The following is a 222265-nucleotide window of genomic DNA, read 5'->3' as shown; positions in this document are numbered from 1 at the left end:
GCCTGTACACGGGTGTCGGGCGCGACTACGCGGGCAGCGTCGCGATCGCGCCGATCGGCATCGACACCGAAGACACGCCGGGCGCGGTGCGTCTGAACGCACCGTCGCTCTTCGTCGCCGCGCTGCCCGCACGCGACTTCGGCACGCATAAGGGCACGTTCGGCACGCTGGCCGTCGTGGGCGGCGACACGGGTATGTGCGGCGCGCCAATTCTCGCGGCGCGCGCGGCGCTCCTCACCGGCGCGGGCAAGGTTCACGTGGGCTTTCTCGGCAGCGACGCGCCGCCCTACGACCCCCCGCACCCCGAACTTATGCTGCACGCGGCGGCCCGGCTCGCACTCGATGCGACGGACGCCGTGGCGGCGGGATGCGGAATGGGCGGCAGCGCGTCCGCACGGCAGCTCGTGGATGCCATCCTGCGCCTTCGGGCCCCCGTGCTGTTCGATGCCGACGCGCTCAATCTCGTCGCGCGCGACGAGGCGCTGGCGGCACACGTCGCGCAGTCGGCCACCGCGCGCGGGGCGCCCTGCGTGCTCACGCCGCACCCGCTCGAAGCGGCGCGGCTGCTCGGCTGCGACACCGCAGCAGTGCAGCGCGACCGTCTGGCCGCAGCGCGAACACTCGCCGCCCGCTATGCGGCTGTCGCGGTGCTCAAGGGCAGCGGCACCGTGATCGCTGCGCCAGACGGACGCGTCGCCGTCAATCCCACCGGGAATGCAGGCCTCGCCACGGGCGGCACCGGCGACGTGCTCGGCGGCATGATCGGCGCGCTGCTGGCCCAGCGCCTGCCGCCTTACGAGGCGGCGCTCGCGGGCGTCTATCTGCACGGCCTCGCCGCCGACACGCTGTGCGCACAAGGCGATGGCCCCGCGGGCCTCACCGCGGGCGAGCTCGCGCCAGTGGTGCGCAAGCTCATGAACCGGCTCTTCTACGCGCCGAGCTACGCAGCCTGAAGCCGCACGCCGCACGTTCGCTCGCGCGGCACGCAGCTTGCTTTACCACGACGTTTGACCCACCTCTCGCGCGCGTTGCCGCCGCAAGCGCCACAACGCTGCGCAGTGTCGCCCGAGGCCGCTATACTGATCCTCCGCACGCCGTCTCTCACCGGAGGCGGCCCGTGCTTCCCCGCGGCATGCGAAGCGCGTGTTCGGCCTGACCGGCGAGCCGCACCTGCCGCCCTCCATTCGTGATCCCTCGCTAGACGAACATGACGAATCCGCTCCCCGCCTGGTCCGCGCTACAGACGCATTACGAACAGATCCGCGACGAAAAGCTGCGCGACTGGTTCGCTCCCGCCAACGACCCTGCGCCGACGCGCGCCGAACGCTTCACGTACGCAGGCGCCGGTCTCGGCGCCGACTTCTCGAAGAACCGCATCACCGACGCCACGCTCAAGCTGCTCGTGCAGCTCGCCCGCGAGGCCGGCGTGGAAGCGCGCCGCGATGCGATGTTCAAGGGCGAAGTCGTCAACCCGACCGAAGGCCGCGCGGCACTGCACACTGCCTTGCGCGCCACCGAGGCCGACGCCCCGTTCCACGCGCAGATCCTCGCCGAGCGCGCGAAAATGGCGAAATTCGCCGACGCCGTGCGCAGCGGCGCATGGACCGGATACACCGGCAAGCGCATTCGCCACGTCGTGAACATCGGCATCGGCGGCTCGGACCTCGGGCCGAAGATGGTCGTGCACGCGCTCAAGCATCTCGAACTGCCCGAGATCACCTCGCACTTCGTCTCGAACGTCGACGGCGCTGACCTGTGGCGCACGATCGAAGACATCGACCCGGAAGAGACGCTTGCGATCATCGTTTCGAAAACGTTCACGACGCTCGAAACCATGACCAACGCGCTGTCCATGCGCGACTGGTTCGTCAAGCACGGCTGCCCGGAAAGCGAACTCGCGAAGCACTTCGTTGGCGTCTCGGCCAACCCCACCGAAGTCGTGAAGTTCGGCATCGCCAGAGAGAACGTGTTCGAGATGTGGGACTGGGTCGGTGGCCGCTATTCGCTGTGGTCGGCCGTGGGCCTCTCGATCATGATCGCCATCGGGCCGCAGCAGTTCGACGAATTGCTCGCCGGCGCGCACGACATGGACAAGCACTTCCGCGAAGCGCCGCTCGAGAAAAACCTGCCCGTGCTGCTCGGCATGATCGGCGTCTGGTATCGCAACTTCTTCGGCTCCCAGAGCTATCTCGTCGCGCCCTATTCCGAAGCGTTGCACTTCCTGCCCTCGTATCTCCAGCAACTCGAAATGGAGAGCAACGGCAAGTCGGCGCGCCTCGACGGCAAGTTTGTCGATTACTCGACCTCGGCGATCACCTGGGGCGAGCCCGGCACGAACGGCCAGCACGCGTTCTTCCAGATGCTGCACCAGGGCACGACGATCGTACCGATCGACTTCATCGCCGTGCTCACGCCCGAGCATCCGCTGGCCGACCATCATCCGAAGCTGCTCGCGAACTGCTTTGCGCAGAGCGAGGCGCTGATGCTTGGCCGTACCGAGGAAGAAGCGCGCAAGATCGCGGGCCCGGACAAGCCCGAACTCGTGCCGCACATCATGTTCCCCGGCAACCGGCCGACCACCACGCTGCTCGTCGACGCGCTTACCGCGCGCTCGCTCGGCGCGATCATCGCGCTGTATGAGCACAAGGTGCTCGTGCAGGCTTCCGTGTGGGACATCAATCCGTTCGACCAGTGGGGCGTGGAACTCGGCAAGATCCTCGGCAAGGTGGTCGAAGCCGACCTGAACGCGGCAAGCGGCAATGTGAAGGCGCACGATTCGTCCACAGCCGCGCTGATCGCGCGCGCCCGTGCGGCGCTCAAGCGTTAAATTGCGCAGATCTGGCGTGCGCATGAGGTGCGCACGCCGTTTATGGGTTCGCTGGTTGCCCGCGCACTAGCGCCCGGCTTCGACATTGCTCGCGTTGCGCGAAGCCGCCGCGCCATGCGGCGCGTTGGCCACGCGGTGGCCCGCTTCGATTGTGATGATCGCGTCGCAACGCTGCGCAAGATCGACATCGTGGGTGACGAGCACGAGCGTCGCCCCGTTGGCGCGATTGAGTTCGAACATCAGGTCGATGACGGCGTGGCCCGTGGCGGCGTCGAGGCTGCCGGTGGGCTCGTCGGCAAACAGCACAGCCGGGCGCGTCACGAACGCGCGGGCGAGCGCCACGCGCTGCTGCTCGCCGCCCGAGAGCAGCTTCGGATAGTGGCCCGTGCGCTCGGCAAGACCCACGCGCTCGAGCAGCGCGCGCGCACGGGCGAAAGCATCACGCGTCGACATGCCGCCCTGCAGTTCGAGCGGCAGCGCGACGTTCTCCAACGCGGTGAGATGCGGCATCAGCTGGAAAGACTGGAATACGAAGCCCACCGAGCCGTTGCGCAGTGCCGCGCGCTGGTCTTCGGCCATACCGGTAAGCTCATGGCCGAGCAGGCGCACAGAACCCGCGCTCGCGCTGTCGAGGCCAGCCAGCAGGCCGAGCAGCGTCGACTTGCCGGAACCGGAAGCGCCGACGATCGCGACGCTCCCGCCCGCCTGCACGGTGAGGTCGATGCCGTCGAGAATCGTTAGCTCGCCGGTGGCGTCGGTAACCCGCTTGCTCAAACCCCGTACGTCGATGACTGGATCGCTATTCATTCGCACATGATGACGCACAGGTTAGCCGTGAACCAGAAGCGCGCCGCGCGGCGCGCCGCCTTTTCCCGCATTGGGTCCCGCTTCAGCGCGTTTGCCTCCGGGTTTCCCTCCGCATCTGCTTCGATTGCTACCTTAACTGCCGCTGCCTTGTTTGGCACATCATTTGGCATGAACGGCCCCGCTCTCGCGGCCACGCCCGCGCCCACCGACCACGCGGCGACGAATCCCGCCGCCACGGCAAAACCGAACATCGTCGTGCTCGGCGACAGCCTTTCCGCCGAATACGGCCTGCCTCGCGATACAGGCTGGGTGGCCCTGCTGCGCCAGCGCCTGACCAGCGAGCGGATCGATTATAACGTTGCGAATGCGAGCATCAGCGGGGACACGACAAGCGGCGGACTCACGCGCCTGCCGCTTGTCATGCAGCGCATCAAGCCCTCGATCGTGATTGTCGAACTGGGCGCGAACGACGCGCTGCGCGGCGTGCCGCTGTCGACCACCGAGAGCAATCTGCGCGCCATCGTCGCGCAGATCCGCAAGGGCGGCGCGAAGCCCGTGCTCGTCGGCATGTACGTGCCGCCCAACTATGGGCCTGACTACACGCGCGATTTCCACGCTATCTACGAACGGCTTGCGAAGGAACTGAACGTGCCGCTCGTGCCCTTCCTGCTCGCCGGCCTCGCCGACAAGCCCGAACTCTTCCAGGCCGATCAGATCCATCCTGTCCAGCAGGCACAGCCATTGCTCCTCGACAATGTGTGGCCAACGCTCAAGCCGCTGCTAGACAACGGCACACGGCGCTGAGGCGGCAACCGGGCAAACGTGCCGACGTCCTCACCGGGCGGCCCTGTCGAAGGGCCCCTCCCTTGTGGCGCGTTAAAGCCGCTTTCGCCTTTTCGCCTCAGGCGGCGTGGCGGCGGGTAACCGTGCCTCGCCATTGGCCACCTTTTGTATCAGACACGCGAGCCCGAAAGGCCTCGTTGTCTGAATCCGACCGACCCTGACTGGAGCGAAGAAGCGTGAAATATTTACCTCTCATTGTCGTTACGGCAGCACTTGCTGCCTGCGCCAATCAGCCAATGCCGAGCGGAGCACAGTCCGTCGGCACCAGCCAGCAACCGCCTGCGACGGTTGCTCAATGCATCGCGCAAAAATGGGCCGATAAGTCGCAGCAGCAAGTCGTCTCGCAGTCCGTGCTCGCCAACGGCCAGGCTGTCGACGTCTACGTCCCTGGCCAGCAGCCGCCTAACGGCGCGGCGGCAACGGTGCGCCCGGCGTGGAGCGCCAGCGCGAAGACGTGGGTCGGCTTCCGCTCCGGCGGCGGCACGGGCGCAGACGCCACCAGCGACATCAACGCCTGCCTCTGATTTTGCGCTCGCCAGAACGCAAAAGCCCCGCGATGTTTCGCGGGGCTTTTTTTCTGCGGCGCTGGACGCCGGCGGTCGGATACGCGGTCGTGCTTACTGACCGCTGTCGCCGTCGCCGGACTGGCTGGCCGAACCGAGCGAGCCGTAGAGCTTGACCTTCGAGCGCTCGCGCAGTGCGTCGAGATACGCCTGCACCTGCGACTGGCCGCCCACCTGGGCAAGCTGCTGCTGTGCGGCGGCCAGACGCGGGCCTTCAGCGGCCGCACCGTTGGTCACGCTGTTCACGCGGTAGATCGCATAGCCGTCGTTGCCGAGGTCCACGCCCACGTAGGCCGGCAGCTTCTGCGAATCGGCCTTGAAGACCGCGGAGAGCGCGCTGGGCGGCAGACCTTGGGCGTCGTTACGCGAAACCTTGAGCGCCGACGAGAAGCCATCGGTCGACTTGGACTTCTGCAGTTCCGCAAGCTTGGCCTCGCCGTCCTTGCGCGCCATGTCGGCGGCCTGCTGCGCGACCACCTTCTGGCGCACGGCATCCTTGACTGCGGCGAACGCAGGCACCGCTGCCGGCTGGTAGTTCGTCACGTGCGCAGAGACCAGCGTGTTGTTGCCAACGTCGATTGCCTGGGTGTTGTTGTGCTGATTCACCGAGTCGCTCGCGAATACGGCGTCGAGGAACTTCTGGTTGTTCAGCGGACTATCCGGCGGGAGCGTTGCATTCGGCTTCGGCGTGACCGTGGCCGTCTGGATCGTCAGCTTGTACTTGTCCGCGGCCGGCTGCAGGCTCTTGGCCTGCTCGTAGACCAGCGACGTGAAGCCGTCGCTCGTATCGGCGAGCAGCTTCGCGGCCTGCTGGGCCTTCACGTCGTTCGTGATCTGCGCCTTTACGTCGTCGAACGGTTTCGTGACCGCCGGCTTCAGGTCCGTGACCTTGACGATGTGATAGCCGAAGTCCGACTGGATCACGTCGCTGATCTCGTCTTTCTTGAGCTTGAAGACCGCGTCGTCGAACGCTTTACCGCCCGCGATCATGCCGGGGCCGAAGTAACCGAGGTCGCCACCCTTCGAGGCCGAACCCGGGTCCTGCGATTCCTTCTGCGCAATCTGCGCGAACTGATCCGGATGCGCCTTGACTTCGGCGAGGATCGATTCGGCCTTTTGCTTCGCGGCGTTGCGCACGTCGGCGCTCGCGTCCTTCGGCACCGTGATCAGGATGTGGCTCGCGCGCACTTCTTCCTGCGTGCGATAGTGCGCGATGTTGTCGTCGTAGTACTTCTTGAGATCGGCGTCGCTCGGCTGCACGCCGGCGGCCACCGTAGCCGCCGAGAGCACGAGATACTGGATCTGCGCCGTGGCCGGCGTGGCAAAAGCGTTCTTGTTCGCGTCGTAGTACGCCTGCAGTTGCGCGTCGGTCGGCTGGACCTTGGTTGCATAGTCGCTCGCGTGGAACGCCTGGCCCTGTACCTCGCGCTGCTGCTCCGAGAGGCCAGTGAGCTGCTGCGCGAGCGCCTTCGGCGTGAACGCGCTGCTGATGATCGACGCCGGCAATTGCTGCATGGCGAGGCTATAGCGCACGCGCTCGTCGTACTGCTCAGGCGTCATGCCCTGCATGGCGAGCAGCTGCTTGTACTGGTCGAGATTGATCGAGCCGTCAGGATTCTTGAGCGACGAGATCACCGGGTCGGAGAGCAGCGCGCGGCGCACGGCGTCGTCGGAGGCGGTGAGGTGCAGGCGCTGCGTTTCGTCCACGAGCACGCGCTGCTGGATCAGTCCGTCGAGGATGTCCTTGCGGTGCTGGGGCGTGTCGAACATGCTCGCGTCGAATTGCGCGCCCAGTACCTGGCGGGCCTGGTCGAGCTGCTGGCGCGCAGCGTTGTCGTATTCGACACGCGTGATCTTGTGGCCGTTGACGCTTGCGACGTTCGCGCTTTCATCGAAGAAGCCGCGGAAACCTTGAATACCGACGAAGCCCAGCCCTGGCAGGATGACCAGGAGCAGCATGAACATCATCAGGCGTTTGTGATTGCGGAAAAAGTCGAGCATGCGTGACCAGACGTTGAGGGCGCCAAAAAATGGAACGCCCGATATTACAACAGCGGCCAACAAAAAAGGCGAACCGGAGTTCGCCTTCTTGTCGAGATATCCTTGGCGGAGCGGACGGGACTCGAACCCGCGACCCCCGGCGTGACAGGCCGGTATTCTAACCAACTGAACTACCGCTCCGTGCGGTTTTGCGCGCTTTTGTGTTTCCACACTCGCTGCGCGAGGTACCGGAACTGAAGCTGTGGTGGGTGCTGAGAGGCTCGAACTCCCGACCTACGCCTTGTAAGGGCGCCGCTCTACCAACTGAGCTAAGCACCCAGCTTCATGCTTTCCTGTACCGCGACTTCTGCTGCGCCACCTTCTCAGGTAGCGAGCCCGCTAGTTTAGCGCATCCTTCAGCGCTTTACCAGGCCTAAATTTGGGCACCTTCGCCGCCTTGATCTTGATCGCGTCGCCAGTGCGCGGATTGCGGCCCGTGCGCGCCGTGCGCTTGCCGACGGCAAACGTGCCGAAGCCGACGAGCGTGACCGAACCGCCCTTCTTGAGCGTCCCTTTGACGCCGCCGATCACGGCGTCGAGTGCGCGTCCCGCAGCCGCTTTCGAAATGTCGGCTTGTTGCGCGATATGGTCGATCAGTTCCGTTTTATTCATTCCAGCCCCCGAGAATGTGTTTGGGCAATCGTAAGAAAGAAGTTCAACTTATTGGATAGACGTCCCCGGCATAGCGCGGGGACCGCTCATTTAACGGGGCCGAAAGGACCGTGTCAAGCGGGGTTCAGCCTGATTCGGCGTGCGATTCGAAGGAATATTCGAGGGATTATTCGAACAAGTGGGAAATCGCGGAAAAGACCGCTGGTTGTCATCACAACGTCAAGGATCGTGACGCGCATAAAAAAACCCGCGGACCATGCCGCGGGTTTTTTGGGGGTGTAATGCGTTGCGCTGGAGCGCCTTGCTGAAGGCTTAGTGCTTGACGACTTCCGTCGCGCCGGCATCCTTCGATTCGGCCACGGGTGCCTTGGCGTCCTCAGCCTTCACTTCTTCTTCGGGCAGCGGCTGCGGCACACGTTCGAGCGCGAGTTCGAGCACCTTGTCGATCCAGCGGACCGGCACGATCTCGATCGAGTTCTTCACGTTGTCCGGAATCTCAGTGAGATCCTTGACGTTCTCTTCCGGGATCAGCACGAGCTTGATGCCGCCGCGATGCGCCGCGAGCAGCTTCTCCTTCAGCCCGCCGATCGGCAGCACTTCGCCGCGCAGCGTGATCTCGCCCGTCATCGCGACATCGGCGCGCACCGGAATCCCCGTGAGCACGGACACCAGCGCTGTCGTCATCGCACCACCGGCGGACGGACCGTCCTTCGGCGTCGCGCCTTCGGGCACGTGAATGTGGATGTCCTGCTTCTCGAACGCCTCGTCCTTGATGCCAAGACGACGCGAACGCGAACGCACCACCGAGCGTGCCGCTTCGACCGATTCCTTCATGACGTCGCCGAGCGAACCCGTGCGGATCACGTTGCCCTTGCCGGGCATTACCGCCGCTTCGATCGTCAGCAGATCGCCGCCGACTTCCGTCCACGCGAGGCCCGTGACCTGACCGATCTGGTTTTCCTTCGCGGCCAGACCGAAGTCGTACTTGCGCACGCCGAGGAAGGTGTCGAGATTGGCGCTATCCACCGTGACAGCCTTGTCGGCCTTCTTCAGCAGCAGCATCTTCACGACCTTGCGGCAGATCTTCGACACTTCGCGCTCGAGTGAACGCACACCCGCTTCACGCGTGTAGTAGCGAATGATGTCGCGGATCGCGCCTTCGGCCACTTCGATCTCGCCAGGCTTCAGCCCGTTGTTCTTCTTCTGCTTGGGCAGGAGATAACGCTGAGCAATGCTGACCTTCTCGTCTTCCGTGTAACCCGAAAGGCGAATGACTTCCATCCGGTCGAGCAGCGGCGGCGGAATGTTCAGCGAGTTCGACGTGGCGACGAACATCACATCGGAGAGATCGAAATCGACTTCGATGTAGTGGTCGGCGAACGTGTGGTTCTGTTCCGGATCGAGCACTTCGAGCAGCGCCGACGACGGATCGCCGCGGAAATCCATGCCCATCTTGTCGACTTCGTCGAGCAGGAAGAGCGGATTGCGCACGCCGACCTTGGTCAGGCTTTGCAGAATCTTGCCCGGCATCGAACCAATGTACGTACGACGGTGGCCGCGGATTTCGGCTTCGTCACGCACGCCGCCCAGCGCCATACGCACAAACTTGCGATTCGTTGCGCGCGCAATCGACTGGCCGAGCGACGTCTTGCCTACGCCCGGAGGACCAACGAGGCACAGGATCGGCGCCTTGACCTTGTCCACACGCTGTTGCACTGCGAGATACTCGAGAATGCGTTCCTTCACTTTCTCGAGACCGAAGTGGTCTTCGTCAAGCACGGCTTCCGCGTTCGAGAGGTCGTTGTTGACCTTGCTCTTCTTGCGCCACGGCAGGCCGATCAGCGTGTCGATGTAGTTACGCACGACAGTGGCTTCCGCCGACATCGGCGACATCAGCTTGAGCTTCTTGAGCTCGGCGTCGGCCTTCTTCTTGGCTTCCTTCGGCATGCGCGCGGCCGTGATGCGCTTCTCGAGTTCCTCGAGATCGGCACCCTCTTCGCCTTCGCCCAGTTCCTTCTGGATCGCCTTGACCTGTTCGTTCAGGTAGTACTCGCGCTGGCTCTTTTCCATCTGGCGCTTCACGCGGCCGCGAATACGCTTCTCCACCTGGAGAATGTCGATTTCGGCTTCGAGTTGCGCGAGCAGGTGCTCCAGACGCTCCACGACCGGGAACATCTCGAGGATGTGCTGCTTCTGGTCGAGCTTGAGCGGCAGATGTGCGGCGATGGTGTCAGCAAGACGACCGGCTTCGTCGATGCCCGACAGCGACGTCAGGATCTCCGGCGGAATCTTCTTGTTGAGCTTCACGTACTGATCGAACTGCGAGACGATCGCACGGCGCAGCGCTTCGGTTTCGGCGCTGTCGGCATGGTCCGGCTCGAGCGGCATCACTTCGCACGAGAACTGCGTTTCCTGCTCTTCGATGGAAAGCGTCTTCGCGCGCTGCAGGCCTTCCACGAGCACCTTCACGGTGCCGTCGGGCAGCTTGAGCATTTGCAGGATGTTGGCGATACACCCTACTTCATACATGTCTTTTTCGGTCGGCTCGTCCTTCGCGGCAGTTTTCTGGGCGACGAGCATGATGTGCTTGCCGCCTTCCATAGCCGCTTCGAGGGCCTTGATCGATTTCGGTCGGCCCACGAAAAGGGGAATCACCATATGCGGGAAGACTACGACGTCTCGCAGCGGCAGCAGCGGGAGCGTGGTGCGTTCCGGCGGGAGGAGTTGGGTTCCTGACATTTCATTTCCCCATGAGTGGAATCAATTGTTCGGTAATTGAGGCCTGAGATACCGATTGCAAGCCTCGCGCGTGTGGGAAAAGTTCAGTGACTCCAAAATAGTGCGCCATCGACCACAAGATAAACGAAAAAGCCGTTCATCCCATTGTATGAACGGCCTTTTTCCGGAACTCTTTAGCCGATCACCACTATCAGTTCGACCCTGCAACCTTCGGCGCGTCCTCGTAGATCAGCAGCGGTTTGCCATCGCCATCGATCACGTTGTCGTCGATGATGACCTTGCTCACGCCCTTCATGGCCGGCAGATCGTACATCACGTCGAGCAATGCCTGTTCCAGGATCGAGCGCAGGCCACGGGCCCCGGTCTTGCGGCGGATCGCCTTGCGGGCGACGGCCTGCAGCGCGGCCGGACGAATTTCCAGCTCCACACGCTCCATGTTAAAGAGCTTGTGATACTGCTTGACGAGCGCATTCTTCGGCTCGACCAGAATCTTCATGAGCGCGGCTTCGTCGAGCTTGCCGAGCGTGGCGACAACGGGCAGACGGCCGATCAGTTCGGGAATCAGGCCGAACTTGATCAGATCTTCCGGTTCCGTTTCGCGCAGCACTTCGCCAGTGTCGCGCTCCTGCTTGCTCTTCACGCTCGCGCCAAAACCAATGCCGGTCTTTTCCGTGCGGTCGGTAATGACCTTTTCCAGACCGTCGAACGCGCCGCCGCAAATGAACAGGATATTGGTCGTGTCGACCTGGATGAAATCCTGGTTCGGATGCTTGCGGCCGCCCTGCGGCGGCACCGAAGCCATCGTGCCCTCGACGAGCTTGAGCAGCGCCTGCTGCACGCCCTCGCCCGACACGTCGCGCGTGATCGACGGGTTGTCCGATTTGCGGCTGATCTTGTCGATTTCGTCGATATAGACGATGCCGCGCTGCGCCTTGTCGACCTCGTAATTGCAGTTCTGCAGCAGCTTCTGAATGATGTTCTCGACGTCTTCGCCCACGTAACCGGCTTCGGTCAGCGTGGTGGCGTCCGCGATCACGAACGGCACGTTCAGAAGGCGAGCGAGCGTCTGCGCGAGCAGCGTCTTGCCCGAGCCCGTGGGCCCGATCAAGAGGATGTTGCTCTTGGAGAGTTCGACGTCGTCCTTCTTGTCGAGGTGCTTCAGACGCTTGTAGTGGTTGTACACCGCCACTGCGAGGATCTTCTTCGCGCGTTCCTGCCCGATAACGTACTGGTCGAGGATGTCGCGGATCTCCTGCGGGCTCGGCAGGTCCGAGCGCGACAGCGCCGCGTCGACGCCCGCACCGGCGGCTTCGTCGCGAATGATCTCGTTGCACAGGTCGATGCATTCATCGCAGATGAAGACCGACGGACCAGCGATGAGCTTTTTCACCTCATGCTGGCTCTTGCCGCAAAACGAGCAATACAACAGCTTCTCGCTGTTAGAACCTTTCTTGTCCGCCATGGATAAATGAGCCTCCGGACACTCTGTTACATGATACGCCGTTTCCCCCGGCCAGGCCGGAGGGTGCGTGAACCGCTTGCTGTGACGGCGTTGGGGGCCGCAGGCCGCGAAGCGCGTTTGCCGATTATTTCACAAGGTCTGCGCGGCGTCGGCTATCCCCTTTTGTACGGGGGCCGAGCTGTTCCTTTAGGACTTCGCTTGCGCGCCGCCCTTCGCAGGGTCGGACGCGCAAAAACGCTCGCGCAGCTTAAGGACGCTTGTGCAGAACCTGGTCGACGAGACCGTATGCCTGAGCGTCGTCACCCGACATGAAATTGTCGCGATCCGTGTCGCGCGCAATGCGCTCGACCGGCTGACCCGTATGGTGCGCGAGCAACTGGTTCAGGCGCTCCTTCAGGTACAGAATTTCGCGAGCCTGGATTTCGATGTCCGAAGCCTGACCGCGCGCGCCGCCGAGCGGCTGGTGAATCATCACGCGCGAATTCGGCAACGCGAAACGCTTGCCCTTGGCGCCCGACGCCAGCAGGAACGCGCCCATGCTAGCCGCGAGGCCCATGCAAAGGGTCGAAACGTCTGGTTTGATGAACTGCATCGTGTCGTAAATCGCCATGCCGGCCGACACCGAGCCGCCCGGGCTGTTGATGTACAGGCTGATGTCCTTGTCCGGGTTTTCGCTTTCGAGGAACAACAGCTGGGCGACCACGAGGTTCGCCGTCTGGTCGTTCACTTCGCCGACCAGGAACACCACGCGCTCCTTGAGCAGGCGCGAGTAGATGTCGTAGGAACGTTCGCCGCGCCCGCTCGTTTCGACGACGATCGGCACGAGGCCGAGCGCCTGCGGGTCGAAGTCCCGCGACGAGTGGGAGGTCAACGTATCCAGCGATTGAGCGCGAATGGTCATGCGGTGCATCCTTGTCTGGAAAAGTTCTTCTGATATACCTGTATGGCGACGGACCCTGGTTAAATCAACCACACGGTCAGCATGGCTAAAACCTGCGGATACAAAAACGGCGTGCTGGCCGTCGGTCGCTCCGACAGCCGGCACGCCGTAGCGGGCAGATTTAAGCCTGCGCCGTCGCGCTTGCCAGTTCTTCGAAGCTAACTTGCTTGTCCGTCACCTTGGCCTTGCCGAGCACGAAGTCCACGACGTTCGATTCGACGACGTAGGCTTCCATTTCGGCCAGACGCTGCTGGTTGGAATAATACCAGCGCACGACCTCCTTCGGGTCCTCATAGCTTTTCGCGAATTCGTCGACTTCAGCACGGATCTGCTCCGGCTTTGCCTCGAGGCTGTTGGCCTTCACGAGTTCGGCGAGCACGAGACCGAGCTTCACGCGGCGCTCGGCTTGTTCCTTGAACATTTCGGCCGGGATCGGCGCGTCCTTGGCGTTGGGCACGCCACGCTGCGCGAGGTCGGCGCGCGCCATTTCGACGAGGCGCTCCTGATCCTGCTCGACGAGTGCGTTCGGCACGTCGAGTTCGGAGATCTTCAGGAGCGCGTCCATCACCTGGTTCTTGACGATGGACTGCGTGCGGCGCTTCGCCTCGCGCTCGAGGTTGTCCTTGATTTCAGCGCGCATCTTCACGAGGTCGCCGTCGGCGATGCCGAGCGACTTTGCGAATTCAGCGTCGATTTCCGGCAGGTGCGGCCACTCGATCTGCTGCATCGTGATCGTGAACTTCGCCGTCTTGCCGGCGACGTCCTTGCCGTGATAGTCCTCGGGGAACGCGAGGTCGAATTCGCGCGACTCGCCCTTCTTCAGGCCGATCGCCGCCTTTTCGAATTCCGGCAGCATGCGGCCTTCGCCCAGCACGAATGCGAAGCCTTCAGCGGTGCCGCCCGGGAACGCGACGTCGTCGATCTTGCCGACGAAGTCGACCGTCACGCGGTCGCCTTCCTTCGCTGCGGTGTCGGCGCCGCCGTCACCGTGCTCGCCGGCTTCCCCGCGAGCGTGGAAGTGCACGCGCTGCTTGCGCAGGATGTCGAGCGTGCGGTCGATTTCGGCTTCGGTGATGCTCGTGGTCGTGCGCTCGATTTCGGCCGTTGCGACGTCGCCGAGCTTCACTTCCGGATAGACCTCGAAGGTCGCGTCGAACGCGTAGTCGCCTTCAGCAGCTTCCGACTTCGGAGCGAAGCTCGGCTGACCGGCAACGCGCAGGTTCTCGGCGCGGCTGATGTCGAAGAATTCCTTGCCGACCTTGTCGCTCAGGACTTCGGCTTCGACCTGGCCCGAATACTGCTGCGTGACCATCTTGAGCGGCACCTTGCCCGGGCGGAAACCCGGCATGCGCACATTCTTGGCGAGTTTACGGATGCGCGAATCGATTTCTTTCTGCACGGCATCCTTCGGCAGGGAAATCGTCACGCGGCGTTCGAGCTTGCCGAGGTTTTCAACAACGTTAGCCATGGCTTCAATCGTCCTAAAATTGTTCGAGCGAATCAGTAATCTGTGGTCTTTGCGTGCCGCGGTCCGCTGGTGTCCGATAGGGTCCAGCAACCCGCTTTGGAGCTGAACGCAGGCGCCTCACGCGCCGCTCAACAGCGCCGAAACGGGCGGCTTGCGGTGCGGTTCCGTCAAAAGAGCCAAGCATTTTAGCAAACTATTTCCCGGTGCCAGTGGAATTGCCGTTTGGGTGCGCGCTGAGCCTGTTTTTGACCCACTTTTGCGCTGCTTTTAACCTCGTGCGAGCCTGAAATGCGCCCCGATCCGCGCTATCGCAACGGCGTTATCCAGCGCATGCGGCGAGGCTGTTAAGCTTACGCTCGCGCCGGACGCCCCGCCGGCCGCAGCCGCTCCCAACACAATTCTTCCAGCAGAGACACCATGCCGAATTCGTCGACTGACGCTCCCGTTATCGTCATTGCTCCTGATTCTTTCAAAGGTTCGCTCAGCGCGGATGGGGTCGCCGCGGCGATCGCCGAGGGCATCCGTCGCGTGCGCGCCGACGCCGACATCCGCATCCGCCCCATGGCCGATGGAGGTGAAGGCACGCTCGACGCCATGCTGTCGATGGGCGGCGAGCGCCGCATACTCAACGTGGAAGGCGCAGCGGGCCCGAAGCGCGACGCCGCGGTCGGCCTGCTGAACGACGGCAGCGCGATCGTCGAAACCGCCGAGATCGTCGGTATCACGGACCCGGTGGGCATGGGCGTGCCGGTGGACGCGCGCAGTACGCGCGGCATGGGCGAAGCGATCCGCGCGCTGCTCGACGAAGGCGTACGGCGCTTTTATGTGGCGCTCGGCGGCAGCAGCACCAACGACGCCGGCGCAGGCTTGCTCGCGGGCCTCGGCCTGCAACTCTTCGACGCCGCCGGCAAGCCTCTCGAGCCCACGCCGCAAGCGCTCGCGCAAGTGGCGCGCGTGGACGTTTCCGGGCTCGACGCGCGACTTCGCGAGGCGTCGTTCGTCGGCATGTCGGACGTGGACAATCCACTCACGGGTGAGCACGGCGCGACTGCCGTGTTCGGCCCGCAAAAAGGCGTAACGCCCGAGCAGGTCGCGCCGATCGACGCAGCGCTCGGCCGTTTCGCCGATCTGCTCGAAGCGGCGCTGGGTCGCCGCGTGCGCGACGAAGCGGGCTCCGGCGCGGCCGGCGGCCTGGGTTTCGCGCTACGCATGCTCGGAGCGAGCTTCGAGCCGGGCGCCGAAGTCGTTGCGCGCACCATCGGTCTGGACGAAGCGCTCGATCGCGCCGACTGGCTCATCACCGGCGAAGGCCGCTCGGACGTGCAGACGCTGCACGGTAAGGCGCCGTTTATCGCCTGCCGCCACGCCGCGGCCGTGAACGTGCCCGCCACGCTACTCTCGGGCGCCGTGGACGCAGCCGCTCTGCCGCGCCTCGCGGAGCATTTCAGCGGCTGCTTCTCGCCTGCGCCGGGCCCCATCACGCTCGAAACCGCGATTCGCGACGCCGCACGACTCCTTGCCAACGAAGCCGAGCAGCTCACCCGCCTCAAATACGCTGCGCGTACATCCATCTAGGCAGATTCGCCGGGGCTCGCCGCCCCGGCGTGGTCGTTGGAACCCGGGATTCGTTGTCCGATTTGTTGAATACGCGCGTCACCCATTCTGCAGTAAGCGATTAATAGATTCGTGCACGGTACCGGACGCGCCGCACAAGGGTTCGGATGCGTTGACCCGCGCGCAAGATGGGGCAACAATCATGGAATCGCGACACGTTTCGCGCCCTTCCCAAGCGACCAGACCAGGACTCCCATGAAGGCAAGCAAAGCCGGACTCGAACAATTCCTCACCTATCGGCTGCATGTCCTGAACAAACTCTCCGAACGGGGCGCCAGCGAACGCTACCAGGCGAAGCTCGGCATCACACTTCCGGAGGCTCGGCTCATTGCAGCTGTGGGGGCGTTCGGCCCGTTTTCCGTGATGGAGCTTGCGCGTCACGCGAATCTCGACAAGAGCCAGGCAAGCCGTGCAGCCGAGGCGCTGATGCGCCGCGGCCTCATGCAGCGCGACACGAGCGAGGAAGACGGACGCCTCGTGCTCGTTTCGCTCACAACCGATGGACGCGCGCTGTATCGCAAGGTCATGCCCATCGCGCGCAAGTGGAATGTCGACCTCTTCGCGAGCCTCGACGACAAGGAGCGCGACGCACTCGCGCGCGCGCTCGACAAGGTGATCGAAGCCATGCAGACCGAGCTGTAAGTCAGTACGTGCGAGCAGAGGCAATAAGCTAAACAGATGGCGGCAGGATCGAGGCCGCCATCGCACTTCCTTTGCGCAAACGTCGCTCAAACAAAAAGGCCACGTACCTAACGGTACATGGCCTTTTTACTTTGGTGCGTGAGGCCGGACTCGAACCGGCACACCCTTGCGGGCGTCAGGACCTAAACCTGGTGCGTCTACCAATTTCGCCACTCACGCGAATTCTTTGCGCTTCTCTTCTTGCGCCCGGCAGGACCGCTGCGCATCACTACAAAACGACGCGTGCGATACAACCCTGTGCGACATGCCGACTGATCGAGTCCTCGTGAGACGCCGGGCGGAGTTGTCCACCTCGCCCGCAATCCAGCCTGCTTTCTGACTACGTCCGCCGGCGGCGATGCTTCATTATGTGCCGGCTGCGCGCCGCTAGCTAAGCGTCAGAAAGCGCAAGCGCGAGATTCTAACCGATTGCCTGACGCTTGTCTGCATCCTGAAAACAGTGCGCGACAGGGCATGGCGACGCATCGTCCAGCGCGCCGGCCAGCCCTGCCGGGCCGGCCGGAAGCCGCGCCGATGCTAGAATCCCGGCTCTACCGTCGCGCCGCGCTCTGGCCGCCGCGCGAGCCGCTTCGCCCCACATCTCCGAACGCCGTGAACTTCGACGACTACTGCCTGCAAAAGGCGGCTCCCCCTGGTTCGAGCACTTACTATGCGCTGCGTCAGGCGCGCGCCGCGCGCCAACCGCTCTTGACCGCGCTCTTCGCGCTGCGCCGCGAGCTCGAGGAAACCGCGAAAGAAACAAGCGATCCTACCGTCGGCCGCACGAAGCTCGCCTGGTGGCAAAAGGAACTGGCCGCGCTCGCCGCCGGCAATCCCGCGCATCCGGTCACGCAGGCGCTCGCCGAGCATCTCGACGATGCGAATGCCGTCTATCCCGACTTGCAGGCGCTGCTCGCTGGCTTCGAGATGGATTTCGAGCAGGCGCGCTATCTCGATCTGCCGAATCTGCGACGCTATATAGAGGGCGTGGGCGGCACGTTCGCCTCGCTCGTGGCGCAACTCAGTGCGCGCACGCAAGAGGACCGCCAGGACGCCGCGCGCTGGGCCGCGCCGCTTGGCAACGCGCTCATGCTCGCCCAGTTCGTGCCGGAAATCGGCAACGACGCGCGCCATGGCCGTATCTACGTCCCCATCGACGAATTGCAGCGCTACAACGTCACCGCCGCCGATCTCATCAACCGGCGCTACAGCGCGGCGTTCACCGAGCTCATGCAGTTCCAGACCTCGCGTGCGCGCGAAGCGGTACACGCAGCGCTCGACGCGATTCCCGCCCCGGCGCGGCGCGACCAGCGCACCTTGCGTGCGCTCGCGGCGCTCGAACTCGCGCTGCTCGACGAAGTCGAGCGCGAAGGCTACCAGGTGCTACATCAGCAGATCGTGCTCACACCCGTGCGCAAGCTGTGGATCGCGTGGCGCGCGGCGCGGCGTAATTGAAGCTCGTGCCCGCGCTACGCGCGCAGCAACGGCAGCGGCTCGAAACGTTGCTGTAGCACGGCCTGCGCGTCGAGCCCCCACCAGGGGCCTAGCACGGTCGCATAGATCTGCCTGAAGTCGACGCCCACCGGCAGATTGCCGTTGCCATCGAGCCGCGCGAGTTGCGGCGCCTGCCCATAGAGCCCGCCCGCCACCCGCCCGCCCGCGACGAAGTGCGCCGAAGCCGTACCGTGGTCGGTGCCGCGACTTTGGTTCTCGCGCACGCGGCGCCCGAATTCCGCATACGTCACGATCAGCGTACGATCCCAACGCCCGAGTTCCACGAGCGCCGAGCGCATCGCCGCCATGCCCGCGGCGAACTGGCGCAGCAAGTCGGCGTGACGCTGCGGCTGGTTCTGGTGCGTGTCGAAGCCGTTCAGTGTCAGACGAATCACCGCGACGCCACGCCCCGCCACCGGCGCACCTTGCGGGGTGTCGCTCGATGCGAGCGCCTGCATGGCCGTCTTGATCGACGCGCCGAACGCACCTGACGCAAACACAGTCTTCAGCGCGTAATTACCCGGGCGCGGCCGCAAGGCATCGGCGGCGCGCACGATATCGTTCTCGACATCGAGGATATGCGCGAGCGCGGGGTTGCGTTCCTTGAGCGAGACCGGCGTGACGAGGCGCGAAGCGCGCGCGAACTGCGCCGGATTCACGAGCGCGATGGCGCGCGCGCCGTTCGAGAGCGGCCCCATCTCGGCGCTGCCGAGCACGAGCGCATCGGCGGCGAATCCAGGCGGCACAGGCTCGCGTGCGAACGCGCGCGTGAGCCAGCCTTCGCGCAGATATTCATTGGAGCGCGAAGCCGTGTCCCAGATCTCGATCGACCGAAAGTGTGAAAGATTTGGCTGCGCGTAGCTCACGCCCTGCACGATCGCGAGCTCGTGCGCGCGCCACATCGGCATGAGCGGCGCGAGCACCGGATGCAACGCCGTGCGCTCGTCCAGTTGTATCGCCTGCGCGCGCGGCACGCCGATGGTTTGCCGGTAGCTGTAATAGAGCGGATCGGCAAAAGGCACGACGGTGTTGAGGCCGTCGTTGCCGCCCTTGAGCTCGACGAGAATCAGCAGGTTCTCGTAGCCGCTAGCCGTGCCCGGGTGCGCGGGCGCCGTCCCTTGCGCGCGCGCCGCGCCGGGCAGCCCTAGCGCAGAACCCGCTACCGCGGCGGCTGCCGTCGCGCCGGCTGCAAGAAAGTCACGTCGTTTCATGGCTTGCCTCGCTTGTCAGTGCGGCGGCGCACATTGCCGCCAGGGATTCGGCCGTTCGTATCCATGCTTCACTTCAACTGATACACCGGATCCATCAGCAGTGCCTGGAGATATGAACCCGCACTGCTGCCGACCGCAATCGCATCGACAGGCGCAAGCGGCAGGACCGCGTGCTGCATTTGCAACTGCGCTGAAAGGCCGGGCGTGGCATCGGCAGTGAGACCGTAGCGCGCGAGCCAGCCATCCAGATCGAAGCGCATACCGCCTTGCAACGCATCGCGGCGCATTGCGTTCGCCGTGTTTTGCACGCTTTGCGGCATGCTTGCCGCGACCTTCGCGGGCGCGGCCGAAGCATGCGGCCGCCCTGCTTCCGTCGCGCGAAGCAGTTGCTCGACGAACTGCTTGCGCGCGAGCAGTGTCGAGCTATTGATCCACGACGCCCCGCCGGGCCAGCCCTTCACATTCGGCGGGTAAAACAGATTCTCGCCCAGCGCAGCCGAGCGGCGCGCAAACGGCAGCGTGTCGCCATACGCCACGTCGAACCGACGCATCGTGCCGACGATGAATTCCACCGGCGAACTCACGAGCACGCCACGGTTGCGTTCATCCCAGAACGCGGGGGTCACGAGTAGCGCGCGAAGCGCAGCGCCGATCGCATAACCACTTGCCCGAAAACGATCGGCGACACTTGCGAGTTGCGCCTCGTCGGGCGTTGCGCAGATAAACTCGCGCCACAGCTTGCCCGACACATATCGGGCAGTTTGCTGCTGCGCGAGCAGGATGTCGAGCACCTGATCGCCATCGAACGTGCCGCTGCGTCCAAGCACGGTCTTCTCGCCATCGTCGTGCAAGTCGGCGCGCCAGACGAACGCCTGGGTGTCGGCGTCGAGACTCCAACCTGTATAGGCGCGCGCCGCTTCGGCAACGTCGCGCTGCGAGTACTGCCCTTCGCCCAACGTGAACAGCTCCATCACTTCGCGTGCGAAATTCTCGTTGGGCCTGCCCTTGCGACTGCTCGCGCCATCGAGGTAAAGCAGCATCGCGGGGTCCTTCGCGACGGCGGACAGCATGCTCGCGAAACTCCCCAGCGCGTCGCGCCGCAAGAGTGCGTTTTGCGCGGCCATCAACTGCGGTTCGCCAACTTTGTCCTGACCCGAGGTGAAGTGGTTGTGCCAGAAGAGCGTCATGCGCTCGGTCAGCGGCGAAGGCGTGACGAGCATCTCGCGCAGCCACCACGCGCGCAATTCGTCGTAACGTGCACTGCGCTGGCGCTGCGCTTCCTGGCGTTCTTCGGGGGTCCACGCACTACGCTGTGCCCGGCTCGGCGGCACTTCGGCGCTCCATGCGGGCAGCGGTGTGAGCGCCTCGCTGCGCGCACCGCCGACGAGCCGCGCGACGGCCTGTTCTCGCGTGAGTCCCACATACGGCGACACTTCGCTCTCACGCGGCGCGAAGCCTGTGCGCACGAGAAGATGGCGGGCGTCGTCGGCATCGAGCAGCCCATCTGCGCCGCTGTCGGGCGCCGACGCGTCCGCGGCGGACTGCTCGTTGGGCCTCGACCGTCTGGAGTCGCTCATGATGAATGGGCGCACGACGAAACTGCCGGCGCAATCAATGAATGTACCGGCTTAACGGCTGTGGCGAAACGGATGTTGACGACGCAATTGCTACGGTATTTTTCAGCGCGTTTGCGCGGCACGAATGCACGATTCCATGCCAATAAAATCGTGAAAGGCGCAAGAAAGGCGTGAACGCGGGGCGAAAAGAAAATCGTGTAAACGTTATCGCAACGAAGCGGTATCAGCGCTTGTACAGTTCGCGCACGGCGTCTTCGATATGCTGACGCAAGAGGCGCCGTTCTTCGGGCGTCATATGGCCGTCGCGGCGACGCTGATCGAGGTCGGGTGGAACGGCGGGACGCTGGTTGATGTCAGATGCTGGTCGCGGAATTGGATCGCTGCGCACGCGCCGCATTGACTGTTTGTCGCCCGAAAAGCGAGCGGAGGACTGCGAGTTCTCTTGGCGGTCTACGGAGGGCTGGGCCCGGGCCGGCACCGACTCCAGTGCAGCCGCCACGCCACCGGCAAGCGCCAGTGCAAGCATGGTGTGGCGCATTGTCGGCCTGACCCCTCCCATCGTTTTGTTCCCTTCTTGACGCGGCAAACGGCTACCTCGAATACATGTGCGAAACCCGGCTCGGCGCGGGCATGAATTTTAAAGTCGAATGAAGTATCTACCGAACAGCCGCTTTACGTAAAGAAGTCTATCTGTCAGTGCTTGCCGTCGTGGCACAGCACGGGTAAATTTTGTAACTGACTGTAACCTGATAATTGGTGCAAACTCGCATCAGTATCCAATCGCGCTAAGATGCCAGGCATGGAAACCAAAAACCCGTCCAAAATTCTCGTTGTCGACGACGATCCCCGACTTCGGGACCTGCTGCGCCGCTACCTCGGCGAGCAGGGCTTCAACGTCTATGTGGCCGAAAACGCCCCCGCCATGAACAAGCTGTGGGTGCGCGAGCGCTTCGATCTGCTGGTGCTCGACCTCATGCTGCCAGGCGAAGACGGCCTGTCGATCTGCCGCCGTCTGCGCGGCAGCAACGACCGCACGCCCATCATCATGCTCACCGCCAAGGGCGAGGACGTGGACCGTATCGTCGGCCTCGAAATGGGCGCCGACGACTATCTGCCCAAGCCCTTCAACCCGCGCGAACTTGTCGCACGCATTCACGCGGTACTGCGCCGCCAGGCGCCGTCCGAACTGCCGGGCGCACCCTCGGAAACCACCGAAGTGTTCGAGTTCGGCGAATTCGCGTTGAATCTCGCCACGCGCACGCTCACCAAGGCTGGCCAGGAAATTCCGCTCACCACGGGCGAATTCTCGGTGCTCAAGGTGTTCGCGCGTCATCCGCGCCAGCCGCTCTCGCGTGAAAAGCTCATGGAGCTTGCGCGCGGCCGTGAATACGAAGTGTTCGACCGTAGCCTCGACGTGCAGATCTCGCGCCTGCGCAAGCTCATCGAACCCGATCCGGGCAGCCCGCGTTTCATTCAAACGGTTTGGGGCCTCGGCTACGTGTTCATTCCCGACGGCGCCGCTTGATCCTGAATGGTGTCTCGTTGTCTGCACTGCCTCTGTTGAAACGGGAAGGGTCCATGCGGATTGACCGGCGTTTGCTCACGCTCGCGTTCGGCGATCTGTTTTGGCGCACCTTCCTGCTGATCGCCCTTCTCATTGCGGTGAGTCTCGCCGCGTGGTTCCAGAGCTTTCGCGTGATCGAGCGGGAGCCGCGCGCGCAGCGCGTGGCGCTCCAGCTCGTCGCGATCGTGAAGCTCACGCGCACGGCGCTCCTTTACTCCGATCCCGATCTGCGCCGCGCGCTGCTGCAGGATCTCGAGAGCAACGAGGGCGTGCGTGTGTACCCGCGCGAAACCACGGACAAGTACAAGCTCCAGCCCGACGAGTCGCTCAATCGCCTGATCGAGCATGACATTCGCGGGCGTCTTGGCGACGACACGATCATCGCGCAGTCCGTGAACGACATTCCGGGCGTGTGGATCAGCTTCAAGATCGACGACGACGATTACTGGGTGGCACTCGACCGCGACCAGCTCGACAACGTCACAGGCCTGCAGTGGGTTGGATGGGGCATCTCCGCGCTCGCGCTATCGCTCTTCGGGGCGGCCTTCATCACGAGTCTCGTAAACCGGCCATTCGCGCGGCTGGCCATGTCGGCGCGGATGCTGGGCTCCGGGCAGCCTCCCGCGCCCTTGCCTGAGAGCGGCATGGGTGTCGCCGCCGAGACGAATCGCTCGTTCAACCAGATGGTGCGCGACCTCGAGCAGCTAGAGGCCGACCGCGCGCTGATGCTCGCGGGCATCTCGCACGATTTGCGCACGCCGCTCGCGCGCCTGCGGCTCGAGACGGAGATGAGTCCGTCCGATCAGGCGACCAAGGACGCGATGATCGACGACATCGAACAGATGGACATGATCATCGGCCGCTTCCTCGATTACGCGCGCCCGACCCAACGCATGCCCGAGCGCGTCGATCTTTCGGTCATTGCCGGCGAGATGGCCGCGCGCATGGCGGGCGAAGACGGCGTGCGCCTCATCACGCGGCTCGCGCCTTCGGCCATGATCGAGGCCGACGATACCGATATGCGCCGCGTGGTGGGCAATCTCATCGAAAACGCACGCAAATACGGCGCGAGCGAAACCGACGGCATTCCGCACATCATGCTCGAAACACGCGTCTCGCACTCGCGCGTCGAGCTCTCGGTGGTCGACGAAGGCCCGGGCATTCCCGAGGATCAGCTTCCGCTGGTCACGCGGCCGTTCTACCGCGTCGACACGGCGCGCACGCAGGCGAATGGCACCGGACTTGGCATGGCCATCGTGCAGCGCCTCGTGGGCCGCTATCGCGGCGCGCTGCGCCTGCGCAACCGGCTGCCGGGCCCCGGCCTCGAAGTGACGATCGAGTTCCCGCTCGCCAAGGGCGCCTGAGTCTCTCTCCCCTCGCTTGACCGAAATCCGGCGGCGGCGCACCCTCGCACCACGCGCCGGCCGCACCTGCGACAATCGTTTTCATGGGCATGCCGCGTTGCGCTCTCGCGCACGTGGCGTCAAAGCGGGCCGCGCGGCCCGCCTCTCGTCTGAGGAGCTCCGCCATGAAAACCGTCGGCGACAAACTCGCAGCCTTCACCGTCACCGCCGCAAAGCCCGGCTTCAACCATCCCGAGGAAAACGGCGAATCGGCGTTCGTCGAGATCACTGAGCAGACCTTCGCCAACAAGTGGAAGGTCATCTACTTCTACCCCAAGGATTTCACGCTCGTTTGCCCCACCGAGATCATCGCGTTCGCACGGCTCATCAAGGAATTCGATGACCGCGAAACGGTCGTGATGGGCGGCAGTTGCGACAACGAATATGTGAAGCTCGCGTGGCGCCGCGAAGACAAGACGCTCGATCGCCTCAATCACTATTCATTCGGCGACGTAAAGGGCGAACTCATCGATCAGCTCGGCATACGCGACAAGGAAGCGGGCGTGGCGCTGCGCGCAACGTTCATCGTCGATCCCGACAACACGATCCAGCATGTCACCGTGAACAACCTGAACGTCGGGCGCAGCGCCGAAGAAGTGCTGCGCGTGCTGGACGGGCTGCAGACCGGCGAACTGTGCCCCGACGGCCGCGCGGTCGGCGGCGAGACGCTCTAGGCCCCGCGCCGTTGCGCATCATGCGTCTGGCGCGCCGCTGCGCGCATGGGCAAGCGGTTGTGTATCGCCGTCTCGAGTGGCCGCTTCCACTCGAGCACGCGTTTTTCCAGAACCTGCCACGACAGATGCGCGAGCAGCACGGCCAGCGCGAACTGCAGCACGAGCGCGAGAACGGGCTGGGCCACATCGGGCACATGGAGCCGCGCGTAGAGCCCCGGCGCCACGCCAAGGCGCGACGGCACGAAATTGTGAAACAGATAAAAGCCATAGCTGATCGTGCCGAGATACGCAAGCGGACGCACTTCTAGCGCCGCGACGAGGATGCTGTCCTGACGACGCACGAGCCACAGAAACAGTGCGCCGAGCGAAAGTGCGAGTCCGATGTCGAAGAAGCCCGGCTGCATCATCGTGCCCGTCACGCTGTCGGCGCACTCGGCATAACCAGCACGCGCCAGCGCGAAGCCGGCGATCGCCGCACACGCCCCGACGAACCACACTGCACTCAACGCCCCCGCGCGCAACGGCACGCGCGCGCCGCCAATCGCCAGTGCGCCACCGAGCGTGAGCATGGAGAAATTCCACGGCGAGAACGCGTAGATGAGTGGCGCGATTGCCCCTTCCCCGTAAAGCGCGAGATGCGCGAACGCAGCCGCCACGATGACCACCACGCAAAGCGTGAGATGGCGCGACGCGCGCACGAACAGCAGCGCAAACGGCGCGACGAGGTAGAACTGCTGCTCGACCGCGAGGCTCCAGAAGTGCGAAACGGTGCCGGGCCAGCCATCGTGCACCACGCCGATCCAGTAATTGGAGAGGAATACGAAATGCCAGGCGAGCCCGAGATCGACGTCACGCTGATAGAAGCTCGCATGCGCGATGCTGAGCGCAATCAGCAGCAGGTAATACACGGGAAAAATGCGCAGCGTGCGCTTCATGAAGAAGACGTACAGCAGCGCAGCCGATCGAGCACCGTGCTGTTCAATGCGGACCCGATTGCGATGCAGTTCGCCGATGATCAGATAGCCGCTGATCAGAAAGAACAGCCAGACGCCGATCTTGCCCGCATCGATCGCGTCGACGTGGGCCTTGTGCGAGAGGAACACGAGCGCGACTGCGATCGCCCTCAGGCCGTCTAGGCCTTTCACGCGTTTTTCAACTCCCGCCATTGCCCTCCCCACTTCCGGTCACCGGTTCAGTATGGGACGAAAAAAACGGAAATTAATCGACAAGAAAAGCAACGGCGATGATTGCAGTTGCAATCATCGCCGTAAGGTGGGGGCAGGCACGCGGCCTGCGCGCGCCGTTCAGCCCTTCAAAACAAGGGTTGAATGACAGATCACGTGCGCAGCAGCAGTACGGCCGCCTGCGCTTCGATCCCTTCGCTGCGGCCGAGATAGCCGAGCTTTTCATTCGTCTTCGCCTTCACGTTGACGCGTTCGACCGGCAGATTCAGGTCTTCGGCGATCGTCTGGCGCATCGATTCGATGTGCGGCGCGAGCTTGGGCGCCTGCGCGATCACCGTGGTATCGACGTTCATGAGCGAGAAGCCCGCCTCCTGCACACGGCGCAGACATTCGCGCAGCAGCACACGGCTGTTGGCGCCGTAGAACTGCTTGTCGGTGTCGGGGAAATGGCGGCCGATGTCGCCGAGCGCGGCAGCGCCGAACAGTGCGTCGGTGATGGCGTGCAGCAGCACGTCGGCGTCCGAGTGGCCAAGCAGGCCGCGATCGTAGGGGATCGTCACGCCGCCGAGCACGAGCGGGCGGCCGGGCACCAGCGCGTGCACGTCGTAGCCTTGTCCGATTCTGATGTCCATGTGTAGGGTTCCGGGTAAATGGATTGCGGTGCGCTTATTCTGCGGGCCGGCTGAGGATCGCCTCGGCGAGCGCGAAATCTTCGGGGTACGTCACCTTGAAGTTGCGCAGGCTGCCCTGCACGAGACGCGGCGCGTGACCGAGCCACTCGATCGCGCTCGCTTCGTCGGTGAGATCGTGACCGTCTTGCTGCGCGCGCTCGATGGCCGTGCGCAGCATGCCGATGCGGAACATCTGCGGCGTCTGGGCCTGCCAGAGTCCGTCGCGCGATTCGGTGCGCGCGATATGTACGCCGGGCGCGCCGGGCGCCGCGGGGTCCTTCGGCGCGACGCGCTTGAGCGTATCCGCCACCGGCAGCGCCATGATGCCGCCCACAGGGTCGTCCTTGAGCGACTCGACGAGCCTGCGAATCAGCGCCGGCGTGATGCCGGGACGCGCGGCGTCGTGCACGAGCACCCAGTCGTCGTCGGTTGCGCCGAATTCGGCGAGCGCACCCAGGCCGTTGTAGACCGAAGCCTGGCGCGAGGCGCCGCCGCAGCGCCGCACGGCAAAGCGCAAGCCGCCGAAGCGCCGGGCGTCGAAGTGGTTATCGTCGGGAGAAATCACTACCAGCGTCTGCGAGAATTCGTTGCAGGCGTCGAAAGCGGCGAGCGTATAGTGCAGGAGGTCGCGTCCGGCAACGATGCGATATTGTTTCGGCATGGCCGAGCCCGAACGGCTGCCGGTGCCGGCGCACGGAATCAGGGCAAAGAGGCGTGAAGTCACGGTGTCGCGAGCCGCATGAGTCAAAGTAAAGGACGGATTTTATAATAGGTCCCTTGCCCGCACGCCGGACGCCTGCAAAACGTCAGCAAACCGCGCCGAATTCTCTTGAAGACCAGAAACCGGCCCCCATATTCTGGCGTTGCATTCCGCCCGAACTGAACTGGCCACCATACCGACACACGCGTCGGCCACCCTGTTGCCTATGTCCGATATCGCCGCTTCCTCGCAATCTCCGTCCCCCGTCGCCGTCGTCAAGCCGGGGCAGCGCTACGCGTTCGACGGCACGCACGGCTCGTCCGATGCGCTCCTGATCGCCCGCTACCGCGAGGCCGCGCGCGCCGGCACCGCGCATCCGCCGCTGCTGGCCGTGATTTGCGCAAGCGCCGTGGATGCCCAGCGGCTCGCCCAGGAGATCCCGTTCTTCGCGCCCGAGGCGCGGGTGCGCCTCCTGCCCGACTGGGAAACGCTGCCATACGACACGTTCTCGCCGCACCAGGACCTCGTCTCGGAGCGTCTGGCCACGCTGCACGATCTCGGCGAAGGCCGCTGCGACGTCCTTATCGTGCCGGCCACCACGGCGCTCTACCGCATGCCGCCCGCTTCGTTCCTCGCAGCCTATACGTTCTCGTTCTCGCAGGGCGAGCGCCTCGACGAAGCGAAGCTCAAGTCGCAGCTCACGCTGGCGGGCTACGAGCATGTGAGCCAGGTGGTGCGCCCGGGCGAATACTGCGTGCGCGGCTCGCTCATCGACCTCTTTCCGATGGGCTCGCCGCTGCCCTACCGCATCGACCTCTTCGACGACCAGGTCGACTCGATCCGCGCGTTCGATCCGGACAGCCAGCGCAGCCTCTATCCCGTGAAAGACGTGCGCTTGCTGCCCGGCCGCGAGTTTCCGTTCGATGAAGCCTCGCGCACGGCGTTTCGCAGCCGCTGGCGCGAAGTGTTCGAGGGCGACCCGAGCCGCGCGACGATCTACAAGGACATGGGCAACGGCGTGCCGTCGGCGGGCATCGAGTACTACCTGCCGCTCTTCTTCGAAGAGACGGCTACGCTCTTCCACTATCTGCCGGAAAACGCCCAACTGGTGTTCTCGGGCGACCTCGACGCCTCGATCCGCCGCTTCACGAACGACACGAAGCAGCGCCACAACTTCCTCTCGCATGACCGCGAGCGGCCGATCCTGGAGCCGCAGCGCCTCTTCCTGACCGATGAGGACTTCTTCGCGTTCGCGAAGCCCTTCGCGCGCCTCGTGCTGCCCGCCGCGAGCGCGGGCGGCTGGGCCACGGCGCTGCCGACCCTCGCGATCGACCGCCACGCCGACGACCCGCTCGCCTCGCTGCGCACCTATCTCGACACGACGAAGAACCGCGTGCTGTTCGCGGTGGAGTCGGCGGGCCGGCGCGAAACCATCGCGCAACTACTCGCCGACAACCATCTGCGCCCCGGAAGCGCGGATAGCTTCGAGGACTGGCTCACCGGCGACGAGCGCTTCGCGCTGGGCGTCGCGCCGCTTTCCACGGGCTTCTCGCTGCCGGCAGAGGAACTCGCGGTTATCACCGAGTCAGAGCTTTACGGACCGCTTGCGCGCCGTGCGGGACGCCGCCGCCAGGAACAGGCGAGCAACGTCGATTCGATGGTGCGCGACCTCTCCGAACTCAAGGTGGGCGATCCGGTGGTCCACGCGCAGCACGGCATCGGCCGCTATCACGGCCTGGTGACGATGGACCTCGGCGAAGGCGACACCGAATTTCTGCACCTCGAATACGCGAACGGCAGCAAGCTCTACGTGCCGGTCTCGCAGTTGCACGTCATTTCGCGCTACAGCGGCGCCGATCCGGATAGCGCGCCGCTTCATGCGCTCGGCTCGGGCCAGTGGGAAAAGGCGCGCCGCAAGGCCGCGCAGCAGATCCGCGACACCGCGGCCGAGCTTTTGAATCTCTACGCGCGGCGCGCCGCGCGCGAGGGCCACGCGTTCGCGCTCGAACCGCGCGACTACGTCAAGTTCGCGGAGAGCTTCGGCTTCGAGGAAACGCCTGACCAGGCCGCCGCGATCGCCGCCGTGATCGGCGACATGACGAGCGGCAAGCCGATGGATCGCCTCGTATGCGGCGACGTGGGCTTCGGCAAGACGGAAGTCGCGTTGCGCGCGGCGTTCATCGCCGTGATGGGCGGCAAACAGGTGGCGATTCTCTCGCCCACCACGCTGCTCGCCGAGCAGCACACGCAAACCTTCACGGACCGCTTCGCCGACTGGCCCGTGCGCATTGCCGAGCTATCGCGCTTCAAGTCCGCGAAGGAAGTGAGCAGCGCGATTGCGCAGATCAACGACGGCAGCGTCGATATCGTGATCGGCACGCACAAGCTGCTTTCATCCGATGTTCAGTTCAAGCGCCTCGGGCTCGTAATCATCGACGAGGAGCACCGCTTCGGCGTGCGTCAAAAGGAGGCGCTCAAGGCACTGCGAGCGGAAGTGGATGTGCTCACGCTCACCGCCACGCCGATTCCGCGTACGCTCGGCATGGCGCTCGAAGGCCTGCGCGACTTCTCCGTGATCGCGACCGCGCCGCAAAAGCGGCTCGCCATCAAGACTTTCGTGCGCCGCGAAGAGGAGAGCGTTATTCGCGAGGCCATGCTGCGCGAGCTCAAGCGCGGCGGCCAGGTGTACTTCCTGCACAACGAAGTCGAGACCATCGAGAATCGCCGCGCGATGCTCGAAGCGCTGGTGCCCGAAGCGCGCATCGCCGTCGCGCACGGTCAGATGCACGAGCGCGAACTCGAAACCGTGATGCGAGATTTCGTGGCGCAGCGCGCGAACGTGCTGCTCTGTACCACGATCATCGAGACCGGCATCGACGTGCCGACCGCGAACACGATCCTTATCCACCGCTCCGACAAATTCGGCCTCGCGCAATTGCACCAGTTGCGCGGCCGCGTCGGGCGCTCGCACCACCAGGCGTACGCGTATCTGCTCGTGCATGATCCGCAAGGGCTCACGAAGCAGGCGCAGCGGCGGCTGGAAGCGATCCAGCAGATGGAAGAACTCGGCTCGGGCTTCTATCTGGCGATGCACGACCTCGAAATTCGCGGCACGGGCGAAGTGCTCGGCGACAAGCAGTCGGGCGAGATCCAGGAGATCGGCTTCCAGCTCTACACGGACATGCTCAACGACGCCGTGAAGGCGCTCAAGGACGGCCGCGAGCCCGATCTGAACGCGCCGCTCGCGGCGACCACCGAGATCAACCTGCACGCACCCGCGATCCTGCCAGCCGATTATTGCGGCGACGTGCAGGAGCGCCTGTCGCTCTACAAGCGCCTCGCGAACTGCGAGCACGACGATTCGATCGACGGCATCCAGGAAGAGCTGATCGACCGCTTCGGCAAGATGCCGGCGCAGGCGCACGCGTTGATCGAAACGCATCGTCTGCGACTGGCGGCGAAGCCCCTCGGCATTACGAAGATCGATGCGGGCGAAGCGGTCATCGGCCTGCAGTTCGTGCCGAATCCGCCCGTGGACGCCATGCGCATCATCGAGATGGTGCAGAAGCACAAGCACATCAAGCTCGCGGGCCAGGACAAGCTGCGCATCGAAACGCGCAGCCCCGACCTCGCCGTACGCGTGGCTACCGTGAAGGAGACGTTGCGCGCGCTCGGCGCGCCCAATCGCGCTGGCGCGTCGCGCTGAACGCCTTTGCCGCACCTTCGGACGCCCGCGCGGACTGCCCTCCGCGCGGGCGTTTTCACATCATGTTGCAGCGCGCCATGCACGCCGCAAGTGCCCGGACCATGAGACGCCGCACCTTCCGCAGCTTTGGCTTGCCGCATTCTTTTTGGGTAAGATGAAGAATACAAGCAAGCTGGAGTCCAACATGTCCCTCGCCGCTGAAACAGCGCAGTCGTCTACGCCTTCCGCCTCCCTTCCCGCCTCGCTCCCCTGGGTCACCCGCCTCGTTTCGATGGACACGGTCAGCCGTCATCCGAATCTCGGGCTGATCGAGACCGTGCGCGACGATCTACGCGCGCGGGGCATCGAATCGACGCTCACCTATGGCCGCGACGGCAAGTGGGCCAACCTGTTCGCCACGATCCCCGCGCATGACGGCGAAACGAACGGCGGCATCGTGCTCTCCGGCCACACCGACGTGGTGCCCGTGGACGGCCAGAAATGGGACAGCGACCCGTTCAAGCCCGAGATTCGCGACGGCCTGCTCTATGGCCGCGGCACCTGCGACATGAAGGGTTTCATCGGCGCGGCGCTCACGCTGCTGCCCGAGATCCAGCAGACGAAGCTCGCCAAGCCCCTGCACCTCGCGCTCTCGTTCGACGAGGAAGTGGGCTGCGTGGGCGCGCCGCTCATGATCGAAGAGCTCGTGAAGCGCGGCGTGAAGCCCGAAGGCTGCATCGTGGGGGAGCCCACGAGCATGCGCCCCATCGTGGCGCACAAGGGCATCAACGCGTACCAGTGCTGCGTGCGCGGCCAGGCCGCGCATTCGTCGCTCACGCCGCGCGGGCTGAACGCAATCGAGTACGCGGCGCGTCTCATCTGCTACATCCGCGACATGGCCGACGAATTCCGCTCGAACGGCCCGTTTGACGAGCTTTACGACGTGCCGTTCACGACCGCGCAAACGAGCACGATCGAAGGCGGCAACGCCATCAACACAGTGCCGGCCGAATGCCGTTTCGCGTTCGAGTTCCGCAATCTGCCGACGCTCAACCCCGACACGATCTTCGCGCGCATCGAACAGTACGCGCGCGAAACGCTCGTGCCGAAGATGCAGCGTGAGCACGCGGTGGGCGCGATCGAGTTCACGAAGATCGCCGCGGCCCCCGGCCTCGACGCCACCGAGCAGGCCGCGATCACGCAACTCGTGCGCGCGCTCACCGCCGACCAGGCGCGCCGCAAGGTGGCCTACGGCACCGAGGCGGGCCTCTTTGCACGCGCGGGCATTCCGAGCGTGGTGTGCGGGCCTGGCGACATCCAGCAGGCGCACAAGCCGAACGAATACGTCTCGCTCGAACAGCTCGCGGCCTGCGAAGGTTTCCTGCGCAAGCTCGTGCACGGCATGTCCGTCGAAGCCCTGGCGCAGTAACCACGCCGGACGCGCATCATCATGTCCACCGCCGCGCCGCTGCCCACCAGCCACACGATTGACGGTGAGGCGATCCCCACGCTCGACGAGATCGCCTCGCAGCATTTCGCGCTCGCGCCGTGGGTGTTGCGCACGCCGGTGTTCGACCGCCACGATCTGTCCACGCTCGAAGCGACGCTCGTGAACTTCAAGTTCGAACTGCTGCAGTCGAGCGGCAGCTTCAAGGTGCGCAGCGCGTTCACGCATCTGCTCGCGCTCGATGCCGCGCAACGCAGCGCCGGCGTCACGTGCGTTTCGGGCGGCAATCACGCCATTGCGCTCGCGTATGCGGCGATGCGCCTTGGCATCAGCGCAAAGGTCGTGCTCTTTCGCACCACAAGCGCGGCGCGCGTCGCGCAATGCAAGCGCTTTGGCGCGGAAATCGTCGTGGCGGACGACAGCAGCGAGGCGTTCGAGATCGTCCGCCGTATCGAGACCGACGAGGGACGCTATTTCGTGCATCCTTTCAACGGTTATCGCACGGTGCTCGGCACGGCCACGCTCGGCTATGAATGGGCCACTCAGGCGCCCGATCTCGACGCGGTCGTCGTGCCCATTGGCGGCGGCGGTCTCGCAGCGGGCGTTGCCACGGCGTTGCGGCTCGCGAACCCACGCGTGCGCGTATATGGCGTCGAACCCGAGGGCTCGGACGTGATGAGCCGCAGCTTCGCCGCGAACCACACGGTGGGCCTGACCCATATGGACTCGATCGCCGACTCGCTCATGGCGTCGCATGCGGAGCAATACAGCTATACGCTGTGCCGCCGTCATCTCGAGCGGGTCGTCACGGTCTCCGACGATGCGTTGCGCAGCGCGATGCGCGTGCTCTTCGAGCAACTCAAAGTCGCTGTGGAACCCGCTTGCGCCGCCGCCACGGCTGGGCTGCTCGGGCCGCTGCGCGACACGTTGCAAGGCAAGCGTGTAGGCGTGCTGCTGAGTGGCACCAACACCGATCCAGCGACCTTTCACCAGCAGCTCTCACTCGCGCTCTGAAGCCAAAGGCGGCCTAAAGTCAGTGCGATGGGCACGCCACGTGCGTCCGCCAGAACTTCGTCGCCAAGCCTCGGCAAAACGTCAGGGAATGTCAAATTGCTACCGCGATACGGATGCGTTCGCTATGATTGCGCCAATACGCCGTATTGACCCCAGCCCCGTGCCGCGCCATTCAGGGAGAGCCCGCTCATGAGCATCGTCCAGGAGTTCAAGGAATTCGCCGTCAAAGGCAACGTGATGGATCTCGCCGTCGGTGTGATCATCGGCGGCGCGTTCTCGAGCATTGTCAACTCAATCGTGAAAGACCTCATCATGCCGGTCATCGGCGTGATCACGGGCGGCCTCGACTTCTCGAACATGTTCGTGCGCCTCGGACACATTCCTGCCAGCTATAAAGGCAACCCCGAGTCTTACAAGGATCTGCAGACCGCGGGCGTGGCCGTGTTCGGTTATGGCTCGTTCATCACCGCGGTGATCAACTTCGTCATCCTCGCGTTCATCATCTTTTTGATGGTGAAGTTCATCAACAAGCTGCGCCAGCCGCAACCCGCCGCACCGGCCGAGGCGCCGCCCACGCCCGAAGACGTGCTGCTGCTGCGTGAGATCCGCGATTCGCTGCAAAACAATCCGCGCTGAACCGCGCTAGAGTACAGACAAAAGCCCGCGCCGCCGCAAGGCCGCGCGGGCTTTTTTGTGCCCGGCTCAAGGAAACGGCAGGGAAACGTCAGGGAAGGGTCAGGGAGCAGGCGCGGCGGAATCGGGCTCGGCCCCTGCGCCGCGCGCGGCCACGGCCTCTTCGATCAGCCGTTCGAGCTGTTCGAAGTTGACAGGTTTCGTGAGATGCGCGGTGAAGCCCGCTTCGACGCTGCGGCGCACGTCGTCGTCGGTGCCGAAGCCGGTGAGCGCGACGGCGGGCGCCGTTGATTGCGCACGAAACGCGCGGATGAAGTCGATGCCCGAGCCATCCGGCAGGCCGATGTCGCTCACCACGAGGTCGAAGGCCATGCCGGCCGTAAGCGCGAGCGCGCCAGCCACGCTGCCCGCCACCGCCACCTCGTGGCCGCCGGAGCGCATCAGTTGCGACATGACCTCAGCGGTGTCCTCGTGATCCTCGATGAGCAGGATGTTCAGCGCGCCCACCCGATGCGGCCCGCGCAGTTCGGCGATTGCGGCCGCGCCCTCGCCTCGCGCGGCGGTCGGTAGCACGATGGTGAAGGTCGCGCCGCAATGCGCACCGGGGCTTCTCGCGCTCACGCTCCCGCCGTGCGCCTCGGTCAGCGCCCGCGTCACCGCGAGACCTAAACCGAGCCCGCCGAACTGACGCGTGAGATTGTGGCTACCCTGTTCGAAGGCATGAAAGAGCTTGCCGATCTGCTCGGGCGCGATGCCGATGCCCGTGTCCTCGACCTCGATCTCCACGTGCATGTGCTCGTCGCGCGTGCGCACGTAAATGTGGCCGCCATCGGGCGTGAACTTCGCGGCGTTGCGCACGAGATTCCAGAGCATCTGCTGCAGGCGCGCGCGATCGCCGCGCACGTAATGCTGCTGCGCGCGCAGGTCGATGTGCACATCCTGCTGCTTGATCTGGATTTCGCTATGGAAGAGCTCGAGCACGGCCTCGATCACCTCGTGCACGTCGACCGTGTCGGGCGCGAGGCTCAACTTGCCATTGGCCACGCGTGTGAGATCGAGCAGGTCGTCGATCAGACGCGCCTCGAGCTCGATATTGCGGCGGATCATCAGCACACCTGAGCGCGCCGCGTCGGGCAGGCCCGGGATCTGCTCCAAGAGGCGCGTGCCCGCGAGCACCGGCGTAAGCGGCGTGCGCAACTCGTGCGAGAGCATGGCGAGGAAGCGGTCTTTTGCGCGGTTGGCTTCTTCTGCGGTCTGCCGCGCAGCTTGCGCCGAGGCAAGCAGGCGCTCGCGCTCCTCGGCCGCCTCGCGTTGCGAGTCGATATCGGTGCAACTGCCGAACCATTTGTTCACGCCGCCACGTGGGTCGCGCATCGCAACGATTCGGACATCGAACCATCGATATACGCCATCACGGCGGCGAATACGCAACTCATGGCGATAGTCGGTGGCACCGCTGCCCACGGCCTCGAGCCAGGTGTGGCGAATCTCTTCGCGATCGTCGGCATGCACGGCGTCGAGCCAGGCGAGCCCGTGCGACCGGCCTGCGTCCAGCCCCGTGTAGTCGAGCCACTGCTTCGAGACAAAGTCGCAATTACCGTCCGCGCCGCAGGTGAGCACGAGGTGCGGCAACGCTTCGGAGAGCGTGCGGTAGTGTTCTTCGCGGTCGCGCAGCAGTAGCGCTTCGTCGGAGGCGCGCTGCAGCGCCACCTGCGAGAGCACGCGCGCGACGGCTTCCGGCAGATAGTCGAGATAGTCACCCGATTTCGGCACGACGTCCGAGACGCCAGCCCGCAGCGCGGCGATCACGCGAGATTCGTCGGTGAAGCCCGTCACGAGGATCGCGGGCACGCGCACGTCGTCGGCGCGCAGGCGGCGGAAGAAGTCGAGGCCCGTCTCCGCGCCGTCGAGCTGATAGTCGAGCACGAGCACATCGGGCGTTTGCACGGCGAGCAACGCGCGCGCCTCCCCGACGCCCGTGCAGGCGTCCACGCGCGCACCGGCGCGCAGAAGCGATTTGCGGGCGAGGCGCAGGATGCCTTCGTCGTCGTCGACGACGAGCACGCGCGCACCGCCGAGCATCGTGGGTTCCTCAGTCATGCGCGAAGCGTCCCTTCGGGCACGCGTCGGGCTTGCCGCCGCTCTTGCCGCCTTTCTTCCATTCGGTAGCCAATGCGTGATGATTCCATGCGCGATGCCTGCATGATTCGTTACTGGGCGCCCACCGGTCGCGCCTGGACGAAGCGATGCCCCGGCGGCAGCTTGACGACCTGGAGAAAGAAGCCGAGTCGACGCACGGCCTCGATGAACGCGTCATATTCGACCGGTTTCGTGATGTACACGTTGCAGCCGAGCTCATAACAGCGTTCGATCTCGCGAGGGTCGTCGGTGGTCGTGAGCACGATCACCGGCAGCGACGCCGTGGCCGGCTCCGCTTTCAGGCGCCGCAGCACCTCGAAGCCGTCCACGCGCGGCATGCGCAAGTCGAGCAGCACGACGAAATTGCCGAGCGCGTCGCGCGACGGCCAGTTCGTCGTCGCGGCCGGATTGTCGCCCGGCGTGCCGAAAAAGTAATCGAGCGCCTCCTGGCCGTCGCGAAAGCGCAGGAAGCTGTTCGAGATCCCCGAACGCCGCAGGTTGCGCTCGACCAGCGTGGCATGCCCGTCGTCGTCTTCGATCAGCACGATGCCTACCTGTTCCCCGTTCGTCATCTCGACTCTCCTACGTACTGCATGATCTTTTCAAGGCTTGTTGAAAGCTTGCCGCCCGGCGCGCGCCCGAATGCCCGCTATGTGGTACGCAACGGCTGGTCCGGCAGCGCGACGAAGAACGTCGAGCCCGCGCCCTCGGTCGATTCGACCCAGATGCGCCCGCCATGCCGCTCCGCGATACGCCTGGCGAGCGCGAGCCCCGTGCCCTGCCCGGGCGATTCGCCGCCGTGCAGCCGCTGAAAAGCGCGGAACAGCTTGGGCAGATACGCTTGCGCGATACCAACGCCATTGTCGCGCACAAAATAAGTCCGCGTACGCTCGCCAGGCTCCCCGGCCTCTGTTTTTCCTGAGTCCTTTCCCGTGCTTTTACCGGGTTCGCCGGCGGATTCTCCGCCTGCCGCGAGCGCGCCGATTTCGACCCGGCCTGGCCGCGCGGGATCGAGATGGCGCAACGCATTCTCGATGAGGTTGCCGAATATCTGCTCAAGCGCCGCGGGATCGCCCCAGGCGGGCGGCAGTTCGCCCACCTCGATGCGCGCAGCCTGCGCGCGTTCCTCGGCGAGGCCGCCGAGCACGCGCTCGACGAGCCGCGCAACGTTCACGCGCTGCCAGCGGTATTCGAGGCGCCCGGCGCGCGAAAGACGCAACAACGCGTCGATGATGGCCGCGGCGCGCGAGACCGCCTGACGCAGAAATTGCAGCGATTCATCGACGTCGCCGTCGAGCACTTCGGCCATCTCCCGATACTCGTGTTCGGGCAGCCCCACCGCGGCGACCTGTGCGCGCAAGTCGTCGCACGATACCTGCAGCTCCTTCGAAAAGCCCTGCAGGTTCACGAGCGGCGAGCGCAAATCGTGCGACACGCTGTAGATGAACATCTCGTTGTCCTGACTCTCCTGGCGCAGATGTTCGTTGGCGCTCGCGAGGTCCGCGGCGCGCGCCTGAAGCTGCGCCTTCAGCGCGGCCTGCTCGCGCTCGGCCACGCGCAGCCGCGCGCTCGTCTGATGGAGCACCGCATCGAGCGCGGCGATTTCATCGTTGCCCGTGAGCGGCGGCGCGAGCGGCGCGCCGTCCCCCAGGCGTTCGGCGTTGGCGCCGAGCGCGGCAAGGCGCACGCCCACGTTGCGCGCGAACGCCATGGCCGTGAACGCCCAGATCAGCATCGAGCCCACCACCGCAAAGATGAGCGCGTCCTGCTGGCGCTCGCGCGTCTCGCGCAGCATGGCCGCGCGGGCCTCGTCGAGCCGCGTTTCCTCGGCGATGAAGTCGCCGAGCACTTCGCGCACCGTCTCGATCTCCGGAGGCATGCCGTTGCCCGCCACTTGCGCGAACGGCGCGCTGTGGCCCATGCGCAGTGCATCGGCGATATCGCCCGCTTCCTTGCGCCACGCATAGGCGGCGTCGCGCATCCGCTCGACACGCGCAAGTTGAGGAGGATTGTCGGCGACCATGCGCGCGAGCAGCGTGATGCGGTCGGCGAACTCGGTCCAGACGGCGTGGCGATCGATGAACGAAGGGTCTTCGAGCACGATACCCGTGCGCACGCGGGCGGCTTCGCGCAGCAGCGGGTCGACTAGACTGTTGGCTTGCCAAAGGATTTGCTGCGTGTTTTCGGCGCGTTTGGCCGCGAGCGCGGCCTGCCCCTGCGTGTCGAACACGACGCCGAGCAGCGCCAGTTCGACAGCGCTCGGAATCGCGATCAGCAAGAGCCCCTTGGCGAAGAGTTTCATGTCTGTCTGCTTCAGTGGCGGGTCTGGGAGGCGCGCCGTGCTTTTCGCCAATTTTTTTGCAATGCGTCTTGCACTGCTTTTTGCAACATCTCGCGCCGCGTGTCCCCGTGCGACGCCAGTCGGCCTGGGGTGCCTGGGCAACCGCGGGCACCAGAACCGCAACATTATCTGCGCGATTTTTCAGGATGACAATGTATGTGACACCGCACACGTTGCCTCGTGGAAAACCTGCTTTTTTGCGGCAATTCGCCACACCGAGCGCACACACAGGTCTATTATTGAGACGGAGACAAGCGAGAGAGCGCCGGGATATCTACATGAGCGCGACGTGCGATCCGGCATGGCGTTTGCGAATGCAATGAGGGTTTTGAAACAGGGGCAGTAAGGCAGGCCGCGCAGGTCCGGATCGCTTCAGGCGGTCCGTGCGCCGTTAGAGCGGAGTGTCCCCATCTCTATCCTCGTGAACGCAGCAAATCCGTGTGCTATAAAGGATCGACGTGCGGCGCACCAGTCCGGGAGTGGTCGCATGGGAACGCTGCGTGTACTGCAATCCACCTTTTTCAGGCGAATTTTTATGTCCTTCCCGAAAAAGCGCAAACGCGTCAAGGCAGACGGCGATGAGTCATTTCTCGCCGTGCTAAGCCACTTCAAACCGTTCAGCCAACTCGATACCAAGATCGCGCGAGCGCGCGCGCAGGACGAGCCTGTGCTGTATGCGCATATCCTGCCAGGGCTCGATGTGCTCCTGTGCAGCGTGCGTGGTGCGCAGCCGCCGTATCCGGGGACGAGTGAATTGCGTAAGCGCTGCATCGAATCGATCGCTCACGCGCTCGAGCAGCCGATCGAAGGCCTCGAGAACGGCGGTTACTGGTATGAGGCGGACGGCTTCGGCTTTCTCGTGTTCGCGAGCCGCGCGCGCGGCCGGGTCCTGCCCGAATTCGGCGCGGCGCGTCCGACGATGACCACACGGCGCGTGACGCGCCGCCAGGACGCCGCCGGCGACACGGCGCCGCGCTCGTTGCGCTAGGTCGCGCTTTCAACGAAGTTCACTGCTCCGCTGCGCCGGGTCGATTGACCCGACGCAGCGGTTTTTGCGCGTTAGCCTCCCGAATCAGCTTCCCTTGTAAAGCGGCTCCTGCCCTTGCGTCGCCTTGCCAGTCGAGGCCGGCGACGGCGCGTTGCGCGTCGCCGGGCTCGCTTTCACCCCCTTGTCTCCCTTATCCGTCGCCGCAGCAGCGCTCGCGCCGGTACCCGCGCTGCCGAGGTCGGGCAATGGCCGCGCGCGCATTTTCTGGCCTGGCGGCGGCGCCACTGGATGTTGATGCATCTGCGCGAACAGCACGTCGCACGGCAGCGGCTTGTTGTTGCTCGGCGCGATGAGCGGAATCAGCGCGGCAAACGGGTTGATGAGCCCCAGCCCGATCATCGCGCCGCCACGCAGCGCGAGCGCCGTCGCATCCACACCCACGTGCGGGTTCTTGAAGGTGCCCTTCACGTAGAGCGGCGAGCGCAGCGTGAAAATGCGAAAGCCCTTGGTATGCGGATGGACCTTCATGTCCATCGATTCGTCCCGCAGGTCTATCGGGCCGTCGATGTCGATCACAGCGTCGTCGGTGTCGAGCGCGAACACGCGCGGATCGAGCACGCCGTTGGTGGCGACGAAGTCGGCCGCCGCGCAGTTGATATTCACGTCGTGCGTGCCGAACAGCTTTTCGTACACCACGTTTGCCACGTTCAGGCCCGCCGCTTCCATCAGCAATCTGCTAATCGTGCCCTGCGTGACAAGCAGCTTCACCTCGCCGTTCGAGGTCGAGGCGAGCGCCGCCGGCGAGTTGCCGGTCGCCGTGAGCGAAGCGTCGCCGTTGATCTCGCCGAGCGCGGACTGCATCGTCTTGAAGTTCGGAAATAGCTGCTTGAGCTTCAGGTGGCGCGCCTCCAGCGTGCCGCGCGCCTTGAGCGGCGCGCCGCTACCGTCGAGTGAGACGCGTGTGCCGAGCGTGCCTCCCGCCACGCCGAACTGCAGCGGATCGAGCACGAGCACGCCGTTCGTCAACATGACGTGGGTGTAGAGGTCCTGAACCGGCAAGCTGCCCTGCTTGATGATGCGCCGGCCCGTAAATTTGACGTCGGCGTCGATGGCGCTCCAGCGGTCGGTGCGGAACGGCTCGGCCGGGATCACGCGATCGGCCGGCTGCTTGTCGGTATCCCCGCGCTTTGCCTTGCTCGCGCGGCTGTCTGCGCCGATGATCGGCGCGAGGTCCGAGAACTGCAGCAGGTTCGACACCAGTTCGCCTGTCAGGAGCGGTCGCGGCGTGCGCTGCTGGTAGACCACCGTGCCGTTCAAATCGCTGCCGCCCACACGGCCCGTGAAGTTCTCATAGCGGAACACGCTCGCGCCGCGCCTGAAATTGCCAACGAAGTGGCCGTCGGTGGCATACGGCGGTGTTTCGGGCAGCGTCACGCCGGTCAGGTTGTACAGATGCGCCAAACTTTGCCCCTGCAGCCACAGGCGCAGATCGACAGCGGCCAGGTGCATCGGGTCGGTGAGCGTGCCGACCAGCGCGATGTGCAGGTCGCCCGCGCGCACGTCGGCCTGGATCGGGAACGGGCGCTTCGCGTCCTGCAGGGCGAGCACGCCGCCGAGCTTGCCGTCGCCCGAGAGCGCCGTCTTGCCATACGTGCCCTTGATCGTCCAGCCGATCGCGTAAAACGGCTCTTTCACGAGTGGCTGTGCGGGCGCGGCGCCCGAGCCCACGATGGCACCGCTCGCGGCGAGCGTCTGCGAGCCCGCTGCAGGCGCGCTTGCTGCGGCCGTCGCCGCGCTCGCCTCGGCCGCACCGCTCGCCACGCTAATCGCACTAGCCGCGCTGGCGGCTGCCGCCTCCGAAGCCTGCTCCTTGCTCACCTGCTGTGTAAGCCGGTTCGCGCCCGCACGTCCTATGACCTGCGCGGAGCCCTGGCGCGACGCCGCTTCCTGCTGCTCCATCACCTTGCCGATCGGGATGCCGTGCCCAAGCAAGCTCACCGCAATCTTCACGTCGGTTTTCGTCTGCTGGTCGCTCACGTCGATATTGCCGCTCGAGAACGTGATGTCGTGCAGTTCGAGCCGCCACGTCGACGGCCCGCTCGAGGCGGGCAGTTTGAAGGTCCAGTTGTTGCGCCCGTCGACAAGCCGCTCGACGTCGATGGACGGATTCACGAGATTGATCGCCGGGATCACGATGTCGTGAGCCAGAAGCGGCAGCACGGCCACCTCGAAGTCGATTTCGTCGAGCGTGGCGAAGTGCGCAGACTTCGTCCAGTCGGGGTTGGCGATCTCGATCTGCGTGGCGGAAAAACGCGGCCAGGGCACCCACGCGCGCCAGCCCGTTTCGCCGGGCGGCCTCTGCCAGCCCACCTTCAGATCGCCTTCGATCGCGAACGGGCGCCCGATGGCCTCGGTGACCTTTTCGTTCACGTAGGGTTTGGCGTGATTCCAGTCGAACGTCAGGATGAAGACAACGAGCACGACAATCAACACGACGACAACCGCGACGAGCCATGCGATGATCCTGGCGAGCGTGCGGCCAAGGCTAAAGGGCTTGGGCTGCGGTGACGTCATGCGTACTCCACGTTATGCGTTGTTGTCGACCTGCCATGTTGCAATACCGCAAGAGCAGTCAGCGTGCCCGGTTCCATCTGCGTGACGGCCTCCCACGATTTGCCGTACTAGTCATGTTTGCAATCTTTCGATGCTCAAGCACAACCCACTTCCCCCACCCCACGCCGATGACGCGCCGCTCGTCGAGGCCCGCCAGATCGCCCGGCGCGACGCACAACGCGGCCAGTGGTTGCTGCATCCCACGAATCTAGCGTTGCAGGCGGGCGAGCGCGCCGTGCTGACGGGCCCGTCCGGCTCCGGCAAGAGCGTATTCCTGCGCGCGCTCGCGCTACTCGACCCGCTCGATGGCGGCGACGTGCGCTGGCATGGCAAACCGGTCACGCGCGGGCGCATTGTCCGCTATCGGCGGCATATTGCGTACCTGCGGCAGCGGCCCGCGCTGCTAGACGGCAGCGTCGAGGACAACCTGCGCTATCCCTATACGCTAGCGGCCTACCGCGACGTGCGATTCGACGCGGCGCGCGCAAGCGCGCTCTTCGCCGCCACCGGCCGTTCCAGCGACTTCCTCGCGCGCGATACCTCCGAGCTTTCAGGCGGCGAAGCGCAGATCGTGGCACTGGTGCGCGTGCTCCAGCTCGATCCCGAAGCACTCCTGCTCGACGAGCCGACCGCTTCTCTCGACCCCGAATCGGCGCGCGCCGTCGAAGCGCTGGTGGCCGGCTGGTTCGATGAGGCGCGCACGGTGCGCGCCACGGTCTGGGTATCGCACGATCCCGCCCAGGCGCAGCGCGTGGGCGAGCGGCATCTGACGATGCGCGCGGGTGTGCTCGAAGAACCCGCCACGCGCGCGGCATTCACCCAGGGAGCCGCACAATGAGCCCAGGCGTCCTGCAGAACCTCGGCATCGGCGACGTCGCCATTGCGGCGCTGCTCGTGTTCGTCAACGGCGCGGTCTCCGTGCTGCTCAAGCTCGACCTCGAACGCAGGCTGGCGTGGGCCGCCGTGCGCACCGTCGTGCAACTGCTCGCAGTCGGTTACGTGCTCGGCTGGGTATTCGCATTCAACCGCTGGTACGTCGTGCTGCCGCTCATGGCACTCATGACACTGATCGCCGGTTTCGCCGGGGCGCAGCGCGGCGCACGCACCTACGGCGGGCAACGCGCGGACAGCATCGTGTCGATCTGGGTGAGCGCCTGGCTCGTGGCGGCAGTCGGGCTTTTCGTGGTGATCCGCATCCGGCCGTGGTACGAGCCGCAATATGCGATTCCGATCCTCGGCATGATTCTCGGCAACACGCTGACGGGCGTGTCGCTCGGCGTGGAGCGCATGATGCAGGAGCTGACGGCGCGGCGCGACCGGGTGGAGAGTGCGCTCGCGCTCGGCGCGACACGCTGGGAGGCCGCGCAGGCTAGCGCTCGCGAGGCGGTGCGCGCCGGCATGATCCCGACGCTCAACCAGATGGCCGTGGTCGGCGTGGTGAGCTTGCCCGGCATGATGACGGGCCAGGTGCTCGCGGGGCAATCGCCGCTGCAGGCCGTGCGCTACCAGATCGTGATCATGTTCCTGATCGCGGCTTCGTCGGCGCTCGGCACGGTGGGCGCGGTGCTGCTCGCGTACCGGCGCCTCTTCTCGCCGGAGCATCGCTTCCTTGTTGCGCGGCTTATCGAGCGCAAGGCACGCGCTTAAGCGTATGCGGCCGGCGCGCGTTGCGTGCTTTGCGCGCTACGCCGGCCATCCCGTTCGCGGCACACGCTAGCGCTGCGCCGAGATCGTGATCTGCGTGCCGTCGCTGAGCTTGAGCGTCTTCGCGGTGCCATTGGTGGGCATCGTGAGATGCGCGACCTCGCTATGCGCGACCACAGCAGGGCACGTGAGCGATGCGCCGTTGCTCGACACCGTCTGCGTGCCGTGTGGCGCCTGTGCGCGGAAGCTCACCTGAACGGTGGCCGTGCCGTTGCTCGCGACGATTGGCGCCAGGCGAACCTGGGTCTGCCTGACCATCGCGCCGTTCGCGTCGAGCGGCAACGAAGCATAGTCCGGGCAGCCTTGCGGCGTCGCGACCGCACCGCCCGGCGGCGTGGTGCGCCACGTAAAGTCGTCGGTGTCGCCCGAGCGCAGCATGCGGGTCTCCTGAGCATCGCCGAACGGCTTCGACGCGACCCGTACCGTGTAGCGGATCGGCCCGTCGGTTGCAGCCTTCGAGGTGACCGTGATCGGCGTAGCCGCGAGCACGGGCAGCGCGATGACGCAGGAAGCGGCTAGGACAAACTGGACGAGCGCCGCGCGGCGGCGGCGAGTATGGCGGGAGCTGCGGCAAGGCATGCGTCACCTCCTGGCGGGAACGGCCGCGCCCGCGAGCGAAAAGCGGCGTACGCAACGAACGCGGCGAGCCGCGAAAAGCCGGGTACGACGCTCCGCTCCCGTGCGGCGGATGGTCTGTTACCAGTCTAGCGCGCTGCGCGCCGCCTTGCGCCGAGCGCACGCATCGAATGGACCAGGTTTTATCCTGCTTGTCATCGCGAGCAATTTGCTTGCCGTATGACAGCGCGCGGTTACGCGCCGGGCTTCGTCCGCATTGACGACCCGTTGTGCATACGCGGCACGCGAAACGGGCTCACGCTCGCTGCGCCGCTACTTGCCGGTTGCTTCAAGACCCAGCGTCAGATCCGGTGTCAACGTCTGGCGCACGCATCCGTAGGCCGCCCAGGGATCGGCCTGCTCGATCTGGGCGAGGCGCGCGTCGATGGTCGCAAGTGTCCATTGCGCGCCCCCCGTCGTCGCCTCCAGTTCGTCCCAGCCGATCGGCACGGACACACCCATGCCCGGGCGCGCCCGCACGCCATACGCGATCGCCGTGCTCGCACCGCGCGCATTGCGCAGATAGTCGATGAAGATCTTCTTCTTGCGGTGTTCGGAGCCCATGGTGGCCGTGATCTGCGTGGGCCAGACCGAGGCCAGATGCTGCGCAACCGCACGAGCGAATGCCTTCGCGTCATCCCAGCCCGCCTGCGGCGTGAGCGGCACGACGATATGGAGTCCCTTGCCGCCGCTCGTTTTGCAAAATGATTCGAGCCTGAGTTCCGCGAGCAGTGCGCGCGTGGACTGCGCCGCCTCGATCACGCGGTCCCAACCCAGCGCCGGATCGGGGTCAAGGTCGAAGACAACCCGATCGGGCCGCTCGATGTCGTGGACGCTGGCGTTCCAGGTGTGCAACTCGATGACGTCCATCTGCGCGGCGCTCACCAGCGCTCTCGCCGTATCGATCGTGAGCAGCGGTGGATGGCCCGGGTCGAGCCCTTCGTGTTCGGTGAGTTCGGGCAGTGGCGCGCGTGCGCTATGGCGCTGGAAGAACATCTCGCCGCTCAAGCCGCGCCGTGCGCGCACGAGGGACACGGGGCGATCGCGCAGATGCGGCAGGATCCAGCGCGCGGCGCGCTCGTAGTAGCGCACGAGTTCGAGTTTGTGCGTGCCGCTGTCCGCATCGATGACGCGCCTGGCACTCGTGATGCGTATACCGTCGATTTCACTTTCGGCGGCGTCGTCGCGCCGGCGGCGTGCGGTTCGAGGCAAGCGGTGCACGGACGCGGCAGGCATGGCCGGCGTGGCGGCGTCCGATGTCGGGGCCCGCTCGCCGCGCGGCGTTCGGGCAGATGTCGTGGTTGGAGCCTTGCGAGCGTCCTGCATACCGGTTCCCCTGGCGCCTTGGCACATGACGCCTCGCGCGACGCGAGTCGCGACACGTTCGGTTGACGGCACGCGGCGGCCGCCCCCGTCAGACCGCCGCACGAGCTTTCATTGTGCCTCGAATGGACGCTTTCGTCGCTGCAAGGTGATCGCAAGCGCACGCAAAAAAAGGGGAAACATCCGCCGTAAGCAGAAGCGAGAAGAAAGTGGCACGCGACCGCTGCGATCAACGGGAAGTTACAATGACGGGCTTTGCCGCGCACTGCAGGGCGCAATTCTGGCTCTTACACGCGCGACTGCGCCCTTTTTCATCCGAACGATCCGACGACGCTATGCGTCGGCTTTGCCCGTCCCGCCATGAACCTCGTCATCCAGAGTCCCGCCCCGCTCGACACCGTCCATCACAAGCCGCTCCTCGGCCTCGCCCGCGGCAGCCGCCTCACGCCGATCGACGCCCACGCGGTCCGCATCGAGCATGCCGAGCCGGCCCAGCGTGGCGACCTCGAGGTCTACTGCGGCACACACCAGCTCGACTACGCGTTCGTCGAAGCGGGCCGCGCGCTGGCCGATTTCGGCCTCGTGGCGATGGACATGGATTCGACGCTCATCACGATCGAATGCATCGACGAAATTGCGGACTTCTGCGGCCTCAAGGCCGAGGTCGCGGCGATTACCGAAGCCTCGATGCGCGGCGAGATCAAGGACTTCAACGAAAGCCTCACGCGCCGCGTAGCGCTCCTCAAGGGGCTCGACGCGAGCGCCCTCGAGCGTGTGTATGAAGAGCGCCTGCAGCTCTCGCCGGGCGCCGAGCAGATGCTCGCGGGCGCGAAGGCCGCGGGCCTGAAAACGCTGCTCGTTTCCGGCGGCTTCACTTTCTTCACCGAGCGCCTGAAAGCGCGTCTCGGGCTCGACTACACGCGCGCGAACACGCTCGAAATCGTCGAGGGGAAGCTCACGGGCCGCGTGACTGGCGAGATCGTCAACGCCGACGTGAAGGCGCGTACGCTCACCGAAACCTGTGCGCAGATCGGCATTGAGCCACGCCGCGCAATCGCGATGGGCGACGGCTCGAACGACCTCAAGATGATGGGCGTGGCGGGTTTGTCGGTCGCGTTCCGCGCGAAGCCGGTGGTGCGGGAGGCAGCGAGTGTCGCGTTCAACTTCGTCGGGCTCGACGGCCTGCTGCGTCTGTTCTGACCCGGCCTTCGCGGCGCCTGGAAAAGCCAACGGCCGCTCGTGTCCTTATGGACGCGAGCGGCCGTTGTTGTTTTGCGCGGATTATTCAGGCGTACTTGCTTTTTCCGCAAGCCTTGCAAGCGCGCGCTCGATATCGGCGCGCAGATCGGCCTCTTCTTCGAGACCGATGTAGAAGCGCACCAGCGTGCCGCGATGCGGCCAGCTCGCTGCCGTGCGCATCGAACCGACGTCGTACGGCATGGCGAGGCTATGCGCGCCGCCCCAGCTCCAGCCCAACGCGAAGAGTTCGAGCGACTCGCAGAACGTGTCGATCTGCGCCGCACTGTAGCGCTCGTCGAACACCACGGAAAAAAGGCCGCCCGCGCCCGTAAAGTCGCGCTTGTAGAACTCGTGGCCCGGGCAGTCTTCGAACGCCGGGTGCAGCATCGCCGCGATTTCGGGGCGCGTCTTGAGCCAGCCTGCGAGTCCGAGCGCGGTGCGATCATGCGCCTCGAAGCGCGCTTTCATGCTCGGCAGTGCACGCAGCACGAGCGAGCAGTCGTCGACCGAGACGCCGATGCCAAGCCGCATGCGCGCGGCCTTGAGCTTCAGATAAAGATCGCGGTCGGCGGTGATGGTCGCGCCCATCAGCACGTCACTGCCACCCGACTGATACTTGGTGAGCGCCTGCACCGAAATGTCGATGCCGTGCTCGAACGGCTTGAAGGCGAGGCCCGCCGACCACGTGTTGTCGATGGCCGTCACCACGTTGCGCGCGCGCGCCGCCGCGGTGATCGCCCGCACGTCGGACACTTCCATCGTCACCGAGCCGGGCGCTTCCACCCAGATCAGCTTCGTGTTCGGCTGGATCAGCTCGGCGATGCCCGCACCGATCATCGGATCGTAGTAGCGCGCCGTGAGGCCGAAATCGCGCGCGAGCCAGTCACCATGATCGCGGTTCGGCGAATAGACGTTATCGGGGATCAGCACGTCGTCGCCTGACTTCAGCAGTCCGAAGTAGACGTTCGAGATGGACGAGAGCCCCGAGGGTTGCAGCAGCGCATACTCGCCGCCCTCGATCTCGGCGATGCGCTTTTGCAGCATGGCCGAGGTGGGCGTGGCGTGCAGGCCGTAGCGCCATTGCGCATCGTTGCGCCAGTCGAGCGCGCGCACCGAAGCGAGGTCGGGAAACACCACGGTCGAAGCCCGCGTGACAGGCGCGGCGAACGATTCGAAGCCGGGCGTGAGGTCGTCTTGCGGGTGGATGATGCGCGTCTGCAACGCGCGGCTGGAGTCGGATTTGGTCATGTCGGAGCGAATTCGGTTGAGGCGCGAGGACGTTGCGGCGCGCGGCTAGCGCGGGTGGCGCGCGCAACGCCGCATGCCGAAGAGTAACACTCGCGGCGGCGCTTATTGCCCGATCACGAGATTGCTCACGCCGTTCACGGCGTGAGCGCCGTTCGGAGTCGACGCGCTCGCCGCGCCGGTCGACACGGCCGGAGCCGCGGCCCCCGCCGCGAGCGGCTTCAAATCGAAGGGGACCGGGTGAGAGTCGTCCGGATCCATGCGGTCGCCCGAAAGCGAGCCATCTTCGGCGAACGTGCCCACCCAGTTGCCGGTGATATGCGTGCCGTCATTCGAGTCCTCGGCTTCGAGCGTGGCGTCCGCGCGGTCGCCCGCGATCAGGATCACCTCGCCGGTGTCCGTGAACTGGTATTCGCCATGCACGCCAGTCGGGTCGTCGTCGCCGGCTTTGGCGCCCAGGCGCATAACGATCTGACGCTTGCCGAGCGTGCCGACGTATTGCGGCAGCTTCGCGAATTCGGGGTTCGGCTTCAGCGTGGAATTGACCGGCGGCGGCGCGCTTGCGTCCTGCGCGCGCGCCGCGAGCGGCAGCGTGAGGACCATGGCCGCCGCAGTTGCGGCCACGATCCAGCCGCGCGCCTTGATGGCGCGGCCCCGTCGAGCGGCCGCGCCCGGCGGCCGCTGTGCTTGCATCACAACTTCCATCTGAATCCTTCCCTCACTTGCACAGCTGGCGGGGCGCGGCGCGTATCAGATGCGCTCGAAGATGGCCGCAATGCCCTGGCCGCCGCCGATGCACATCGTCACGAGCGCGTAGCGCCCCCCGATACGCTGCAGTTCATAAAGCGCCTTCACGGTAATGAGCGCGCCGGTCGCGCCGATCGGGTGACCGAGCGAGATGCCCGAACCGTTCGGATTGACCTTGGCCGGGTCGAGCCCGAGTTCCTGCGAAACCGCACAGGCCTGCGCCGCGAAGGCTTCGTTGGCCTCGATCACGTCGAGGTCGCTGACTTTCAGGCCGGCGCGCGCGAGCGCCTTCTGCGTGGCCGGCACCGGGCCGATGCCCATGTACGCCGGATCGACGCCCGCATGCGCATACGAGACGAGGCGCGCGAGCGGCTTCACGCCGCGCTCGCGAGCGGCGTCGGCGCTCATCAGCAGCACGGCGGCCGCCGCGTCGTTGATGCCCGACGCGTTGCCCGCCGTGACCGTGCCGTTCTCCTTCGCGAACACCGGCTTGAGCTTCGAGAAGTCCTCCAGCGTGGCGCCGTGGCGCACATGCTCGTCGGCGTCGAACAGCACTTCGCCCTTCTTCGACTTGAGCGAAATGGGCAGGATCTGATCCTTGAAGCGTCCTTCGGCGAGCGCGCGCTCGGCGCGACGGTGCGATTCGAGCGCAAGCGCGTCCTGCGCCTCGCGCGTGATGCCGAACTTCTTCGCGACGTTTTCCGCCGTCACGCCCATGTGGATCGTCTGAAACGGGTCGTGCAGCGCGCCGATCATCATATCGACGAGCTGCGCGTCGCCCATGCGCTGGCCGAACCGCGCGGCCGGCATCGTGTACGGCGCCCGGCTCATGTTTTCCGCGCCGCCACCGATCGCAATGTCGGCGTCGCCGAGCAGAATGGTTTGCGCGGCCGAAACGATCGCCTGCAGGCCCGAGCCGCACAGGCGGTTCACGGTCAGCGCCGGCGCGTGCTGCGCGACGCCGCCGTTGATTGCGGCCACGCGCGCAAGGTACATGTCTTTGGGCTCCGTGTGCACGACGTTGCCGAACACCACGTGACCCACCGCGTCGCCGTCCACGTTCGCGCGCGACAGCACCTCGCGCACCACGCGTGCGCCGAGATCCGTCGGCGAGAAGTCCTTCAGGCTGCCGCCGAAGTCACCGATTGCCGTGCGCACAGCGCTTACCACCACTACTTCGCGTTCCATAGTTTTGCTCCTCGTCTTCCTGAATGGATGAATCTTGTTATTGGTGCGCTTCGCTCGCGGGCCGATCGGCGAGTAATCGCTCGACGTCCTCGCGATAAGGGATTGGCGCAACGGCGCCAAACCCCAAGGTCGAAAGCGCGGCGGCCGCGTTCGCATAGCGCGCAGCCGCGAACGGATCGTCGCCGGCCGCGAGCCGCGCGACGAAGGCGCCGCCAAAGCAGTCGCCCGCGCCCGTGGCGTCCACTGCCGCGACCACGTGGCCCGGCACGACGCGCCGCTCGTCGGGCGTTGCGACATAAGCGCCGTCCTTGCCCAGCTTGAGCGCGACCACACGAGCGCCGCGTGCGAGCAGGTAATCGACGATCGCGTCGCGGTCTTCGAGGCCCGTGAGCACCGCCACGTCGTCCCAGCTAGGCAGGCAGATATCGGTGAGACGCAGCACCTCGTTCATCACGGCGCGCGCCCGCGCGAGCGGCCACAGTTTCAGGCGCAGATTGGTGTCGAAACTCACGCGCACGCCGTTGGCGCGCGCATGCTCGACGGCGGCGAGCGCCGCGTCGCACGCGCTGTCGCTGATCGCCACGCTGATGCCAGAAAGATGCAGCACACGCGCAGCCGCAATGGTGTCAAGCGGCAGATCGCGCGGCGCGTAACGGCTAGCGGCCGAACCCTTGCGCAGATAGTCGAAGGCATGGCCGCTCGGGCCATGCGAGACGAAGTAGACACCGGTGGGCGCCGTAGCGTCCACATGCACCGTCGAGGTATCGACGCCTTCGCGCGTCCACAGATCAGTCAAGAGGCGTCCGAACTGATCGTCGCCAACGGCCGAGACGAAGCCCGTGCGCGCGCCCTGGCGAGCCGCCGCGATGGCGAAGTTCGACGTGTCGCCGCCAAAGCCTTGCAAATACTCGGGACGGTCTTTCGACGCCTGGTTGAACTCGACCATGGCCTCGCCATAGGCGAGGACTTGCGGGGCGACGCTCGTCATGCCGGTCAGACCTCGCCCCAGAGATCGTGGCCGTCCGCGCCGGTGATCTTCACCGAAACGAAATCACCGACCTTGTAGCGCTTCGATGCCTTGGTCGCGGGAGCGACATAGACCACGCCGTCGATCTCGGGCGCATCCGCCGCGGTGCGGCCAATGCCGCCGTCGGCGTTGATCTCGTCGATCAGCACCTTGAGCGTCTTGCCGACCTTGCGCTGGATGCGCTTGGCCGAGACCTGCTCCGCCACTTCCATGAAGCGCGCGCGGCGCGCCTCGCGCACCTCGTCGGGCAGTGCGCCGTCGAGTTCGTTCGCCGTTGCGCCTTCAACCGGCGAATAGGCGAAGCAGCCCACGCGGTCGAGTTCGGCCTCGCGGATGAAGTCGAGCAGCGTTTCGAATTGCTCTTCCGTCTCGCCGGGGAAGCCGGCAATGAACGTGCTGCGGATCGTGAGATCCGGGCACATCTCGCGCCAGGCCTTCACGCGCTCCATGACCTTCTCCGCATTCGCGGGGCGCTTCATGCGCTTGAGGACTTCGGGATGCGCGTGCTGGAACGGCACGTCGAGATATGGCAGCACGTGGCCCTTGAACGGACCTTCGGCCATCATCGGAATCACTTCATCCACGCTCGGATACGGGTAGACATAGTGCAGGCGCACCCAGGCGCCGTATTGCGCAGCCAGTTCGCCCAGCGCGGCGACGAGGTCGGTCATGCGCGTCTTGATCGGCTTGCCGTTCCAGAATCCGGTGCGGTACTTGACGTCCACGCCGTAAGCGCTCGTGTCCTGCGAGATCACGAGCAGCTCCTTCACGCCGGACTTGAAGAGGTTCTCGGCTTCCAGCATGACCTCGGCGACCGGGCGCGACACGAGGTCGCCTCGCATCGACGGGATGATGCAGAACGTGCAACGGTGATTGCAGCCTTCGGAGATCTTCAGGTACGCGTAATGGCGCGGCGTGAGCTTGATGCCGGCGGCCGGCACGAGATCGACGAACGGATCGTGCGGCTTGGGCAGGTGGCTGTGCACGGCCTGCATGACCTCGCCCACCGCGTGCGGGCCCGTCACGGCGAGCACCTTCGGATGCACTTCCTCGATCAGGTTCGAGCCGCTCGCGCTCGCCTTCTTGCCGAGACACCCGGTCACGATCACCTTGCCGTTCTCGGAAAGCGCTTCGCCGATGGCATCAAGGCTCTCCTGCACCGCTTCGTCGATGAAGCCGCACGTGTTGACGACCACGAGGTCCGCACCGTCGTAAGACCCCGAGATTTCGTAACCCTCGGCGCGCAGCTGGGTGATGATCTGCTCGGAGTCGACAAGCGCCTTCGGGCAGCCGAGGGAAACCATCCCGACGCGCGGAGCAGGATTGCGGGAGGTCGTTGATTCAACAGGGTTTTTCACGTGTACGTCCGGATGTGGGGCGCAGGGCATTCGTTGCGCCGCGCGAGGTCAAGCCAATCCGCCATTTTACCCGTTTGCCGTATCGTGCGGTGCAGCATGGTGGGTGTGTTCCTGCGCGTCGGGGTCGGATGCAATATGGGCAGGATCAAACGTCGTTCAGCTATTGCTCCCCCTCCGACTGAGCGTCGGGATAATTTTCGCCCGGTGCACCTTGCGCACGATCAAGCGCATCCATCTGCCGGCTGCGCGGAGAGCGAAAATATGGAAAAGACAATGGACCCGTTGCAGGCCAATATTCTGAAGTCGGTGCGTCAGATGAAAGCCGGCGCGGTGCGTGTCACGCGTGGCAAACCCACCGCCGCAGCGCTCGCGCGTGCAACGGCCGGACTCTCTCAAAGCGCCTGAAGACGGCGCCCCGCAGTGGGTCGCGCCGCGAGGCAACGCGTCGCCACGGCGCGCCGCAACTCGTAAGCGCGCCACCCGCCGTGTGCGCCGCGCCGCTTACTTCTTCTCTTCCTCGCCACCCTCAGGCGCGCCCTGCGCCGGCGCCGCCGCGCCGCCCGGCGTCACGGGCTTGAACGGGAAGCTGCTGAACATGTTCTTCGCCTGGTTCTGCATCTGCTCCTGCATCTGCACGAACATGTTCTTCGACTGCTCGATGTAGCTCGTCATCATGCCCTGCATCATCGGCGCCTGCATGTTCATGAACTGCGACCAGACCTCGGGGTTCATCGCGTTACCTTCGTAAAGGCTCTTCGACTGATCCGCGAGTTTGTTCTGGATGTCGATGAACGCCTGGATGTTCTTTTCCAGGTAGGTGCCCATCATGCCCTGCATAGCATGACCGTAGAAACGGATAATCTGCGACAGCATCGACGACGAGAACATCGGCAGACCGCCGCTTTCCTCCTCGAGAATGATCTGCAGCAGGATGCTGCGCGTCAGATCCTCGTTGGTCTTCGCGTCGATGACCTTGAACTCTTCCTGCTCCAGCACGAGTTGCTTCACGTCCGTCAACGTGATGTACGTGCTCGTCTCCGTGTCGTACAGCCGACGATTCGGATATTTCTTGATGAGACGTTCGGCGGTTTTCTTTGTAGTCGTCATGTGTCGCCCTTGTTAGCGCCAACGCGCGGCGGCCGCTGCCGTCGCGCGTTGGTCTAGCCCGGAAACGGCCTGCCCCGGTGAGCAAACAGGCCCGCTGCCGTCCTCGATCCCAGCTTCGCGCGCCCCCTGCAGGCGCGCGGCACTCGGGATCAGCCCATGTGCAACCCGCCATTCAGCGAGAAGTCAGCACCGGTTGCAAAGCCTGACTCGTCCGACGCGAGCCACGCCACGATCGACGCGATTTCCTCGGGCGCGCCGAGACGGCGCACGGGAATCGTCGCGACGATCTTTTCCAGCACGTCGGGACGGATGGATTTCACCATGTCCGTGCCGATATAGCCCGGCGAAACGGTGTTGACCGTCACGCCCTTGGTCGCCACTTCCTGAGCCAACGCCATCGTGAAGCCGTGAATGCCGGCCTTGGCCGTGGAATAGTTGGTCTGGCCGAACTGACCTTTCTGGCCATTCACCGACGAGATATTGATGATGCGGCCCCAGCCGCGCTCGACCATGCCGTCGATCACCTGCTTCGTGACGTTGAAGAGGCTCGTGAGATTGGTGTCGATCACGGCCGTCCAGTCTTCGCGCGTCATCTTGCGGAACACCACGTCGCGCGTGATGCCAGCGTTGTTCACGAGCACATCGATTTCGCCGACCTCGGCCTTGACCTTGTCGAACGCCTGGCGCGTCGAATCCCAATCGCCCACGTTGCCTTCCGAGGCCACGAAGTCGAAACCGAGCGCCTTCTGGTCTTCCAGCCACTTCACGCGGCGCGGCGAATTCGGGCCGCAGCCAGCGATCACCGTGAAGCCCTGCTTGACGAGGCGCTGGCAAATGCCGGTTCCGATGCCGCCCATCCCGCCCGTTACATACGCAATACGCTCTGACATAAACCACACTCCATTATCGTTTTCCGGGCGCGTCTTCGACGGCCCTGGCCTCGCTCCTTCCCGCTGCCACCACCCGCGCCGCGCGTTTGTCGCAGCGCCAGGGCGGACCGATAGCCGTCCGCCCCAGCGGTCGCATCAAGCGAACTCAAGCACGCTCGAGCGCGAGCGCCACACCCATGCCGCCGCCGATGCACAGCGAGGCGAGACCGCGCTTCGCATCACGGCGCTGCATTTCGTGCAGCAGCGTCACGAGAATCCGGCAGCCCGATGCGCCGATCGGATGACCGATCGCAATCGCCCCGCCGTTCACGTTGATCTTCGACGTGTCCCAGCCCATCTGCTTGTTCACGGCCAGCGCCTGGGCGGCAAAGGCCTCGTTGATCTCCATGAGATCGAGGTCGTTCACCGACCAGCCCGCGCGCTCCAGCGCACGCTTCGAAGCCGGCACCGGGCCCATGCCCATGATCTTCGGGTCCACGCCGCCGCTTGCGTATGCCTTGATGCGCGCGAGCGGCTTCAGGCCCAGCGCTTCGGCCTTCTTCGCCGACATCACCACGACCGCTGCCGCGCCGTCGTTCAGGCCCGAGGCGTTCGCCGCCGTCACCGTGCCTTCCTTGTTGAACGCCGGCTTCAGACCCGCGAGCGATTCCGCCGTCACGCCGTGGCGCACGAATTCGTCGGTCGCGAACTGCAGCGGCTCACCCTTGCGCTGCGGAATCGCCACCGGCACGATTTCCGCATCGAAGCGGCCCGCCTTCTGCGCAGCCTCAGCCTTGTTCTGCGAGAGCGCCGCAAACGCGTCCTGCTCCTCGCGCGTGATGCCGTATTCCTTCGCGACGTTTTCCGCCGTCACGCCCATGTGGTACTGGTTGTACACGTCCCACAGGCCGTCGACGATCATGCTGTCGATGAGCTTCGCATCGCCCATGCGAAAGCCGTCGCGCGAGCCCGGCAGCACGTGCGGCGCGGCGCTCATGTTTTCCTGGCCGCCGGCCACGACGATGTCCGAATCGCCCGCGATGATCGCGTTCGCGGCCAGCATCACGGCCTTCAGGCCCGAGCCGCACACCTTGTTGATCGTCATCGCGGGAACGGCCGTGGGCAGCCCCGCCTTGATCGATGCCTGGCGCGCCACGTTCTGGCCCGAACCAGCGGTCAGCACCTGACCCATGATCACGTCGCTCACCTGGTCGGGCTTCACGCCCGCGCGCTCGAGCGCGGCCTTGATGACGATGGCGCCCAGGTCGGGCGCCGCCACCTTCGCGAGCGAGCCGCCGAATTTGCCTACTGCCGTACGTGCGGCCGAAACGATCACAATGTCAGTCATTTCCAGATCCTCCGGGCGGCTTGAAGGCGCGCCATGCGCCCCGCCCGTCAAGTTGTTAATCCGAATTCCGCAGCAAGCGTATCAAGCGCTTGAATCGCTTCAATCGCGCTGCTGCACATAACGCCCCGGCGCCGGCTCGATCTCGGGGAATTCCGCCGAGCCGGCTTGCGCACGCGGCTTCACCTTCTTGCCGCCGTACTGATCGAGCCACTCGGCCCAGGTCGACCACCAGCTGCCGGGTTTCTCCTCAGCAACGGCTAACCAGTCGTCAGCCTCTTCCGGCAGATGCTTCTCGTCGGCCTCGATGCTCCAGAAGCTGCGCTTGTTCTTCGACGCCGGGTTGATCACGCCCGCAATATGCCCCGACGCGCCAAGCACAAATTTCAGCGGCCCGGACAGCAGCGGGATCGACGCGTAAGCCGTGCGCCAGGGCACGATGTGATCCTCTCGCGAGCCGTAGATGAAAGTCGGCACGTCGATGCGCGAAAGATCCACTTGCTCGCCGCACACCGTGAGCGCACCGGGCTCACGCAGCTTGTTTTCCAGGTACGTGTTGCGCAGGTACCACGCGTACATCGGCCCCGGCAGGCTCGTCGAGTCGCTGTTCCAGAACAGCAGGTCGAACGGCGCGGGCGTACGGCCCTTCAGGTAATTGTCGACGACGTAGTTCCAGACCAGATCGTTGGGCCGCAGGAACGAGAACGTGTTGGCGAACTCGACGCCGCGCATGAGGCCCGGCGTGCCGCCATTCTTGCCACCGATGGTCTGCTCGCGCATCTGCACGTGGGCCTCGTCGACGAACACATCGAGTACACCCGTGTCGCCGAAGTCGAGCATCGCGGTGAGCAGCGTCATGGAGGCAGCGGGATGTTCGCCGCGCGCCGCCGCGACGGACAGCGCCGTGGCGAGCAGCGTGCCGCCCACGCAGAAACCGAGCGTGTTGATTTGCTCGCGCTCGCTGATGCTGCGCGTCGTCTCGATGGCCGTGAGCACGCCCTCTTCGATGTAGTCGTCCCAGGAGCGGTCCGCGATCGACGCGTCGCCGTTGTGCCACGAGACGAGGAACACCTGCTGCCCCTGCTCCAGCGCATATGCGACGAGCGAGTTCTCGGGCTGCAGGTCGAGGATGTAGTACTTGTTGATGCACGGCGGCACGATCAGAAGCGGCCGCTCGCGCACTGTGGCCGTGCGTGGCTTGTACTGGATCAGCTGGAAGAGCGCGTTCTCGAACACGACCGAACCTTCGGTGGTCGCGAGATTGCGGCCCACCACGAAGCGCGATTCGTCGGTTTGCGAGATCTTGCCGCGCGACATGTCGCCGAGCAGGTTCATGACACCCTGGCGCAGGCTCTCGCCGTGGGTCTCGAGCAAGGCGCTTTGCGCGTCGGGATTGAGCGCGAGGAAGTTGCTTGGCGAGGCCGCCGCGGTCCACTGCTGAACGGCGAAGCGAATGCGCTCGCGCGTTTTCGCATCGGTATCGATCGCGTCGACGAGTTCATGCAGGTAGCGCGCGTTGAGCAGATACCACGCTGCTGTGAACGCATACGCGGGCGTTGCCTTCCAGGCATCGGAGCTAAATCGCCGGTCCTTCAGTTCGGGCGCTTTGGGCGTGGTGTCGGTGGCCTGGCGCAGCAAGTCGAGCGCATCTCGCGAATATTCCGCTTGCAGATGCTGCAGCCGCGTGGGTTCGATCGATGCCGTGGGAACCTTGAAACCTTCGAACGGATTCGCGCCACCGAATGGATTGGCTGCACCGAAAGGACCACCGGCACCGAACGGATTGGCCGCGGCAAAGGGATTACCCGCTGAGAAAGGATTGCCTGCAGCGAAGGGGTTGCCCGGCGCACCGTTGCCTGCCGGCGGCCACCAGTTGGCCGCAAGTCCCGCGAAGGGTGCTTGCTGCGCCGCGCCGCCCGTTTGCTGCGCAGCATTCAGAGCGCTTTTCCAGGCGTTCGTCCACGCGTCGAGATATTGCTGCATGCCAGCTGCGTCGGGAGCGAAAGGCTGATTGCCGCGCGTTGCACCATCAGTTGAGGCGCCCGTGCCCGGGGCAGTCTTGGAACGTTGAGATGCCGTCATGCCTGCTTTTGACCGATGTGTCCCGAAGGACTGGTTGAGAGGCAGGTGGTACGCATACGGACGCCGTTGCGGCGCTCGTCACGACCTGTCCCGTGGGTGAGGGACATTCTTGCTCCCCATTGCAAAGCGTGTCAATGCTTGTGCCCGATTTTGCCGCGCTGCGATATTTTTTTAATTATCGTTTTCCCGATGTAATCGATCATTTAACTGTCGCGACACATCGCTGTGCGGTCTGGCGCACAGAAATCCACCATGGCGGCAAGTGCTTGCAGTGCAATGAGGGAAATGGGGAATCGATGCGCCGCGGGTGACGCATAGCGCTTTGCGGGAATAGCTGCAGCGCAACAAAAATCATCCGACTCATGACGCGACGCCGCGCTGCATCACGGCGGCGCGTCGCGGCAAAGTCAGGGATGGAGCCAGATCAACGCGGCCATGCGGCCGGTGACGCGATCGCGCCGGTACGAGTAGAAGCGCTCGCGCAGCGTGACCGTGCACATGTCGCCGCCCGTTGCGTGGCGCACACCGAGCGTATCGAGCCGCAGCCGCGCCAATGCAGGAAGATTGGCGAGGTATTTGCCGCTCGCGTCGGGGCGCGCGACGAAGGCCGCCGCGGTGGCCGCGCGGTGCGCATCGCGTTGTGCCGCGTCGACATGCTCCACATGGGTCATGAACGCGTCACGCACATCTGCACCGACCTCGAAGGCCGTCGGCCCGATCACGGGGCCGAGATACGCATGCAGGTCGGCAGTCGCACAGCCCGCGAGCGCAGCGACGCGCTCGGCCGTGCGCTCGATGACGCCCGCGGCCAGCCCACGCCAACCGGCGTGCGCGGCGCCCACGGCGCGGCCCTCGCCATCGCACAGCAAGACGGGCATGCAGTCGGCCACCATCACCGTGCAGGCGATGCCCGGCTCGGCGGTGACGCTCGCATCGGCTTCGAGCGGAGTGCCCGCGCGCGCGGCGGCGAGCGCGTGCGCGGTGTCGACCACGACGGGGCCGTGGATCTGCTTGAGCCACGCGGCAGGCACGCCCGCATGCGCGAGCAGCCGTTCGCGGTTCGCCTCGACGTGCACGAGATCGTCGGCGGAGCCGCGGCCTAGATTCAGGCCACCGGGGAGATCGACGCCCTCACCACCTTCACTGCCCTGTGCCGCCTGCCAACGCCCGAATGGCGGCTCGCTCACGCCGCCGTTACGCGTCGTGACCAGCGCGCGCACGCGCGGCGAAACCTGCCAGTCGGGATGCAACAAATCGGCGGATGTCAGTTCCGGGCAGGTCGTCATGCGTGCTTGTCCTCGTCTCGCGGATCGTCGCCTTCTTCATCGTCTTCGTAATCGTCTTCGTCACTGCCGATCACGTAGCCTTCGTCGGTGTAGGCGCTGTCGAACATGTCGTCATCGAAGCCGACTTCGTCCTCGTCTTCCTTGCCGCCGAAGCCGAGCGCCTCGATCAGCGCATCCAGGTCGTCGGGCACTTCGGCGCGCCATTGCATCGCGCGGCCCGTGACCGGATGAACGAGGCCCAGGCGCCACGCGTGCAGCGCCTGGCGCGCAAAGCCGTCGGGCAGCGCCGCGACCGAGCGCTTGCCGCGCGCGTGGCCATAGACCGGATCGCCCAGCAAAGGATGGCCGATATGCGCGCAGTGCACACGAATCTGGTGTGTGCGCCCCGTTTCCAGATCGCAATGAATGGCGCTAATGGGCTGGTTGTGCCAGAGCGTCTTGTCGATACGCCGGAAGTGCGTGCGCGCCGGCTTGCCCGAAGCGCCCTTCATCACCGCCATGCGCGTGCGCTCGCGCGGGTCGCGGCCGATGGGCGCGTCGATGGTGCCTTCTTCGGCCATGTTGCCCCAGACGAGCGCGAGATAGCGGCGCTTGACCGTGCGCGCCTGCAACTGGCGCACGAGGTCGGTTTGCGCTTGAAGCGTGCGCGCGACGACCATCAGCCCGGACGTTTCCTTGTCGAGCCGATGGACGATACCGGCGCGCGGCAGCCCCGCCGCCGCTTCGCCATAGCGATGCAGGAGGCCGTTGAGGAGCGTGCCGCTCCAGTTGCCGGCCGCCGGATGCACGACGAGCCCGGCGGGCTTGTTGATGACCACGATGGCATCGTCCTCAAAGACGATGTCGAGCGGTACCGGCTCGGGCGTGAACGCGAGCTGCTCGGGCAGAAGGTCCGGCACGAGTTCGATGGTCGCGCCGAGCGGCACCGGCTGGCGCACCTTGGCCGGCTTTCCGTCCACGCGCACGCGCTGCTCCTCGATCCAGCCCTGCAAACGGCTGCGTGAAAATTCCGGAAATATTTTGGCGAGCACCTTGTCGAGGCGCTCGCCTGCGAGTTCATCAGGCACCTGAATCGAGCGCGGGGCTTCGTCGACGCGCGCACGCGGGGCGCCACCGGCGTCCTCGCGTGCGCGTTCGCCATCGAACGCCTTACTGGCGGCTGCGTCATCGGGCGCATCGCCCAGGCTATAATCGCTGATGCTGTTTTGGGCGCCGGGAGCGCCGGCCCCCGGAATAACTGTACGGGTCATTGAGTCTGGGTCACCTGTGGACCTGAAGCTGGACTGGATAAATGCGAGCCTTGAACACGATTACGAAACTGGCCCAACACGCGGTGGCCCGAAACGCAATGCGCGCGGCGCGAGCAAACATGCTCGGCAAGATTGGCAACGTCGTTCGCCTTGCTGTCTGCGGCGCGGCGCTCGCCGTGGTCGCCGCCTGCCACGGCCTGCCGGAAAAAACCGACGAAACGGCGGCGTGGAACAACAACAAATTATATACGGAGGCCCAAGACGCGCTCTCCGGTGGTGACTGGGGCAAGTGCGCGAAATATTTCGAAGCACTCCAGGGCCGCGACCCGTTCGGCCACTTCGCCCAGCAGGCGCAGATCAACGTGGCCTACTGCAACTGGAAGGACAACGAGAACGACGCCGCCGACCAGGCGATCAACCGCTTCATCCAGCTGCACCCGGATCACCCGGACGTCGCCTACGCCTACTATCTCAAGGGCATGATCCACTTCAACGACGACCTGGGTCTGTTCGGCCGTTTCTCGGGCCAGGACATGAGCGAACGCGACCCGAAGTCGCTGCGCGAGTCGTATGACGCGTTCAAGGTGGTGGTCGACAAGTATCCGCAGAGCAAGTACGCCCCGGACGCCGCCCAGCGCATGCGTTACATCGTGAACGCGCTCGCTTCGCACGAAGTGCATGCGGCGGACTACTACTACCGCCGCGGCGCCTATGTGGCGGCCATCAACCGCGCGCAGCTTGCGATCCAGGACTACAAGAGCGCGCCGGCGATCGAAGACGCGCTGCACATCATGATCCTGTCGTACCAGAAGCTCGATCAGCCGCAGCTCGCCGAAGACACGCGCCGCGTGCTCGCCGGCACCTTCCCGGACAGCCCGTACATCACTGGTCACGCGCGCCCCGGCAAGGAAAACAAGTCCTGGTGGCAGATCTGGTGATCGCCGCGCCTCTACGCTTGAGGCGCGCAGGAAAGCAAAACGCCACGGTTTTCCGTGGCGTTTTTTTTGCTTCAGCGGCAGCGCCGGCTTCGCGCCTGCGCTGCGCGAGTCTCCTCAATCGCGCTCGAACAGCGCGATCGATTCCACGTGCGACGTGTGCGGGAACATGTTGACGACACCCGCGCCCTTGAGCCGGTAACCGGCCTCCTTGACGAGCACGCCCGCATCGCGCGCCAGCGTCGCGGGACTGCACGACACGTAGACGATGCGCCTGGGCAGCGGGCCATCCCCGCTCTGCGCAATTTCCGCGAGCGCCTGGGAAACCGCGAACGCGCCTTCGCGCGGCGGGTCGACCAGGAACTTGTCGAAATGGCCGAGCGCGCGCAAGTCGTCCGCGGTGACTTCGAACAGGTTGCGGCACGCAAACGACGTATGCCCGTCCACGCCATTGGCACGCGCATTTTCCAGCGCGCGGGCCGTCAGCGTATCGCTGCCTTCGATCCCCACCACTTCGCGCGCGAGACGCGCGAGCGGCAGCGTGAAGTTGCCGATGCCGCAAAACAGGTCGAGCACGCGGTCGCCCGGCTCCGGCGCGAGCAGGCGCAGCGCGCGGCCCACCAGCACGCGGTTGATCTGGTGATTGACCTGCGTGAAGTCCGTCGGCTTGAACGGCATGCGAATGCCGTACTCGGGCAGCGTGTAGTCCAGTGCCTTGTCGAGCGGATAGAACGGGAACACCGTGTCCGGGCCCTTCGGCTGCAGCCAGAACTGAACGTTGTGCTCGTCGGCGAACGCGCGCAGCAAGTCTTCGTCGGCGGCCGTGAGCGGCTCGAGAATGCGCAGCACGAGCGCCGTCACGCTCGAACCCACGGCGAGTTCGATCTGCGGCATGCGATCGCAAATCGACAGCGCGGCCACGAGATGGCGCAGCGGCACGAGCATCGCCGAGACGTTCGGGGGCAGCACTTCGCAGCTCGTCATGTCGGCGACATAGCTGCTCTTCTTCTCGTGGAAGCCAACCAGCACGCCGCCCTTCTTCGGCACGTTACGCACCGTGAGGCGCGCGCGATAGCGGTAGCCCCACGACGGCCCGTGAATCGGCCGGAACATCGTCTCCGAACGCACCTTCGAGATGTGCATGAGGTTGTCCTCGAGCACGCGCTGCTTGACGGCGATCTGCGCACGCACGTCGAGGTGCTGCATCGAGCAACCGCCGCAGGTGCCGAAGTACGCGCACTGCGGCTTCGTGCGAATCGCGCTCTCGCGCAGCACGTTCACCACTTGCGCCTGTTCGAACGTGGGCTTCTTGCGGTAGCTCAAGTAGGTCACGCGCTCGCCCGGCAGCGCGCCCTCGACGAAGATCACCTTGCCGGGCTCGCCCGTCTCGGTGACGGTGCGGCCAACGCCGCGCGCCTCCATATCGAGCGACTCGATCTCGAGAATGGGGGCATGAGCGACTGAGGCTTCGATGGCGGCGCGCTTTTCGGCGCGGCGCTCGCGCTTGCTGCGCTTTTTCGTGGGCGTGGACGGCATGGGCTCGGCCTGAGCAGGCTCGGCTTGAGGGTCGGGGGCAGCTTGAGACACCAGCGGATTCCTGACTGACGATGAGTGAATTGTGGGCGAAGGCGAGATTGTAGTCGAAGTCGGCGCCCGCGCTCCTTCGCTGCTGTTTTCGAACTTGTCCGATCGTGTTCGCTGCGCCCCGTCACTACGATGATTCCTGACGCGTGATAAGTCCGACTCACGCAAAGGAAATCGCCATCATGTCTGCCCTCGTCTTCCTGCAATCGATCGCACTTTTGCTTGTCACGCTCGGCGCCGCCACCGTCGCCGAACCGCTGGTTTCAAGGCGCACGAGCACGCACCGCCGGCTGCTGCTCGGCTTTGCCAGCCTCGCGGTCCCCATCGCTCTATTCGCGCTGCTCCTGTTCGGCCTGCGCATCCTGCTCGACTGATTCTGCTCGATCAGGCGCTTTCAGAATCGTCCCATAGATTGACGCCGGTTGCGGCGGCAAGGATATCCACCCCTTCACCAATGGAACCGAAGTGAGCAAGCTACCTCTTTGTGCGCTCGTCGCAACGACGCTCGTGGGCCTCACGGCGTGCGGGCCGACCATTCAGCCCGATCAACTCGTCGCCTCCATCCAGCCCGGCATGACGCAGAGCGAAGTCTACAAGCGTATGGGGCCGCCAGATCGCGGCTACCAGACTAACGGCTTCGACTGTTTCCAGTACGACCTCGGCAAATACGATCTCGGCAGTGCCCGCAACGTGCCGTTCTCCGTGTATTTCGACGGCGGCAACCGCGTGGCCGGCACGGCGCGCGCCGCGTGTCACGGTCGCCGGATTTAACGCCATTACGCTGCAGCGATGCCGCTACTGCCTTACACGCCCGAGCGCGCCAGCAAGCGGGGCGAAAGGCGTTTCGCAAACAACATTTGTCATACAACACGGCAGAAAAACCAGGCTAGGGTTAAACGTGTGCGGGAACCGCCGCCGCGCCAAGCGAGGAGCGTGCCGATGAAACTGGTCAGCTGGAATGTGCAGTGGGGGCGCGACGCTTCTGGCGTCGTCGATCTCGCGCGCACGGTGCGCGAGGCGCAGCGTCTCGCCGACTTCGACGTGCTATGCCTGCAGGAAATCACGCGTGGATTTCGGGCGCTGCCAGGTGGTCCTGGCGACGATCAGTTCGCCGAGCTCCGGGCTCTCCTGCCCGCCTATACGGTCATCGAGGCAATCGGCGCCGACTTGCCTGCACAGCTTGACGCGCAAGGCTCCCGTCAAGGCGTGGCGCCGATGCAGCGCCGCCAGTTCGGCAACGCGCTCGCCACGCGCTTGCCGGTCGCGCAGGTTTTTCGCCACGCCCTGCCGTGGCCCGCCGACTCCACCGCGCCCTCAATGCAACGCGTGGCGCTCGAAGCCGTGCTCGACGCGCCGGGCGGTGCCCTGCGCGTGCTGATCACCCATCTGGAGTTCTACTCGCTGCGCCAACGGCTCGCGCAAGTGGACGAGTTGCGGCGCCTGCAGCAAGAAGCCGCCGATCACGCGGCGCATCCCGCGCCCGCCGAAAACGACGTGGGCCCATTCGCCGGCACCGCGCGCCCCGTATCTGCGATCGTGTGCGGCGACTTCAACAGCGCATGGGGCAGCGAGGCCTACACACGCATGCTCGAACCGCTCGCGGGCACCCCTGCCTTCATCGACGCGTGGACCGCGCTCCACGCCGGCGCGACGCCACCGCCCACGGCCGGCATCTATGACACGAAGCAATGGTCGGACGGCCCGCTCACGTGCGACTTCGCCTTTGTCACGGAGGATTTGCGCCCACGCTTGCGAAGCTGCGAAATAGACGGCGCGACCCAGGCCTCCGATCATCAGCCGATCGTGCTCGAACTAAGCTAAGGGGTAGCCGGCCGGCCGCGCGCTCAGCCGGCGAACGCTTTGAGGTACTCGTCCCAATGCGGCGCGGTTTCCGCGGCGAGCGACTGCTTCACGAACTCGATCTCATCCGCATATTCGCGCTCTGTGAAACCGCCGCGCATCATCTGAAACCGGCAATAAAGCAGATACGTGTTGACCACGTCGGTTTCGCAGTAGTTGCGGATCTCCTCGATGCGGCCTTCCTGAAACGCGGTCCACACCTGGCTGCCGTCCATACCGAGCTTGCCCGGAAAACCGCAGAGTTTCGCGAGCGCGTCGAGCGGCGCGTTCGCCCGCGGCTGGTACATCGCGAGCAGGTCCATCAGGTCGGTGTGGCGCGTGTGGTAGCGGGCGATGTAGTTGTTCCACTTGAACTCGCGGTCCGCGTCGCCCATTTCCCAGTAGCGCACCGCGCGAATGCCGTGCACAAGCGCGCGATAGTGCAGCACCGGCAAGTCGAAGCCGCCGCCGTTCCACGAAACGAGCTGCGGCGAATACTTCTCGATCGTGCGGTAGAACGAATCGATCAGGCGCGCTTCGCCGTCTTCGGGCGTGCCGAGCGAGCGCACGCGAAAACCTTGCCCGTCGCGAAACACACACGAGATCGCGGCAACGCGCTGCAGATGATGCGGCAGAAAATCGCTGCCGGTTTTCTCGCGGCGCGCGGCGAAGGCGTGTTCGGCCACTTCGGTGTCGGTGAGCGTGGCGGGCAGATCTTCGAGACGGCGAATGCCGTCGACATCGGGAATCGTCTCGATGTCGAATACGAGAACAGGAACTGTCATTCAGATGGACTGCGAGGATTTAGAGAACGGCGTCCTTGCGCACGCCGTTCGAAGCGAAAAAGCGTTTGAGGCGCACCAGCGCTTCCTGCTGGATTTGCCGCACGCGCTCGCGAGTGAGGCCCATTTCATCGGCCAGCTCTTCGAGCGTGGCGGGCTCGATATGGTTCAGCCCGAAGCGCCGTTCGATGACGTGGCGATGCTTATCGGATAAACGCCCGAGCCACGCGCGTGTAAGCGTTTCCAGCTCGCGGTGCTGCACTTCGGCATCCGGCGACTGGCTCTGGTCGTCCGAAAGCAGGTCGAGCAGGCTGCTGGCCGGATCAAGGTCGAGCGGCGCGTCGAGCGAAGCCGTGTGTTCGTTGAGCGCGAGAATATCGGTGACCTCCTCGGTGGTCTTGCCCGTGAGATACGCGATGTCGTCGATGCTCGCGTCGCGCCGCTCGGAGGCCGAGTCGGCGTTGAGCGAATTCTTCTCCAGATGGCGCTTCGCGCGCAGCACCTGGTTGAGCTCGCGGATCACGTGCACCGGCAAACGCACGGTGCGCGCCTGGTTCATGATTGCGCGCTCGATGCTCTGGCGGATCCACCAGGTCGCGTAAGTCGAGAAACGGAAGCCGCGCGTGGGATCGAACTTCTCGATCGCGTGCATGAGGCCGAGGTTGCCCTCCTCGATCAAGTCGAGCAGCGGCACACCGCGATTGAGATAACCCTTGGCAATGCTGACGACGAGGCGCAGATTGCGCTCGATCATGACCTGACGCGCTTCGAATTCGCCGGCCTTGGCGAGGCGCGAGTAGCGCTGCTCCTCCTCGACAGTGAGGAGCGGCTTCACGCTGATCCGGTTCAGATAATGCTGGATGGTGTCGGCCGTGAGTTCGGCCTGGAGCATGGCACGGAAATCGTCGGCGTCGGGCGCGGCATCGGTAGTTTCGGCGCCCTCGCCCGAGCCGCCTTCGTCGGCCGGGGAATCGCGCTCTTCGCGTTCCTCGCGCTCCTCAAAATCGCGGCCGCCGTCGAGGTCGGGCGACGCGTCGTCGTCGCCCGCCTGCGCGCCGTCCTCCACCGAAACCTGGGCGGCTTGGCTGTCAGACTCGGATTGCTGCAGACGGCGCTTCGATTTCGGCATGGTCGGCTCGCTTTTATTGCGGCGGCAAGTACTTCAGTGGGTCGACGGGCTTACCCTGACGGCGTACTTCGAAATGCAGCATCACCCGGTCCGAGTCGGTATTGCCCATTTCGGCGATCTTCTGACCTTTGGTGACCGCATCCCCTTCTTTTACCATCAAAGTCCGGTTGTGTGCATACGCGGTCAAAAACGTCGCGTCATGCTTGATGATAATGAGATTGCCGTAACCGCGCAGCCCATTTCCGGCATAAACCACGCGGCCATCGCCAGCTGCCTTGACAGGATCGCCCGGCGCACCGCCGATATTGATGCCCTTGTTCTTCGTATCGTCGAAGCCGTTGAGCACCGGACCACGCACCGGCCACGCGAGCGCGATGTTGCCGCCCGGCGCCGCGGCCAGGTCACTTCCGCTTGCACCCGGCTGCGGCGGCACGGCAGCCGTTGGCGCCGATGCGTTCGCACCCGGGCCGTAGATCGGCGGCTGCGCAGGTGACCCCGCTGCCGGTGCGCCTGGCGCCGCACCCACGCCCGGAACCGGCGCAGTTACGACGCCCGGCGTGTACGCCGAAGGATTCGCACCCGGCGGCACGACGCGCAACAACTGATCCACTTCAATCTGGTTCGGATTGGTGAGATTGTTCCACGTCGCGATATCGCGATAATTCTGGCCGTTTTCGAGCGCAATCCTATAGAGAGTGTCGCCCGGCTTCACCCGGTAGTATCCCGGAGGCGGCGGCCCGAGCGGCACCGGAGGCTGCGTGGCCGTCGTGCCGAGCGGCGCGGTGCGATCCACCACAGGTGCCTGATCGAGTCGCGTGGCGCATGCGGCCAGAAGGCAGAGCGCGACGACCGCGGTGCCGCGCTGGGCGGCGATCAGCGTGGCTGCGGGCAGGTCGACATTCGGGCGGTTTCTTTTGATCGCGCGCAACATACTCATCGGATTCAGATCACTCCAGATTTTAAGGGGACAAAGAAAACGCGATCCAGGCGTGACTCCCGCCACTGCGCCGGCCCCGTGCGCTCGACGAGCGTGAGGACCTGCGTCGCTTCGCCGGCCGCACCCTGCGTGCCGGGCACCGCCACGGGCGCCACGAGCCGCCCGCCGATGGCGAGTTGCTCGAGCAGCGCCGGCGGCACGTCGAAGCCAGCGGCGGCGATCACGATCGCGTCGAACGGCGCCGCCGACGGCAAACCGAGCCGTCCGTCGCCGTAGTGCAAGCGGATATTCGGGATACGCAGCGGACGAAGATTCGTCTTCGCGCGCTCGTATAACGGCTTGATGCGTTCAATGGAATACACGTCGCGCGCAATCTGGCTCAGCACGGCGGCCTGGTAGCCGCAGCCGGTGCCGATTTCCAGCACGCGCTCCAGCACGCGGCCCGCGCCCGCGAGTTCGAGCATGCGCGCGACCACCGAAGGCTTCGAGATGGTCTGGTGATGACCGATCGGCAACGCCGCATCTTCGTAGGCCTGGGTCGCAAGACCCGGGTCGATGAACATGTGGCGCGGCACGGCCGCGAGCGCCTGGAGCACGCGCGCATCGGCAATGCCGTTTGCACGCAGGCGTTCGACCATGCGTTCGCGTACGCGTTCCGAAGTCAGCGCATGCGCGCCGTTGAGTGCAACGCCAGGCGCGCCCGTAACGGCGGTGGCAGGACGCGGCGCACTCGCACCACCCGGGATTGCAGCGCGGGGCGCTGCCGCGCTACCACCAGGAGGCGCTGGCTTGATCGAACTTGCCGGCTTTGCGCCCATTGGCTTCGCGTTGACCGGCTTCGCAGGCGGCGCCTTGAACGGCGTGCTTGCGATGGACTTCGCAACGGCCGGCGTGCCTGCCTTCGCGCCCGGCTTCGCGAGCGCGCCGACGCCCGGTTTCGAGGCGCTGCTGTTGCCCGCGAGCGGCGTGCGTGCGTCGCCCGGGCGCGTATCGCGCCTGCGCGGCTCGCGCACGAGATCCGCGAGCCCGAGCGGAAAACGCTTCGTGCGCTCGCCCGTCATGAAACGCTGCCGCCCTTGCGCGCCCAGTCGTGCGTCGCGGACAGCATCTGCGTATGTGTGAGATCGAGTTGCAGCGGCGTGATCGACACGTGGCCGTTCGACACCGCGTGGAAGTCCGTGCCCTCGCTCGCATCGCGCGCGCTGCCCGACGGCCCGATCCAGTAGATCGGCTCGCCGCGCGGGTTGGTCTCGCGGATGACGGGCTGCGAAGGATGACGCTTGCCGAGGCGCGTGACGCGCCAATCGCCGAGCTCTTCGTACGGCAGGTTCGGGATGTTGACGTTCAGCAGCGGATGACCCGGCAACGGGTTCGCGAGGTAATGCGCAACGATCTCGGCCGCAACACGCGCAGCGGAATCGAGATGCACCCAGTCTTTGTCGACGAGCGAAAACGCAATGGCCGGTATGCCGAACATGATGCCTTCGGTCGCCGCGGCCACCGTGCCCGAGTACAGCGTGTCCTCGCCCATGTTCTGACCGTTGTTGATGCCGGAGACCACGAGGTCGGGCTGCTGGTCGAGCATGCCCGTGAGCGCGATGTGCACCGAGTCGGTGGGCGTGCCGTTCACGTAAAAGAAGCCGGTGCTCGCAGAACGCAACACCGACAGCGGGCGCCACAGCGTAAGCGAGTTCGATGCGGCGCTGCAGTTCTGCTCGGGCGCCATGACCGTGACTTCGCCGAGCGGCTTGAGCGCTTCATAGAGCGCCGCAAGGCCGGGGGCGAGATAACCGTCGTCGTTGCTGAGTAGTATTCGCATCGAGCGATTGTAACCGAGGAAAGAAGGCACGCGAACGACAGCCCGGCCCTTGCGGCAGCGCGCGTTGGACCCTGCATTGGATGTCGATATCACTTGCCGATCCGGGACGCATTCGCGTTCGCAGTACGTCTTGAAAGACGCTTGTCACCGACACGAAATAAATCGCACGATCGTTCGCATCAAGGCAGATTGCCGTACACTCTCCTGCTGTAGCGAATCCATGACCGATGCAATTGAAAGCAACCGAACCGGATAAGACAGGAGACACGATGCGCGCAATCCGCTGCAACCAGTACGGGCCGCCCGACTCGCTCACGCTCGAAGACTCGCCCGACCTCGTGCCAGGTCCGGGCCAGGTGGTGATCGACGTGAAGGCCGCGGCCGTCAACTTCCCCGACGTGCTCATCATCGAGAACAAGTATCAGATGAAGCCGCCGCTGCCCTTCACGCCCGGCGCCGAACTCGCAGGCGTGGTGCGCGCCGCGGGCGAAGGCGTGAAGCTCGCACCGGGCACGCGCGTGGTGGCGTATGTGGGCACTGGCGCATTCGCCGAACAGGCGCTCGCGGACGCATCGGCGTGCGTGGCGCTGCCCGAGGGCGCCGACTTTGCGACGGCAGCCGCCTTCACGCTTGCGTATGGCACGTCGCACCACGCCGTGGTCGATCGCGCCGCGCTGCGCGCAGGCGAAACGATGCTCGTGCTCGGCGCGGCGGGCGGCGTGGGCCTCGCTGCGGTGGAGATCGGCAAGGTGCTTGGCGCGCGCGTGATCGCGGCGGCCTCGAGTGAGGAGAAGCTCGAAGTCTGCCGCCGCTTCGGTGCGGACGCTACCATCAACTACAGCACCGAGGACTTGCGCGAGCGCGTCAAGGCGCTCACTGACGGCAAAGGCCCCGACGTGATCTACGACCCGGTGGGCGGCGAGTATGCGGAGCCGGCGTTCCGCAGCATCGGCTGGCGCGGCCGCTATCTCGTGGTGGGCTTCGCGAATGGCGAGATTCCCAAGCTGCCGCTCAATCTCGCGCTGCTCAAGGGCGCGAGTCTCGTCGGCGTGTTCTGGGGCGATTTCGCGCGCCGCGAGCCACAGCACAATGCGGCAGCGTTCGCGCAAATGGTGGGTTGGATCGGCGAAGGCAAACTCAAGCCGTACGTCTCAAAGCGCTATAAGCTCGCTGACACAGCGCAGGCGCTCAAGGACATGGCTTCGCGCAAGGTGACGGGCAAGATCGTGATCGAGCCCTGAACGTTTCCTGCAACGCGGGAAGTCAATCGAAAACGGCTCGCGATGTGCGAGCCGTTTTGCATGATGCAAGCCGTCCTAGACAATTTGTTGCTCACGCAACCGTGCGATATGGTCTGCGTCGTAACCCAGCGTCTGCAGGACTTCATCGGTATGTTCGCCCAGCGCGGGCCCAAGCCAGCGCGTGTCGCCAGGCGTTGCCGAGAGCTTGGGCGTGACCGAGGGCAGCGCGATATCCACGCCCTCGCCGTCCTTCTCACCCGGCGCCTGCCAGCGGAACTGCTGGATCATCTGGCGCGCCGCGAACTGCGGATCGGCGAACATGTCGGCCACACTGTAGATGCGGCCCACGGGCACGTCGGCGGCGTTGAGCACGTCGAGTGCTTCGTTGATGGTACGTGTGGAAAGCCACGCCGCGATGGCGCCATCGATCTCCGCCGTGCGCGGCACGCGGCCGTCGTTGTGCGCGAGTTGCGGATCGTTGGCGAGGTCCGCGCGGTCGATCGCCATCATCAAGCGCTTGAAGATCGGATCGCTGTTACCGCCGATCACGATGCTGCCGTCCCGGCACGGATACGTATTCGACGGCACGATGCCCGGCAGCGACGCGCCGGTGCGTTCGCGCACCATGCCGTACACACCGTACTCGGGCACGACGCTCTCCATCATGTTGAACACGGCTTCATAGAGCGCGACGTCTACGATCTGGCCGCTGCCGCCGTTCATGTTGCGGTGATGGAGCGCCATCATCGCGCCGATCACGCCGTGCAGAGCCGCAATCGAGTCGCCGATCGAAATGCCGATGCGCGGCGGCGGCAAGTCGGGATAGCCGGTGATATGACGCAGACCACCCATCGATTCGGCGATCGCGCCGAAGCCCGGACGGTCGCGGTACGGGCCAGTCTGGCCGTAGCCGGAGAGCCGCACCATCACGAGACCGGGATTGTCCTTCGAGAGCACGTCGTAGCCGAGCCCGAGCTTTTCGAGGAGGCCGGGCCGGAAGTTCTCGATGACGATATCGGCTTCCTTCGCGAGGCGCCGCACGATCTCCTTGCCCTCTTCGGCTTTGAGATTCACCGTGACCGACTTCTTGTTGCGCGCCTGCACAGCCCACCAGAGCGACGTGCCACCCGCTTCCGGGTAGAGCTTGCGCCATTTGCGCAGCGGGTCGCCGCCCTTGGGATCTTCGATCTTGATGACCTCGGCGCCGAACTCGCCGAGAAAGCGCGCGGCGAAGGGGCCGGCGATCAGCGTGCCGAGTTCGAGGACTTTCACACCCGCAAGCGGTCCCGTGCCTTTGGCTGGGGATGCGTTCGATTGGGAATCGGGGGAAGCGGCGGCTGCGCTCATGGTGTCTCCTTTCGTTCTGTTCGGCGTGCGGCGCCAATGTTGAATACGCCGCGTGTCGAGGCATGGCGAGACGCTACATCGAGCGCCGGTCGAGCATGGCCCGTGCAATGGTGCCCGCGTCGACGTATTCGAGCTCGCCGCCCACCGGCACGCCGCGTGCGAGGCGCGTGACGGCAAGTCCACGCGCCTTGAGCGTCTGGCCGAGATAATGAGCCGTCGCCTCGCCCTCGTTCGTGAAATTGGTTGCGAGCACCACTTCCTTGACGACGCCATCCGAGGCGCGCTTCACAAGGCGGTCGAAATGGATCTCTTTCGGACCGATGCCATCGAGCGGACTCAGATGCCCCATCAACACAAAATACAGCCCGCGATACGTCATGGTCTGTTCGAGCATGATCTGGTCGGCGGGCGTTTCGACCACACACAAGAGCGTCGGGTCACGCTCTTCGTCCAGACACGTTTCGCAGACCTGAGCTTCGGTGAAGGTATTGCACTTCTCGCAATGCTTCAGATTCCCGGTCGCGAACAGGAGCGCGTTGCCGAGCTTTTCGGCGCCGTCGCGGTCGTGCTGCATCAGGTGATAAGCCATGCGTTGCGCCGACTTCGGGCCGACGCCGGGCAACACGCGCAGCGCCTCGACGAGAGCGGCGAGAGCGGAAGGTTGTTTCATGCGGATTCAGCGCGAGATGCGCGACGGGGTTTGAAGCGAATGTGGCTTCCTGCGACGACTTGCTGCTGCCTGGTGCTTTTGAAGCCTCGACGCCAGCGCCTGCACAGCCGTACCAGCTACGGCCGGGCACGCTAGACGCGCGGGCGCCGGTCCGCCGAAAGCAGACGCGGCGCTCGCAACGTTCCTTAGAACGGCATCTTGAAGCCCGGCGGCAGCGGCAGACCAGCGGTCATACCGCCCATCTTTTCCTGCGACGTGGCTTCGGCCTTGCGCACCGCGTCGTTGAACGCCGCGGCCACGAGGTCTTCGAGCATGTCCTTGTCGTCCGCGAGCAGGCTCGGATCGATCGACACGCGACGGACGTCGTTGCGGCAGGTCATCGTGACCTTGACGAGACCGGCGCCAGCCTGACCCTCGACTTCGATCTGGGCAAGCTGCTCCTGCATCTTCTTCATGTTTTCCTGCATCTGCTGGGCTTGCTTCATGAGCCCTGCGAGTTGGCCTTTCAACATAGTCACTGCTCCTTCTGGATCGTAGTCGTTCGAATCGATGCGCTCAAAAGCGCGCGACGCTTCCGGCGCCGCGCGGCGCAAATCAGTGGGCGGCCTGACTGCCGCCCGATGCGGCTTCCGGCGCGACCGGCCGGATCGAGCCCGGCACGATGCTCGCGCCGAAGTCGCGAATCAGTTGCTGCACGAAGGGATCGGCGCCGATTTCGCGCTCGGCTTCGCGTTGACGCTGGGCGCGCTCTGCTGCGTCGATCGCGGCCGCCGTACGGCGTGCAGGGCCGACTTCCACGCTCACGTCGACGGTCTTGCCAAGACGCTCGGCGAGCGCCGCCTTGAGCTTCGCGACCTGCGAGGCTTCGGCGTACTGCGGCACCGGCACGCTCAGTTTGAGGAGTGTGCCTTCGAGCGCCGTCAGTTCGCTGTTGAAGGCGAGCTGGTACGAGATGCCCTTGAGCGAAAGCGTAGCGGCAAGCGCGGGCCAGTCGCCCGTGAAGCCGATCGGATCGAGCGGGATGCCCGGCGGCAGCTTGCTCACATCGACCACGGCCGGCGACGGCGTCGGCACCGAAGCAGCGGCGCGCGGCGCGGACGGCTCGCTGTCGTAGGCAGGCACGAAACCATCGTCGGGAGGCGCAAAATACGCGTCGTCGGCGCCGAGCGGCACGTAGTCGTCGGGCGGGATATCGTCCCACGGAGGCGCACCCGAGGCGTCTTGCTGCGCGTTGGCGTTGCGCGCCGGTTGGCGCGTCTGCGCTTCCTGCGCGGCGGCGGCACGGCGCGCAGGATCGGGCGTCGGCACCTTCACTTCCATGCGCGGCGCAGCCTTCGGCGCGGGCGCCGGGGCGGCCGCGCCGGCAGCGACAGCAGGGCCGCGGCCCGTAGGAGCGCGTATGCCCTTGCTGCGCAGCACGTCGAGCGCAGCGCTGGCTCCGCCGCGCGCGGACGCCGCAGCGGCAGGTTCTTCACGCGCTTCGGCTTGCGGCTCGGGCGCAGTGGCCGCGCTTTGAACGGATTGCGTCTCCTCTGCGGGAGCGGCAGCAGCCGGCTCGACTGCGGCAGCCGCCGCCGCTTGCGGCGCCGTGCTCACGTTCAGCGCAGACTCGCCCTCGTCTTCCCACGGAGGCACGACGCGCGCTTCGGCCGCGGGCCTGGCGAGCGGCGCAGGTGCACTCGCTTGCGGCTCGACAACGGGCGTCTTTGCCGGAGCGGCTTCTACTGCCGGCGGCACCGGAGCTGCCGCCTTCGGCGCGACCGGCTGCGCAACGGCAGGCTCCGCGCTACGCGCCGACGCCGCGACCGCAGCCGACGCACGTGCGCCCGTGCCCGCCACAGCGGGTTTCGAAGCCGGCGCACTGCCCACGCTGCCCGCGCTCACAGAAGGCTCGAACGCGAGCATGCGCAGGAGCGTCATCGTGAAGCCCGCGTATTCGTCGGGCGCGAGGCCGAGCTCGCTGCGGCCGAGGGTCGCGATCTGATAGAAAAGCTGGACCTGTTCCGGGCTCAACACCTCGGCAAAACGGCGGATCTCGTCGGCTTCGGGCCACTCGTCGAGCACCGACGAAGGCGCGAATTGCGCCCAGCCGATGCGGTGGAACAGACTCGCAAGATCCTGCAGCGCCGTGGAGAACGAGAGGCTGCGCAGCGCCATTTCGTCGGCGATGGCGAGCACGTTCGCGCCGTCGCCAGCGACGAGCGCGTCGATCAGGCGAATGAGATAGCTTTGATCGAGCGCGCCGAGCATGCCGCGCACCGCTTCTTCGGTGACCTGGTTGGCCGAATAGGCGATGGCCTGGTCGGTGAGCGAAAGCGCGTCGCGCATCGAGCCGTCGGCCGCACGCGCGAGCAGGCGCAGCGCCTGCAGCTCGAACTCGACCTTCTCCTCACCGAGAATGTGCGTGAGATGCTCGACGATGTTGCCCGCCGGCATCTGCTTCAAATTGAACTGCAGGCAGCGCGACAGCACCGTAACCGGAATCTTCTGCGGATCGGTCGTCGCGAGGATGAACTTCACATGGGGAGGCGGCTCTTCCAGCGTCTTCAACATCGCATTGAAGGCGTGGTTCGTGAGCATGTGCACTTCGTCGATCATATAGACCTTGAAGCGCGCATCGACCGGCGCATAGACCGCACGCTCCAGCAGCGCCGCCATTTCGTCCACGCCGCGATTGCTCGCCGCATCCATCTCGACGTAATCGACAAAGCGCCCTTCGTCGATTTCGCGGCACGCACGGCACACGCCGCACGGCTTCGACGTCACGCCGGTCTCACAATTGAGCGCCTTGGCGAAGATACGCGACAGCGTCGTCTTGCCCACGCCGCGCGTGCCCGTGAAGAGATACGCGTGGTGCAGGCGGCCGCCGTCGAGTGCATGCGTGAGCGCGCGCACCACGTGCTCCTGTCCGACGAGCGAAGCGAAATCCTTCGGTCGCCACTTGCGTGCGAGAACTTGATAGGTCATGCGGAAATTGTATCAGCAACGCCCGCGCGTTCAGATGAATCGAAAGGCGGCCAATACTTACCCCGCAGCCGCCGCGCAATGGCGCTAGCGAGCGATTACGGACGACGAAAACAGCGGCGACGAAGGCTTGAAAACACGACGAACGAAGAACTGCGTCGCGCACTCAGTGGCGCGGCAGGCATGTCGTATCTGAGGAAGAACTGGAAGAAAAAAGAGGAAGGTGACGAGCCTGACCCTCGGCACTGGCGGAAAACGGCTGTGGCTGCTTCGTTCCCGACCTGACCAGGTTGACCGCCCCTCCATGCGAGGAGGCCCGTCACGTCGCATTCTAACATCGGTCGCGCAGCAATGCGACTGCTGCAGTGCGAAAAAACGCGCCGAGCCGCTCCGGACATACTTGCGCGCCATGGGGAGCCCCCACTTGCAACGGCCCGCACCGCCTCCAGATAGCGTGCAGGAGCACGAGGTGTCGCACGAAGAGGCCCCCGCGAAAATGTTCGCGCCGCTGCCCGAATGTCCCGCCGAATGTGGCCTGGGGGACGGAAACCCTGCTTGCGGCATGAGTACTATCACCGTCGGCAACGCATAGGGATTTAGGCTACACTGGCGTCGGCATTTGGCTGGGCCACGTGGTTTTCGTGCGAATGGCGTGTGATTCGGACGTGTGACTCGGGTTCGGTCTGGCCGCCTTGGCGGCCCCGGATGAATTTTCAGTTCTGGTGTATCGTGGCGAGCAATTTACTCTGCCTCGAATCGAAAGAGGTATTCATACAATGAGCGAACAAATCAAGCATATCAGCGACGCATCGTTCGAACAGGACGTCGTGAAATCCGACAAGCCCGTGCTGCTGGACTTCTGGGCCGAGTGGTGTGGTCCGTGCAAGATGATCGCGCCGATTCTCGATGAAGTCGCGAAGGATTATGGCGATCGCCTTCAGGTCGCGAAGATCAACGTCGACGAGCACCAGTCGACGCCGGTGAAGTTCGGCGTGCGCGGCATCCCCACGCTGATCCTTTTCAAGAACGGCGCCGTGGCGGCACAGAAGGTCGGCGCACTCTCGAAGTCGCAGCTGACCGCGTTCCTGGACAGCCACCTGTAACTTCCTCGCTGGCCGCCCCCCTGCCCGGGCGCATCGTCCGGCCAGCAAGGGATTGAGCCACGCAAAGGTGCGTGTTGTCATGCGACAACACGCACCATAAAAACACGTCGAAACTTGCTGTCGGTCTTCACTGACGGTTTTTGGCGTGTGCTATGCTAGAATTCATAAAGCGTCTACCGGCGCCCTTATAAAGCTTCAAGCAAAGTTTCGCGCAAAAGTCCTTGAGCGGTTCCGCTCGCTTCTGTTCCCCCATTCTTTTCGTCGCATCCTCCCCGACGGGTTCTCCGTATGCATCTTTCCGAGCTCAAGTCTCAGCACGTGTCTGAATTGATCGAGATGGCCAATGGCCTCGAGATCGAAAATGCGAACCGCCTGCGCAAGCAGGAACTCATGTTCGCGATTCTCAAAAAGCGCGCCAAGACGGGCGAAACGATCTTCGGTGACGGCACGCTCGAAGTGCTCCCGGACGGTTTCGGCTTCCTGCGCTCGCCGGAAACCTCGTATCTCGCCAGCACGGACGATATCTATATCAGCCCGTCGCAGATCCGCCGCTTCAATCTGCACACCGGCGACACGATCGAAGGTGAAGTGCGCACGCCGAAGGACGGCGAGCGGTACTTCGCGCTCGTGAAGGTCGACAAGGTCAACGGCCAGGCGCCGGAGGCCTCGAAGCACAAGATCATGTTCGAGAATCTCACGCCGCTGCACCCGAACAAGGTGCTGCTGCTCGAGCGTGAGATGCGTGGCGAAGAAAACGTCACGGGCCGCATCATCGATATGATCGCGCCCATCGGCAAGGGTCAGCGCGGCCTGCTGGTCGCCTCGCCCAAGTCCGGCAAGACCGTGATGCTCCAGCACATCGCGCACGCCATCAAGCAGAACCACCCCGACGTAGTCCTGTTCGTGCTGCTGATCGACGAGCGTCCGGAAGAAGTGACCGAAATGCAGCGCTCGGTGGCGGGCGAAGTGATCGCCTCGACCTTCGACGAACCGGCTGCGCGTCACGTGCAGGTCGCCGAAATGGTGATCGAAAAGGCTAAGCGCCTCGTCGAAATGAAGCACGACGTCGTGATTCTGCTCGACTCGATCACGCGTCTCGCCCGCGCCTACAACACCGTTGTGCCCGCATCGGGCAAGGTGCTCACGGGTGGTGTGGACGCCAACGCGCTCCAGCGCCCGAAGCGCTTCTTCGGCGCCGCGCGCAATATCGAAGAAGGCGGCTCGCTCACCATCATCGGCACGGCGCTGATCGAAACCGGCAGCCGCATGGACGACGTGATCTACGAAGAGTTCAAGGGCACCGGCAACATGGAAGTGCACCTCGAGCGCCGCCTCGCGGAAAAGCGCGTCTATCCATCGATCAACCTGAACAAGTCGGGCACGCGTCGCGAAGAGCTGTTGATCAAGCCGGACATCCTCCAGAAGATCTGGGTGCTGCGCAAGTTCATCCACGACATGGACGAAGTCGAGGCCATGGAATTCCTGCTCGACAAGATCCGTCAGACGAAGAACAACTCCGAGTTCTTCGACATGATGCGCCGCGGCGGTTAAGGCCCTCGCCCGCTTGATTCATCGCAAAACGCCCGCGAATTCGCGGGCGTTTTTCTTTTCCGGCAGCACATCGTTTCACGTCACAACCTGTACGTGAACGTTCACGTTAAACTATAATGCGCGGCATGCCTTGATCGCCCCACGGCGAATAAAGAGTTCCCCATGCCCAAGGATTCCCCTGCGCTGCTCACGGTGCGCGACGCCGCCGAGCGGCTCAATGTCACGCCGCGCACGCTCAAATATTACGAAGAGCGTGGGCTCGTCAGCCCCTCGCGCAGCGAAGGCCGCTATCGGCTCTACGACGAGCACGACCTCGAACAGTTCTCGCGCATCCTGCGCCTGCGCGCGCTCGGTTTTTCGCTGCACGGCATCACCGAAATGCTCAAGCGGCCGCTCGAACAGGCCGGCGAAGGCCGCCGGCGCTATTCGCAAGAGTCGCTCCAGCAGATCGCCGACGCGCTTGCGCAGCAGATCGATACGCTGGACACGCGCATTGCGGCCGTGCGCCGCGAGTTGAAAGAGGCGCAGACGGTGCGCGCGGAGCTTGCCGACGACCTCGACTACCTGCAGCGGCGCCTGGCAGGCGAGCCGTCCGATCAACTGATCGAGCAGCGCCTCGCCGCCACTCGACGCCGCAAGGCGGCCGCGAGCGTCAAGGACGGCAACGCGGCAGAGCGTTCGGGCAAAGCGCGCGGCGACAACGAATCGGCATGAGCACGGCCCAGCCCCGCGAGCCGATCTTCAGCGCGGCGCGCCTGCGCGGCGACTTTTTCCCGTGGGTGCTCGCCCTCGCGACCGGCCTCGACTACTACGACAACGCGATCTTCTCGTTCTTCACGAGTCATATCGCAGGCGGCATCAACGCTTCGCCGGATGAGCTCGTCTGGTCGTCGAGCGCCTACGCCGTGTGCGCCGTTCTGGGCATCCTGCAGCAGCAATGGTGGGTGGAGCGCATGGGTTACCGGCGCTACGTGGCTAGCTGCCTGCTGCTCTATTCCGCCGGCGCGATCGCGGCGGCGCTGTGCGAATCGTCGATCGAACTCGCCTTCGCGCGTGGATTTCAGGGCTATTTCATCGGCCCGATGATGGGCACCTGCCGCATCCTCATCCAGATCAGCTTCACGCCGCAGCAACGCCCGGTCGCGACGCGCGCGTTCCTCATTCTTATCGTGCTCTCCAGCGCGCTCGCGCCGCTCGTGGGCGGCCAACTCGTCGCGCATTTCGACTGGCGCGCCCTGTTCGCCTTTTCCGCGCCCGCAGGCGTGCTCTATGCCGCGCTAGCCCTGCTCGCGCTGCCCGATACGGGTCACTTACTGCCCGAGGAACGCGGCGAAGCTCACTTCTGGCCGTATATCATCTTCGCGTTTGCGCAGGGCGCGCTGCAAATCGCGATGCAGCAGGTGCGCTTCGAACTCTTCAGCGCGTCGCCGGAAATCATCCTGCTCACGCTGGTCGGCATCACCGCGCTCGCCTGGTTCGGCTGGCACCAGTGGCATCATCCAAAGCCGCTCATGCGCCTGCACGCGCTGCGCGAGAAACCGTTCCAGGTGGGCCTGCTGCTCTACATGGCCTATTACTACCTGAGCACGGCGCTCAGCTACCTCGTCTCGCGGCTGCTCGAAGGCGGATTCAACTACCCCGTCGAAAATGCCGGCCGCCTAACCGGCGTCACGTCGCTTATCTCGGCCGGCGCGCTTTTTTTCTACTTCCGGTACGCGAAGCTCATCACGCACAAGAAGTGGATCATCGTGCCCGGCTTCGTGCTCTCGGCGTTCATCTCGCTCTGGATGACGCGACTCACGCCGCAAGCAAGCGATGCCTGGCTCATCCCGCCGCTGCTGCTGCGCGGGCTCCTGCTGCTCTTCATCGTGCTGCCCGTCGCGAACCTCACGTTCCGCATCTTCGCGATCGAAGAATTCACGCACGGTTACCGCTTGAAAAACATCGTCCGACAGTTGACGATATCGTTCGCGACCGCCACGGTTATCATCGTCGAGCAGCACCGGCTCGCGCTGCACCAGGCGCGGCTCGCCGAATTCGTGAATCCGTTCAACCCGGCATTTCAGAGCACCTATGCCACGCTAACGCATTCGTTCGAACTCATGGGCCGGTCCGCGAGCGAAGCGCACGGACTCGCGCTCGCACAGGTGAGCCGCATGGTCGCGCAGCAGGCGAGCTTTCTGAGTTCGCTCGACGGGTTTTACTTCCTGATCGGCGTGGCGGTGTGCGGCGCAATCTTCGCCGCGTGGCAAAAGCAAATCGACTGAACGACATTCAGACGCACGGGAAGACACACCCAGCGATGCTCTCGAAACTCTCTCACTGGTTCGGCGCGCGCCGCCGCGAAAAAGCGCTGCGCACCTACGCGATCGACGACGCGCTTTGGCAGGCTACGCTCGCCGGCCTGCCGTTCCTCAAGCACCTCGACGCCGCCGACCTCGTACGCCTGCGCGAGATGACGAGCCTTTTCATCGCGCAAAAGGAGTTCTCGACAGCACACGACCTCGAACTGACCGACGCGATGACGGTGGCGATCGCCGCGCAAGCGTCGCTGCCTGTGCTCAATCTTTCACTCGACCTCTACAAGGGCTGGGTGGGCGTCGTCGTCTATCCGGGCGAATTCGTGATCCGCAAAACCGTCGAGGACGATGATGGCGTGGTCCACGAGGTCGAACACGACGCGAGCGGCGAAGCCTGGGAAGGCGGCCCCGTGATCCTCTCTTGGGAAGACGCGCAGATGACCGATGGCAGCGACGCGTACAACGTCGTGATCCACGAGTTCGCACACAAGATCGATATGCTCAACGGGGAGGCCGACGGTCATCCGCCCCTCTTTCGGCGCTGGCATGCGCCGCTCGACGCGCAAGCGTGGGCCGACGTGTTCGACAACGCCTACGACCAGTTCTGCGACAAGGTGGACGCCGTGCCGGAGCGCCGCTGGGCGCGCTTCGAGCGCGATTCGTTGATCGATCCCTATGCTGCCGACCATCCGTCGGAGTTCTTTGCGGTGTGCAGCGAGGCCCTTTTCGCCAAGCCGAAGGCGTTCGAGGCGGAATATCCCGAGCTTTACCGGCTGCTTGCGCGCTACTACCGCCAGGACCCGGCACGCGTGGGCGCACTGGCCGCCCCGCCGGCCTGAAACCTGTTGCGCTGGGTCCTCAAAAATTCGCCAACCGGCTGATTATCTGGCATAATCGCTGTTTTTCGACCCTTGGGTAAGTGGCTCGCGCGGGCAAAGTCGGCAACATGGTGTTGCAGGCACGCGGGTTGGCTACCGCCAGATTTAAGGAATAACCATGAAAGAAGGCATTCACCCGAATTACCGCGAAGTCCTGTTCATCGACGTTTCGAACGACTTCAGGTTCGTGACCCGCTCGACCATCCAGACGCGCGAAACCGCCGAATTCAACGGCAAGACCTACCCGCTCGCGAAGATCGAAGTGTCGTCGGAATCGCATCCGTTCTACACGGGCACGCAAAAGATCATGGACACGGCAGGCCGTGTCGAGAAGTTCAACAAGAAGTTCGGCGCACGCGCCACGGGCAAGGCCGGCAAGTAAGCACCTCGCCGCACCGGCTTCTCGCCGGTCCCGCATTGAACGTGCACAAAAAGGGCAGCATACGCTGCCCTTTTTTGTTGCCTGCGCCACCGTTGCGCTGTCCCGGCAGCCAGGCGTGTGCGACTTACTGCCCCTTATCAGATGTTTCCGTGGATTAACACGCGGCTAACGCCGTGACGCGCCGTCGCCGGCCCGGCTAGAATGCCGGATTGCTCCGTGGCGCCCTGCCGGGTGTACCATCTGCCGCCGCGGATGCCCGCTTGCCCCCGCGTGTAAGCCACCCGCTCGAGCACGCCCGGTTTATCCGTCTCCCTTCGTACTGCATGAAGCCAGCCATTCGACTGACCGCCTCCGCCACCAGCGCCCTGCCGCGCTGGCTGCTGCTGACCATCTGTATTGTCTTTGCGGCGTTCGGCCTCTTTGGCCGCGACCCGTGGAAGAACGAGGATGCGGCGGGCTTCGGCGTGATGTGGACGATGGCGGGCGGCACCTCACACGACTGGCTGCTGCCGAATCTCGTCGGCAAGTACGTGACCGAGAACGGTCCGCTCGGCTACTGGCTGGGCGCCGCCTGCATTCGTCTGTTCGCACCATGGGTCGACGCCAGCAACGCCTCGCGCATCGCCACGGGCGTGCTGTTCTGTCTCGCGTGCGCGTTCGTCTGGTACAGCGCGTATCTGCTGGGCCGGCGCCCCGAAGTGCAGCCGTTCAAGTACGCGTTCGGCGGCGAGCCCGAGCCGCGCGACTATGGTCGCACCCTCGGTGACGGCGCCTTGCTCGTTCTGCTGGGATGCTTCGGGCTCGCGGAGCGCGGTCACGAAACCACGCCGCAGCTCATGCAGTTCGTGGGCATCGCCATGGTCGTGTACGGCATCGTGCGCGCCATCGACAAGCCGGTTCAGGGCGCCCTTTGGTGGGGCCTCGCGCTCGGCATCGTGATGCTATCGAGCGGCCCCGTGCTCGTGGGCGCGCTCCTCATCGGCACCTTGGCCATGCTCGGCATCGCCCCGGAAACACGCTCGCGTTGGCTCCTCGTGGCCGGTCTGCCCGTCGCGCTCGTGGTGTCGGCCTCGTGGCCGCTGCTGGCGCTGCACCTTTACCCCGACGACGCCGTCTGGTTCCTCAACCAGTGGGCGCACACCAACGTCAACGCCTTCGCGGGGCCGCCGGGCTACGTGCTGCGCTACGCCGCCAAGAACCTGCCGCTCTTCACCTGGCCCGCGTGGCCGCTCGCGATCTGGGCCTTCGTGAGCTGGGCCGGACTGCGCCGCAAGCCGCACATCGCGATTCCGCTGTCGGTGATTGTGCCGCTGCTCATCCTCGTGATCGTGCAGAGCCACGAATCGAACCGGCTCTTCATGCTCGTGCTGCCCGCGCTTTCGGTGCTCGCGACCTTCGCGCTGCCCACACTCAAGCGCGGCGCGATCAACGCGATCGACTGGTTCGCCGTGCTGAGCTTCACGATTCTCGGCACCTTCGTGTGGCTCGTGTGGCTCGCGGGCATGACGGGCTTCCCCGCACCGCTCGCGCGCAATCTCGCGCGTCTCGCGCCCGGCTTCGTGCCGCAGTTCAAGATTCTTTCGTTCGTGTGCGCGGTGGCCGTCACCGTGTGCTGGATGGCGCTCGTGCAGTGGCGCGTGGCGCGTCATCCGAAGGTGCTGTGGCGCAGCGTCGTGCTCTCGAGCGGCGGCACCACGCTCATGTGGGTGCTGCTCATGACGCTCTGGCTGCCAGTCGTCAACTACAGCCGGACCTACAAGGACGTCGCCGAGCAGATCGCCGCGCACCTGCCCGCCGACTATCAGTGCATCTCGCCCGTGCGCCTCGGCGACGCGCAGATCGCCACCTTCGCGTACTTCGGCAAGATGCACTTCGCGTTCAACGAGGACTGCGACGTGATCCTGCGCCAGGACACACAGGACTACGGCGAGCCGAGTTCGATGCCGGACTACGTGTGGAAGCTCGTGTGGGAAGGCCGCCGCGCCGCCGACCGCGACGAGCGCTTCCGCCTGTACGTGCGCGTCGACCGTCCGACGCCGCCGCTCAAGAAGCATGTCTGGCGCAAGCGTCCGGACTGAGGCCGCAGTGACGACGACTTTCGTCGGCGACGTCCGGCGCATCGCCGCGCTGGCGTGGCCGGTGCTGATCGGCCAGCTCGCGATCATCGCGTTCGGCGTGATCGACACCGCGATGGTCGGCCGCTACTCGGCGCTCGACCTCGCAGCGCTCGGTCTGGGGTCGTCGATCTACATCTCGGTCTACATCGCCCTCACCGGCATTCTCAGCGCGCTGCAGCCCGTTGCGGCGCAGCTCTACGGCGCGCGCAAGGACACGGAGATCGGCGTCGAGGTGCGCCAGGCGTTCTGGCTTGCGCTCGTGCTGATGGTGATCGGCTTCGCGATTCTCTACTTTCCCGGCCCGCTGCTCGACCTCGCGCGCGCGCCCGAGGCGCTGCGCGAGCGTACCGTCGGCTATCTGCGGCTGCTTTCGTTCGGGCTGCCGGCGGCGCTGGCCTTTCGCATCTATAGCTCACTCGCCAATGCCGTGGGGCGGCCGCGCCTCGTCATGTTCCTGCAAGTCGGCGCGCTCATGCTGAAGGTGCCGCTCAACACATGGCTCATCTTCGGCGGCCTGGGCGTGCCCGCGCTCGGCGGCCCGGGCTGCGCGCTCGCGAGCACCTCGATCAACTGGGCGCTCGCGTTGTGCGCGGCCGTCGCGTTCACGCGCGTCGACGTATTCGCGCCGTTCGAAATCTTCAAGCACTTCTGCTGGCCCGAGTGGAAGCGCCAGGCCGAACTGCTCAAGCTCGGCATTCCGATGGGGCTTTCGTACCTCATCGAAGTGACGTCATACACGTTCATGGCGATCTTCATCGCGCGCATGGGCACGACCACGCTCGCCGGACATCAGATCGCCGGCAACATCGGCGCGGTGCTCTATATGACGCCGCTTTCCATCGGCGTGGCGACCTCGACGCTCGTCGCCCAGGCGCTGGGCGGCAATCGCCCGGCCGAGGCGCGTACGCTCGCGCGGCACGGCGTGGCGACAGCCGTGGCGATTGCCTGCTGCTATGGCGCGATCGTGTTCGTGCTGCGCCCGCTCATCATCGGCGGCTACACACCGGACCCCGCCGTGGCGATCGCGGCCATGCCGCTCGTCGCCATCGTCACCTGCTATCACGTGTTCGACGCACTGCAGATCACAACCGCCTTCGCTTTGCGCGCCTACAAGGTCGCGGTTGTGCCGACCATCATCTATGCGGTCGCGCTCTGGGGCGTGGGGCTTGGCGGCGGCTACGCGCTGGGCTTCGACGTGACCGGCACGATGCCCGCCTGGGCAACGGGCGCTCGTGGGTTTTGGCTCGCCAACATGGCTAGCCTGTTGATTGCGGGTGCCGGACTGCTGTTTTATCTCTCGAGGGTGAGCACGCGATTTTTGCGTGGGGGCGCGTAGCCTGTCGCCGCGAGATGCGCTTGGCGGTTAGTTGCAAACACAGATCACCCCGACTCGGCCTGCCGCGCCGCCTCCACTGTCTGCGCCGCGTGATAGGAGGAACGGACAAGCGGCCCGGCCACGACCTCGCTAAACCCCATCGCGAGACCCGCCGCGCGCAACCCGGCAAATTCGTCGGGATGCACATAGCGCTTCACCGGCAAATGAAACTTCGACGGGGCGAGATACTGCCCGATCGTCAGCACTTCTACGCGATGCTCGCGCAAGTCGCGCATTGTCGCGAGCAACTCATCGTCGGTTTCGCCCAGCCCCACCATCAGCCCCGACTTCGTGACGAGCGCAGCGTTCGCCGTTTTGGCGCTCGCCAGCAGTTCGAGCGAGCCGCGATAGTCCGCACCCGGCCGCGCCGCGCGATAAAGCGAGGGCACGGTCTCGATGTTGTGATTGAACACGTCGGGCCACGCGAGCGAAAGCGCGTCGAGCGCGCGCCCAATTCGGCCACGAAAATCGGGCGTCAGCACCTCGACGCCGATCCCCGGCACACGCTCGCGCACCTGTGCGATACAGCGCGCGAAGTGCGCCGCGCCGCCGTCGCGCAAGTCGTCGCGATCGACCGATGTGATCACGACGTGACGCAAGCCCAGCGCCGCGACCGCCGCCGCGAGATGCGCGGGCTCTTCGTCGTCGAGCGGCACGGGCCGCCCGTGTGCGACGTCGCAGAACGGGCAGCGCCGCGTGCAAAGGCCGCCCATGATCATGAAAGTCGCGGTGCGCTGCGCAAAGCATTCGCCGATGTTCGGGCACATCGCTTCTTCGCATACCGAATGAAGCCGGTGTTCGCGCAATACGGCTGCCACGCCCGCCACGGTCTCGCTCATGAGCGGCCGTGCGCGCAGCCAGGGCGGCTTCGGCAAGACCGCGTCGCGGCCGGAAGGCGGCACGATCTTCACCGGAATCCGCGCAAGCTTCTCGCGACTGCGTAGCCCCTCCTGACCAAGCGCCGTGCTCGACACAGCGGACGTCCGGGACGTGGCGGCCTCCATGCTCAGGCTCCTTCGTCGAAAAAGGCTTTGAGCAGGCGATTGACCTCCTGCGCGGCCTCCATCTGCACCATGTGCCCCTTACCCGCGATCACCTCCACGCGCACCTGCGGCGGCAATCCCTGCGCATGGCGCGCCGGAATGATCTGGTCGGTCTCGCCCCAGATCACGAGCGCGCGCGGCGCGAGCGAGCCGACACGCTCGCGGAACACGCGCCGCTGCGCGCCGCCCTCGAACGCCTGCCCGGCGATCTTGCCGAGCGCGGCCTGCACGCCTTCGAGCCGCTTGTACTTCACGAGGTCTTCGACGAGCTGACGCGTGACCAATGCGGGATCGGCGAACAGCTTCATCACATGCGGCTTGAGCGCATTGCGGTTCGCCGCCGCGACGAAGCCCTCGATATACGCGCTATCGATCTCGCTACCCAAGCCCGCACTCGAAATCAGCGAAAGTGAGGCCACGCGCCCGGGCGCCTGCTCGGCCACCGCCATCGCCACCGCACCGCCCAACGAGTGCCCGACGAGATGCGCCCGGTCGATCTTCTGCGCGTCGAGGAATGCGATCACGCTCTGCGCGAGCTCGTCGAGGCTGCCGCTCTCGAGCGCCTTACCCGACTCGCCGTGCCCCGGCAGATCGAGCGCCCAGACCGTGCGCTCTGCCGCAAGATCCGTGTGGTTGAAGAGCCAGTTGTTGAGATCGCCGCCAAAGCCGTGGATCAGCACGACAGGCATGCCCTCGCCTTCGCCCTGCTTCAGGTAGCGCACGGTCCTGCCGCCGATTTGCGACTTTTCCGGCTGCGGCCCCGAATCGGCGTCGCCCGCCTTCGCGGGCACGAAGTCGCGCTGAAACTCGGCCACGGCGGCGTCGATATCCGCGTCGGCAGCCTCTGCATCGGCTACCACGCCCAGCAGCGCGCCCACGGGCAGCGTGTCGCCCTCCTGCGCGATCTGCCGCCGCAACACGCCCTCGAACGCGCACTCCACGCCCGACGCGATCTTGTCGGACTCCACGTCGAGCAATTCATCGCCCTTGGTGACCTTGTCGCCGAGCGATTTGAGCCAGCCGTTCACCTGGCCCTGCTCCATCGACAGGCCCCATTTGGGCATCGTGATCATGTGAATCGGCATGACTTCAGCTCCTTGCTGCGCGCGCGGCTTCGGCGATCTTGTCCGCCGAGGGGATGTAGAGGTCTTCCAGCGACGCCGCGAACGGCACCGGCGTATGCGGTGCGGTCACCATGCCGACCGGGGCCTTCAGATCCTTGAACGCTTTCTGACCGACGAGCGCGGCAATGTCGGTTGCGATCGAGCAGCGCGGGTTCGCTTCGTCCACGACCACGACGCGGCCCGTACGGCGCGCGCTTTCGAGTATCGTTTCTTCGTCGAGCGGCGACGTAGTGCGCAGGTCGATCACATCCGCCTCGATGCCGTCTTTCGCGAGCTTCTGCGCGGCGTCGAGCGCGTAGTGCACCATCCGCCCATACGTGACGATCGTGATGTCGTCACCATCGCGCACGATGTTCGCCTCGCCGAACGGAATCGAATAGGATTCCTCCGGAACGTCGCCTTCCATGGTGTAGAGCAGTTTGTGTTCGCAGAAAATCACGGGATCGTTGTCCCGAATCGCTTCGATCATGAGGCCCTTGGCGTCATAAGGCGTCGCCGGGCACACGACCTTCAGCCCCGGAATATGCGTGAAGAGCGAGGTGAGCATCTGCGAGTGCTGCGCAGCCGCCCGCAAGCCCGCGCCATACATGGTGCGGATCACGACCGGCGTGACCGCCTTGCCGCCGAACATGTAGCGGAACTTCGCGGCCTGGTTGAAGATCTGGTCGAAGCACACGCCCATGAAGTCGATGAACATCAGCTCCGCTACCGGCCGCATGCCGCACGCCGCCGCGCCCACGGCCGTACCGATGAAGCCGCCTTCCGAGAGCGGTGTATCGAGCACGCGCCCCGGGAACTTGCCGTAAAGGCCCTTCGTCACGCCGAGCACGCCGCCCCACGCGTCCTGCTCGCCGGGCGCCCCCGCGCCGCCGGCATTGTCCTCGCCCATGACGATCACGCTCTCGTCGCGGCCCATTTCCTGGGCCAGCGCTTCGTTGATGGCCTGCGAATAGGTGATTTTCCGTGCCATTTTCGTCTCCTTGATCTGGAATCCTGATGACCTGAGAGCACAGCGCTCAGGGATACGACACGTACACGTCGGTGAGCAGCGCCTCGGCAGGCGGCAACGGCGCGGCCTTGGCCTGCGCGACCGCATCGTCGATCAGCTGCTTCACTTCGGCGTCCACCTTGCGCAGATCGTCGCTGCTCGCGAGTTCGGCGCGCACGACGCGCTCCTCGAAGCGCTTGAGACAGTCCTTTTCTTCGCGCAGCTTCTGCACTTCGCCAGGCGCGCGATAGGTTTGCGCGTCGCCTTCGAAATGGCCGAAATAGCGCGAGAGTTTCATCTCCACGAGCGTCGGGCCGCCGCCGTTGCGCGCTCGCGCAATGGCTTCGCCCAATGCCTCGTACACGGCGAAAAAGTCGAAACCGTCGACGATCACGCCCGGCATGCCGAAGCCGTTCGCGCGGTCGGCGATATTGTCGGCCGCGACCGACCACGTGGATGAAGTCGCCTCGGCATAGCCGTTGTTTTCGGCGACGAAGATCACCGGCAGGCGCCACACGGAGGCGAGATTCATCGACTCGAAGATCACCCCCTGGTTCGACGCGCCATCGCCAAAGAAGCACACGCCCACGCCGCCCGTCTTCTTTTGCTTCGCGGCGAGCGCCGCGCCGCACGTGAGCGGACCACCCGCGCCCACGATGCCGTTCGCGCCCAGCATGCCCCTCGACAGATCGGCGATATGCATCGAGCCGCCCTTGCCGCGACACGAGCCCGTGTCCCGACCATAGATCTCGGCCATCATCTCGCGCACATCCACGCCCTTGGCGATGCAGTGGCCGTGGCCTCGGTGCGTGGTGGCGACATAATCGGTATCGCTCAAGTGGCTCATCGTGCCGACGGCGGATGCCTCCTCGCCCGCGTACAGGTGCACGAAGCCCGGAATCTCGCCGGTCGCGAACTCGACGTGCAGCCGTTCCTCGAACTCGCGGATCGTGCGCATCGAGCGATACGCGGTGAGCAACTGCTCCTTGTTCAACTGAAGTGACATGGTTGTCTCCTGGGTGTACGACGCTGTACCGCTCTGGATTTGCCTGCTGCGGGAAATACCACTGCTCCTAGTGGAAAGTGAAACCGCCGTCGACGTTCACCGCCTGGCCCGTGACGTTGTCCATGGTCGCGAAGAACAGGGCGAGCCGCCCCATGTCTTCCGGCGTTTGCGCGCGGCCCTGCGGGATCAGCGTGAGCTGATGACGCTGCCAGGACTCTTCGACGCTCTCGCCTTGCGTTTTCCATTCGTCGGAGAGCCGGTCCCACATATACGTCCGCACGATGCCGGGGCAAATCGCATTCACGGTGATGCCTTCGCGCGCGACCTCCTTGGCGAGCGCGTTGGTGAAGCCGACCACTGCGAATTTCGATGCGCTGTAGTGCGCGAGATTCGGAAAACCCTCCTTACCTGCGATCGAGGCGACATTGATGATCCGCCCGCGCTTTTGGGTATGGAAATGCGGCAACGCCGCTTTGCAGCCGAGAAACACGCCCTTTGCATTGACGCCCATGACGAAGTCCCAGTCCCGTTCCGTTAATTCGGATACCGGACTAATGGATATCACGCCAGCGCAGTTCACGAGAATATCGAGGCCACCGAGTTCGGAGATCGACTGCGATACCATCCCTTCGAGCTGGGCCGCCTGGGTGACGTCGACCTTGGCAAATGCCGCACGTCTGCCGAGCGCGCGTATCTCATCGGTCGTCGCCGCAAGCGGTTCTTCGAGCAGATCCGCGAGCAGCACGTCCGCGCCGGCCTGCGCGAGCGTGAGCGCAATGCCGCGACCGATGCCGCGCGCGCCGCCGGTCACGATCGCGACCTGGCCTTTCAAGGGTGTGTCCATGCCGATGTCTCCTTCTTTCGGTTACGAGTGGAAGATGCAAGCCCCGTCGCTACACGCGCGCGGCGGCCTCACGCAACAACTGATGCGACGCCGCGTAACGCAGCGTTCGCGCGACATCGACGGTCAGCGGACCGTGCCAGTCGAGCGTCACTTCATAGCGGTCGCCGCGCGCCGGTTCGATTTCGCGCTCGCCGTCGAACGCGAGCGTGCCGTGGCCCGCTTCGAGCGGCAGTGCCACGCCCACTTCGAGACGCTGGCAGGTGCGCATCGTCAGGCGCTCGACGCGGCCCGGCGCGATCGGCGCGAGCAACGGCACACCCGCACCGCTGCCCGCAGGTGCGCCTGGCTGAGCGAAAGACATATGCAGACCGTGCGCCGCATCGCGCCCGACCGGCGCCCATGCCCCACCAATCGACGAGAGGCCGATGCCGTCGGGCGGCGCAAAGGTGAGAAAAAGTGATTCGATATCCGAACTTTCTGAAATCGCGCGCGCGCCGATGAATTGCTGACGCGCCACGCAAATGTCGACGAGCGCGATTTCCTCACGCCCGCGCGATGGCCCTTCCACGCAGCGCGCGACGAGCCGCTTGTTGCGCGAGAGCGCCGACTCCGCGGGCACCGCGCCGGTCGCAACAAGCGCGCCTGCGAGGCCCGCGACGGTGGCCTCGCGCAATTCGGGAAAGGCGTTGTTGGTGCCGGTGGACAGCGCGAGCAGCGGCGTCGCGCCGCAATGCGCGGCGACGGCGCGATGGGTGCCGTCGCCGCCCAGCACCGCGATCAGCGCGACTTCCTCACGCACCATGTGATCGACGCCGGCGTGCGTATCGGCAACGCTTTCGCTCACTGGCAAATCGACGAACAAGACCTCGGGCCAGGGCTCGTGCGCGGCAATGGCCGCGTGCGTCTCGATCGCGCGCAGCAACAGCGCGGCCACGCCCGTGTTGTCGCGCAGCGTGAGCACCCGTGCGACGCCGAGCGCGCCCAGGCCCGCGAGCAGGCGCACGACCATATTCGCCTTCTCGGCCGTGGGAAAGACAGAGGCATGCGAAGTGAGACGGCGGATGTCGCGGCCCGATGCGGGGTTCGCGATCACGCCTACGGTCACGGGCGTCGTCACGGGTCTTGTCTCCTGATGGCGTCGCACTGTGAACTGCTGGGCGCCGCTTCTGCCCGCAGACTCTGCAAGCGCCATGCCAATGACATTGGCGACGCGATGTATCCCCGTAGAAGGCCGCGCAACGGGGCTCTGCGGCAATTGCATGCGGTGGCAGCAGCACCGTTTGCGTCGCGCGCGGCGTCTCAACCGCCGTCTCGCGCGCGCAACGCGCCAAGCGCGCGACCCGCCACCCGCGCGAAAGAAAGCGCGCACAGCCCCGCGTGGCTTGCCTGAGCTGCGGCCGAGCGGCCCAGCGTCGCGCGCCGGAATACGGGACATCCCCCGCTGAGACGATCGTCTCAGCTGTCTCGCATGCTGCGCTGCGGTGTGATCGCGCGCAAAGGATGTGCTACAAAAGACTCCCGCCGAACGCTTTCCGGTCCGACGTAACCCGACGTTACCCCGACGCTCATCGCGAGCCACCGTCTGGAACCGCTCATGCCCTACGCCCTTGCGTCTACCCGGCACGCCGAGCGCGTGCGTGGCGCCGTAGAAGGCCGGCTGCCTGCGCCGTCCGATTCGCCGCGCCTCGTTTCGTCGTGGCAGCGCTCGTTCGAGCGCTATCAGCTGGACCCCGGTTCCGTGATCGGTCCGCGCGTGCTGAGCGCCGCCGAGCTGCGCGAGATCCGCGATCGCGAAGAGTCTTTCCTGCGCGCCTCGGGCCAATGCCTCACGCGCCTGCACGATATGGTGCGCGAAGCCGATTACTGCGTGATGCTGACCGACGCGCACGGCGTGACCATCGACTATCGCCTCGACCGGGAGCGCCGCAACGACTTCAAGCACGCGGGGCTCCATATCGGCTCGTGCTGGTCGGAGAGCGAGGAAGGCACCTGCGGCATCGCGAACGTGCTCACCGATCTCGCGCCCATCACCGTGCACAAGACCGATCATTTCCGCGCCGCGTTCACCACGCTCACGTGCAGCGCCGCGCCGATCTTCGCGCCGGGCGGCGAGCTGATCGGCGTGCTCGACGCGTCGGCCGTGCAGTCGCCCGACAACCGCGAAAGCCAGCGCATCGTCAACCAGCTCGTGCGCCAAAGCGCCACGCTCATCGAAGACGGCTATTTCCTGCATCGGCTCGCGTCGTGCTGGATACTCTTCGGTCACCAGAATCGCAACTACGTCGAAGCGCAGCCCGAACTGCTGATTGCTTTCGACGAAAACGGCAACGTGGTCGCCGCGAACCGGCGCGCGCGCGAATGCATGCCGTGCCTCGACGGCCCGCGTCATATCGACGAGATTTTCGATTCGTCGCACGTGCAGTTGCGCGACATCGGGCGCATCGAAACCATCGCGGCGCTACGCCTGCGCGCGAATGGCTCGATGCTGTATGCGCGCATTCGCGCGCCGCTTGGGGCGAACGGTTACGGCGGACACAGCGCACGAAGCGGCCACGGCGGTGGCGCCAGCGCGGCGCATGGCGCGATGCCGCTGCGGCGCGAGCCCGCCGACGCGCACGAATACGATCGCAGCGCGCTCGGCCCCTTCTTGCGCAGCGCCGACGCACGCGTGGCCGAGAACGCGCGCATCGCGCAACGCGTAGCGGGCAAGCGTCTGCCGATCCTGCTGCTCGGCGAAACGGGCGCCGGCAAGGAAGTGTTCGCGCGCGCGATTCACGACGCCGGCGCGCGACGCAATCGGCCATTCATCGCGGTGAACTGCGGGGCGCTGCCCGAGTCGCTGATCGAAAGCGAACTGTTCGGCTATGCGCCAGGCGCATTCACGGGCGCGCGCCGCCATGGGGCGCGCGGCAAGATCGCGATGGCCGACGGCGGCACGCTCTTTCTGGACGAAATCGGCGACATGCCGCTCGCGCTGCAGACACGCCTTTTGCGCGTGCTCGCCGAGGGCGAAGTCCTGCCGCTGGGTAGCGAAACACCCGTGCGCGTCGATATCGACGTGGTGTGCGCAACGCACCGGGACCTCGCGCGAATGGTCAGTGCCGGGGCATTCCGCGACGATCTCTACTATCGGCTGAGCGGTGCGGTGCTCACGCTGCCGCCTCTGCGCGAGCGGGGCGATATTGCGATGCTCATCGACACGGTGTTCGCGGAAGAAGCGCAGGCCGCCGGCCGCCCGCTCGCACTCGACGCCACGCTCGCGGTGCGGCTCGCGGCGTTCGCGTGGCCGGGGAACCTGCGGCAGCTGCGCAATGCGATGCGCTACGCATGCGCCGTATGCGACACCGTGCTGGTCGAAGCGCAGCACCTGAGCGCCGACCTCGCGGCGAAGCTGCCGGAACTCGCACCGGCCGCGCCCGGCTCCCACGCCGGTATGTCGCCAACATCGCCACTCTCCTCCGAAGATGAGCGCGCACGCATCGTCGCGGCGCTCACGGCGCACCGCTGGCGTCCGAACGCCGCCGCGCAGGCGCTAGGCATCTCGCGCGCGACGCTGTATCGGCGCATTGCGAAGCTCGGCATCGTCGCGCCGCATCGCACTTGAATCGGGTTGCACTGACAGCTCGGCGTTTCGCGTCGCCAAAATGCACAGAAGTATTAAATATTGTGCGGGACGATTTACTTGCCACACATCGATCGGTATAAATCGAGCGCTCGCGATCCACGGATACGCCATCTGGCCTATTCTTGTACCGCAGCCCCTCCGCTGGATGCGTCGTCCGTTCCCGGCTAACTGAAATGCCCTCAATGGAGTGATTGCCATGCTCAAGAAGCTGCTGATGCTGTTCCTCGCAATCGGACTGTCGCTGTCCGCCATGCTCGCCGCAGCCGTGGAAGTGAACACCGCCGACGAAACCGCGCTCGAATCGGTCAAGGGCATCGGCCCGGTGCACGCCAAGGCGATCATCGACGAACGCACCAAGAACGGCCCGTTCAAGGACGCCGACGACCTCGTGAGCCGCGTCAAGGGCATTGGCCCGAAATCGGTGCAGAACCTCGAGGCGGCAGGGCTTACGATCAACGGCTCCTCGGCGCCGGCGGCGGGCAAAACGGCTAGCGCGAAGAGCGGCAAGAGCGTCGCCCCCGCTGCTACCACGGCCAATCCGATGACGGCACAGACACCGGCGGCCGCAGCCACTGCGCAAGCCGCCTCGGACACGGCGGCGGGCAAGTCGAAGCACAAGAGCAAGAAGGACAAGGCGGCCTCGGCCGCTAGCGCACCCGACGCGGGCTCCGCGGCGGCGGCTCCGGCCTCGGCATCCGATACGAAGGCGAAAAAGCCCAAGAAGTCGAAGAAGGACAAGGCCGCTTCCGCTGCGGCCGCTTCCGGCGCGTAATCGCCGCCATCGTCCGGCGCGCGCACGCCGTGCGTCGGACCTCGAAAACGCGGCCGCCGCCAACGCGCGCCGTCCGACTTACCGGCCGCGTCCCCCGTCGCGGCCATCACTCAGAGAGATCGTCATGAGTCTGCTAGATACCCTCGGTTCCCTGCTCGGTTCGCAGTCGCAACAGCAAGGCGGCGGCCAGGCCCAGCTCCTCGCCACTGCGATGGAGTTCGTCAACAACCAGCCCGGCGGCCTGAATGGCCTCATCGAGAAGTTCCAGCAAGGCGGCCTCGGCGACGTCGTGCAGTCGTGGGTCGGCAACGGCGAGAATCAGCCTGTTTCGGCGGATCAACTACACAACGTGCTCGGCTCGGACGTCGTCTCGGGCCTCGCCCAGAAGGTCGGCATGCAGCCCGACCAGGTGAGCGGCCTGCTGGCCCAGGTGCTGCCGCACGTGGTCAACGCGGCCACCCCGACCGGCGAAGTGCCGCAAGGCGGCCAGATCAACACCGAGAGCGTGCTCGGCACGCTTGGCGGGCTTGCGTCGCTGTTTGGCGGCGGCAACAAGCAGGCCTGAGCGACGCTTCGCAGGCATAAATCGCAGGCATGAAAAAAGGGCAGCGGATCACTCCGCTGCCCTTTTTGTTCCGGCTCGGCGCGCGCCTCACCCCGCACGCCTCACCCGAGTATCGCTACGCGCCTTAGTGCACCACGCGCTCGAACACGAACTTCCCGTCGTGCACGCCGACCGGAATCACATCCTTCGGTCCGAACTTGCCCGCGAGTATCAGCTTGGCGACCGGGTTCTCGATCTCCTGCTGAATCGCCCGCTTGAGCGGCCGCGCCCCAAACAGCGGGTCGTAACCGACCTTGGCGATCTGACCCAGCGCGTCGTCCGACACCATCAGCTCCATGTCGAGCTTCTCCAGACGCTCGCGCAGACGCTGCAACTGGATCTTCGCAATCGACTCGATATTCGAGCGATCGAGTGCATGGAACACCACGACCTCGTCGATCCGGTTCAGGAACTCGGGGCGGAACTGTTGCTTCACCTCATTCCACACGGCGTCCTTCACCGCTTCCTGCGGCTCGCCGACCATCGCCTGGATGAGGTGCGAACCGAGGTTGGACGTCATCACGATCACCGTATTCTTGAAGTCGACGGTGCGGCCCTGGCCGTCGGTCATGCGACCGTCGTCGAGCACCTGCAACAGCACGTTGAACACGTCCGGGTGCGCCTTTTCGACTTCGTCGAGCAGGATCACGCTATACGGCTTGCGACGCACGGCCTCAGTCAGATAGCCGCCCTCTTCATAGCCCACGTATCCCGGCGGCGCGCCGATCAGACGCGCCACGCTGTGCTTCTCCATGAACTCGCTCATGTCGATGCGGATGAGGTGATCCTCCGAATCGAACAGGAAGCCCGCCAGCGCCTTGCACAACTCGGTCTTGCCCACACCCGTCGGCCCGAGGAACAGGAACGAGCCATACGGCCGGTTCGGGTCCGAAAGACCAGCGCGCGAGCGGCGGATCGCATCGGCAACGGCGGTAATGGCCTCGTCCTGGCCCACTACGCGCTCGTGCAGCTTTTCTTCGATCTGGAGCAGCTTTTCGCGTTCGCCCTGCATCATGCGCGACACTGGAATGCCGGTCGAACGCGACACGACTTCTGCGATTTCCTCGGCGCCCACGAGCGTACGCAGCAAGCGCAAACGCGTGGGATTGTTCTGCTCGTTCGCCTCGGCGAGCGTCACCTGCTTGAGCTGCGCCTCGAGTTCCGGCAGCTTGCCGTACTGCAATTCCGCGACCTTCTCGAGCTTGCCTTCGCGCTGGAAGCGATTGATTTCCGCGCGCACGCGGTCGATCTCTTCCTTGATCTGCGCGCCACCCTGCACTGCGGCCTTCTCGGTGGTCCAGATCTCTTCGAGGTCCTTATATTCGAGGCTCAGGCGATCGATCTCTTCCTCGATCAGCTGCAGACGCTTTTGCGACGCTTCGTCCTTCTCCTTCTTGACGGCCTCGCGCTCGATCTTCAACTGAATCAAACGGCGATCGAGCTTGTCCATGGCTTCCGGCTTCGAATCGATTTCCATCTTGATCTTCGAAGCGGCTTCGTCGATCAGGTCGATGGCCTTGTCCGGCAGGAAGCGGTCGGTAATGTACCGATGCGACAGTTCCGCCGCGGCGACGATCGCCGGGTCGGTGATTTCCACGCCGTGGTGCAGCTCGTACTTCTCCTTCAGGCCGCGCAGGATCGCGATGGTCGCCTCGACCGACGGTTCATCCACCAGCACCTTCTGGAAGCGGCGCTCGAGCGCGGCATCCTTTTCGATGTACTTGCGATATTCGTCGAGCGTCGTCGCGCCAATGCAATGCAGCTCGCCGCGAGAAAGCGCCGGCTTGAGCATGTTGCCCGCATCCATTGCGCCTTCGGCCTTGCCCGCGCCGACCATCGTGTGGATTTCGTCGATGAAGACGATGGTTTGACCTTCGTCCTTGGCGATGTCGTTGAGCACGGCCTTCAGGCGCTCCTCGAACTCGCCGCGATACTTCGCGCCCGCGAGCAGCGCGGCCATGTCGAGCGAGAGCACGCGCTTGCCCTTGAGCGTCTCGGGCACTTCGCCGTTGACGATGCGCTGCGCGAGGCCCTCGACGATAGCCGTCTTGCCCACGCCCGGCTCGCCGATCAGCACCGGATTGTTCTTGGTGCGCCGTTGCAGGATCTGGATCGAGCGGCGGATTTCGTCGTCGCGGCCGATCACGGGGTCGAGTTTGCCCGCACGCGCGCGCTCGGTCAGGTCGACGGTGTACTTCTTGAGCGCTTCACGCTGGCTCTCGGCGTCCTGGCTGTGCACCTGCGCGCCGCCGCGCACCGCGACGATCGCGGCTTCGAGCGCCTTGCGCGTCAAACCATGCTGGCGCGCGAGACGACCCGCTTCGCCCTTGTCCTCGGAAACGGCGAGCAGGAACATCTCGCTCGCGATATACGTGTCGTTGAGCTTTTGCGCTTCCTTGTCGGCCTGATTGAGCAGACCCGTGAGTTCGCGGCCGATCTGCACGTTGCCGTCGGTGCGCTGCACCTGCGGCAAACGGTTGATCGCGTCGTTCAGCGTGTTCTGCAGCGCCTGCACCTGCACGCCCGCGCGCGACATGAGCGAGCGCGCGGAGCCGTCCTGCTGCGCGACGAGCGCAGCCAGCAGGTGGACGGGTTCGATGTACTGGTTATCGTGCCCAACCGCGAGGCTTTGCGCGTCGGCGATGGCTTCCTGGAACTTGGTGGTGAGTTTGTCGATTCTCATTTAATGCGAGACCTCCAGATTTCTAGACTGTCACCAAATTTGAGGGGGGACGCGCCGGTTTCAAGCGCTCTGGCGTCATTTTTTCCGATTTTTGGGATTCAAGCGCGGGCAGCGGCCGTCGGCAACCCTTGCCGAGGGCGAGAAAACGGGGGAAGAATGGGAGGCGGCGGGGACGTGCGAGGCAGAGCGCCCCTGCTGAGCGGTGCCGCTCTGAAGCGAAGAAAGGTGTGTGAAGCCGGGACGCTGACGCGCCCCTCAATGCTCTCGCGAAGACGCGGGGCGAGGCGCTTGCACACGCGGCATGAACTGGATCGGCGAGAGGCCAAGTAGCCCGGTCAGTTCGTCGGCCGGCTGCGCCAGTTCGCCGATCGTGTGACAGTCGAGTTCCGCGAGAAACGCGTCGCGCGCCGCCGCCAGCGCGTGTTTGAGCCGGCACTGCGGCTCGATGACGCAGCTACGCCGCTCGCCATGTTCGTCCGGAAAGCAGCCGACCAGTGAGAAATCGCTCTCGGTCTCACGCACGACCGCGCCAACTGTCAGATCGAGTGAAGCCGGCGCGAGCCGCAAGCCGCCGTTGCGCCCGCGAATGGTATCGACCCAGCCAAGCTCACCGAGGCGCTGCACCACTTTCATCAGATGATTCTTCGACACGCCGTAGGCGTCCGATATCTCCTGGATCGTGGCCAGGCCGTCGCGACGCAGCGCGAGATACAGCATCACGCGTAACGAGTAGTCGGTGTAGTCGGTCAGTCTCATGGCGGTGGCAATGACAGGGGCGATGCGGGTGACAGAACCCATACAATAACATGCAGTTAGCATGCAGGTTTTGCCCGGACTGGCTATCATTATTCCTTCGATGGTCACTTCGCAGTGCCTGGCAGCGTCCATGCGACTCACGGCCGCAGCGTACCGGCGCGCAGCCGCCCGCTACACTCCACGCACTCCAGGTATCACCCAGGCCCCAAATGACTCGCCCCGACACCAGCCCCTCTGGCGCCCTGCGCCCCCAGCCAACCGAAGAGAACATCCGCGAACTGGTCTACGCGTTCTACGACCGCGTGCGCGAAGACGCCCTGCTCGGCCCGGTGTTCGACGGCGTGCTGGCCGGACGTTGGGACGAACATTTGCCGAAGATGTGCCGCTTCTGGTCGAGCCTCGTGCTCGGCACCAAGACCTACCGCGGCAATGTGCAGCACGCGCACGACCCGGTGCCGGGCGTCGAGCCGCAGCATTTCAGCCGCTGGCTCTATCTCTTCCTCGATACCGTTCAGGCTCGCTACGCGCCCGCGGCGGCGGTGCAGTTCATGGAGCCCGCGCTGCGCATTGCGCAAAGTCTGCAACTGAGCCGCTTTGGCTGGGACTACACGATTCCGCCCGAGCAGCAGGCGATCCTCGATCGCGTAGCGCCGCGCAGGCGCCCCGCCGGGCACGGCCATGACTTGCCCACACGGCCGACCGGCGAGCGGTTTCCGGCCCGTTTTGTTGGCCGCCAGATGGATGTCGCCGAGAACGCGCCGGCAGAGTAAGCGTGTCTGCTTTCAGCGAGAGGCTGGATTGGGCAGTTAGTTGCGTTAGAGGGATGTGGTGGCGGGGTCTGATCTCCCCCTGCCCTTGAGGACGAACACCTAGGTGGATTCCCGCGAAGCATTCCCCGACGCCACGCCCCAGCGCGCTAGCGCCGTATCGTCACTCTCGCGTGCGTCGACCCAGCGCGCGCCCTGCGCCGTCTCTTCCTTCTTCCAGAACGGCGCCTCGGTCTTGAGGTAGTCCATCACGAACTCGCAGGACGCGAAGGCGTCGCCGCGATGCTTCGAAGTCGTTGCGACGAGCACGATCTGGTCGAGCGGCGCGAGCTTGCCCACCCTGTGCACGATCAGCACCTCGATGCCCGCCCAGCGCCGCTGCGCCTCCTCGACAATCGCCTCCAGCGCCTTCTCGGTCATGCCGGGATAGTGCTCGAGTTCGAGCGAGGCGATCGTGCTGCCGTCGTTCAGGTCGCGCACCGTGCCGACGAAGCACGCCACCGCGCCGATCGCTGGATTGCGCGCGCGCAGTTGCCCAACCTCGGTGGTGAGGTCGAAATCTTCCGTTTGTACGCGCACGGGCATCGTGAGTCTCCTGTCGCGCTCAGCCGCCTGTCACAGGCGGGAAAAACGCGACTTCGCAGCCCTCGGTGATGCGCGTGCGCGGGTCGGTCATCACGTGATTGCAGGCCATGCGCAGCGCGCGGCCCTCCGCCAGCGTCTCGGCCCACACGCCGCCACGCGCACGCAGCCAGCCGCGCACGTCACCGACCGTCACGATGCCATCAGGCAGCGTGACCGTTTCGTCCGCGACGCCCAACGCCTCGCGCACACTCGCAAAAAATTTCAGCTGGATCTTCATCGGTTGAGGCTTTTCAGTACAGCAATTCGGTGAACGGAATGAAGCTCACGGTCTCGCCTGCGCTGATCGCATGATTGGGCGGATTGTCGATGAGGCCGTCGCCCCAGACCGTGGACGTGAGCACTGCCGAACTCTGGTTCGAGAACAGGTCGAGACCGCCAGCCGGGTTGACGCGCGCGCGCAAGAACTCGTTGCGGCGGTCGCTCTTCGTCTGGGTGAAGTCGGCGCGCAGCGAGAGCGCGCGCGGGCTCACGTGCGTCGCGCCCGCGAGACGCAACAGGAACGGACGCACGAACAGCAGGAAGGTGACGAAACTCGAAACCGGGTTGCCCGGCAGCCCGATAAAGAACGCCTCGCCCCCTTGCGCATCCGTTGCCCCTTGCGCTCGACGCACCGCACCGAACGCGAGTGGCTTGCCCGGCTTCATGGCGATCTGCCACAGGTTGATGCGGCCTTCGGCTTCCACAGCGGGCCGCACGTGATCCTCCTCGCCCACCGAGACGCCGCCCGAGGTGAGGATGAGATCGTGAGCGGCGGCTGCCTCGCGCAGCGTCGCGCGCGTGAGCTCGAGCTGGTCCGGCACGATGCCGTAGTCGGTGACTTCGCAGCCGAGGTTGCGCAAGAGGCCCGTGAGCGTGAAGCGGTTCGAGTTGTAGATCGCGCCGGGCTTGAGCGGCTCGCCCGGCATCGTCAGCTCGTCGCCGGTGAAAAACACCGCGACCTTCACGCGGCGCACGACAGTGAGCGCAGCACAGCCCACCGATGCCGCGAGCCCGAGCGCCGCTGGAGTGAGTCGCGTACCCGCCGGCAGGATGACCGTGTCCTTGCGGATGTCCGCGCCCTGCGCCGTGATCCATTCGCCCACCTTGGGCGTGTGCAGGAAGGTGACGGCGCCTTCCGCCGCCTCGGTCTGCTCCTGCATCACCACGGCGTCGGCGCCCGGCGGCACCGTCGCGCCCGTGAAAATGCGCGCCGCCGTGCCCGCCACGAGTGGCTGTGGCGCGTGGCCCGCGGGGATGCGCTGCGAAACCGGCAGATGGCGGCTGCCTTGCGCGAGATCGGCCACGCGCACCGCGTAACCGTCCATTGCGCTCGTATTCATCGGCGGCACGTCGAGCGGCGAGACAACATCTGCGGCGAGCACGCGGTTCAGCGCGTCGAACGTCGAGATCGTTTCGGTGCCGGCGAGCGACTTCGCCGCGGCAAGCAGCGTGGCAAGGGCGTCGGCGGTGGAGAGCATCGGCGCGCGCGGCGCGGGTGCCGGCGCGGCGGAAGACGGGGACGTAGGCGTAGACATCGAGGTCGTCTCGGACTTGGCGGGCGGGCCGCCAGCAACGGTTGGTCTGCCGTTATTGTAGCGGCGCGATGGGCGCGCGGTGCCTTATGCCGTGGATATCCCTGGCGCGCAATGCATGCGAATGGGGAGTGCTGCAGCGGGCGGGTTCGAGCGACCTGCCGCCGCGTAAAAGCTGATGAGGCGTCGATACGCCGGGACCGGAAGCAGATCCGGCCCCGGCTGCGTCAATCAGTCCGCCGTATGGGCGACGATATAGTCCTTCACACGCTTTGCATCGGCGGGCACGACTTCGAAGCGCTGCGGCAGCGCCTCCAGCCCTTCGAATGCTGCCGGACGCTCCGGCTCACGGTCGAGCGCCTCGCGAATCGTCTCGCCAAACTTCACCGGCTGCGCGGTTTCGAGCACGATCATCGGCACACCCGGCTGCAGATGTTCGCGGGCGACCTTCACGCCGTCGGCGGTATGGGTGTCGATCATCGTCCTGTAACGCGAGTAGACGTCGCGAATCGTCGCGATACGGTCGTCGTGGCTGCTACGGCCCGACACGAAACCGAACTGCTTCACGCGCACGAAGTCGCCGCTCGCCACGAGATCGAAACCGCCCTTCTCCTCCACGTCGCGGAACAGCTGCGTCACGCGCGCCGGATCGCGGCCAAGCAGGTCGTACACGAAGCGCTCGAAGTTCGACGCCTTCGAGATATCCATGCTCGGGCTCGTCGTGTGATACGTCTCCGCCGAGCCGCGCACGCGATAGATGCCGGTGCGGAAAAACTCGTCGAGCACGTCGTTCTCGTTGGTCGCGACCACGAGCTTTTCGATTGGCAGACCCATCATGCGCGCGATATGTCCCGCGCACACATTGCCGAAGTTGCCCGAAGGCACCGTGAACGAAACACGCTCGTCGTTCGACTTCGTCGCCGCGAAGTAACCGGCAAAGTAGTACACGACCTGGGCCACGACGCGCGCCCAGTTGATCGAGTTGACCGTGCCGATCTTCTGCTGCGCCTTGAACGCGTGATCGTTCGAAACGGCCTTGACGATGTCCTGGCAGTCGTCGAACACGCCTTCCACGGCGAGGTTGAAGATGTTCGGGTCTTGCAGGCTGAACATCTGCGCCGTCTGGAACGCGCTCATCTTCTTGTGCGGCGAGAGCATGAACACGCGCACGCCCTTCTTGCCGCGCATGGCGTATTCCGCAGCGCTGCCGGTGTCGCCCGAAGTCGCGCCGAGGATGTTCAGCTCCTGGCCGGCCTTCGCAAGCGCGTACTCGAACAGGTTGCCGAGCAGCTGCATCGCCATGTCCTTGAACGCGAGCGTCGGACCGTTCGAGAGTTCGAGCAGCGAGAGTTTCGCGCCGTTTTCCTCGCCGAGCGTGGTGAGCGGCGTGATCTTGCTCGCGTCTTCGCCGTGGCGCACGTTGCGGTATGTCTCGCCCGTGTAGGTGCGGCGCGTGATGTCGCGCAGGTCGGCGGCGGGAATGTCGCCGGCGAACTTCGAGAGGATCTCGAACGCGAGATCCGCGTACGACAGGCCGCGCCAGCGCGCGAGCTCTTCCTCGCTGATCTGCGGATACTCGGCCGGCAGGTACAGACCGCCGTCGCGCGCGAGACCGCCCAGCAGGATGTCGGAAAACGAATGATGTTCGCCGGCGCCCGCGCCGCGCGTAGATACGTAATTCATAGCCCTTGCCTTAGTTCAGTCCTTCCATGCGCAGCTTCGTGACAGGCGACTTCACCGTCGCGAGCTGTTCGATCTGCGCGATCGCCGCGTTGACGTTCTTCTCGATCGTCTCGTGCGTGATCAGGATGATGTCGGTTTCCGCCTTGCCTTGCGCGTCGACCTGCTCCGCTTCCTTCTGCAGCAGCGCGTCGATTGAGATGCCACTGTCCGCCAGGATGCGCGTGATGGCTGCCATCACGCCGGTCTGGTCGGCCACGCGCAGGCGCAGGTAGTAGCCGCTCGTCACTTCGTCGATCGGCAGGATCGGCGTGTTCGAGAGGCTGTCCGGCTGGAACGCCAGATGCGGCACGCGGTGCTCGGGGTCGGCCGTGTGCAGGCGCGTGACATCCACGAGATCGGCTACCACCGCGGATGCAGTCGGCTCAGCGCCCGCGCCCTTGCCGTAGTACAGCGTCGTCCCCACGGCGTCGCCATGCACGACCACGGCGTTCATCGCGCCTTCCACGTTCGCGAGCAGGCGCTTGGCCGGAATCAGCGTGGGATGCGTGCGCAGCTCGATGCCGCGATCGGTGCGGCGCGCGATGCCGAGCAGCTTGATCCGATAGCCCAGTTCTTCCGCGTACTTGATGTCGATGGCGTCGAGCTTGCTGATGCCTTCCACGTAAGCTTTGTCGAACTGCACGGGCACGCCGAACGCGATCGCGCTCATGATCGTGGCCTTGTGCGCGGCGTCCACGCCTTCGATGTCGAAGGTCGGATCGGCTTCGGCGTAGCCCAGTTCCTGCGCGGCTTTTAGCGCGGTCGCGAAGTCGAGCCCGCCCTCACGCATTTCCGAGAGGATGTAGTTCGTCGTCCCGTTGATGATGCCGGCGATGTACTGGATGCGGTTGGCCGTGAGGCCTTCGCGCAGCGCCTTGATGATGGGGATACCGCCCGCCACCGCCGCCTCGAACGCGACCATCACGCCTCGCGCGCGCGCCGCTTCGAAAATCTCGGTGCCATGCACCGCCAGCAGCGCCTTGTTCGCCGTGACCACGTGCTTGCCGCCCGCGATCGCACGCAGCACGAGATCCTTGGCCAGCGTCGTGCCGCCGATCATTTCGGCGATGATCGAAATCGAGGGATCGTCGACCACGGCGTTGAAGTCGGTCGTCAGGTCGACGGTGCCGGCTTCGCTGCCGAGCGCCGCCGTGGCCTTGGCGGGGTTGCGCACGGCAATGCGCGCCACCTCGATGCCGCGGCCCGCGCGGCGTTTGATTTCTTCCTGGTTGCGGCGCAGTACCGTGAAGGTGCCGCTGCCTACCGTGCCGAAGCCCAAGAGACCTACTTTGATCGGTTCCATGCAGCGTGTGTTCGTCTAGATATGTGAAAGGGAATGCGTTTTCGCGTGTGGCTCAGTGACCAGATCAGGTGCCGTGCCGCTGACGATAACCGTCGAGGAAGCGCGCAATGCGGTTGATCGAATCGGTCAGGTCGTCGACGTTCGGCAGGAACACCACGCGGAAGTGGTCCGGCTGCTTCCAGTTGAAGCCCGTGCCTTGCACGAGCAGCACGCGCTCCTGCAAGAGCAGATCGAGGATGAACTGCTGGTCGTTCTCGATCGGATAGAGCTTCGGGTCGAGGCGCGGGAACATGTAGAGCGCCGCTTCGGGCTTCACGCAGGTCACGCCCGGAATGGCCGTGAGCATGTTGTACGCCAGCTCGCGCTGCCGATAGAGGCGACCGCCCGGCTGGATCAGCTCGTTGATGCTCTGGTAACCGCCCAGCGCCGTCTGGATCGCGTACTGGCCCGGCACGTTCGCGCACAGGCGCATCGAGGCAAGAATACCGAGGCCTTCCGTGTAGTCCTTCGAGCGGCGGCGGTTCTCGCCCGTCATACCCGAGAGGAACATCCAGCCCGCGCGATAACCGCACGCGCGATAGCTTTTGGAGAGGCTGTTGAGCGTGACGGTGATCACATCTTCCGAGAGCGAGCCGAGCGCCGTGTGCGTCTTGCCGTCGTAGATGATCTTGTCGTAGACCTCGTCGGCGAACAGGATCAGGCCGTGCTCGCGCGCGATCGCGACGAGGCCGCGCAGCAGGTCGTCCGAATAGAGCGCGCCCGTCGGGTTGTTCGGGTTGATGACGACGATCGCGCGGGTGTTCGGCGTGATCTTCGAGCGAATGTCGTCGAGGTCGGGCATCCACGCGTTCGACTCGTCGCAGATGTAGTGCACGGGCGTGCCGCCCGAAAGGCTCACCGCCGCCGTCCAGAGCGGATAGTCGGGCGCCGGCAGCAGCACTTCGTCGCCGTCGTTGAGCAGCGCCTGCATGGCCATCACGATCAGTTCGGACGCACCATTGCCGATGTAGATGTCGTCGAGCTCGACGCCCTTGATGCCCTTTTGCTGCGCGTAATGCATGATCGCCTTGCGCGCGGCGAAGACGCCCTTCGAATCCGAATACCCCGAGGAGCCCGGCAGGTTCAGGATCATGTCCTGAATGACCTCGTCGGGCGCGTCGAAACCGAACGGCGCGAGATTGCCGATGTTCAGCTTGATGATGCGATGGCCTTCTTCTTCGAGGCGCTTCGCGTGCTCGAGCACCGGCCCGCGGATGTCGTAGCAAACGTTCTGCAGCTTGTTGGATTTGAGAATCGGTTTCACGGCGGGCTGTCGGTCAAAGAATCGGTCAGAGAATCAGTCAGAGCGTCAAAGACGAGTATGACGCGGTAAAAGGGCTGGAACAGGCTGAAATGCCGTCGGCCGGCCGGCGGATGGCGCCTTGGCGGACAAGACATGCAGGGGAGCCGGAGGAACGCCCCCGGCGGGACAAAACCCTGCACGATTGCGGGGGGAGCGCCGAGCGCACGCACAACGCCGCGCAAAGCGTCCCTTGAGATCACCCCCGATCACCTTCGACCGCCCCGGCAGCTTGTGGCTGCCCTCGCCCGATGCGCGGATGGCGCGCGTAGTGGTCTATCGGCGGGTCTGCCGGCGCGGCCTGCCAGCGGGCGCCGCCGCAGCGGCGGCTAAAAAGTTATAATTTAGCGGATTTTGACCAACTTCCGCAATGCGCAATCGGCCAGGAGGCGGGTCGCGAAGCGGGTTACAAGGCGGTTCTCGCCGAGGCCGGCGTCGGCACAGGATATGCGCCCCCTCGCTTGCGCACCCGACCTGCCCTTACCCCGGAACCCCGTTTTGAAACTACACCAGGACCCCAGTGCCGCGCTGAACACCGTGACCGGTTACGGCGCCGGCTACGTCGAAGTGAACCTCGAACGCCACACGGGCAGCATCATCGTGATGCCCGAATCGCCGGTCACGCCCTGGCCGGTGCACGCGTTCGACGCCCTCACGCCCGAACTCTTCGAGATGCTCCTGCCGCTGAACCCCGAGGTGGTGGTGTTCGGCAGCGGCGAGCGGCTGCGCTTTGCGCACCCGCGCCTGACCGCGGCGCTGGCCGCCAAACGCATTGGCGTCGAGGCGATGGACTTCAAGGCCGCCTGCCGCACCTACAACATCCTCATGGCCGAAGGCCGCCGCGTGGCGGCCGCGCTCCTGATCGAAAGCTGACGCGCCTTAAGCTTGCCTTCAGGTCGCCGCGCGGCGGCGTAGTACACTTGCGCGCCGCGTGCAAAGCGTGCGCGCCGGGCGTGGCACGGGTGCCGCGCGCGGCCAACGCGCGCGCCCCGCATCCCGACCGCAACGACTGCAACAAGAACAGGCTGAAACCCATGAACGATACGCCATCGAGGCTACCGCTCAACCGCAGCGCGATCCTGCTCCTGATCCTCGCCCTCGCCGTGATCTGGTTCCTGCCGCTCGGCTGGCGCCACCTGCTGCCGAGCGACGAAGGCCGTTACGCCGAAATGGCGCGCGAAATGCTCGCGACCGGCGACTGGATCACGCCGCGCTACAACGGCTACAAGTACTTCGAGAAGCCCCCGCTGCAAACCTGGATGAACGCGCTCACGTTCGCGTGGTTCGGTATCGGCGAGTGGCAGGCGCGCCTCTACACGGCGCTCACCGGCTTCGCCGGCGTGCTGCTGATCGGCTTCACCGGCGCGCGCGTGTTCAATACCGCCACGGGCTTCTTCGCCGCAGTCGTGCTCGCCTGCGCACCGTACTGGAACCTGATGGGCCACTTCAACACGCTCGACATGGGCCTGTCGTTCTGGATGCAGCTCACGCTGTGCGCACTCCTGCTCGCGCAGCGCCCGACCCTGTCAAAAAGCCATGCGCGCCTCTGGATGTGGGTGTGCTGGGCGGCCATGGCGATGGCGGTGCTCTCCAAGGGCCTGGTCGGCCTGATCCTGCCAGGCGCGGTGCTCGTGCTCTATACGGCGATTTCACGCGACTGGGCGCTCTGGAAACGTCTCTACCTCGTGAGCGGGCTGATCGTGTTCTTCGCGATCGTTTCGCCGTGGTTCATCCTCGTGCAGCAACGCAATCCCGAGTTCTTCAACTTCTTCTTCGTCGTCCAGCAATTCCAGCGCTACCTCACGCCCGCGCAGAACCGTCCCGGCCCGTTCTACTACTTCGTGCCGGTCATGCTGGTGGGCTTCCTGCCGTGGCTTTCGGTGAGCGTGCAGAGTGTGCGCCATGCGCTGCGCGCGCCGCGCCAGCCCAACGGCTTCTCGCCCGTCACGCTGATGCTCGTGTGGACGGTGTTCATTTTCGTGTTCTTCAGCGCCTCGCACTCGAAGCTGGTGTCCTACGTCCTGCCGATCGCGCCGCCCGTTGCGCTCATCATCGGCATGTATCTGCCGGTCATGACGCGTGCGCAGTGGACGAGGCACCTCGCGGGCTACGCACTCCTGGCCGTCGCGCTGATGGCGGGCTCGTTCGTGCTTACGCGTCTTGGCGACGCGCGCAACCCTAATGCGCTCTACCGCGAGTTCCAGGTATGGGTGTTCGCTGCGGCCGCGGTGGCCTTCGTCGTCACGATGGCCGGCCTGCGCCTGAACCGCGCGAAGCATACGCCCGAAACCGGCCCGCGCGCACCGGCGGTCGCGCTCGGCACGGCCTGGCTGCTGCTCGCGACCATCGCGGGCACGGGCCACGACGTGTTCGGCACGCTGAGTTCCGGCGCGCCGCTCGCGCCCGCGGTGCGCGCCGCCATGGCGAAGCTGCCGCCCGACGCGCCGTTCTACTCCGTGGGCGTGCTCGACCACACGCTGCCCTTCTACGTGCGCCACACGATGACGATGGTCGAGGTCACCGACGAGCTTGCCTTCGGCATCTCCGAGGAGCCGCAGAAATGGGTGCCGACCATCGCCGACTGGGAGGCGCGCTGGAAAGCCGACCCATACGCGCTCGCGCTGATTCCGGTGAAGCGCTACGAAGAACTGGCTGCGCAGGGCCTGCCGATGCAGGTGATCACCCGCGACGCGCGGCGCGTGATCGTCGAGAAACCGCAATCCTGAGCGCTTCCTGGCCCCGATTGACGCATGCGCGATAATTGGGGGGCCCGCGCAAGCGCGGCCCGCCAGGTCCGGCCGCAATCCGATAACCCGTTGAACCACCCTTTTTCGATGAATCCGATTTCCCTGATCTGCATCCTCGCCGGCGTCGGCCTGAACGCGTGCGCGCAACTGTTGCTGAAAGCGGGTGTCAATGCCGTTGGACACTTCGAATTCAGCCGTGCGAACATCTTGCCCATTGGCCTGAAGCTCGCGACGCAAGTACCGATTCTCGGCGGCCTCACGTGCTATGTGTTCAGCGTGGTCGTGTGGATCGTTGGGCTCTCGCGCGTGGACGTCTCGATCGCCTACCCGATGCTCTCGCTCGGCTACGTGGTCAACGCGTTCGCGGCGTGGTATCTGTTCGGCGAGGTGCTGAGCGTGCAGCGGCTCGTCGGCATCGGCATCATCCTGATCGGCGTGGTCGTGCTCGCGCGCAGCTAAGGCGCCGCGGCGCGTGCGAATCTGGCGCGCGTTGCGAGCGCGCTTGCAGCGCAGCATTTTGCGCCCATATAAGCATTTCGTAAGATGCGCCGCGGCGGCCCTGCTGCCCGGACCCAATTTCTGACGAGCAAAGAGCAAAGCACTCATGACCCAGTCATCCCCGCAGTCGACCGTTCCGTTCCTGCCGTTCGTGCGCCCCGAAATCGATGAGGAAACCATCCAGGGCGTCGTCGATGTACTGCGCTCAGGGTGGATCACGACCGGCCCGCAGAACCAGGCGTTCGAGGCGGCGCTCTCCGAATACTGCGGCGGCCGTCCTGTGCGCACCTTCAACTCCGGCACGGCCACGCTCGAAATCGGGCTGCGCATTGCAGGCGTCGGTCCCGGCGACGAAGTCATCACGACGCCCGCATCATGGGTCGCGACCAGCAACGTGGTCTACGAAGTGGGTGCGACGCCGGTATTCGCCGACATCGATCCCATCACCCGCAACATCGACCTCGACAAGCTCGAAGCCGCCATCACGCCGAAGACGAAGGCCATCATTCCGGTCTTTCTCTCGGGCCTGCCCGTCGACATGGACCGGCTTTACGCGATCGCCCGCCAGCACAAGCTGCGCGTGATCGAGGACGCCGCGCAAGCGTTCGGCGCGAGCTGGAACGGCAAGCGCATCGGCGCGATTGGCGACATCGTCTCGTTCAGCTTCCACGCCAACAAGAACCTCACGTCGATCGAAGGCGGCGCGCTCGTCCTCAACGACGAAGCCGAGGCCGTGCTCGCGCAGAAGTACCGCCTGCAGGGCATCACGCGCACCGGCTTCGACGGCATGGACTGCGACGTGCTCGGCGGCAAGTACAATCTCACCGATGTGGCGGCGCGCGTCGGGCTCGGGCAGCTCAAGCATATCGAGCGCTTCACCCGCCAGCGCCACGCGCTCGCGCGGGCCTACTTCGCGGGTTTCGAGGGCGGCGCGGCGGTGAAGCTCGGCATCGGGCTGCCGCTCGCCGATTTCACCAACAGCAACTGGCACATGTTCCAGATCACGCTGCCGCTCGAGAAGCTCGCGATCGACCGCGCCGGTTTCATGGGCGAGCTCAAGGAGCGCGGCATCGGCTCGGGCGTGCATTACCCGGCCATCCACCTCTTCACGCTCTACCGCGAGCGTGGTTTCAAGGCGGGCATGTTCCCGCACGCGGAGCGCTTCGGCGCAAGCACGGTCACGTTGCCGCTCTTCACGCAGATGACCGAAGCCGATGTGGCGCGCGTGTGCGGTGCGGTGAACGAAATTTGCGCAAAGTTTGCAAAATGAGCAGCAGAAGTCGGCAGGCGTAGTCAGCAGGCAAAAACAGGGGAAACGCAGACAGGCGGTGCAGGCACATGCGCCGCCAGACTGCGCACGCAGTAAACCGAAGCATCAAATAACGGAATCGACGCGCACATGAGTCAAACGGAACAAGGCACCTTGACCCCGGACACGCCGGAAGTCTCGGTCATCATTCCGGTCTACAACGAGGAAGCGGGCCTTCCCGCGCTGTTCGCGCGCCTGTATCCGGCGCTCGACAAGCTCGGCACCTCGTACGAAGTGATCTTCATCAACGACGGCAGCCGCGACCGCTCGGCCGCGATGCTCGCGGAGCAGTTCCGCGCGCGGCCCGATACCACGCGCGCAATTCTGCTCAACGGCAACTACGGCCAGCACATGGCGATTCTCGCGGGCTTCGAGCAGGCGCGCGGCGAGATCGTCATCACGCTCGACGCCGATCTGCAAAATCCGCCCGAGGAAATCGGCAAGCTCGTCGAGAAGATGCGCGAGGGCTACGACTACGTCGGCACCATCCGCAAGCAGCGTCAGGACAGCCTCTGGCGGCGCAAGGCCTCGCAGGCGATGAACCGTCTGCGCGAGCGCATCACGCGCATCAAGATGACCGACCAGGGCTGCATGCTGCGCGCGTACAACCGCCGCATCATCGACACGATCAACCGCTGCGGCGAAATCAACACCTTCATTCCGGCGCTCGCCTATACGTTCTCGCAGAACCCGGTCGAGGTCGAAGTCGCTCACGAGGAGCGCTTCGCCGGCGAATCGAAGTACTCGCTCTACAGCCTCATTCGCCTGAATTTCGACCTCGTGACGGGCTTCTCCGTCGTGCCGCTGCAGTGGCTCTCGTTCATCGGCGTGATCCTCTCGCTCGGCTCGGCAGGCCTCTTCCTGCTGCTGCTGATTCGCCGCTTCGTCCTCGGCGCGGAAGTGCAAGGCGTGTTCACGCTCTTCGCCATCACGTTCTTCCTGCTCGGCGTGATCATCTTCGCGCTCGGTCTGCTCGGCGAGTACATCGGCCGCATCTACCAGCAGGTGCGCGCGCGTCCGCGCTACCTGATCCAGACGATCCTCGAAGAACGCAATGGCCGCGCCGTCGCCAATACGCCGCGCCAGGATTTCATTCAGGCCGCCGCGTTCGCGCAACCGACGCCGCCGGTGCAACCGGCGAACGTCGCCTCGAACCCGGCCAACGAAGGAGCCGGCCAATGAAACCGCGTGCCGTTGTCTTCGCGTATCACAACGTGGGGGTGCGCTGTCTGCAGGTGCTGCTCGCGGGCGGCGTCGACGTTGCGCTCGTCGTCACGCATGAAGACAGCCCGACCGAGAACATCTGGTTTGGCAGCGTGAAGTCGGTGGCCGAAGAGCATGGCATCGAGGTCGTCACACCCACCGACCCGAAGAGCGCCGAGATGCGCGCGGCCGTGTCCGCGGCGCGGCCGGACTTTATCTTCTCGTTCTACTACCGGCACATGCTGCCCGTGGACTTGCTCGCCCTCGCCGGGCGCGGCGCGTACAACGTACACGGCTCGCTCCTGCCGAAGTACCGCGGCCGCGTGCCCACGAACTGGGCCGTGCTCAACGGCGAAACCGAAACGGGCGCCACGCTGCACGAAATGGCCGCGAAGCCCGACGCGGGCGCGATCGTCGCGCAAACCCCGGTGCCGATCCTCCCCGACGACACCGCCGCGCAGGTATTCGACAAGGTCACGGTCGCCGCCGAGCAGACGCTCTGGCGCGTGCTGCCCGCGCTGATTGCGGGCGAGGCGCCGCATCTGCCGAACGATCTCACCAGGGGCAGCTACTACGGCGGGCGCAAGCCGGAGGACGGCCGCGTCGATTTTGGCCAGAGCGCGCAGCAGGTGTACAACCTCATTCGCGCCGTCGCGCCGCCCTATCCCGGCGCGTTCACCGACATCGGCAACGAGCGTTTCGTGATCGCCCGCGCGCGTCTCGTGCGCCCCGGCTCGCAAGATGCCGAAAGGGTCCGCCCCCTCGCCGGATTGCCCGTGGGCATCCACGTAAGCGATAATGCGCTTTTCGCCGTCTGCGGCGACGCACGCGCCATCGCGATCCACGAACTGCGGCATGCGCATAACGGTCAAGAGACCGTCATCAGCCCCGCCGCGTTCTCCGAACTCATTTCATCTGTCCCCCGTCCATGACCAAAAAAGTTCTGATCCTGGGTGTGAACGGCTTTATCGGCCACCACCTCTCCAAGCGCATCCTCGAATCCACGAACTGGGAAGTGTTCGGCATGGACATGCAGACGGATCGCCTCGGCGACCTCGTCAAGCATGAGCGGATGCACTTCTTCGAAGGCGACATCACGATCAACAAGGAGTGGGTCGAGTACCACGTCAAGAAGTGCGACGTGATCCTGCCGCTCGTCGCCATCGCGACGCCTGCTACCTACGTGCAGCAGCCGCTGCGCGTGTTCGAACTCGACTTCGAAGCGAACCTGCCGATCGTGCGTTCGGCCGTTAAGTACCGCAAGCATCTCGTCTTCCCGTCGACCTCCGAGGTCTACGGCATGTGTTCGGACGAGCAGTTCGATCCGGACGCCTCGGCGTTGACCTACGGCCCGATCAACAAGCCGCGCTGGATCTACGCGTGCTCGAAGCAGCTCATGGACCGCGTGATCTGGGGCTACGGCATGGAAGGCCTGAACTTCACGCTATTCCGTCCGTTCAACTGGATCGGCCCGGGCCTCGATTCGATCTACACGCCGAAGGAAGGTTCGTCGCGCGTCGTGACGCAGTTCCTCGGCCATATCGTGCGCGGCGAGAACATCAGCCTCGTGGATGGCGGCGCGCAAAAGCGCGCGTTCACCGATATCGATGACGGCATTGCAGCGCTCATGAAGATCATCGAGAACAAGGACGGCGTCGCCACGGGCAAGATCTACAACATCGGCAATCCGATCAACAACTTCTCGGTGCGCGAACTCGCTCACAAGATGCTCGCGCTCGCCGCCGAATTCCCGGAATACGCCGAAACGGCAAAGAAGGTGCAGCTCGTCGAAACGTCGTCGGGCGCGTACTACGGCGCGGGCTACCAGGACGTGCAGAACCGCGTACCGAAGATCGACAACACAAAGCAGGAACTCGACTGGGCGCCGAAGTCGACCTTCGACGAAGCGCTGCGCAAGATCTTCGAAGCGTACCGCGGCCATGTGGCCGAAGCGCGTGCGCTCGTCGAGCAACATTAAGCGTTAGACAAAGGTCCTCGCCACTTGGCCCGCATCGTCCTGAAAATCGACGTCGACACGCTGCGCGGCACGCGCGAAGGCGTGCCGAACCTCGCGCGTATCTTCGACCGCTACAAGGCGCGCGCTACGTTCCTGTTCAGCCTCGGCCCCGATCACACGGGCTGGGCGCTGCGCCGCGTGTTGCGGCCGGGCTTTCTCAAGAAGGTCTCGCGCACGTCAGTGGTCGAGCACTACGGCGTGAAGCAGCTGATGTACGGCGTGCTGCTGCCGGGCCCCGACATCGGCGTGGAAGCCGCGGCTGAAATGCGTGCGATTCACGAAGCCGGCTTCGAGTGCGGCATCCATACGTGGGATCACGTGTACTGGCAGGACAACGTGCGCAAGCGTGACGCGCAATGGACCGCGCGTCAGATGCAGAAGAGTCACGACCGCTTCACGCGCATCTTCGGCACGCCGCCCGTCACGCACGGCGCGGCGGGCTGGCAGATGAACGAGGCTGCCTTCGAGCAGATCGACACGTGGGGCATGAAGTACGCCTCGGACGGGCGTGGCCATTCGCCCTACCGTCCAGTGGTGGCCGGCCGCACGTTGAACCACGTGCAAATGCCCACCACGCTGCCCACGCTCGACGAAGTGCTCGGGGTAGACGGCGTCGATACCGACACGGTTGCCGCGTGGATGCTCAAGCGCACCGAAAACAACCCGCACGACCAGGTCTTCACGCTCCACGCCGAACTCGAAGGCCAGAAGCTCGCGCCGGTGTTCGAGCAGTTGCTCGCGGGCTGGCGCGCGCAAGGCCATACGTTTGCCACGATGGGCGACTATCATGCGACGCTGGACCCGGATTCGCTGCCATCGTACCCTGTCACCTGGGGCGAGATCGCCGGCCGCTCCGGCGAGCTGATCGTTCAGCCCGACTGAATCCGCCGCCCGCGCGCCGCGGAATGCCTGCCAGGACCCGCGCCCGCACAAAGCCCCCCGCCGCGGGCGGCACGCCGTCCCGGCGAAACGGCGCCGTGCGCTGCGGCAACGCCAGCCAAAAACAAAGGGAGAGCCACGTGCCTGACGTGACCATCGCAGTCGACCACCCCGTTCCGGACTTTACCGCCCCCGCCACCGGCGGCGACTTCACGCTTTCGAGCCTGAAGGGCAGCAAGGTCGTGCTGTACTTCTATCCGAAAGACAACACGCCGGGCTGCACAACCGAGGGCCTGCAGTTCCGCGACCTCTATCCGAAGTTCAAGAAGGCCGGCGCGCAGATCGTGGGCGTGTCGCGCGACAGCGTGCGCTCGCACGATAACTTCAAGGCCAAGCTCGAATTGCCGTTTACCTTGGTATCGGATGCCGACGAAGCGCTATGCGCGCTCTTCGACGTCATCAAATTGAAGAAAATGTATGGCAAACAGGTACGAGGTATCGAACGCTCGACCTTCCTGATCGACGCTACCGGCGTGCTACGCCAGGAGTGGCGCGGCATCAAGGTTCCGGGCCATGTCGAGGAAGTTCTGGAGGCTGTACAAGCGCTTTGAGGAGCGTTATATTGGGCTGCAATGAGTGCCTGTCCAACCCTTTTTACGTCGCATTGCGGCGGTTTCGCAGCCGGTCATGGAATGACCGGAAATGCGTATCCGAGGCAATGGGACAACACCGAAGAGAAGCCGCTTGCCTCGTCATCCGGGGCGGCGGCTTTTTTGTTTGCTTCACGCTGTTCCCTCCCGCTTTTCTCCCCGTTCGCGCCGGCTTTGCGACCCGGCGCGCGCAAACGTCAAGGAGCTGATCGAAAACCAGGCGAACCGGCATTTTCTGACCTGAGCGCGCACCTTGCGCAGTAACGGCGGGCGCCTACCCGGCACCCGCACGCACCGCCCGAAAGCGCGCCTTACTGGGTAACCCCGCGACCACTCGACCCGATTTTTTCGAGGGACACCATGCCTTTGCCTACTCCCCCCAGCAAGCTCGGCAACCTGCTGCCGCCCGAAGAATATAAGGCGCGTGCCCGCACGACGCGCAGCACACGCAAGGCCGCGAGCGAGAACGACGCGGCCGATGTTGCCGAATACGGCCCCGCGAGCGTCGCCGAGCCGATGACGCAGGCCGCCAATGCCGCGACCACCCTGCGCACGGTGCCGCTTTTGAGCGCGAGCGCCGAACTGGCCGCGCTCGAACCGGTCGCACCGGCGCCCGCGCGCAGCAAGCGCAACAACAGCAAGCAAGTCACGGCCGCGCTGCTGCAGCCTCGCGAAGCACGCATCGAAGCTGACGACACGCCCGTTGCGCGCGATGGCAAACCCGCCTCGGCGAAAGCCTCCGGCGGCGGCGCTGCACCCGCCACGCGCGCCGGCTCGAAAAAACGCGTGCATCCCGAAGAGAGCACCGAAGTCCAGAAGCTCTTCGTGCTCGACACGAACGTGCTCATGCACGACCCGACCTGCCTGTTCCGCTTCGAGGAACACGACGTCTATCTGCCGATGATGACGTTGGAAGAACTCGACAACCACAAGAAGGGCATGTCGGAAGTCGCGCGAAACGCTCGCCAGGTGAGCCGCACGCTCGACCAGCTGGTCGCCAATGCGGGCCCGATCTCCGAAGGCATTTCTCTCGGCCGCCTCGGCAGCCGCGAGGCGCTCGGGCGCCTGTACTTCCAGACCACGCTCACGCATATCGATCCGGTGGACGGCCTGCCACAGGGCAAGGCTGACAACCAGATCCTCGGCGTGGTGCGCGCGCTGCAGCGCGATCGGCCAGACCGACTCGTCGTGCTGGTGTCGAAAGACATCAACATGCGCATCAAGGCCCATGCGCTCGGGCTGCCCGCGGAAGACTACTTCAACGACCAGGTTCTCGAAGACAAGGATCTGCTCTACTCGGGCGTGCGCGCGCTCCAGCAAGACTTCTGGTCGAAGCACGCGAAGGGCATGGAGTCCTGGCAGGACACCAAGACGGGCACGACGTATTACCGCGTGACGGGCCCCGAGTGCCTCTCGATGCTTGTGAACGAGTTCGTGTATCTCGAACCGCAGAACGGCGAGCCAGCGTTCCATGCGGTCGTGCGCGAACTCAACGGCAAGACGGCGCTCCTGCAAACGCTGCGTGACTACGGCCACCACAAGAACAACGTGTGGGGCATCACGGCGCGTAACCGCGAGCAAAACTTCGCGCTGAACCTGCTGATGAACCCGGAGATCGACTTCGTCACGCTGCTGGGCCAGGCTGGCACGGGCAAGACGCTCGTCGCGCTCGCGGCGGGCCTCGCGCAAGTACTCGACGAAAAGCGCTACAACGAGATCATCGTCACACGCGCGACGGTGCCAGTTGGCGAGGATATCGGCTTCCTGCCGGGCACCGAAGAAGAAAAGATGCAGCCGTGGATGGGCGCCTTCGACGACAACCTCGAAGTCCTCCAGAAAACCGATGACGCCGCCGGCGAATGGGGTCGCGCTGCGACTCAGGAGCTGATCCGCTCGCGCCTGAAAGTGAAGAGCATGAACTTCATGCGCGGCCGCACGTTCGTCGACAAGTATCTGATCATCGACGAGGCGCAGAACCTCACGCCCAAGCAGATGAAGACGCTCGTCACGCGTGCGGGTCCGGGCACGAAGATCGTCTGTCTAGGCAACATCGCGCAGATCGACACGCCTTATCTCACCGAAGGGAGTTCTGGCCTCACCTACGTGGTGGACCGCTTCAAGGGCTGGGCGCACGGCGGCCACGTGACACTCGCCCGCGGCGAACGCTCGCGGCTTGCCGATTACGCGTCCGATATCCTGTAATCCATTCGCCGGGCGCCGCTTTTCAGGGGCCGTCCGTGCATACGACGAGGACCGTATCCGGGGAACCGGATGCGGTCCTTTTTTATTGGCCAAGCGTCCCCCAGCCACAACAGTTGGCGGGCGAACTTCAAGTAAGTTGTGAAGAATCCTTGCGAAAGCCCTGACGGGCGGGCTACCATCCGCCCATGACCCGTTTTCCCAATGGCGCACGCGTCGCGCGCGCCAAATTCGCTTCATGCGCCGACTCTGGCTTCCGCTTCTGATCGCAGTCCTGCTTGCCGCGTGTTCCAGCGCGCCGCAAAAGGTATCGCGCAGCGGTTCGGCTTCCAGCGAAAACGCATGGCGCACCAAGCCGCCGGGCTTTCCCAATTTCGTCGATCACAGCGTAGGCCGCGAGGAAATCTCGATCCAGGCGATGGGGCTCGTCGGCATTCCGTATCGCTGGGGCGGCAATACGCCCGATAGCGGCTTCGATTGCAGCGGTCTCGTGAAATACGTGCTTGCGCGCTCGGCCTCAGTGGACTTGCCGCGCACCACGGCGGAAATGAGCACGCGCGGCGCAACGATCGAGCCCGACGAGATCGCAGCCGGTGATCTCGTCTTCTTCAATACGACGGGGCGGCCGCATTCCCACGTCGGGATATACGTGGGAAATCTGCGTTTCGTGAATGCGCCTTCGACGGGCGGCACGGTGCGGCTCGACTATCTGACCAACCCCTACTGGGCGAAGCGCTTCGACGGGATCCGTCGAATGGCGCCGCCCAAGCGCACGCCTTTCGAGACACCGACGTGGGAAGCCTCTGCGCCGGTTGACCGTTCACCTGGCGTGAACATCGCGCCACCGGCCGTGGGTGCGCAGCCCGCGCCGCGCGCCGTTGCCGCGAGTCAGAATCGCATTGTCGCCGTGCCGCCGTCAGCCTATGCGGCAACGCAGGCGACGGTACCGACGGCCTCGACGACCGCCGCAGCCCCGGCCGACGCGTTCGAGCCGCCACCCGCCTCGCTCGGCGCAGCGCAAACGCAGGCACGCGACGAGGGCGCGCTCGCTCCCGCAGCCGCGCCTGGCAACACCACGTCCGGTTACGCCGCCAGTCCCGCCGCCAGCGCACCGCGCGACGCCATCGACGCCGCCGCCGACGCTTTCGAGCCCCCGCCACCCACCGCAAACGCAGCAGCGCGCCAGGCTGGCATGGTGGGCTCGACGCCGATCCAGGCGGCGGCACCTGCCGGCAGCGCGCAGATCATGCGCGCCTCGACAACCGGTTCAGCCTCGCCCGCCCCGACCCAATCCAGCGACGATCCCATCGCGCGCTTTGCCAACAGCGGCGACTGAAGAGGCCGCGCCACGGCGCTGAGCGGCACCCGGCCCTTGGCCGGACGGCGACTCATGCTTCCAGCGGTATCCGGCGCCCCGCGCCTCTGCTATCGTTTCTGGACCGTTTTTCATACTTTCGCGCAGCGAGGCGACGATGGATCTTGGACTCAGCAAGAAGGTGGTACTCGTGACGGGCGGCAGCAAGGGCATTGGCCTTGCCTGTGCGCGCGCCTTTGCGCAGGAAGGCGCCCGCGTGGCGATCGTCTCGCGCGACCCCGCCAATCTCGCGCGCGCCCGTGAGCAACTGGCGAGCGAAGGCCTGCACGTGCACCTCACGCGCGCTGACCTGCACGAAGCGCATAGCGCCGCGGACGTGATCGAAGAAGTCTCCACGGCGATCGGCCCCATCGATATCCTCGTCAACAGCGCCGGCGCGGCACGCCGCTATGACCCGGAAACGCTCGATGCGGACGCGTTCAGGGCGACGATGGAGGCGAAATATTTCCCCTACATCTATCCGCAACAGGAAGTGCTGCGCCGCATGGTGCAGCGGATCAAGTCGGGTGAGAGCACGGAGCCCGGGGCCATCGTCAATATCATCGGCATGGGCGGCAAGTTCGCGAGCGACATCCATATCGCGGGCGGCGCGGCCAACGCGGCGTTGATGCTCGCCACCGTGGGCCTCGCGCATTACCACGCGCGCTACGGCATCCGCATCAACGCGATCAACCCGGGCGCCACGCTCACGGAACGATTGCAGGAGGCCGTTCAGCTGGAGGCACAACGGCAAGGCGTCGGCGCGGACGAGGCGCTTGCAAGCGGCGAATCGAAGGTGCCGCTCGGGCGCTACGCGAAGCCGGAGGAAATTGCCGATGTCGCGCTCTTCCTCGCGAGCCGGCGCGCGAGCTACGTCACTGGCGCGCTCATCCCGATGGATGGGGCTAGCACGCCGCTGATCTGAAGCGCCCTTCAGCGCGCTGGCGAGGCTTGAAAAGCACCGCGGCGCCCGAAGGCGCCGCAGGTTTTACATGAAGCGGTGACCGAGCCACCAGGCAGCCGCGGCCAGCGTGGCCGAGGCCGGTATGGTCAGCACCCAGGCCCACACGATGTTGCCCGCCACCCCCCAGCGCACCGCGCTGAGCTTCTGCGTCGCACCAACGCCGACAATCGCGCCGGTGATCGTGTGCGTGGTCGAAACGGGAATGCCCATCCACGAAGCCGTGAAGAGCGTGAGCGCCCCGCCCGCCTCCGCGCAGAAACCGCCCACCGGCTTGAGCTTGGTGATCTTCTGACCCATCGTGCGCACGATGCGCCAGCCGCCGAACAGCGTGCCGAGACCCATTGACAGATAGCAGCCGCCGATCACCCAGATGGGCGGCGCGTCCGAGCCGATCGCCGAGTAGCCCGTTGCGATCAGCAGCATCCAGATGATGCCGATGGTCTTCTGCGCATCGTTGCCGCCGTGGCCGAGGCTATAGAGGCTCGCGGAAATGAGCTGCAGGCGCCTGAAGCGCCGGTCGACCTTGCTTGGCGGTGTCCGGAAGTACAGCCACGACACCGTGAGCATGAAGAACGACCCTAGTATGAAACCGAGCAGCGGCGAGATGAAGATGAACGCCACGGTCTTCATCAGGCCGTCGAAATTGAGCGAGGCCCAACCCGACTTCGCGAGCGCCGCGCCCACGAGACCGCCGATCAGCGCGTGCGAGGAACTCGACGGAATGCCGTAGTACCACGTAAGCACGTTCCAGCCGATCGCGCCCATCAGCGCGCCGAACACCACGTAGTGATCGACGATATCGGGGTCGATCGTGCCTTTGCCCACCGTCTGCGCCACCTTCAGGTGGAACACGAAATAGGCGATCACGTTGAACATGGCGGCAAACGCCACCGCCTGCTGCGGCTTCAGAACGCCCGTGGACACGACCGTGGCGATGGAATTCGCCGCATCGTGAAAGCCGTTCATGAAGTCGAAGATGAGAGCGATGGCGACCAGCGTCGCGACCGCCCAGAGGGCGAGTTGTATCGATTGCATCGCAGTCCGCTCAGGCGTTCTCTAGCACGATGCCTTCGATGATGTTCGCGACATCCTCGCACTTGTCCGTGATCGCTTCGAGCAGTTCGTAGATCGCCTTCAGCTTGATCAGCGTCTTGACGTTGTCCTCCTCGCGGAAAAGCTTCGAGATGGCGGAGCGCAACAGGCGGTCGGCATCGGATTCGAGGCGATCGATGTCCTCGCAAGCCCTGAGGATTTCGCGCGCCTGCTTCATGTCGGAGAGAAGCCCCACCGCCAGTTGCACGCGCTCGGCCGTGGCCGTCACCACGTGCGCCAGTTGACTTGCCTCGGCGGTCACGGCTTGCACGTCGTAGAGCGAAATGGCCGTGGCGACGTCCTCCATGAGGTCGAGGCAGTCGTCCATCGTCGTGATCAGCTTGTGGATCTCGTCGCGGTCGAGCGGCGTGATGAAGGTCTTGTGCAGCAGGTCGATCGCCTCGTGCGTGAGCTTGTCGGCGGCCTTTTCGGCAACCTGCACGTTCTGCTTGTGTACTTCGGCGTCAGCGAGGTTATCGATCAGAAGTTCGAGTTCGCGGCTCGCGGAAACGATGCATTTCGCATGTGCGTTGAAAATTTCGAAGAACTTGCCCTCGGTGGGCATGAATCGACCGAACATTGGTATCCCGGAAATTGGTCTCGGATTGCCGTCAGTAAGCGGCAAAATAGGCGGCAAAATAAGCGACAAAGCTAACCGTCATAAAACGGCAACATTGTATCGTCAGGAGAGAGCCACCGCATGGATCGGCGGACGCCGCAGCGGCATTTGCGCCACTTTGGCGCAAGCCGCGCAAACAATCGCCTTATTCGCCGTAGAAGGTCTGCGCCCCGGCAAAATTATCGAACTTCGTGTATTGACCATGGAACGTGAGGCGAACGGGTCCGATCGGACCGTTACGCTGCTTGCCGATGATGATTTCGGCCGTCCCCTTGTCGGGGCTGTCGGGGTTGTAGACTTCGTCGCGATAGATGAACAGAATGACGTCCGCATCCTGTTCAATAGCGCCCGATTCGCGCAGATCCGACATCACCGGTCGCTTGTTCGGGCGCTGCTCCAGACCGCGGTTCAGCTGAGACAGCGCGATCACGGGCACGTCCAGTTCCTTCGCGAGGCTCTTGAGCGAGCGCGAAATTTCAGAAATTTCGGTGGCCCGGTTTTCGCCCGAGGACGAGCCGCTCATAAGCTGCAAGTAGTCGATGATGATGAGCCCGAGCTTGCCGCACTGGCGCGACAGACGCCGCGCGCGCGAGCGCAATTCCATCGGGTTCAGGCCGCCCGTTTCGTCGATGAAGATCTGCGCCTCGCTCATTTTCTGCACGGCGTGCGTGAGCTTCGGCCAGTCCTCATCGGTCAGCCGGCCCGTACGCATACGGTGCTGATCCAGACGCCCCACCGACCCGAGCATACGCATGATGAGCTGCGTGCCCGGCATTTCCATCGAGAACACGGCCACCGGCAGCCCGTATTCCACGGCCACGTACTCGCCGATGTTCATCGAGAAGGCGGTCTTACCCATCGACGGGCGCCCTGCCACGATGATCAACTCGCCGCCGTGCATGCCCGAAGTCATGCGATCGAGATCCATGAAGCCTGTGGGGGTACCCGTCACGTCGCTCGGGTTGGCCGTGTGATAGAGCGTGTCGATACGCTCCACGACCTGCGTAAGCAGCGGCCCGATCTCGAGGAAGCCCTGGGTGCCGCGCGCGCCGTCTTCGGCGATCGAGAACACCTTCGACTCAGCCTCGTCGAGCAGTTGGCGCACTTCCTTGCCCTGCGGGTTGAAGGCGTCGGCGGAAATCTCGTCAGCGACCGAAACGAGGCGGCGCAGCACCGCGCGGTCTCGCACGATTTCCGCGTAGCGGCGGATGTTCGCGGCGCTCGGCGTGTTCTGCGCGAGCGCGTTCAGGTACGCGAGGCCGCCCACGTCATCCGCTTTGCCCGAGGTGCCGAGCGCCTCGTACACCGTCACCACGTCAGCCGGACGCGTGGCCGCGATCAGCCGGCCAATGTGCTCGAAGATGATGCGGTGATCGTAGCGGTAGAAGTCGCTTTGCGAGAGGAAGTCGGCAATCCGATCCCATGCGGCGTTATCCAGCAGCAGGCCGCCGAGCACCGATTGCTCGGCTTCGATCGAATGCGGCGGGACTTTCAGCGAGTCGAGTTGGGGATCTTTCGGAGCGTTCATGGAGGGCAATTATCGGACAAGGGGGTGCCTCGAACAAGCGTGAAAACTCGCAACGAGCGTCCAGACAGCGCGCAACAAAAAAGGCAGAAGCCCTGCGGCTCCTGCCCTTCCTGAGTCTTGCGTCAAATGCGGCGCCGAATGCGGCGTCACACCGCGCGCGGCCCGAAAGGACCGCACGTGGGTACTTAGGCGTGCTCGCCCAGCACCGACACCGTGACGTCGACGAGGACGTCCGTGTGCAGCGAAACGTGCACCGGGTGGTCGCCCACCATCTTCAGCGGACCTTCCGGCAGACGCACTTGCGCCTTTTCCACTGCGAAGCCTTGCTTCGTGAGTGCAACGGCGATGTCCGCGTTCGTGACCGAACCGAACAGACGGCCGTCCACACCAGCCTTCTGGCCGATCTGAACGGTCAGGCCGTTCAGCTTTTCGCCTTCGGCTTGCGCAGCTACCAGCTTTTCAGCGGCGGCCTTTTCGAGTTCAGCGCGGCGAACTTCGAATTCAGCGATTGCGTCCTTCGTTGCACGGCGTGCCTTCTTGTTCGGGATCAGGAAGTTACGTGCGTAACCGTCCTTCACCTTAACGATGTCGCCGAGGTTACCCAAGTTGACGACTTTTTCCAGAAGAATGATCTGCATTCTATTGCTCCTTATCGCGTCGTCTTGTTAGGCCTTGTGCTGGTCGGTGTACGGCATCAGCGCGAGGAAACGCGCGCGCTTGATAGCCGTGTCCAGCTGACGCTGATAGTGGGCCTTCGTACCCGTCAGACGAGCCGGCGTGATCTTGCCGTTTTCGCCGATGAAGTCCTTCAGCGTATCGAGGTCCTTGTAGTCGATTTGTTCGACGTTTGCAGCCGTGAAGCGGCAGAACTTCTTGCGCTTGAAGAGCGGGTTTTGTTGCTGACGACGCTTGTCGAATTTCTTACCAGTCGGGCGGGGCATGATTAGTCCTTTCCTGTGCCTTGCATTTCGGTGATGTGAAACACCAGGGTTCGCGCATTGCGGTGCTTTTTCGCCAGAAAACCGGTGAAGAGCGCTTCCACGCCCATCTCACAACTTTCTACGAGACCGCAGGCCTTGCCGGCCGCCACCGCGGGCATCGTGAGTTCGACGAAGCGGGGAATACCGGCTTCGACGACCTCCGTGCGGTGCTGCAACGTCACGCTTGCAATCGGAACGCCGGCGGGGGTGTACCGCACCGGTTCGCGTTCGACGACGCTAGCCGTAAGCTGCAGCCTGTTCACGGGGCTAACTTAGGCAAATGAGCTTGAATCCTGATGGCTTGTGTACTTAAGCCTGCGCTTCGGTCGGCTGGGCAGCCGCCTTCTTGGCTTCTTCGCGCTGCACTTCCTTCATCATCGGCGACGGGCCGGTTTCGGCCTTCTTCATCTTGACGATGAGGTGACGCAGAACAGCGTCGTTGAACTTGAACGCGTGTTCCAGTTCGTCGAGCGTGGTCTGGTCGCATTCGATGTTCATGCAGACGTAGTGAGCCTTCGCGAGTTTCTCGATCATGTAGGCCAGTTGGCGACGGCCCCAGTCTTCGATACGGTGGATCTGGCCACCGTGCGAGGTGATCGTGCTCTTGTAACGCTCGATCATCGCGGGCACTTGCTCGCTTTGATCCGGGTGCACGATAAATACGATTTCGTAATGACGCATATTCACTCCTTGTGCTGACTTGTGGATATAAGCCACCCGGGCGTCGGAACCGGTGCGGCAAGTGAGAAGCCGAAGATTGTAGCGCGGATGGGCTACCCGCGCAAGGCAGATCGTGCGTTTGCGCGATGATTCGGGCGTGTTTTCAATGACTTGCGCGGTGGTGAGCGCCTTGAATGCTCCCCGCCGCGCCATGTGAGACGACAACCTAGCTGCCGGCCGCCTCGCTCGCTCCGCCGGCGAGACGGGCGTCGAGCGCCGCGCGCAGGCCGTCGAGCGCGTCCGCACCGGCGTCCGTCACCGCCCACCAGGTCATGCCCGCCGCCTGCCAGCGCAGGAGCGCGTAGCCTTCGCTCGAACTCGACGGCGCGGCGGCCGAGACGGCCGGTCCGCTCGTGCCCGGCGGGAACACATAGACGTCGATCACATGCTTCCGATAGTGGTAGACGAGTACGGCGACGCGTTCGCGCCCCACATAATCGAGGCGCCCACCCGCCAGCGCAAAGCCCTGCTGCGCCAGATCGAAAACGGGCGGCGCGTAGTCGATACGGCCGTTGAACCATGGCTTTACGGTATGGCGGTCGGTCGATATCACGTCGATATCGCGGCCCGAGATCTGGGCGCGCACGTGGCTCGACACGAGATCATCAACGAAGGCTGTCTCAGCGGCCGGGCGGCCCAGGTGCAACGTGGCGATCACCGCCAGCGCACAAAGGATCAGTACGGCGCAGCCGAACCACGCAAGCGTGGCCGCATGCGGGCCGGCGCTGGCCGGAACGCTCCAGCCACCACTGCCCTGCGCTCCTGCGCCCCTGCCCGGCCACCCGTTGCGCAGCCAACCGCGCCAGCCGCCTGAGCCGCGCGCGGGAGCGGGCGATGGCGTTGCCTTCGCAGGCGTCGCTTCGGTCGCCGGCAATGCCCCGACGATACGCGCAGCAAGTCCTGGCGGCGCACGGTGATAGGGTGCGGAGCGGATCATCTGGGAGATGGCCTGCGCGTCGTCGGCGACACGGCGGCACGCCTCGCAACCTGCGAGATGTTCGCGCACACGCCATTCGTCGGCTGCGGGGAGTTCGCGATCGACGCTCGCGTCGACCAGCGGGCGCGCTTCGTTACAGTTCATCTGGCGCCTCCGTCGTTCGGCCTTCGGTGCGAGAGCGCAATGGCGCTCCGCCGTCGGCGGCCGGCTCCTCGCGGAACCGACCGCCGCTTCCCCGGCCGGATGGTCTCCTGGCTTGATTGCTTCCCCCGACTCCTGCTCTGTCGTCCGCGCAGCCATGGGCGCGGAGGACTGATTCGCTTGCAGGCTCGCTGACTGCGCCACTGCCGCCAGCGCTGCCGCGCTCGCCGCCGCGGTACGCCGCCAGCAGCGTCGCCAGACGTCTGCGGCCACGTGCGAGCCGCGACATCACGGTGCCAATCGGTAAATCGGCAATTGCCGCGATCTCGCGATAGCCCAGCTCCTCCAGCTCGCGCAGCACCAGCACTTCCCGATATTCCACCGGCAGGCGTCTCAGCGCGTCCTGCACGTGGCGGGTGTCTTCGGCGCGGATCGCGAGCGTCTCCGGATCGACGCCGCCGGTTTCCCAGCCTTCGAGCGGCGCGTCGTCGCGCAACTCATCGAACGGCGCTACCTCTTCCGCGCCCGCGCGCCGTCGCCATTCGTCGTACCAGACACGCCGCACGATCGCGAGAAGCCACGGGCGGGCCTCGTCGCCGCGAAACGCGTCGAAGAAGCGAAACGCGCGCAGGAACGCCTCCTGGACGATATCGTCCGCGTCGCCCGGATTGCGCGAAAGCCAGCGCGCGAGGTTGTAGGCCGCATCGAGATGCGGCAGCGCCAGCGCCTGAAAGCGGCGGCTGCGCCCGGCCTCATCCTGCTCGTACGCGGATTCGCCCACGTTGTCCCCTCGCGTCTTCGTCTGGCTTGCGCGACAGTGGCCGCCACACACGCACTACCGAAGCTCGGGCCAGTTTATTCCCGCTCTGTGCGTACGAAAACGAAAAAAATAAAATCGAAATGCGTCGTCACGCGCCGGCCCAATACCCTGGCCGCGCGTAGACCTCCTTGAGATAGTCGATGAAATAGCGCACGCGCGCGGGCACATAGCGCTGTTGCGGATACACCGCGAGGATGTCGTAATCCGGCAGCGCGTACTCGTCGAGCACGGTTTCGAGTTCGCCGCGCGCGAGTTGGGCGTCGATCTCCCAGGTCGACCGCCAGCCGAGGCCGAGGCTCTCGGTCACCCAGCGGTGCAGCAGTTCGCCGTCGTTGCAGTCGAGCGTGCCGCCCACGCGCACGGTCACGAGCTTGCCGCCGCGGCTGAAGTACCAGCCGCGGTTCTGGCCGCCCTGCAGGTTGAACGCGAGGCAATTGTGGTTCGGCAGGTCTTCGAGCGTTTTCGGACGCCCGTGCTTGCGGAAATACTCGGGCGTGCCGCACACCACGCGCCGGTTCGTGGCGAGCTTCACGGCGACGAAGTTCGGATCCACCGCGCCGCCAATGCGGATCGACAGGTCATAGCCCTCGCGCACCAGATCGACTACGCGGTCGGTGAGATTGAACGAGACCTGGAGTTCGGGCTTGTCGGCGAGAAACTCGGGCGCGAGCGGCGCAACGTGCTTGCGCCCGAACGCGGCCGGCGCCGAGACGATCAGATGGCCGCTCACCACCTGGCGCCCGGCGGACAGCTCGTTTTCGGCCTGGTCCCAGTCGGCGAGCAGGCCGCGGCAGCGCTCGAGAAAGGCCGCGCCCTCCTCGCTCACCACGAGCCGCCGCGTCGACCGGTAAATGAGCTTCACGCCCAGGCGCTTTTCCAGCGCGTCGATACGGCGCCCGAGGATCACCGGCGAGACGCCTTCCTCGAGCGCCGCGGCCGCGAGGCTGCCCGCTTCCGCTACGCGCACGAAGGTTTCGATCTGCTTGAAGCGGTCCATTGCGTGTCTCCTTCCAGGCGGAAGCCCCGCCCCACGGGCATTCCATACTTTTTGTTTCGGAATAAACGACCTGGACTGATCTTATCAAACCTTTCCTGCGCCCCTAAAGTGGGCCTCAACGCTTCGCCATTCCTCGCATACGAGACATTCAGGAGACAATCATGGCCAAAATGAGAGCCGTCGACGCCGCTGTGCTGGTGCTCGAAAAAGAAGGCATCGATACCGCTTTCGGCGTGCCGGGCGCAGCCATCAATCCGTTCTATTCGGCGATGAAGAAAGCCGGCGGCATTACCCACGTGCTGGCCCGTCACGTCGAAGGCGCCTCGCACATGGCCGAAGGGTATACGCGGGCCACGCCCGGCAACATTGGCGTGTGCATCGGCACCTCGGGCCCCGCGGGCACCGACATGATCACGGGCCTCTACTCGGCGCAGGCCGATTCGATTCCGATCCTCGCGATCACGGGCCAGGCGCCGCGCGCCCGCCTCTACAAGGAAGACTTCCAGGCCGTCGACATCGAGTCGATCGCCAAGCCCGTCACCAAGTGGGCCGTCACCGTGCGCGAGCCGGCGCTCGTGCCGCGCGTGTTCCAGCAGGCGTTCCATCTGATGCGCTCGGGCCGTCCGGGTCCGGTGCTGGTCGATTTGCCCATCGACGTGCAACTCGCCGAAATCGAATTCGACATCGACACGTACGAGCCGCTGCCGGTCTACAAGCCGAAGGCGACGCGCAAGCAGATCGAAGCCGCGCTCGAACTGCTCAACGCCAGCGAAAAGCCGCTGATCGTCTCGGGCGGCGGCGTGCTCAACGCGGCGGCTGAAGACCTGCTCGTCAAGTTCGCCGAAACCGTGGGCGTGCCCGTCATCCCGACGCTCATGTCGTGGGGCGCGATTGCTGACGACCACCCGCTCATGGCCGGCATGGTCGGCCTGCAGACCTCGCATCGCTACGGCAACGCCACGATGCTCGCCTCCGACTTCGTGCTCGGCATCGGCAACCGCTGGGCGAACCGTCATACGGGCAGCGTCGAGGTCTATACGAAGGGCCGCAAGTTCGTGCACGTCGATATCGAACCGACGCAGATCGGCCGCGTGTTCGGCCCGGATCTCGGCATCGTGTCGGACGCGAAGGCCGCGCTCGAACTCTTCGTCGAAATCGCGCAGGAATGGAAGGCCGCGGGCAAGTTGAAGGACCGCCGTGCGTGGGTGGCCGACTGCCAGGAACGCAAGCGCACGATGCTTCGCAAGACGCACTTCGAGAACACGCCGATCAAGCCGCAACGCGTGTACGAAGAGATGAACAAGGCGTTCGGCCGCGACACCTGCTACGTGAGCACCATCGGCCTTTCGCAGATCGCAGGCGCGCAGTTCCTGCACGTGTACAAGGCACGCAACTGGATCAACTGCGGCCAGGCGGGCCCGCTCGGCTGGACGATTCCCGCGGCACTCGGCGTACGCGCGGCCGATCCGACGCGTCCCATCGTGGCGCTCTCGGGCGACTACGACTTCCAGTTCATGGTCGAAGAGCTGGCCGTGGGCGCACAGTTCAAGCTGCCGTACGTGCACGTGGTCGTGAATAACTCGTATCTCGGCCTGATCCGCCAGGCGCAGCGCGCGTTCGACATGGACTTCTGCGTGCAGCTCGCGTTCGAGAACATCAATGCGCCTGAGGTGAACGGCTATGGCGTCGATCACGTCACGGTCGCCCAAGGCCTCGGCTGCAAGGCGCTGCGCGTGTTCAAGCCCGAAGAAATCGCACCGGCGCTCAAACAAGCCCAGGCACTCGCCGCCGAGTTCAGCGTGCCGGTGGTCGTCGAAGTGATTCTCGAGCGCGTGACCAACATCGCGATGGGCACCGAGATCGACGCGATCAACGAGTTCGAAGAACTGGCCGAAAAGCCCGAGCACGCGCCGACAGCCATCAGCGCGCTGAATGCCCTCGACTGAGCGCACGCGAGCACGCATGACCGCAGCACAGGCAGCGCGCACGGCATCGGCGCACTGCCTGCCTGAATTCCCGCCTGACTTCCCTCATTGACCGACCAGCGAGACCCAGCACCATGCCAAAATTCGCCGCGAACCTCACCATGCTGTTCAACGAAGTGCCCTTCCTCGACCGCTTTGCCGCGGCCAGGCAAGCGGGCTTCGACGCCGTGGAGTTCCTGTTCCCGTATCCGTACAAGGCCGCTGAACTGGCCGAGCGCCTCGAAGTCAACGGGCTGAAGCTCGTGCTTCACAATCTGCCCGCCGGCAACTGGGAAGCGGGCGAGCGCGGCATTGCCTGCCTGCCCGATCGCCGTGGCGAGTTCCAGGAAGGCGTCGGCCGAGCGATCGAGTACGCGAAGGCGCTGAAGGTGCCGCAGCTCAACTGCCTCGTCGGCATTCCGACGGCAGGCGTCGATCGCGAGACGGCGCTCGCCACGATCGTCGATAACCTTCGCTTTGCCGCTGGCGAACTCAAGCGAGAAGGCATCCGCCTGCTGGTCGAGCCGTGCAACTCGTACGACATTCCCGGCTTCGCGCTGAACCGCAGCGCCGAAGCGCTCGACGTGATCGAAAAGACCGGCTCGGACAACCTGTTCCTGCAGTACGACATCTATCACATGCAGCGCATGGAAGGCGAACTCGCCGCGACGATGAAGAAGCACTTCGCGAAGATCGCCCACATCCAGCTCGCCGACAATCCTGGCCGCAACGAGCCCGGCACGGGCGAAATCAACTACCCGTTCCTGTTCGATCTGCTCGACTCGCTCGGCTACGAAGGTCACATCGGCTGCGAGTACAAGCCGCGCACGACGACCGTCGAAGGTCTCAGCTGGCTGCGCAGCGCGAAGCAGCGCACCGCTGAACTCGCCTGAGCGCGTAATCCGACGTCACTACGCGCCCGCAACGACGCACATTCACGCATTCGCTTTAACGGAGACACACAAGATGGCAAAGATTGGCTTTATCGGACTCGGCATCATGGGCGCGCATATGGCGCGCAACCTTATCAAGGGCGGCCACACGCTCGCCGTGAACGGCAAGTATCCGGTGCCCGACGACCTGCGCACGCAAACCGAGGTCGTCGCCGATTCGACGGCCGTGGCGAAGGTGTCGGACATCGTCATCGTGATGGTGCCGGACACGCCTGATGTCGCCAACGTCCTGTTCGCCGACGACGGCGTCGCCAAGGGTCTTTCGACTGGCAAGCTCGTGATCGACATGAGCTCGATCTCGCCGCTCGAAACGCAACAGTTCGCCAGGCAGATCAACGCGCTCGGCTGCGACTATCTCGACGCACCGGTCTCGGGCGGTGAAGTCGGCGCACGCGAAGCCACGCTCACGATCATGGTCGGCGGCCCGCAAAAGTCGTTCGATCTCGCCAAGCCGCTGTTCGACTTGATGGGCAAGAACATTTCGCTCATCGGCGACAACGGCGCGGGCCAGACCTGCAAGGTCGCGAACCAGATCATCGTCGCGCTGAACATCGAGGCCGTGGCCGAAGCGCTGCTGTTCGCGGCACGTTCGGGCGCCGACCCCGAGCGCGTGCGCAAGGCCCTCATGGGCGGCTTCGCTTCGTCGCGCATTCTCGAAGTGCACGGCGAGCGCATGACGAAGCGCACGTTCAATCCGGGCTTCCGTATCGAATTGCACCAGAAGGACCTGAACCTCGCGATCGACGGCGCGCGCAAGCTGGGCATCGCGCTGCCGCACACCGCGAGCGCGCAGCAGCTCTTCAGCGTGTGCGCCGCGAACGGCGGCAAAGCCTGGGACCACTCGGCCATGATCCGCGCGCTCGAAATCATGGCGAACTTCGAGATCGCCGAACCGCAAGCGCAAGTCAAGGTGGCCTGAATTTCAGCGGTTGCAGGACGGCGGTTCGCGCGACGTAACGCGCGGACCGCCCGCAGAGGCGGATCACGCATATCGGCGCGTGCGCAACGACCACAGCGCACGCGCCTCCCGTGGGGCGCTTCGCGGCGGCGGCAACCGTCGCGAGGCAAATCGGTGCCGCTCTGGGCTGAGGGCGGCCAGTGGGGTCCGAAAGCGGCGCCCGGTGACGGCGGGGAAGCCTTGGTCGGTCAGACGTCGTCATCGGGTGTCCGCGTGTCGGATACCCGTTTTTCTTTCCCTTCTCTTTTCTCCCAGGTTTCACACTCTTTGACGCCGCCCCGATGGACGCCGTCGCGGCCGCGTTTCTAGAATCGTGCTTTCATCCGTCTGTCACGCAGACGGGTCAAGGTGGACGCGACGCGTGACCACCCAGTCATTTCCAGCACGTAAGGAGTCTGATCGATGGGCATTATCAATTTCATCAAGGAAGCAGGCGAAAAACTCTTCGGCGCAACGGCCGCGCCGGCCGCCGCCGCGGAACCCGCTGCTGCACCCGCAGACCCCGCCGCGAATCTCGCCGCACTGAACCAGAAGGCCGGCGACGCGATCGCGGCCTATATCCGCTCGCAAGGCCTCGACGCCGACAACCTCGGCGTGACCTACGACGGTGTCTCGCACACCGTGACGGTCACCGGCAACGCCGCCGACCAGCCGACGAAGGAGAAGATCCTTGTCGCGGCCGGCAACGTGCAAAACGTCGACAAGGTCGACGACCAGATGAGCGTGACGACCCCCGCGCCCGAAGCGCAGCACCACACGGTCGTTTCCGGCGACAACCTCTGGAAGATCGCCGAGAAGTACTACGGCAGCGGCGCGAAGAACGACGCGATCTTCCAGGCGAACACGCCGATGCTCAAGAGCCCGGACAAGATCTATCCGGGTCAGGTGCTGGTGATTCCGCCGCTGCAGTAAGCCCGGTCACACGAAAACACGGCCAGAAACGAAACAGGCCTTGCGGAGTGATCCGCAAGGCCTGTTTTTCTTTGTGCGCTGTGTGGCTCAGTACCTGTCGAACACGTCCTGCAACCCCGCCTTGTCGGTCATGCCTGCGGCGAGCGCGAGCAACAACAGCACACGCGCCTTGTACGGGTTGAGCGTGCCCGAAGAAACGAAGCCGAGCGCGTCGTCCTTCGCCGCGCCGTTGTGCATCACGTGGCCCGAGCCGACGCGCGAGGCACGCACGACGGCCACACCCTTGGCGGCCGCCTCGGCCAGCGACTGCTGCATCGCGCCGTGAATCGAGCCGTTGCCGGTACCAGCCACGACGAACCCATCCACACCCGCGGCCACGAGCGCTTCGACCGCGGCGCGCGACACGCCCGCGTAGCTCGTCACGATCTCGACCTGCGGCCATTGCGCGGCCGCAGTGAACGGCGCATCGACCGTATGCGGGCGCAGCGCGCGGCGCTGGAATTCCACGCGCCCATCCTGCACCCAGCCCAGCGCGCCGATTTCGGGCGACTGGAACGCATCCACCGCGTAGGTGCTCACCTTCGTGACGTCGCGTGCGCAATGAATGCGGTTATTGAACGCCACCAGCACGCCTTGCCCCGCCGCCGCTGCGTTCGCCGCGAGCGTGACGGCGTTGAGAAGATTGAGCGGGCCGTCGGCGGAAAGCGCCGTGGCGGGCCGCATGGCTGCCGTCAAGACGCACGGCTTCGCACTCTTCACCGTAAGATGCAGCAGATACGCGGTTTCTTCGAGCGTATCGGTACCGTGCGTGATCACCACCCCGTCGATCTCGTCGCTTGCCAGCAGTTCGTTCACGCGCTGCGCGAGCGTGGACCACAGCGCGAGCGTCATGTCCTTGCTGTCGACGCTCGCGACCTGCTCGGCATGGATCTGCGCGATGGCGTCGAGGCCCGGCACGGCTGCGAGCAATTGCGCGACGCCGATCACGCCGGCCTGGTAGCCTGCGGTGTTCGCCGCGTCGGCAGCAGAGCCCGCGATGGTGCCGCCCGTGGCGAGCACGGCGATGCGCGGCAGTGCCGCGGAAGAGGAAGGGGAAGTATTCATGGCGGCGATTTTAAGCGATCCGCCGCCCGCCGGGAAAATCGGCCCTCTTTTTCAGGTTGCCTCGCGCAACTGGCTCGAGATCTGCTGCTCGGTGAGCTGCGGCGCGAACATTTCGATGAGCCGGTACGCGTACTGGCGCAGGAACGCGCCCTTGCGCAGGCCCACTCGCGTCGTGCTCGCATCGAACAGATGCTCCGTGTCGAGCGCGACGAGTTCGCTGTCGCGCTTCGGGTCGTAGGCCATCGCCGCGACGATGCCAACACCCATGCCGAGTTCGACATAGGTCTTGATCACGTCCGCGTCGATGGCGGTCAGCACCACGTCGGGCACCACGCCCGCTTTCGCGAACGCCTGGTCGATATGCGAGCGGCCCGTGAAGTCCTGGTCGTAGGTAATGATCGGATACTCGGCCACGTCTTCGAGCGTGAGATTTTCGCGGCCCACGAGCGGATGCGTCTTCGGCACCACCACCACGTGGTGCCACGAGTAGCACGGGAACGTGACGATATCGGGGAAGCGGTCGAGCGCCTCCGTCGAGATGCCGATGTCGGCCTCGCCGTTGATGATCATCTGCGCGATCTGCTGCGGGTTGCCCTGGCGCAGAGCGAGGTGCACTTTCGGAAACACTTCGCGGAACTGGTGGACGACCTTCGGCAGCGCATAACGCGCCTGCGTGTGCGTCGTCGCGACCACGAGGTGGCCGCTGTCCTGGTCTGCGAACTGGCGCGCCACGCGGCGCAGGTTCTCGGCGTCGAGCAGCATGCGCTCGATCAGCTGATGCACCGCCTTGCCCGGCTCCGTGAGGCCGGTCAAGCGCTTGCCGCGGCGAATGAAGATGTCCACGCCGAGTTCGTCCTCGAGATCCTTGATCTGCTTGGAGACGCCCGACTGCGACGTGTACAGCACATTCGCCACTTCGGTCAGGTTCATGTTCTGCCGCACGGCTTCGCGCACGAAACGCAACTGCTGAAAATTCATGGTCTTCTCTCCGAGACTGCTGACCGATTATTCGTTTTTTGTCGATGTGAGCACTGTAACGCGCATTGCGCCGCAATTTAAGCCGCGAATTTAAGCCGGGAAAACACGCAGCCCGCGCGGCACTGCCGTCACCCCCTGGCCAACCGTAAGCCCCAGCGCGCGCCACGACTCGCGGTCGAGTTCGGCTTCGAGCGCGCCGCCCGTGCGGCTTTCCAGCTCCACGCGCACCGAGCCGCCCAGCGTCACCACGCGGCGCACGTCGACGACAATGCCATCGCGGTGATCGCTCGCTTCGCGGTGCAGCACGATGTCGTGCGGGCGCACGTAGGCGAGCGCCGGGCCTTCGAAGCTGGCGTGCACCGAAATCGGCTGCGCCGCGCCTTCGGCCACGAAGCCGCGCGCGTCCACTCTGCCGCGCAGCCGGTTCGCGGCGCCGAGAAACTCGTAGACGAAAGCCGTCTGCGGATGATCATAGACGTCCTGCGGGCTGCCCACCTGCTCCACATGTCCATGATTCATCACCACGATGCGATCGGCCACCTCGAGCGCTTCTTCCTGGTCGTGCGTGACGAAGATCGTCGAGATGTGCAGGTCGTCGTGCAGGCGGCGCAGCCATGAGCGCAACTCCTTGCGCACCTTGGCGTCGAGCGCGCCGAACGGCTCGTCGAGCAGCAGCACCTTCGGCTCGACGGCAAGTGCGCGCGCCAGCGCGATGCGCTGACGCTGGCCACCCGAAAGTTCGGACGGATAGCGCTGGGCGAGCCAGTCGAGCTGCACGAGCTTGAGCAGCTCATGCACCTTCTCACGGATCACGGCCTCCGAGGGCCGCTCGCCGCGCGGCTTCACGCGCAAGCCGAACGCCACGTTCTCGAATACCGTCATATGGCGGAACAGCGCGTAATGCTGGAACACGAAGCCCACCTGACGCTCGCGCGCGCCCACCTCGCCCACGTCCTGGCCTTGCAGCACGACCTGGCCCGCGTCGGCGTATTCGAGGCCCGCGATCACGCGCAGGAGCGTGGTCTTGCCACAACCGGAGGGTCCGAGCAGCGCAACCAGTTCGCCCGGCGGAAAATCGAGCGAGACGTTGTCGAGGGCGGTGAAGTCGCCGAAGCGCTTCTGCAGATTGCTGACGGTGATGCCCATGGTTACTGCTCCCCCACTTGAATCGGTTGGCGCACGGCGCGAGGCGCTGCGTGTTGTGAAACGTGTTGCACGGCCGCCGGTTGCGGGCCGGCGTAGGCGGGAATGTCATCTGCGCTGCGCAGTTGCGCCGAAAGGCGGCGCTCCGCGAGCAGCTTCAGGCCAAGCGTGACGAGCGCGAGCAACGCGAGCAGCGATGCCACGGCAAAGGCCGCCGCGAAGTTGTACTCGTTATAAAGGATCTCGACGTGCAGCGGCATCGTATCGGTCTGGCCGCGAATATGGCCCGACACCACCGAAACCGCACCGAACTCACCCATCGCGCGCGCGTTACAAAGAATCACGCCGTACAGCAGGCCCCAGCGGATATTGGGCAGCGTCACGCGGCGAAACATCTGCCAGCCCGAGGCGCCCAGGACGTGCGCGGCCTCTTCTTCATCGTTGCCTTGCGCCTGCATCAGCGGAATCAGCTCGCGTGCGACGAACGGGAACGTCACGAAGATCGTGGCGAGCACGATGCCCGGCACCGCGAAGATGATCTGCACGTTATGGTCTTCGAGCCACGGTCCGAGCCAGCCCTGCGCGCCGAACAGCAACACGTAGATGAGGCCCGAGATCACCGGCGAGACCGAAAACGGCAGGTCGATCAGCGTGGTGAGGAGCGCCTTGCCGTGAAACTCGAACTTCGCGATCGCCCATGAAGCCGCGAGACCGAACGCCAGATTCAGCGGCACTGCGATCGCCGCGGTGATCAGTGTCAGCTTGATCGCGGAGAGCGCGTCAGGGTCGACGAGCGACGTGAAGTAGAAGCCAATGCCCTTCGAAAGCGCCTGCCAGAACACGGCGACGAGCGGCACCACGAGAAACAGCGCGAGAAACGCGAGCGCGATGCCGGTCAGGAGCCAGCGCACCCACGGCGCTTCGGTGACCGGGTTCGGCCGGCGCGTGCTTCGTTGTTGCGGCAGCGTGTTCATTGCGCACCTCCCGCGACGGTTGCGCCCACAACGGCATTCGGCGCGCTGCCGGCCGAAACGCCCCGGCTCGTACGGCGTTGCAAATACCACTGCAGCGAATTGATGAGAAGCAGCATGACGAACGAGACGCAGAGCATCATCACGGCGAGCGCCGTTGCGCCCGCGTAATCGTATTGTTCGAGCTTCGTGATGATGAGGAGCGACGTGATCTCCGACTTCATCGGCACGTTGCCGGCGATGAAGATGACCGAGCCGTACTCGCCCAGCGCGCGCGCGAACGCGAGCGCGAAGCCGGTGAGCAGCGCCGGCAGCACCGCGGGCAGCACGACGCGGCGGAACGTGAGCCAGCGCGAGGCGCCAAGGCACGCAGCGGCCTCCTCCTGTTCGCGCTCGAAGTCCTCGAGCACCGGCTGCACGGTGCGCACGACGAACGGCAAGCCGATGAAGGTCAGCGCCACGAGCACGCCAAGCGGCGTGAACGCGACCTTCAGCCCAAGCGGCTGAAGGAACTGGCCGATCCAGCCATTGCCGGCATACACGGCAGCGAGCGAAATGCCCGCGACGGAAGTCGGCAGCGCGAACGGCAGATCGACGAGCGCATCGATCACCCGTTTGAACGGGAACGTATAGCGCACGAGCACCCACGCGAGCAGGAAGCCGAACACCGCGTTGATGAGCGCAGCACCGAGCGCGGCCGTGAACGTGAGACGGTACGACGCGATCACGCGCGGCGACCACACGGCGCGCACGAACTGGCTCCAGTCGAGCGTCGCCGTCTTGAGGAAGGTGGCGGCAAGCGGAATGAGCACCACGAGGCTCAGGTAAGCCACCGTGATGCCGAGCGTCAAGCCGAAGCCAGGCAGCGCACTGGGCTTGCGCAATCGTAACGTTGTCATGCTCATCGTCCAGACATGGGTTGCGCGCCTGGCCGGGTTCTCTGGCGGCGCCGAAAAGCGCGCCCGTGGGCGCGCTTCGTTGTTATGCGGTCGCGTCGTTATCGACTGTCGACCGGTACTGCGGTACTGCGTGACTTACTGCGGCTGATAGATCGAATCGAACACACCGCCATCGGCAAAATGCGTCTTCTGCGCGTTGGTCCAGCCGCCGAACGTGTCGTCAACCGTATAGAGCTTCAGCTTCGGAAACTTCGCCGTGAGCGCTGCCGGGACCTTGTCCGAACGCGGACGGTAGAAGTTCTTCGCGGCGATCTCCTGGCCCTCTTCGCTATAGAGGAACTGCAGATAGGCCTCGGCCTCCTTGCGCGTGCCCTTCTTTTCGACGACCTTGTCCACCACCGCGACCGGCGGCTCAGCCAGAATGCTCACCGAAGGCACCACGATCTCGAACTTGTCCGGCCCGAACTCCTTGAGCGAAAGGAATGCTTCGTTCTCCCATGCGATCAGCACATCGCCGATATCGCGCTGCACAAAGCTCGTCGTCGCTCCGCGCGCGCCCGAGTCGAGCACGCCCGCGTTCTTATAGAGCTTCGAGACGAAGTCCTTGGCCTTCTGCTCGTTGCCGCCCGGCTGGTGCAGCGCATATGCCCACGCCGCGAGATAGTTCCAGCGCGCGCCGCCCGAAGTCTTCGGATTCGGCGTGACGATCGAGACGCCCGGCTTGGTCAGATCGTCCCAGTCCTTGATGTGTTTGGGGTTGCCCTTGCGCACGAGAAACACAATGGTCGACGTGTACGGCGAGGCGTTGTCGGGCAGGCGCTTTTGCCAGTCCTTCGCGACGATGCCCTTATTGGCGAGCGCGTCGATGTCCCATGCCAGCGCGAGCGTCACGACGTCGGCCTGCAGGCCGTCGAGCACCGAGCGCGCCTGCGCACCCGAGCCGCCATGCGACTGCTTGATGGTGAGCGTTTCGCCCGTCTTCGCCTTCCACTGCTTGATAAAGGCCTCGTTGATGTCCTGGTACAACTCGCGCGTCGGATCGTAGGAGACGTTGAGCAGCGACGTATCCGCGTGAGCGGCCACGGGCGCCATCGCCATGACTCCGACGAGCGGCGCCACGCCGATCACCAGTTTTGCCGCCAGTGTTTTCAGCCAGCCCGCGCGCCCCGTATTTGTCGTGCCCATCTATCTGTTCTCCGTTTTCGTGTGTGCTCGTTCGCGCTCATCTGTGAATTGCAGCTAACGATGGAGGCCAGTCTAGCGATCTGCTTACATTATTAAAAATGATGTTTTCTCATTTTTTAATACGCAAAAGTGGTAAGGACAGAGGAAGTCGCTGCTGGAGCGCGGTTTCGTCCGCGCAAACACGGGAAAGCGGCTTGATAGCAACGCTCAGTTGACGAACTTCAAGTAACACTTGAAAAGTGGCGAGTACTGTATAAAAATACAGTTACCTGTTCAAACATACAGTGGCGCCATGACCAAACTCACCGCACGACAGCAGCAGGTTTTCGATCTGGTTCGCCGGGCCATCGAACGCACGGGCTTTCCGCCCACGCGCGCCGAGATCGCGGCGGAACTCGGCTTCAGTTCGGCCAACTCCGCTGAGGAGCATCTGCGCGCGCTGGCGCGCAAGGGCGTGATCGAACTGGCTGCGGGCGCCTCGCGCGGCATCCGCCTCATGCCGGGGCCCGACGACCTGCCGCACCAGTTCACGCTCCCGCACCCGAGCATCATGCAACTCTCGCTGCCGCTCGTTGGCCGCGTTGCAGCGGGTAGCCCGATCCTCGCGCAGGAGCACATCTCGCAGAACTACATGTGCGACCCGGCGCTCTTCTCGAGCCGTCCCGACTATCTGCTGAAGGTCCGCGGGCTTTCCATGCGCGACGCCGGCATTTTCGACGGCGACCTCCTCGCCGTGCAAAAGAAGGCCGAAGCGAAAGACGGGCAAATCATCGTGGCGCGCCTTGGCGACGACGTCACCGTGAAGCGCCTGAAGCGCCGTCCAAATGGGCTCGAACTGATCGCCGAGAACCCCGACTACGACAATATTTTTGTCGAGGCCGGCAGCGCGGAATTCGCGCTGGAAGGCATTGCGGTCGGCCTGATCCGCCCCACCGAATTCTAAGAAGTCCGTCTGCGCGCAATTTGCCTGCAATTTGCCTGCAGATTGCGCACCGTCTGCGCACTACCTGGAGAGAGTCATGGAACGCCTTGCCCGCTTGCTGCCCTTCCGTCAATTCGGCCGTCTTCGCCACCTCCGTGGAATCGCCTCGTGCGCGGTGCGCGAAGTGCGCGATTCAGCCGCCGCACTGAGCGGCTCGCTCTTCGAAGACTCGCCGGAGATGGTGGCGGCCAGCGCGGCCGACCTGCCGGCGCTGCCCTCGGCTCAGCCGGCGTTTGCGCGCGTGTCGCTCAACAGCACGCTCAACACCGTACAGCCCATGCGCCGTGCGCCCGTGCGCGTCTATCAGGGTCCGTCGCGGCTCATCCTCGTTGGTACGGTTGACGCGGTCTGCCGCGCAATCGACCGCTGCATTGCCGAGCAGCAAAGCGACCTGCCTGGGGCGCTCGCGAAGTAAGCCCGAATTGAGCGAATACGCTGCTCAAATGTGAGAAGAGGTTACGGTCGGGATCGTTTGGCCGGGTTTGCGGTCAACACCGTGTTTGAACGATTTGCCCTATGCCGATGACAGAATCTCTCTCGACCCCACGTAAGACCCCAGGCTGGAAGAAGCCCGTCGCGATCACCGTTGCGGTCGCCATGATTGTTGCCGCGCTTGGTTACGCCTATGCGTCGCCCTATATCGCGGTGAAACACATGAAAGCCGCCGCCGACGCTCGCGACGCCGCCACGCTCAACGAGTACGTCGATTACCCAGCGCTACGTTTGAGCCTCAAGCAGCAGGTTGGCGAAATGCTGCAGCGGCGCGTCGAGGGGCAGCACAGCAGCAATCCGCTGCTGATCCTCGGCGCCGTGATTGGCGCGGCACTAATCAGTCCGCTCGTGGATGCCTACGCAACACCGGATGGCGTGGCTGCTCTACTGAACGGCATGCCGCCAACGGGCAAGCCTGGCGACCGGCCGCACGCGCCGCCGCCAGCGGAATCTGGCGCAGAATCTGGCGCACAGCCGGCAGAATCCACACAATCGGCGCCGCCCACCGCCGCGCCACCGGCCCCAGCGGCCTCGGGCAACCCCGCGTCCGAGGCTCGGCCGGTCACCACGGCCGGCTATCGCGGTCTCAATGAATTTGCGCTCACATGGGACCGAGGCAGTACGGGCGAGCACTATGCCGCCATCCTGCAGCGTCACGGGCTCTTCTCGTGGAAGCTCTCAGCGGTCGAGCTAAGCGAAGGAAACGTCTCGAACTGAAACAGATCGGAAGTGAAAGCGGAGACAGGCCGGTTCTGTGCGAGCCGGCCCGTTTGATCGCGCTTGATCGCGCTTGATTGTCTACGCGGCGGCTTGCTGCTGTTTTTCCTCAGCCGCCGACGAACACGCCACGAGAATGCTGCACGACACGCGGTCGAGCAGCGGCGTGTTGCCCGCGCCCATCCACCAGCGCGAAAGCCCCGTGCGGCAGCGGTGACCCACCACCACGAGGTCGGCATTCAATTCGCTGGCCAGATTCGCGATTTCGTCGATCGGATGCCCGAACGCGAAGTGGCCCTGGGCGCGCACGCCGCGCTCAGTGAGCCAGTCCACGCCTTCTTGAAGGATTTCGCGCGCCGTTTCCTCGAAGCGCCCGCAAGCCACATCGGTCAGCAGGCCGGCGCTCTGGGCGATCGTCGAACGCATGTCGACAACCGAGAGCAGATGCGTTTCCGCCTGCAGATCGAGCGCAAGATCGGCGCCGCAACGCAGTGCCTTGCGGCCTTCGCGCGAGCCGTCGTAACAGAGCAGAATTTTTTTGTAGCTCGCCATGATCGCTTCTCCCTGCCCGCGTGACTTGCAGGCTGTGTGATTCTCATGATGGTGCGCCGCAATTCCACACGCAAGGGCTGGAAAACGCCAGGTGAGCATCGAAAAACGCCAGATGCGTCCTCCCCAGCGCACGCGTCTGGTGCACGGCCGGATGCTTGCCCCGACATGCATTCGCCTCATGCAACGTCAAACGGCTTCGAAGCGGCGCCCAACCCGCCACGCAGCAATGCACTAAAATGGGCCGCCTTGTTTCGTGCGATTTCTCGTTCGCTTTTGCGCTCGACTCGCGCGACGCCCGTTCGACTCACATTCAACTGGTCCATGCCCGCAGCCGCCATCGAATTCGAGCAGGTCATCAAACATTACGGAGACAGGGCGGTCGTCAACGGCCTCTCGTTCAACGTCCTCCCCGGTGAGTGCTTCGGGCTGCTCGGCCCCAATGGCGCCGGGAAAACCACGACGCTGCGCATGCTGCTCGGCATCGTTTCGCCCGATGCGGGTCGCATCAGCCTGTGCGGCGAACCGGTGCCGGCGCGCGCGCGTCACGCCCGCCGGCGTGTGGGGGTGGTGCCGCAGTTCGATAATCTCGACCCCGACTTCACCGTGCGCGAGAACCTGCTCGTATTCGGCCGTTACTTCGGCTTGTCCGCACGCGAAACGCGCGAACTCGTCGCGCCGCTGCTCGAATTCGCGCGCCTCGAAAGCAAGGCGGACGCGCGCGTGGGTGAACTCTCGGGCGGCATGCGCCGTCGTCTCACCCTTGCGCGCGCGCTCGTGAACGACCCCGACGTGCTCGTGATGGACGAGCCCACGACAGGCCTCGACCCGCAGGCGCGGCATCTGATCTGGGAGCGGCTGCGCTCGCTGCTCGCGCGCGGCAAGACGATTCTCCTCACCACGCATTTCATGGAGGAGGCCGAACGACTTTGCAATCGCGTCTGCGTGATCGAGGAAGGCCGCAAGATCGCCGAGGGCGCGCCCAAAGCGCTGATCGAATCGGAGATCGGCTGCGATGTGATCGAGGTGTACGGCCCGGACCCGGTCTCGCTGCGCGACGAACTCGCGGCCGATGCGAAGCGCACGGAGATCAGCGGCGAGACGCTATTCTGCTATGTCGATGACCCCGCGCCCGTGCATGCGAAGCTGCGCCATCGCTCCGATCTACGCTACCTGCACCGGCCCGCGAATCTCGAAGACGTGTTCCTGCGGCTCACGGGCCGCGAGATGCAAGACTAACTGCAGCAAGACTAACGCGGCAGAATTGACGGCGGCGTACGAATCGCCAAGGACACCATGCAGACACGCACCAACAACCCGACGCCCTCGCGCCCCGCCCATGCGCCCATGCGCGAGCCGCGCGCCGCGCTGCCTTCGAACGCCACGCACTGGATAGCCGTGTGGCGGCGTAATTATCTGGTCTGGCGCAAGCTCGCCCTCGCGTCGATGTTCGGCAATCTCGCCGACCCGATGATTTATCTCTTCGGGCTCGGCTTCGGGCTCGGGCTGATGGTTGGGCACGTCGACGGCGTCTCGTACATCGCGTTTCTCGCGGCGGGCACGGTGTCGTCCTCGGTGATGATGTCGGCGAGCTTCGAGTCGATGTACTCGGGCTTCTCGCGCATGCACGTGCAGCGCACGTGGGAAGCGATCATGCACACGCCGCTCACGCTTGGCGACGTCGTGCTTGGCGAAGTGATGTGGGCCGCGAGCAAGTCGATACTCTCCGGCGCGGCGATCATGGTGGTGGCGGGCCTGCTCGGCTACGCGAGTTTTCCTTCCATGCTGCTCGCGCTGCCCGTGATCGCGCTCGCGGGCCTCGCGTTCGCGAGCTGCGCGATGATCGTCACCGCGCTCGCGCCGTCCTACGACTTCTTCATGTTCTATCAGACGCTCGTGCTCACGCCGATGCTGCTGCTCTCCGGCGTGTTCTTCCCGATCTCGCAACTGCCCGCGGCCGCGCAGCACATCACGCTGATGCTGCCGCTCGCGCATGCCGTCGCGTTGATCCGCCCCGCCATGCTCGACCGGCCTGTCGAGCAGGCCGGCCTGCACCTGCTGGTGCTCGCGATCTACGTGGTGGTGCCGTTCGCGATCGCTTCGGTGCTGTTCCGCCGACGCATGATGCGTTAAAACATCGCGAGGAACTCAGTCCTCGTCGTCTCCCCAGGGAATATCGACGTCCGAAATAAACGCGACCGTCGCGAACGGCCCGCCTTCCTGGCGACCGACCTTGCCGTCGGCGCGATGCCATTCCACGCGGAACATCGTCGATTGGGTCTGGGCGAGCAAACGCACCGTGCGGATCTCTTCCGGATCCGACTCCTCCACCGGGCCATCGAGCGAAACCAGCAGCGACTGCGGCCACAGACCATCGGCCGGGTCGTAGATGCGATCGCCGTCGGGAATCGAGGTGTCCGCCTCGACGCCGATGGTGGCCGAAGCCTCGACGATCATCTTGCCGAGCGCGCGCAGCACCGCCGTGGCGCGGGCCGAATTGGCCTGGCGGATGGCGAGATCGCCGCGCGTGAGTGCCTGCTCGAGTTTCGGATTGGTTTTTTGCTTTGCCATGCTGGTTTTCGGGCCGCGGCCCGCTCCGTGGCGGGCGGCGGACCGCCCGCGTATTACAAGAATGCCGACGCTGGACGCAGGGCGCTTGCCTCGTCCCAACGTCCCTAGAAGCCCAGGGCCACCGCCGCGAGCCCCGCGGCGATGCCGAAGAACACCACCGTCGAGCCCACGACGGCGAGCATGCGCGGCCGGAACGAGCTCGCCAGCATCGCGAACGACGGCACGCTCACGGGCGGCAGCGTCATCAGGAGCGCACCCGCGGGCCCCACGCCCATGCCGAGAGCGAGCATCGCCTGGATGATGGGGACCTCGCCGGCCGTGGGGATCACGAACAGCATGCCGACCACGGCAAACGTGACGATCCAGCCAAGGCTGCTCGTCACCTCCGGGCCGATATGCGGGAAGAGCCACGCGCGCGCGGCACCGAGCAGCAGCACGAGCACGATGTACTCCGGCACGAGACGCACGGCCATGCGCGCGAAGATACGTGCCCAGCGCACGAAGACGTTGCCGCCATCGGCCTGTTGCTGGGCGAAAAGCGCCAGGCGGTCGTCGGCGGCACGCGACTCCTCGGGCGTGACGAGCCGGTTGCAGACCCAGCCAAGGCCAAACACCATCAACAGGCCCAGCGTGAGCCGCAGCGCGCTCCACTGCCAGCCGAGCACGAAGCCCATGAACACGAGCGTGGCCGGATTGAGCACGGAGTTGCCGAGCCAGAATGCAATCGCGCCGCCTGCCGATGCATTGCGCGCGCGCAGGCCAACGACCACGGGCGCGGCGCAGCAGGTGCACATCATGCCGGGCACCGCGAGCAGGCCGCCCGCCGCGACGCTGCCAAAGCCGCGCCGGCCGAGCACGCGCGCGACCCATTGCGCGGGCAGGAGGGCTTGCACGCCCGAGCCGAGCAACAGACCGAGCACCATCGCCTGCCAGATCGCCTTGCCGTAGGCGAAGGCGTAATCGAGCGCGGCGGAGAACGAGGGATCAGGGGCTGTGGACGCGCCGCCCATCAGGATCGATTTGCCGATGGAATGTGTTTCCTCGGCGGTGAATGCGCGGTGATAGTACGGGAACCACTTCACGTAGAAGAGGCCCGCCACCGCCAGCAAAATAAAAATGGGCCAGCCGTAGGACGGGGGCGATTGCGCTGGGCGTGCGCTCGTCATTGTGAATTTTCTCCCGGATTGAGCGTATGGACGGCCTGTCGGGGCGCCGTCACGCGACGCGTGATGGCGCCCCGACAGGCGCATGCTGGATCGTAGTGTATGCCTTGCGAATCGCCAACGACTTTGGCACGTTGGCGCCGGCGCCGCGCCGCGCGGGCCGGGAAGGGGCCGCGCGGTTCCCTGCTCCCTCTAGGGGGCAGGATTAGGCTGCTGCTCGTGCAGCGCGTCGATCTGCGCGAGCAATTCGGGGGTGAGCTTGACGTCGGCGCTGGCGATATTTTCCTTCAACTGGTCGAGCGAGGTCGCGCCGATCAGATTGCTGGTGAGGAACGGCCGGCTGTTGACGAAAGCGAGCGCGAACTGCGCTGGCGTATAGCCATGCGCCCGTGCGAGTTCCACGTAACGCGTCGTCGCGGCCACCGATTCCGGCTTGCTGTAGCGCTTGAAACGCTCGAACCGCGTGATGCGCGCGCCTTCCGGACGCGCCCCGCCCTCGTACTTGCCCGAAAGCCAGCCAAACGCGAGCGGCGAATACGCGAGCAGGCCCACGCCTTCGCGGTGCGCGAATTCGGACAGGCCGCTTTCGAACGTGCGATTGAGCAGGCTGTATGGATTCTGAATGCTGACGATGCGCGGCAGCCCGAGCTTTTCGGAAGCGCGCAGGAACTGGGCGACGCCCCACGGCGTTTCGTTGGACACGCCGATATGGCGGACCTTCCCGGCCTTCACGAAATCGGCGAGCACGCTGAGCGTTTCCTCGATCGGCACGGTGTACGCATCGTCGAGATACGGATACATGCTGCGGCCGAACGTCATCGTGCTGCGGTCGGGCCAGTGCAACTGATACAGATCGACGTAATCGGTCTGCAGGCGCTTCAGGCTGCCGTCGAGCGCTTCGGTCAGATTCTTGCGGTCGAACTGGTTCTGCGGTCCGCGAATGTGCTGCGGATTGTGCGGCTGGCGAGCCGGGCCCGCAATTTTGGTGGCGAGCACGATGCGCTCGCGCGCCGCGGGATGCTGCGCGAGCCACGTCCCGATGAAACGCTCGGTCTGTCCTTGCGTCTCCGGGCGCGGCGGCACGGGGTACATTTCAGCGGCGTCGATCAGCGTGACGCCCTGGTCGAGCGCGTAGTCGATCTGTTCGTGCGCCTCGCGTTCCGTGTTCTGCTCGCCCCACGTCATCGTGCCGAGCCCGATCAGGCTCACCTTGACGTCGGTATCGCCGAGTGTGCGGTATTCCATGGAAACGTCGTCCATCAGTTCGGTTGAGGAAACGCCGAAACTATCACGCCGCGGGATTTTTTTCAGGAAATGCCGAATGCGGCCGAATACGCCGCGGCCGGTGACGGCGCCGTTCGCCGGCAGACGTGCCAGAATCCGCACATGCGCCTAAGAGGAGAAATCGGCATGGAAAACCGACGCAGCTACGAATACATGGGTTTCGACATGACCGCCGGTGTGGACGGCGACCACGAAGCCGGCTTTTTCGTCTCGACGCAAATCTTCCATAGCCTCACGGGCGCCGAAAACGGCAACGTGCCGATTGACGGCATCGCCGCCGGCCGCTTCCCGACCCAGAATAACGCCTTCGACGCCGCCTTCGACCGGATTCGCGAGGCCATCGACCAGCGCGTTCGCGCCGCCTCCTGAGCGTCACCTCAGAAAAAGCAGGCCTGAAAAGCGAAAAGCCGGACGTCGAAACGACATCCGGCTTTCAGGCCGCCCGTCTTGCAGGCAACCCCGAAACGAATCGGAAACTTCAGCGCGACTTACTGGCCGAAGAAGACCGATTGCGGGCCCGTGGCCTTCGCGTGGCTGCCCGACTGCGAAGCCGAGCCGGCGACACCGCCGTATGCCGTTTGGGCGCCTTGTTCCTGGACGCGCTCTGCGGCCACGGTCTGGACGCTCTGGCCACGCTGCGAAGCCGGCGCGCCGACGTCCGGGCGATAGAACGGTGCCGGGCCATAGCCGCTGGCGAACGCCGGAGCGGCAACAGAAGCGGTAGCTGCGACCAGCAGCGCTGCGATGAGTTTGGTCTTCATGGTGGACTCCAATATCAGGTTCAATTGCGGATCGGGAAGGCGCCGCGCCTGGGAGGTCAGTGCCCACGAGCTGCGTCAACGAAACTCAGTGTATACACCTACTATCGGAAAATAATCGCGATAATCCGAATTTACTATTCTGCATTCAGCAACAATCGTGTCAGGCAATTCTGACGGGGCTGAGCGACGAACAGACCCTAAAAGCGCGCCTAAAAAAATTTGCGCAACGCAGCAAATTCCACGTGGATCACATAACGTCATCAGGGTTTTTTGGCCGAAAACGGCCATCGGGTGCGCTTCCTGCAGGGGTTTTGGGCGAATTGGCGCAGTGCGCAAAGGGTACGAAGAGCCAAGCCCGTATGCGGTAAAATCGAAGGTTGATCCACGCCAGCCGTTAGTCACCGGTTTCCCATCGCCATGTCCGACAACCATCAAGCCAGCCCCCGCCGCGTATCCGTCGCGCCGATGATGGACTGGACCGATCGCTACTGCCGCTCTCTGCATCGCTTCATCTCCCGGCACACGTGGCTGTATACGGAGATGGTGACGACGGGCGCCCTCCTCCACGGCGACGTTCCGCGCCATCTCGCGTTCACGCCTGCCGAGGCGCCGGTCGCGCTTCAATTGGGCGGCAGCGAACCCGACGACCTCGCGCGCGCCGCGAAGCTCGGCGAACAGTGGGGTTACGACGAAATCAACCTGAACTGCGGCTGCCCGTCCGAGCGCGTGCAGCGCGGTGCATTCGGCGCATGCCTGATGAACGAACCGCAACTCGTGGCGGACTGCGTGAAGGCGATGCGCGATGTCGTCTCCGTGCCGGTGACGGTCAAGCACCGCATTGGCGTGGATACGGTCGAGGACTATGCATTCGTGCGCGACTTTGTCGGCACGATTGCCGAAGCGGGCTGCGACGTCTTTATCGTCCACGCGCGCAACGCGATCCTGAAGGGCTTGAGCCCGAAGGAAAACCGTGAGATCCCGCCGCTCAAGTACGACTACGCGTACCAGCTCAAGCGCGACTTCCCGCAGCTCGAAATCATCATCAACGGCGGCATCAAGACGCTCGACGAAGTCGAGCAACATTTACAGCATGTCGATGGCGTGATGCTCGGCCGCGAGGCTTACCACAACCCCTATGTGCTCGCCGACGTCGATGCGCGCTTCTATGGCGCCGCCGATGCCGCGCTCACGCGCGAGGAAGTGGAAGCGAAGCTCATCGAGTACTGCGCGAGCGAAATCGCGCGCGGCACTTACCTGGGCGCGATCGTGCGCCATGCGCTCGGTCTTTACCGCGGCGTGGCCGGCGCGCGCGGATGGCGACGCATCCTCTCGGACAGCCGCAAGCTCGCGAAGGCGGATCTCGCGATCTTCGACGAGGCGCGCGAATATCTGCGCGTTCCCGACGAAATTCTTGAATAAAGGGCTAGGCAAGCCCGGTTTGATATGTATATAATCTTGCTTCTTGATTGACGCCGCTTTCAAAGCAGCGCTGATTGAGAAAACAGCGGTGGCTGTAGCTCAGTTGGTAGAGTCCAGGATTGTGATTCCTGTTGTCGTGGGTTCGAGTCCCATCAGCCACCCCAAAGAATTCTTTTGTATCAAGCGCTTAGGCGCAGCCGAAGATTGCGCATAGCGAAATTCGGAATGAAATTTAGAATTTCGGAATTAAGCCCGCACACTGTTGCGGGCTTTTTTCATTCAGACTCCCATTTCGCTCACCTGCGGCGCGTCTCAACATACCGGCCACGTTGGAGATCAGCTTGAGAAAGCAAAAGGAATTTAAAGAGACCCGATTCACTGCAGATGTCTTACGCGAGGCGATCGAGAAACTGCGCTCGATTGCTCCTGAATCCGGACAGGGTCTGCGATTGATCACACTCAAAGTTGCTCACGACGATGCCGCGTGGTCCTACGACACCGTCGACGAGTTCCTCGCTGACTATCGCATTTCAAAGCGCAAGGCAAATCTGTTGATCTTCGGCGGGGGGTACACTTTGGCGGCCGAGATGGGCGCGCGGGAAACGGACATTGCGATTGAGGCACCTACACGCTCTGAGATCGAATCGATATTCGATGTATTCGAAAGAAGCGTCAGCCAATGCAAGTTGCCCCCGCTTCCGGCGTCAGCACATCCGCAGCGAGACACGGTAGTTTTCATCGGTCACGGCCGAAGTGCAGCGTGGCGCGATTTGAAGGATCACCTCCAGGACAAGCATGGAGTGAAGATCGAGGCCTACGAGACCGGAGCTCGTGCGGGGCACACGATTCGCGACATTCTTGAGGAGATGGCACAGAAAAGTTCGTTCGCGGCCCTCGTTATGACTGCCGAGGACGAGCAGGCAGATGGGCAGTTCAGGGCTCGCCAGAATGTAATCCACGAGGCTGGCCTGTTCCAGGGACGGCTCGGCTTTCCCCGCGCCATTCTTCTGCTTGAGGAAGGTGTCGAGGAATTCTCGAATGTTCAGGGCGTACAGTACATTCGATTCTCGAAAGGCAATATTAAGGAAACCTTCGGTGAGGTACTTGCAACGCTCCGACGCGAGTTTCCGGCATAGCCTAAGCGACGCGACTACCCTGTCGCGCACTCGCTAAGACGAGACGAACGCTCAGAAGAGCGTATAGGTTAATAGCCTATCCGGGGTTCGAATCCCCGTCTCTCCGCCACCCGATATATAAGGCTTTGAGCGATTTGTGCTCAAAGCGCTGTACCTTAGAATCGCAGTTGTACCTTTGCAGATCCGAAATGGGCTCCGTTTTTGACGGGGCCTTTTTTGCGTTTGGGTGCCCTTGGCCTGCTGATGATTGGGCACGCACTTCGTCGCAGGAGTCGACATGGGCAAAAAGCTTGACGCGGCGCGGCGCGAACTTGAGTTCGCGCGCGATGCGCTTGCGCGGATGGAACACGCCAAGTCCCCAGAAGATTTTGAAAACCAGTGGAAAGAGGCTCTTGGCAGGTTGACGAGGTTCTGGAACAAAACCCAAGCGTCGCTCAAAGGTGATTCGAAATTCACCAATTCGCCGCACGTCAAGCGCATCAACGTCGCGCTCCGCTCCGATCCGCTTATCCAATATCTCGCGCGCGCCCGAGATGTTGATGAGCATTTGAGCGACGACATTACCGGCAGACTTGACGCCGGGATGCGGTTTGAATTCGATCTTCCAGACGGCAACAAAGTGTTCATGCACGCCCCGACGTACACTTTCGAAGACGGCACAGCAATCCCCGCCGACGTGGTCGGAGCCTCGCGTAGCTACTTCGCCCCAACTGAGGTATACGCGCAACCAGTGAAGCATCGCGGCAAGACCTATGAGCCACCTGTAGAACATGACGGGCAGAAACTGCCCGACACGAAACCCATCACGATGGCGCGCATGGGCATCGAGTTTTACAGCAACTTCCTCAATAAAATGATCGACGACGGATGGGACTCCGACGTGACGTAAGGCCGCCGCCGTCCCTGATCGAGCACACATCGCCCATCCGTTTGGCTATGCGGCGAATGCCGGCCGTATTCACCGCATAGATTGCGGCGATTAGAGAATCGGGAACGCGCTAGACTACTGTACGTTTATACAGTAATCGAACTAGCATGCCGCACCGCCCACCACTCACTGCCGAGCGCCTCGCCCAGATATGGGATGACCATCCCGAACCTGTCGTGCTCGAACTGCTGTGGGAGATCCACCGGCTGCGCGCGACCATCTCTCGCGCGAATCAGATCCGCAACTTTCTGGGAGCCAATGGGCACGGCGCCGTGCCCTCGTCGGTGTGGGGATGCTTCATGCAGGAGCTTGATGCGGAGCCGTGCTTGACTGACAAGCCGACGCAGCGGCAGCAGGCCGTGGTCGACAAGATATTGAATCGGCCGCGAGAGAGCTGAAGGGTGCAGGCGCATCCGCCCTGCCTTGTACTGGCGCATCAATGCCGGATCGGTTTCAGGTTTTCCGGCATGATGGACAGTCCTACCGGAAAAGCCCTTGTCGTAGCCTACGGCGTATCATTTTCTCGATTTTGCGAGCGCCGCACGAACAGCGGAAATCTCGCTGTCCACCCTGGCAAGAATCGAGTTTGCACACTGGTCTATGACATGAGCACCGCAGACGCCACTAGTAGAATCCAGGTAGACCGGGGGCGAACTCGGCGACGAAAAGTTGATTAGCGAGAGAGCCATCGAATACACCGTTCGAATCTGATCGTTGTCGGGATCAAGGCTAGAGAGGTGGATTTGCAGGGCGGATTCGTCCTTCGTATCCACAAGCCGCATGCTTGCCGAGTTACGAATTTGCTCCTTCACCGCATACGCAAGCCGATGGCCCTGAACGTCTTCAGTCCGATCGTCAACATACACCGCAGCCTTTCCAGGTTGTTGCGCTGCAACGATTGTTGACGCTGAAATCAATAACGCTGCGACTGCACTTCTTACCTTCATTGCGCCCCCGGATTTGTCATATTTTCAGCAAATGTAACACCGGGACCGATCCGAGAGGAAGGAATCTCCGCCCTCTGTTGAGCGCCATGCAAGGAATAACGGCGCGGCTACGGTTACTCTGACGATGGGCTTTTTTGCGGTATAGACGGCGCCAAATATTACTGCTACCTTACATGGCGGTTGCAACAGACCCCGCAACCTCCAGTGCCTCCCAAGCTGGAAGACAAAGCTTAAGGCCGCCGCTTCGCTAAGAATCGGCGGCCTCTTTTCAATGCTCGCCCGGATCCTCGGCCTGCGTGGCCTTCGGCTTCGCTGCACGTGGCGGCGCAGGCTTCGCCTCTGCGTGCATCGCGCTGGCAGGAAAGAGGTTGAGGAACGAACGAGCCTCATCGGTCGAGCGCGAGGCGAGCCAGTTCGAATACTCATCGGGCGGAACAATCACGACAGAGCGCTTTTCGTCTCCCGGCTTGTGGAAACGATTCATCAGCGGATGCTCGGCCGCGTTGACCGTAAGCATCGTGAACGACCACGCCCTTCCATCCGGTTCGATCCATTCCCGCCAGAGCCCGGCAATCGCGAACGGTGATCCGTCAGCCATTCCGATGCGCCAGCGCACGGCCTTCCCTGTTTCATAGTTCGGCTCGTAGAACGCCTCGCACGGAATGAGAGCGAGTTGTTGCTTCTTCCATGCGCCGCTGAAGCTTCGCCTCTCGCCGACCGTCTCCGCGCGCGCATTCATGGTGTCGAATACCTTCACGCCGTCGGGAATGTGCCGGCGCGGGACAATCCCGAAGCTCGCGAGATCCGCTCGCGTTTCCCCATCAACGCGTCGAATGATCGGCGACGCATAGTCTTTGTAGATTTCGTCTCGCCAAGGGCTATCCGGCGGCTCTATGCCGAAGTGCTTAAAGATGTGGTCGCGGCGCGCTGCGGCATAGTTCGTACACATGGGAAGCTCCAAGTGACAAGCCCCCATGATAGCCAGGTCCAAACGGCAACGACCGCGCGAGGAATAGCAGCGCGGCCGCGTGCTTCGTGGTTACCGCTTCGCCTCGCAATCGGGCGTGCTCGGCCGTACAGTGCAAACGTACGCCTGCAGCGCCTTCACTTTGTCGATTTCTCGCTGGTCGTCTCCAGCGACCCTGAAAACGCGTTCTGCAACCGCTGGGTCGAGGTCTGCGACGGCGGCGCTTCCATCGCCCACGCCGGCGGCGCGGGCAGGTCCGGTTGCATTACCGCTACCGGCTGCGGAACAGTTGCGCACTGCGACGCGCACGCGCTCAGTGCCAGCAGCGAGAGCAGCGCGATAGCTGCGGTTGTCAGTTTCATGAGCGTCCTTCTCCTGTGTGATTGCAGCGTCCGCCGCGGCTAGCGCGGCCTGCGCCACGTTGTGCGCGTCAATCGCGCGTTGCTCGCCCTCCAGCGCCGCGTGCGACACGTTCAGCATGTCGTTTGCGTGCTGCTCGTTGTCCTTCGCGTGCGCCGCCTGCTCAGCGGCGAGTTGCCGGGCGCCGATCAGGTGCAGTACCTCGGCGCCGACTGCCGCGCCGAGTAGCGCGGCGATCACATACGGAATAATTGCTCTCAGCATCACAGCCCCCTTTCGCATAGCTCGCGCTCTTCAGCACGACGTTTCACCAGACCGGGCAACACTCTGCCGCCCGATGTCACCCATTGCGGGCGCCCCGCGTCCGATTCGTTGATTGCCCGGCATGCGCCTCGCCAGTCGCCCGAATTGAAGCGGCGCGCCGTCGAACTGCCGCAGTACGCGCTGGCGCCGATGTTGTAGGCGAAGCTCACCGCGGCCGCGAGCTGGTACGTGCGCCCCTTCAGGCCCGGCGTGCACTTAAGCACCGGCTCGGCGTGCGCGATGAGCTGTGTTTCCAGCGACTCGCGACACTCACCGTCGCTGTAGGGCTGCCCGACCACAACGTCGTGCGTGTCGCCCATGCACTTCGTGGGGATGCCAACCGGATCGAGATAGCCCCGGTAGACGACGCCCTCGAAGCGCGGCACGACAGAAAGCAAAAGGGCCGCAGACGCGGCCCCTACGACTCCCACCAGTGTTTTCCTCGATGTACTAGCCACCGTGTTCCTCCAGTTCATGCAAGCGCGCATCCGACTCGCGCTGCTCGCGTTGATCCTTGCGCCACATGAAGTAGGCGTTGAGTCCGAATGTCAGAATCGCAGTGGCGATACCGACGATCACGCCAATGTCGGTCAGCGTGAGCGCTGATCCAAGCGATACACCGCTCCCCGCATAGCTCACTGCCTCGCTTGCACTGACTCGCATCCATTCCCCCCGAAATGAAAAAGGCCGCTCGCGGCGGCCAATAAAAAAGCCAGCTCGAAGGCTGGCTCGGTTGCTTGCGTTGTCCTGACTCAGTTGCCGTTCAAATAGCCCTGGTATCGGCTCGCGAGATCATCGGCGATGGCCTGGATATGGTAGTTCTGCATGTACGCATCCGGTGTCCGACAGTCGCCCCCCATGTGACCTACAAGGAGTCCATTGACGACGTCGCCGTTTGCGTCCCGCACGCCCTGGAACGGCGTGCCGCCAACCTGCGAAATCGTTGAATTCAGCCCCGCATTCAAGATGGCGTGATTCAAACCATCAGCTGCTGAGTTCTGGTTCGGGACATCACACGTCGGAATAGCCATGATCGCGAACACGCGTTTTCCCGATACGTTGGCGCGTTGCGTGAAGATGGCCAGATCCTGCGAGAACTGCGCTTGCGCTGCAAGCTGCGCCGGATCGTCCGCTCTGGTCACCATGTCGTCGAGCTGGAAATTCACGACGATCCATTCGCTAGGCTCGGTCTTGAACTGGTCGGGAGTCGGCGGGAGACCGTTGTTCTCTCCCATAACGATCTGATGCAGAGTCGTTCCATCCATCACTCCCGCCGACACCTGCGCTGGCACGCCCCGAGACGTAAGCGCGTCCTGCAGCGTCTGGACGGTTGCCTGCGCATCCGATGCAGCGCTCGGTGCATCAGCGGCCATCGCGGATGAGATCAGGCTGAATTGTGCACGAGCCACCTTCGTGGACGCACCTGACGCAAGCGGGTTTCCGTACATAGAAACAGTGAGTTTCTTCGTCGTGGTCGCGCTGCTATCGGAGCCGCCACTACCACCACCGCACGCCGAAAGCGCGACACACCCCAAGAGCAAGATGCTCAGTTTCTTCTTCATTTTTATCCCCGGATTGGCAATTCTCGTTTCGCTGCAGCGTCAAGTTTACAGATATATTTACGTCCTGAAAGGTTCGTGCGAAAAATACCCGCCGAGCATCATTCGACGACCGTTGCACCCGCAAAGGCATAGCGATTCGGGAAGCCGGGCACCACACTTCCATCGGTCGGCACCACCGCCGAAAGCTGCGCCTCTGCATACGCAAGCGCGTCCGTCCCGGCCTCCGGAAGGCCCTGAAGCTGAATCTGCTGCGTGTACATCGCAAACTTGCCCGCGTCCCTTGCATCCTTCGAGAGATACGATGCAACGGTGGCACCGACGAGGTTCGACACATAGTCGATCGATACCTGCTGCACGACGTGATATGACGCGACAGCGCCGGTGGACGGGGTATCGTAGTCTTGCTGAAGTGGCATGTTCCCTCCTAGATAATGCCGGTCATGTCGAGCACCATGAATCGATATGCGGTCGTTTCGCGAAAGCCGACGAAGTGCGCGCCGCGTGTTCCGTTGAACGTGTGAAACTCCCAGGTGATTGTGCCGCCCGAAACGGCGATGCCGCTCATCGTTGTCTCGCCGGTACCGCCGTTGTTGTCGCCAGAGCCGAACATGTAATGCGCGGGCCAGCACCCCGCGATTGCGACGTTCACGCCATATGTCTGGCTCTGCGTGCTCGTGCCAGGCATTGACGTGCCTGTACCGTCGAAGCCGCTACCACTCAAATACTGGTCTGACTTCACGTCGATCACGCGTGCAAACGGCTTCGCTGCGTCCGCGATCAGTGCGCCCGATGCGCTGAATACCTGCAGTCCGAAGTTCGACGCGGTGACGGGCACGTTGTCGAAGACATAGAGGCGCACAACCGTCTGCGCCGCGCCGATAAATTCAGCCGTGTACGTATTACCCGAACGGGAAAACTTCCACGGCGTCACCATCACTCCGCCGTCTGCCGTGAAGGCAAAAAGCGGATTGTTTGCGGTGAATGTAAAGGTGGTGTGCCAGTAGGTTGCATAAAACTGCGTACCGACGTTGTTGTAGACCGTGGCCAGTGACTCTTGCTGCAACGTCTGCGCCAACGACGAAATCAGCTGGAAGTTCGGATTCAGACCATCGATCTGCACGAGCCCGCTATCGGTGAATGCCTGGAATCCAGCTGTCATCAATACACTCCGAAAATGAGAGTGCCGGTCACAGTCTTCGGGTAACTGAGTCCGGACGTTGAGCTGTAAGTCCAATAAACACCGTTCGCGTCGATCGTGATGATCGGCGAGGCTGTCTGATTGGAAATGTGGAAATAGAGCCGGTCTGGCTGAAACGACCAGAACGGAGTACCACCGGAAAGATCAATCGGATACGAACCGTTGTTTCCGTCGAGCTGCTGAATACCCTTGATGCGACCAAGTCTGCTGGTCGCATCAAGCACAAGCTGCCCGCTCGCATTCCAGATCTGAAGTCCAGCCGTCATTACCAGAGCCCCAAGCGCACGCGCAGCGTGCCGTTGTTGTCGTAAACAAGCAGCGTTGAATCGTTCAGCGTCATGTAGCCACTGCCTCCGTTCGCGCCATTGAGCGTCAGCGTGCCATTCTTATCGAGCTTCCAGCGCGGCTGCCCGTTCGCACCCACGGCCGTCGACTGGATGATGTCGCCAATCATCGCGTTCTGAATCCAGCCCGTGCCAATGAACGCCTGCGAAATGAAGACCTGTCCGCCTTGCACCACGAACGGCGACGACACTGCGCTGCCGTTCGGATCAAGGATGGCAACACGGCTCGCCGACAGCAGAACCGTCGATTCGACAACACCGCTGCTGTTGTCGACACCCACGCCGATACCCGCGATGTAGGTGCGCCCGTTGGCCGTGATCTGCGTCTTGATCTGATACGACGCGGCCACGCGGCCATTCAGGTCGGCATACGACGACGCCACCGTTTGCACGGCCGCCGTATTCGCATTGGCCTGCGCCTGTACCGTCGTGACCTGTGTCGCAAGCGCGCTGTCGCCGTCGACGCGGGCCTGAGTCTCCGTCTGCACTGCCGCGAGAAGCGTCGCTTTCGTCGAACTCATCTGCGCCGTAGTCGTCTGGATGTCCTGCGCGAGCGCCATGTCGGCCTCGGCGCGCGCAGACTGCTCCGACCACACGCCCGCATACACCTGCGTTGAACCGGCATAGCCGCCGTCGTCGCCTGCCATGTCCGGCACGAGCACCTGCGCGCTCACCTGATCGAGCCGATTGGAAAGCGCGGTATCGCCGTCGACGCGCGCCTGCTGCTCGTTCGTGATTGCAGCAGCGTTATCCTCGACGTCCTGCTGCAGGCCGGGAATCGCCTCGATCGGTGCCAGCAAGTCCTGCGTGAGCTGCTCCTTGCCGATCTGCCCGTTTAGGTACGACAGGATCTCGTCGGCGTCGCTGCTGCTCTGCCCGTTGACGCCAGCGCCGTCCGGATACCACGGCCCGATGTTGCCCGACGTGTCGACGAGACGCGCCCAGAAGAAAAACGACTGCCCGGCGGCCAGGCCCATCAGGTTTGCGCGCGCCTGCGGATAGGCGTAGTCGGCCAGCTTCACGGCGTCGGCGCGATTCGGCGTCTTGCTGTACCAGATCTCGGTGCGCTGTGTATCGTTGGCCGAACCATCCGCCGGAAACGTCCAATCGAGCTGGATCGCGAAAACCTGCGTCGTGGTGGTCAGCGACGTTACCGCCGGCGGCGGGCTCGTCTTGCCGGTGAGCGCCGTCTGGACGCTGTACGCCGGAATCGAGGTCACGCCTAGCGCGTTCTGCGCTCTGACGCGAGCGAGATAGTTGCCCTGATAGATGCCCGCAACCTCGACCTGCAGGCCGCCCGTCTGGTTGGCCGCGACCCACTCGCCGTTGTCCTTCTGCCACTCCGGGATATAACTCACCGCCTTGTCGGCAGCATCCCAGGCGATCACCATGTTCGTCTTGGCGATGCCCTGATCCGTGAACGAATACGTCGAGATGCGTACGTTCGTCGGCGGCGATTGCGCGGACGGTGGCGTGATCGTCACTGGCCGCTGCTGGATCTGCGCGCCGTTGTCGATCGCCGCATACTTGCCGGGCTCGTGCTGGGCCGCGCTGATCGTGTAGGTGATCTGGCCGTTGTCGGAGCTTTCTTCGACACCCGTCACGCGGAAGAGCTGCGAGACGAGGTCAGCGCTCTCCAGCATCCACACCGCGCCGGACACCGCATCCTCGTCGAATGCCGCCGTCATCGTGAACGTGCCGCCGTCCACCGATTGGACGCTGCGCGCCTGCGCGATGCCATCGGGCATGATCACCGTGAGCGTGTCGCCGGGCGACGCCGTCGGCGCCTTGTCGAGCACCACCGTGCGCCCGCTCATCGAGCGGATGCGGCCGCCGATACGGCGCCCTGCCTTGTTCGAATCGGCGACGGCAATCACCTCGCCGGGCGTGCAGAGCGTGCCGTCGAGGCCAACCTGAAACGACACCGTATTCGTCTCGTAGCGGCTTGTGAGCAGCGTCCACAAGCCGAGACGGTGCGCTTGCGCCTGCGACGTCGTGCCGAACGCTGTGATCTGCGCCTTGACGACGCCGTAGCGCGCGAGGCCGTCATCGTCGGGCACGTACTCGACGGCTTGCTGATACTGGTTTGCCGGGTCGTTCCAGCTCACCTGCGCGACGGTGTAACGCGACTTGCGCTCCGATCCAACGTAGGAGAACTGGCCGCCAACAACGTTCGCCTGCGTGTACACGTGCACCGGATCGGAAGGCATGTCCGCCGTCGCGACGACATTGCCCGCGCCCCAATACGCCTGCCCACGAAAAATGCCCGCAATGTCCTGCAGCACCTTGAACGCGTCCGACTGCGACTGGATCACGCAGTTGCACGTGAAGCGCGGCTCCTGGCCACCCTTGCCGTCCGACACCATGACGTCGCAGTACTGCGCGATCTCGTACAGCGACCACTTGTCGAGCGACGACGCGTCGACGAACTTGCCGGCGCCGTAGCGATCGTTCTGCACGAGGTCGTAGAAGATCCACGGCGGGCAGTTCGTCCAGGCCTGTTTGAACGTGCCGTCCCACGCGCCTGAATACGTGCGCGCCTCCGGATCGTAGTTCGACGGCACGCTGATAACGCGACCTTTCACGTCGAACGAACGCGTCGGCACAGAGCTGAACGACTGCGCGTCAAACTGCATACCGACGAGCGCGCTCATCGGATAGCGCAGCTTGCGATCGATGATTTCGGTGATCGCCTCGACGTTGACCGTGTCCTGAATATAGGTGTTGTGCGCGTTAGCGGTGATGCGCCGCACGCGCACCAGCCAGCCGGTCGTCGCAGCAGGAAGCTCAATGCGCGCGCTGCGCTCGTAGAGCGAAGTCGTCTTGCCGTCGAATGCGCCAGACAGCACCTGCGCATAGGAGCCGCCATCGACCGCGATGTCGATCGCATACTCGATGCGGTATCCGGTGGTGTCTCCCGTCGAGCTGTTCGTCTGCTCGAGTGCGGGCACGCCAAAGCGAATGCGCACCGCGGTGAGCTGCGTGTTCTCGACTTGACGCACCCATGGCGTGTCGCTCGTGAGCGCAACGCCGATGGCCGTTTCGTTCTCCACTGACGGAAAGCCGGTCAGAAAATCCTGATCCTGCGTGCCAACGCGCGTGTCGACCGAATAGTTCGAGAAGTTGGTCGAGCCGTCGCCGTTCTGGATCGGCGTGCCGTCGAGAAAGACGGATTGCAGGCCGTTGACCAGGCCGACAATCGGGCCTTCCGAGATCAGGTCGAGGACCTTCGCATAGGCAATCGAATGCAGGCTATCCGGCGATTCCGACGGCGAGCCGCCGCTGCTACTGCCCTTTGCACCTGAAATTCGCATCAGCTTTGATCCTCGGCATAAATGCCAGAACTGATCACCTTGGAACCCACCACCATGCGCCCGTACACAATGGGCACAGGCTCGCCCTGTGCAGAGCTGTTCACCGGGCCATTGAAGTAATACGAGGTGCCGTTGTTCGTGACGCCAGCGAGGCCGCCCGTCTGCGGGCTGAGCATCTGCACGACACCGCCGAGCGCCATCGAGACGCCGAGGCCGATCAGTTGCGCGCCCCACGCCTGTCCGTACGCAGAGGCGACGGCACCGACCACAACCAGCGCAGCCCCGAAAATGGTCTGGAACAGGCCACCTCGCTTGCTGCCGAGCAGCACCGGCGCGATGCGGATCTCATCACCGCCTACCGGATACTCGAGCTCGTCGCGCGTCAGGTTCTGCTTGCCGACGAAAACCGCGAACGTCAGCCCCTGCTCGCGTGAGCGCGCCATGAACTGCCGGAAGCCGGGCAGCACGACGCCAAGCGCGCGCATCGCCTCCGATGTCGAATTGACCGCGAGGCGGTGCACGCGCCCGAAGCGCGCGCCGAGCACGCCGTATAGCCTGATCGTGCGCAGTTGCTCGCTCATTCACTTCCCCTGTATCGCAGCACCGTGCGAAGGCATTGCGCCCACATACCGCCCCACACGGTGCGGCCGGAAAGGCGGCCGTGCATGTGGTGCAGAAACTGCCCGGCGCCGAGATAGACGCCCGCGTGATTCGGCACGCAGTTGCCGCTGCGGATCTGCATCAGCAACACATCGCCGGGCTGCAGCTCGGCGGCAGCACCGACGTCTTCGAAGCCCGCGGCGCGGTAGTTGTCGAGGTAGAGCGACGAATGACCGTCGTCCCACCAGTCGTCGCGGCGCGCGAAGTCCGGCAGTTCGACGCCGCGCTCGAGGCGATACCAGTCGCGCACGATCGCATAGCAGTCGTGCACGCCGTGCGCGAACTGACGTCCGATGAGCGGCGCGACATACCCGCTCGGGCCAAACTCACACCAGTCGTCGACAGCGATCGAGCCATCCGCCTGCACGCCCAGAGAGACGATCACCCAGCACGCGATGCCGCCCTGCTCACACATCGCCCTGTCGGCGGCGCTCGGACGCGCCGGCGCGCCGGGATGCGAATGCACGAGCGCGACGATTTCACCAGCATCCTCAGCGCGCGCGTAGTCCTCGCCGGCCAGCACGAATTGCTCGCTCGGCGTGGCCGCCCAGTTCGCGCACGGCATATAGGTTTCCGCGCCCTGGACGAGCACCACCAGCCCGACGCACTCGCGCGGGTACTCCGCGATCGCGTGCGCTGCGATCGCGCCCTTCGTGGTTTCGTTCATTCAGGAAAGGGTGTCGCTGAGGAAGCCGCCGAAAGGCAGCGGATTGTTCACGCCGAAGCGGCACTGGCAGCCGCTCGTTCTCATACTGCAGCGGTCGAGCGCCGGGTCGGTCACCGGCTGGTCGTTCGCGTCGAAATACGCGCTGCCGGTATAGCCACAGTTCGCGTCGCGATACTTCCACTGGCAGATGCTCACGATCTGGCGAGCGGGAAGCTGCTGGCCACCGAAGTCGAGCGGCGACGCGACCGTAAATTCCACCTGCAGGCCCGGCTGCTCGTTGGTTTTTTGCTCCACGCGCCAGATCTCGGCTGGCATTTCAGCAGTCGGATCAGCCGTCGGGTTCCCGGCCGGAAAATTCACCGCGTCTAGATACTTCCCGAGCGTGCGGCGACGGCGCACAGTCGCGCCCACCAAATCGGCCAGGTAGACGCACAGCGCCGAGATCGTGCCGTTGATGTCGCCGACGGTGAGCGTCGGCGTCGGCTGCTGTGAATCCGTAGTGCGCTTGAAGCCCGACGCCTGAATCGGCCACGGCTTGTACTCATTGCCCTGCCACCAGATCGACGTCGATTGCAGATGACCGTGGAAGCGCAGCATGTCTCCGCCGATTGCTGTGCAGTCCACCTCGAACAACTCAATCAGGCGACCGGGCTCAAGCTGCTGAACGTCGGCTGTGATGGTCATTTAGCCTCCAGCTCGGCAACGCGCGCGACAGCAGCGTCCAGGGCTGCAGCCAGCTCGGAAATCGCCGCCCACATCAGCGGGCCGCACTTGGAGTAGTCGACCACCTGAAACACAGGCGCGCCGTCGTCGTCTACCGCGTCCTTATCTCCGTGAACCGCTTCTGGAAGCACCGCTTGCAGTTCGTGCGCAATGAAGCCGGTCACGATTGCATGCGTGTCGTCGGCCTTAAAGCTAAACGTGCGAGCTGGCACCTGACGAATGCGCGCCAACGCACCGGAGATCGACGCCACGTTTTCCTTGAGGCGATAGTCCGATGTGGTGTTATATGCAACGGCCGCGCCCGTTGTCGTGATACTGCCGACCACTACCGAGGGACTTGAACCGTTATAGAACGAGACAATGCCCGTAGTACCTGAGCCGATGTTTAACGGGTTCGTGTTACCCCACAAATCAATGCCACTACCAGACCGCCACGCAAGCCCCGGAGTGTGACTGGATATTGGCGAGTTATTAGACGGCCCGATGTTTACCAGCGATGCGCCCGTACCGATGGCCGCGTTCCCTGTCGAGGTGAGTTGACCTGAGGACGCAATGTCACCCGCCGCGAAAGCGGTTGTACTAGACTGCTTTGCGTACTGGCTAGGAGTGAGGTTACCGCTGTCCCACGGAGTATTTCCAGCGAACACGGGCCGTTGAGAAAAACTCGCTACGCCTGTGGCGTTAGCCACCACGATAGGATTATCTACCGGGTTACCGCTGACGTATCTTTGTAGAAACCAATCTCGCGAGGGTGACACCCACGTAGCCCATATACCGCTACCGTTAGACTGGTACCCGTAGCCAAACTGTGAGTTACCTGACGTGTCGTTAGCAACCACGGTAGCCGCAGCGTACGAGGTCTTGATAGGGGCGCCCGCAGTAAGCGCACCGGTTACCGACAGCGTACCGCCTACGGTCGCGCTACCAGAAGCCGTAAGCGCGCCTGCAACGCTCAATTTGCCCTGCACCACCTCGTCGAAGGCTTTCTTGCGCCCGATCGTCCGCCATGCCGAAACACCATCCGTTTCCCACGTCAGCAGCTCGCCCGGCTTCACGACGACGATCGTCGGCGCCGCATCTCCGCTGCCCACTGCGATAGCCATCGTGACGTCGTAAGCAGTCGACAGGTTGTGCACGGAGACGATCTGGTCCGCACCGGTCGTGTTCGCTGCCGGGAAATGCGACGACGCCGCGGAAGTGGGCGTGAAGTTGATCCGCTTGCCCATATCTGCGGCCGTCAGGTCACGCACAGCGTTCGGCGACGAGCTCGTCAAAATTGCTTGCGTGGTGAGAACGTCGACATTCGCGTTCGCCTTCACGTTGGCAGTGCGAACGGTATCGCCATCGGTGCCCGTCGGCGCGGTGCCGAGATTTACTTTCTGGAGTGCCGTCATGGTGCCTTAGGGTGCAAAGGTTTGCTCGAATGTCGCGGTGATCGTGAACACGTTGCCGTCTTTTGTCGGCTCGCTCCACGTTTCGCAGGTGAAAAGCGCGGGCGCGGTCCAGAGCGGCGGCGTCCAGTTGAACGACGTCGAGCCGGCCGCCGCGCGCAGGAAAGCAAGAATCGAGGAGATCTTCGCGGCGTCGCCGATGAACTGCAGACTGAACGACGAAGCGACATTGTTCAGGCCATCCGCCGCGCGCTGCGAATAGCCGTCGCCGAACTGTGCCTTGCGCACTGTCGCCGTTGCCGTGCCAGACGCGCTAGCGACTGTGGGAACCCAGCCAAACGTGTCAGCCATTCACACCCCCGTACTTCATCTGCCAGGCGTAGCCGCCCTGCCCCTTCATCTTCTGCGCTATGCGGCTATCGACCAGCTTCTGCACCTGCGACTGCAGCCACGTCGCGTCGCTTTGATCAAACGACCCGCCGCCGTTCGCCGCGACCGAAACCTGCACATTCGTGTCGCCGCCACGTGCCGCAGACGACACTGACGACGCCGCGCTGCCGACGGCGCCACCAGAGGCAAATCGAGCGGCGCTGTGTACTGCCGCACCGCTGTTGATCGCGTCGAGGTTACCGACTCCGATACGCTGCACCGTAGAAGCCTTGAGTACGTATTCGCCATCCGACAGCCATGCCGGAATCGAATCGGAGGTAGCACTCCCGGGCCCCGATACCGCGCCGCCGGTCGAAAGATGGAAGCCATACGAGTTGTCGCCGACGGAATAGCTCGAGGCCGCGCTCGCGACGCTCGACGTGCTTGACGCGCCGAACAACGACGACAGTGACGAGCCGCCACCGAAATACGAGCCGAGCGCGCTAGCCGCGTAGTTGAACAGGCCCGAGATCGCCGCTCGCGCCTGAATGCGCGCAATGTCCGAGATAACGCTGGTTGCCAGATCGCTGAAGCTCACCTTGCCTGTCGTGACGAACTTCGCAAACGCATCTTCCATGCCGCGAAACGCGTCTTGAAACGTCGACGCAGTTGCTGCAGCGACGTTTGCAGCCTCGTCGGAATAGTCGGCCAGCGCGCGCTTCGCGCCAGTCGTCCAGTCCGCATTCGCAGCTCGAATGTCCGTCGACGACTTCTGAGCGATCGCGACCGATTGGTCGTAGTAGCTCTTCGTGGCCGCCAGTTCGTCCGCATACTGCCCCTCTCCGATCTTGTTTTGCGTGCGCTGCCGCGCGAGGTCTGCGACCTTTCGGTCATAGTCCTGGCGAATGGCGAGCAGCTTGTCGTAGTCGGCCCGATCGTTCGTGCCCATCGAGAGGCCAGCGAGCGCCTGATCGGCGGCAGCCCGCTGGGTTTGCAACTGCTGATTGAGCGCATCGGTGTACACCTGCAGATCGGTGGCGCGCTTCTTAGCTAGCTTCCCCGAGTCATCGGTGAACTGCTGGTCATTCGCCGCGATCTTGTCCTGCGTGGCCTTTACCTCGCCGGCGTACTTCTCGACTGCCGCCTTTTGCTTCTTTCCTTGGGCGATCTCGACCTGCTGCTGCTCGATCTTCAGTTCCTGCTGCAGGGCGTCGGCGCGCGCATCGTGCGCCTGTTTAAGCGCATCCCCCTGAGTGATCAGCCCTTGATCCTGCAGGCTCTTGATGTGCTCGAGCGACGCTTTCAGCTTCGACTCAATGTCCTTTTGCTGAGCATCGAGCGCAGCGAGCTGCGCGCTGATCGCATTTTGGGCGGCCGACGCCGCGGCGTTTGCTGCAGCTTTCGAGCCGTTCCGGCTGTCATACTGCTTTTCAATCTGCGCTAGGTTATCGGCGTGCCGCTTCTCCGCTGCGACGTAGTCCGAAGCAGTCTTGTCGAGATCCTTTGTTGCGGCAGCAAAATCCGCGTTTTCTTTCTTGATTGCGAGGTTGCGCTGCTCGAGCGGCGTCGCATACTGCGTGCTGTCGAGATACTTGTTGACAGCGACCGCAGCATCGCCGCCGGCGGCGCGCTGCGCTGCATCCCGCTGCGACTTGAATTGAACGGCCTGCTGATCACGAAGCACGTTCAGTCGCTTCATGTCGAGGTCGAGCTGCTCTTTCGCCTGCGCGACGGCACCCATCGCACCCATCGACTGCTGTTGCGCGAGGTTGCGCTGATCCGCCTCGACGCGCGCAAGCTGGTCACCCACCTGCTTGGTGATGTCGTCGGGCACACCGATATTCATGATCGCGTTCTTTACGCGATCGATAATGCGACCCCAATCATTCCAGTACTGCATGACGATGCCGACGTTCTTTTCAGCCGACGCCGCCACCTGCTCGTGCGCACTGATCAGATCCAGCATCGCAGCCTTCTGAGCTGCCGCTGCGTCGCCCGCGCGCACGAAGTTCTCGATCTCTTCGACCTGCGCTGCCGAAAACGTGTGATGCTGCTCCTGATAGGCAGTCAGCCACTGGATAACATTGTCGTGCAGCTTGACCAGCGATTCGACGGCCTTGTCGGCGCTCACGCCGGTGTCTTCGCTCATCGCGACCGCTGCGCGGCCCGCGAGCGCAAGATCATCGCCAGTGAAGCGCCCTGTGTCCGCGACCGCTGCGAGCGCTTCGCGCGCAGCCGAGAACGACGTTTTGGCGTCTTCGAATGTGGCAGCAATCGCCTGCATCTGGCCGGCTGACACGTCAAGCGCCCCGTTCGTGCTGACGATAGCCTTCTCAAAAGCAGCGTATTGCGCATAGCCTTCGATGATCGCGTGCGTGAGCAGCGCGACCGCGCCGACCGTTGCGCCGATCGTGAGTCCGAGCGGGCTCATCGCGAGCGAAAGTGCGTCGGTGCGCTCGGCGAGCACGAGCAACGAGCCGCCAAAATTCTTCCATGAGCCCTGCGATGCTTCGTGCGCGAGCACTGCTAGCTCGCGGCGCGCCGCCACTGAATTCAGGCTGAATTCGTGCACCGCTTCGCCTGCACCCGACGAAGCCTGCTCAACGGCGCGAAGCTTCTCGATTGACGCCGCAGCGGCGTCGGCGATGCCGAGCTGCGCCGCCTTCATCGCCAACAGCTCGGAACGGGTTTTGCCTGCAGTATCCGCGGCGCGAGTCAGCGACGATACGAACGAGTTGATCTCGCGAGCACTCGCCTGACTGCCATTTACCGCAGCTTCGGCGATCGCCTTTTGAGCGACGGCGACGCGTTGCGCAGCCTGATCCTGCGTCTGCATGAATGCCTGCGCAGACTTGCGCGCGGAATCCAGCTCGGAACGATACCCGCTGGCGTCGGCTGTAACCCGCGTGATGCTTTCATTTGCCACGTGTTTTCGCCTCTATTTGAGCGTCGATCGCGTCAGCGACTGCTTGCGCTGCTTCCTTCTTTTTCGCCTCGTAGGCAGGACGCTTGAACGGCTGCGCGGCCATGCGTGAGGTGCCGTATTCCACGAACCGCAGGTAATAGGCATCTTTCAGCCACGTGACGATGTAGGACGCCAGCTTTCCGGGAACCGAGTTCTCGGCGTCGTATGCGATAACCAGCGCGTCCGCGCCCGCGCCCGTGCGGCGTGGAACGCGCAACTTCTCTTCTGCGAGAAAAATGTTTGCGCCGACGAGCGCCGCCTTGCGCAGCGTGGATTCGCTGACGGCGTCGTCAAGGGCGTCGAGTTGCGCAGTTAGCGCTTCTGGATTTGCGGTTGTGAACGCCTTAGCCATTCGCACGATCTCCAAACAGTGCAGCGCGCAAGAGGTTCGACTGCGCGACCGGGTCGTCCAGAAGAATCGGCTGAGAAGCCTTGACTTCATCGAGACCTAGCCACGGTATGACGTCGCTCGGACCAAATGGCGTTGGGTGTTTCTTCGAGTCGCGATTGACGTTGTAGATAGCCGCAGCGATCACGCCGGCGCGCAGATCATCGATCTGAGGACCGAAGTGCTCGATCTGCGAATACGCGATCCAGTCGGTGAATTCCGCGCTGCTAACCTCCCGCATGCAGCGCGCCACCGACATTTTTAGTTCGCGGGCGAGGCGGTGCCAGAAGAGCCGCTCAGGGCGGCTTCGGAGTTTTTTTCCGCTTCCTCCGTCGCTCCGGCGCCGATCTTGTTGATGCGCATCGCGACGCCGACGAGCCGCACCAGAACGTCGGTGTTTTTGTCACTCAGCTGTTCGACGTCATTTGGACCGAACAATGGCGCGCCGTTTTCGTCGACGATCGTGCTTGCCAGCATCAGCGCCTGGAAGCGCGAAACGGGTTGCTTCTCAGCGAGCACGTCCATGAGCGCTTCGCGGACCTTGCCGCTCATCACCCCGATACGCACTTCGCCACCCCATTCCGGTACTTCGACGACCTCGAAGCCGAGGTCGCGCGCCGCGAGGATCATTTCACGCGTCAGCATCGATTACGCCTCCGCCGGAACGTCGGTAACGTCACCGGTAATCGTGAGCGCGATCGTACCCGTGAGGACCGTGTCGGTGCCACCAGCGAGCGGGAACGACTTGACGTATGCCGAGAACTCCTTTGCGGAGCCGTCGGGCAACGTAAGCTTGTACTCAAGCGCCGTGCCCGCCTTGCGGGATGCGAGCATTGCAGCCTGGCCCGGATCGGCGTAGTTGATGTTCGCGTCGAGGGAGAACGAGCCCCAATCCTGCAGGCCGAGCCGCTTTTCCTTCGCGGTCGAATTCAGATCGGTCACGTCGATTTCCGTCGCCGCGCCATCGAAGCCCGAATAGCTCTTCACGTTGGCGACGTTCGTCCACGTCGGATTGGCTGCGCCCGATGCTGCGGTGTTCACCGCGAACGTGCTGCCTTGCGACGAAATTGCAGTACTCGTCATAGTTTCACTCCTGATACCAGATGGAAAAGTCCTGCCGACTGCCATAAAGCTTCGTGTCGTCTTCGTAGACGTCCACGGGCGCGCCGATGGGGACGCCACCGATCGGCGCGGCGGTTAGAGCGGCACGAATCTGTTGATTGATCGAATCTGCCTCCGCGCTTGTCGTCGACCACGCTGTGACCTGGATTCGCCTGTTTTGCAGTGTGTCCGCCCCTGCGAGCGTCGTTTCGTCTGCTCCTCCGACGCCCTGATAAACGATGTACGGGCGTGCCGCGCCCGATGGCGCGACGCTCGGATAGACGCGGCCGCCCGCAAGCAGCTTCAATGCGGCGTAGGTGATAGCTTTCGCACTAGCCATTGTTCGCTCCCACGCTGCATGCCAAGTCGATGAAACGGCGCCCGGCGTAGTCCGGCAGAACCGCCTCGATACTGAAAATGCCGCCGTCGTACAGCACGCGCATGGCGGCGGTGACATCGGTACGCCAGCGAATGCGCATGCTCACCTGGGCCTTGCTCACCTCTTCGCCGGACGCAACGTATTCCTTGCCAGTCGTTGCGAGCAGGTTCGCCGAGACGCCCGCGACTACGTCGACCCATGTGGTCAACGGCTGCCCGAGCTCGTCTTCGCCGTCCTGCTTCGCTTGGATCGTGATCCGCCGATTGAAGTCTCCAGACCGCATTACGCATACCCCATGATCCGGTACGGATCGAGCAACTGGTCGACATACGGAAGGTCGTGAACCTGCCCACGACTGAGAACCGCAACCTCTTCCCGGTTCTCATAGAGCGTCGCGAGCCGGATGAGAATCCACGACTTGATGCCTGCTGGTACGTCGACCGCATCGCCATAGCCCGCCGTGAAACTGATCTGCACGGCATTCGTGGTGTTCAACGTGTCGGGCCAGTACGTGCCGGTCTTCGGCGTGAGCACTCCCGGCTCGCTCACGTTGTCGACCACATACAACGACGGGTCGAGCGTTTGCTGATTGCCGAGCGCATCGATGTACTGCACGGCATCAACCGACTGAAGGCGCGGAAACGGGATGTCGATCTTGCTGCCGCGAAAGCGAACCGAGTAGTTGCGCATCGTCATCCACGCCGACGGCAGCTGATCGACTGGCACATAGCCAGGGATGACGCCGTAGTACGTGTAGAACGGGAACGCATCGAGGAACAGGTCCCACTTTTGCGTGACAAACACGCGACGGCAGACGTTCTCCGCATGGATGCGCGCCGCGCTGATCAGCATCGAGATCAGCGCATCCTCGGTGGAGTCGATGACGCGCAGGTGCAACTTCGCCTCGTCGAGCGTGACCGGCTCTTCGGCGGGCGCCTGAGTGAGCCTGATCCCCATGCTTATTGCGCCGTTTCGGACTGTGCGCCGTCGGCCTGCTTCGCGTCGGTGACCGCCGCCGCAATTTCAGCAGCTGCATCCGGATCTTCGAGCGCGACGATCTCGGCACCCTTGCTGGATGCATACGACACAGCATCCTCGTGATTGTCGACCGCTCCCGCGGCGGAGAGCGCCTTGATGACACCTTCGGGGCCCTCGACGATCTGGCCGAGCTTGAGACCCAGGCCAACGTGATCCGACAGAACGCGCGCGCGCGCGATTTGAACCTTTGCCATGGTGAACATCCTCTGTGATGTGATGTGGCGAGCCTAGGCTCGCCACTTGCCTAACCGAGAAACTCGCTTCCCGATTACGTCGCCGAGTTCGCGTAGGTCTTGACGGCGCCGCCGACGTCGATCAGGTTTCCGCCCGTGCGCAGGAATCCAACGAAACCGATCTGGCCGTTCAGCGTGAATGCGCTGTCCGTCATGCGGAAGATCGTCAGATCCATAACGTCGCGGATCACATACTTCGAAAGCTGACCGAACGCGATTGATTCCGCGTTCGCTGCCATCACGGGCATGTCCTGGTTGATGTAGATCGGGCGACCCATCAGACGATCGGGCGCGCCGCCGTTCACCATCGCATCGGCTTCATAGCCCGGCACGAAGATCGGACGGCCTTGCGAGTCCTTAATCTTGCGGATCACCTTGACCGACGAGTCGTGCATCATGTAGCCGACGCCGGGCTGGCTGCGATAGGCGGGGTCGACCGAATGCTCCAGCTCGACCAGGTCGTCGTAGACGACCGTCAGCGTTTGACCCGTCGCGCCGGTGCGGCCGGTGCTGGCTGCCGTGATGAGGCCGTTCGGCTGCGTCGTGCCGTTACCCGTCGTGAAGTGCGTGTTCTGGATGCGGCCGAGGCGCATCGCGAGCAGCCCTTGAATATAGGCCTCGATGTCGATGAACGAGTCCTGCACCAGTTCGAACGGCAGGGCAATCTTCTTCGAGCTGTACTTGAACACGTTCAGCACGATGTTGCCGAACGTGGTGTCCAAGCCCGTGACTGCGGCGTTCTGGCCAACAATCTCACCGACTTCAGCGGTCGGGTCCGTCGTCGGGAAGTTCATCGCGGCGCCCGTCGCGGTGCGAATGGCGTGCGCCACAGCGCGCATGCCGCCGTAGGCCTTCATGGCGATTTCGAGCGAGCGCTGGTATTCCGTCGCCACCGTGAAACCGCCTTCCGTCGTGGTCGTCGTCGACATCGCGTTGCGAATGTCAGGCGTCTGACGCGCAAGCATGCGCGCACGATCGCCATCGGCCATGTTCGCGACACCACCTGCGAGGAACGCGCGGAGCGCCTTCGCTTCGTCGCCCTGCTGCGCCGGATCGCGCGTAGCCGCGTTCAGCAGCGCAGCAGCCTGGACAGCCGGGTCTTCGGAAGCCAGCTGCGCACGGCGATTCTCGCGCGCGATGTCGCCGTCGATCGCCTCGATCTCGGCAAGGATGGCGTCCATGCGCTCGGCTTCGGCTGCCGGCATGCGTTGGTCAGCCGGATACTTGTTGTTCAGCTCGTTGGCTTCGCGCGCCTTCGAATTGCGCAGCTCGCGCAGTTGTTGCAGCTTCATGTGACTCTCTCCGTTAAGAGTTGACCGCTCGCGCAGGTCGTTTGGACGAAAAAAAACCGCCTTGCGGCGGCCGTTCTCAGTTGCGCGAGGCGCGTCACTGATGATTGATGCGGTTCAGCATGCGCAGGCGCTGATGCTGCCGTTCGCGGTGTTCCGCGGTGATGGTGTCGATCGGCTCGGGCGCAGGGGCCGATGCCGCGATCTTCGGTGCGTTGGCGTAAGCGCTCAGATCCCACGAGGCCTGTGCCTGCGTTGCGCTCTCAGCGATGCTGTCAGCGAGGCCGACGTCGACGGCTTCCTGCGCGGTGAACCACGTTTCGGCCTCCATGAACGCCTTCATTTCGTCGACGCTCTTGCCGCTGCGCTTTGCGTACTGGCCTGCGATCACGCCGTCGACCTTGTCGAGCAGCGCAGCGGTATCGGTCATGTCTTTCGAGTTACCGATTGCCATCGTCCAGCCGCAGTGGATCATGTACATCGCACCATCTGACATGATTACTTCGTCGGCCGCCGAGGCGATCACCGTGGCAGCACTGGCCGCGAAGCCGTCGATGTGCGCGACGACCTTCGCACCCGTGTCGCGAATTGCGGCTACGATCGACTGCGCAGCGAACACGTCACCGCCGGGCGAATTGATACGCAGGTTGAGCGTGCCGCCCTTGATGTTTCGGATCTCCGGCACGAGCGACTGCGCAGAAACACCGCCGCACCAGTATGCGGTATCGTCATCCGCGACGATCGCGTCATAGATGTACAGCGTCGCGTCGCCGCCGCTCATTTCGAGCGCGTGCGGACGCGCCGTCGGCCGGCGATTGCTCGTCAGCAGCTTGATCAACTTGCTCATGTTGCTCCTGGGTCAGGTTGGCCAGATGGCTCCGGCGCCGTTTCGCTCGCCGGCGCTGGTTCAGTGACTGCCGCCGTCTGCGTGACGCCCTGATTGATCACATCGCCGCCTGCGATCGGCGGCAGCAGCTTGATGTGGCGCACTTCGTTGACAGACATCCAGCCCGGCTCGCCAGCGCGACCCAGCGCGACGCGGAACGCGTCATTCTCGGTCTTCAGATCGCCGCGCTCCATGCCGGATACGTCGAATTCGCAGAAAAGGCGCTGACGCGATGGCCAGACCTTGCGATTGAATTCCTGATTGAACTTGACGAGATCGCGCAGCAACGTGAACTTCACAAAGCCGCGGCTCATGTTCTCTACTCCGCTGCCCCACGACGTCGTCTTTTCGGTCGAGCCGACCATAAATGGCGGCACGCCCAGAATGCGGCAGATTTCTTCGAGATCCCACTTGCTCGTCTCGAGGATCTGCGCATCGACCGGCGTCATGGTCAACTCCTGCACCTTCAAGCCACCGGTAAGGATCGCGGGCAGGTGCGAGTTCGCGACGCCGCTATGGCGCTCGCCCCACGTCGCACGCAGCAGCCGCGCCTGCTCTTCCGTCATGTTGCCGTCGGTCATGAGCGCGAAGTCGGGGCGCGCGCCGTTCGAAAAGAACCGGGCGCTGTATTCCGCTGCCGCAATCGAGGTTCCGACCGCCTGCCGCGCCGCGTATGTGATCGGGCTCGGGCTGCGGATTCCGTCGTAGCCAAGACTCGGCACGTGGATGATGTCGGCCGGATGCAGCACATACTCGGCACCGACCAGTGGCTGGACGCGATACCAGAGATCACCCTGGCTATCGCGAAACGGGAAGACTCGCAGCGGATGGTGTGCCCTGAACGACGAGATCGAACTGCTACGGAATGACGGGCGCACAATTTCGGCAAAGCAATCGCCGTAGAACAGCCGCGCCGAAGCCATGTATTCCCAGAAGACGGCGGCCGAGATGTCCGGTTCGGGCTGCTCGTTCAGCAGCCACCAGTACGGATGCTCGACGCGCGCGCGGCCGGTTGGCGTACGCTCATAGATCTGCATCGGTAGCGTCGAGAGCGCCCCTGCAATCAGCGCGACGCACGCATACACCGCTGACACCTTCATCGCGGTCGTCTCATTGACAACCGGGCCGGCGTTACTGACTGCGCCCCCGCCAATGATGTTCGCAAGCTCCTGCACGGTCAGCGATTGTCGCGTCTCGTTGAGATTGTTGACTCGCCCCGTCGCTTCAGGCCCATGCTGCGCTCGCCAGGCATTCAGCACCGACGAGCCCGGCGTCCGAGCTTTCGCCTGCGCTGCCTTGAATGCCTCTTCGCTCATAGGATATAGATTCCGGGTTGTGCCGCAGACTGCGGGTTCAGGCTGATCAGCGACACCGCATTGAACGTCGCCATCAGCGGGTCGATCTTTGCAGAGCCGCTCGCCTGCTTCGTGATCAGGATCGCGTTGCCGCGAGGCTCGACACGCGCGTTTCCGACGCACCAGGCCATCAGGCGCTGGCCGCCGTGCACGAGGACGCCTTCAGCGAGCTTCCGCTCGGTCGTCTTGATCGCACCGCCGAGCTTCCAGCCCTGCGAAATAGCGATTACCTTCTGCTCCGGCACGCCGCCATCTACCAGCGCATCCAGGATCGCGCCGATGCCAGCCGGGTCCACACCTATGCGGTCAAGCTTGCCGGACTGCTCGCACTGTGCGACATAGCCAGCCAGCTCGTCGACATCGTCACCGATAGCCTCGACCAACGTCAGATGGCCATCGCGCGCGAAATCCTCGAAGCGTGCTGCTTCGGCCTTGCGTCGCTCGAGCACAGACGGATGAGCCCATGCATGCGTCCAGAGCAGCCACTTGCCCGTCCCGGTTTCGCGGCCGGTCACCGCTAGCCCGAGCAAGTCATCGAGGCCGCCGCCGTCAATACCGACATCGATCACCTCGGATCGGGCTATCAGATCGTCCAGCGAGAGGCGCTCGACAGCCTGTTGCTCCCAAAACTCCGCGCCCGCCCATCGATCGCTGCGCAGCGCCAGCCCGATTTCGACATTGGCGTGCTTTGCGAGAAAGCCCCGGAACGACTCTTCGCCACCTTCCTTCGCTTTCCGGAATTCGCGTTCCAGAAAAGCCTGGTCGACCGAGTAGCCAAGGTTTGGATTCACCATCCCGAGGTTCTCAGCGAGGAGGTGCTCTTTGCGCGCGACCATTTCGGGCGGGTGCTCAAAGATCACCGGCACAAAACACGGATCGTTAATCTTGCCGTCGCGCACGTCACGCGCGTAGCGCAGCTTCTGCAGGAACACGCCAGCCGGTGGATCGTCGGACTGTGTCGTGAGGTAGATCACGAAGCCTTCTGGCCGCGAAGCAAGGCCACCGATCGCCTCGCGCAGCATGTTTTCGGCGTTCGGCTGCTTGCCGAACAGCCAGACCTCATCGACGAGCGTGCCGACGCTCTTTTTGCCACCCACCGTGTTCGAGTCTGCAGCCACCACCTTGAGCGTCGCGCCAGTCGTGCGGTGCGTGATCGTCTTGATGTGGGTCTGCACCTGGAAGAGGTCGTCGAGCTCATCCTCGTGCTTGACCATGTCGCGGCTCGGCGCGAAGCTGTTCCCGGCAACCTCAATCGTCGGCGCGAGAATCGCGTATTCCGCCGACATACGCCAGTTCAGGATCATGGCCGTCATCATGATCCCCGCGGCCAGCGTCGACTTGCTGTTCTTCTTGGGGATGCAGACGAACCACTCAGTGATCAAGCGTCGCCCGCTCTCAGCATCGTAGGCGCCGAAGATCGAGGCGACCAGGTCGAAGACCCATTGCGCCGACGACTCGCCGAACGTCGGGCTGCCCGGCGCGTCGACGATCTTGAGCTGCTTGAACACGGCCAGCGCGTGCTCGGCCTGCTCGGGAAAGATCGGCGGCGGGATGATCGACTCGCCGGCCTTGAGCCGCTCGGCCCAGTCTGGGCATGCAGTCGACCATTCCATGCGTCACTTCCTGTTGTTCACGACCAGCTTCGGCGGCGTCAGCGCGCCGAACTTGCTCGCGGCTTTCTTTGCCGCCTCCGCTTGCGCGTCCTTTTTTCCGCCCTCGCCGAGCTTCTGGTGAAAGAACGGCATGAGCGTCTGCGCCGCCGTCACGCGAAGCTTCGGCTCGGTGTTCTGGTCATTCATCGCCGCGAGCAGGAACTGCTTCGGGTCCGAAAACGTCAAGATCGCGTCGAGATCGAACCCGGCCGACACCGCGGCCTTTGTGATCGCGTCGTTCTCTTCGTCGGTCGGCGGCGCCGGCGGCGCTCCCTTCCCTGCGCCCTTCTTTTTGCGCTGGGCCAGATAGCCGACGACATCCTTGTCTTTAACAAGGCGCGATCCGGCGGCCGACGCCGTCGCGGCGCTGTATCCGGCGGCGATTGCCGCGTCCCTATTGGACTTGCCGGCCAAAACAGCATCGGCGAACGCGCGCTTTTTTGCTGTTAAAGCCATTAACAAAATCTCCAAACGGGGAAATTTTCTCCGCGTGCGGGAACGCGCGGTGTCCCGCCATGCGAAACGCCAGACTTTCACACCCCCCACCCGCAAATGCGAATCAGTCGCATCTACCTCAGCCGCGCCTGACTGCCGGTTGTTGAGAATGCGAACGACTCGCGGCTGCCTGTCAGCGTGTGCGGGCGCGCGCCTCGTCGGCAGTCTTCAGCTTATGGCAGTCGTCGCACAGCAGCTTGAGGTTGCTGTCGTCGTTGCTTCCGCCTTGCTCGAGCGGCACATCGTGGTCGACCTGGTCGCGCCACGGCAGCCACACACAACCGCAGCGTTGGCACTTGAACTGCTGTTCGATAGCGATGCGCTTGCGCGTCTTGACCCAGCGACTGCCGCGAATGCGCGGCGTCGTGCCTGCCTTCGCTTCCAACATCGGCACGCGCGTGGCTGTCAGCGACTGCACGCGCGGCTTGAGCGTCGTTAGCTTGCGACTCATGCGAAGTGCAGCCGCGTCGATCAGGCGGCCGGTTGCGCTGCGGCGTCAGCAGCAGGTGCCGGGTACGCGGCAGCAAGCGCGGCATTCGTCGCGGCCTGCACTGCGTCTGCGCTCAACGTGGCGTCGATCGCCTTGAGTGCGAGAGCGATCTGGATTGCGGTGTTGATGTTGGGATTCACGGCGGCTCCAATGATGGCAGTGACGAGATTGGTTGCGGGTTCCACGAGATCGGCAAGCGTCTTGCCTGCGTCGTTCGTGAGATCCGTCTTGATCTCCGAAACAATCGTCTCGGCTTTCTGTTCGATGGCCGCAGCCTCGCTCTTGAACCACGATGCGATCTTCTGAAAGAGGGCTTTGAGCATGGTCACGATCTCGACGCAGAAATGAAAAAACCCGCTTGGCTTTCGCCTTGCGGGTTCGCTGTACGCACGATTGGTACGGTATATGAAAACGCAGTTTATGCGAGGATTTCTCGCACGTCAAGCAGTCCTCACTAGCATCCCGACTTCGTCGAGTCGTTCACTGAGCGCCGTCAATCCGTTCTTCTCCAGCTCGCGAATCCATTTGCGGATGGTCGTCGCGTGTCTGTTCGCCGGATGTTCGTCGATGCCCAGCTTTTCCGCTTCGTCGAGCACGTGGATCTTTTCGCCGAAGTGCTTCCGGAGAACTGCCGCGCGGAACGCATGCACAGGGAGCACATCGCGCGCCTCGCGCGCCACCTGATCGGCGAGTTGCGAAATCGCCTCGCGGAACAATTCAGTCATTCTCCAGCCGCGGCAGCATGGACTGCCGCAATTGCAACTCTCGCTTTTGATCGCCTTGCGCGCCACCAACGCAACGATCTGCCAGTAGTCGAGCGTAGCAATCTCGGCGAGTACCATGCCCGCCTGCCCCGCGCCATCCAGCCCGACGAGGCCGCGCCCGCTTCCGTACGCACCTTGCTGCAGGATCTTCGCCATCGGCGACAGAGCGTATTGCTGGCTCGAATAGTTGCACGCGAACGTGATCGCCTCTTCTGCGCTCGTGAAAATGCCTTCGTGTCGTGCGTTCATAGTCACCTTGTGGTTTGTATTGTGTTCGGTCACATGACGACCGTGAAGTGAATGCCGTGGTGCGTGAACCAGTCGCCCAGCGCGTGCCGCAAGTCGAGACTGTTCGGCCACGCGTATTCGATCTGGGTGTTGCCAACCGACGTCTCGCTGATCTCGCCGCTGAATGGGCAGTCGTCGAACGCGATGAGCTGCGCGCCGGTCACCGTGTCGCGATGGCGCAGAGCCGACTCGATCAGCGGCTCTGGCACGTCGGCGTATTGGATATAGGCGTGTGCGGTCATTCGCCAGCGACCTCACCAAGCGTTTCGTGGTGCACCGTGACTATCACCAGAGCTTCTGCTTCTGTGACGAGGTTGCCACTCGTGCGCGTGCTCAACTCGACTCGCAAACCGATATTCGCGTCTTGCGGATCGACGCCAATCTCGCGGCAGACCTCTTCCCAGATCAGCCGCTTGATCTCGGGCGTGCGCAGCACCGTGCGGTGCGTGGTCGTATTTGTGCGGCTCGTGATGACCTTGATTTCGCTCACGTTGCTTCCTCCAGTGACAATTCCAGTGCGCCGCTAGCGATGAACTCTCGCAGCGCTTCCTTGTTCCCTTCGTGCCGACCAATGTCCGCCGGCAGCCATGCATAACCGTCTTCGGTCCTGCGCTTGTCTGCTTTCCCGAGAAAGCGACTCAGGTGCTCGGGCACCAGCACAAGCGCGGACACCGCCCACGGATTGAGCCAGTTCGGCTGATACCGCGATGTGATGCGCCGCACTGCGCGCACCGTGGCGCTGAAGAAGTACGACGGCGGCGGCCCGCTACCCATGCGGCCGATGTGCTTCGAGTGATCCGCCGGCAGGCTGAGTTGCACTTCGAGGATCACTTGCCGCCCTCCTGACACGCCCACTTCCGCTCGCCGCTAGCCATGAACGGCGCCAACGACCGTTTGTTCATCGCGACGCGCGCCGTGCACTGCAGGACGCTTCCCGATCGCCACGTGTGCAGCCGCCCCGAGATCCCTTTGCGGTAATGCGGCGGAATGTAGGCATCCACCAGTACGACGTCATCGCTCGCAACGCCCTTCGTGACCGAGCGCCGCACCACGAACACCGTCGTCTCGAATGACTGAACCTGCGTGCCGCGCCTCGTCTCGACTTCCACATCAATCAGCAGCCTCAAGCGATCACCTCCTGCAATACCATCTTTCGTGCGCGCACTGGCAGCCACGCCTCGAAAGCAACATCCCACGCAGCGAACTTGAACTCGCGCAATCCCGTGCCTTGGTCGATCAGCGCATGACAATTCGCGCAGCCTGGCACCGTGAATTCGTGTTTCGCCTTGATGCCCATCCCCTTGCCATGCTTCGCCTGATTCGAGTGACACGGCACAACTGTGTCGCCGCCACCCAGACAACCGCGCATCCGCAAGAAGCACGGCTCACCGCGACACGCCGCCAGATACTTCGAACCTTCCGCCACCGTTGGCTTCTTCACGCGGCTCTTGAGCGTCGAGCGGCGCTGCGCCATGGCGCGATTCGCGAAGCTGCTGAATGGCGAGTCGGGCTTGCGCTTAAAGCCGGTCCGCTTCATCGGCGCCGAACGCTTCATCCGCGCTCCTGCAATGCATGGATCTCGACCGGCACGCCACTCGCAGCGATCAGCGACGCGCGCCCGGCAGCCCAGAAAAAGAAGCCGACAGCACGCACCGCGTCGGGTACGTCAGCGCGCCCAAACTCGCGCACGAACCATGCGTCGTACTCTTCGCGCTCGGTCACGCTGCCACCTGCTCGACGAGCGATGCGAACGGGTTGAACGAACCGCTATTGCGAATGCGGCGGCGTGCGCGATAGGCGCGCGCGACCTCTTCCCGCGTCTTCGGTGCGGGCTTCGGCTCGTCGGCCTTCGTGCCGACTTCCCATTGCGCCGCCCACTTGTCGAGCGAGCGGGCCCAACCGCCGATGCGGAACTGCTTTCCGTGGTACTGCTTGAGCAGCTGCCCGACAGAACGCAGGTTCGCGCCAGTGGCCGCCGCCAGTTCCTTGACGGTCATTGGTTCGGCGTGCGCACGCAGCACTCGCTTGATCGAAGGAAGCAACCACGAATAGCCGGTTCTCCCCTTACGGCCGCGCGACGAAGCTGCAGTCAGCCCAAGCCGCTGCGCCTCAGAGCGCGCCGAGCTGTAGCTGCGGTTCGGTAGGAGGCGATCGAGCGCCCGCTTCAGCGATTCCTTTCCGCGCCAGATTCTTCGCAGGGTCGCGCGCTCTTCATTCGACCAGGCGTCTGCTGCCGTGAGCGGAATGCCATGCTTCGATGCGTAACACTTCGCGCCTTCGTAAGTGCGGCCGGGCAAGCGGTGCATTTGCGACAGCAGATTGATCGCGTTCTTGCTCACGTCGAGCAGCACCTGCTTTTCTTCTTCAGTCCACTTCGCAGCCATCAGATTTCCTTGATGGTGATGTCGTGCACGGCCAGCATTTGCTTGCGCTTCTGCACATACGTTGTGTTTTTGCGCGTTGCCTCCGACTTCACGTCTTCGACCACGCGATTTCCGGTTGCAACGTCGACATAGACGAAGTCCGCCACGTACTTCGAGGCGCGCTCCCACGTGCCGTCGGCGCGCTGCTTGCGCGGCGTGAGTACGAACGCAACCTGCAGCTCGAGATCGCGAATCGCGCCGGCCGCCTGCAACTGGATCAGGTGAAACCAACGCGAGCGCTCTTTCTCGCTGTCGAACTTGATGCCGTTGTGCTCGCACTTACGGTTGCCGTACTTCGAGCCCTTCTTCGGCTTCGCCATGCACAGCGACGGAGCTGCATCACGGCGATACGCGGGCGTGAGCGAAGCGCGCGCGCCGTCGCCGTCGGCGATCTCGTCGAAACCGTGCGAGGGCTGCGTGCCGAACTTCTCGGCCAGCTTCCGCTGCGCGTAGCCCACGCTCGGCGCGTCGTCACGCACGCGCGCTGTGCCGACTGTCTTCGTACCGGGTGGCACGACCATCGGCCACGATGTGGTGCGCTTCGTCATTGCTTCTTCGCCTCCCAGCGCGGCGGCTTCACGGTGCATGCCTGGTGGCCGGGCACGAACACGTATTCAGGCTTCAGCGCGCAGTTGCGATAGCCGAGCCGATACATCTTTTCGTGGCCGGGCTTCGTCGTTGCGTGCGCACAGTCTCGACAGGCGTTCATGCGGCCTCCGTATTGCCGTTCTTGTCGCGCGGGATGTCGTTGAGGTACGCGTACAGCGCTTCGCCACGCTCTTCGCTCTCACGGCTGACTGCCGCAAGCAGGTACTCCATCCAAGCGCCGGGGCCGAGCACCTTGCAGACCTTTGCCTTGAACTGCTCGAAGTACTGGAAGCGCGTCGGATCGATGCCGTGGCGCTTGCCCTGCTCACGCCAGCCAGCCTCGCCAGTCCACCACCCATCCGGTGCGCCGCCAGTCGCCACAGCGCCCGCCGCCGCGTCCTTCGCTTCCCAGATGCCGGTCCAACCGCGAAACACCGACTCTTCAACTGCCGTGGCGACGTCATGACCCAGATCGCGGATCTTCGCCAGCTTCTTGAGCGTCACCTTGGCAGCCGGGCGCGTCCAAGGGATGTCTGCTTTCTTCTCTTTCGCCTCGCGGTGCTCGCACCAGTCAAGCCACGCATCAGCAGGCAACCAGTCGGGCAGTTCGATCTCACGAAGTTCGAGATGCAACGCAGTTCGCGGCGAAGTCCGCGCGAATTGCTGATCTACTGCTTTCTCTTGCTCTACTAAAGCTATCTTGGTGTCGAAATTTGGAGGGGCTTCGGGTGAAATTTCACCCCCTTCAACGTGGGATTTGGAGGGGCTTGAAGTGGAATTTGGAGCCGCTTGAATATTCGAGGGGCTTGAAATTTCACCACCCTTAGAGGGTTGAGATTTCGAGGGGCTTCGTTTTCCACCCCTCTTCGCCATGAACTCTTCAAGCGTCGGCGGACTCAGCGAGATCGCTTCACCACGACCGTCGACGGCTTGCACGATCGTCGCGCCAGCCGGAGCCAGCATTTGATAGACGATGATGCTCTGCGTGCGGCCGAGGCGCTTGTCCGTTTCCAGCAGGTAGCCAAGCTCGATCAGCTTGTTGCGTGCGCGACGGATCGTCTGAATGTTCAGCTCGGTGTCGAGCTCAAGCTCTTCGTTGGTGACCCACGTCGAATAGTCCTCGCTGGCCCAGTTCGCGTAGGTCTTCAGCAGCGTCTTGGCCGACGAATCGCCGACTCGCTGACGCTTGGCCCACTGGTGCGCGTATCCGCTCATGGCGCCCTCAGTTCGCCGCCGGCAAGCCGAGCGTCTCGTTTTCGTGGCCCGTAGCGGCGCACTTACGCGTGCCGAACACCGCGAGCTTCCCTGCATCGATCAGCGCGCGTACGCGGCCGCAGACGCTCGACAGGCGCAGATTCGTGCGGTCGGAGATGTCCTGCCGCGTCAGGCGCGTTTCCGGCGCCGAGAATAGGTCGATGATCATTTGCTTCTGCGTGCGGCGCGTGGCCGGGTCGAGCGCGTCAAACGCCGCCAGTTGCGTTGCTGTGGTTCGCATCACGATTCCTTCGTCTGGGTTGCCGGGCTGGCTTCGCCCGTTTTGCACATCGCTGCTTCGACGCGAACGACCAGATCACGCTTCACGCTGATCTCGTCGACCAGGCTATTGCGCAGGCGCGGCAGCTCGCCCGGGTCGATACCGTCGAGCAGATCCGCCGCGGCTGCTTCCGTGCGGTGATTCACACGTACGATCGAGCGAACGATTTCCTGCGCGTTGACGTCGTCGTCCGCGTTAGATTCCACGACGCGCGCCGAAAGACCGGCAGCCGAGAGGATTTCGTTCGCGAGCGCGATACGCATGTCGACGGGAAGAGCCGCCAGAAGCGACGGCAGCATGTTCACCGACAGCAGGTTGCTGTCCTTCTCATCGTCCTCAAGCCAGCGATAGACGCGGTCAGCGTTCGTCTTCTGGCGCGTCACAATGTCGTGGTGATCGCTGAAACGCACGTTGATGCGACGCTCTGCGCCGATCCGCACGTGTGCCTCGACGATCTCTTCCACTACCGTCTCGCGCGACCAGCCGCGGGCGTTCTTCAGGTCGGTCACAGTCGCTTTCGCGGCTGCTATCGGGCTTCTGTGCGAAAGGGTTCGCATGATTTGTCAATCTCCGTGGCATACAGTCCCTATATGCGCTGAGGACTACTAACTCCACACTCAGCGATCAGGGGATAAGAGAAAAATGAAAACGTTGCTACCGGTTAAAGCCGGAACTGCTTCGGGCCGTGCCAGTGCGGCCTTTTACGATCGAGGCGCGGGGATTCGCCTCGTATCTCTTTCGCGCGCTCCGTTCGATGGAGCTGCGCGAACTCAAACAATGTCAGCAGCCAGCGCGCAAGCTTCATTCGTGTTCTCGCTGCTGTTGCTCGCCTCGCTCGTGCCGGCGCTTGCCTGAGAGATACGCGTGGCCTTCTCGACCGTTGCCCAGTCCACATGCTTAACGAAGCCCTTCATCGGGATGTCGCGCACCGGCTGGTGGAAGAAAACGCGCTGCGAAAGCGTTTCGGCAGAGCCGCTCTCGACGTGCAGCGCTTTGCCGTTCTCTCGTTGGATCTGCTCGATTGCTTGGTTGAGGTAACCGTGCTTGGCGGCGTTGCGAAGCAGTTCTTGATGTTGCGGAAGGTGCATGGGTGCTCCGGTCCTTGTAGGTAATGCTGATGGTGCCGTTATGCCGCCGCTTTGGCGGCAAGTTCCGGCCAGATTTCATGCCAGTCGGCAGGACGAAGGTCGCGGCGCGTAACAGCGCCGCTGGATTCGCGCTCGATCGCAACGCAAAGCTTTTCACCAGCGATGCGCTGTCCGTAGACGATGTTCCGAAGGAAGGCATGCGTCGTACCGCACCGAACGGCGAACCGCTGGCGATCTAGACCTGGCATTGCCGCCAGAAATGTCTTGAGCTTTTCCATGACGCAATCATACACCGTTCGGTGAATGATTCAACACCGTTCGGTGAATTTCACCAAACGGGTACAGGTGGTCTAATTTGCGCATGACAAACGATCCGACCGACATCCAAAGCGTCTTTGAGATGCGCCGCCGTGCATTGGCCGATTTGGTCGACGCCCACAGTCAGGCCGAGGTGGCGAGACGCACAAAAAAGGCGGACCGCCAGATCAGTGACATGGTCGCCGGCCGGAAGGCGTTCGGCGAGAAGGTGGCGTTGGAGATGGAGTTGGCATGGAGCCAATCAGGGTCACAAGGGGATCGAATTGATCTACTTGCACCCCGTCGACTCGTTACCGTGAAGATGCCCGAGGGCTGGGGTAAGCTCGATGAGATTCAGCGAGCCAAGGCAGAGGCGTTTATTGGTGGCCTGCTAGCACAGGCAGATGCGTTTGCCGCTCCAGCATTCCGTCCCGAGCTGCCGAACCTTCCGCATAAAGGCTGACCTCTTCGGGGTGGCATCGCTCGATCGGCTCGAGCGACGAGTCAAAGAAAATCACCTGGCTTGCCGACTGGCTCCAGTCACCATGCGTCGTCCATCCTTCTGTCGGCGCACCCATCAGCAAAACGACCCATTCGCTCTCGGAACAGGGGGAAAGAACCAGCACGCGCCGCTCTATGAGCGATGGGTCAACCGATCGCACCACACGCGCCAAATCCCCCGGGCGGCACCTCAATTTGCTCTCGCCGCTGTTCCCACGCCCCATGTTCCCTCCCCGTTAGTTACCGGACGCTTTAATCAAGTACTGTATGTAAACACAGTATCAGGTAAGTCGTTCGCCTGCTACATGAAATAGGGCCACCCATTCGGATGGCCTACATAGTTTGAAAATTGTAAGGGTTAACCACAACCCACCCAACAAGCGGTGTGTTGTGTAATTTCCCCGCCATTATTCGCGAGAATCGGGCGTTGACGATGCCGAATCAGGCATCAATGATGCAAATTGAATAACTTTAAACGGGGCAGCATGAAGAAAAACCTATCGGCCAGGAGCGACCTAAGCGCAATCGTTCTCGCGTCAATCCTTACGCTTTCGTTAACGGACGCCTACGCACAAACTAAACACAGTGCAAAGGGACCGCGTACCAGCGCGAGTGCGACTAAAGCAACCGCAGCGCCGCCCGCGCCAACTGGCCCTGTCGGCATTGGCGCGCTCAAGATCGGGATGACGCAGTCCGCCGTCGAGGCGCTGACAGCTGCAGACGGCATCTATGCGGTTGAACCACTAGCAGTGGACACGCAGCAGAACGCCACCGCCGGGGACGGAGCCGCGCGATATACAACTCGCATGATGACGCCGCTAGACGCCAGCAAATCATCCAGGGTGCGGCTCACTTTTCGGGATGACAAACTGAGCGGATTCTCCATCGAAATCGACGATAGCCCGTTTGATCAAGCGCTGGCACAGCTAAGCTCAAAATATGGCTCCGGAGAGTTCAGCGACGATCGGAAGGATGAGCAATGCGTTTACCGCAACGGGGCCAATTTCAAGGTCAACTCGGGATCGGTGACGCACAGATGGACCCAGCGCATAAGCGATCGGGAACAGATTAAGGCGGCGGCCGTCGCTTACACCATCGCGTTTTGCCCGCCGAGTTTGTCAGGCCCGAGCCTAGACCCCACCACCGCACACTTCATCTCGATCAGCGACGTTCAGGTAGACCCAACCCCGAAACCTAACCCGTTCTGATCCCCTTCTCCACCCCGGTGCGTCCGGGGTTTTTTGTGTCCACCTTCCAGCGCCAAGGCGCATTGCAGATCCAGATAGTTCCCCGGGCTTCTTCCGCTGTTACAAATTTCTCGGTGATATTCACCGTTCGGTGTTGACATGATTTACACCATTTGGTGTAATGTCTCCACGCACTCACCGAAGCACTGAGCGGGAGCGCCTGAAGCACCAGTCGTCGCGGCGACTCTCCAAAAATAGCCCGTATGGTCTCCTTCAGGTTGTGTGGGATAGGCGCTCCCGCTCAGTGCTGCGATAGCTAACGGAGTTTGAGAGATGAAAACGTTGGATTGGAAGCTAAGCAGGCAGATGGCCGGTCGGCACGTCATCGATGTCGAGTGCGTCCAACGCGGCCTTTCGACATTCGGCGTTCGCACAAAATACCGCCAGGAGGTCGCCGGAATTGGCGGCCGTGACAACACCACGGAGTTTGCCGCCTGCCGCGCTCGGCGAATCGATCGTCGCGCAATGGATACGACCGGCCGGACGCAAGTCACTCAGGTCGATGTCGTCGCGGTAAAGCGCGAGGTCGTGAAGCACGACTGTGAGCTCTTTCCCGTCGACAGTACACGTAAAACGGTTCGGGTCTGGGCCCGGAATGCGATCGCATTCGGATTCCATATTGATCTCGGTCTTGTGGACGTTATGGCCAAGGAAGAGAGGCGTGCCTCTTACTGCTGTGGAATAAACGATAGCACGATGCAATCGCTGCGCCGTAACCACCTCCACGACAACGCCTTGCTCGCCGCGTGCGATGAGCTGTACGGCAAGCTGACGCGCGTGGCCGCTGTTGGTCTGCTCGGCACCGCTATCGGCGTGACCTGGTATCTGCTGGTCGGCCTGCGTGCAGGTGCGTGATGGCAACGATCAAACTCTTTCTGCAGATCACCGGCGCTTTCGTTCTCGTCATCGCTCTGCTCGCCCTGCAGGCGACGCTCGATGAGCACGACGAAGATCCGCTCGTAATCTGCCACGTACATCGCTGCACCTGATCCCGAAAAGGCTCACCAATGGACAACGTAGAAGTGGTTTGCATCGCAGTCCTTATCTGTTTGGCTCTTGGCGCTGGCGTCGCGCTCGGCGTGGCGAAGCTCCTGAAGCGCGAGCGCAAATCGCTGCCTTACGTCGGCCCGGCCATCGTCTACGACGCGGAGCCCTACCCGCGCGCATGGGAGTGAGAACGATGCGCTGCCATGTCCGCTGCCGCCACTGCGCAACGCGCCGCTGCCTGAAGCGAAAGCTTTCCGAATACCTGCGCGTGCCCACGTGCGAAGTCTGCGGAAAGCGCGACTACCGCGTCGATCGCTGGATGAACCGCCGCAACACGACGCGCATGACGTGCACGTGTGCGGGCTACTGGTTCCCGCATCGTCAGGGCTCGCTGTTTTGCTGGAGTCGCGCCGATGGCACCCAGCGCTATCCAGGCGATCCGGACTTCGCCGACCGCAATTACGACGGCCTAGCCGCCGCATAGAACAGTTTCGCGACGGCGCCCCCGTGGGTGGCGTTGTGTGTCTTGGCCGGCGCCCGTATGGGCCGGTCCTTTTTCGAGATCGACATGAGCACCACAGCACAAGCGACCCCGTATCAGATCGAGCTGCTGCCGCCTATGCGCGGTTCCGGACCAATGAGGACATCAATAGCAGCCTGTCCTGCAATTTCCCCAATGAGGTATGCCCAGCGCTTGGTGAAGGGACCATGACGCACCGGGATAATTGCACCGTCCAGGCTCGCGCGCCCGACATTGTGACCCGTGATCTGGACCGTCACGCTGTACATGTCCTCATCGACCTGTGTCAACGCGACGTGGATCTCGAAACCACGATAAGTCATCACTCGATTCATGGCCGTGTCCACGTCGAGGGCAAAGCGCGCAACACAGACCACAACGATATTTGGGCCCGCATAAACCGCCCTATTTTGAGGTACGCAGTGAAACGAATCGCTCTAGCTGACGTTGTGCAGGTTGCGCAGTTTTATCTCGTTCATTATGTCGCGCCTGCAAACCCCGAACGCAACCTCAAACGCGTCCTCCACATCCTCGAACGATGTGGCGGTATAGCGGAATCTCGCCGGATGAATAAGTTTAGCCGTCGAAGATTCTTTGTAACCAAGGGGCGGCACGATGTAGTAGCGCGATTTTCCTGTCGCGGGCCTAGTTTCGACCGATGCCGTCATTTGCCAGCCATTGAAGGCGTCAAGGCGCGTTTCCATAAATCCTCCCATCGAGAGCTGGGAAGACCGTCGCGAGATCGAAAGTTCGATTCCCAAACCCATAGTGCGCCTTATCCCAGCCCGTCACAAGGCATATATGCAAACGTGATTGCAGGGGTCTCGCAATGCCTATGAGGACACTACCGGTGCTCCTCGCAGCCACGGCGACCGTGACTGCAGCGTGCCTGTCAGTCATGGCGGGATGGCAGCGTGGCGGCCTGCTCCCCGAGCGAGTGCTGTGGATCGCTGTGGGAGTCGTACTGGTTGTCGCCGCCCACGTGCTCCCTGCCCTCTGCCGTCCGCATGGGTGGCGACTACGCACGCTGGGCGCGGCCCTGTGGGTCGGCTGCATGGCCGCCACCTGCTATGGCCATGCCGTCTTCTTCCTGATGGCGCAGAAGCATGCAGGTGAGTTGCGCGCCGCGGCAGTGCCGGTCGTGACTGTGACAGGCCGTGACCTCGCCTCGATTGCTCATGACCGAGCCGACGCAGTAACGCGACTGGCCCGCGCCACGGCGCGCCGCTGTGTCGAACCGTGCACGAGTCTCCGAGTCGAGCGCACTACCCTCGCCGCAAAGCTGGAAGCGATCGACGCCGAGAAGGCCGAGGCGATCCGCACCGAGGTAGCGCAGGACCGCGCCGCCGCCGCTCGCGCTGCTGCCCTGGCTGATCCGGTGACCGGCGCCCTGACCGCGTTCGGCGTGGCCGCGCCGCGCGCCGAACTCGTGACCGGACTCGCGTTCGCTGCCGTGCTTGAGGCTGTCGCCTGCTTCGCCTGGCTGCTCGCGATGCGCCCTGCTGCCGTGACTCAAATCGCGGTAACGCCCGTCCAGCAAGGCAGTCACGCCGAAGTAGTAACGGCGGTCACGCCCGAGAGTAACGCCGGCGCGCCAGTCGCGATGCCGGTCGCTGTCGAGTCAGCCCCGGTGCTGCGCCTACCCGTAGTCGAGCAGCACGACGATGTGACGCGAGTCATGACCGCAGTAGCCGCCGGAACGCTGCGCGCAACCGTGACCGAGATCCGCAAATTCCTGGGCTGCTCGCAGTCACGCGCCGCATCAGTCCGCAAGCAGCTTGAAACCCAACCGATTGAGTGAGACCGCCATGCGAATCAACGTGTACAGCCAAGAACTGACCGACGAGGTCAAGCTGATCGAGAAGCAAGCCGACACCGGCGTCGTCTACAGCGCCGTCCAACTCATGCTGCATTCATCCGATCGACTGCACAACCATCCCGGCGATGACGACCGCAGCGCGGTGACGTTCTGGCTGCCGAAGTCGGCGCACCGCCGGGAAGCGCTCGCACTGGCGTTCGAGAACATGGCTAAGCAGGTGCGCAACGCACGCGACGAAACCGGCCTCGACTAATCGCCGCCTGACTCCTCATATATACCGGGCAAAAGACATGAGCGCGTCTCAACAAGTTAACGCCAATCGACGTCGTACCTCGCTTGCAGATCAAGCAAAAATGCTTCAAGTGCTTCCGCGCAAGCGATCTCGTCATGATCGTCACCGGACCGGCGGTAGCTTCCCGTAGTCCAGTTCGCTCCATTTGCTCGGTCAGGATCGCGAGCAATAGTGTTGAACCTGATATTCCGGCAGTCGTCCAGCGACTCCATGTGGTCGTTGATGATGCTCAGCAGTTCGCCTTGGTCGATTACTTGGCGCATCGTGCGCTCCAACTTGGTTGTGGAGACTTCAAGGTAACAGCGCGAGCGGCAAAGCACAAACTGGTCGGCGATTTGCACTAGAGACCTCGCCTTAGGAACCTGACGAGCGACATGTCGCTGCTACTTCGAATGTCAGTTTCTGAATGATGCACTCAAGTGCGAGAACAAATATCTGATAACGAGGAATCGATGGATACGAATCAACTCAGTGCTCCCGCACGCATACACACTCGCGCCGTCAGCGCGGCGCTCCCTTCCGATGCAGCGCAAGCGCCAGCCGTACCGGTCGAGTTGCTGGGCGTCGAGGAACAGATGAAGAACGGCGATGGCTTCTGGCGCACCTGCTCGGGTTGCCACGAAACCGAGGACGGCCGTGATGTCGGCCACTATCCGTTCAGCAACGTCTTGAACTGCACCCTCGGTGGCGGATGCTCGGAATGCGGCGGCATCGGCGCGATTTGGGATAACACCGACTATGACGATAAGGCCGATTGGATCGAGCGCAGGGAGCGGGACACCGAAAAGACCATCGACGCGATCATGGAGCAAGCGCAGGTCTTCGCGTCCGCATGGTCGCTCGTCGGTGGCGTATTTGACTCGGGAAACGCGCTCGAAACAGCCGAGCAGGAAAAGGCAGCTTTGCGTGAAATGCTCAAAGACGCCGCTCCCGTCGCCCCTGCTGCGGTAGCGCCGCTGCTGAATGCTCCCGATGGCGAAGACCCGATGAAGCACGGCGATCGGAGTATCGAAACCTCAGTGAAGCGTCTGACGGAAGCGTATTGCAAGCAGCAGCCGTTGCCCATCCCTGACCAAATGGCTCTTGTTTGGAGGTTCGATATTGGGCGACTGCGCAACGACTGGATCCGCTTGAATGCGTGGCAAGAATCCCAGCTCGCCGACCGCCGCCCAGCAAAGAGCCACTGCCAGAACGGCGGCGATGTCTGCCTCGCAGGCAACCGTGACGGCGTTTGCTGCCCTGAGGACTCGTGCGACATCGACGATGGAATCCGCGCGGCAGTACCGCAAGCCGGGGCGGCGCTAACGGATGAGCAGCGCGCCGACATTCAGAAGGTCATCGATTGTCTGGAGCCTGATGACTGGTGCGGAGACGAAAGCATCATGGCCGTGCTGAACAGAGTGCTCGCCGCCCATCCCTCCGATCAAGGTAACCGCACTCCCATAGACGGAGACCGAAACGCCCGAGGCAATTAGCAGATGGAGCAAACGATGAGCGACTACCTGACCTCAACCGAACTCGCAGACCTCATCGGCTGCAAGTCGAACCAGCGCACGATGATGATCAACTGGCTGGCCGACAACCGCTGGAAGTACGTCATCGACCGCAACGGCATTCCCAAGGTCGCACGCGCGTTCCGCGACCTGAAGCTTGGACTCAGCACCGACACCAAAGCAACGAAATATGACAATGGGCCGAACCTCCAGGCATTCGCCTAAATCCGCCGGCAAGAACGAACCCACCGGAATCGACCGGCTGTACAAGCGCACCGGCGTACGCAAAGTGTCTTTCTGGTACAAGTTCCCCGACGGTCGCAGCGAGACATTCGAAACTGCGGTGCGCGGCGATCGCGCGGCGATCCACGAAGCGGAGCGCCGTGCGAAGCGGCGCGCCGTCGACGTACAGGAAGGACAGATCATCGCAGGATCGGTCGCCGACGCGATCGACCGCTTCCGCACTGAATACGACGTGAACCACTTTCGCGATCAGTCCCGCGACGGCAAGTATGTGCGCGAGTCCTATTACGAGAAGCTGACGCGCTTCTTTGGCAAGATGGCGCCCGCGCGGCTGGAGACGATCCACGGCTACCAGTATCTCGACGCGCGCGCCGCCGCCGGTGCGCCGATGGGCGCCAACAAAGAATTGGCGCTGATGCAGACCATGTGCAACTACTGGATCCGTTGGGGGCTGATCAAAATTAATCCGTTCGTCGGCATGATGCTCAACCAGGGCGATCCTGACGTACGCACAGTCACGAAAGCAGAGATCGTTCCGTTCTACCTATGGGCCGTGCGGCAGCCGCAGGCATACCGGACGATGGGCGTCGCGGCCATGTTCACCTACCTCACCGGCTTTCGCGCGGCAGAAGTGCGGCCGTTCCATATGTCGGGCCTGACCGAAGCCGGCGTGCGCGTCATCTCGGCGAAGCGGAAGAAAGGCGAGGCTCAGACGGTCAAGCTGCGCGAGTGGTCTATGCGCCTTCGGACTGTCGTCGAGCGCGCGAAGCGTGACCGCAAGGTGGCGAGCATCTACCTGTTCCCGAACCGGCGCGGCCAGGCATATTCGAAAAGCGGTTGGACCTCGGTGTGGCAGGACGCGATGTATGCATACATCGGCGAGTTCGATCCGGCGATCGCGCGCGAATTTGAGGCGAAGTGCAAGCGCGAGGCCGCGCAGCGCCGCGGCGAAAAGGCGGATGACGTTGCGCTGAAGCTCGTCGAGCATCCGGCGTATTTCGCCCTCTCGGACGTTCGCCCGGCCGCCATTACCGCGAAGCTCGAAGCGCGCGACGCCGATGCCTATGACTTCGCCGCTCACGCCAATCCGAGCACGACACACAAGCACTACGACCGCCGGAAAGTGAGGCGCGCCAGCGCTACTGAATGAGGGTAAAATGCCGCAAGTTTTTCGGAACGCCTCCCTGCAAACCCACGCCAGTGCTGGGGCGATAAAAGGGGATATATTCCGAAATCGAAATCACAGGGCTTTGATTTCTAACCTGAATTGGCTGTTCGACGACTCGATTGTGATTCCTGTTGTCGTGGGTTCGAGTCCCATCAGCCACCCCAAAGAATTCAGCAGTGAACAAAAAAGCCCGCACTCGTTGCGGGCTTTTTTGCGTCTGTGCACGAGAGACACCCAGGAACGCCTTTGAGCTTCGACGAATACTACAGGCGGCTGCAACTGCCGGAGACTGCGTCGCCGGCAGAGATCAAGCGCGCCTACCGTCAACTGCGGGCGAAGTACCACCCCGACCGCAACAAGGGGCGCGAGGCAGCGGTTGAGCCGGTTTTCAAGCTCATTCAGGAAGCCTTCGAGATTCTGAGTGGCAGGCGCGTCGCGCCAACAGCCAGGACAACTGGCGCCGCAAGCTCGGCCAGCAAAACCCGCGCTGGAGAAGCGCCGCCGCCACAACGCCGCGCGGCGCCGCCCATGCGCGGCGCAAACTGCCTCGTCGAGCTATTCGTGCCGCTCGAAGTCGCGCTCGATGGCGGCGGCGTTCAAGCCCACTACCCTGTCAAAGGTCCGTGTCCGGCGTGCGAGCCAGAAGATCGCGGCGCACTTTGCGAGCAGTGTCATGGCACGGGCGTGAAGACATGGCGCAAATCGCAAGTCGTCGAGATTCCTCGCGGGGCATGGGACGGCCAGCGCCTGGTGGTGCCAGGCGGTGGCCATCCCGGCTTGAGTGGCGGGCCGCCCGGAGACGCCACTTTCTCCGTTTCCATCGTTTGCGGCCCGGGCTTTACCCGCAACGGGCTCGATCTCGCCTGCGAGCTTCAGATCGACTTCGTGACGGCCATGTTGGGCGGCGGCGTTCAGGCGAAGGTCCTCGGCCGCACGATCGAAGTGAAGATTCCGGCGAACGCGAATTCGCGCGCGCCAATCCGTCTACCCGGCCTCGGGCTCGCGGAGCGCAACGGCACGCGCGGCAACCTCACGCTGCACCTGGTGCTCAGCATGCCGGCCGCCGCCGCGTATCTGACCGGCGCCGAGCGCCAGCAACTACGCGACATGTTCGCCGACGCAGAGCGCCGAGCCAGCCAGTCGCCTACCTCCGGCTCGCAGGGCAAACGTTAGCGCGCCTACGCGCCGCGCGCATCGATCCACGCACGCGCGGCTTCGAACCCCGCCTGGGCCGCCGCGTGCTCGGTGGACCAGAGTCGCGTGATATGCACGAGCTGCCAGTCCTCCACGACCGTCTCGTCCTTCAGCACGCGAAAGTGCGCCTTCACGCCCGTGAGCACCTGCTCGACCGCGACTTCGATGTCGTAGTCCTTGTAGCGCTCCTGGTAGTCGCCCATGTCGATGCCCTTCGGCTCCATGATCGCCTCTTTCCGTCTTGTACTGACGGTTCATGCTAGCACTTCTACCCTGCGTGACTCGCAGGCGGCGCCGACGCGCGATCCGCTTCACAGGCGCGCGATCGACACCTCGGTGGACTTCACCAGCGCGACCACTTCCGATCCCACTTTCAACTCGAGTTCGTCGATCGAGCGCGTGGTGATCACCGAGGTCACGATGCCGAACGCCGTGTCGACATCGACTTCCGATACGACGGGCCCGCGAATGATCTCCTTGATCTTGCCGCGAAACTGGTTGCGCACGTTAATGGCAGTAATGCTCATAGGTTCGGCTCCGTGAGTTCGAGTTTAAAAAAGAGGATTCCTGATAAATGATTCAAGCCGCGCCACCCGAAGGCCGCGCGGTGGTTTGCTACGCGCCGTGGCCGAGCACGCGCTGCAGCACGCTCTCCTCGAGCGCAGCGAAGCGTGCGTCGACGCGCGCACGCGGGCGCTCCAGCGGCACGGTCTGATCGAGCGCGATGCGCCCCGCCTCGACGAGCAAAATGCGGTCGCCCAGCGCGACGGCTTCGTGCACGTCATGCGTCACCAGCAGCGCGGTGAAGCGATGCTCGCGCCACAGTCGCTCGATCAGCGCATGCATCTCGATGCGCGTGAGCGCGTCGAGCGCTCCGAGCGGCTCGTCGAGCAGCAACAGGCTCGGACGATGCACCAGAGCGCGGGCGAGCGCCACGCGCTGCCGCTGGCCGCCCGAGAGGCGCGCGGGCCACTCGTCGGCGCGCGCGAGCAGGCCCACGTCGTCGAGCACCGCGCGGGCGTCGTCGCGCGCGCGACGTCCGAGACCGAGCATCACGTTCTGCAACACGGTCTTCCATGGCAACAGGCGTGCGTCCTGAAACATGATGCGCGTATCTAGCGCCGCGCCACCTGCGCCGCGCCGCCCCACCTCGCCCTCGTCCGGCGTTTCGAGCCCTGCGATCAGGCGCAGCAGCGTGGACTTCCCGCAACCGCTGCGTCCGACGATCGAGACAAAACTGCCGCGCTCGATCGCAAGGTCGAAGCCGTTCAGCACGGCACGCTCGCCGTAGCGCTTTCCCACGCCGCGTAGTGCAACGGCGGCGTCCGCACCATGCGTATTCGTGCGCAATGCCGCGCCCTCACGCGCAACTTGCGTCCTGCCGTTGCGTTCGCGCGCCGGCTCGCGTTCGAAGCCGTCCCGCCCTGTGCCGTAATTCGGCGCCACCTGGCTCACGCTCATGCTTCGTTCTCCTGTTGATAAGCGGGATGCCAGCGCAGCGCCACGCGTTCGAGCGACTTCGCAAGCCAGTCGGCGAGTTTGCCGAGCGCCGCATAAAGCAGGATGCCGACTACCACCACGTCGGTTTGCAGGAATTCGCGCGCGTTCATCGTCATATATCCGATGCCCGACTGCGCGGAGATCGTTTCGGCCACGATCAGCGTCACCCACATCAGGCCGAGCGCAAAGCGCACGCCAACGAGAATCGACGGCAACGCCCCCGGCAGTATCACTTCGCGATAGAGCGAGAAGCCCTTGAGCCCGTAGCTGCGCGCCATCTCGACGAGATTGGCGTCCACCGAGCGGATGCCGTGGAACGTATTTACGTACACGGGAAAAAACACGCCCAGCGCCACGAGAAATACCTTCGCTTCCTCACCAATGCCGAACCACAGAATCACGAGCGGAATCATGGCGAGCGCCGGAATATTGCGGACCATCTGCACGGTCGAATCGAGCGCCGTCTCGACGGGCTTGAAAAGCCCGGTAGCCAACCCAAGCACGAGCCCGATGCCGCCGCCGATCGCGAAACCCGAAAGCGCGCGCCAGGTGCTCACACGCACGTCTGCCCACATCTCGCCCGACTCAATCAGCGACCAGGCGGCCCGCAGCACCGCGAGAGGCTCGGGCAACACACGCGTCGAGAGCGCGCCGCTCTTTGCGGCGATTTCCCAGATCACCAACACCGCCAGCGGCACGAGCCAGGGCGCGAGCCGGCGCCGGCTCGCCCGCACGAATGCCCGCGCCACGCGCAGCGCGCCGCCTGGGCTAGCGGAACCGCGCGTAGGTGCGGCCGTTACTACGGATTGCGTCATCGTTGCGTCCTCCACGATTGCCTTTCTCCAGCGCCTCAGCTCTGGCTCACTTTCGGCAGATAGTGATTGCCGACCACTTCGCCGAACGGCCCCGAAAGCGGGCCGCCCGCGCCCTTTGCGGTTCGCCCCGGCAGCAGCGGGAACACGAGTTCCGCAAACCGGTAGGATTCCTCTAGATGCGGATAGCCGGACAAAATGAACGTCTCGATGCCAAGCTCCGCATATTCCTTCATGAGCGCGGCCACCTGTTCAGGATTGCCGACGAGCGCCGTGCCCGCGCCCCCGCGCACGAGACCCACACCCGCCCACAGGTTCGGATACACCTCGAGATCCTTGCGCGTGCCGCGCTTGCCACCGTGCAGCGCCGCCATGCGGCGCTGGCCCTCCGAATCCATCTTCGCGAAGGCAGCCTGGGCGCGCGCAACCGTCTCGTCGTCGAGATGGCTGATGAGCTTGTCCGCTGCGGCCCATGCTTCCTCCTCGGTCTCGCGCACGATCACATGCAGGCGGATACCGAAGCGAATCGTGCGCCCGTTCTCAGCCGCACGCGCGCGAATGTCGGCTATCTTGCGCGCGACGGCTTCGGGCGGCTCGCCCCACGTCAGATAGGTGTCGATGTGCGCGCCCGCCATGGCGTGCGCAGCCGGCGAAGAGCCGCCGAACCACAGCGGCGGATGGGGGTGCTGTACCGGCGGGTACAGCACCTTGCCGCCTACCGAGCGCAGATGCTGCCCTTCGAAATCGATCGCCTCGTTCGTGTGCGATGCCGCGAGCAGCTTGCGCCAGATGTGCAGGAACTCGTCGGTGATTTCGTAGCGCGTGTCGTGATCGACGAAGAGGCCATCGCCTTCCAGTTCGGCCGTATCGCCGCCCGTCACGACATTGATGAGCAAGCGCCCATTGGAAAGCCGGTCGAAAGTGGCGGCCATGCGCGCGCTAAGCGCCGGCGACGATAGACCCGGGCGGATCGCCACGAGAAACTTCAGGCGCCGCGTCGCGGCGATGAGGCTCGACGCCACGACCCACGCGTCCTCGCACGAGCGGCCCGTGGGCAGCAGGACGCCCTCGTAGCCGAGCGTATCGGCGGCGACCGCGATCTGCTGGAAGTATGCGAGATCGGCTGCGCGCGCGCCCTGGGTCGTGCCCAGATAGCGGCTGTCGCCGTGGGTCGGGATGAACCAGAACACATTCATGCGTTGCTCCTGCCTGGAATTTCGAAACACGGGGCGCAAATTGCTGCAGACGCGCGCAGGCGCGCCGCGCAAACGGACGCGCCGCTCATGGCTCAATTGAAAGGATTCGACAGCTCATGGATCGCGCCGGCGCGTTCCCCGGTGCGCCTCGCGCAGCGCCCGGCGACGCCGGCGCCGGCGCCGTCTTCATGGGGAATCAGTCTAGGGACGGCCCTCGCCCTTTAGAACGATTTTTTTGAGCTTAGGTTTTCCACTTTCGTGCTTTGCCCGACGCTTTAGCATACGGTGCGCCTCGCGCGCACGGCGCGCCGATATAATGTGACGCACGCACCCACAAAAACACCGGCATGCCGCGCGCAGAACGCTCCATAAGGCTCATTGCGCGGTGAGGCCAAGCAAGCTCTCGCAAGATTCCATGCAAAAACTGATTCTGCCGTTCGTTTCCGGCTTTCTGGCGTCGCTCTTCTTTCGCGAGGCGACGCTCGCGCTCCTGCATGCCGCCCAGGTCACCGACGCGGCCGGATTTTCGACGGACCCGTTCCTGCCGCTCGGGCTGCCCGAGTTCCTCGTGAACGCGATCTGGAGCGCCATCTGGGCCGTACTGATGGCGTGGCTGCTGCGCGTGTCGCCTTCGCGGCCCGCGCCGTGGGTTCAGGCCTTCGTGTTCGGCGGCATCGTGCTCACCGCGGCGATGGTGTTCGTCGTCGATCCGTTGCGCGGCATCTGGCCGAGCGGCAATATGCTGCCGCGGCTTGCCACGGGCTTCGCGTCGAACGCGATGTGGGGCTGGGGCGCGCTCGTTTTCATGCGCGCGTTCATGAGCGAAACGGCTGAAGATTGACCCCGCCTGCGGGCCGTGCGCGCTGCGCGGCCCGCCTTTTACCGCCGCGCTTTTCCCTCCCCCTTCTCCCGCGCTGTTCCCGCGCTAGTCAACTCAACCAATGAGTTCGCGCAGCGGATGATCCGTCAAGCTCCAGGGCCTCTCGAACATCCGCTCGACGTCTTCGCGGCGCACGTCCTCGATATTCTCGAAGCGCCAGTGCGGATAATTGTCCTTGTCGATAATGCGGGCACGTATGCCCTCCATCACGTCGCCCATCGCGAAGCTCGAGCGCGTGAGGTCGAGGTCGCGGCTCAGGCAGTCGGCCATCGTGCCTTCCGCGCGCGACACGACCTCTAGGGACACCGCCATCGAAAGCGGCGAACGCTCGCGCAGAACCTCCACCATCTGCCCAGCCCATTCGGCTTGCGCGCCTTCGCCCGCACGCTGCGCGGCTTCGAGCGAAACCAGCATGGCGGGCACATCGGCGAGCGAGAAATGGCGATCGATCCAGCCGCGAGCCGTGGCCAGCGACGAACCTTCGGCCACGCGCTGCAACTCGGGCGCGGGCAGCGCCGCCTCGCGGATGCGCGCGACCACTTCCGCGCCGCTCGCAAACGGCTCGCTCTCGAGCGCATCGAGCAGCGCGGGCCACGCGGCCTCGTCGAGCGACGCATCGGCTAGACCCGCATAGACCGCGCTAGCCTGATCGAGCGTCTCGCCCGTCACCGCGAGATACCGGCCGATCGCGCCAGGCGTGCGCGCAAGGAACCAGCCCATGCCGACATCGGGAAAAAGGCCAATGCGCGTCTCGGGCATCGCCATGCGCGTGGTCGGTCCCACGAGCCGCAGCCCGCCCGTGCGATGCGCGCCCTGAGAGATGCCCATGCCGCCGCCCATGACCACGCCGTTGAGCATCGCGATGTACGGCTTCGGAAAGGTGAAGATGGCGTGGTTCAGCCGATATTCGTCGCAGAAGAACGTGTCGAGCGCCGCCTGATCGCCCGCGCGGTACGACTCGTACAGAGAGCGAATGTCACCGCCAGCGCAGAACGCGCGCGCGTGGCGCGTGCGCACGATCACTGCGAGCACGCCGGGGTCGTCGCGCCAGCGATCGAGCGCCGCGTGCATCGTGCGGACCATGGCGGTGGTGAGCGCATTGAGCGCCTGCGGACGCTCGAGTTCGATATAGCCGATGCAGTTCGCTACGCGTGTGAGCACGTGCGCGTCGGGTTCGGCTGAGGTCGGGCTTGCGTTGGCTTCGTGTGACATGGCGATTGGCAAGACGAATCGATAAACGGCGTTTGGACCGGGCAAGGCGCGATCCACACCCTTCCTGAGGCTATCACGTCGCTACACCAGGCGCTTGCACGGTCGACGACGTAGCCGCAGCGTCGCGCGTGCCGAACCAGGCATCGAGCGTGGCGTCGATCAACGGACCGGGCGCGGCGTCCTGAAAGCCGGCGCGCGCGAGCGTGAGCATCACCACGCCGTGCAGCGTTGCCCACAGCGACTGCGCAAGCGTGGCGCTGTCGATACGCGCCCCGCTCGCCGGCGTGAGCGCGGACAGCGTGGCGGCAAAGAGCTGCGCGCCGCTGGCAAGCGCGGCGCCCCCATCGGGCTCATCAACCGCGTCAGGCGCGTCGCTCTGACGGCGGGCGGCCGGCCCCACACGCTCCGGGCGCGCCTTGCGCGCCATAAAGATGAGTCCGTAGGTCTGCGGATGGTCGCAGCCATAGGCCACGTATGCGTGCGCGAGCGCGTGAAGCCGCTCGCGCGCATCGGGGATCAATGTGAGAGGTTCGAATTGCGCGAGCAGTTGCGCGTAACCCTCTTGACCGAGCGCCTCAGCAATCTCGTCGCGGCCGGCGAAATACAGGTAGAGCGACGCGGGCGAATAGCCGATCGCGTCGGCGATCTTGCGCATCGAGAGCGCGCCGAGGCCATCACGCGTGGCGATGCGGCGCGCAGCGTCGAGAATGCGCTCGCGCTGGTCGTGGGCGCGCGCTGCGTGCCTTGCGGGCAGTCCGCGATTTTTGCGTTCGACGATTCCCATGAGGACGCCTGGCGCTTGCCGTAACCGGAAATTCCAGTGACGCCCGAGCGGGCGTGCTCTGCACTACGAATCCAGGCGTCCGGGCGGAAAGTGACCGCTCTTGAGCAGCACCGGCGTGCCGTTGCTGAGTTCGAGATGGGCGCGTGCCACGGCCTCGATGCGCGGACGGCCGGCGTCGAACGCCTGCATCCAGGCGTCACGGTTTGCGGGGAGCGCGCCGAAATGGTCCTCGAGCGCTTCGACGGAAATCGCGCACGGTACGCGTGCGCCGTCGACGAGTGCGGGAAAGACCACGGTCAGATTGGCGTCGCGATAGAGCGGCGCGTCGGCGGGAAAACGAATGATCATGTCCAGCCCCAAGGGGAAAATCAGCAGAAAGCACTGCCGCCGGAGGACGACGCGGCACCCGGCGGTAACCGGCCATGTTACGCGCGAGGCACGATGTCTGGCGCGAATGTGCCCACTGCTGCGGCCAACATGATGGCCGCAGCGCCGCCAGCTTTCAGTGCGCCTGCATCTTCGAGAACAGATTCAGCACGACCACGCCGGCCACGATGAGGCCGAGCCCGAGCACGGCCGGAAGATCGGGCACCTGTCGATAGAGCGCCATCGCCACGAGCGTGATGAGCACGATGCCCACGCCCGACCACACCGCGTAGACGATGCCCACCGGCAAACTGCGCAACGTCAGCGAAAGCCCGTAGAACGCGATGCCATACCCCACCACGACGATCGCCGAGGGCGCGAGCCGCGTGAAGCCATCCGAGGCGCGTAGCGCAGAAGTGGCGATGACTTCCGCGACGATCGCGATGACGAGCCAGGTCCAGGCAGAGAAATCGGGAAGGCGCATCGTGTTAGACCTTCGCGAGCGCGAGTTGCGCGTAGTCGACGTCGAGTTGCGCGCAAAGCGCTTCGACGACCAATTCATGATCGGCGCGCTGCGGCAGGCCCGAGACCGTAACAGAGCCAATCACGCCCGCACCCGCCACCGTGAGCGGGAACGAGCCGCCATGCGGCGCGAAATCGGTGATGGGCAAACCGTGCTTCTCAGCGAGCGTCGTGCCGGTTTGCTGCATGCGCAAGCCGATCGCGTAGGAACTGCGTCGAAAGTGCTCGACCACGCGTGACTTGCGGCGCACCCAGTCGGCGTTGTCGGGCGTCGCGCCATCGAGCGCGCAGAAGAAGAGCTGCTGGCCGAAGGTGCGCACGTCGACGGCGACGGGCAGCGCCCGGGCACGCGCGAGTTCATGCAGATGCGCGCCGAGCTGCCAGGCGCGATCGGCGTCGAAACGGGGAAACACCAGCGCGTGCTCCTGCGCGGCGATCGATTGCAGATCGAGGGGAATGTCCATGGAAGATGCGTGTGAAGCGCGGTGCGCATGAAAAGCCACGGCGCAGCGTGAACGTTGCGAAGAGCGTGCACTGCGCCGACCGAGCCCCGATTCTATCCTGATGGCCCCAGAAGCCATTGCACGCGCGTCCTGCGAACATTTTGCAAACGCCTGGAAAGGCGGTCGTCATTTGTTGTTGCAACGCGGCGCGAACTGTCATATAATCTTTTCTTCGACGGACGCGGGGTGGAGCAGTCTGGCAGCTCGTCGGGCTCATAACCCGAAGGTCGTAGGTTCAAATCCTACCCCCGCAACCAGCAGAATTCGAAAGGGTTACAGGTCACCGACCTGTAACCCTTTTTCCGTTTACGGCTCTAACTGCGCGGCCTGCACTGCGCGACGCGCCGTCACGACGCCGCGTTCTTGCCTTTTCCCTGCGAGCGCATGAGCGACGATACTGAGCGGTGATAAACTCGCATCACCCATCCCCCTATCGTGCCCATGAAATTCTGCTCGACTTGCGGTCAGGCGGTCAGCCTGCTCATTCCGCCCGGCGACAATCGCGAACGCTACGTCTGCTCACACTGCGGCACCATCCACTATCAGAATCCGCGCAACGTGGTCGGTACGGTTCCGGTCTGGGAAGACAAGGTGTTGTTGTGCCGCCGCGCGATCGAGCCGCGCTACGGGTACTGGACGCTGCCCGCCGGCTTCATGGAGATGGGTGAGACAACCGCCGAAGCCGCGGCGCGCGAAACGCTGGAAGAAGCCGGTGCGCGCGTCGAGGTGCAGAACCTCTTTTCGCTCCTGAACGTGCCGCGCGTGCACCAGGTGCATCTGTTCTATCTCGCGCGCCTGCTCGACATCGATATCGCAGCCGGTGAGGAAAGCCTCGAAGTGCGGCTCTTCGAAGAACACGAGATTCCCTGGGATGACATTGCGTTCCCAACGGTCGGGCAGACGTTGCGCTGCTTCTTCGCCGATCGCCAGTCGGGCAGCTTCGGGCTGCACACCGGCGACGTCCTGCGCTCGCTGCGCGACGGCTGACCCGCGACGATGGTCCCCTGGCTTTCGCCCGACGAACCGTTTCCCTCCGTCGAGCGCGCGCTCGGCGCGTCGAGCGGCGCGCCGGGTCTGCTCGCCGCCAGCGCGGATCTGCTCCCCTCGCGCCTGATCGACGCCTACCGGCGCGGCATTTTCCCGTGGTACTCCGACGGTCAGCCGGTGCTCTGGTGGAGCCCCGACCCGCGTATGATCCTGCGCCCCGACGAGTTCAAGGTCTCGCCGTCGTTCAGGAAAACGCTCAAGCGCGTGCTGCGCGAGGGCGCGTGGGAAATTCGCGTCGACAATAATTTCGCCGCGGTGATGCGCGCGTGCGCGAATGCGCCGCGACGCGGCCAGCGCGGCACCTGGATCACAGGCGACGTAATCGACGCCTATTCCACCCTGCACCGTGTGGGCGACGCGCACAGCATCGAAGCCTGGTTCGGCGGCGAGCGCGTGGGTGGGCTCTACGGCGTGGCGCTCGGCACGATGTTCTTCGGCGAATCGATGTTCGCCTCCGTCACCGACGCCTCGAAGATCGCGCTCGCGGCACTCGTCGCGCATCTGCGCCGCCACGGCGTCGAGTTGATCGATTGCCAGCAGAACACCGCGCATCTCGCCTCGCTCGGCGGCCGCGAGATCTCGCGCAAGGCATTCATCGCCCATGTGCGCACGCATGTGAATGCCGCGCCCATTCCCTGGAAATTCGACAAAGCCGTGCTCGTCGATCTGCTCGGCGGACGTGGCACGCCCGACGAGTTCTTACCCGCTGCGTGAATTACCGGTGAGCCGCAAATGAGTGGCACATGAGCGGCGCATGATCCCCCGCGTGCGCGCTTGCCACAGCCCGCGCAATTCGATGGATACATGTTCGGCGTCAATGTTAGACTGAATAGAGAACCCGTCGCCGCCTTCCAGGCACCTTCGCAGCCACCTTCTTAGGCAAACTCGCTGGCACGCCCCGTGCGGCGCGCAGTGTGGTCTGGCAAGGCTTACGCGCGAGGCTGGGTGCGCCCCGCGCGCGCCACGCGACGATCCGAACTGCTACGAGAGCTGCCAACGTGACGCATCCAAACGAGCTGCCGCTTTCACCGCTTTCCGCGCTGCAATTCTATGCAACGGCGCCCTACCCCTGCAGTTACCTGGAGGGGCGCATCGCGCGCTCGCAGGTGGCAACGCCCAGTCATCTCATCAATTCCGACGTCTATACCGATCTCGTGAAGGCCGGCTTCCGGCGCTCGGGCGTGTTCACCTATCGCCCATACTGCGACGGTTGCCGCGCGTGCGTACCGGTCCGCGTGCCGGTCGAGCACTTCACGCCGAACCGCACGCAGCGCCGCGCGTGGAAGCGCCATGGCGCGCTCGTCGCCACGGTCGCGCCGCTGCACTACGACGAGGCGCACTACGCGCTCTACATGCGCTATCAGTCCGCGCGCCACGCGGGCGGCGGTATGGACCGCGACAGCCGCGATCAGTACGAGCAGTTCCTGCTGCAAAGCCGGATCAATTCACGGCTGGTCGAATTCCGCGAGCCGGACCCCGCGCATCCGGATGAGCCCGGCGCGCTGTGCATGGTCAGCATGATCGACATCCTCGGCGACGGACTCTCCTCGGTCTACACGTTCTTCGACCCCGATACGGTCCACACGAGCTACGGCACGTACAACATTCTCTGGCAGATCGAGCAGGCCCGTAGCCTTCAGCTGCCTTACGTGTATCTCGGCTACTGGATCCGCGAGAGCCCGAAAATGGCGTACAAGGCGCGCTTCCAGCCGCTCGAAGGCCTCTTCGACGGCGCATGGGCCGCACTCACGCCCGAAGCCTGAGCCCCCGGCGCGTCGCCCCGGGCTCGTGTTACCGCTAAAATAGCGGGTTCCCATTTTCTGGCGCCCGCGCCTTCTTCCCGTGTTCAGCACCCTTTATCCGTTCGTCCGCGACCAGCTCTTTCGCATGGACGCCGAAGACGCCCATCACCTCTCGCTGCGCATGATCGGCGCCGCCGGCCGCACCGGCATGGCTGGCCTCTTCGCCCCGCGCGTGCCCGATTCGCCGCGCACCGTCATGGGCCTCACCTTCCGCAATCCTGTGGGGCTCGCCGCGGGCCTCGACAAGGAAGGCGCCGCGATCGACGGTTTCGCCGCGCTTGGCTTCGGCTTCATCGAGGTGGGCACCGTGACGCCGCGCCCGCAGCCGGGCAATCCGCGCCCGCGCATTTTCCGGCTGCCGCAGGCGGGCGGCATCATCAACCGCATGGGGTTCAACAATCACGGCGTCGAGCAGTTCGTGAAGAACGTACAGGCCGCGCGCTATCGCGGCATTCTCGGGCTGAATATCGGCAAGAACGCCGACACGCCGATCGAGCGCGCCGCCGACGATTATCTCTTCTGCCTCGAGCGCGTCTATCCGTTCGCGAGCTACGTGACGATCAATATCTCGTCGCCGAACACGAAGAACCTGCGCCAGCTGCAAGGCGGCGGTGAACTCGACGCCCTCCTCGCCGCGCTCAAGGACAAGCAGCAGCGTCTGGCCGACATGCACGGCAAGCTCGTGCCGCTCGCGCTCAAGATCGCGCCCGATCTGGACGACGAGCAGGTCAAGGAAATCGCCGACACGCTGCTGCGCCACAAGATCGAAGGCGTGATCGCGACCAACACCACGCTCTCGCGCGCGGCGGTGGAAGGCATGCCAAATGCGAACGAGACAGGCGGCCTCTCGGGACGCCCGGTGTTCGACGCCTCGAACAACGTGATCCGAAAGCTGCGCGCCGAGTTGGGCGGCGACGTGCCGATCATCGGCGTGGGCGGGATTTTTTCGGGCGACGACGCGCGCGAGAAGATCGCGGCCGGCGCCTCGCTCGTGCAGGTGTATACGGGCTTCATCTACCGGGGCCCGGCGCTCGTCGCCGAATGTGCGCGGGCGCTGGCCTCGGGCCGCGCATAAAGCTATAGTGGCACGCTAGTCATGGCGCATCGGAGGCGCTGTGCACTAGCACTAGAATCGCAGCAGCAGAACAAGAGGAAAACATGAAATCCGGTTTGCTGAAAAAACTCCTTGCACTTGCAATCGTTGGCGCATCGTTCGTCGCGGCCAGCGCCCACGCCGATGACCTGCTCGATCAGGCCAAGGCGCGCGGCACGCTGCGCATCGGTATCGAAGGCACGTTCCCCCCGTTCAACTCGAAGGCGCCCAGCGGCGAGCTGGTCGGCTATGACGTCGACATCGCGAAGGCTGTGGCCGCGAAAATGGGCCTCAAGCCCGAATTCGTCACGACCGAATGGAGCGGCATCATCGCGGGCCTGCAGGCCGGCAAGTTCGACGTGATCGTGAACCAGGTCGGCGTAACCGATCAGCGCAAGGCCGTGCTCGACTTCTCGCCGGCCTACACGTATTCGGCCGCACAGCTCATCCAGCGCAAGGACGACACGCGCCAGTTCAAGACGCTCGACGACCTGAAGGGCAAGAAGCTCGGCGTCGGTCTCGGCACCAACTACATGGACATGGCCAAGTCGGTGCCGGGCATCGATGTGAAGACTTATCCGGGTGCGCCCGAGTATCTTCGCGACCTCGCGGCGAACCGTCTCGACGCGGCGCTCAACGACCGCCTGATGCTCGCTTATCTGCTGAAGAACTCGCAACTGCCGCTGCGCACGGGCGCGATCGTCGGTGCCGGCAACCCGTCGGCGATCCCGTTCAAGAAGGGCAATCCGAAGTTCGCCAAGGCGATCGACGACGCGATGACGCAGCTCGAAGCCGATGGCACCTTCACGAAGATCTCGGACAAGTGGTTCGGCATCGACGTGACCAAGCCGATCGCGCAATGATCCTGAGGGACGCTCAGTCCGGTTGACGCGAAGGGCGGCATCGCACGATGCCGCCCTTCGCACATGTGCGTCCATTGCAAAACGCGCCACTCCACCTCGTTACCTACGCCCATGCCCATCTATACGCTCATCATCCAGTCGCTGCCGGTGCTCGCACAGGGCGCGGTGCTGACGGTCAAGTTCGCCGTGTTTTCGATGATCTTCGGGCTCATCGGCGGCGCCGTGCTCGCGCTCATGGGCATCAGCTCGAACCGCGCGCTTGTGTTCATCGCGCGCGTGTATGTGAGCCTGATGCGCGGCACACCGCTGCTCGTGCAGATCTTCGTCATTTACTACGGATTGCCGAGCATCGGCATTTCGCTCGACCCGACGCCTGCGGGCGTGATCGCGCTTTCCGCGAACGTGGCGGCATATCTCTCGGAGAGCATGCGTGGCGCGATTCTCGGCATTCATAGCGGACAGTGGCTCGCGGCTTATAGCCTCGGCCTCTCGCGCACCCAGACGCTGCGCTACGTGATCGCGCCGCAAGCGTTGCGCATCGCCGTGCCGAGTCTCTCGAACAGCCTCATCAGTCTGATCAAGGACACGTCGCTCGTTTCGGTCATCACCGTGACGGAGCTGCTGCGCAGTGCGCAGGAAATCATCGCCTCGACGTATCAGCCGCTGCCGCTCTATCTGGCGGCGGCCGCCATTTACTGGGTGCTCTGCCAGGTCCTCGAATGGGTACAGCACTGGTACGAAAAAAGGCTCGCGCTGCCTTCGCGTCACTGACTTTGCGTCCCTGACCTCACGCGCGTTTTCATACACGGCCCGCACATGCGGGCCGTTTTGTTTTCAGGCGGCTTCCTGATGCTTCATTCGCAGGGAAAACGCAGTCCGAGCGCCGCGCGCGCGGCGTCGGCCATGGCGAGCATGCGGCGCGAGGTGTCGTGCGTCATCACCGGGCTTTCGAGCGCGCCCGCGCGCAGCAATTCGCAGAAGTGCGCGGTCTCGTAGTTGAGGCCGCCGCCCTCGAACGGCTCGTCGAGTTCAACGACGCGGCCATCCACATAACGCACCGTCGCACGCGCCGGATTCCACCAGTTCGCGTGGATCGTCACGTTGCCGAGCGGCCCCGCCAGCAGCGCGTCGCCATAGCCGTGCAGATCGAGCCCGCAGAACAGCTGCGCAATGCCGTGCTCATGCTGGCAGTTGAGGCTCGCGAAGGTGTCCACACCCGTCGAGCCGAGGCGCCCGACAGTCTGCACCTCACGCGGCGCGCCGAGCCAGTCGACGGCGAGAAACATCTCGTACACGCCGATGTCGAGCAGCGCCCCACCCGCTTGCTCGAACGAAAGCGAAGGATGGTCGGCGGGCACACTGGCGACTGAACAGCCCGCGCGCACGAGCCCGACTGGACCGATGGGATCGGCGTCTAGTTGCGCTCGCAACTTTCGATAGAGGGGATAGAACGGCGGCTTCATCGCCTCCATGAAGAGGCGCTGCGCGCGGCGCGCCGCTTCGAGCACGCGTTCGAGCTGCGCGCCGTTCACGGTGGCGGGTTTTTCGCACAGCACGGGCAGTCCGGCTTCGAGCGCGGCAATCGCGTAATGGGCGTGACTGTCCTGGATCGTGGCGATATAGACGGCGTCGATGCCGCTCGCGAAGAGCGCATCCACGCTCTCGCACGCCTTCGCGCCGCAGGTGGCGGCAAGCGCCTGGGCAGTCGTCGCGCGCCGCGACCAGACCGCTTCGACGCGTGCATGCGCGACGTGCGCGACGCCCTGCGCGAAGCGGTGCGCAATGCGGCCCGCGCCGACGATGCCCCAACGTATCGTTTGTGTTTCGCTCATGTGCTGCGTGCTCCGGCTGTGAGGTCGAGGGCCGCCGCACGGTGTGCATAACGTATGCCACGCGCGGCGCACCCAAAGACACGCACGATACCGGCCCGCGCAGCGCGCCGCAATGCGCTCGCATCAATCCGCGCGCAGCCAGGCGGACTGATGTGAGCGAATCGGCGCTGCAAACGGCCTTAGCGCTGCTCCAACGCCTCGGGCGCGAGCGCGCGAGTAAGTTCGTCGGCGGTGTATTCGATCATCGCAAGCGCGGCCGCTTCGGCCTCTTTCGGCGCACGCCGCTCGATCGCTTCGACGATGCGCCCATGCGCCGCCACGACATTGTTCCAGCCCCCGTCACGCGTGCTGAGAATCGGATTCACGAGCGAAAGTGCGCCGCGAATGATCGCCGCCATCTGCTGATAAAACTGATTCCCGCTCGCCGCGAGGATGCGCGTGTGCAAAAGCGCGTCGGCAGTCTGGAAATTCGGATCGTCGGTGCTCGTCTGGCTCAGCACTTCGAACGCCTCGCGAATGCCGGCAATCTCCGCCGCGCTGGCACGCGTGGCCGCGAGCGCGCACGCCGCCGGTTCGATCAGGCCGCGAAATTCGATCACGTCGCGCAAAAACGTCTTGTCCGGTTTCGACCGGAAACGCCAGTTCACGACGTCCTCGTCGATCATGCGCCAGTCGCGCATGGGCCGGATGCGCGTGCCTATTTTCGGCCGCACGTCGAGCATGTGGCGCGCGAGCAGCATGGAGAGCGCTTCGCGCATCACCGTGCGGCTCACGTCGAACTCCTTTGAGAGGATGTCCTGCGGAGGCAGCACTGCGCCATAGCGCTCCTCGACGATGCCTGCAATCAGCCCGTCCATCACCTTGCTGACGAGCGATCGTTCCTTGTTCCCCAGTTCCATGACCCTACCCCCCCGATGTGGGCGTTATCGCCCATGTTTGCCGGATACTGCGCGGGCCCTCGTGCGTCGTCGAACTTAGGTGTTACGTTGCCATGCGCTTCGCATAATTCGCCAGCCAGGATATCTCCTGACATGATGCTTGCGCACAATGCGTATTGTTCGTATCTACGCGTGTTACGTCGGCCCTTGCGCTGCTGTTTTTGTAAGGCGATCGTATGGACCGCCCACTTACTTCAATCGACACGCCTTCAATTCGCCTTAAATCCGCGTTGCATCAATAGGCAGTCCCTGGCTGTGCATATGCAGGGATGCCGGCGTGCATGTTTCTTCTGTGTACGCTTTTCGCGCGCGGCCCGACGTCGTGCTTTTCAACGTTGCGCTCATTCAACGTTGTATCCGCCCGTACTCATCGTCGAAGCGCACGATGTCGTCCTCGCCCAGATAGCCGCCCGACTGCACCTCGATGATCTCGAGCGGCGTCTTGCCCGGATTCTCCAGCCGGTGCTTCACACCTAGCGGAATGTAGGTCGATTCGTTTTCCGAAAGCAGGAAAACCTCCTCGCCGCGCGTGACACGCGCCGTGCCGCGCACCACGGTCCAGTGCTCCGCGCGGTGATGATGCATCTGCAGCGACAGCCGCCCGCCCGGCTTCACGACGATGCGCTTGACCTGGAAGCGTTCGCCCTGATCGAGCGAGTCGTAGCAGCCCCACGGCCGCTCCACGCGCCGGTGATGCTGCGCGACCGCGCTGCGCTCCTGCCTGAGCTTGCCGACGATCGCCTTCACGTCCTGCACGCGATCCCTCGCCGCGACGAGGACCGCGTCGGCCGTTTCGACCACTACCACGCCGTGCACGCCCACGCAGGCAACGAGCCGTCCGTCCGAGTGCGCGAACGTGTCGGTCACGTCTTCGAACATGACGCGCCCGCGCGCCACGTTGCCGTTCGCGTCCTTGTTCGACACTTGCCACACCGCGTCCCACGCGCCCACGTCGGACCAGCCAGCCACGAGCGGTACGACCACGCCCGCGAGCCGCGCGTTGGCGCCCAGCGACTCCATCACCGCGTAGTCGATCGAATCGGACGGGCACACTGCGAGCGCCGCGGCATCCAGATGCACAGTGCCGTCGGCGTCGACCACGGCCGCCTCGAACGCCGCCGCGCATTGCGCCGCGATGGCCGGCCGGCAATGCGCGATCGCGGCGAGCCAAACCGATGCGCGGACCACGAAAATGCCGCTATTCCAGAGGTAGTCGCCGGAGGCCACATAACTCGCCGCGAGTTCGGCGCCCGGCTTTTCCACGAAACGCTCGATCACCCGCGCGCCGCTGGCGCCGAGCGCCGCCCCCGCGCCGATGTACCCGTAACCGGTTTCCGCGCGCTGCGGCGGCACGCCCAGCGTGACGACCGCGCCGCGCGCCGCGTAGCCCACCGCTTCTTCGAGCGCGGCGGCAAACGCCGCGCGATCGGCGATCAGGTGGTCGGCCGGCATGGCGATGAGCACCGGATCGCTGTCGCATACGACACCGGCGCCGTCGCGGGCCGATACCGCCTCGTGCCCGGCACGCGCCGCCAGCGCCGCCACCGTGAGAGCCGGGGCCGTGTTGCGCGCGACCGGTTCGAGCACGACGCGCGCGGACATGCCGCTGCGGCAGAGCCGGTCGACGGTCATGAGCCTCAGTTCCTCGCTGCTCACGACAACAGGCGCGGCCTTGCGGACTGCCGCGCCCGCCTGGGCATACACGCCGTCGAGCCGCCGGATGGTGGCTTCGAGCAGCGACTCGCCGTCGAGCAGATCGATCAGCTGCTTCGGACAATGCTCGCGCGAAAGCGGCCAAAGCCGCGTGCCCGAGCCCCCGGCCAGCACCACAGGCTGAACGATGAGCGCGACTTCGGGTTCATTGGCTGCGGCGATCAAGCCGGCTGGCGTCACGAGCTGGTTCATGCAGTGAGCTCCCCGTTGAAATACGTCGGGTCACGTTGACGAACGCCGCGCCTGCCTGCCGGCGGGCTCGCCCGAAGCGTCACGCGCCTCCCGGACCTCTCAAGCCTCACGAATCCTTGAGACCTTTTCCGGACCTCATTGGAACAAACCTCGGCATGCCAATCTGTACGCATACCCACACTGATCGCATGCGCCCGGGCGACTGCGCGGCAAAGCCCTTCACGCGCGACGTTTCGGCGCCGAGCGCTTTTTCGCCGGCTACGTCTGCGTTGCAACAGAACTGAATCAAAAACGCTTGTTTTTTGGACCGCAGCCCGCGTCGCCCCTGGATGCATGTTTCAACCAGGAGCCATTTCTGAATCACCCCGTCAGCGAGGGAAATAATTCAATCGAATCATCGGCTTGCAGCTTGAAAAAGGGGGATACGCGGCGCGGCGGCCCGCAAAGTCGCCGTACAAAACTGAAACAAAAATGCGGCGTTTCGCCGCGCTGCCGCATGGCCGACTCTCGCTCAGCCGCTTGAATGCGTGATTTCGCACCAACTGGCACACACCCTGCTAAAGAGAGATTGCCACACGAGCGCAGACGCGGACGAACGATACCGCGCAAACAAGCGCAAGCGAGCGGGACCAGGCAGAACCGAGCGGGACACTGCAGGCACAAGCAGGAACCAGCAGGAAAGAGCACGAACAAGCGGGACTATGGGGCCGGCACGACGAACACAGAAGCCGCACGGGAAACGGCAAACAACAACGAGTTCGGCGAACGGAATCAAAAAACAGGAGGCGGCTCGCGCCGCTTCGCACGAGGACCAGTCATGTTAACCCTTCAATCCGATCTTCACGGCAACCATTTGCTGGGCGCCCTCCCGTCGCATGAATGGCAGGCTCTCGCCCCGCATCTCGAACTCGTTCATCTGCGCACCGAACAGTTGATCTGCGACTCTGGCCAGCGCATTCATCACGTGTACTTTCCGACGACGGCGATCGTCTCGCTGCTTTCGACGATGGAGGACGGCAGCTCGGTCGAAATCGCGGCGGTCGGCCGCGAAGGCATGACGGGCGTGCCCGTGCTCACCGGCGGCGAAACGATGCCGAACCGCGTACAGGTGCAATGCGCGGGCTTCGCTTATCGCATGAGCGCGCAAGCCCTCAAACAACAGTTTGCGCGCTCGGACTTCCTGCGCCGCCTCATGCTGCTCTATATGCACGCGCTGCTCACGCAGGTCGCACAGACCGCCGCGTGCAATCGTCACCATTCGCTCAACAAGCAGCTGTGCCGCTGGCTTCTGATCGAAGTGGACCGCGTGGCTTCCAACGACCTCAATGTCACGCAGCAGTTGATCGCCGACATGCTCGGCGTGCGCCGCGAAGGCATTACCGAAGCGGCAGGCAAGCTGCACGACGAAGGCCTGATCCATCACAGCCGCGGCCACATTCGTGTGCTCGATCGCGAAGGTCTCGAAGCCCGCGCCTGCGAGTGCTACGGGCTCGTGCGCCGCGAATTCGACCGGCTGCTGCCACGTCTGCACCAGCCGGAAACGGTCGAGTGAGCACATAGTCGCGTGCGCTTGCGTTTCGCGCCGCGAGCTCGTTTTCAAGTCGTCCCCGAACAGAGCGTGCCCGTAGCGGCACGCTTTTGCGCGCCTGTTCGCGCTTGTTCGCGCTTGTTCGTTCTCCCTGCGCCTTCGTGGAATCGTTCACGCAAGTTCGGAGGCAACAAGAACAAACAGGATGCCGAAGCAATTGCGTCTTGCCGCTTGAGCTGGAGAGAACAGGAGCGCGCCCTCTTCTCTTCAGCCTTGCGGGATTCAACGGGCCGAAGGCACGAGCGCCTGCGCAAGCGGCAACGCAGGCAGGTGCTCGCGTTCGCGCACGAACGGGTCGGTCGGCTCCTGAACCTTCGGATCCGGGCTCGTGTCGGCGTTACGCAATTGCACGGGCGCGCCATCGTTCTTCGCGACCTTGCGATTGTCGCCGCAGGGATGATCGGTCAGCGCCGCAGCTTCGCGGAAGTCGTCTTCCTGACACATGATGTTGAACGCAATGTCCTTGCGGTCCATGCGCCATGCCACAGCTGCATTCAGGCGCTTGTTGCAGTCCATATCCTTGATGGTGCCCGCGGCCGTCGCGCCCACGCCCACCACCGATACCGCAGCGGAAATACTGCCCCAGCAGGTCTCGGTCACCGAGGCCGTCAAGGCAGGTGCATAGACCGTGGGCGTCGTGCGCACATCGTAAGAGCCGTGATACGTCACGTCCGACGCGCCGCCGCTCGGCAGCACGACGGTATTGGAAACGGTGCTCGTCTGGCTCGACGTGGACGTGGTCCCCGACGTCATCGTCGGCGTGGTTTGCGCCCACGCGGCGCCTGCAAACAGCAACACCCCGGCAACGGCGATTTTTTGTTTCAGCTTGCTCATTCTTCTCTCCGTGAACGGAACGGGGGCAGCGCCCCCTTTCCGACGCGCTAGTGAACGGCTGACCCGTTCGGATTACCAGTGCATACCGCCCGTGAGCGAACCCGAGCCGCCCGCTGCGACGATGCCAACGCCGCCATCCGCGTTGGCCGTGCCGGTGCCGTTCGCGGTCGCGTTCGACGTGAAACCCGAGCCGCCGTAGCTGCCGCTCGAACCGTCGAACGACGCGTTGATCACCGACGAATTGAAGTTCTGCGAACCCGACTGCGTGGCGCTCGTGAAGCCGAGCGTGGACGAATTCTGGTTCGTGGTCGTCGTGCCGGTCTGGCCGACGTAGCCGTTAGCCGTCTGGCCGTAGGTTTGCGAGTTGCCGTTTTGCGTCGTGTAGCTCGAACCGAACGTGAGGCTCGCGTTCGAGAATGACTGGTTGCCTTGCGACACGGTGGCGTCGATATGGCCCGGCACCGTCAACGCCGAGGTGAAGCCGCCGTTGACCGACGAGGTCGAGTTCGACGTGAGTGCCGTTGCGCCAAAGCCGACGCCCGCTGCGCCCACCGCCGACGTGGTGGAGGACGACGGCGCGCCCACACCGCCGGCACCGCCTGCAAATGCGGCAGCCGAACCGAGAGCGAGCATGGCGGCGAGCGAAATGGCCTGAATCTTCTTCATGATTGTGGTCTTCCTGATAAAGCAGGGGAACGTTGGATGAATGTGCGCGCACTCCCCCTGATAGCGCGGGCGCATTTAACACGATTTCAATTGCAATGTTTATAAAATCACTGCATTTACGGCGCGCGAATATCCCCGCGGACCAGCCCGATATCGGGAAGACCGTTTAGACGGAGTTACCAGATTAAAAAATCGCGCGCAGGACACCCTTACGCTTTACGTACTCGCGTAAATCAGGCGCTCATGCAGAATTGAAAATCCGGAAGACGGAAAGGAATGTCCCGTAAAATCCTGTGCTTTTCGCGGACCCTGTTAAATAGTAGTCCGATACAAATCGTCCAACACCTGCTGTTGTCATTATTTCCCCGTGTACCGCGCGGCGAGCGCCACCTACTCTCACGCCCCGCCTGACAGAAATCCTCGGGCTGCTGCGCATTTTCGCGCGCTGCCCTTCCCCTGCCCGGTCTTTTCGACGTCTCTTTTAGCGAACCGTTTGCATAACGTCGCCGGACGGTGAATTTATATCTCAGACAGTCAGACTATTGCTACGTCATTCGCACGTTTTGTGTGCGGTTCTCAACGTAGTGAATAGAGATGTCCTTGAATGCGCGGATTTTCTTTCAAAAATGACTGAAAGGCGAATTGAAATGTCAAATAGATGCGCAGACAACGAGATCCAGAAAATCGCGCTCTTTTAATGATTAATGGCGATTATCGGTTCGGCGGCCCACGCAGGGCCGCCGGCAAAAAGAGCGGCAACGCACAGGAAAAAGCAGGCAGAAGCCCGGTGCACGTGCCGCTCGCGCGAGACCGCTCAGGCCTTGCGGTATTCGACGCGCTCGACGCCGGTTTCACCGCCAAGCAGACAGAAGTCCGCGCCGCGCGTGGCGAACAGACCGACCGTCACCACGCCCGGCCATGCGTTGACGTGCGCCTCGAGCGTGCGCGGATCGCTAATGCTCAGGCCCTTCACGTCGAGGATCTCGTTGCCGTTGTCGGTGATAAAGGGCGATCCGTCCTTCCGCACGCGCAGCACCGGCACGCCGCCGAGCGCCGTTACGCGGCGGCCAATGGCCGTGCGCGCCATCGGCACGACTTCGATGGGCAGCGGGAACTGGCCGAGCACGTCGACGCGCTTGCTCGCATCGGCGATGCAGACGAACACGTCCGCCACCGAAGCGACGATCTTCTCGCGCGTGAGCGCGCCGCCGCCGCCCTTGATCATGGCGCCTGCGCCGTCGATTTCATCGGCACCGTCCACGTACACGGGCAGTGATTCGATCTCGTTGAGGTCGAAAATCTTGAAGCCGTGCGCTTCGAGGCGCGCGGTGGTCGCGACCGAGCTCGACACCGCGCCGCGGTAGCGGCTCTTGCTCGCCGCGATGGCGTCAATGAAGCAGTTCGCGGTGGAGCCCGTGCCGACGCCAATTACGGCGCCTTCCTGCACGTTCGCATTGACATAGTCGGCGGCGGCCTGGCCGACCAGTTGCTTGAGTTCGTCTTGAGTCATGGGAGTACAGCCCGAGGAGGAGGAAAACGCGGAATACGCATAGTTTACCGGAGATGCGGGCACGGGCTGCCCGCATCTCGCAGGATCGCGCGATGGCTGATCAGCGCACGGCCGAGCGTTGGCGCACCGCCTCGAACAGACACACCCCCGAAGCGACGGAAACGTTCAGGCTCTCGACCGTGCCCGCCATCGGAATCTGCATGACTACGTCGCAGGTTTCGCGCGTGAGTCGGCGCATGCCCTCGCCTTCGGCGCCCAGCACGAGCGCGACGGGGCCATCGAGCTTCGTCTCGTAGAGGCCCGCGCTCGCGTCGCCGGCGGTCCCCACCACCCACACGCCCGCGTCCTTGAGTTCGCGCAGTGCACGCGCAAGGTTCGTCACGGTGATGTAGGGCACGGTGTCAGCGGCACCGCTCGCCACTTTCGCGGCCGTGGCGTTCAGACCGACGGCGCGGTCGCGCGGAGCGATCACCGCGTGCGCGCCGGCCGCATCGGCCACGCGCAGACACGCGCCGAGATTATGCGGATCGGTCACGCCGTCGAGCACGAGCAACAGCGGCGAACCCTGGATGCCGTCGAGCAGCTCCGCGAGGTTCTGTGCGAGCGCCAGATCGTGCACGCGGGCGACGACACCCTGGTGGCGCTCCGTGTGCGCGAGTCCCCAGAGGCGCGTTTCGTCGGCTGCGATCACGCGCGCGCCCGCTTCCTTCGCGGTGTGCAGGAAGTCCTGCATGCGGCGGTCGCGGCGCGTCGGATCGTAGTAGACATCCTCGACCGTGGACGCGTCGTGCCGCAAGCGTGCGATCACCGCATGAAACCCGTAAAGAACCTTGAGACGTGACATGACTGAGACAACCCCTGATGAACGTTTTGCGGCGCAGACAGAGCGCCGCCAGCAACGATAGTCAGCCGGCCGCGTCGTGCGGTCCGGCGAGTGCAAGCCGCGCGCCCATGTGGCAAAAATCGACGCGGCATGCAAGTGAAAAAACCGGGCACGCGCACGACGGCGCGGCCCGGGTAGATAACGGCGACGGAGCGCGTTTGGCGCTCCGCACGGCGCTCAGCGCTTCTTGCGCGGCGCCTGCTTCTTGGGCGGCGGCTTCACGGGCGAGCGTTTCTTCGCGGTCTTGGCGGCGCCGCGCGCCGCGCGCGCTTCCTTCACCGCTACGCTTTGCGCCGGCGCGGCCTTTCTCTGGCGCGCCATGTCGCCACCCGGCAGCGCGCGAACGCGCGGACCGCCATCCATGCCACCCTTGTCGACCGGCATCGGCCGGTTGCCGCCTGGCTTCACGGGCGTATCGCGCACGAGGCGGAAGTCGATCTTGCGCGCGTCGAGATCCACGCGGCTCACCTGCACGCGCACGCGGTCCGAGAGGCGATAGCGAATGCCGGTGCGCTCGCCGCGCAGTTCGTTCTTGATCTCGTCGTACTGGAAGTAATCCGAGCCCAGTTCCGTCACGTGCACGAGACCTTCGATGAAGAGCGCGTCGAGTTGCACAAAAATGCCGAACGACGTCACGCCGCTCACCATCCCGCCGTACTCTTCGCCGAGCTTGTCGCGCATGAAGTAGCACTTGAGCCAGGCTTCGACGTCGCGCGAGGCTTCGTCGGCGCGGCGCTCGTTCGCCGAGCAGTGCAGGCCCAGCTCTTCCCAGATCGCCGTGTTGGCGCCCCGGGCGCGCTTGCCGCGCTTTTCCTCGTCTTCGGCCTGCATCGCGCGGGCGCGCGGCGAGAGCGCGGTGTTGAGCTCAACGCCCTCGGGCGCCTGCGGCTGGTACTTCTTGCCCTGCAGAATCGCGTAGATCGCACGGTGCGTGAGCAGGTCGGGATAGCGGCGAATCGGGCTCGTAAAGTGCGCGTAAGCCTCGTAGGCAAGCCCGAAGTGACCGATATTGTCCGGGCTGTACACGGCCTGCTGCATCGAGCGCAGCAGCATGGTCTGCAGCATTTGCGCGTCGGGCCGGTCGCGGATATGCGCCATCAGTGCGGCGTAGTCGCTCGCGTGCGGCGTATCGCCGCCGCCGAGCGAAAGACCCATGCCACGCAGGAAGGTGCGCAGGTTCTCGAGCTTTTCGGCGGTCGGTCCCGCGTGCACGCGGTACAGGCCCGGGTGCTTATGGCGCTTCATGAAGTCCGCCGCGCACACGTTGGCCGCGAGCATGCATTCTTCGATCAGCTTGTGCGCGTCGTTGCGCTGGCGCGGCACGATCTGCTCGATCTTGCCTTGCGCATTGCAGACGATATACGTCTCGGTCGTGTCGAAATCGATCGCACCGCGCTTCTGGCGCGCGGCGAAGAGCGATTTGTACACGCCATAGAGATTCTGCAGTTGCGGCAGCAGCGCCGCGCGGCGCGTCGCCTCGGGGCCCTTGGTATTGGTGAGCACCGCTGCGACTTCGGTATACGTGAGCCGCGCCGCCGAGTGCATGACGCCCGGATAAAACTGGTACGCCTTGATCTCGCCGCGCGCGGTGATCACCATGTCACACACGAGCACGCAGCGGTCGACGTGCGGATTGAGCGAACAGAGCCCGTTCGAGAGCTTCTCGGGCAGCATCGGAATCACGCGACGCGGGAAGTACACCGACGTGCTGCGCTCGATGGCGTCCACATCGAGACCGCCGCCGGGTAGCACGTAATGCGAGACGTCGGCGATCGCGACGATCAGGCGGAAGCCCTCGCCCTTGCCGACCTGCATCGGCTCGCAATACACGGCGTCGTCGAAGTCGCGCGCATCTTCGCCGTCGATGGTGACGAGCGGCACGTCGCGCAGGTCCACGCGATAGCGAATGTCCGTGGGACGCACGGCATCGGGCAGCTTCGCGGCTTCGTCGAGCGCGGGCTTGCTGAACTCGTGTGGCACGCCGTACTTGCGCACGGCGATCTCGATCTCCATGCCCGGATCGTCGATATCGCCCAGCACTTCCATCACCCGGCCGAGCGGCTGCGAGTGGCGGCTGGGGAAATCTGTGAGTTCGACGACCACGACCTGGCCGACCTTGGCCTTCTTGGGATTCTGCGTGACGAGAATGTCGTGGCCGATGCGCTTGTCTTCCGGCGCGACGATCAGCGCGCCGTTCTCATTGAGCAGGCGCCCGATCACACTGCGGTTCGCGCGGTCGGTGACTTCGACGATATGCCCTTCCGGCCGCCCGCGCCGGTCATAGCCGACAATGCGCGCGAGCACGCGGTCGTTGTGCATGACCTTCTGCATTTCGCCTTGCGGCAGAAACAGATCGTCCTGCCCGTCGTCGCGTACGAGGAAGCCGTAGCCGTCGCGATGCCCCTGCACGCGCCCGGCGACGAAATTCGAAGGATGGGCGAGCTGGTAGTGGCCGCGGGGATCGAGCCGGATCTGCCCGTCGCGCTCCATGGCGGCGAGCCGCCTGAAGAACCCTTCACGCTCCTGGCGCTTGATGGCGAGCGCCTCGGCGATATCGTTCGCGGTGCACGGCGAGTCGCTGGTCCGTAGCACGCCAAGAATCTCTTCGCGGCTGGGAATCGGGTACGGATATTTGCTCAAGGGCTTGTCGATGGTTGTTCTCGTTGCGTGGACGTCGGATTTTGCGCGGCCCGAATTTGCATTACACGCGGGCGGCGCCCCGGTCTTCGAGTGCTGCAATCTGCCGGCCCGTACGTGGACTGCCTGACCGCTCGCACTGCGTGCGCCACGCTGCACGCAGCACCTGAACCCCGTACTTTTGCCGGCGGAACTTCTGCGAGGCATTCTAACACCCGCATCGCACCCTACGAGCCGTGGGAGCGGCCTCACGGCGCGACGAGACCGCCCACTCCACGCGCCCGGCAACGCTTCGGCAGCCTCGCTTTATCGCCTTCCACAAAACGCTTGACAGGCATTATCAGCCCGCTATAATTTCGGTCTTTGCTGCACAACACATTGAGCAGCAAACGACACCTTGCCCAGGTGGCGGAATTGGTAGACGCACCAGGTTCAGGTCCTGGCGGTGGCAACACTGTGGAGGTTCGAGTCCTCTCTTGGGCACCAGATTCAAAAGGCCGGCTTCATGCCGGCCTTTTTCATTTCCGGCGCAGCATCGAGTACAACTGCCCTGCTATCGCGCAAATCGCAGCAGCCGCGTTCCCGAGATGAAGTATTTTGAAAAGATATATTGACAGTCACGCTAAATCGCGCCATAATCTACTTCTAGCTTGAAGACGTGCCCAGGTGGCGGAATTGGTAGACGCACTAGGTTCAGGTCCTAGCGGTGGCAACACTGTGGAGGTTCGAGTCCTCTCCTGGGCACCACGTCTCATCAAGCAGAACTAGCAGCGCACAGGATTCATCAAAAAAGCCCGCAAATTTGCGGGCTTTTTTGTTTTGCGGCCGACACTCCATCTGCACTGTCTTTCTACGCAAATTGGCAATGCCAGTCCCACCTCTGCCGACTGCGCTGCCGGCTGCGCCCCTCGATATGTTTCATGATATACATTGCCGTGCGCCGCGAATCACCCGATTGAGGAATACAGAATGGAATTCGTTCTCGTCGCAGCGATCGTCGCGGTCAGCTTCGGCGCCGCCGCGACCTGGCTGCTCGCAACGCTGCTGCCCGAGCGCTGGCTCGACAAGAACGCCAGCGAGGGTCGTTATGCCCATCTCGGGCTAGAAAGCGAGCGTACTGCCGAAACGGACCCGCGTCGCGAGCAAGCCCGCGCCGATACGCGGCGCGTACGCCGCTCACGCGTGCGCGCGAGACTACAAGGCGCCGCGCGCATGATGCGGGCGTTGCGCCCTGTAACCGCTCCCCGCGATCACGACCGAACCGCCCGTCCGTAACACTCGGGGGCGCCCATCAAACGCGCTCACTCATGCGACCCCAGCGGCGAAGGTATGAACGCCGAATCGGTAATCTTCGCCTCCTCACCCGACTGAAAGATCCAGCGCCGGCGCATGGGCTGCAAGATCACCTTCGCGCTCACGCCCGCCATCATCGCGACACAGGCGACCATATCGAACACCATGTTCCAGCCACCGTGGAGCGCGAGCAGCGTAGCGACCGGCACGAGCAGCGCGGCGGTCCCCTTCGCGGTGTAAAGCGTGCCTGCGTTGCCGGCCGCATATTTCGCGCCGAACGTGTCGGCGCAGGTCGCCGGAAAGTTCGAGAAGATGTCGCCGTAGAACAGGAACACGAGCCCCGAGAACAGCATGAAGAGATACGGGTCGTGGCCGAACGCCCGCAAGCCCAGCAGCGCGAGCCCCTCGCCGAGAAACGTGATGAACATCGTATTCTCGCGGCCAATGCGATCCGAAATGAGCCCGCACAGTGGCCGCGTAAAGCCGTTGCAGAGGTTGTTGATCGAAAGCGTCATCGTGAGCAGCGGCAGCGTCGCCGCCACGAGCGTGACTGGCATCGAGGCGAAGCCGTAGCTCTTCGCGATCGGGCCGATCTGTGCCGTCGCGATGATGCCGCCCGCGGCCACGCACACGAACATCGCGTACATCACCCAGAACACGGGCGCGCGAACCATCTGCCTCGTCGTGTAATCGAGCTTTGTCGCCACGACGCGCTTCATGCCCGCTGCGTGCGCCGGCGGCTTCGGCCGCACCATAACAAGTGCCAGCGCCATGATGCAGGCACCCTGAAGGAGTCCGAAGAACACGAACGCGCGCTCATAGCCCGACTGCTGGATCATGTTCGAGATCGGAATGACCGTGAGCGCCGCGCCCGCGCCAAAGCCCGCCGCTGTCATGCCGGCAGCGAGGCCACGGCGGTCGGGGAACCATTTGAGCGCCGTGCCAACGCACGTGCCGTACACGCAGCCCGCACCGATGCCCGAGATGACCGCCGCGACGTAGAGCACCGGCAGCACCGGCGCCCACGCGTTGAGCACCCAGCCGAGCGCCACGCAGCACGCACCGCCCATCACCACAGGGCGAGGACCGAAGCGGTCCACCAGCCAGCCCTCCACGGGCACGAGCCAGGTTTCTGTCACGATGAAGATGGAGAAGGCGAGCTGGATCGCAGCCTGCCCCCAGTGATGCCGTGCGTCCATCGGCACGACGAAGAGCGTCCACGCGTACTGCAGGTTCGCCACGAGCCCCATGCAGAGAATGCCCGCCACGAGCTGCACCCAGCGGTTGTGCCGCCGGGCCGTGTAGCCGCCTTCGATACGATCGGTGTGTGCCACGTTGTCTGTCTCCATCCGTTGTGATTGCCCGCGGGGTTTCCCGCATCGCCTCTTTCCCGCGTTACAGCCAGCGCGGCAGACGTTCGCCCGCCGCGCCTGACGTCAAACATCAAGCGGCCTCGAGTTGCCGCAGTAATGCATCGACGCTGCCCTTCGCATCGCCAAACAGCATTCGTGTGTTGTCCTTATAGAACAGCGGATTGTCCACGCCCGCGTAGCCCGTCGCCATGCTGCGCTTGGAGACGACCACCGTGCGCGCCTTCCACACCTCCAGCACCGGCATGCCGGCGATCGGGCTGCCCGCATCCTCCTGCGCACCCGGGTTGACGATATCGTTCGCGCCGATCACGAGTACGACGTCGGTGCTCGTGAAGTCTTCGTTGATCTCGTCCATTTCGAGCACGATGTCGTACGGCACCTTCGCTTCGGCGAGCAGCACGTTCATGTGGCCCGGCAAACGCCCTGCAACCGGATGAATACCGAAACGCACGCGTATGCCGAGCGCACGCAGCCGCCGCGTAATCTCGCTGATGGTGCCCTGCGCCTGCGCGACGGCCATGCCATAGCCCGGCACAATCACGACCTCCTGTGCGTCGCGCAAAAGAGACCCCACTTCGTCCACCGTGGTCGCGACCACCTCACCCTCCGGTGTTGCGCTAGCCGTAGCGCTCACGGTGCCAAAGCCGCCGAGGACCACCGAGACGAAACTGCGATTCATCGCGCGGCACATGATGTAGCTGAGAATCGCGCCGCTCGATCCAACCAGCGCACCCGTCGTGACGAGCAGATCGTTATCGAGCATGAAGCCCGTTGCCGCTGCAGCCCAGCCCGAATAGCTGTTGAGCATCGAGACCACCACGGGCATATCCGCGCCGCCGATCGCCATCACGAGATGGACGCCGAGCGCCGCCGCCAGCACGCACATCACGATGAGCGCATAGAGCGCATCGCTGCCATCAGGAGCACTGACGAAGCGATACCCGATCACGACACATGCGCCCAACACCACCGCATTGAGCAGATGCCGCGCGGGCAGCACGAGCGGCTTGCCGCTCACCGTGCCCTGCAACTTCAGGAACGCGACGATCGAACCGCTGAACGTGACCGTGCCGATGAACGCGCCGACATAGATCTCGGTGTCGTGAATCGCGCGCTCGACGCCGCTCATCGCGGCCTGCGGCGAAAGGAAGTTCGCGAAGGCGATCAGTGTGGCCGCAAGACCGACGAAGCTGTGCAGCACCGCGACGAGCTGCGGCATCTGCGTCATCTCCACGCGCCGCGCGAGGATCGCGCCGAGCGCACCGCCTACCAGCGCGGCAATGAGCGCGATTTGCAGGCTCGCGCCGCCCGTGACGAGCAGCGTGGCGAGCACGGCGATCACCATGCCGGTCACGCCATACAGGTTGCCGCGCCGCGCACTCGCGGGATGACTCAGCCCGCGCAGGCTGAGGATGAAGAGCGTCGCCGCGCCGAGCCACGCCATGTTGCCGATTCCGTTGAGCATGACGTCTCCTCAGGTCCGTTGGAACATCTTCAACATGCGCTGGGTGACGAGAAAGCCGCCCGCGATGTTGATGGTCGCGACGACGAGCGCAATGCCCGCCAGCACCGTCACGATCGTGCTGGCGTTGCCCGGATGCAGCAATGCGCCGATCACGATGATCCCGCTGATCGCATTCGTCACGCTCATGAGCGGCGTATGCAGCGAGGGCGTGACGTTCCAGACCACCTGATAGCCGACGAACACGGCCAGTACGAACACCGTGAAGTGTGCGACGAACGCTGGCGGCGCCACCGCGCCGAGCGCGAGCAGCAGCAACGCGGCGACGACGAGCGCTGCGAGCGACCAGACGCCATTGCGGGGAGCGGCTTGCGCGGATTCTTCTTTCGCGTGAGAGCTAACCACGGCGGGCTTCGCCTGCGCAGCCGCTTGAGGCGTGGCGCTGACCTGCACCGGCGGCGGCGGCCAGCACACTTGGCCGCGCTGCATGACGGTGGTGCCGCGTTGCACGACGT

At 64.2% G+C, this 222265-nt stretch carries 227 protein-coding genes, 7 tRNA genes, 1 other RNA gene and 1 pseudogene (2 of these 236 only partly in view); 87 read left to right on the top strand and 149 right to left on the bottom strand.

Annotated features, from left to right (window positions below; genetic code table 11):
• Both JMY28_RS16445 and pgi read left to right on the top strand, forming a co-directional pair.
• Positions 1–953, top strand: partial view of an NAD(P)H-hydrate dehydratase gene (locus JMY28_RS16445; protein ID WP_201696970.1) — the 3' portion only. 640 nt of this gene lie to the left of the window's left edge; the window shows 953 of its 1593 coding nt (coding positions 641–1593); the start codon falls outside the window, past its left edge; it ends in the stop codon at positions 951–953.
• 254 nt (positions 954–1207) lie between these two features.
• Positions 1208–2827, top strand: coding sequence for a glucose-6-phosphate isomerase (pgi, locus tag JMY28_RS16440; RefSeq protein ID WP_201696969.1), 1620 nt, complete (start codon positions 1208–1210; stop codon positions 2825–2827).
• Between the two features lie 66 nt (positions 2828–2893).
• Here the strand turns inward: pgi and JMY28_RS16435 are convergent, their stop codons facing one another.
• Positions 2894–3634, bottom strand: a complete 741-nt coding sequence (locus JMY28_RS16435; protein WP_201696968.1) for an ABC transporter ATP-binding protein — start codon at positions 3632–3634, stop codon at positions 2894–2896.
• Between the two features lie 168 nt (positions 3635–3802).
• On the opposite strand from JMY28_RS16435, the gene JMY28_RS16430 reads away from it, so the two are divergent.
• Together JMY28_RS16430 and JMY28_RS16425 are read left to right on the top strand one after the other, a co-directional pair.
• Positions 3803–4438: an arylesterase gene (locus JMY28_RS16430; protein WP_201696967.1), complete on the top strand. Its 636-nt coding sequence runs from the start codon at positions 3803–3805 to the stop codon at positions 4436–4438.
• Between the two features lie 215 nt (positions 4439–4653).
• Positions 4654–5001: a hypothetical protein gene (locus JMY28_RS16425; RefSeq protein WP_201696966.1), complete on the top strand. Its 348-nt coding sequence runs from the start codon at positions 4654–4656 to the stop codon at positions 4999–5001.
• Positions 5002–5094: 93 nt separating this feature from the next.
• On the opposite strand, the gene JMY28_RS16420 is transcribed toward JMY28_RS16425, so the two are convergent.
• The 8 genes from JMY28_RS16420 to tig all read right to left on the bottom strand — a co-directional run bounded on the left by JMY28_RS16420 (position 5095) and on the right by tig (position 14301).
• Positions 5095–7041 (bottom strand): SurA N-terminal domain-containing protein, encoded by a 1947-nt coding sequence (locus JMY28_RS16420; protein ID WP_201696965.1) that lies wholly within the window; start codon positions 7039–7041, stop codon positions 5095–5097.
• Between the two features lie 103 nt (positions 7042–7144).
• A tRNA-Asp gene (locus tag JMY28_RS16415) sits at positions 7145–7221 on the bottom strand.
• Between the two features lie 62 nt (positions 7222–7283).
• Positions 7284–7359, bottom strand: a tRNA-Val gene (locus JMY28_RS16410).
• Positions 7360–7419: 60 nt separating this feature from the next.
• On the bottom strand, positions 7420–7692 hold the full coding sequence (locus JMY28_RS16405) for an HU family DNA-binding protein (protein ID WP_027796408.1): 273 nt from the start codon (positions 7690–7692) through the stop codon (positions 7420–7422).
• A 312-nt stretch (positions 7693–8004) separates the two neighbouring features.
• Positions 8005–10431 carry an endopeptidase La gene (gene lon / locus JMY28_RS16400; RefSeq protein ID WP_201696964.1) on the bottom strand — a complete coding sequence of 809 codons (2427 nt, stop codon included), beginning with the start codon at positions 10429–10431 and terminating at the stop codon, positions 8005–8007.
• Between the two features lie 190 nt (positions 10432–10621).
• The gene (gene clpX, locus JMY28_RS16395) at positions 10622–11893 is read right to left on the bottom strand and encodes an ATP-dependent Clp protease ATP-binding subunit ClpX (protein WP_201696963.1); all 1272 of its coding nucleotides are present in this window, start codon (positions 11891–11893) and stop codon (positions 10622–10624) included.
• Positions 11894–12140: 247 nt separating this feature from the next.
• Positions 12141–12794, bottom strand: a complete 654-nt coding sequence (gene clpP / locus JMY28_RS16390) for an ATP-dependent Clp endopeptidase proteolytic subunit ClpP (protein WP_028206978.1) — start codon at positions 12792–12794, stop codon at positions 12141–12143.
• Positions 12795–12954: 160 nt separating this feature from the next.
• Positions 12955–14301: a trigger factor gene (gene tig, locus JMY28_RS16385; RefSeq protein WP_201696962.1), complete on the bottom strand. Its 1347-nt coding sequence runs from the start codon at positions 14299–14301 to the stop codon at positions 12955–12957.
• 417 nt (positions 14302–14718) lie between these two features.
• Here tig and JMY28_RS16380 point away from each other — a divergent pair, with 417 nt between their 5' ends.
• Complete coding sequence (locus tag JMY28_RS16380) at positions 14719–15876, top strand: glycerate kinase (protein ID WP_201696961.1); 1158 nt, start codon at positions 14719–14721, stop codon at positions 15874–15876.
• A gap of 234 nt (positions 15877–16110) precedes the next feature.
• Positions 16111–16557, top strand: a complete 447-nt coding sequence (locus JMY28_RS16375) for a MarR family winged helix-turn-helix transcriptional regulator (protein WP_028206975.1) — start codon at positions 16111–16113, stop codon at positions 16555–16557.
• 132 nt (positions 16558–16689) lie between these two features.
• On the opposite strand, the gene JMY28_RS16370 is transcribed toward JMY28_RS16375, so the two are convergent.
• Positions 16690–16776, bottom strand: a tRNA-Leu gene (locus tag JMY28_RS16370).
• 432 nt (positions 16777–17208) lie between these two features.
• On the opposite strand from JMY28_RS16370, the gene JMY28_RS16365 reads away from it, so the two are divergent.
• Positions 17209–18051, top strand: coding sequence for a squalene/phytoene synthase family protein (locus JMY28_RS16365; RefSeq protein WP_236596898.1), 843 nt, complete (start codon positions 17209–17211; stop codon positions 18049–18051).
• Between the two features lie 14 nt (positions 18052–18065).
• On the opposite strand, the gene JMY28_RS16360 is transcribed toward JMY28_RS16365, so the two are convergent.
• The 3 genes from JMY28_RS16360 to JMY28_RS16350 form a co-directional block, all read right to left on the bottom strand.
• The gene (locus JMY28_RS16360; RefSeq protein ID WP_201696959.1) at positions 18066–19301 is read right to left on the bottom strand and encodes a DUF1501 domain-containing protein; all 1236 of its coding nucleotides are present in this window, start codon (positions 19299–19301) and stop codon (positions 18066–18068) included.
• A 68-nt stretch (positions 19302–19369) separates the two neighbouring features.
• Positions 19370–20878: a DUF1800 domain-containing protein gene (locus tag JMY28_RS16355; protein ID WP_201696958.1), complete on the bottom strand. Its 1509-nt coding sequence runs from the start codon at positions 20876–20878 to the stop codon at positions 19370–19372.
• A 223-nt stretch (positions 20879–21101) separates the two neighbouring features.
• A complete protein-coding gene (locus JMY28_RS16350; RefSeq protein WP_236596891.1) occupies positions 21102–21404 on the bottom strand; it encodes a hypothetical protein in 303 nt (100 codons plus the stop codon).
• Between the two features lie 264 nt (positions 21405–21668).
• Here JMY28_RS16350 and ompR point away from each other — a divergent pair, with 264 nt between their 5' ends.
• From ompR to JMY28_RS16335, 3 genes are all read left to right on the top strand, one after another.
• Positions 21669–22403, top strand: coding sequence for an osmolarity response regulator transcription factor OmpR (gene ompR / locus JMY28_RS16345; protein ID WP_027814652.1), 735 nt, complete (start codon positions 21669–21671; stop codon positions 22401–22403).
• A 53-nt stretch (positions 22404–22456) separates the two neighbouring features.
• Entirely contained in the window at positions 22457–23806 is a 1350-nt protein-coding gene (locus JMY28_RS16340; protein WP_201696956.1) for an ATP-binding protein, read from the top strand.
• A 164-nt stretch (positions 23807–23970) separates the two neighbouring features.
• Positions 23971–24519 (top strand): peroxiredoxin, encoded by a 549-nt coding sequence (locus JMY28_RS16335; protein WP_201696955.1) that lies wholly within the window; start codon positions 23971–23973, stop codon positions 24517–24519.
• Here JMY28_RS16335 and JMY28_RS16330 read toward each other — a convergent pair.
• The 3 genes from JMY28_RS16330 to ispD form a co-directional block, all read right to left on the bottom strand.
• Positions 24516–25664 carry an acyltransferase family protein gene (locus tag JMY28_RS16330; protein WP_236596890.1) on the bottom strand — a complete coding sequence of 383 codons (1149 nt, stop codon included), beginning with the start codon at positions 25662–25664 and terminating at the stop codon, positions 24516–24518. The genes JMY28_RS16335 and JMY28_RS16330 overlap by 4 nt on opposite strands.
• A gap of 191 nt (positions 25665–25855) precedes the next feature.
• A complete protein-coding gene (gene ispF / locus JMY28_RS16325) occupies positions 25856–26335 on the bottom strand; it encodes a 2-C-methyl-D-erythritol 2,4-cyclodiphosphate synthase (protein ID WP_201696953.1) in 480 nt (159 codons plus the stop codon).
• A gap of 34 nt (positions 26336–26369) precedes the next feature.
• Positions 26370–27098 (bottom strand): 2-C-methyl-D-erythritol 4-phosphate cytidylyltransferase, encoded by a 729-nt coding sequence (gene ispD, locus JMY28_RS16320; protein WP_201696952.1) that lies wholly within the window; start codon positions 27096–27098, stop codon positions 26370–26372.
• Positions 27099–27300: 202 nt separating this feature from the next.
• On the opposite strand from ispD, the gene mfd reads away from it, so the two are divergent.
• The 4 genes from mfd (at position 27301) to mscL (ending at position 33856) form a co-directional block, all read left to right on the top strand.
• Entirely contained in the window at positions 27301–30780 is a 3480-nt protein-coding gene (gene mfd, locus JMY28_RS16315; RefSeq protein WP_201696951.1) for a transcription-repair coupling factor, read from the top strand.
• Positions 30781–30964: 184 nt separating this feature from the next.
• Positions 30965–32188, top strand: a complete 1224-nt coding sequence (gene argE / locus JMY28_RS16310) for an acetylornithine deacetylase (protein ID WP_201696950.1) — start codon at positions 30965–30967, stop codon at positions 32186–32188.
• A 21-nt stretch (positions 32189–32209) separates the two neighbouring features.
• Positions 32210–33220 (top strand): threonine/serine dehydratase, encoded by a 1011-nt coding sequence (locus JMY28_RS16305; protein WP_201696949.1) that lies wholly within the window; start codon positions 32210–32212, stop codon positions 33218–33220.
• A gap of 189 nt (positions 33221–33409) precedes the next feature.
• Positions 33410–33856 (top strand): large conductance mechanosensitive channel protein MscL, encoded by a 447-nt coding sequence (gene mscL, locus JMY28_RS16300; RefSeq protein WP_201696948.1) that lies wholly within the window; start codon positions 33410–33412, stop codon positions 33854–33856.
• A 99-nt stretch (positions 33857–33955) separates the two neighbouring features.
• On the opposite strand, the gene JMY28_RS16295 is transcribed toward mscL, so the two are convergent.
• From JMY28_RS16295 to JMY28_RS16285, 3 genes are all read right to left on the bottom strand, one after another.
• Positions 33956–35953, bottom strand: coding sequence for a hybrid sensor histidine kinase/response regulator (locus tag JMY28_RS16295; RefSeq protein WP_201696947.1), 1998 nt, complete (start codon positions 35951–35953; stop codon positions 33956–33958).
• Between the two features lie 110 nt (positions 35954–36063).
• Positions 36064–36564: a response regulator gene (locus JMY28_RS16290; RefSeq protein ID WP_201696946.1), complete on the bottom strand. Its 501-nt coding sequence runs from the start codon at positions 36562–36564 to the stop codon at positions 36064–36066.
• Between the two features lie 77 nt (positions 36565–36641).
• Positions 36642–38294 carry a sensor histidine kinase gene (locus JMY28_RS16285; RefSeq protein WP_201696945.1) on the bottom strand — a complete coding sequence of 551 codons (1653 nt, stop codon included), beginning with the start codon at positions 38292–38294 and terminating at the stop codon, positions 36642–36644.
• A gap of 526 nt (positions 38295–38820) precedes the next feature.
• Between JMY28_RS16285 and JMY28_RS16280 the strand changes: the two genes are divergently transcribed.
• The gene (locus JMY28_RS16280) at positions 38821–39321 is read left to right on the top strand and encodes a hypothetical protein (RefSeq protein ID WP_201696944.1); all 501 of its coding nucleotides are present in this window, start codon (positions 38821–38823) and stop codon (positions 39319–39321) included.
• An 84-nt stretch (positions 39322–39405) separates the two neighbouring features.
• On the opposite strand, the gene JMY28_RS16275 is transcribed toward JMY28_RS16280, so the two are convergent.
• On the bottom strand, positions 39406–41895 hold the full coding sequence (locus JMY28_RS16275) for an AsmA family protein (RefSeq protein ID WP_201696943.1): 2490 nt from the start codon (positions 41893–41895) through the stop codon (positions 39406–39408).
• Positions 41896–42025: 130 nt separating this feature from the next.
• On the opposite strand from JMY28_RS16275, the gene JMY28_RS16270 reads away from it, so the two are divergent.
• Together JMY28_RS16270 and JMY28_RS16265 are read left to right on the top strand one after the other, a co-directional pair.
• On the top strand, positions 42026–42772 hold the full coding sequence (locus tag JMY28_RS16270; protein ID WP_201696942.1) for an ABC transporter ATP-binding protein: 747 nt from the start codon (positions 42026–42028) through the stop codon (positions 42770–42772).
• Complete coding sequence (locus JMY28_RS16265) at positions 42769–43581, top strand: ABC transporter permease (RefSeq protein WP_201696941.1); 813 nt, start codon at positions 42769–42771, stop codon at positions 43579–43581. Before JMY28_RS16270 ends, JMY28_RS16265 begins: the two co-directional genes overlap by 4 nt.
• Before the next feature lie 66 nt (positions 43582–43647).
• Here JMY28_RS16265 and JMY28_RS16260 read toward each other — a convergent pair whose 3' ends face one another.
• Positions 43648–44217, bottom strand: a complete 570-nt coding sequence (locus tag JMY28_RS16260) for a DUF6013 family protein (RefSeq protein ID WP_201696940.1) — start codon at positions 44215–44217, stop codon at positions 43648–43650.
• Between the two features lie 309 nt (positions 44218–44526).
• The gene (gene ligD, locus JMY28_RS16255) at positions 44527–45465 is read right to left on the bottom strand and encodes a non-homologous end-joining DNA ligase (RefSeq protein ID WP_236596889.1); all 939 of its coding nucleotides are present in this window, start codon (positions 45463–45465) and stop codon (positions 44527–44529) included.
• 471 nt (positions 45466–45936) lie between these two features.
• Between ligD and serB the strand changes: the two genes are divergently transcribed.
• Positions 45937–46776, top strand: coding sequence for a phosphoserine phosphatase SerB (gene serB / locus JMY28_RS16250; RefSeq protein WP_201696938.1), 840 nt, complete (start codon positions 45937–45939; stop codon positions 46774–46776).
• 81 nt (positions 46777–46857) lie between these two features.
• Here serB and JMY28_RS16245 read toward each other — a convergent pair whose 3' ends face one another.
• The 5 genes from JMY28_RS16245 to rimO form a co-directional block, all read right to left on the bottom strand.
• Positions 46858–48063 carry a cystathionine beta-lyase gene (locus JMY28_RS16245; RefSeq protein ID WP_201696937.1) on the bottom strand — a complete coding sequence of 402 codons (1206 nt, stop codon included), beginning with the start codon at positions 48061–48063 and terminating at the stop codon, positions 46858–46860.
• Between the two features lie 102 nt (positions 48064–48165).
• Positions 48166–48753 carry a hypothetical protein gene (locus JMY28_RS16240; RefSeq protein ID WP_201696936.1) on the bottom strand — a complete coding sequence of 196 codons (588 nt, stop codon included), beginning with the start codon at positions 48751–48753 and terminating at the stop codon, positions 48166–48168.
• Between the two features lie 57 nt (positions 48754–48810).
• On the bottom strand, positions 48811–49995 hold the full coding sequence (bktB, locus tag JMY28_RS16235) for a beta-ketothiolase BktB (RefSeq protein WP_201696935.1): 1185 nt from the start codon (positions 49993–49995) through the stop codon (positions 48811–48813).
• 37 nt (positions 49996–50032) lie between these two features.
• Positions 50033–50983, bottom strand: coding sequence for a sugar kinase (locus tag JMY28_RS16230; protein ID WP_201696934.1), 951 nt, complete (start codon positions 50981–50983; stop codon positions 50033–50035).
• A gap of 5 nt (positions 50984–50988) precedes the next feature.
• The gene (rimO, locus tag JMY28_RS16225) at positions 50989–52326 is read right to left on the bottom strand and encodes a 30S ribosomal protein S12 methylthiotransferase RimO (RefSeq protein ID WP_201696933.1); all 1338 of its coding nucleotides are present in this window, start codon (positions 52324–52326) and stop codon (positions 50989–50991) included.
• 315 nt (positions 52327–52641) lie between these two features.
• Between rimO and JMY28_RS16220 the strand changes: the two genes are divergently transcribed.
• Positions 52642–52785: a hypothetical protein gene (locus tag JMY28_RS16220; protein WP_201696932.1), complete on the top strand. Its 144-nt coding sequence runs from the start codon at positions 52642–52644 to the stop codon at positions 52783–52785.
• A gap of 96 nt (positions 52786–52881) precedes the next feature.
• Here JMY28_RS16220 and phaR read toward each other — a convergent pair whose 3' ends face one another.
• The 6 genes from phaR to JMY28_RS16190 form a co-directional block, all read right to left on the bottom strand.
• The gene (gene phaR / locus JMY28_RS16215; RefSeq protein ID WP_133186007.1) at positions 52882–53487 is read right to left on the bottom strand and encodes a polyhydroxyalkanoate synthesis repressor PhaR; all 606 of its coding nucleotides are present in this window, start codon (positions 53485–53487) and stop codon (positions 52882–52884) included.
• A gap of 149 nt (positions 53488–53636) precedes the next feature.
• Entirely contained in the window at positions 53637–54377 is a 741-nt protein-coding gene (locus tag JMY28_RS16210; RefSeq protein ID WP_201696931.1) for a 3-ketoacyl-ACP reductase, read from the bottom strand.
• A gap of 145 nt (positions 54378–54522) precedes the next feature.
• Entirely contained in the window at positions 54523–55704 is a 1182-nt protein-coding gene (locus JMY28_RS16205) for an acetyl-CoA C-acetyltransferase (protein WP_201696930.1), read from the bottom strand.
• Between the two features lie 99 nt (positions 55705–55803).
• Entirely contained in the window at positions 55804–57783 is a 1980-nt protein-coding gene (gene phaC / locus JMY28_RS16200) for a class I poly(R)-hydroxyalkanoic acid synthase (protein ID WP_407945509.1), read from the bottom strand.
• A 407-nt stretch (positions 57784–58190) separates the two neighbouring features.
• The gene (gene pgeF, locus JMY28_RS16195) at positions 58191–59069 is read right to left on the bottom strand and encodes a peptidoglycan editing factor PgeF (RefSeq protein ID WP_201696928.1); all 879 of its coding nucleotides are present in this window, start codon (positions 59067–59069) and stop codon (positions 58191–58193) included.
• Positions 59066–60319 carry an RluA family pseudouridine synthase gene (locus JMY28_RS16190; protein WP_201696927.1) on the bottom strand — a complete coding sequence of 418 codons (1254 nt, stop codon included), beginning with the start codon at positions 60317–60319 and terminating at the stop codon, positions 59066–59068. Before JMY28_RS16190 ends, pgeF begins: the two co-directional genes overlap by 4 nt.
• A gap of 98 nt (positions 60320–60417) precedes the next feature.
• Between JMY28_RS16190 and JMY28_RS16185 the strand changes: the two genes are divergently transcribed.
• A complete protein-coding gene (locus JMY28_RS16185) occupies positions 60418–61257 on the top strand; it encodes an outer membrane protein assembly factor BamD (RefSeq protein ID WP_407945512.1) in 840 nt (279 codons plus the stop codon).
• A gap of 114 nt (positions 61258–61371) precedes the next feature.
• On the opposite strand, the gene rlmD is transcribed toward JMY28_RS16185, so the two are convergent.
• Positions 61372–62676, bottom strand: coding sequence for a 23S rRNA (uracil(1939)-C(5))-methyltransferase RlmD (gene rlmD, locus JMY28_RS16180; protein WP_236596897.1), 1305 nt, complete (start codon positions 62674–62676; stop codon positions 61372–61374).
• A gap of 344 nt (positions 62677–63020) precedes the next feature.
• Here rlmD and JMY28_RS16175 point away from each other — a divergent pair, with 344 nt between their 5' ends.
• From JMY28_RS16175 to JMY28_RS16165, 3 genes are all read left to right on the top strand, one after another.
• Positions 63021–63212, top strand: a complete 192-nt coding sequence (locus JMY28_RS16175) for a hypothetical protein (RefSeq protein ID WP_201696925.1) — start codon at positions 63021–63023, stop codon at positions 63210–63212.
• 91 nt (positions 63213–63303) lie between these two features.
• Positions 63304–63609: an outer membrane protein assembly factor BamE gene (locus tag JMY28_RS16170; protein ID WP_201696924.1), complete on the top strand. Its 306-nt coding sequence runs from the start codon at positions 63304–63306 to the stop codon at positions 63607–63609.
• 168 nt (positions 63610–63777) lie between these two features.
• Positions 63778–64659: an endonuclease/exonuclease/phosphatase family protein gene (locus JMY28_RS16165; protein WP_201696923.1), complete on the top strand. Its 882-nt coding sequence runs from the start codon at positions 63778–63780 to the stop codon at positions 64657–64659.
• Between the two features lie 23 nt (positions 64660–64682).
• On the opposite strand, the gene JMY28_RS16160 is transcribed toward JMY28_RS16165, so the two are convergent.
• The 5 genes from JMY28_RS16160 to surE are packed head-to-tail and all read right to left on the bottom strand — an operon-like array spanning position 64683 to position 69344.
• Positions 64683–65462 (bottom strand): 3'-5' exonuclease, encoded by a 780-nt coding sequence (locus JMY28_RS16160; protein WP_201696922.1) that lies wholly within the window; start codon positions 65460–65462, stop codon positions 64683–64685.
• Positions 65463–65481: 19 nt separating this feature from the next.
• Entirely contained in the window at positions 65482–66588 is a 1107-nt protein-coding gene (gene rpoS, locus JMY28_RS16155) for an RNA polymerase sigma factor RpoS (RefSeq protein ID WP_201696921.1), read from the bottom strand.
• Between the two features lie 13 nt (positions 66589–66601).
• Positions 66602–67525 (bottom strand): peptidoglycan DD-metalloendopeptidase family protein, encoded by a 924-nt coding sequence (locus JMY28_RS16150; RefSeq protein WP_201696920.1) that lies wholly within the window; start codon positions 67523–67525, stop codon positions 66602–66604.
• A gap of 5 nt (positions 67526–67530) precedes the next feature.
• On the bottom strand, positions 67531–68586 hold the full coding sequence (locus JMY28_RS16145) for a protein-L-isoaspartate(D-aspartate) O-methyltransferase (RefSeq protein WP_201696919.1): 1056 nt from the start codon (positions 68584–68586) through the stop codon (positions 67531–67533).
• Positions 68583–69344 (bottom strand): 5'/3'-nucleotidase SurE, encoded by a 762-nt coding sequence (gene surE / locus JMY28_RS16140; protein WP_201696918.1) that lies wholly within the window; start codon positions 69342–69344, stop codon positions 68583–68585. The genes JMY28_RS16145 and surE overlap by 4 nt, the downstream gene beginning before the upstream one ends.
• A gap of 269 nt (positions 69345–69613) precedes the next feature.
• Between surE and JMY28_RS16135 the strand changes: the two genes are divergently transcribed.
• Positions 69614–70585, top strand: a complete 972-nt coding sequence (locus JMY28_RS16135; RefSeq protein ID WP_201696917.1) for an NADPH:quinone oxidoreductase family protein — start codon at positions 69614–69616, stop codon at positions 70583–70585.
• 75 nt (positions 70586–70660) lie between these two features.
• On the opposite strand, the gene JMY28_RS16130 is transcribed toward JMY28_RS16135, so the two are convergent.
• From JMY28_RS16130 to ffs, 5 genes are all read right to left on the bottom strand, one after another.
• Positions 70661–71932: a CaiB/BaiF CoA transferase family protein gene (locus JMY28_RS16130; protein ID WP_201696916.1), complete on the bottom strand. Its 1272-nt coding sequence runs from the start codon at positions 71930–71932 to the stop codon at positions 70661–70663.
• A gap of 73 nt (positions 71933–72005) precedes the next feature.
• Positions 72006–72602, bottom strand: a complete 597-nt coding sequence (gene recR, locus JMY28_RS16125; RefSeq protein WP_028204939.1) for a recombination mediator RecR — start codon at positions 72600–72602, stop codon at positions 72006–72008.
• 185 nt (positions 72603–72787) lie between these two features.
• Entirely contained in the window at positions 72788–73114 is a 327-nt protein-coding gene (locus tag JMY28_RS16120) for a YbaB/EbfC family nucleoid-associated protein (RefSeq protein WP_028204938.1), read from the bottom strand.
• Between the two features lie 82 nt (positions 73115–73196).
• Complete coding sequence (gene dnaX / locus JMY28_RS16115) at positions 73197–75569, bottom strand: DNA polymerase III subunit gamma/tau (protein ID WP_201696915.1); 2373 nt, start codon at positions 75567–75569, stop codon at positions 73197–73199.
• A gap of 219 nt (positions 75570–75788) precedes the next feature.
• Positions 75789–75887, bottom strand: an RNA gene (gene ffs / locus JMY28_RS16110) — signal recognition particle sRNA small type.
• A gap of 455 nt (positions 75888–76342) precedes the next feature.
• On the opposite strand from ffs, the gene trxA reads away from it, so the two are divergent.
• The 8 genes from trxA to JMY28_RS16070 all read left to right on the top strand — a co-directional run bounded on the left by trxA (position 76343) and on the right by JMY28_RS16070 (position 85233).
• Complete coding sequence (gene trxA, locus JMY28_RS16105) at positions 76343–76669, top strand: thioredoxin TrxA (protein ID WP_027818380.1); 327 nt, start codon at positions 76343–76345, stop codon at positions 76667–76669.
• Between the two features lie 288 nt (positions 76670–76957).
• Positions 76958–78220 carry a transcription termination factor Rho gene (gene rho, locus JMY28_RS16100; protein WP_103705944.1) on the top strand — a complete coding sequence of 421 codons (1263 nt, stop codon included), beginning with the start codon at positions 76958–76960 and terminating at the stop codon, positions 78218–78220.
• A 162-nt stretch (positions 78221–78382) separates the two neighbouring features.
• Positions 78383–78934, top strand: coding sequence for a MerR family transcriptional regulator (locus tag JMY28_RS16095; RefSeq protein ID WP_201696914.1), 552 nt, complete (start codon positions 78383–78385; stop codon positions 78932–78934).
• Positions 78931–80487 carry an MFS transporter gene (locus JMY28_RS16090; protein WP_201696913.1) on the top strand — a complete coding sequence of 519 codons (1557 nt, stop codon included), beginning with the start codon at positions 78931–78933 and terminating at the stop codon, positions 80485–80487. Before JMY28_RS16095 ends, JMY28_RS16090 begins: the two co-directional genes overlap by 4 nt.
• A 35-nt stretch (positions 80488–80522) precedes the next feature.
• A complete protein-coding gene (locus JMY28_RS16085) occupies positions 80523–81359 on the top strand; it encodes a M90 family metallopeptidase (protein ID WP_201696912.1) in 837 nt (278 codons plus the stop codon).
• Between the two features lie 157 nt (positions 81360–81516).
• The gene (locus tag JMY28_RS16080) at positions 81517–81780 is read left to right on the top strand and encodes a type B 50S ribosomal protein L31 (RefSeq protein WP_201696911.1); all 264 of its coding nucleotides are present in this window, start codon (positions 81517–81519) and stop codon (positions 81778–81780) included.
• A 323-nt stretch (positions 81781–82103) separates the two neighbouring features.
• A complete protein-coding gene (locus tag JMY28_RS16075) occupies positions 82104–83858 on the top strand; it encodes an ArnT family glycosyltransferase (protein ID WP_201696910.1) in 1755 nt (584 codons plus the stop codon).
• Between the two features lie 7 nt (positions 83859–83865).
• On the top strand, positions 83866–85233 hold the full coding sequence (locus JMY28_RS16070) for an MATE family efflux transporter (protein ID WP_236596888.1): 1368 nt from the start codon (positions 83866–83868) through the stop codon (positions 85231–85233).
• A 44-nt stretch (positions 85234–85277) separates the two neighbouring features.
• Here JMY28_RS16070 and lipA read toward each other — a convergent pair whose 3' ends face one another.
• From lipA to JMY28_RS16040, 6 genes are all read right to left on the bottom strand, one after another.
• On the bottom strand, positions 85278–86276 hold the full coding sequence (gene lipA, locus JMY28_RS16065; RefSeq protein ID WP_201696908.1) for a lipoyl synthase: 999 nt from the start codon (positions 86274–86276) through the stop codon (positions 85278–85280).
• A gap of 2 nt (positions 86277–86278) precedes the next feature.
• On the bottom strand, positions 86279–87400 hold the full coding sequence (locus JMY28_RS16060; protein WP_201696907.1) for an acetoin dehydrogenase dihydrolipoyllysine-residue acetyltransferase subunit: 1122 nt from the start codon (positions 87398–87400) through the stop codon (positions 86279–86281).
• Positions 87401–87404: 4 nt separating this feature from the next.
• Positions 87405–88409 carry an alpha-ketoacid dehydrogenase subunit beta gene (locus JMY28_RS16055; RefSeq protein WP_201696906.1) on the bottom strand — a complete coding sequence of 335 codons (1005 nt, stop codon included), beginning with the start codon at positions 88407–88409 and terminating at the stop codon, positions 87405–87407.
• A gap of 46 nt (positions 88410–88455) precedes the next feature.
• Positions 88456–89433 carry a thiamine pyrophosphate-dependent dehydrogenase E1 component subunit alpha gene (locus tag JMY28_RS16050; RefSeq protein WP_201696905.1) on the bottom strand — a complete coding sequence of 326 codons (978 nt, stop codon included), beginning with the start codon at positions 89431–89433 and terminating at the stop codon, positions 88456–88458.
• Between the two features lie 67 nt (positions 89434–89500).
• Positions 89501–90277, bottom strand: coding sequence for an SDR family NAD(P)-dependent oxidoreductase (locus JMY28_RS16045; protein ID WP_201696904.1), 777 nt, complete (start codon positions 90275–90277; stop codon positions 89501–89503).
• Positions 90278–90326: 49 nt separating this feature from the next.
• A complete protein-coding gene (locus tag JMY28_RS16040) occupies positions 90327–91394 on the bottom strand; it encodes an ATP-NAD kinase family protein (RefSeq protein WP_201696903.1) in 1068 nt (355 codons plus the stop codon).
• A gap of 477 nt (positions 91395–91871) precedes the next feature.
• On the opposite strand from JMY28_RS16040, the gene JMY28_RS16035 reads away from it, so the two are divergent.
• The 3 genes from JMY28_RS16035 (at position 91872) to JMY28_RS16025 (ending at position 95239) form a co-directional block, all read left to right on the top strand.
• Entirely contained in the window at positions 91872–93881 is a 2010-nt protein-coding gene (locus JMY28_RS16035; protein ID WP_201696902.1) for a sigma-54-dependent Fis family transcriptional regulator, read from the top strand.
• A 217-nt stretch (positions 93882–94098) separates the two neighbouring features.
• Positions 94099–94674 (top strand): ComEA family DNA-binding protein, encoded by a 576-nt coding sequence (locus JMY28_RS16030; RefSeq protein WP_201696901.1) that lies wholly within the window; start codon positions 94099–94101, stop codon positions 94672–94674.
• On the top strand, positions 94601–95239 hold the full coding sequence (locus JMY28_RS16025) for a YidB family protein (protein ID WP_407945511.1): 639 nt from the start codon (positions 94601–94603) through the stop codon (positions 95237–95239). The genes JMY28_RS16030 and JMY28_RS16025 overlap by 74 nt, the downstream gene beginning before the upstream one ends.
• Before the next feature lie 124 nt (positions 95240–95363).
• Here the strand turns inward: JMY28_RS16025 and clpB are convergent, their stop codons facing one another.
• Positions 95364–97961, bottom strand: coding sequence for an ATP-dependent chaperone ClpB (gene clpB / locus JMY28_RS16020; RefSeq protein ID WP_201696899.1), 2598 nt, complete (start codon positions 97959–97961; stop codon positions 95364–95366).
• A gap of 255 nt (positions 97962–98216) precedes the next feature.
• Complete coding sequence (locus tag JMY28_RS16015; protein ID WP_201697031.1) at positions 98217–98717, bottom strand: Rrf2 family transcriptional regulator; 501 nt, start codon at positions 98715–98717, stop codon at positions 98217–98219.
• 209 nt (positions 98718–98926) lie between these two features.
• On the opposite strand from JMY28_RS16015, the gene JMY28_RS16010 reads away from it, so the two are divergent.
• Positions 98927–99487 (top strand): group III truncated hemoglobin, encoded by a 561-nt coding sequence (locus JMY28_RS16010; RefSeq protein ID WP_201696898.1) that lies wholly within the window; start codon positions 98927–98929, stop codon positions 99485–99487.
• A gap of 99 nt (positions 99488–99586) precedes the next feature.
• Here the strand turns inward: JMY28_RS16010 and JMY28_RS16005 are convergent, their stop codons facing one another.
• From JMY28_RS16005 to JMY28_RS15980, 6 genes are all read right to left on the bottom strand, one after another.
• Positions 99587–100069: a molybdenum cofactor biosynthesis protein MoaE gene (locus JMY28_RS16005; protein ID WP_201696897.1), complete on the bottom strand. Its 483-nt coding sequence runs from the start codon at positions 100067–100069 to the stop codon at positions 99587–99589.
• Positions 100070–100088: 19 nt separating this feature from the next.
• Positions 100089–100346, bottom strand: a complete 258-nt coding sequence (gene moaD / locus JMY28_RS16000; RefSeq protein ID WP_112176957.1) for a molybdopterin converting factor subunit 1 — start codon at positions 100344–100346, stop codon at positions 100089–100091.
• A gap of 13 nt (positions 100347–100359) precedes the next feature.
• Complete coding sequence (locus JMY28_RS15995) at positions 100360–101586, bottom strand: molybdopterin molybdotransferase MoeA (protein WP_201697030.1); 1227 nt, start codon at positions 101584–101586, stop codon at positions 100360–100362.
• Between the two features lie 285 nt (positions 101587–101871).
• A complete protein-coding gene (thrC, locus tag JMY28_RS15990; RefSeq protein ID WP_201696896.1) occupies positions 101872–103323 on the bottom strand; it encodes a threonine synthase in 1452 nt (483 codons plus the stop codon).
• Between the two features lie 10 nt (positions 103324–103333).
• Entirely contained in the window at positions 103334–104665 is a 1332-nt protein-coding gene (locus tag JMY28_RS15985) for a homoserine dehydrogenase (RefSeq protein ID WP_201696895.1), read from the bottom strand.
• Positions 104666–104729: 64 nt separating this feature from the next.
• Positions 104730–105968: a pyridoxal phosphate-dependent aminotransferase gene (locus JMY28_RS15980; protein ID WP_069267526.1), complete on the bottom strand. Its 1239-nt coding sequence runs from the start codon at positions 105966–105968 to the stop codon at positions 104730–104732.
• 534 nt (positions 105969–106502) lie between these two features.
• On the opposite strand from JMY28_RS15980, the gene JMY28_RS15975 reads away from it, so the two are divergent.
• The 12 genes from JMY28_RS15975 to JMY28_RS15920 all read left to right on the top strand — a co-directional run bounded on the left by JMY28_RS15975 (position 106503) and on the right by JMY28_RS15920 (position 119785).
• On the top strand, positions 106503–106877 hold the full coding sequence (locus tag JMY28_RS15975; RefSeq protein WP_201696894.1) for an Mth938-like domain-containing protein: 375 nt from the start codon (positions 106503–106505) through the stop codon (positions 106875–106877).
• 161 nt (positions 106878–107038) lie between these two features.
• Positions 107039–108730: a glycosyltransferase family 39 protein gene (locus JMY28_RS15970; RefSeq protein ID WP_201696893.1), complete on the top strand. Its 1692-nt coding sequence runs from the start codon at positions 107039–107041 to the stop codon at positions 108728–108730.
• Between the two features lie 108 nt (positions 108731–108838).
• Positions 108839–109210 (top strand): SMR family transporter, encoded by a 372-nt coding sequence (locus JMY28_RS15965; protein ID WP_201696892.1) that lies wholly within the window; start codon positions 108839–108841, stop codon positions 109208–109210.
• Positions 109211–109355: 145 nt separating this feature from the next.
• Positions 109356–110519, top strand: coding sequence for a DegT/DnrJ/EryC1/StrS family aminotransferase (locus tag JMY28_RS15960; RefSeq protein ID WP_201696891.1), 1164 nt, complete (start codon positions 109356–109358; stop codon positions 110517–110519).
• 129 nt (positions 110520–110648) lie between these two features.
• Positions 110649–111740, top strand: a complete 1092-nt coding sequence (locus JMY28_RS15955) for a glycosyltransferase (protein ID WP_201696890.1) — start codon at positions 110649–110651, stop codon at positions 111738–111740.
• Positions 111737–112693, top strand: a complete 957-nt coding sequence (locus JMY28_RS15950; protein WP_201696889.1) for a formyltransferase — start codon at positions 111737–111739, stop codon at positions 112691–112693. The genes JMY28_RS15955 and JMY28_RS15950 overlap by 4 nt, the downstream gene beginning before the upstream one ends.
• Positions 112690–113739 carry a bifunctional UDP-4-keto-pentose/UDP-xylose synthase gene (locus tag JMY28_RS15945; RefSeq protein ID WP_201696888.1) on the top strand — a complete coding sequence of 350 codons (1050 nt, stop codon included), beginning with the start codon at positions 112690–112692 and terminating at the stop codon, positions 113737–113739. Before JMY28_RS15950 ends, JMY28_RS15945 begins: the two co-directional genes overlap by 4 nt.
• 24 nt (positions 113740–113763) lie before the next feature.
• Positions 113764–114660, top strand: a complete 897-nt coding sequence (locus JMY28_RS15940; RefSeq protein ID WP_201696887.1) for a polysaccharide deacetylase family protein — start codon at positions 113764–113766, stop codon at positions 114658–114660.
• 146 nt (positions 114661–114806) lie between these two features.
• Complete coding sequence (locus tag JMY28_RS15935; protein ID WP_201697029.1) at positions 114807–115268, top strand: peroxiredoxin; 462 nt, start codon at positions 114807–114809, stop codon at positions 115266–115268.
• Between the two features lie 399 nt (positions 115269–115667).
• Entirely contained in the window at positions 115668–117509 is a 1842-nt protein-coding gene (locus JMY28_RS15930; RefSeq protein WP_201696886.1) for a PhoH family protein, read from the top strand.
• A 235-nt stretch (positions 117510–117744) separates the two neighbouring features.
• A complete protein-coding gene (locus JMY28_RS15925) occupies positions 117745–118842 on the top strand; it encodes a C40 family peptidase (protein WP_201696885.1) in 1098 nt (365 codons plus the stop codon).
• Positions 118843–118978: 136 nt separating this feature from the next.
• On the top strand, positions 118979–119785 hold the full coding sequence (locus tag JMY28_RS15920; RefSeq protein WP_201696884.1) for an SDR family oxidoreductase: 807 nt from the start codon (positions 118979–118981) through the stop codon (positions 119783–119785).
• Positions 119786–119848: 63 nt separating this feature from the next.
• On the opposite strand, the gene JMY28_RS15915 is transcribed toward JMY28_RS15920, so the two are convergent.
• From JMY28_RS15915 to JMY28_RS15870, 10 genes are all read right to left on the bottom strand, one after another.
• Entirely contained in the window at positions 119849–120859 is a 1011-nt protein-coding gene (locus tag JMY28_RS15915; protein WP_201696883.1) for an inorganic phosphate transporter, read from the bottom strand.
• Between the two features lie 10 nt (positions 120860–120869).
• Complete coding sequence (locus tag JMY28_RS15910) at positions 120870–121496, bottom strand: DUF47 domain-containing protein (RefSeq protein WP_201696882.1); 627 nt, start codon at positions 121494–121496, stop codon at positions 120870–120872.
• A 184-nt stretch (positions 121497–121680) separates the two neighbouring features.
• Complete coding sequence (locus JMY28_RS15905) at positions 121681–123063, bottom strand: replicative DNA helicase (protein ID WP_158757915.1); 1383 nt, start codon at positions 123061–123063, stop codon at positions 121681–121683.
• A 185-nt stretch (positions 123064–123248) separates the two neighbouring features.
• Entirely contained in the window at positions 123249–123701 is a 453-nt protein-coding gene (gene rplI / locus JMY28_RS15900; protein WP_201696881.1) for a 50S ribosomal protein L9, read from the bottom strand.
• 27 nt (positions 123702–123728) lie between these two features.
• Positions 123729–124004 carry a 30S ribosomal protein S18 gene (gene rpsR, locus JMY28_RS15895; protein ID WP_027797225.1) on the bottom strand — a complete coding sequence of 92 codons (276 nt, stop codon included), beginning with the start codon at positions 124002–124004 and terminating at the stop codon, positions 123729–123731.
• A gap of 2 nt (positions 124005–124006) precedes the next feature.
• Positions 124007–124306, bottom strand: a complete 300-nt coding sequence (gene priB / locus JMY28_RS15890) for a primosomal replication protein N (protein ID WP_028204898.1) — start codon at positions 124304–124306, stop codon at positions 124007–124009.
• A gap of 46 nt (positions 124307–124352) precedes the next feature.
• Positions 124353–124724, bottom strand: a complete 372-nt coding sequence (rpsF, locus tag JMY28_RS15885) for a 30S ribosomal protein S6 (protein WP_027818337.1) — start codon at positions 124722–124724, stop codon at positions 124353–124355.
• Between the two features lie 205 nt (positions 124725–124929).
• Positions 124930–125844 (bottom strand): anti-sigma factor family protein, encoded by a 915-nt coding sequence (locus tag JMY28_RS15880; RefSeq protein WP_201696880.1) that lies wholly within the window; start codon positions 125842–125844, stop codon positions 124930–124932.
• The gene (locus JMY28_RS15875; RefSeq protein ID WP_201696879.1) at positions 125834–126622 is read right to left on the bottom strand and encodes an RNA polymerase sigma factor; all 789 of its coding nucleotides are present in this window, start codon (positions 126620–126622) and stop codon (positions 125834–125836) included. Before JMY28_RS15875 ends, JMY28_RS15880 begins: the two co-directional genes overlap by 11 nt.
• Positions 126623–126749: 127 nt before the next feature.
• Positions 126750–127658 (bottom strand): substrate binding domain-containing protein, encoded by a 909-nt coding sequence (locus JMY28_RS15870; protein ID WP_069267540.1) that lies wholly within the window; start codon positions 127656–127658, stop codon positions 126750–126752.
• 161 nt (positions 127659–127819) lie between these two features.
• Here JMY28_RS15870 and gcl point away from each other — a divergent pair, with 161 nt between their 5' ends.
• From gcl to lysM, 4 genes are all read left to right on the top strand, one after another.
• Positions 127820–129604 carry a glyoxylate carboligase gene (gene gcl / locus JMY28_RS15865; RefSeq protein WP_201696878.1) on the top strand — a complete coding sequence of 595 codons (1785 nt, stop codon included), beginning with the start codon at positions 127820–127822 and terminating at the stop codon, positions 129602–129604.
• Between the two features lie 113 nt (positions 129605–129717).
• The gene (gene hyi / locus JMY28_RS15860) at positions 129718–130515 is read left to right on the top strand and encodes a hydroxypyruvate isomerase (protein ID WP_201696877.1); all 798 of its coding nucleotides are present in this window, start codon (positions 129718–129720) and stop codon (positions 130513–130515) included.
• Between the two features lie 73 nt (positions 130516–130588).
• Positions 130589–131494, top strand: a complete 906-nt coding sequence (locus tag JMY28_RS15855) for a 2-hydroxy-3-oxopropionate reductase (protein WP_201696876.1) — start codon at positions 130589–130591, stop codon at positions 131492–131494.
• Between the two features lie 441 nt (positions 131495–131935).
• Complete coding sequence (gene lysM, locus JMY28_RS15850) at positions 131936–132445, top strand: peptidoglycan-binding protein LysM (protein ID WP_201696875.1); 510 nt, start codon at positions 131936–131938, stop codon at positions 132443–132445.
• An 87-nt stretch (positions 132446–132532) separates the two neighbouring features.
• Here the strand turns inward: lysM and JMY28_RS15845 are convergent, their stop codons facing one another.
• The 6 genes from JMY28_RS15845 to JMY28_RS15820 form a co-directional block, all read right to left on the bottom strand.
• Positions 132533–133549, bottom strand: a complete 1017-nt coding sequence (locus JMY28_RS15845; protein ID WP_201696874.1) for an asparaginase — start codon at positions 133547–133549, stop codon at positions 132533–132535.
• Between the two features lie 51 nt (positions 133550–133600).
• Entirely contained in the window at positions 133601–134527 is a 927-nt protein-coding gene (locus tag JMY28_RS15840; protein WP_201696873.1) for a CysB family HTH-type transcriptional regulator, read from the bottom strand.
• A 90-nt stretch (positions 134528–134617) separates the two neighbouring features.
• Positions 134618–135673 carry a sulfate/molybdate ABC transporter ATP-binding protein gene (locus tag JMY28_RS15835; RefSeq protein ID WP_201696872.1) on the bottom strand — a complete coding sequence of 352 codons (1056 nt, stop codon included), beginning with the start codon at positions 135671–135673 and terminating at the stop codon, positions 134618–134620.
• 2 nt (positions 135674–135675) lie between these two features.
• Entirely contained in the window at positions 135676–136644 is a 969-nt protein-coding gene (gene cysW, locus JMY28_RS15830) for a sulfate ABC transporter permease subunit CysW (protein WP_201696871.1), read from the bottom strand.
• A complete protein-coding gene (gene cysT / locus JMY28_RS15825; RefSeq protein WP_201696870.1) occupies positions 136641–137540 on the bottom strand; it encodes a sulfate ABC transporter permease subunit CysT in 900 nt (299 codons plus the stop codon). The genes cysW and cysT overlap by 4 nt, the downstream gene beginning before the upstream one ends.
• Before the next feature lie 135 nt (positions 137541–137675).
• On the bottom strand, positions 137676–138725 hold the full coding sequence (locus JMY28_RS15820; protein ID WP_201696869.1) for a sulfate ABC transporter substrate-binding protein: 1050 nt from the start codon (positions 138723–138725) through the stop codon (positions 137676–137678).
• A gap of 292 nt (positions 138726–139017) precedes the next feature.
• On the opposite strand from JMY28_RS15820, the gene lexA reads away from it, so the two are divergent.
• The 3 genes from lexA (at position 139018) to JMY28_RS15805 (ending at position 140916) form a co-directional block, all read left to right on the top strand.
• On the top strand, positions 139018–139668 hold the full coding sequence (lexA, locus tag JMY28_RS15815; protein WP_201696868.1) for a transcriptional repressor LexA: 651 nt from the start codon (positions 139018–139020) through the stop codon (positions 139666–139668).
• 76 nt (positions 139669–139744) lie between these two features.
• Positions 139745–140122, top strand: a complete 378-nt coding sequence (locus JMY28_RS15810; RefSeq protein WP_201696867.1) for a hypothetical protein — start codon at positions 139745–139747, stop codon at positions 140120–140122.
• A 101-nt stretch (positions 140123–140223) separates the two neighbouring features.
• Positions 140224–140916 carry a DUF2939 domain-containing protein gene (locus tag JMY28_RS15805; RefSeq protein ID WP_236596886.1) on the top strand — a complete coding sequence of 231 codons (693 nt, stop codon included), beginning with the start codon at positions 140224–140226 and terminating at the stop codon, positions 140914–140916.
• An 81-nt stretch (positions 140917–140997) separates the two neighbouring features.
• Here the strand turns inward: JMY28_RS15805 and JMY28_RS15800 are convergent, their stop codons facing one another.
• Complete coding sequence (locus JMY28_RS15800; protein ID WP_201696866.1) at positions 140998–141468, bottom strand: universal stress protein; 471 nt, start codon at positions 141466–141468, stop codon at positions 140998–141000.
• A gap of 321 nt (positions 141469–141789) precedes the next feature.
• On the opposite strand from JMY28_RS15800, the gene nodI reads away from it, so the two are divergent.
• Entirely contained in the window at positions 141790–142704 is a 915-nt protein-coding gene (gene nodI, locus JMY28_RS15795) for a nodulation factor ABC transporter ATP-binding protein NodI (protein ID WP_201696865.1), read from the top strand.
• Between the two features lie 57 nt (positions 142705–142761).
• The gene (locus tag JMY28_RS15790; protein WP_201696864.1) at positions 142762–143598 is read left to right on the top strand and encodes an ABC transporter permease; all 837 of its coding nucleotides are present in this window, start codon (positions 142762–142764) and stop codon (positions 143596–143598) included.
• A 15-nt stretch (positions 143599–143613) separates the two neighbouring features.
• Here the strand turns inward: JMY28_RS15790 and JMY28_RS15785 are convergent, their stop codons facing one another.
• From JMY28_RS15785 to JMY28_RS15775, 3 genes are all read right to left on the bottom strand, one after another.
• On the bottom strand, positions 143614–144036 hold the full coding sequence (locus JMY28_RS15785) for a hypothetical protein (protein WP_042268617.1): 423 nt from the start codon (positions 144034–144036) through the stop codon (positions 143614–143616).
• Positions 144037–144140: 104 nt separating this feature from the next.
• Positions 144141–145202: a permease gene (locus tag JMY28_RS15780; RefSeq protein ID WP_201696863.1), complete on the bottom strand. Its 1062-nt coding sequence runs from the start codon at positions 145200–145202 to the stop codon at positions 144141–144143.
• Positions 145203–145391: 189 nt separating this feature from the next.
• Positions 145392–146444 (bottom strand): NADP(H)-dependent aldo-keto reductase, encoded by a 1053-nt coding sequence (locus JMY28_RS15775; RefSeq protein ID WP_201696862.1) that lies wholly within the window; start codon positions 146442–146444, stop codon positions 145392–145394.
• A gap of 69 nt (positions 146445–146513) precedes the next feature.
• Between JMY28_RS15775 and JMY28_RS15770 the strand changes: the two genes are divergently transcribed.
• Positions 146514–146852, top strand: a complete 339-nt coding sequence (locus JMY28_RS15770) for a hypothetical protein (protein WP_201696861.1) — start codon at positions 146514–146516, stop codon at positions 146850–146852.
• A gap of 119 nt (positions 146853–146971) precedes the next feature.
• Here the strand turns inward: JMY28_RS15770 and JMY28_RS15765 are convergent, their stop codons facing one another.
• Entirely contained in the window at positions 146972–147244 is a 273-nt protein-coding gene (locus tag JMY28_RS15765) for a hypothetical protein (protein WP_028204875.1), read from the bottom strand.
• Positions 147245–147661: 417 nt separating this feature from the next.
• On the opposite strand from JMY28_RS15765, the gene dusA reads away from it, so the two are divergent.
• From dusA to JMY28_RS15740, 5 genes are all read left to right on the top strand, one after another.
• Positions 147662–148663: a tRNA dihydrouridine(20/20a) synthase DusA gene (gene dusA, locus JMY28_RS15760; protein ID WP_201696860.1), complete on the top strand. Its 1002-nt coding sequence runs from the start codon at positions 147662–147664 to the stop codon at positions 148661–148663.
• A gap of 88 nt (positions 148664–148751) precedes the next feature.
• Positions 148752–148827, top strand: a tRNA-His gene (locus tag JMY28_RS15755).
• A 177-nt stretch (positions 148828–149004) separates the two neighbouring features.
• The gene (locus JMY28_RS15750) at positions 149005–149799 is read left to right on the top strand and encodes a TIR domain-containing protein (protein WP_201696859.1); all 795 of its coding nucleotides are present in this window, start codon (positions 149005–149007) and stop codon (positions 149797–149799) included.
• Positions 149800–150076: 277 nt separating this feature from the next.
• Entirely contained in the window at positions 150077–150688 is a 612-nt protein-coding gene (locus tag JMY28_RS15745; protein ID WP_201696858.1) for a hypothetical protein, read from the top strand.
• Between the two features lie 215 nt (positions 150689–150903).
• Positions 150904–151125, top strand: coding sequence for a hypothetical protein (locus tag JMY28_RS15740; protein ID WP_201696857.1), 222 nt, complete (start codon positions 150904–150906; stop codon positions 151123–151125).
• A 117-nt stretch (positions 151126–151242) separates the two neighbouring features.
• Here JMY28_RS15740 and JMY28_RS15735 read toward each other — a convergent pair whose 3' ends face one another.
• The 46 genes from JMY28_RS15735 to JMY28_RS15510 form a co-directional block, all read right to left on the bottom strand.
• Positions 151243–151674 (bottom strand): hypothetical protein, encoded by a 432-nt coding sequence (locus tag JMY28_RS15735; protein ID WP_201696856.1) that lies wholly within the window; start codon positions 151672–151674, stop codon positions 151243–151245.
• A 268-nt stretch (positions 151675–151942) separates the two neighbouring features.
• Positions 151943–152665 (bottom strand): SOS response-associated peptidase, encoded by a 723-nt coding sequence (locus tag JMY28_RS15730; protein WP_328809407.1) that lies wholly within the window; start codon positions 152663–152665, stop codon positions 151943–151945.
• 48 nt (positions 152666–152713) lie between these two features.
• Positions 152714–153265, bottom strand: coding sequence for a lysis system i-spanin subunit Rz (locus JMY28_RS15725; RefSeq protein ID WP_201696855.1), 552 nt, complete (start codon positions 153263–153265; stop codon positions 152714–152716).
• Positions 153265–153780: a lysozyme gene (locus tag JMY28_RS15720; protein ID WP_407945508.1), complete on the bottom strand. Its 516-nt coding sequence runs from the start codon at positions 153778–153780 to the stop codon at positions 153265–153267. The genes JMY28_RS15725 and JMY28_RS15720 overlap by 1 nt, the downstream gene beginning before the upstream one ends.
• Positions 153755–153967 (bottom strand): phage holin family protein, encoded by a 213-nt coding sequence (locus tag JMY28_RS15715; RefSeq protein WP_201696853.1) that lies wholly within the window; start codon positions 153965–153967, stop codon positions 153755–153757. Before JMY28_RS15715 ends, JMY28_RS15720 begins: the two co-directional genes overlap by 26 nt.
• Positions 153968–154056: 89 nt before the next feature.
• Positions 154057–154866, bottom strand: coding sequence for a hypothetical protein (locus JMY28_RS15710; protein WP_201696852.1), 810 nt, complete (start codon positions 154864–154866; stop codon positions 154057–154059).
• A 98-nt stretch (positions 154867–154964) separates the two neighbouring features.
• Positions 154965–155282: a hypothetical protein gene (locus tag JMY28_RS15705; protein ID WP_201696851.1), complete on the bottom strand. Its 318-nt coding sequence runs from the start codon at positions 155280–155282 to the stop codon at positions 154965–154967.
• Between the two features lie 8 nt (positions 155283–155290).
• Positions 155291–156025 (bottom strand): hypothetical protein, encoded by a 735-nt coding sequence (locus JMY28_RS15700; RefSeq protein ID WP_201696850.1) that lies wholly within the window; start codon positions 156023–156025, stop codon positions 155291–155293.
• Entirely contained in the window at positions 156025–156330 is a 306-nt protein-coding gene (locus JMY28_RS15695; protein WP_201696849.1) for a hypothetical protein, read from the bottom strand. Before JMY28_RS15695 ends, JMY28_RS15700 begins: the two co-directional genes overlap by 1 nt.
• Positions 156330–159722 carry a host specificity protein J gene (locus tag JMY28_RS15690; RefSeq protein ID WP_201696848.1) on the bottom strand — a complete coding sequence of 1131 codons (3393 nt, stop codon included), beginning with the start codon at positions 159720–159722 and terminating at the stop codon, positions 156330–156332. The genes JMY28_RS15695 and JMY28_RS15690 overlap by 1 nt, the downstream gene beginning before the upstream one ends.
• A complete protein-coding gene (locus JMY28_RS15685; RefSeq protein ID WP_201696847.1) occupies positions 159722–160303 on the bottom strand; it encodes a tail assembly protein in 582 nt (193 codons plus the stop codon). The genes JMY28_RS15690 and JMY28_RS15685 overlap by 1 nt, the downstream gene beginning before the upstream one ends.
• Positions 160300–161049, bottom strand: a complete 750-nt coding sequence (locus JMY28_RS15680; protein ID WP_201696846.1) for a C40 family peptidase — start codon at positions 161047–161049, stop codon at positions 160300–160302. The genes JMY28_RS15685 and JMY28_RS15680 overlap by 4 nt, the downstream gene beginning before the upstream one ends.
• Positions 161050–161733 carry a phage minor tail protein L gene (locus JMY28_RS15675; protein WP_201696845.1) on the bottom strand — a complete coding sequence of 228 codons (684 nt, stop codon included), beginning with the start codon at positions 161731–161733 and terminating at the stop codon, positions 161050–161052.
• Positions 161730–163166 (bottom strand): tail fiber domain-containing protein, encoded by a 1437-nt coding sequence (locus tag JMY28_RS15670; RefSeq protein ID WP_201696844.1) that lies wholly within the window; start codon positions 163164–163166, stop codon positions 161730–161732. The genes JMY28_RS15675 and JMY28_RS15670 overlap by 4 nt, the downstream gene beginning before the upstream one ends.
• Positions 163167–163172: 6 nt before the next feature.
• A complete protein-coding gene (locus tag JMY28_RS15665) occupies positions 163173–163514 on the bottom strand; it encodes a phage tail protein (protein ID WP_201696843.1) in 342 nt (113 codons plus the stop codon).
• Entirely contained in the window at positions 163507–166368 is a 2862-nt protein-coding gene (locus tag JMY28_RS15660) for a phage tail tape measure protein (RefSeq protein WP_201696842.1), read from the bottom strand. The genes JMY28_RS15665 and JMY28_RS15660 overlap by 8 nt, the downstream gene beginning before the upstream one ends.
• A 79-nt stretch (positions 166369–166447) precedes the next feature.
• Positions 166448–166939, bottom strand: coding sequence for an HK97-gp10 family putative phage morphogenesis protein (locus JMY28_RS15655; RefSeq protein ID WP_236596885.1), 492 nt, complete (start codon positions 166937–166939; stop codon positions 166448–166450).
• A complete protein-coding gene (locus JMY28_RS15650) occupies positions 166842–167144 on the bottom strand; it encodes a phage tail assembly protein T (RefSeq protein WP_201696841.1) in 303 nt (100 codons plus the stop codon). The genes JMY28_RS15655 and JMY28_RS15650 overlap by 98 nt, the downstream gene beginning before the upstream one ends.
• Before the next feature lie 2 nt (positions 167145–167146).
• The gene (locus JMY28_RS15645; RefSeq protein ID WP_201696840.1) at positions 167147–167530 is read right to left on the bottom strand and encodes a hypothetical protein; all 384 of its coding nucleotides are present in this window, start codon (positions 167528–167530) and stop codon (positions 167147–167149) included.
• A gap of 3 nt (positions 167531–167533) precedes the next feature.
• Positions 167534–167968, bottom strand: a complete 435-nt coding sequence (locus tag JMY28_RS15640; protein ID WP_201696839.1) for a phage tail tube protein — start codon at positions 167966–167968, stop codon at positions 167534–167536.
• 4 nt (positions 167969–167972) lie between these two features.
• Positions 167973–168326, bottom strand: coding sequence for a DUF3168 domain-containing protein (locus JMY28_RS15635; RefSeq protein WP_201696838.1), 354 nt, complete (start codon positions 168324–168326; stop codon positions 167973–167975).
• The gene (locus tag JMY28_RS15630; RefSeq protein WP_201696837.1) at positions 168319–168648 is read right to left on the bottom strand and encodes a phage head closure protein; all 330 of its coding nucleotides are present in this window, start codon (positions 168646–168648) and stop codon (positions 168319–168321) included. Before JMY28_RS15630 ends, JMY28_RS15635 begins: the two co-directional genes overlap by 8 nt.
• Positions 168648–169322 carry a head-tail connector protein gene (locus JMY28_RS15625; protein WP_201696836.1) on the bottom strand — a complete coding sequence of 225 codons (675 nt, stop codon included), beginning with the start codon at positions 169320–169322 and terminating at the stop codon, positions 168648–168650. Before JMY28_RS15625 ends, JMY28_RS15630 begins: the two co-directional genes overlap by 1 nt.
• 2 nt (positions 169323–169324) lie before the next feature.
• Positions 169325–169597, bottom strand: coding sequence for a hypothetical protein (locus tag JMY28_RS15620; protein ID WP_201696835.1), 273 nt, complete (start codon positions 169595–169597; stop codon positions 169325–169327).
• Between the two features lie 74 nt (positions 169598–169671).
• Positions 169672–170928 (bottom strand): phage major capsid protein, encoded by a 1257-nt coding sequence (locus JMY28_RS15615; RefSeq protein WP_201696834.1) that lies wholly within the window; start codon positions 170926–170928, stop codon positions 169672–169674.
• A 94-nt stretch (positions 170929–171022) separates the two neighbouring features.
• Positions 171023–171772, bottom strand: a complete 750-nt coding sequence (locus tag JMY28_RS15610) for a head maturation protease, ClpP-related (protein WP_201696833.1) — start codon at positions 171770–171772, stop codon at positions 171023–171025.
• A complete protein-coding gene (locus JMY28_RS15605; RefSeq protein ID WP_201696832.1) occupies positions 171769–173127 on the bottom strand; it encodes a phage portal protein in 1359 nt (452 codons plus the stop codon). Before JMY28_RS15605 ends, JMY28_RS15610 begins: the two co-directional genes overlap by 4 nt.
• Complete coding sequence (locus JMY28_RS15600) at positions 173124–174779, bottom strand: terminase large subunit (protein ID WP_201696831.1); 1656 nt, start codon at positions 174777–174779, stop codon at positions 173124–173126. The genes JMY28_RS15605 and JMY28_RS15600 overlap by 4 nt, the downstream gene beginning before the upstream one ends.
• A 3-nt stretch (positions 174780–174782) precedes the next feature.
• Positions 174783–175274: a terminase small subunit gene (locus JMY28_RS15595; RefSeq protein ID WP_201697025.1), complete on the bottom strand. Its 492-nt coding sequence runs from the start codon at positions 175272–175274 to the stop codon at positions 174783–174785.
• A 172-nt stretch (positions 175275–175446) separates the two neighbouring features.
• On the bottom strand, positions 175447–175764 hold the full coding sequence (locus tag JMY28_RS15590; protein ID WP_236596883.1) for an HNH endonuclease: 318 nt from the start codon (positions 175762–175764) through the stop codon (positions 175447–175449).
• A 20-nt stretch (positions 175765–175784) separates the two neighbouring features.
• The gene (locus JMY28_RS15585; protein ID WP_201696830.1) at positions 175785–176126 is read right to left on the bottom strand and encodes a hypothetical protein; all 342 of its coding nucleotides are present in this window, start codon (positions 176124–176126) and stop codon (positions 175785–175787) included.
• Between the two features lie 117 nt (positions 176127–176243).
• The gene (locus JMY28_RS15580; RefSeq protein WP_201696829.1) at positions 176244–176723 is read right to left on the bottom strand and encodes a hypothetical protein; all 480 of its coding nucleotides are present in this window, start codon (positions 176721–176723) and stop codon (positions 176244–176246) included.
• 122 nt (positions 176724–176845) lie between these two features.
• Positions 176846–177097 (bottom strand): phage portal protein, encoded by a 252-nt coding sequence (locus JMY28_RS15575; RefSeq protein WP_201696828.1) that lies wholly within the window; start codon positions 177095–177097, stop codon positions 176846–176848.
• Entirely contained in the window at positions 177094–177345 is a 252-nt protein-coding gene (locus JMY28_RS15570) for a hypothetical protein (RefSeq protein WP_201696827.1), read from the bottom strand. Before JMY28_RS15570 ends, JMY28_RS15575 begins: the two co-directional genes overlap by 4 nt.
• Positions 177342–177686, bottom strand: a complete 345-nt coding sequence (locus tag JMY28_RS15565; RefSeq protein WP_201696826.1) for a hypothetical protein — start codon at positions 177684–177686, stop codon at positions 177342–177344. Before JMY28_RS15565 ends, JMY28_RS15570 begins: the two co-directional genes overlap by 4 nt.
• Entirely contained in the window at positions 177683–177982 is a 300-nt protein-coding gene (locus tag JMY28_RS15560) for a hypothetical protein (RefSeq protein WP_201696825.1), read from the bottom strand. The genes JMY28_RS15565 and JMY28_RS15560 overlap by 4 nt, the downstream gene beginning before the upstream one ends.
• Positions 177979–178392: a DUF1364 family protein gene (locus JMY28_RS15555; RefSeq protein WP_201697023.1), complete on the bottom strand. Its 414-nt coding sequence runs from the start codon at positions 178390–178392 to the stop codon at positions 177979–177981. Before JMY28_RS15555 ends, JMY28_RS15560 begins: the two co-directional genes overlap by 4 nt.
• A gap of 14 nt (positions 178393–178406) precedes the next feature.
• Complete coding sequence (locus tag JMY28_RS15550; protein WP_201696824.1) at positions 178407–178577, bottom strand: hypothetical protein; 171 nt, start codon at positions 178575–178577, stop codon at positions 178407–178409.
• Positions 178574–179239 (bottom strand): hypothetical protein, encoded by a 666-nt coding sequence (locus JMY28_RS15545; protein ID WP_201696823.1) that lies wholly within the window; start codon positions 179237–179239, stop codon positions 178574–178576. Before JMY28_RS15545 ends, JMY28_RS15550 begins: the two co-directional genes overlap by 4 nt.
• The gene (locus JMY28_RS15540) at positions 179239–179826 is read right to left on the bottom strand and encodes a DUF1064 domain-containing protein (protein ID WP_201696822.1); all 588 of its coding nucleotides are present in this window, start codon (positions 179824–179826) and stop codon (positions 179239–179241) included. The genes JMY28_RS15545 and JMY28_RS15540 overlap by 1 nt, the downstream gene beginning before the upstream one ends.
• On the bottom strand, positions 179823–179987 hold the full coding sequence (locus tag JMY28_RS15535) for a hypothetical protein (RefSeq protein ID WP_201696821.1): 165 nt from the start codon (positions 179985–179987) through the stop codon (positions 179823–179825). The genes JMY28_RS15540 and JMY28_RS15535 overlap by 4 nt, the downstream gene beginning before the upstream one ends.
• Positions 179984–181081: a helix-turn-helix domain-containing protein gene (locus JMY28_RS38940; protein ID WP_236596882.1), complete on the bottom strand. Its 1098-nt coding sequence runs from the start codon at positions 181079–181081 to the stop codon at positions 179984–179986. The genes JMY28_RS15535 and JMY28_RS38940 overlap by 4 nt, the downstream gene beginning before the upstream one ends.
• Positions 181082–181088: 7 nt before the next feature.
• Positions 181089–181361, bottom strand: coding sequence for a hypothetical protein (locus JMY28_RS15525; protein WP_201696820.1), 273 nt, complete (start codon positions 181359–181361; stop codon positions 181089–181091).
• The gene (locus JMY28_RS15520) at positions 181361–181957 is read right to left on the bottom strand and encodes a hypothetical protein (protein ID WP_201696819.1); all 597 of its coding nucleotides are present in this window, start codon (positions 181955–181957) and stop codon (positions 181361–181363) included. The genes JMY28_RS15525 and JMY28_RS15520 overlap by 1 nt, the downstream gene beginning before the upstream one ends.
• 213 nt (positions 181958–182170) lie before the next feature.
• On the bottom strand, positions 182171–182488 hold the full coding sequence (locus tag JMY28_RS15515; RefSeq protein ID WP_201696818.1) for a hypothetical protein: 318 nt from the start codon (positions 182486–182488) through the stop codon (positions 182171–182173).
• A 38-nt stretch (positions 182489–182526) separates the two neighbouring features.
• A complete protein-coding gene (locus JMY28_RS15510) occupies positions 182527–182766 on the bottom strand; it encodes a transcriptional regulator (RefSeq protein ID WP_236596881.1) in 240 nt (79 codons plus the stop codon).
• An 83-nt stretch (positions 182767–182849) separates the two neighbouring features.
• Here JMY28_RS15510 and JMY28_RS15505 point away from each other — a divergent pair, with 83 nt between their 5' ends.
• The 6 genes from JMY28_RS15505 to JMY28_RS15485 all read left to right on the top strand — a co-directional run bounded on the left by JMY28_RS15505 (position 182850) and on the right by JMY28_RS15485 (position 186004).
• Complete coding sequence (locus JMY28_RS15505; RefSeq protein WP_201696817.1) at positions 182850–183248, top strand: hypothetical protein; 399 nt, start codon at positions 182850–182852, stop codon at positions 183246–183248.
• Positions 183249–183771: 523 nt separating this feature from the next.
• Positions 183772–184494 carry a hypothetical protein gene (locus JMY28_RS15500; protein WP_201696816.1) on the top strand — a complete coding sequence of 241 codons (723 nt, stop codon included), beginning with the start codon at positions 183772–183774 and terminating at the stop codon, positions 184492–184494.
• 312 nt (positions 184495–184806) lie between these two features.
• A complete protein-coding gene (locus JMY28_RS15495; protein ID WP_201697037.1) occupies positions 184807–185388 on the top strand; it encodes a hypothetical protein in 582 nt (193 codons plus the stop codon).
• On the top strand, positions 185388–185522 hold the full coding sequence (locus JMY28_RS39340) for a hypothetical protein (RefSeq protein ID WP_268960641.1): 135 nt from the start codon (positions 185388–185390) through the stop codon (positions 185520–185522). The genes JMY28_RS15495 and JMY28_RS39340 overlap by 1 nt, the downstream gene beginning before the upstream one ends.
• Positions 185523–185540: 18 nt before the next feature.
• A complete protein-coding gene (locus JMY28_RS15490) occupies positions 185541–185708 on the top strand; it encodes a hypothetical protein (RefSeq protein ID WP_201696815.1) in 168 nt (55 codons plus the stop codon).
• A 5-nt stretch (positions 185709–185713) separates the two neighbouring features.
• On the top strand, positions 185714–186004 hold the full coding sequence (locus tag JMY28_RS15485; protein WP_201696814.1) for a hypothetical protein: 291 nt from the start codon (positions 185714–185716) through the stop codon (positions 186002–186004).
• 113 nt (positions 186005–186117) lie between these two features.
• Here JMY28_RS15485 and JMY28_RS15480 read toward each other — a convergent pair whose 3' ends face one another.
• Both JMY28_RS15480 and JMY28_RS15475 read right to left on the bottom strand, forming a co-directional pair.
• Complete coding sequence (locus JMY28_RS15480) at positions 186118–186375, bottom strand: hypothetical protein (RefSeq protein ID WP_201696813.1); 258 nt, start codon at positions 186373–186375, stop codon at positions 186118–186120.
• A 102-nt stretch (positions 186376–186477) separates the two neighbouring features.
• On the bottom strand, positions 186478–186744 hold the full coding sequence (locus JMY28_RS15475) for a hypothetical protein (RefSeq protein ID WP_201696812.1): 267 nt from the start codon (positions 186742–186744) through the stop codon (positions 186478–186480).
• A 350-nt stretch (positions 186745–187094) separates the two neighbouring features.
• Here JMY28_RS15475 and JMY28_RS15470 point away from each other — a divergent pair, with 350 nt between their 5' ends.
• A complete protein-coding gene (locus JMY28_RS15470) occupies positions 187095–187841 on the top strand; it encodes a hypothetical protein (RefSeq protein WP_201696811.1) in 747 nt (248 codons plus the stop codon).
• A 7-nt stretch (positions 187842–187848) separates the two neighbouring features.
• Positions 187849–188112 carry a hypothetical protein gene (locus JMY28_RS15465; RefSeq protein WP_201696810.1) on the top strand — a complete coding sequence of 88 codons (264 nt, stop codon included), beginning with the start codon at positions 187849–187851 and terminating at the stop codon, positions 188110–188112.
• Positions 188113–188168: 56 nt separating this feature from the next.
• Here JMY28_RS15465 and JMY28_RS15460 read toward each other — a convergent pair whose 3' ends face one another.
• Entirely contained in the window at positions 188169–188492 is a 324-nt protein-coding gene (locus JMY28_RS15460; protein ID WP_201696809.1) for a hypothetical protein, read from the bottom strand.
• 111 nt (positions 188493–188603) lie between these two features.
• On the opposite strand from JMY28_RS15460, the gene JMY28_RS15455 reads away from it, so the two are divergent.
• The 4 genes from JMY28_RS15455 to JMY28_RS15440 all read left to right on the top strand — a co-directional run bounded on the left by JMY28_RS15455 (position 188604) and on the right by JMY28_RS15440 (position 192228).
• On the top strand, positions 188604–189626 hold the full coding sequence (locus tag JMY28_RS15455) for a hypothetical protein (RefSeq protein WP_201696808.1): 1023 nt from the start codon (positions 188604–188606) through the stop codon (positions 189624–189626).
• Positions 189627–189641: 15 nt separating this feature from the next.
• Positions 189642–189869 carry a DUF4224 domain-containing protein gene (locus tag JMY28_RS15450; protein ID WP_201696807.1) on the top strand — a complete coding sequence of 76 codons (228 nt, stop codon included), beginning with the start codon at positions 189642–189644 and terminating at the stop codon, positions 189867–189869.
• The gene (locus JMY28_RS15445) at positions 189841–191037 is read left to right on the top strand and encodes a site-specific integrase (protein ID WP_201696806.1); all 1197 of its coding nucleotides are present in this window, start codon (positions 189841–189843) and stop codon (positions 191035–191037) included. The genes JMY28_RS15450 and JMY28_RS15445 overlap by 29 nt, the downstream gene beginning before the upstream one ends.
• A gap of 264 nt (positions 191038–191301) precedes the next feature.
• On the top strand, positions 191302–192228 hold the full coding sequence (locus JMY28_RS15440; RefSeq protein WP_201696805.1) for a DnaJ C-terminal domain-containing protein: 927 nt from the start codon (positions 191302–191304) through the stop codon (positions 192226–192228).
• A gap of 5 nt (positions 192229–192233) precedes the next feature.
• Here the strand turns inward: JMY28_RS15440 and JMY28_RS15435 are convergent, their stop codons facing one another.
• From JMY28_RS15435 to ssuD, 5 genes and pseudogenes are all read right to left on the bottom strand, one after another.
• Positions 192234–192473: a DUF6566 family protein gene (locus tag JMY28_RS15435; RefSeq protein WP_201696804.1), complete on the bottom strand. Its 240-nt coding sequence runs from the start codon at positions 192471–192473 to the stop codon at positions 192234–192236.
• Positions 192474–192560: 87 nt separating this feature from the next.
• Positions 192561–192776 carry a TOBE domain-containing protein gene (locus JMY28_RS15430; protein WP_028204871.1) on the bottom strand — a complete coding sequence of 72 codons (216 nt, stop codon included), beginning with the start codon at positions 192774–192776 and terminating at the stop codon, positions 192561–192563.
• A gap of 103 nt (positions 192777–192879) precedes the next feature.
• Positions 192880–193710 (bottom strand): annotated as a pseudogene (locus tag JMY28_RS15425) (ATP-binding cassette domain-containing protein); the annotation flags it as partial.
• Positions 193707–194564, bottom strand: a complete 858-nt coding sequence (ssuC, locus tag JMY28_RS15420) for an aliphatic sulfonate ABC transporter permease SsuC (RefSeq protein WP_201696802.1) — start codon at positions 194562–194564, stop codon at positions 193707–193709. The gene ssuC and the pseudogene JMY28_RS15425, both read right to left, overlap by 4 nt.
• Before the next feature lie 35 nt (positions 194565–194599).
• A complete protein-coding gene (gene ssuD, locus JMY28_RS15415; protein WP_201696801.1) occupies positions 194600–195757 on the bottom strand; it encodes an FMNH2-dependent alkanesulfonate monooxygenase in 1158 nt (385 codons plus the stop codon).
• A 415-nt stretch (positions 195758–196172) separates the two neighbouring features.
• Here ssuD and JMY28_RS15410 point away from each other — a divergent pair, with 415 nt between their 5' ends.
• Complete coding sequence (locus JMY28_RS15410; protein WP_201696800.1) at positions 196173–196598, top strand: hypothetical protein; 426 nt, start codon at positions 196173–196175, stop codon at positions 196596–196598.
• Between the two features lie 93 nt (positions 196599–196691).
• On the opposite strand, the gene JMY28_RS15405 is transcribed toward JMY28_RS15410, so the two are convergent.
• The 5 genes from JMY28_RS15405 to JMY28_RS15385 all read right to left on the bottom strand — a co-directional run bounded on the left by JMY28_RS15405 (position 196692) and on the right by JMY28_RS15385 (position 199985).
• Positions 196692–197849 carry an enoyl-CoA hydratase/isomerase family protein gene (locus JMY28_RS15405; RefSeq protein WP_201696799.1) on the bottom strand — a complete coding sequence of 386 codons (1158 nt, stop codon included), beginning with the start codon at positions 197847–197849 and terminating at the stop codon, positions 196692–196694.
• Between the two features lie 73 nt (positions 197850–197922).
• Positions 197923–198633 (bottom strand): TetR/AcrR family transcriptional regulator, encoded by a 711-nt coding sequence (locus tag JMY28_RS15400; RefSeq protein WP_201696798.1) that lies wholly within the window; start codon positions 198631–198633, stop codon positions 197923–197925.
• Positions 198634–198696: 63 nt separating this feature from the next.
• Positions 198697–198981, bottom strand: a complete 285-nt coding sequence (locus JMY28_RS15395) for a DUF1488 family protein (RefSeq protein ID WP_201696797.1) — start codon at positions 198979–198981, stop codon at positions 198697–198699.
• 154 nt (positions 198982–199135) lie between these two features.
• The gene (locus tag JMY28_RS15390; protein ID WP_201696796.1) at positions 199136–199483 is read right to left on the bottom strand and encodes a DMT family transporter; all 348 of its coding nucleotides are present in this window, start codon (positions 199481–199483) and stop codon (positions 199136–199138) included.
• Positions 199484–199487: 4 nt separating this feature from the next.
• The gene (locus tag JMY28_RS15385) at positions 199488–199985 is read right to left on the bottom strand and encodes a heme-degrading domain-containing protein (protein ID WP_201696795.1); all 498 of its coding nucleotides are present in this window, start codon (positions 199983–199985) and stop codon (positions 199488–199490) included.
• Between the two features lie 219 nt (positions 199986–200204).
• Between JMY28_RS15385 and JMY28_RS15380 the strand changes: the two genes are divergently transcribed.
• The 7 genes from JMY28_RS15380 to JMY28_RS15350 all read left to right on the top strand — a co-directional run bounded on the left by JMY28_RS15380 (position 200205) and on the right by JMY28_RS15350 (position 205600).
• Positions 200205–200281 (top strand) — tRNA-Met (locus tag JMY28_RS15380).
• 184 nt (positions 200282–200465) lie between these two features.
• Positions 200466–201011 carry an NUDIX hydrolase gene (locus tag JMY28_RS15375; RefSeq protein WP_110384546.1) on the top strand — a complete coding sequence of 182 codons (546 nt, stop codon included), beginning with the start codon at positions 200466–200468 and terminating at the stop codon, positions 201009–201011.
• A 9-nt stretch (positions 201012–201020) separates the two neighbouring features.
• Positions 201021–201785 carry a leucyl/phenylalanyl-tRNA--protein transferase gene (gene aat, locus JMY28_RS15370; protein WP_201696794.1) on the top strand — a complete coding sequence of 255 codons (765 nt, stop codon included), beginning with the start codon at positions 201021–201023 and terminating at the stop codon, positions 201783–201785.
• A gap of 284 nt (positions 201786–202069) precedes the next feature.
• On the top strand, positions 202070–202834 hold the full coding sequence (locus tag JMY28_RS15365) for an arginyltransferase (protein ID WP_201696793.1): 765 nt from the start codon (positions 202070–202072) through the stop codon (positions 202832–202834).
• 79 nt (positions 202835–202913) lie between these two features.
• On the top strand, positions 202914–203948 hold the full coding sequence (locus JMY28_RS15360) for a quinone-dependent dihydroorotate dehydrogenase (protein WP_201696792.1): 1035 nt from the start codon (positions 202914–202916) through the stop codon (positions 203946–203948).
• Positions 203949–204031: 83 nt separating this feature from the next.
• Positions 204032–204829 carry a transporter substrate-binding domain-containing protein gene (locus tag JMY28_RS15355; RefSeq protein WP_201696791.1) on the top strand — a complete coding sequence of 266 codons (798 nt, stop codon included), beginning with the start codon at positions 204032–204034 and terminating at the stop codon, positions 204827–204829.
• 111 nt (positions 204830–204940) lie between these two features.
• Entirely contained in the window at positions 204941–205600 is a 660-nt protein-coding gene (locus JMY28_RS15350) for an amino acid ABC transporter permease (protein WP_201696790.1), read from the top strand.
• Positions 205601–205683: 83 nt separating this feature from the next.
• On the opposite strand, the gene JMY28_RS15345 is transcribed toward JMY28_RS15350, so the two are convergent.
• The 3 genes from JMY28_RS15345 to JMY28_RS15335 form a co-directional block, all read right to left on the bottom strand.
• Positions 205684–206661, bottom strand: a complete 978-nt coding sequence (locus JMY28_RS15345; protein WP_201696789.1) for a Gfo/Idh/MocA family protein — start codon at positions 206659–206661, stop codon at positions 205684–205686.
• Positions 206662–206840: 179 nt separating this feature from the next.
• The gene (locus JMY28_RS15340) at positions 206841–207560 is read right to left on the bottom strand and encodes a FadR/GntR family transcriptional regulator (protein ID WP_201696788.1); all 720 of its coding nucleotides are present in this window, start codon (positions 207558–207560) and stop codon (positions 206841–206843) included.
• A 384-nt stretch (positions 207561–207944) separates the two neighbouring features.
• Positions 207945–209504 (bottom strand): mannose-1-phosphate guanylyltransferase/mannose-6-phosphate isomerase, encoded by a 1560-nt coding sequence (locus JMY28_RS15335; protein ID WP_201696787.1) that lies wholly within the window; start codon positions 209502–209504, stop codon positions 207945–207947.
• 817 nt (positions 209505–210321) lie between these two features.
• Here JMY28_RS15335 and JMY28_RS15330 point away from each other — a divergent pair.
• Entirely contained in the window at positions 210322–211056 is a 735-nt protein-coding gene (locus tag JMY28_RS15330) for a Crp/Fnr family transcriptional regulator (protein ID WP_201696786.1), read from the top strand.
• A gap of 258 nt (positions 211057–211314) precedes the next feature.
• Here the strand turns inward: JMY28_RS15330 and JMY28_RS15325 are convergent, their stop codons facing one another.
• From JMY28_RS15325 to rnr, 5 genes are all read right to left on the bottom strand, one after another.
• Positions 211315–211926: a hypothetical protein gene (locus JMY28_RS15325; protein WP_201696785.1), complete on the bottom strand. Its 612-nt coding sequence runs from the start codon at positions 211924–211926 to the stop codon at positions 211315–211317.
• 72 nt (positions 211927–211998) lie between these two features.
• Positions 211999–212592 (bottom strand): hypothetical protein, encoded by a 594-nt coding sequence (locus tag JMY28_RS15320; protein WP_201696784.1) that lies wholly within the window; start codon positions 212590–212592, stop codon positions 211999–212001.
• An 814-nt stretch (positions 212593–213406) separates the two neighbouring features.
• The gene (rpiA, locus tag JMY28_RS15315) at positions 213407–214102 is read right to left on the bottom strand and encodes a ribose-5-phosphate isomerase RpiA (RefSeq protein WP_201696783.1); all 696 of its coding nucleotides are present in this window, start codon (positions 214100–214102) and stop codon (positions 213407–213409) included.
• 100 nt (positions 214103–214202) lie between these two features.
• Complete coding sequence (gene rlmB, locus JMY28_RS15310; RefSeq protein ID WP_201696782.1) at positions 214203–214946, bottom strand: 23S rRNA (guanosine(2251)-2'-O)-methyltransferase RlmB; 744 nt, start codon at positions 214944–214946, stop codon at positions 214203–214205.
• A gap of 216 nt (positions 214947–215162) precedes the next feature.
• Positions 215163–217625 carry a ribonuclease R gene (gene rnr / locus JMY28_RS15305; RefSeq protein ID WP_201696781.1) on the bottom strand — a complete coding sequence of 821 codons (2463 nt, stop codon included), beginning with the start codon at positions 217623–217625 and terminating at the stop codon, positions 215163–215165.
• A 396-nt stretch (positions 217626–218021) separates the two neighbouring features.
• On the opposite strand from rnr, the gene JMY28_RS15300 reads away from it, so the two are divergent.
• The 3 genes from JMY28_RS15300 to JMY28_RS15290 all read left to right on the top strand — a co-directional run bounded on the left by JMY28_RS15300 (position 218022) and on the right by JMY28_RS15290 (position 218897).
• Positions 218022–218108, top strand: a tRNA-Leu gene (locus tag JMY28_RS15300).
• A gap of 174 nt (positions 218109–218282) precedes the next feature.
• Positions 218283–218369: transfer RNA gene (locus JMY28_RS15295), tRNA-Leu, on the top strand.
• Between the two features lie 222 nt (positions 218370–218591).
• Positions 218592–218897, top strand: coding sequence for a hypothetical protein (locus tag JMY28_RS15290; protein WP_201696780.1), 306 nt, complete (start codon positions 218592–218594; stop codon positions 218895–218897).
• 26 nt (positions 218898–218923) lie between these two features.
• Here the strand turns inward: JMY28_RS15290 and oxlT are convergent, their stop codons facing one another.
• The 3 genes from oxlT to JMY28_RS15275 form a co-directional block, all read right to left on the bottom strand.
• Entirely contained in the window at positions 218924–220249 is a 1326-nt protein-coding gene (gene oxlT / locus JMY28_RS15285) for an oxalate/formate MFS antiporter (protein ID WP_236596880.1), read from the bottom strand.
• A gap of 109 nt (positions 220250–220358) precedes the next feature.
• The gene (locus tag JMY28_RS15280; protein WP_201696778.1) at positions 220359–221753 is read right to left on the bottom strand and encodes an NAD(P)(+) transhydrogenase (Re/Si-specific) subunit beta; all 1395 of its coding nucleotides are present in this window, start codon (positions 221751–221753) and stop codon (positions 220359–220361) included.
• 9 nt (positions 221754–221762) lie between these two features.
• Positions 221763–222265, bottom strand: the end of a protein-coding gene (locus tag JMY28_RS15275; protein WP_201696777.1) for a Re/Si-specific NAD(P)(+) transhydrogenase subunit alpha. Its footprint extends 1063 nt past the window's final position; only the last 503 of its 1566 coding nucleotides appear in the window; its start codon lies off the right edge, out of view; it ends in the stop codon at positions 221763–221765.

The organism is Paraburkholderia hiiakae (assembly GCF_904848665.1).
Classification (GTDB): domain Bacteria; phylum Pseudomonadota; class Gammaproteobacteria; order Burkholderiales; family Burkholderiaceae; genus Paraburkholderia; species Paraburkholderia hiiakae.
This window is presented reverse-complemented; position numbering and strand designations above follow the sequence as displayed.

What these genes read in the sequence shown, in the direction of transcription:
- JMY28_RS16090 (WP_201696913.1), top strand. Translation starts at nt 78,931, where the DNA reads ATGAGCACGGCCCAGCCCCGCGAGCCGATCTTCAGCGCGGCGCGCCTG.
- ssuD (WP_201696801.1), bottom strand. Translation starts at nt 195,757, where the DNA reads ATGAATGTGTTCTGGTTCATCCCGACCCACGGCGACAGCCGCTATCTG.
- JMY28_RS15410 (WP_201696800.1), top strand. Translation starts at nt 196,173, where the DNA reads ATGCAAAAACTGATTCTGCCGTTCGTTTCCGGCTTTCTGGCGTCGCTC.
- serB (WP_201696938.1), top strand. Translation starts at nt 45,937, where the DNA reads ATGAACCTCGTCATCCAGAGTCCCGCCCCGCTCGACACCGTCCATCAC.
- JMY28_RS15775 (WP_201696862.1), bottom strand. Translation starts at nt 146,444, where the DNA reads ATGGAATACCGCACACTCGGCGATACCGACGTCAAGGTGAGCCTGATC.
- cysT (WP_201696870.1), bottom strand. Translation starts at nt 137,540, where the DNA reads ATGACAACGTTACGATTGCGCAAGCCCAGTGCGCTGCCTGGCTTCGGC.
- JMY28_RS16230 (WP_201696934.1), bottom strand. Translation starts at nt 50,983, where the DNA reads ATGACGAGCGTCGCCCCGCAAGTCCTCGCCTATGGCGAGGCCATGGTC.
- JMY28_RS15800 (WP_201696866.1), bottom strand. Translation starts at nt 141,468, where the DNA reads ATGGCGAGCTACAAAAAAATTCTGCTCTGTTACGACGGCTCGCGCGAA.
- rplI (WP_201696881.1), bottom strand. Translation starts at nt 123,701, where the DNA reads ATGCAGATCATTCTTCTGGAAAAAGTCGTCAACTTGGGTAACCTCGGC.
- JMY28_RS15340 (WP_201696788.1), bottom strand. Translation starts at nt 207,560, where the DNA reads ATGGAACTGGGGAACAAGGAACGATCGCTCGTCAGCAAGGTGATGGAC.
- JMY28_RS16265 (WP_201696941.1), top strand. Translation starts at nt 42,769, where the DNA reads ATGAGCCCAGGCGTCCTGCAGAACCTCGGCATCGGCGACGTCGCCATT.
- JMY28_RS16160 (WP_201696922.1), bottom strand. Translation starts at nt 65,462, where the DNA reads ATGACAGTTCCTGTTCTCGTATTCGACATCGAGACGATTCCCGATGTC.
- JMY28_RS16015 (WP_201697031.1), bottom strand. Translation starts at nt 98,717, where the DNA reads ATGAGACTGACCGACTACACCGACTACTCGTTACGCGTGATGCTGTAT.
- JMY28_RS15960 (WP_201696891.1), top strand. Translation starts at nt 109,356, where the DNA reads ATGACCCAGTCATCCCCGCAGTCGACCGTTCCGTTCCTGCCGTTCGTG.
- dusA (WP_201696860.1), top strand. Translation starts at nt 147,662, where the DNA reads ATGTCCGACAACCATCAAGCCAGCCCCCGCCGCGTATCCGTCGCGCCG.
- JMY28_RS15985 (WP_201696895.1), bottom strand. Translation starts at nt 104,665, where the DNA reads ATGGAACCGATCAAAGTAGGTCTCTTGGGCTTCGGCACGGTAGGCAGC.
- JMY28_RS15595 (WP_201697025.1), bottom strand. Translation starts at nt 175,274, where the DNA reads ATGGCTTTAACAGCAAAAAAGCGCGCGTTCGCCGATGCTGTTTTGGCC.
- JMY28_RS16055 (WP_201696906.1), bottom strand. Translation starts at nt 88,409, where the DNA reads ATGGCACGGAAAATCACCTATTCGCAGGCCATCAACGAAGCGCTGGCC.
- JMY28_RS15670 (WP_201696844.1), bottom strand. Translation starts at nt 163,166, where the DNA reads ATGACGGCACTCCAGAAAGTAAATCTCGGCACCGCGCCGACGGGCACC.
- JMY28_RS16420 (WP_201696965.1), bottom strand. Translation starts at nt 7,041, where the DNA reads ATGCTCGACTTTTTCCGCAATCACAAACGCCTGATGATGTTCATGCTG.
- JMY28_RS15920 (WP_201696884.1), top strand. Translation starts at nt 118,979, where the DNA reads ATGGATCTTGGACTCAGCAAGAAGGTGGTACTCGTGACGGGCGGCAGC.
- moaD (WP_112176957.1), bottom strand. Translation starts at nt 100,346, where the DNA reads ATGAAGATCCAGCTGAAATTTTTTGCGAGTGTGCGCGAGGCGTTGGGC.
- JMY28_RS15610 (WP_201696833.1), bottom strand. Translation starts at nt 171,772, where the DNA reads ATGAGCAAGTTGATCAAGCTGCTGACGAGCAATCGCCGGCCGACGGCG.
- thrC (WP_201696896.1), bottom strand. Translation starts at nt 103,323, where the DNA reads ATGAATTACGTATCTACGCGCGGCGCGGGCGCCGGCGAACATCATTCG.
- JMY28_RS15715 (WP_201696853.1), bottom strand. Translation starts at nt 153,967, where the DNA reads ATGCGAGTCAGTGCAAGCGAGGCAGTGAGCTATGCGGGGAGCGGTGTA.
- surE (WP_201696918.1), bottom strand. Translation starts at nt 69,344, where the DNA reads ATGCGAATACTACTCAGCAACGACGACGGTTATCTCGCCCCCGGCCTT.
- JMY28_RS15810 (WP_201696867.1), top strand. Translation starts at nt 139,745, where the DNA reads ATGGAACGCCTTGCCCGCTTGCTGCCCTTCCGTCAATTCGGCCGTCTT.
- JMY28_RS15780 (WP_201696863.1), bottom strand. Translation starts at nt 145,202, where the DNA reads ATGACGAGCGCACGCCCAGCGCAATCGCCCCCGTCCTACGGCTGGCCC.
- JMY28_RS15835 (WP_201696872.1), bottom strand. Translation starts at nt 135,673, where the DNA reads ATGGGCATCACCGTCAGCAATCTGCAGAAGCGCTTCGGCGACTTCACC.
- JMY28_RS15720 (WP_407945508.1), bottom strand. Translation starts at nt 153,780, where the DNA reads ATGAACTGGAGGAACACGGTGGCTAGTACATCGAGGAAAACACTGGTG.
- JMY28_RS15700 (WP_201696850.1), bottom strand. Translation starts at nt 156,025, where the DNA reads ATGACAGCTGGATTCCAGGCATTCACCGATAGCGGGCTCGTGCAGATC.
- lexA (WP_201696868.1), top strand. Translation starts at nt 139,018, where the DNA reads ATGACCAAACTCACCGCACGACAGCAGCAGGTTTTCGATCTGGTTCGC.
- rho (WP_103705944.1), top strand. Translation starts at nt 76,958, where the DNA reads ATGCATCTTTCCGAGCTCAAGTCTCAGCACGTGTCTGAATTGATCGAG.
- JMY28_RS16145 (WP_201696919.1), bottom strand. Translation starts at nt 68,586, where the DNA reads ATGACGGGCGAGCGCACGAAGCGTTTTCCGCTCGGGCTCGCGGATCTC.
- JMY28_RS16240 (WP_201696936.1), bottom strand. Translation starts at nt 48,753, where the DNA reads ATGCAAGCACAGCGGCCGCCGGGCGCGGCCGCTCGACGGGGCCGCGCC.
- JMY28_RS15445 (WP_201696806.1), top strand. Translation starts at nt 189,841, where the DNA reads ATGGGCCGAACCTCCAGGCATTCGCCTAAATCCGCCGGCAAGAACGAA.
- JMY28_RS16185 (WP_407945512.1), top strand. Translation starts at nt 60,418, where the DNA reads ATGCGCGCGGCGCGAGCAAACATGCTCGGCAAGATTGGCAACGTCGTT.
- JMY28_RS15955 (WP_201696890.1), top strand. Translation starts at nt 110,649, where the DNA reads ATGAGTCAAACGGAACAAGGCACCTTGACCCCGGACACGCCGGAAGTC.
- recR (WP_028204939.1), bottom strand. Translation starts at nt 72,602, where the DNA reads ATGAAACAACCTTCCGCTCTCGCCGCTCTCGTCGAGGCGCTGCGCGTG.
- JMY28_RS16340 (WP_201696956.1), top strand. Translation starts at nt 22,457, where the DNA reads ATGCGGATTGACCGGCGTTTGCTCACGCTCGCGTTCGGCGATCTGTTT.
- JMY28_RS15880 (WP_201696880.1), bottom strand. Translation starts at nt 125,844, where the DNA reads ATGAACTGTAACGAAGCGCGCCCGCTGGTCGACGCGAGCGTCGATCGC.
- JMY28_RS15605 (WP_201696832.1), bottom strand. Translation starts at nt 173,127, where the DNA reads ATGAGCGAAGAGGCATTCAAGGCAGCGCAGGCGAAAGCTCGGACGCCG.
- JMY28_RS16120 (WP_028204938.1), bottom strand. Translation starts at nt 73,114, where the DNA reads ATGTTGAAAGGCCAACTCGCAGGGCTCATGAAGCAAGCCCAGCAGATG.
- JMY28_RS15625 (WP_201696836.1), bottom strand. Translation starts at nt 169,322, where the DNA reads ATGGGGATCAGGCTCACTCAGGCGCCCGCCGAAGAGCCGGTCACGCTC.
- rlmB (WP_201696782.1), bottom strand. Translation starts at nt 214,946, where the DNA reads ATGTCACGTCTCAAGGTTCTTTACGGGTTTCATGCGGTGATCGCACGC.
- JMY28_RS15635 (WP_201696838.1), bottom strand. Translation starts at nt 168,326, where the DNA reads ATGGCTAGTGCGAAAGCTATCACCTACGCCGCATTGAAGCTGCTTGCG.
- JMY28_RS16430 (WP_201696967.1), top strand. Translation starts at nt 3,803, where the DNA reads ATGAACGGCCCCGCTCTCGCGGCCACGCCCGCGCCCACCGACCACGCG.
- JMY28_RS15995 (WP_201697030.1), bottom strand. Translation starts at nt 101,586, where the DNA reads ATGCTCTCCACCGCCGACGCCCTTGCCACGCTGCTTGCCGCGGCGAAG.
- JMY28_RS16295 (WP_201696947.1), bottom strand. Translation starts at nt 35,953, where the DNA reads ATGACTGAGGAACCCACGATGCTCGGCGGTGCGCGCGTGCTCGTCGTC.
- JMY28_RS15385 (WP_201696795.1), bottom strand. Translation starts at nt 199,985, where the DNA reads ATGGACATTCCCCTCGATCTGCAATCGATCGCCGCGCAGGAGCACGCG.
- JMY28_RS15790 (WP_201696864.1), top strand. Translation starts at nt 142,762, where the DNA reads ATGCAGACACGCACCAACAACCCGACGCCCTCGCGCCCCGCCCATGCG.
- rpsF (WP_027818337.1), bottom strand. Translation starts at nt 124,724, where the DNA reads ATGCGTCATTACGAAATCGTATTTATCGTGCACCCGGATCAAAGCGAG.
- JMY28_RS15450 (WP_201696807.1), top strand. Translation starts at nt 189,642, where the DNA reads ATGAGCGACTACCTGACCTCAACCGAACTCGCAGACCTCATCGGCTGC.
- phaR (WP_133186007.1), bottom strand. Translation starts at nt 53,487, where the DNA reads ATGACGACTACAAAGAAAACCGCCGAACGTCTCATCAAGAAATATCCG.
- JMY28_RS15615 (WP_201696834.1), bottom strand. Translation starts at nt 170,928, where the DNA reads ATGAAGCTGCAACAACTGCGCGAGCTGCGCAATTCGAAGGCGCGCGAA.
- JMY28_RS15930 (WP_201696886.1), top strand. Translation starts at nt 115,668, where the DNA reads ATGCCTTTGCCTACTCCCCCCAGCAAGCTCGGCAACCTGCTGCCGCCC.
- rpsR (WP_027797225.1), bottom strand. Translation starts at nt 124,004, where the DNA reads ATGCCCCGCCCGACTGGTAAGAAATTCGACAAGCGTCGTCAGCAACAA.
- JMY28_RS15695 (WP_201696849.1), bottom strand. Translation starts at nt 156,330, where the DNA reads ATGACGGCTGGACTTCAGATCTGGAATGCGAGCGGGCAGCTTGTGCTT.
- JMY28_RS15500 (WP_201696816.1), top strand. Translation starts at nt 183,772, where the DNA reads ATGAAGAAAAACCTATCGGCCAGGAGCGACCTAAGCGCAATCGTTCTC.
- JMY28_RS15495 (WP_201697037.1), top strand. Translation starts at nt 184,807, where the DNA reads ATGAAAACGTTGGATTGGAAGCTAAGCAGGCAGATGGCCGGTCGGCAC.
- JMY28_RS15510 (WP_236596881.1), bottom strand. Translation starts at nt 182,766, where the DNA reads ATGGAAAAGCTCAAGACATTTCTGGCGGCAATGCCAGGTCTAGATCGC.
- JMY28_RS15945 (WP_201696888.1), top strand. Translation starts at nt 112,690, where the DNA reads ATGACCAAAAAAGTTCTGATCCTGGGTGTGAACGGCTTTATCGGCCAC.
- JMY28_RS15485 (WP_201696814.1), top strand. Translation starts at nt 185,714, where the DNA reads ATGCGCTGCCATGTCCGCTGCCGCCACTGCGCAACGCGCCGCTGCCTG.
- JMY28_RS15400 (WP_201696798.1), bottom strand. Translation starts at nt 198,633, where the DNA reads ATGGGAATCGTCGAACGCAAAAATCGCGGACTGCCCGCAAGGCACGCA.
- JMY28_RS15320 (WP_201696784.1), bottom strand. Translation starts at nt 212,592, where the DNA reads ATGAAGAAGATTCAGGCCATTTCGCTCGCCGCCATGCTCGCTCTCGGT.
- JMY28_RS15600 (WP_201696831.1), bottom strand. Translation starts at nt 174,779, where the DNA reads ATGGAATGGTCGACTGCATGCCCAGACTGGGCCGAGCGGCTCAAGGCC.
- JMY28_RS15515 (WP_201696818.1), bottom strand. Translation starts at nt 182,488, where the DNA reads ATGCACCTTCCGCAACATCAAGAACTGCTTCGCAACGCCGCCAAGCAC.
- JMY28_RS15535 (WP_201696821.1), bottom strand. Translation starts at nt 179,987, where the DNA reads ATGAACGCCTGTCGAGACTGTGCGCACGCAACGACGAAGCCCGGCCAC.
- JMY28_RS16035 (WP_201696902.1), top strand. Translation starts at nt 91,872, where the DNA reads ATGCCCTACGCCCTTGCGTCTACCCGGCACGCCGAGCGCGTGCGTGGC.
- JMY28_RS15375 (WP_110384546.1), top strand. Translation starts at nt 200,466, where the DNA reads ATGAAATTCTGCTCGACTTGCGGTCAGGCGGTCAGCCTGCTCATTCCG.
- dnaX (WP_201696915.1), bottom strand. Translation starts at nt 75,569, where the DNA reads ATGACCTATCAAGTTCTCGCACGCAAGTGGCGACCGAAGGATTTCGCT.
- JMY28_RS16285 (WP_201696945.1), bottom strand. Translation starts at nt 38,294, where the DNA reads ATGAAACTCTTCGCCAAGGGGCTCTTGCTGATCGCGATTCCGAGCGCT.
- argE (WP_201696950.1), top strand. Translation starts at nt 30,965, where the DNA reads ATGTCCCTCGCCGCTGAAACAGCGCAGTCGTCTACGCCTTCCGCCTCC.
- JMY28_RS15905 (WP_158757915.1), bottom strand. Translation starts at nt 123,063, where the DNA reads ATGAACGCTCCGAAAGATCCCCAACTCGACTCGCTGAAAGTCCCGCCG.
- JMY28_RS15475 (WP_201696812.1), bottom strand. Translation starts at nt 186,744, where the DNA reads ATGGAAACGCGCCTTGACGCCTTCAATGGCTGGCAAATGACGGCATCG.
- JMY28_RS15290 (WP_201696780.1), top strand. Translation starts at nt 218,592, where the DNA reads ATGGAATTCGTTCTCGTCGCAGCGATCGTCGCGGTCAGCTTCGGCGCC.
- JMY28_RS16290 (WP_201696946.1), bottom strand. Translation starts at nt 36,564, where the DNA reads ATGACGAACGGGGAACAGGTAGGCATCGTGCTGATCGAAGACGACGAC.
- JMY28_RS15710 (WP_201696852.1), bottom strand. Translation starts at nt 154,866, where the DNA reads ATGAAGAAGAAACTGAGCATCTTGCTCTTGGGGTGTGTCGCGCTTTCG.
- JMY28_RS38940 (WP_236596882.1), bottom strand. Translation starts at nt 181,081, where the DNA reads ATGAGCGGATACGCGCACCAGTGGGCCAAGCGTCAGCGAGTCGGCGAT.
- JMY28_RS15350 (WP_201696790.1), top strand. Translation starts at nt 204,941, where the DNA reads ATGCCCATCTATACGCTCATCATCCAGTCGCTGCCGGTGCTCGCACAG.
- JMY28_RS16335 (WP_201696955.1), top strand. Translation starts at nt 23,971, where the DNA reads ATGAAAACCGTCGGCGACAAACTCGCAGCCTTCACCGTCACCGCCGCA.
- JMY28_RS16085 (WP_201696912.1), top strand. Translation starts at nt 80,523, where the DNA reads ATGCTCTCGAAACTCTCTCACTGGTTCGGCGCGCGCCGCCGCGAAAAA.
- JMY28_RS15840 (WP_201696873.1), bottom strand. Translation starts at nt 134,527, where the DNA reads ATGAATTTTCAGCAGTTGCGTTTCGTGCGCGAAGCCGTGCGGCAGAAC.
- JMY28_RS15630 (WP_201696837.1), bottom strand. Translation starts at nt 168,648, where the DNA reads ATGCGGTCTGGAGACTTCAATCGGCGGATCACGATCCAAGCGAAGCAG.
- JMY28_RS15770 (WP_201696861.1), top strand. Translation starts at nt 146,514, where the DNA reads ATGCCGAATGCGGCCGAATACGCCGCGGCCGGTGACGGCGCCGTTCGC.
- aat (WP_201696794.1), top strand. Translation starts at nt 201,021, where the DNA reads ATGGTCCCCTGGCTTTCGCCCGACGAACCGTTTCCCTCCGTCGAGCGC.
- JMY28_RS16245 (WP_201696937.1), bottom strand. Translation starts at nt 48,063, where the DNA reads ATGACCAAATCCGACTCCAGCCGCGCGTTGCAGACGCGCATCATCCAC.
- JMY28_RS15620 (WP_201696835.1), bottom strand. Translation starts at nt 169,597, where the DNA reads ATGGCAAAGGTTCAAATCGCGCGCGCGCGCGTTCTGTCGGATCACGTT.
- mfd (WP_201696951.1), top strand. Translation starts at nt 27,301, where the DNA reads ATGTCCGATATCGCCGCTTCCTCGCAATCTCCGTCCCCCGTCGCCGTC.
- JMY28_RS15545 (WP_201696823.1), bottom strand. Translation starts at nt 179,239, where the DNA reads ATGGCTGCGAAGTGGACTGAAGAAGAAAAGCAGGTGCTGCTCGACGTG.
- JMY28_RS16030 (WP_201696901.1), top strand. Translation starts at nt 94,099, where the DNA reads ATGCTCAAGAAGCTGCTGATGCTGTTCCTCGCAATCGGACTGTCGCTG.
- JMY28_RS15950 (WP_201696889.1), top strand. Translation starts at nt 111,737, where the DNA reads ATGAAACCGCGTGCCGTTGTCTTCGCGTATCACAACGTGGGGGTGCGC.
- JMY28_RS15325 (WP_201696785.1), bottom strand. Translation starts at nt 211,926, where the DNA reads ATGAGCAAGCTGAAACAAAAAATCGCCGTTGCCGGGGTGTTGCTGTTT.
- JMY28_RS16380 (WP_201696961.1), top strand. Translation starts at nt 14,719, where the DNA reads ATGCCGAATTCGTCGACTGACGCTCCCGTTATCGTCATTGCTCCTGAT.
- JMY28_RS16210 (WP_201696931.1), bottom strand. Translation starts at nt 54,377, where the DNA reads ATGTCAGAGCGTATTGCGTATGTAACGGGCGGGATGGGCGGCATCGGA.
- JMY28_RS15680 (WP_201696846.1), bottom strand. Translation starts at nt 161,049, where the DNA reads ATGAACGAAACCACGAAGGGCGCGATCGCAGCGCACGCGATCGCGGAG.
- JMY28_RS16165 (WP_201696923.1), top strand. Translation starts at nt 63,778, where the DNA reads ATGAAACTGGTCAGCTGGAATGTGCAGTGGGGGCGCGACGCTTCTGGC.
- lon (WP_201696964.1), bottom strand. Translation starts at nt 10,431, where the DNA reads ATGTCAGGAACCCAACTCCTCCCGCCGGAACGCACCACGCTCCCGCTG.
- JMY28_RS16205 (WP_201696930.1), bottom strand. Translation starts at nt 55,704, where the DNA reads ATGACTGACATTGTGATCGTTTCGGCCGCACGTACGGCAGTAGGCAAA.
- JMY28_RS15650 (WP_201696841.1), bottom strand. Translation starts at nt 167,144, where the DNA reads ATGTCGGTGGCGCGCTGCATGCGGGAGGTTAGCAGCGCGGAATTCACC.
- JMY28_RS15855 (WP_201696876.1), top strand. Translation starts at nt 130,589, where the DNA reads ATGGCAAAGATTGGCTTTATCGGACTCGGCATCATGGGCGCGCATATG.
- JMY28_RS16060 (WP_201696907.1), bottom strand. Translation starts at nt 87,400, where the DNA reads ATGCCGATTCACATGATCACGATGCCCAAATGGGGCCTGTCGATGGAG.
- cysW (WP_201696871.1), bottom strand. Translation starts at nt 136,644, where the DNA reads ATGAACACGCTGCCGCAACAACGAAGCACGCGCCGGCCGAACCCGGTC.
- nodI (WP_201696865.1), top strand. Translation starts at nt 141,790, where the DNA reads ATGCCCGCAGCCGCCATCGAATTCGAGCAGGTCATCAAACATTACGGA.
- JMY28_RS16175 (WP_201696925.1), top strand. Translation starts at nt 63,021, where the DNA reads ATGTCTGCCCTCGTCTTCCTGCAATCGATCGCACTTTTGCTTGTCACG.
- JMY28_RS15705 (WP_201696851.1), bottom strand. Translation starts at nt 155,282, where the DNA reads ATGCCACTTCAGCAAGACTACGATACCCCGTCCACCGGCGCTGTCGCG.
- ssuC (WP_201696802.1), bottom strand. Translation starts at nt 194,564, where the DNA reads ATGACGCAATCCGTAGTAACGGCCGCACCTACGCGCGGTTCCGCTAGC.
- tig (WP_201696962.1), bottom strand. Translation starts at nt 14,301, where the DNA reads ATGGCTAACGTTGTTGAAAACCTCGGCAAGCTCGAACGCCGCGTGACG.
- pgeF (WP_201696928.1), bottom strand. Translation starts at nt 59,069, where the DNA reads ATGACGACCTGCCCGGAACTGACATCCGCCGATTTGTTGCATCCCGAC.
- JMY28_RS15430 (WP_028204871.1), bottom strand. Translation starts at nt 192,776, where the DNA reads ATGAGCATTACTGCCATTAACGTGCGCAACCAGTTTCGCGGCAAGATC.
- JMY28_RS15735 (WP_201696856.1), bottom strand. Translation starts at nt 151,674, where the DNA reads ATGAAGGTAAGAAGTGCAGTCGCAGCGTTATTGATTTCAGCGTCAACA.
- JMY28_RS15435 (WP_201696804.1), bottom strand. Translation starts at nt 192,473, where the DNA reads ATGGAGCCGAAGGGCATCGACATGGGCGACTACCAGGAGCGCTACAAG.
- JMY28_RS16190 (WP_201696927.1), bottom strand. Translation starts at nt 60,319, where the DNA reads ATGACCCGTACAGTTATTCCGGGGGCCGGCGCTCCCGGCGCCCAAAAC.
- clpB (WP_201696899.1), bottom strand. Translation starts at nt 97,961, where the DNA reads ATGAGAATCGACAAACTCACCACCAAGTTCCAGGAAGCCATCGCCGAC.
- JMY28_RS15520 (WP_201696819.1), bottom strand. Translation starts at nt 181,957, where the DNA reads ATGCGAACCCTTTCGCACAGAAGCCCGATAGCAGCCGCGAAAGCGACT.
- JMY28_RS15405 (WP_201696799.1), bottom strand. Translation starts at nt 197,849, where the DNA reads ATGTCACACGAAGCCAACGCAAGCCCGACCTCAGCCGAACCCGACGCG.
- bktB (WP_201696935.1), bottom strand. Translation starts at nt 49,995, where the DNA reads ATGGAACGCGAAGTAGTGGTGGTAAGCGCTGTGCGCACGGCAATCGGT.
- JMY28_RS15525 (WP_201696820.1), bottom strand. Translation starts at nt 181,361, where the DNA reads ATGCGAACCACAGCAACGCAACTGGCGGCGTTTGACGCGCTCGACCCG.
- JMY28_RS15675 (WP_201696845.1), bottom strand. Translation starts at nt 161,733, where the DNA reads ATGACCATCACAGCCGACGTTCAGCAGCTTGAGCCCGGTCGCCTGATT.
- JMY28_RS15585 (WP_201696830.1), bottom strand. Translation starts at nt 176,126, where the DNA reads ATGCTCAAAGCCCTCTTTCAGAAGATCGCATCGTGGTTCAAGAGCGAG.
- JMY28_RS15540 (WP_201696822.1), bottom strand. Translation starts at nt 179,826, where the DNA reads ATGACGAAGCGCACCACATCGTGGCCGATGGTCGTGCCACCCGGTACG.
- JMY28_RS15685 (WP_201696847.1), bottom strand. Translation starts at nt 160,303, where the DNA reads ATGAGCGAGCAACTGCGCACGATCAGGCTATACGGCGTGCTCGGCGCG.
- JMY28_RS15580 (WP_201696829.1), bottom strand. Translation starts at nt 176,723, where the DNA reads ATGGCGAAGATCCTGCAGCAAGGTGCGTACGGAAGCGGGCGCGGCCTC.
- JMY28_RS15915 (WP_201696883.1), bottom strand. Translation starts at nt 120,859, where the DNA reads ATGCAATCGATACAACTCGCCCTCTGGGCGGTCGCGACGCTGGTCGCC.
- hyi (WP_201696877.1), top strand. Translation starts at nt 129,718, where the DNA reads ATGCCAAAATTCGCCGCGAACCTCACCATGCTGTTCAACGAAGTGCCC.
- JMY28_RS15490 (WP_201696815.1), top strand. Translation starts at nt 185,541, where the DNA reads ATGGACAACGTAGAAGTGGTTTGCATCGCAGTCCTTATCTGTTTGGCT.
- JMY28_RS16350 (WP_236596891.1), bottom strand. Translation starts at nt 21,404, where the DNA reads ATGCTTGCACTGGCGCTTGCCGGTGGCGTGGCGGCTGCACTGGAGTCG.
- JMY28_RS15465 (WP_201696810.1), top strand. Translation starts at nt 187,849, where the DNA reads ATGCGAATCAACGTGTACAGCCAAGAACTGACCGACGAGGTCAAGCTG.
- JMY28_RS15470 (WP_201696811.1), top strand. Translation starts at nt 187,095, where the DNA reads ATGGCCGCCACCTGCTATGGCCATGCCGTCTTCTTCCTGATGGCGCAG.
- JMY28_RS15690 (WP_201696848.1), bottom strand. Translation starts at nt 159,722, where the DNA reads ATGCGAATTTCAGGTGCAAAGGGCAGTAGCAGCGGCGGCTCGCCGTCG.
- JMY28_RS15645 (WP_201696840.1), bottom strand. Translation starts at nt 167,530, where the DNA reads ATGCTGACGCGTGAAATGATCCTCGCGGCGCGCGACCTCGGCTTCGAG.
- ispF (WP_201696953.1), bottom strand. Translation starts at nt 26,335, where the DNA reads ATGGACATCAGAATCGGACAAGGCTACGACGTGCACGCGCTGGTGCCC.
- JMY28_RS15910 (WP_201696882.1), bottom strand. Translation starts at nt 121,496, where the DNA reads ATGTTCGGTCGATTCATGCCCACCGAGGGCAAGTTCTTCGAAATTTTC.
- JMY28_RS16005 (WP_201696897.1), bottom strand. Translation starts at nt 100,069, where the DNA reads ATGCCCGTGCGCGTACAAACGGAAGATTTCGACCTCACCACCGAGGTT.
- JMY28_RS15505 (WP_201696817.1), top strand. Translation starts at nt 182,850, where the DNA reads ATGACAAACGATCCGACCGACATCCAAAGCGTCTTTGAGATGCGCCGC.
- rpiA (WP_201696783.1), bottom strand. Translation starts at nt 214,102, where the DNA reads ATGACTCAAGACGAACTCAAGCAACTGGTCGGCCAGGCCGCCGCCGAC.
- JMY28_RS16135 (WP_201696917.1), top strand. Translation starts at nt 69,614, where the DNA reads ATGCGCGCAATCCGCTGCAACCAGTACGGGCCGCCCGACTCGCTCACG.
- JMY28_RS16260 (WP_201696940.1), bottom strand. Translation starts at nt 44,217, where the DNA reads ATGCCTTGCCGCAGCTCCCGCCATACTCGCCGCCGCCGCGCGGCGCTC.
- JMY28_RS15355 (WP_201696791.1), top strand. Translation starts at nt 204,032, where the DNA reads ATGAAATCCGGTTTGCTGAAAAAACTCCTTGCACTTGCAATCGTTGGC.
- JMY28_RS16280 (WP_201696944.1), top strand. Translation starts at nt 38,821, where the DNA reads ATGGGAACGCTGCGTGTACTGCAATCCACCTTTTTCAGGCGAATTTTT.
- JMY28_RS15725 (WP_201696855.1), bottom strand. Translation starts at nt 153,265, where the DNA reads ATGCTGAGAGCAATTATTCCGTATGTGATCGCCGCGCTACTCGGCGCG.
- JMY28_RS15965 (WP_201696892.1), top strand. Translation starts at nt 108,839, where the DNA reads ATGAATCCGATTTCCCTGATCTGCATCCTCGCCGGCGTCGGCCTGAAC.
- JMY28_RS16010 (WP_201696898.1), top strand. Translation starts at nt 98,927, where the DNA reads ATGACTCGCCCCGACACCAGCCCCTCTGGCGCCCTGCGCCCCCAGCCA.
- JMY28_RS15390 (WP_201696796.1), bottom strand. Translation starts at nt 199,483, where the DNA reads ATGCGCCTTCCCGATTTCTCTGCCTGGACCTGGCTCGTCATCGCGATC.
- phaC (WP_407945509.1), bottom strand. Translation starts at nt 57,783, where the DNA reads ATGACGGCATCTCAACGTTCCAAGACTGCCCCGGGCACGGGCGCCTCA.
- JMY28_RS15455 (WP_201696808.1), top strand. Translation starts at nt 188,604, where the DNA reads ATGGATACGAATCAACTCAGTGCTCCCGCACGCATACACACTCGCGCC.
- JMY28_RS16355 (WP_201696958.1), bottom strand. Translation starts at nt 20,878, where the DNA reads ATGAGCGACTCCAGACGGTCGAGGCCCAACGAGCAGTCCGCCGCGGAC.
- lysM (WP_201696875.1), top strand. Translation starts at nt 131,936, where the DNA reads ATGGGCATTATCAATTTCATCAAGGAAGCAGGCGAAAAACTCTTCGGC.
- rpoS (WP_201696921.1), bottom strand. Translation starts at nt 66,588, where the DNA reads ATGCCGAAATCGAAGCGCCGTCTGCAGCAATCCGAGTCTGACAGCCAA.
- trxA (WP_027818380.1), top strand. Translation starts at nt 76,343, where the DNA reads ATGAGCGAACAAATCAAGCATATCAGCGACGCATCGTTCGAACAGGAC.
- JMY28_RS16075 (WP_201696910.1), top strand. Translation starts at nt 82,104, where the DNA reads ATGAAGCCAGCCATTCGACTGACCGCCTCCGCCACCAGCGCCCTGCCG.
- mscL (WP_201696948.1), top strand. Translation starts at nt 33,410, where the DNA reads ATGAGCATCGTCCAGGAGTTCAAGGAATTCGCCGTCAAAGGCAACGTG.
- JMY28_RS15785 (WP_042268617.1), bottom strand. Translation starts at nt 144,036, where the DNA reads ATGGCAAAGCAAAAAACCAATCCGAAACTCGAGCAGGCACTCACGCGC.
- JMY28_RS15820 (WP_201696869.1), bottom strand. Translation starts at nt 138,725, where the DNA reads ATGGGCACGACAAATACGGGGCGCGCGGGCTGGCTGAAAACACTGGCG.
- JMY28_RS15335 (WP_201696787.1), bottom strand. Translation starts at nt 209,504, where the DNA reads ATGAACCAGCTCGTGACGCCAGCCGGCTTGATCGCCGCAGCCAATGAA.
- JMY28_RS15665 (WP_201696843.1), bottom strand. Translation starts at nt 163,514, where the DNA reads ATGGCTGACACGTTTGGCTGGGTTCCCACAGTCGCTAGCGCGTCTGGC.
- JMY28_RS39340 (WP_268960641.1), top strand. Translation starts at nt 185,388, where the DNA reads ATGGCAACGATCAAACTCTTTCTGCAGATCACCGGCGCTTTCGTTCTC.
- JMY28_RS16375 (WP_028206975.1), top strand. Translation starts at nt 16,111, where the DNA reads ATGAAGGCAAGCAAAGCCGGACTCGAACAATTCCTCACCTATCGGCTG.
- gcl (WP_201696878.1), top strand. Translation starts at nt 127,820, where the DNA reads ATGGCCAAAATGAGAGCCGTCGACGCCGCTGTGCTGGTGCTCGAAAAA.
- JMY28_RS16050 (WP_201696905.1), bottom strand. Translation starts at nt 89,433, where the DNA reads ATGTCACTTCAGTTGAACAAGGAGCAGTTGCTCACCGCGTATCGCTCG.
- ompR (WP_027814652.1), top strand. Translation starts at nt 21,669, where the DNA reads ATGCCAGGCATGGAAACCAAAAACCCGTCCAAAATTCTCGTTGTCGAC.
- pgi (WP_201696969.1), top strand. Translation starts at nt 1,208, where the DNA reads ATGACGAATCCGCTCCCCGCCTGGTCCGCGCTACAGACGCATTACGAA.
- JMY28_RS15640 (WP_201696839.1), bottom strand. Translation starts at nt 167,968, where the DNA reads ATGACGAGTACTGCAATTTCGTCGCAAGGCAGCACGTTCGCGGTGAAC.
- JMY28_RS16305 (WP_201696949.1), top strand. Translation starts at nt 32,210, where the DNA reads ATGTCCACCGCCGCGCCGCTGCCCACCAGCCACACGATTGACGGTGAG.
- JMY28_RS16360 (WP_201696959.1), bottom strand. Translation starts at nt 19,301, where the DNA reads ATGAAACGACGTGACTTTCTTGCAGCCGGCGCGACGGCAGCCGCCGCG.
- JMY28_RS15970 (WP_201696893.1), top strand. Translation starts at nt 107,039, where the DNA reads ATGAACGATACGCCATCGAGGCTACCGCTCAACCGCAGCGCGATCCTG.
- rlmD (WP_236596897.1), bottom strand. Translation starts at nt 62,676, where the DNA reads ATGGAGGCGCGCGGCGTTGGCCGCACCGTCACCGAGACGGGCGAGCCC.
- JMY28_RS15395 (WP_201696797.1), bottom strand. Translation starts at nt 198,981, where the DNA reads ATGATCATTCGTTTTCCCGCCGACGCGCCGCTCTATCGCGACGCCAAT.
- clpP (WP_028206978.1), bottom strand. Translation starts at nt 12,794, where the DNA reads ATGACCATTCGCGCTCAATCGCTGGATACGTTGACCTCCCACTCGTCG.
- JMY28_RS16080 (WP_201696911.1), top strand. Translation starts at nt 81,517, where the DNA reads ATGAAAGAAGGCATTCACCCGAATTACCGCGAAGTCCTGTTCATCGAC.
- JMY28_RS15805 (WP_236596886.1), top strand. Translation starts at nt 140,224, where the DNA reads ATGCCGATGACAGAATCTCTCTCGACCCCACGTAAGACCCCAGGCTGG.
- JMY28_RS15280 (WP_201696778.1), bottom strand. Translation starts at nt 221,753, where the DNA reads ATGCTCAACGGAATCGGCAACATGGCGTGGCTCGGCGCGGCGACGCTC.
- JMY28_RS16130 (WP_201696916.1), bottom strand. Translation starts at nt 71,932, where the DNA reads ATGAGCGCAGCCGCCGCTTCCCCCGATTCCCAATCGAACGCATCCCCA.
- JMY28_RS15330 (WP_201696786.1), top strand. Translation starts at nt 210,322, where the DNA reads ATGTTAACCCTTCAATCCGATCTTCACGGCAACCATTTGCTGGGCGCC.
- lipA (WP_201696908.1), bottom strand. Translation starts at nt 86,276, where the DNA reads ATGGAGGCCGCCACGTCCCGGACGTCCGCTGTGTCGAGCACGGCGCTT.
- JMY28_RS16405 (WP_027796408.1), bottom strand. Translation starts at nt 7,692, where the DNA reads ATGAATAAAACGGAACTGATCGACCATATCGCGCAACAAGCCGACATT.
- JMY28_RS15555 (WP_201697023.1), bottom strand. Translation starts at nt 178,392, where the DNA reads ATGAAGCGGACCGGCTTTAAGCGCAAGCCCGACTCGCCATTCAGCAGC.
- JMY28_RS15870 (WP_069267540.1), bottom strand. Translation starts at nt 127,658, where the DNA reads ATGGACCGCTTCAAGCAGATCGAAACCTTCGTGCGCGTAGCGGAAGCG.
- JMY28_RS15845 (WP_201696874.1), bottom strand. Translation starts at nt 133,549, where the DNA reads ATGAATACTTCCCCTTCCTCTTCCGCGGCACTGCCGCGCATCGCCGTG.
- rimO (WP_201696933.1), bottom strand. Translation starts at nt 52,326, where the DNA reads ATGGTTTCCCTCGGCTGCCCGAAGGCGCTTGTCGACTCCGAGCAGATC.
- JMY28_RS16275 (WP_201696943.1), bottom strand. Translation starts at nt 41,895, where the DNA reads ATGACGTCACCGCAGCCCAAGCCCTTTAGCCTTGGCCGCACGCTCGCC.
- JMY28_RS16045 (WP_201696904.1), bottom strand. Translation starts at nt 90,277, where the DNA reads ATGGACACACCCTTGAAAGGCCAGGTCGCGATCGTGACCGGCGGCGCG.
- clpX (WP_201696963.1), bottom strand. Translation starts at nt 11,893, where the DNA reads ATGGCGGACAAGAAAGGTTCTAACAGCGAGAAGCTGTTGTATTGCTCG.
- JMY28_RS15745 (WP_201696858.1), top strand. Translation starts at nt 150,077, where the DNA reads ATGGGCAAAAAGCTTGACGCGGCGCGGCGCGAACTTGAGTTCGCGCGC.
- JMY28_RS16270 (WP_201696942.1), top strand. Translation starts at nt 42,026, where the DNA reads ATGCTCAAGCACAACCCACTTCCCCCACCCCACGCCGATGACGCGCCG.
- JMY28_RS15660 (WP_201696842.1), bottom strand. Translation starts at nt 166,368, where the DNA reads ATGCAGACGCAGGATCAGGCTGCGCAACGCGTCGCCGTCGCTCAAAAG.
- JMY28_RS15655 (WP_236596885.1), bottom strand. Translation starts at nt 166,939, where the DNA reads ATGAAGTCAAGGCTTCTCAGCCGATTCTTCTGGACGACCCGGTCGCGC.
- JMY28_RS15345 (WP_201696789.1), bottom strand. Translation starts at nt 206,661, where the DNA reads ATGAGCGAAACACAAACGATACGTTGGGGCATCGTCGGCGCGGGCCGC.
- JMY28_RS15765 (WP_028204875.1), bottom strand. Translation starts at nt 147,244, where the DNA reads ATGAAGACCAAACTCATCGCAGCGCTGCTGGTCGCAGCTACCGCTTCT.
- JMY28_RS15590 (WP_236596883.1), bottom strand. Translation starts at nt 175,764, where the DNA reads ATGAGTCGCAAGCTAACGACGCTCAAGCCGCGCGTGCAGTCGCTGACA.
- JMY28_RS15925 (WP_201696885.1), top strand. Translation starts at nt 117,745, where the DNA reads ATGCGCCGACTCTGGCTTCCGCTTCTGATCGCAGTCCTGCTTGCCGCG.
- JMY28_RS16150 (WP_201696920.1), bottom strand. Translation starts at nt 67,525, where the DNA reads ATGAGTATGTTGCGCGCGATCAAAAGAAACCGCCCGAATGTCGACCTG.
- JMY28_RS16220 (WP_201696932.1), top strand. Translation starts at nt 52,642, where the DNA reads ATGGAAAAGACAATGGACCCGTTGCAGGCCAATATTCTGAAGTCGGTG.
- JMY28_RS16435 (WP_201696968.1), bottom strand. Translation starts at nt 3,634, where the DNA reads ATGAATAGCGATCCAGTCATCGACGTACGGGGTTTGAGCAAGCGGGTT.
- JMY28_RS15480 (WP_201696813.1), bottom strand. Translation starts at nt 186,375, where the DNA reads ATGAATCGAGTGATGACTTATCGTGGTTTCGAGATCCACGTCGCGTTG.
- JMY28_RS15575 (WP_201696828.1), bottom strand. Translation starts at nt 177,097, where the DNA reads ATGACCGCACACGCCTATATCCAATACGCCGACGTGCCAGAGCCGCTG.
- JMY28_RS16095 (WP_201696914.1), top strand. Translation starts at nt 78,383, where the DNA reads ATGCCCAAGGATTCCCCTGCGCTGCTCACGGTGCGCGACGCCGCCGAG.